Origin of the sequence: Microbacterium sp. KSW4-4, from assembly GCF_023091185.1 — a bacterium.
Lineage (GTDB): Bacteria > Actinomycetota > Actinomycetes > Actinomycetales > Microbacteriaceae > Microbacterium > Microbacterium paraoxydans.
In genome coordinates this window covers 558,558-785,633 of the sequence record NZ_JAHWXJ010000001.1, presented here as the reverse complement: position 1 = coordinate 785,633, position 227,076 = coordinate 558,558, and the positions used below count along the sequence as shown (strand labels likewise).

The following is a 227,076-nucleotide window of genomic DNA, read 5'->3' as shown; positions in this document are numbered from 1 at the left end:
GCGCGCGCGGCGGTCGTCATCGGCGTGGACCGCGCGGCGGTCGTCGCGGCATTCGAGCGACACGCGCCGACGGTGCCGGTCTTCGAGGTCGAAGCTGGTGACACTGGACAGGTCATGAACCGCGTCGTGGAGATCGCGGCGGGGATCGTCGACGGGGAGGGCACCGTGCTCCTCGCTCCCGCCGCTGCATCCTTCGACCAGTTCTCCAGCTACGCGGATCGGGGCCACCGCTTCGCCGAGGCGGTGCGGGAATGGATCGATCGGGGGAGCGCCGATGACGCAGGTGGCTCGCCCTCCGCGGTCTGAGTCGGGAGGCCTCGCGGCACGGGTCTCGCTCGGACGCCGGTTCACCCCGGTGTCGACCGAGTTCCTGCTGATCGCGTCGACCGCCCTGCTCCTGACGATCTTCGGTCTCGTGATGGTGCTGTCCGCGACGAGCGCGACGGCGGTGGCCAAGGCGCAGAACCCGTTGGACGGCGCTCTCCGGCAAGGTGTGTTCGCCCTGCTCGGCATCCCGATGATGTTCCTCATCAGCCGCTTCCCCGTGGCGTTCCTCAAGCGCATGGCGTGGCCGGCGCTGTTCGGCGCCGTGGCCCTGCAGCTCCTGGTGTTCACTCCACTCGGCGTCGCCGACGGCGGAAACCGGAACTGGATCCAGGTGGCGGGCTTCCAGATGCAGCCGTCCGAGTTCCTCAAGCTGGCGCTCGCCCTGTGGATCGCCGCGGTCCTGCTGCGCAAGCAGACCATGCTCGGCACCTGGCACCACGTCTTCATACCCGTCGTCCCCGTCGGCGCGCTGGCGATCGGCACCGTGCTCGCGGGTAAGGACCTCGGCACCGCGATGGTGCTGGTCCTCATCCTCCTCGGCTGCCTCTTCTTCTCCGGGGTGAAGCTGCGGCTGTTCATCATCCCGATGATCCTGGGCGTGGCTGCTGTCCTCGCTTATGCGCTCTCCAGCAAGGACCGCATGCGGCGCATCACCGCCACCTGCGACGACATGACGCTCTATTACAACGATTGCTACCAGTCGATCCACGGCATCTGGGGCATGGCCTCCGGCGGTGTCTTCGGACTCGGCCTCGGCAACTCCCAGGAGAAGTACGGGTGGCTCCCCGCCGCCGGCAACGACTTCATCTTCGCGATCGTCGGCGAGGAGCTGGGGCTGATCGGCTGCATCGTCGTGCTCGCCCTCTTCACGTTCTTCACCGTGGGTGTCTTCCATGTCATCCGCAAGACGTCAGACCCGTTCATCCGCGTCGCGGCCGGGGGGATCACGGTGTGGATCGTGGGTCAGGCCGTGCTGAACGTCGGCGTGGTCATCGGGGTCTTCCCCGTGATGGGCGTGCCCCTTCCCTTCATGTCCCAGGGGGGGACGGCGCTCTTGGCCGTGCTCATCGCCTGCGGTGTCCTGCTGGCTTTCGCGCGGACCATCCCGGTCGCCGAGAAGCAGTCAGCCGAGCGGGGTAGGGTCGCGAGGTGACTTCGTACCTCCTCGCCGGCGGTGGCACCGCCGGCCATGTCAATCCGCTGCTCGCTGTCGCCGACGCGCTGCGTGAGCGCGACCCCGCCGCGACGATCCTCGTGCTCGGCACGGCCGAAGGCCTGGAGTCCCGCCTCGTCCCCGAGCGCGGCTACGAGCTGCTCATCGTCGACAAGGTGCCGTTCCCGCGGCGCCCGAACGCGCAGGCCGCGGCGTTCCCCGCGCGGTTCCGCCGGGCGATCGCCCAGGTGCGTGCGCACATCCGGCAGCACGGCATCGACGTCGTGGTGGGCTTCGGCGGCTACGCCTCCGCACCCGCCTACGTGGCCGCGCGTCGCGAGCGCGTGCCCTTCGTCGTCCACGAGGCCAACGCGAAGCCCGGGCTGGCGAACGTGCTCGGTGCCCGTGCGGCCGCGGGCGTGGGCGTCGCGTTCGCCGGAACGCCGCTCCGCGGGAGCGAGGTGGTCGGCATGCCGCTGCGGCGCGAGGTCATCACGCTCGACCGGGCGGCACAGCGGGCCGAGGCGGCCGAGTACTTCGGACTCGATGCCGATCGTCCTGTCCTTCTCGTCTTCGGCGGCTCGCTCGGAGCGCAGCGGTTGAACGACGCCCTCGCGGACTCCTGGCGCGACATCCTCGCTGCCGGTTGGCAGCTGCTGCACGTCACCGGGGAGCGCAGCGACCTCGCCGACCCGGGAGTGCCCGGCTACGCCCTCCGCCGGTATGTCGACCGCATGGATCTCGCGTTCGCACTGGCCGACCTCATCGTGTCGCGTTCGGGATCGGCCACGGTGAGCGAGATCAGCGCGCTCGGCATCCCCGCGCTGTACGTGCCGTACTCGGTGGGCAACGGAGAGCAGCGTCTGAACGCCGGATCGGCCGTGGCCGCCGGTGCCGCGCAGCTCCTCGACGACGCGACCTTCGACGGCGACGCCGTCCGGCGGATCGTCGTGCCGCTGCTCGGCGATCCCGACCGCATCCGTCGGATGGCGGAGGCGGCGGAGACCGCGGGCACCCGCACCGGCACCGAGAACGTCGTGGCGATGATCGATCGTGCCCTCGGTGCGGCGTGACGCCGCCGCCCGGACGAGAACGAAAAGTAGACTGAAGCGGACATGATCAGACCCGACCTCTCCCTCCCCATCCCCGAGACGATCACCGCCGCGCACTTCATCGGCATCGGTGGATCCGGGATGAGCGGACTCGCCAAGATGTTCCTCGACGCGGGCATCCGCGTCTCCGGCAGCGACCGCGCCGACAGCGACAACCTGCGGGCGCTGGCCGCGGCGGGTGCGACGGTCCACGTCGGTCATGATGCCGCCCACCTCGGCGACGCCGACACGGTCGTGCACACCGGCGCCATCTGGCCGGAGAACCCCGAGTTCGTCACCGCCAAGGAGCGGGGCCTGCACGTCATCCACCGGTCTCAGGCGCTGCACTGGCTGATCGGCACGCGGCGCCTCGTCTCGGTGGCGGGTGCGCACGGCAAGACGACCTCGACGGGGATGATCGTCACCGCGTTGCGTGACCTCGGCGCCGATCCGCACTTCGTCAACGGCGGCGTCATCGAGCAGCTCGGCACGTCCAGCGCGACCGGGAGCGGCGACCTCTTCGTCATCGAGGCGGACGAGTCCGACGGCACCTTCCTCCTCTACGACACGGCTGTGGCGCTCATCACGAACGTCGACCCCGATCACCTCGACCACTACGGCTCCGACGAGGCCTTCCACGACGCCTTCGTGCGGTTCGCGGATGCCGCGTCGGAGGCGGTCGTCATCTCCAGCGACGACCCCGGCGCGCTCAGGGTCCTGGCAGGGCTGTCCCACCCGCGGGTCCTGACGTTCGGTCAGGCCGAGCACGCGGATGTCCGCGTCAGCGAGATCGTCACCGCGGGCCCCGTCGCGGCGGTCGTCTCGCACGGAGGGGAGACCGAGCGCATGCAGCTCGCGGTCCCCGGCGTGCACAACGCGATCAATGCGACGGGAGCGGTCGCCGTCCTCCTCGCGCTCGGCCACCCGCTCCGCGACGCCGTGCGCGCCATCGAGGGCTTCGCGGGAACCGTCCGTCGTCTCGAGCGCCACGGTGAGGAGCGCGGGGTCACGGTCTACGACGACTACTCCCATCACCCCACCGAGGTCCGCGCCGCGTTGGAGGCCATGCGCAGCCTGGCGGGTTCCGGCCGGCTGATCGCGATCCAGCAGCCGCACACGTACTCCCGGACGCAGCACATGTACCAGGAGTTCGCGGACGTCCTGGAGGAGCTCGCCGACCACACCGTGATGCTGGACGTCTACGGCGCCAGGGAAGACCCGGTGCCCGGCGTCACCGGTGAGCTGGTGAGCGGCGCGTTCCAGGACGCTTCCCGCGTGCACTTCGTCGCCGACTGGCAGGAGGCGGCCGACTACACGGCATCGGTCGCGGAGGAGGGCGACTTCGTCGTGACCCTCGGTTGCGGCAACGTCTACCAGATCATCCCGCAGGTGCTGGAGTCACTTCGCCGGACCGACGGGGCGTAGCCCATGCGCCGGCCGCCCCCACTCCCGAGCGCTCCGGATACTCCGGGGGAGACGGACGACGCGTCCGAACGGACCCTCCGCCGGCGTCCCGCCCCGCTGCCGTCGCCGGACGAGGGGGGAGACGCCTCGCCGGTCGGGTCCGCCGCAGTGATGCCCGAGGAACGGCCGGTCCCGCGTTCGTCCATGGATGTCTGGCGCGCCGCGCGCGCCCGTCGCAGGGCGCTCCGGGCGGAGATCCGTCGGTTCACCCAGCGATCCCGCCGGCGTCGTATCGTCTGGCTGAGCGCCCTCGGGGCCGTGGCGCTGCTGATCGGGGGGAGTGTCGCCGCCGCCTACAGCCCGCTCTTCGCTGTGCAGCGCATCACGGTCACCGGCACCACGACGATCGATCCCGCGGTGATCGAAGGCGCCCTCGCGGACCAGCTCGGGACGCCGCTCGCCCTGGTCGATACGAGCGAGGTCAAGGCGGCGTTGCTGACGTTCCCGCTCATCGAGACGTATGCCCTGGAAGCACGTCCACCGCACGACCTGACCGTGCGCATCGTCGAGCGTACGCCGATCGGGGTGGTCGAGTCGGGTGCCGGCTTCACCCTCGTGGACGCAGCGGGCGTCGCTCTCTCGACGACAGCCCAGCGCCCGGCGGGGCAGCCGTTGGTGGAGGTGGAGGGCGGGGTCGACTCGGCCGCCTTCCGCAGCGCCGGGCTCGTCGTCCGAGCGCTCCCGGCGGACATCCGCAAGACACTCACCGGCGTGCGGGCCTCGACGGCGGACGACGTGACCTTGACCCTCGACTCCGGCCTCACGGTCGTGTGGGGGAGTCAGGAGGACTCGGGGTTGAAGGCGCTCGCACTCTCCGCCGCGCTCGTGAAGAACCCCGATGCCTCGTCGATCGACGTCACGTCTCCCGACGTGGCGGTCGTCGGCTGATCTCTTTCGGCGGGAATGGCGCGACACGCCCATGTCGCTGCGCGTGCGCGGCCAGGCGGCGCATACCTTCGATCTGAGAGAACGCAATACCGGGAAATACTTTACACCTCTAGTTGAGGTTTAAGGTTCACCCCTTCCAGGCTCTACTAATCGGAGGCCGGCCATGAGCCAGAACCAGAACTACCTCGCCGTGATCAAGGTCGTCGGCGTCGGCGGTGGCGGCGTCAACGCCGTCAACCGCATGATCGAGCTCGGTCTCCGCGGAGTCGAGTTCATCGCCGTCAACACCGACGCCCAGGCGCTGCTCATGAGCGACGCCGACGTCAAGCTGGACGTGGGCCGCGAGCTCACCCGCGGTCTCGGCGCCGGTGCCGACCCCGAGGTGGGTCGTCGCGCCGCAGAGGACCACGCGGAGGAGATCGAGCAGGCCCTGACCGGTGCCGACATGGTCTTCGTCACCGCCGGAGAGGGTGGTGGCACCGGAACCGGTGGTGCTCCCGTCGTCGCCCGCATCGCCAAGTCGATCGGTGCGCTGACCATCGGTGTCGTGACGAAGCCGTTCTCCTTCGAGGGGCGTCGTCGCCAGAGCCAGGCCGAGGCGGGCGTCGCGAAGCTGAAGGAAGAGGTCGACACCCTCATCGTCGTCCCGAACGACCGTCTGCTCGAGATCAGCGACCGCGGCATCTCGATGATCGAGGCGTTCGCGACTGCCGACCAGGTCCTCCTCGCCGGTGTGCAGGGCATCACCGACCTCATCACGACCCCCGGTCTCATCAACCTGGACTTCGCCGACGTGAAGTCGGTCATGCAGGGAGCGGGATCCGCCCTGATGGGCATCGGCTCGGCCCGCGGCGCCGACCGCGCGATCAAGGCGGCGGAGCTCGCCGTCGAGTCGCCGCTGCTCGAGGCCTCGATCGAAGGCGCGCACGGTGTGCTGCTGTCGATCCAGGGTGGCTCGAACCTCGGCATCTTCGAGATCCACGACGCCGCGGACCTCGTCAAGGAGGCCGCGCACCCGGAGGCCAACATCATCTTCGGCACGGTCATCGACGACACGCTCGGCGACGAGGTGCGGGTGACCGTGATCGCCGCCGGCTTCGACGGCGGCGAGCCCTCGCTGCGGCTGGACCCGATGGTCGTCTCGCGTCCTTCCACCGCGTCCCTTCCCGAGGTGGCGCTGTCGGAGACCTCCGAGCCTGCGGCCGAGAAGAGCACGCCCGAGCCCGCCTCGGCGCCGACGGCACCGCGCACGCCGACGACGAGCATCGAGCCGGCCTTCGCCGACGACGACATCGACATCCCCGAATTCCTGAAGTGACGACACCGGTCGGCGCTTCGGCGCCATCGGACCTGGCCGCGCGGCTGTCGGCGATCGACGAGAAGATCGCCGACGCCGCGCGTGCCGCCGGGCGGTCCCCCGAGGAGATCACCCGGATCGTCGTCACCAAGTTCCACCCCGCCTCCCTGGTGCGCGATCTGCACGCTCTCGGAGTGCACGCGGTGGGGGAGAACCGGCAGCAGGAGCTCACCGCCAAGGCGGGCGAGCTCTCCGGCCTCGACCTCGAGTGGCATTTCATCGGGCAGGGGCAGACGAACAAGGCCGCGGCGATCAGGCGGAGCGCCGACGTCGTGCATTCCGTGGACCGTGACCGGTTCGCGGACGCCCTGCACCGTGCGGCCGAGACCGACGAGGTGCTCGACGTACTCGTCCAGGTGAATCTCACCGAGGATGAGGGCAGGGGAGGCGTGGCGCCGGCGTCAGCCGTGGCGCTGGCCGAGCACGTGCTCGGCCTGTCCTCGCTGCGGCTCCGTGGTGTGATGGCCGTCGCGCCCCTCGACGAGGATCCCGCGCGCGCCTTCGCCCGTCTGCACCACATCGCCGCCGACGTGCGGACCGTCGCTCCCGACGCGACGTGGATCTCCGCCGGGATGACCGGCGACTTCGCCGAGGCCATCGCCGCCGGCGCGACACACCTGCGGATCGGTTCCGCAATCACGGGACCGCGCCCCGCCCGGGGTTAGCCTGTGACAAGACCAGCCCGAAACGTTCGAACCGGAGGACACGATGGGTAACCCGCTGAAGAAGACCATGGTGTATCTCGGCCTCGCCGACGAGGAAGAGGTCTACGAAGAGGAGACGCCGGCGCCCGCCCGCGCCCAGCGTGAGCGTGAGCGTGAGCGCGAAGAGCCGGCTCCGGCTCCCGTCACGCCCCTCCGTCGTCCCGTCGCCGTCCGCCAGCCCGCAGCAGGAGCCGTGAACGAGATCCTCACCGTCCACCCCAAGCAGTACCGCGACGCCCAGCTGATCGCGGAGAGCTTCCGCGAGGGCGTCCCGGTCATCATCAACCTCTCCCAGATGAGCGACGCCGACGCGCGCCGCCTCATCGACTTCGCGAGCGGTCTCTCCCTCGGCCTCTACGGCCGGATCGAGCGGGTGACCTCCAAGGTATTCCTGCTCTCGCCGGAGAACATCGCGGTGTCCGGCCACGGGGGTATCGCGCACGCAGACGCCGAGTCTGCGGGCTTCGACCACTCGTAGACCGTGCAGCTGGTCTCGGTCCTCGCCAGCATCGTCCATCTGGTGCTGCTGGTCTACATCCTCGTGCTCTTCGCGAGGCTCATCCTGGACTACATCCCGATGTTCAATCGGGAATGGCGTCCCAAGGGCTTCGGTCTCGTGGCCGCCGAGGCGGTGTACACCGTCACCGATCCGCCCATCCGGTTCTTCCGGCGGATCATCCCGCCGCTGCGTATCGGTCAGCTCTCGCTGGACTTCGGCTTCGCGCTGACCCTTCTGGTCGTCCTGATCCTGATGAACATCGTCCGGTTGTTCATCCGCTGACCACCCCGCGTGTCGCGCCCGGTGACGGCGGCGAGTTCACCGAGCCTGGGTGTCGTGGCATCGCGACCCCAAGGCTCGGGGGCTATGCTGGCACCCAGGTGCGCGCCCCGGGTTCGCGCCACATCACGAACACGCCATACATCGGTACTGGCAATCGAACTCATCGAAAGAGGAGCCACCCATGGCACTTACCCCGGATGACGTCGTCACCAAGCAGTTCCAGCACGTCCGCTTCAAGGACGGCTTCGACCCGGACGAGGTCGACGACTTCCTCGACGAGATCGTCATCGAGTGGCGCAAGGCCCTCGAGGAGAACGCCGAGCTGAAGGCGAAGCTCGCCGCTTATGAGTCGGGCTCCACGCCTGCTACCGCCGCTGCCGCCGAGCCGGAAGCCGCTGCTCCCGCCCCGGCCGCCGCCGAGGCTCCCGCCGCCGACGCCGCACCGACCGGCTCCGCGACCGCGACCGCCGGCATCATCGAGCTCGCGCAGCGTCTGCACGACGAGCACGTGGCCGAGGGTGAGGCCAAGCGCAACCAGCTCATCTCCGAGGCCGAGGCCGAGGTCGCTCGTATCCGCACGGAGGCCGAGGCGAAGCAGCGCGAGGAGACCGCACGCCTGGAGCGCGAGCGCAACACGCTGGAGGCGCGCATCACGGAGCTGCGCAACTTCGAGCGCGACTACCGCTCGCAGCTCCGCGGCTACATCGAGGGTCAGCTCCGCGAGCTCGACGAGAAGTCGGCCTCCACGGACTCCACGCCGGTCTCCGCGATCGGCCTGTAAGGCGCCCTCTTGTCAGGACGTCGTCCCCTTCGTCGGTCGGCGGCCGGTGCGATCGTTGCGATTCTCGCAGCGGTCGTGCTGGCCGCCGATCAGTTTGTGAAGTACCTCACCATCGAGAATCTGCCGCTCCACGAGGCGGTCCCGGTCCTCGGAGAGTTCCTGCAGCTCTACTACGTGCGCAACCCCGGTGCGGCGTTCTCCCTCGGGTCGGGCGTGACCTGGATCTTCACCATCGCCCTCGCGGTCGTCGCAGGCGTCATCGTCTGGAAGGCGTTCGGACTGCGGTCGCGTCTCTGGGCTGTCGTCCTCGGGTGCCTGCTCGGAGGCGTGCTCGGCAACCTGTCGGACCGTCTCTTCCGGGCCCCCGGCTTCCCGGTCGGGGAAGTGGTGGACATGATCTCCATGCCGTGGATGATGCCGGCGATCTTCAACGTCGCCGACATCTTCATCGTCACCGGGATGATCTCGGTGGCTCTGCTCGTCGTCTTCGGCCTCCGGTTCGACGGCACGCGAGAGCGGGACCACGCCCCGATCGAGACCGACGAGGACGCCGAGGCGGCTGCGGCGTCCGAGGAGCGCTGACCGTGGAGTCGCGTTCGCTGCCCGTCCCGGACGGGCTCGACGGTACGCGGGTCGATGCCGCCCTCGCCAAGCTCCTCGGGTTCTCGCGGACCTTCGCGGCGGAGGTGGCCGCATCCGGCGGCGTCCGCCTGGACGGCGTCACCCTCGACAAGTCGGACCGCCTGCGCGGCGGTGCGTGGCTGGACGTCGAGTGGGAGCCGAAGGAGGGGCCGAAGATCGTGCCCATCGCGGTGCCCGAACTCGGGATCGTTTACGACGACGATGACATCGTCGTGGTGGACAAGCCGACCGGGGTCGCTGCCCACCCCTCGCTCGGGTGGGAGGGACCCACGGTCGTCGGCGCTCTCGCCGCCGCCGGGTTCCGCGTCGCCACCAGCGGCGCGCCGGAGCGTCAAGGCGTCGTGCACCGGCTGGACGTCGGGACGAGCGGGCTCATGGTCGTCGCCAAGAGCGAGTCCGCGTACACGGCCCTCAAGCGCGCGTTCAAGGAGCGCACGGTCGAGAAGATCTATCACGCGGTGGTGCAGGGGCATCCGGACCCGCTCGTGGGCACGATCGATGCGCCGATCGGTCGGCACCCGAACCACTCCTGGAAGTTCGCCGTCGTCCCGGACGGGAAGCCCTCCGTGACACACTACGAGACGCTCGAGGCGTTTCCCGGTGCCTCTCTGCTCGAGATCCATCTGGAGACGGGTCGTACGCACCAGATCCGCGTGCACATGGCGGCGCACCGGCACCCGTGCGTCGGGGACCCGCTCTACGGCGCCGATCCGACGCTCTCCGCCCGCCTCGGACTCACGCGGCAGTGGCTGCACGCGCATCAGCTGGCATTCGCCCATCCGACGACGGGGGAGTGGGTGCAGTTCGCCTCGCCCTATCCGGAGGACTTCCAGCACGCGTTGGACGTGCTGCGCGGGGAATAGCTCATCCGCCGGGGCGTCAGCGCGCCGGTGTCCGGGGTGTCCGCCACACTGACCACATGAGCATCGTGGTGCGCCCGGCGACGGTCTTCGATGACGTCGCCGCGGTCGTGGGTCCGAAGAAGTCGACGTCGAACGTCTGCTTCTGCCTGAGCTATCGGATCGGCAACAAGGAGAACGTCTCCCTTCGCGGTCCCGCACGGGCCGAGCGGGTGCGTGAGCTCTGCCACCAGGATCCTCCCCCCGGCGTCCTCGCCTACCTCGACGACGAGCCGGTCGGCTGGGCGGCGTTGCACCCTCGACGCGACACGAGCTTCGCGCGCAATCGTCTCATCCCGCATGTCGACGACCTCGACGTGTGGTCACTGTGGTGCTTCCGGGTCCGCCCAGGGCATCGCAAACAGGGTGTCTCCCACGCCCTCATCGAGGGCGCGGTCGCCTACGCGCGCGATCGGGGCGCACCCGCGATCGAGGGGTATCCGGTCGACAACGCCGGCGCGAAGGTGAACCTCACGATGGCGTACGTCGGGACGCGGCGTCTCTTCGAGAGCGCGGGGTTCGCGAAGGCGGCGGACACGGGCTCCGTCCTCGACGGCTTCCCTCGCGTGCTCATGCGGCTGGACCTCCGCGAGAAAGCGTGAACCGGGAGCCGACGCCTCCTCGTGTCCGGGGCCGAACGTAGACTCGAAGCATGGCATCCGACTCCTTCGTCCACCTGCACGTGCACAGCGAGTACTCGATGCTCGACGGGGCTGCGAAGATCAACGCGATGACGCAGGCGGCCGCCGATTACGGCATGCCGGCGATCGCGGTGACGGACCACGGGAACACCTTCGCGGCGTTCGAGTTCTACAACGCGGCCCGCAACGCCGGCATCAAGCCCATCGTGGGTCTCGAGGCCTACGTCACTCCGGGCACGCACCGCAGCGACAAGACCCGCGTGCAGTGGGGCTCGGCGGACCAGCGCAGCGACGACGTGTCGGGTTCGGGCGCGTACACCCACATGACCATGTGGAGTCAGAGCACGGAGGGCATGCACAACCTCTTCCGGCTGAGCTCGCTGTCGAGCATGGAGGGTTACTACTTCAAGCCGCGTATGGACCGCGAGCTGCTCCAGACATACGGCAAGGGGCTCATCGCCACGACGGGGTGCCCGTCGGGAGAGGTGCAGACGCGGCTGCGGCTCGGGCAGTACGACGCCGCCCGCGCGGCTGCGGCGGAGTTCCAGGACATCTTCGGCAAGGAGAACTACTTCGCCGAGATCATGGACCACGGCCTGTCGATCGAGCGCCGGGTCATGACCGATCTGCTGCGGCTCGCGAAAGACCTCGGCATCCCGCTCGTGGCCACCAACGACTCGCACTACACCCACCAGCACGAGGCCGACGCCCACGCAGCCCTGCTGTGCGTGCAGTCCGGCTCCACGCTCGACGACCCGAACCGCTTCAAGTTCGACGGCGACGGGTACTACATCAAGACCGCGGCCGAGATGCGGCAGCTCTTCCGGGACCACCCGGAGGCCTGTGACAACACGCTCCTGATCGCCGAGCGCTGCGAGGTGGAGTTCAACACCTCGGCGAACTACATGCCGCGGTTCCCGGTCCCCGACGGCGAGACCGAGGACAGCTGGCTCATCAAGGAGGTCGAGAAGGGCCTCCACTACCGGTACCCGAACGGCATCCCGGACAAGGTGCGCAAGCAGGCCGAGTACGAGACCGGCATCATCCTCCAGATGGGCTTCCCCGGGTACTTCCTCGTCGTCGCCGACTTCATCAACTGGGCCAAGGACAACGGCATCCGGGTCGGTCCGGGACGTGGCTCCGGTGCCGGTTCGATGGTCGCCTATGCGATGAAGATCACCGACCTCGACCCTCTCGAGCACGGTCTGATCTTCGAGCGGTTCCTCAACCCGGACCGCGTCTCGATGCCCGACTTCGACGTCGACTTCGACGACCGTCGTCGCGGCGAGGTCATCGAGTACGTGACCCGGAAGTACGGGTCCGAGCGCGTCGCGCAGATCGTCACGTACGGCACGATCAAGTCGAAGCAGGCGCTCAAGGACGCCGGTCGCGTCCTCGGCTTCCCGTTCAGCATGGGCGAGCGACTCACCAAGGCCATGCCCCCGGCCGTGATGGGCAAGGACATGCCCCTCGACGGCATGTTCGACTCTGCGCACCCGCGCTACAAGGAGGCGAGCGAGTTCCGCGCCCTCATCGAGACCGACCCCGAAGCGAAGACGGTCTTCGATCGGGCCCTCGGCCTCGAGGGGCTGAAGCGACAGTGGGGCGTGCATGCCGCCGGCGTCATCATGTCGTCGGAACCCCTGCTCGACATCATCCCGATCATGCGCCGCGAGCAGGACGGCCAGATCGTCACGCAGTTCGACTATCCGTCGTGCGAGTCCCTCGGCCTCATCAAGATGGACTTCCTCGGCCTCCGGAACCTCACGATCATCTCGGACGCGCTCGACAACATCCGGATGAACCGCGGTGAGGAGCTCGATCTCGAGCACCTCGGTCTCGATGACCCCGCCGTCTACGAGCTGCTGGCCCGCGGCGACACGCTCGGCGTCTTCCAGCTCGACAGTCCGCCGCTGCGTTCACTCATGCGGCTCATGAAGCCGGACAACTTCGGCGACATCTCGGCCCTCATCGCGCTGTACCGTCCGGGGCCGATGGGTGCGAACTCCCACACCAACTACGCGCTGCGCAAGAACGGGCAGCAGGAGATCACCCCGATCCATCCCGAACTCGCGGAACCGCTCGCTGAGATCCTGGAGGAGTCCTATGGACTCATCATCTACCAGGAGCAGGTCATGGCCATCGCGCAGAAGGTGGCCGGGTTCAGCCTCGGTCAGGCCGACATCCTGCGCCGCGCGATGGGAAAGAAGAAGAAGTCCGAGCTGGACAAGCAGTATGCGGGGTTCGCGGCGGGAATGACCGAGCGCGGCTTCGGGGAAGGAGCGGTCAAGGCGCTGTGGGACATCCTCCTGCCGTTCTCGGACTACGCCTTCAACAAAGCGCACTCCGCCGCGTACGGTCTCGTGTCCTATTGGACCGCCTACCTCAAGGCGCACTACCCGGCCGAGTACATGGCCGCACTCCTCACGAGCGTCGGCGACTCGAAAGACAAGATGGCGCTCTACCTCAACGAGTGCCGCCGAATGGGCATCAAGGTGCTGCCGCCGGACGTCTCCGAGTCGATCAACTTCTTCGCGGCCGTCGGCGATGACATCCGCTTCGGCCTCGGCGCCGTCCGCAACGTCGGCACGAACGTCGTCGACGGCATCGTGCAGTCGCGCAAGGACGAGCGGTTCACCTCGTTCCATCACTTCCTCGACAAGGTGCCGCTGCACGTCGCCAACAAACGCACGGTCGAGTCGCTGATCAAAGCCGGGGCCTTCGACTCGATGGGTGACACCCGTCGGGCCCTCCTCGAGATCCATGAAGACGCCGTGGAGGCGGCGGTGGACCGGAAGCGCAACGAGGCTCAGGGCGCCATCGGCTTCGACTTCGACAGTCTCTACGACGGCATGGAGGAGGCGGCACCCGCGAAAGTGCCCCCTCGTCCCGAGTGGATCAAGAAGGACAAGCTCGCCTTCGAGCGGGAGATGCTCGGCCTCTATGTCTCTGACCACCCGTTGGCTGGTCTAGAGGTCCCGCTCGCGAAGCATGCCTCGATCTCCATCCACGACCTCAACAACTCCGAGGACCTGCAGGACGGCGATCAGGTCACCGTGGCCGGCCTCGTCACGAGTGTCCAGCATCGTGTGGCGAAGGCGAGCGGAAACCCGTACGGAATGATCACCGTGGAGGACTTCAACGGCGAGGTCACCGTGATGTTCATGGGCAAGACGTACCTCGAGTTCCAGCACACTCTGCAGCAGGATGCGATCCTCGCCGTGCGCGGGCGCGTCTCCCGGCGTGATGACGGCCTGAACCTGCATGCCCAGTCTGCCTTCGCCCCCGACGTCGGCTCCTTCGATGCAGCAGGGCCCCTGTCTCTCGTCCTCGCCGAGCAGCGCGCGACGGAACGGGTCATGACGGAGCTGGCCGAGGTGCTCCGGCGGCACAGCGGGGACACCGAGGTACTGCTGCGCGTGCATCGCGCTGGCACAGCGAAGGTGTTCGAGGTGCCTATGCCGGTGAAGGTCTCCGCCGACCTCTTCGGTGACCTCAAGTCACTGCTCGGACCAACCTGTCTGGGGTGAGCGGGTAGGATCGGGAGCCGTCGAGAGCACCGGAAAGATGTGGTGCGCCGATGAGGAAAGGACGACTATGAGCACGGATCTTCCCGAGCCGGACGCCGAAGCGGTGTTCAGCGATGAGGACGGCGTCCTCTACGACGACGAGGTCACGCCGGAGTACGGCATCCTCGGATTCACGCTGCGCGAGCTCCTGATCGTCGGAGTCTGGCTGGTCTCCTTCCTCGTGTCCTTCTTCCCGCTCAGCGGGGGGATCTCGCTCTGGGGCATCGGCATCCAGTGGATCCTGCCGATCGGCGTGCCGACGGTCGCCGTGTTCCTCCTCGTCCTCCGGCGGTTCTCACCCGACGGCATCCGCCGGGTGGGGTCGCTCGGCATCGATCAGTTCGCCTCCGTGGCCTTCTCGGTCTCGGCGTGCGTGTGGGCCGGCAACCTGTGGCTCGCCCTGTCGGCCGTCATCTCCACCGGCAACTGGGGTCTGCCCTGGAACGCCGTCGTGCAGGTCATCACCTCGACCGCGCTCGTCGTGCTCACCGTCTTCGCCCCGCTCATCCCGGGCCTCAAGGAGGACTTCCAGGGGCGGCTCGTCACTCTCGCGCACCGCAACGCCAATCCGGTGCGCCCGGTGATCGCACGGCCGCGTCCCGAGGCGACGTCGAGCGGATCCGCCGCTGAGGCCCCTGCCGCCGCCGAGTCTCCCGCTGCGGCGGCCGAGGGCGAGACAGCCGTGATCTCCGACGCCGATGCCGAGCAAAGCACCGGTGACGCGGACGCCGCCGCCGATCTCCGCGACACCGACACCGACACGCGTGACGTGTCGGCGAACGGCGCGGATCGCGTCCCTCTCACCGCGCATGCCTCGGGCGGGGGAACCGGAACCGTGCCGGTCTCCGCGGAAGACGAGTACACCCCGGTCTACTCGCGGCGGTCCCGCGGGGAGCAGCCGGAGATCGTTTCCGACACCGGCAGCATCGAGTCACTGTTGGGCGCCAAGGCGCTCTCCGAGGAGGAACTCGCGGCCGCGCAGGAACCGGCATCGGAAGACGTGACGGCGGTGCATTCCGTCATCGACGATCACCAGGCCGCCGCTCCGCGTCGGAACACGCCCGAGGCGCAGCCCTTCTGGATCCTCGCCCCGACCGAGCGCGACGTGCACGACGAACGCGGAGAGCCGATCTTCCGCATCGGTCCGACCGCCTGGGCGCTCGTCATCGAGGATCGGGGCGGGGCGTTCGTCGTCCGCCACGATGACGGCCGCATCGGCTATCTCCACGACATCGCCGGCATCACGAAGGGCTGACATGCGCACGATCGATCTGCGGGGGCGCGAGCTCTCGCCCGCTGACATGCTCGCGGCCGTTCCGCGCGCGACCCAGGCACGAGCCGAGGCGCTCGACACCGCCGCGCGTCTCGTCGACGACGTGCGGGATCGCGGCGAGGACGCGCTGCGGGAGCAGGCGGAGCGGTTCGACCGGGTCACCGGGCACGCTGTGCGGGTGCCGGAAGCACACCTCGCGGATGCGCTGTCGAACCTGGCTCCGACGGTCCGCGCTTCCCTCGAAGAGGCCATCCGACGTGTGCGCCTGGCCTCGGCCGCGCAGGTCCCCGCACCGCAGGTGACGAGGATCGGCGAGGGAGCGACCATCACGCAGCGCTGGCAGCCGGTGGCCCGTGTCGGGGTCTACATCCCCGGGGGCAAGGCCGTCTACCCGTCGAGCGTCGTCATGAACGTCGTCCCCGCGCAGGTCGCGGGGGTGCAGCAGATCGCCCTCGCCTCGCCGCCGCAGGCGGACCAGGACGGTCGCGTCCACCCGACCATCCTGGCCGCCGCGGCGCTGCTCGGGGTCTCCGAGGTCTACGCGATGGGCGGAGCCGGAGCCATCGGTGCGCTCGCCCACGGTGTCGCGAGCCTGGGGCTCGATCCCGTCGACGTCGTGTCGGGACCCGGAAACAACTACGTCGCGTCGGCGAAGCGGGCCGTCGCCGGGGTGGTCGGCACCGACTCCGAGGCCGGCGCGACCGAGATCCTCGTCGTCGCCGACGCCGACGCCGACCCTCGCCTCATCGCCGCCGACCTCGTCAGCCAGGCCGAGCACGATGAGCAGGCCTCGGCCGTCCTCGTGACGGATGCCCTGGAGATCGCGGAGCAGGTCCGCGCAGAGGTCGAGCAGCAGGCTGCGCGCACGCGGCACAGCGAACGCGTCGGGGCTGCGCTGTCCGGCCCGCAGTCGGCGATCGTGCTGGTGGACGATCGAGCGACGGCGGCCGCGTTCAGCAACGCCTACGCCCCGGAGCACCTGGAGCTGCACCTCGCGGATGCGGAGGAGGCGGCAGCCGCCTTCACGAGCGCCGGTGCCGTGTTCGTCGGCGACCAGACCCCCGTCAGCCTCGGTGACTACATGGCCGGAAGCAACCACGTGCTGCCCACCGGCGGTCAGGCCCGCTACGCACCGGGCCTGGGCGCCTACACGTTCCTCCGCCCACAGCAGGTCGTCTCCTACGACCGCTCGGCCCTGGCCGCTGTTCGGGAGGGCGTGGTCGCGCTCGCCGAAACCGAGGTGCTCCCGGCCCACGGCGAGGCGATCGAGGCCCGCTTCACCGCGTAGGATCTGTCAGATGCACTGCCCCTTCTGCCGTCACCCCGACTCCCGGGTCATCGATTCCCGCACCAGCGACGACGGACTCTCGATCCGTCGGCGCCGTCAGTGTCCGGAATGCGGAGGACGGTTCTCCACGACGGAGACGGCGAGCCTCAACGTCATCAAGCGCTCGGGCGTCATGGAGCCCTTCAGCCGGGAGAAGGTCATCTCCGGCGTGCGCAAGGCCTGCCAGGGGCGTCCCGTGACGGAGGCGGACCTCGCGATCCTCGCGCAGCGGGTGGAGGAGGCGGTCCGACAGACCGGCGTCTCCCAGCTCGACACGAACGAGATCGGCCTCGCCATCCTGGGGCCGCTTCGTGAGCTCGACGAGGTCGCCTTCCTCCGCTTCGCGAGCGTCTACCAGGCGTTCGACTCGCTCGAGGACTTCGAATCCGCGATCAGCGACCTCCGGGCCGACCACGCGAAGGCGGAGGCGGCGGACCGGTAATCTGGCAGGGATGTATCCGCTGCTCTTCCGCGCCGTCCTGTCGCGCTTCGACCCCGAGTTCGCCCACCACGCCGGCATGGCGGTGATCCGCGTACTCGGTGTGCCGCCGCTGTCGTGGGCCACCCGCGCGATGACCCGCCCTGACCCTTCGCTTCGCGTCGAGGCCCTGGGGCTGACGTTCCCGTCGCCGTTCGGCATCGCGGCCGGGTTCGACAAGAACGCCGTCGGGGTTCGCGGACTCGCGGCGCTCGGCTTCGGCCACGTTGAAGTCGGCACGGTCACGGCTGTCCCGCAGGAGGGCAACCCGAAGCCGCGCCTGTTCCGGCTGGTCGAGGACCGGGCGGTCATCAACCGCATGGGCTTCAACAACCGGGGCGCGGATGCCGCAGCCCGTCGTCTCGCCCGCCTTCGCCGCGGCGCCCCCGACACGGTGATCGGCGTGAACATCGGCAAGAGCCGCGTGGTGGACGTCGAGGACGCCGTCGCCGACTACGTCGCCTCCGCCACCCGCCTGGCTCCGCTGGCCGACTATCTCGCGGTCAACGTCTCATCGCCGAACACTCCCGGGCTGCGGGGTCTGCAGGCGGTGGAGACCCTGGCGCCGCTGCTGCGCGCCGTCCGTGACGCGGCCGGGTCCACTCCGCTGCTCGTGAAGATCGCCCCCGATCTGCCGGATGACGAGATCACCGCGATCGCGCGGCTCGCCGTCGAGGAAGGGCTCGCGGGCATCATCGCCCACAACACGACGATCAGCCGTGACGGACTGCGCACCGATGCGGCCGTCGTCGAGGCGGCCGGTGCGGGCGGTCTCTCCGGTGCTCCGCTCAAGAAACGATCGCTGGAGGTGCTCCGGGTCGTCCGTGCCGCGGTCCCCGAGGACTTCTGCGTGATCGCGGTGGGCGGTGTCGAGACGGCCGCCGATGTGCAGGAGCGTCTGGATGCCGGAGCCACCCTGGTCCAGGGCTACACGGCGTTCCTCTACCGCGGCCCGTTCTGGGGCCGCGAGATCAACCGAGGACTGGTCAGTCGGGGTACTGCCCGCGCTTGACCTGCGGCTTGGGCAGGCGCATGAAGCGCATCTGCAGAGCCCGCATGCCGGCGTACCAGCCGAGACCCTTCTCGACGCGGTCCTTGCCGAACTTCGCGGCCGCCTTGCGCTTGACCCGCATGCCGAGGAGGATCATGCCGCCGATCGCGATCACGAGGTAGGCCATCATGAACAGGTACGCGTAGAACGAGATCATCATGTTCGTCGGCAGCAGCGAGGCCAGGATGACGAGCACCATGACGCCCATCACGAACTCGGCGGGGTGCCAGCCGGCGTCGACGTAGTCGCGCACCCACCGGCGCTGCGGGCCCTTGTCACGCGCGGGGAGGTACTTCTCCTCGCCGGCGGCCATGCCGGCCTGCGCCTTCGCGCGGCGCTCGTTGAGCTCGGCGCGAGCCGCCGCCTTCGCCTCCTTGGTGTTCGCCACGAGGGGGCGCCGGCGCGCAGCCTCCTGCTCGGCGCGGGTCGGCGTCGCGCGTCCCTTGCCGACGGCAGGCGTCTGGGGGGCGTCGTCGTTCGTCGAAGGGGAGGCGGGGGTAGTGGCCACGAGGTTCCTCGGTTCGCTGGGGTGGGTCGCCTTAAGATTACTCGCATGACCTCACCTGCACTTCCCAGCGAGTCCGACGCCGCCGTCCTCGAAGCGGTCGCCACCGGCATCCCCTCCGCGCTGTCGGACCTCGGGAGCCTCGTGCGCATTCCCGGCATGGCCTGGCCCGCCTTCGACCAGACGCAGCTCGAGCGCAGCGCCGACGCCGTCGCCACGCTCGCGCGCGGCACCGGGGTGTTCGACGAGGTGAAGGTACTCCGTGCCGACATCCCCGGTACCGACGAGCAGGGCCAGCCCGCCGTCCTCGCGACGCGCGCGGCGCGGAACGGGAAGCCGACGATCCTCCTCTACGCCCACCACGACGTGCAGCCTCCGGGGGACGACGCCCTGTGGGAGACGCCGCCATTCGAGCCGACGGTGCGTGACGGCCGCCTGTACGGACGCGGCGCCGCGGACGACAAGGCCGGCATCATGGCCCACATCGGCGCGATCCGCGCGGTCGCCGAGGTGCTCGGAGACGACCTCGACCTCGGGATCGCGATGTTCATCGAGGGGGAGGAGGAGTACGGCTCGCGTTCCTTCGCACAGTTCCTCTCCGACAACAAGGAGGCCCTCCGCGCCGATGCGATCGTCGTCGCTGACTCGGGCAACTGGGATTCCGTCACGCCGGGCCTGACCGTGTCCCTCCGCGGCAACGCACGCTTCACCCTGAAGGTGCGCACGCTCGACCACGCGTCCCATTCCGGGATGTTCGGTGGCGCGGTTCCCGACGCGATGATGGCGACCGTGCGACTCCTCGCCACGCTGTGGAACGAGGACGGCTCCGTCGCGGTCGAGGGGATGACCGCTCGGGATGCCGAGACGCCCGAGTACACCGAGGAGACACTGCGCGACGAGGCCGGGCTCCTCCCGGGGACGACGCCCATCGGCGACGGCACGATCCTCAGCCGTATCTGGAACAAGCCCTCCGTCACGGTCATCGGCATCGATGCGACGAGCGTCGCCTCAGCCTCGAACACCCTGCTCCCGGAGGTGACCGTGGTGATCAGCGCCCGTGTCGCCCCCGGGCAGTCCGGTCAGGATGCCTACGAGGCTCTGGAGCGCCACCTCCGTGCACACGCGCCCTTCGGTGCCGAGCTGACCTTCTCCGATGTGGACCTCGGCAACCCCTTCCTCGTGGACACGAGCGGGTGGGCGGTCTCCCTCACCCGCGACGCGATGCGCGACGGGTACGGCGTCGCTCCGGTGGACCTGGGCGTCGGCGGGTCCATCCCGTTCATCGCGGATCTCGTGCGGGAGTTCCCGGAGGCCCAGATCCTCGTCACCGGCGTAGAGGATCCGCATTCCCGCGCACACAGCCCCAACGAGTCGCTGCACCTGGACACGTTCCGGCACGCCGTGGCGACCGAGGCCCTGCTGCTCGCCCGTATGAACGCGCGGGAGATCTGAGCCTCCCGTCCCCACCGGCGGTAGAATCGTCGGAGAGCCCGTACCCGGCCCGTCATGAGGAGCGACATGAGCGACACCACCCTGTCCGCAGAGACCACAAGCGCACACGGCGTCAAGCTGACGGACGCCGCCGCCACGAAGGTGAAGAACCTCCTGGAGCAGGAGGGTCGCGATGACCTCCGTCTGCGCGTCGCCGTGCAGCCCGGCGGCTGCTCGGGCCTGATCTACCAGCTCTACTTCGACGAGCGGTACCTCGAAGGCGACGAGACCGTCGACTTCGACGGTGTCGAGGTCATCGTCGACAACATGAGCGTTCCCTACCTCGACGGTGCCTCGATCGACTTCAAGGACACCATCTCGGAGCAGGGCTTCACCATCGACAACCCGAACGCGGCGGGCAGCTGCGCCTGCGGCGACAGCTTCCACTGACACGTTCTTCCCGCGAACGGCCGTCGTCACCTCGCGTGACGGCGGCCGTTCCGCTTCTCAACCTGCATGGTTGGCATGAATCAGGTGTGAGGTTGCTCTAGACTTGGACATGCCTTGTCCGCGATCTGAAAGGTGCATCGTGCCCTCGAAACGCCGCCTTCGTTGGGCCGCACTCCCTGTGGGAGTTGTGGCAGCTGTGGCTCTGGCGGGATGTACTCCCACCGAGCTGAACGGCTTTCTTCCGGGCTTCGTGGATGGTGGTCCGGCAGCAACCAACCAGACGGAGCGCGTGTCGTCCCTCTGGGTGAACTCCTGGATCGTGCTCCTCGCGGTCGGTGTCGTCACCTGGAGCCTCATGGCCTGGGCTGCGATCGCTTACCGCCGCCGCAAGGGCCAGACCGGCCTCCCGGTGCAGATGCGCTACAACATGCCGATCGAGATCTTCTACACGATCGTGCCGCTCATCCTCGTGCTGGGCATGTTCTTCTTCACGGCTCGCGACCAGACCGAGATCGAGACGAAGTGGGACGATCCCGACGTCGAGATCACCGCGATCGCCAAGCAGTGGGCGTGGGACTTCCAGTACAACGGTGAGACCGAGGAAGACACCGTGTGGACCATGGGCATCCAGGCCCAGCCCGACGCGGAAGGCAACATCGACCAGGCGGAGCTGCCGACCCTGGTGCTGCCGGTCGACCAGAAGGTCACCATCAACCTGCAGTCGCGCGACGTCATCCACTCCTTCTGGATCATCGACTTCCTCTACAAGAAGGACATGTTCATCGGGAAGGACAACTCCTGGTCCTTCATCCCCACCCGTGAGGGCGAGTACGCCGGCAAGTGCGCCGAGCTCTGCGGCGAGTACCACTCGATGATGCTCTTCAACGTGAAGGTCGTCTCGCAGGACGAGTACAACGCCTACCTCGAAACCCTCGAGGAAGAGGGCAACACCGGGGACATCACCGACGCGTACGACCGTCTCTCGAACCTCCCCGGCACCTCCGGGAAGACCGACACCGAGGAAGGAGAGGAGTAAGCCATGTCGACCACTGAAGCTCCTCGCACCGACGAGGCACCTCGCTCCCGTCCCACCACCCTGCCCGCGCGCCAGGCTGCTCTGATGAGCTCCTCGCGCGTCGAGCAGAAGGGCAACATCGTCGTCAAGTGGATCACCTCCACGGACCACAAGACGATCGGGTACATGTACCTCATCGCCTCGGTGATGTTCTTCCTCCTGGGTGGCGTGATGGCGCTGGTGATCCGCGCCGAGCTGTTCGCTCCGGGGATGCAGATCGTCCCGACCAAGGAGCAGTACAACCAGCTGTTCACGATGCACGGCACGATCATGCTGCTGATGTTCGCGACGCCGCTGTTCGCGGGATTCGCCAACGCGATCCTGCCGCTGCAGATCGGCGCTCCGGACGTCGCGTTCCCGCGTCTGAACGCCTTCGCCTTCTGGCTGTTCCTGTTCGGCTCGACCATCGCGGTCGCCGGCTTCCTCACCCCGCAGGGCGCGGCCTCGTTCGGCTGGTTCGCGTATCAGCCCTTGGCCAACGCGTCGTTCTCGCCAGGAGCGGGCGGAAACCTCTGGATGCTCGGTCTCGGCATCTCGGGCTTCGGTACCATCCTCGGTGCGGTGAACTTCATCACGACGATCATCACGATGCGTGCTCCCGGCATGACGATGTGGCGCATGCCGATCTTCAGCTGGAACACGCTCATCACCAGCCTGCTGATCCTGATGGCCTTCCCGGTCCTGGCCGCGGCGATCTTCGCCGCCGCCGCCGACCGCGTGCTCGGTGCGCACATCTACGACCCGGCCAACGGCGGTGTCCTGCTCTGGCAGCACCTCTTCTGGTTCTTCGGCCACCCCGAGGTCTACATCATCGCGCTGCCGTTCTTCGGCATCGTCTCGGAGATCTTCCCGGTGTTCAGCCGGAAGCCGATCTTCGGGTACAAGACCCTGGTCTACGCGACGATCGCGATCGCGGCCCTGTCCGTCGCCGTGTGGGCGCACCACATGTACGTCACCGGCTCCGTGCTGCTGCCGTTCTTCGCCCTGATGACGATGCTCATCGCGGTGCCCACCGGTGTGAAGATCTTCAACTGGATCGGAACGCTCTGGCGCGGTTCGGTGACGTTCGAGACCCCGATGGTGTTCTCGCTCGGCTTCCTCGTGTCGTTCGTCTTCGGTGGCCTCACCGGTGTGATCCTCGCGGCCCCGCCGCTGGACTTCCACCTCAGCGACAGCTACTTCGTCGTGGCGCACTTCCATTACGTGGTGTTCGGTACGGTCGTGTTCGCGATGTTCGCAGGCTTCTACTTCTGGTGGCCGAAGTGGACGGGTCGCATGCTGAACGAGCGCCTCGGCTACGTGCACTTCTGGATGCTGTTCGTCGGCTTCCACATGACCTTCCTCATCCAGCACTGGCTCGGTGTCGACGGCATGGTGCGTCGCTACGCGGACTACTCCGCAGCGGACGGCTGGACGTGGCAGAACCAGGTCTCGACGATCGGCGCGATCATCCTCGGCGCCTCGATGCTGCCGTTCTTCCTGAACGTCTGGATCACGGCGCGCAAGGCGCCGAAGGTCACGGTGAACGACCCCTGGGGCTACGGCGCCTCGCTCGAGTGGGCCACGTCGTGCCCGCCGCCGCGGCACAACTTCACGTCGATCCCGCGCATCCGCAGCGAGCGTCCGGCCTTCGACCTGAACCACCCGGAGGCCGCGGAGTTCGCGACCACCGCACCCGGCGAGCGAGAGGGCCACTGAGCCATGCGCGACAACGTCATCATCTGGTGGGTCCTCACCGCGTTCTTCGCCCTCGTCGGCGTCGTCTACACGGGCTGGAACATCCTGGCTCACCCGGGCCTTCCGCTGGTGAACCAGATCGAGTGGGTCGGCACGGTCGCCCTGTTCTTCTCGGCCTTCATGGGTGCGATGGTCGCTTTCTACCTCGACCGGACGCACAAGGCGCAGAACGGTGAGCTGCCCGAGGACATCCTCACGTCGGACATCGACGACGGTGACCCCGAGCTCGGCGAGTTCAGCCCGTGGTCCTGGTGGCCGCTCGTCCTCGCGGCTTCGGCGGGTGTCTTCGTCGTGGGTCTTGCGGTCGGTCACTTCCTGCTCCCGATCGGCCTCGCGATCTTCGTGGTCGCGATCGTCGGCTGGGTCTACGAGTACTACCGCGGCAACTTCGCCCGCTGAGTCTCCTCGCACCACGAAGGCCCCCGGATCACTCCGGGGGCCTTCGTCGTTCCTGTGAACAGTTCACACGTGGGTGCGGACGCGGGGGATTCCGGTCAGCGGGTCGACGGGACGGTGGTGCACACCCTCGGCGTCTTCGATGGGATATCCCTCGCGGGCCCAGTACTCGAAGCCGCCGATCATCTCGCGCACGCGATAGCCGAGACGAGCGAACTCGAGCGCGCCGCGGACGCCGCCGTTGCATCCGGGACTCCAGCAGTAGACCACGACCTCGGCGTCCGCCGGGATCTCCTCCGGGGCACGGTGGGCGATCTCGCTGTGAGGCATGTGGAGCGCGCCGGACACGCGCCCCTGGGCGAATGCCTCGGTCGAGCGGACGTCGACCACGACCAGTGCGCGGCCGGCGGCACGGTCGGCGTGCACGTCGCTGGGGTCGGTCTCGAAGGCGAGTCGGGCGGCGAAGTAGTCGAGGCGATCGATCATGAGCCCAGACTAGGGATGTGCGGGCGCCGACGACCGAGGGATCCCGTCGTGCGTCGCGCGAATCCTGCCGTCGTAGCCGGTCAGAGTGCCGCAGTCATCTGGATCCGCCGTCCGTACCGGGTCAGGCCGAGACGCTCTTCGACGGCGACGAGCTCGCGGAGGAAGTCGGTGTCCGGCGTCGACTCGGTGAAGCCGCAGCGGGAGTAGAACGGGGCGTTCCAGGGTACGTCCGCGTAGGTGCGCAGCGTGAGCTGCGAGCGGCCCCGACGGCGGGACTCGTCCTGGGCCGCCAGGACGAGGGCGCGACCGATCCCGCGGCGACCGGAGGCGGGGTGGACGGACAGCTGCTCCAGATGGGCGCACCCGGGTCCCTCGAGCACCTGCACGAACCCGACCGGCACCTCGAGTCCGCCGGCAGGCTCCGCCTTAGGGGAGCAGGTGGCCACCAGGACGAACCCCTCGGCGCGCCGGCGGTCGTCGGCTGTCGACGGCGGGGGCCAGTCCTCGGCACCGAAGCGATCGGTCAGAAGGATGTCAGCGGCGCGCTCGATCTCCTCGAGGACGGCATGGTCCTGATCCGTCGCGTGTCGGACAAGGGCGGTCATGCACGGTCCGCGGGCAGAGCGGCGATCGCCTCGACCTTGACGAGCTGGTCGTCGTAGCCGAGGACGGTCACGCCGAGGAGGGTGCTGGGGACGTCGTGAGCGCCGAAAGCGGCGTGGATGACGTCCGAGGCCGTGACGAGGTCCCGCTGCGCGGAGGAGGCCACCAGGACGCGCGTGCTGATGACATCCGTCGGAGCGGCGCCGGCAGCCTTGAGCGCGTCGGCGAGGAGGGGAGCACGGAGCAGGCGGACAGCCGAAGACATGAGACGATCCTCTCATCGGGGGAGAACGATGAAGGCCCCGTCCGATCGGACGAGGCCTTCATCGAAGGGGAGTGACGACTTACTCGTCGTCCTCCGACTTCTTCTTCCGAGGCTTCTTGACGGGCTCGGTCGAGATCACCGTGCTGGGCGTGTTCGGCGTCTCGTCGACGTGCGTCTCGTCGACCGTGAGCGGCGCGTCCGGGAATCCGGCACGCTCGTGAGCGCCCTGGATCTCGGCGGCCTCCGCCTCCTCGTTCCCCGCAGTGACGTGATGCTGGTGCGCGTCAGCCGCGTCGATCTCGGCCTGCGTGAGCGGGGCGAGACGGTCCTCGAAGAACCAGCGCGACATCGCCGAACGGAGGTTCTCCGTCCACGGGATGCGGCCCTTGGCGTTCGGGCGGACGACCAGCGGCTCGTAGCCGTCGACGTCGATGAGCTTCCAGCGGTCGTAGACGTCGACCGGCTGGTGCACCTCGATGAACTCGCCGCCGGGGAGACGCACGATGCGGCCCGACTCGAAGCCGTGCAGGACAATCTCGCGGTCCTTCTTCTGGAGCGCGATGCAGATGCGCTTCGTGACGAAGTAGCCGATGATCGGGCCGAGGAACAGCAGCGCCTGCAGCGTGTGGATCACGCCCTCCATGGTGAGCATGAAGTGCGTGGCGATGAGGTCGGACGAGGCCGCCGCCCACAGGACCGCGTAGAAGATGACGCCGGCGACGCCGATCGCGGTGCGGGTGGCCGCATTCCGCGGACGCTGGGCGATGTGGTGCTCACGCTTGTCGCCGGTGACCCACGCCTCGATGAACGGGTAGATCGCGACGATGACGATGAACAGGCCGAGCACGGCGACCGGGGCCAGGATTCCGAACGACCAGGTGTGGTCGAGGAACACGATGTCCCAGTTCGACGGTGCCAGGCGCAGCGCGCCGTCCGCGAACCCGATGTACCAGTCCGGCTGCGTACCGGCCGAGACGGGGGAGGGGTCGTAGGGGCCGTAGTTCCAGATCGGGTTGATCTGGAAGAACGTCGCGATCAGCACGATGGTGCCGAAGACGATGAACAGGTAGCCACCCATCTTGGACATGTAGACCGGCATCATCGGGTAGCCCACGACGTTGTCGTTCGTGCGGCCGGGGCCGGCGAACTGCGTGTGCTTGTTGATGATCATGAGCATCAGGTGCACCGCGATGAAGGCGATGACCAGCATCGGGAGCAGCAGGATGTGCAGCGTGTACAGGCGACCCACGATGTCGGTGCCGGGGAACTCGCCGCCGAAGAGGAGGAATGAGGTCCAGGTGCCGATCAGCGGGAGACCCTTGATCATGCCGTCGATGATGCGCAGACCGTTACCCGACAGCAGGTCGTCGGGGAGCGAGTAACCGGTGAAGCCCTCGGCCATCGCGAGGATGAACAGCACGAAGCCGATCACCCAGTTCAGTTCGCGCGGCTTGCGGAACGCGCCCGTGAAGAACACGCGCAGCATGTGCACGCCGATGCCGGCGATGAAGACGAGCGCGGCCCAGTGGTGGATCTGGCGGACCAGGAGGCCACCGCGGAGGTCGAACGAGATGTGCAGGGTCGACTCGAGGGCCGACGACATCGCGATTCCGCGCATGGGGGCGTAGGCGCCGGTGTAGTGGGTCTCCACCATCGACGCCTGGAAGAAGAACGTCAGGAAGGTTCCGGAGAGGAACACGACGACGAAGCTCCAGAGCGCGATCTCACCGAGCATGAACGACCAGTGGTCAGGGAAGATCTTGCGACCCAGCTCCTTGACGAAGCCGGAGAGGCTGGTGCGCTCATCGATGTAGTTCGACGCGGCGCCGACGAAGCGGCCGCCGAGAGGCGCCTTGGTGTCCTTCTCGTCCTTGGACAGCGTTGCGGTGCTCAATGGCGCTCCCAGAAGCTCGGGCCGACGGGTTCGGTGAAGTCGCTGCGTGCGATGAGGTAGCCCTCGTCGTCCACGGTGATGGGCAGCTGAGGCAGCGGCCGAGCGGCCGGGCCGAAGATGACCTTCGCGTGGTCCGTGACGTCGAACTGCGACTGGTGGCACGGGCACAGCAGGTGGTGGGTCTGCTGCTCGTACAGCGCGACGGGGCAGCCGACGTGCGTGCAGACCTTGGAGTACGCGACGATGCCGTCGTAGGACCAGTCCTTGCGGTCCTCGGCCTCGATGAGCTGCTCCGGGCGGAGGCGCATCATCAGCACGATGGCCTTGGCCTTCTCCTCGAGGTAGCCCTCATCGTGACCGAGCTCCGCGAGATCCTCCGGGATCACGTGGAAAGCGGAGCCGAGCGTGACGTCGGCGGCACGGATGGGGGTGCCGTCGGGGTCGCGGACGAGGCGCATGCCCTCATCCCACATCGTGTGCTTCAGCAGCGCGACCGGGTCGCCCGCGGTGGGGTCGTCCGGCGTGGAGTGCGGGGCGAGGCCACGGAACAGCGTCACACCGGGGATGATCGACGCGACGATCGCCGCGAACAGCGAGTTGCGGATCATCGTGCGGCGACCGAAGCCGGACTCCTCGTTGGCGTCTGCGAAGGCCTTGATGGCCGCCTCACGCGTCGAGTCCTTGCCCCGGGTGGGGTGGCGGAGCTCGACGTGCTCCTTGTCGGACATGAGGGCCTTCGACCAGTGGATCGCGCCGATGCCCAGAGCCAGCAGCGCGAGCGCGATGCCGAGACCGATGAAGAGGTTGTTCTGACGGATGTCGATGAGAGCGCCGCTCTCGATCGGGAACAGCATGTAGGCGGCGACCGCCCAGATGCTGCCGGCGAGCGACAGGTAGAACAGCGTGTAGACGGTGCGGACGGCGGCCTTCTCAGCGCGCGGGTCCTTGTCGGTCATCCGCTCGCGGTGCGGCGGAAGACCGGGGTTCTGCACGGGATCGCTGACTGCGACACCCAGCCCCGGAGAGGGCTGGTAGGCCCTGTCAAGAGCCTGCGAGTCGTCGTCGTGTGCCATGGTGCTCCTCGTACGTTCCTCTTCGATGAATAAGCGTCAGTTGGACTTCGCCGTGATCCACACGGTGATGGCGACCAGAGCGCCGATACCGAAGATCCACACGAACAGGCCCTCGGAGACCGGTCCGAGCGAGCCGAGGGAGAAGCCGCCGATCTGGACGGACTGCTGCTGGAAGAGCAGTGCCGAGATGATGTCGCGCTTGTCCTCGTCGGACAGGTTCATGTCGCCGAAGACCGGCATGTTCTGGGGGCCGGTGACCATGGCCGCGTAGATGTGCAGCGCGCTGGTCTCCGTGATGGCCGGAGCGTACTTGCCCTCGGTGAGAGCGCCACCGGCGGCGGCCACGTTGTGGCACATCGCGCAGTTGACGCGGAAGAGCTCGGCGCCGTGCGCCACGTCGCCCTCGCCGTCGATGATCTCGTCAGCGGGGTACGTCGGGCCGGGGGCCTCGGACTGCACGTAGGCCGCCATCGCGAGGATCTGCTCCTCGGTGAACTGCGGCTCCTTCTGCGGAGCCTGCGGTCCCTGCATCTGCAGCGGCATACGGCCGGTCGACACCTGGAACTCCACCGCCAGCTCGCCGACGCCGTAGAGGCTCGGGCCGTTGGGGGTGCCCTCCAGGTCGAGGCCGTGGCAGGTGGCGCAGTTGGCCGTGAACAGCTTCTCGCCGTCTTCGACCGTCAGCTGCGTCGATGCCGTGGGGGCGTCGTTGGCGGCGAAGGCCGCCGTCGCGCCCGCGTACACCGCACCGGTGATCATGAGGCCTGCTCCGATGAGTGCGGCCGCCGCCAGTGGGCTGCGACGACCGCTCGAACGGCGCTTCTTCTCTCGTGCCATCTCGGGGATCAGCTCCGCTCTTATTTCAGGAAGTAGATAACGAAGAACAGCACGATCCAGACGACGTCGACGAAGTGCCAGTAGTAGGACACCACGATCGAGGAGGTCGCCTCCTTGTGCCGGAAGTTCTTGACGGCGTACGCGCGGCCGATCACCAGGAGGAACGCGACGAGTCCGCCGGTGACGTGGAGGGCGTGGAAGCCGGTGGTGATGTAGAAGGCCGAGGCGTAGGCGTCAGCCTGGATCGGCATTCCCTCGGCGACCAGCTGGGCGTACTCCCAGACCTGACCCGAGACGAAGATCGCGCCGAGGGCGAAGGTGAGGAAGAACCACTCGACCATGCCCCAGCCGAACAGACGACGGCGGCCGGCACCGTTCTTCTGTCCCTTGCCGATCTTGTACGGCTGCAGGTCCTCCGCCGCGAACACGCCCATCTGGCACGTGAACGAGGAGAGCACGAGGATCGCCGTGTTCACTGCCGCGAACGGAACGTTCAGGAGCTCGGTACGGTCGGCCCACAGCTCGGGTGAGGTGCTGCGGAGGGTGAAGTAGATCGCGAAGAGTCCCGCGAAGAACATCACCTCGCTGCCGAGCCACACAATGGTGCCGACAGCTACCGGGTTGGGCCGCTTGATGGTTCTCGCCGCCGGGGCATACGTCGCTGAGGTCGTCACCCCTCCATTATGGCCGATCCGCGAGCGTGATTCTTGCACCCCCGACCCTCGATTCGCCCTTCGTGGACTTAGGGGACCCTAAGAAAACACTGCGAATACCCGGTGAATACGCGGGAAACGCCGTTCCTTCGTCGCGTGGGCGCCCGCCCGGATCGCACTGCACGTTTTCTCTGCGCCGATAGGATCGCACACATGGCTGATTCCCTGACCTGGTCCGACGTGCTCACCTCTCTCCTGGAGCGTCGCGACCTCAGCGTCTGGGAGTCCACCTGGGCCATGCGGCGGATCATGCAGGGCGAGGTCTCCGAAGCGCAGCTCGCCGGGTTCCTCGTCGCTCTGCGCGCAAAGGGCGAGACGATCGACGAGATCGTCGGTTTCCGGGATGCCATCCTCGAAGCCGCCGTGCCGCTTCCGGTCTCTCCGGACGTGCTGGACATCGTCGGCACGGGCGGGGACCGCGTGGGTACGGTGAACGTCTCGACGACAGCGGCCGTCATCATCGGCGCCACCGGGATCCCGGTCGTCAAGCATGGGAATCGGGCCGCGAGCTCCGCGTCCGGCTCCTCCGATGTCCTCGGTGCCCTCGGCCTGGAACTCTCGCTCGATCCTGAGGCCGTCGCCTCGATCCTCGACCGGACGGGTATCACCTTCGCCTGGGCGGGTGCCTTCCACCCCGGTTTCAAGCACGCCGGCGCGGTCCGTTCGCAGCTCGGCGTGCCCACGGTGTTCAACATGCTCGGACCTCTCTGCAATCCGGCGCGCGCCGAGGCGAACGCGGTCGGCGTGGCGCAGATGGAGCGGGTGCCGCTCATCACCGGCGTCTTCCGCACGCGGGGAGCGACGGCGCTGGTCTTCCGCGGCGACGACGGCCTCGACGAGCTCACGACCACCGGCCACAGCCGCATCTGGGAGGTCACCCGCGGGGACATCCACGAGCACGACCTCGACCCGCGCGACCTGGGGATCCCCCTCGCCGACCTCTCCGATCTCATCGGCGGCTCTCCCGCCCACAACGCCGAGATCCTCCGCCGGACCCTCGCGGGTGAGCAGGGGCCGGTACGGGACATCGTGCTCCTCAACGCCGCCGCCGGAATCGTCGCCTTCGAGCTGTCCCAGGACGCGACCCAGGTGCAGCGGCCGATCCTCGAGCGCCTCCGCGACGGGCTCGCCCGGGCGTCCGCGGCGGTGGATGACGGGAGTGCGCTGGCGAAGCTCGACCAGTGGATCGGCGTGAGCCGCGAGCTGGCTGCCCCGAAGGAGTGACCATGGACCCGGTCGACGCGCTGCTCGAGATCGCTTCGCTGCTGGAGCGCGAGCGGGCGTCGCGGTACCGGGCCAAGGCGTTCCGCCAGGCCGCGGCCACGTTCCAGGAGCTTCCGTCCGACGTGCAGGGCGACCCGACGCGTCTCCGGGCGGCCAAGGGCATCGGCGAGTCGACGTTCGCCGTCATCCGGCAGGCTCAGGCCGGAGAGGTGCCGGAGTACCTCGTGGAGCTCCGCGGCGACGTCGAACCGGAGAAGGTGTCGGTGCTCCGCGGAAAGCTGCGCGGAGACCTGCACGCCCACACCGAGTGGTCGGACGGGACGACCTCCATCGAGGTGATGGCTGCTGCCGCCCGCGCGCAGGGCCACGAGTACCAGGCCATCACCGACCACTCTCCGCGCCTCCGTGTCGCGCGTGGACTGTCGGCGGAGCGGCTCCGCGAGCAGATCCCGCAGGTGCGGGCGCAGTCGGGGGACGGCTTCACACTGCTCGCCGGTATCGAGGTGGACATCCTGGAAGACGGAGCCCTCGATCAGGACGATGCGCTCCTCGCGGACCTGGACATCGTCGTCGCCTCGGTGCACTCCAAGCTCCGCATGGACGGACGGGCGATGACCGCGCGGATGATCGCGGCCGTCTCGCATCCTCGGGTGAACGTCCTCGGACACTGCACCGGCCGGCTCGTGCAGGGCGACCGGGGCACGCGCCCGCCCTCGGCCTTCGATGCCGCCGCGGTGTTCGCGGCGTGCGCGGAGAACGGGGTGGCGGTCGAGATCAACTCCCGTCCTGAGCGTCAGGACCCGCCGGACGAGCTCATCGCGATCGCGCTGGAGGCGGGATGCCTCTTCTCCATCGACTCCGACGCACACGCCCCCGGACAGCTCTCCCTGCTGGACCACGGTGCCGAACGGGCGGAGCGTGCCGGCGTTCCAGCGTCACGCATCGTCACCACGTGGGGGCTTTCGCGTCTCCTCGCCTGGGCGGAGTGACGTCCGGCCGGATCAGCCCTCGGTGATCTGGTTCGCGGCCGCGGTGACCGCGGTGACGGCGCGTGTCATCGAGCTTCCGAGGTTCCAGCGCTCGGCGAGGGCCGTTGCTTCTGCGGCTTCCTCCGACGTGAGGGCGTGCAGGGCGACTTCCGGGGCAGCGATCGGAAGCGACGTGGCGACGGCGACGACGGTCGGAGCGACGTCGAGGTAGGCCTGCGCGTCGAGGATCTTCGCGCGGATGCCGGCACTCATACCTTCACCGGCTTCCGCGGCCTCCCGGATGCCGAGCAGGTCGCCGTGCTTCTGCAGCAGAGTGGCCGCCGTCTTCTCGCCGATGCCGGCGACGCCGGGAAGACCATCCGACGCGTCCCCGCGCATCGTCGCGAAGTCCGCGTACTGCGTCGGCAGGACACCGTACTTCGCGACGACCGTCGCGTCCGTGACGACTTCGAGGTTGCTCATGCCGCGGGCCGTGTAGATCACGCGCAGGTCGCGCTCGTCGTCGATGAGCTGGAACAGGTCGCGGTCGCCGGTGACGATGTCCACGGGCATCGTCGCGTTCGTTGCGAGCGTGCCGATCACGTCGTCCGCCTCGTGCTCGGCGACGCCGACGATCGGAATGCCGATGGCCCCGAGCGTCTCCCTGATCAGGGGGATCTGCGCCTCCAACGGGTCGGGGACCTCTTCGACGTCCGGGGCGCCAGTCACGACCTCCACCACCCGGTGGGTCTTGTAGCTGGGGATGAGGTCGACCCTCCACTGCGGACGCCAGTCGTCATCCCAGCAGGCCACGACGTGGGTCGGCTGATAAGTGGTGACCAGCTTGGCGATCATGTCCAGCAATCCGCGTGCAGCGTTGATGGGGGAGCCATCGGGGGCCGTCACCTTGTCGGGCACGCCGTAGAACGCACGGAAGTAGAGGCTGGCGGTGTCGAGCAGCATGAGGCGTTCGGCGCGGGTCATGGGTTCAGGGTAGAGCGTGCCAGATCAGGTGCTCAGCAGCCCGGCGCCGCGGGTCGTTCTTCGCACGTCCGTGCCACGAGCGCGGTGGTCGCCTCGTAGATGCGGACGCTCCGGGACGGTCCGTCGACGGACAGCTCACCGGACACGGGGAACCACCCTCCGCCGATGTCGACCTCCGCGGTGTAGACGACCACGGTGCTCGTGGAGTACGTACCCCGATGCGCGAAGGTATGGCTGGTCGGTGTCGCCGTGAACGGCGCCTGGCCGAGCTCTTCCCAGGTACGGCCGCCGTCGGGCGTCGTGGCCGTCGTGCCGTCCCCGTGGTCGAAGATGACGCGGACCGGCGTGAAGCGTACGGTCACCGGCCGGTCGAGCAGTGTTCCGGTCGCTATGTGTGCGGCGACGGTGGCCACGAAGTTCGTCGGCATCCCCGCGACGCCCACGTTCCCCGGCTCGGCCGTGGTCGTCACTGGGTCGGGTGCGAACTGCGCGACATCCTCGATCGTGAGTGGCCGCCCGGATTCCTCCGTCACCCGCACCGCGTACATCCCGCACGACCGGCTCAACACCGTGTCGGTCCGGCACGCCTTGCTTTCGGTCTCGGGGACCGAGGGTGCCTGCTCGCCGGTGCTACGGCGCACTGCGTTCGGAGGGGACGAACGAGTCTCAGTGGCAGACACGCTGAGCGATGTGTTCCCGAGCGACAACGCGGCGCTCCCGATGGGGTCGGTGTCGTGGCGGTCACTAGCCAACGGTCCGGAAGCCATGCCCGAGACCGCGAGGGCGAGAGCCAGGCACGCCGGGGCAAGCCTCAGCACTCGGTCTCCGACTCCCCTTGGGCTGAGCTGATGACATAAGTTCCTCGCTCATTCACAAAGTTCACTCTCAACGCGTATACGTCTGGTCGGCCAGGCGCCACCTGGGACACCCCGTTGGAGTCGGTAACTTCGACATCGCTGACATCCAGACACACGACCGCTGCAACGGCTTTGTGCGTCGCGTCGGATTCGACGGCCGCGAAAGACAGTATTCGCGTCTCGCCTTCAACCTTGACTCCTTCCGCGTGCATCGCTGAATACGCCTTGCGATCCGCCTTCTCAAAATCACCGGTCGACAGTTCGTAGAGCGGTTCGAAGGTGGCGGGGTCGGAGGTATCCACTTCGTTGAGCCGTCGGGTGAACTCGCGATAGGTGGCCTCGGCGGCGGCGAAGGCTTCTTCGTCGGAGGTGAACGCGGGGGAGGGGGTCGGCGTGGACTCCGGAGCGGGGGTGCATCCGGAGAGCAGCGAGACGCCGAATGCCAGCACGGCCAGGAGACGGAGAGGAGTGGGCGACATCACCGAGCCACCGTATGCGGAATGCGCAGGTCGCCGCGGGCGTTATCCACAGAGCGGCTGCGGGAGATCCGCCCCTTCATCGGGCGACAACTTCTGGTAGCCTGAACTGTCACTCGTGGCGTGTACACGCATGCCCAGGTGACGAACACACCACAATCCACCTGCTGCGAAGCACATCCCGGCCGTGCGCGGCCATGCTCCGCAGCCCGAGTATCCATTCACAAGGACAACCCACTACATGACTACCGCAACGACCGCCCCGGCCACCAAGCAGGTCGCCATCAACGACATCGGATCTGCTGAGGACTTCCTGGCCGCGGTCGAGAAGACCCTGAAGTTCTTCAACGACGGCGACATCATCGAAGGCACGATCGTGAAGATCGACCGCGATGAGGTCCTGCTCGATGTCGGCTACAAGACCGAGGGTGTCATCCCCTCGCGCGAGCTCTCGATCAAGCACGACGTCGACCCCAACGAGGTCGTCAAGGTCGGCGACGAGGTCGAGGCCCTGGTTCTCCAGAAGGAGGACAAGGAAGGCCGCCTGATCCTCTCCAAGAAGCGTGCGCAGTACGAGCGCGCCTGGGGAGACGTCGAGAAGATCAAGGAGAACGACGGCGTCGTCACCGGTACGGTCATCGAGGTCGTCAAGGGTGGACTCATCGTCGACATCGGCCTCCGTGGCTTCCTCCCGGCGTCGCTCATCGAGCTGCGCCGCGTCCGCGACCTCACGCCGTACCTCGGCCAGGAGATCGAGGCGAAGATCCTCGAGCTCGACAAGAACCGCAACAACGTCGTCCTCAGCCGCCGTGCGCTGCTCGAGCAGACGCAGTCGGAGTCGCGCACCACGTTCCTGAACAACCTGCACAAGGGTCAGGTCCGCAAGGGTGTCGTCTCCTCGATCGTCAACTTCGGTGCATTCGTGGACCTGGGTGGCGTGGACGGCCTCGTGCACGTCTCCGAGCTGTCCTGGAAGCACATCGAGCACGCCTCCGAGGTCGTCGAGGTGGGCCAGGAGGTCACCGTCGAGATCCTCGAGGTCGACCTCGACCGCGAGCGCGTCTCCCTGTCGCTGAAGGCGACGCAGGAGGACCCGTGGCAGGTCTTCGCCCGCACCCACGCGATCGGTCAGGTCACGCCGGGTAAGGTCACCAAGCTCGTCCCGTTCGGTGCGTTCGTCCGCGTCGCCGACGGCATCGAGGGCCTCGTCCACATCTCCGAGCTCTCCAGCAAGCACGTCGAGCTGGCCGAGCAGGTCGTGTCGGTCGGCGAAGAGGTCTTCGTCAAGGTCATCGACATCGACCTCGAGCGTCGTCGCATCTCGCTGTCGCTGAAGCAGGCCAACGAGTCGGTCGACCCCAACGGCACCGAGTTCGACCCGGCCCTGTACGGCATGCTCGCCGAGTACGACGAGAACGGCGAGTACAAGTACCCGGAGGGCTTCGATGCCGAGACCGGTGCGTGGAAGGAAGGCTTCGACGCCCAGCGCGAGGCATGGGAGCAGGAGTACGCTGCGGCCCAGGCTCGCTGGGAGGCGCACAAGGCTCAGGTCGCGAAGGCGGCGGAGGCCGAGGCTGCGGCCGGCGACGACTTCGGCGGCCAGTCCTTCTCGAGCGAGTCGGCCGGCGCCGGCACGCTCGCCGATGACGAGGCTCTCGCGGCTCTGCGCGAGAAGCTCTCGGGCGGCAACTCCTAAGCAACACTCCGAAAAGGGTCGTCACCCCGCCTCACGGCGGGCGTGGCGGCCCTTTTCGCATGCCCGGAAACCAGCGGAACAGCTGCGTGACGCAACATTACGGCCGCATTCGTAACATTCCGGAGCCTCCGACAGCATGGGGACATGACCGCCCTCCTGCCCCCTGCGTCACGCACCGCTGAGGCCCCGAAGACAACGGGCTCCGCACAGCCTGTGCGCCTCGACGGCATCGCGCGGTCGTTCCCGCTCGCGCAGGGGCGACGCGAGGTGCTCCGCGATCTCGACCTGGACATCGCCGCCGGGGAGATCGTCGCCGTCGTCGGTCCGTCCGGGTGTGGGAAGTCGACACTGCTGCGCCTCATCGGCGGGCTGGACACCCCCACCCGGGGGACGATCCGCCTGGACGGCTCCGGTGTCGCCGATGTCGACGAGCGCACGGCGATCGCGTTCCAGGAGCCGCGGCTGCTCCCGTGGCGTACCCTCGCGCAGAACGTCGAGCTCGGTCTTCCCCGCGGCGTCTCCCGCGGCGTCGGACGCACTCGGGTCCGCGAGCTGCTGCAGCTTGTCGGTCTCGAGCACGCCGCCGACCAGCGCCCCCGTGAAGTGTCCGGAGGCATGGCGCAGCGCGCGTCCCTCGCCCGGGCTCTTGCCAGGAACCCCGGAGTCCTGCTGCTCGACGAGCCTTTCGGTGCGCTCGACGCCCTCACGCGCCTTCGCATGCACGACCTGCTCCTGAAGATCCACGCGGCCGAGCCCACCACGGTGCTGCTCGTGACCCACGACGTGGAGGAGGCCCTCTATCTCGCCGACCGCGTGCTGCTGCTGCGCACTGTCGGCGACGCGGATGACACGGCGTCGTCCGTCGCGCGGACGATCCGCGTCCCCGGCATCCGCCCCCGAGACCGCGCCGACCGCGGCCTCGCCGACCTGCGCGCCGAGCTCCTCGAAGGGCTCGGCGTCGACACGCACCACCACACCCCCGAGGAGACCCGATGAGCACCATCACCCGCCGTATCATCCCTGCGATCGCCGTCGCCGGGACGATGATGCTCGTCGCCACCGGCTGCGTCGCCGGCGAGAACGCGTCCGCCGAGGCCGAGTCCACCCCCGCCGGGAACGGCGAGTGGTCGGCGGACACGCTGTCCATCGACTTCGCGACCTACAACCCCCTCAGCCTCGTGATCCGCGACCAGGGCATCCTGGAGGACATCCTCGGTGACGACGTCACCGTCGAATGGGTGCAGTCCGCCGGGTCGAACAAGGCCAACGAGCTCCTCCGCTCGGGTTCGGTCGACGTGGGATCGACGGCGGGCTCGGCTGCGCTGCTCGCCCGCGCGAACGGTTCGCCCATCCAGGTGATCGACATCTTCTCCCAGCCCGAGTGGTCGGCCATCGTCGTCGGTCCCGACAGCGACATCACCTCGGTCGAGGACCTCAAGGGCGCCTCCGTCGCGGCCACCAAGGGCACCGACCCCTACTTCTTCCTCCTCCAGGCCCTGGAGGAGGGCGGGCTGTCGCTGGCCGACGTCGAGGTGCAGAACCTCCAGCACGCCGACGGGCGCGCGGCGCTCGACGGCGGTTCCGTCGACGCGTGGGCGGGACTCGACCCCATCATGGCCGCCGCGGAGCAGGAGTCGGGCGACAAGCTCATCTACCGCAACGTCGACTTCAACACCTACGGCTTCCTCAACGCGACCGAGGACTTCATCGACAACCACCCCGACCTCGCTCAGGCCGTCGTCGACGCTTACGAGGAGGCGCGTGCGTGGGCGCTCGAGAACCCGGAAGAGACGGCCGCCCTGCTGGCCGAGGTCGCCGGCATCGACCTCGAGGTCGCGACCACGGTCATCCAGGAGCGGTCGAACCTCGACGTGAACGGCGTCCCCGGTGACGATCAGCTCGCCGTGCTCGAGAAGATCGCCCCGGTGCTCGTCGAGTCCGGCGACGTCCAGGGCGGGCAGGAATCCGTCGACAAGGCGCTGTCCAGCATCATCAACGACACCTTCGCGACGAAGGCGGGCGCAGGCGAGTGACCGGTTTCGAGGATCGGGTGGTCGTCCCGGCGGAATCGCGGGACACACTCGAGTTCGCGAAGGGTGCTCCCCGGCGGGGGACGGGAGGAGCACGGCGTGGTCTGCCGCCCGTCGTGCGGGTCCTCGGGGGCTTCCTGCTCCCGGCCGTGATCCTCATCGCCTGGCAGGTGGTCACGACGGCCGGTCTCATCGAGCCGTACCGACTCCCGGCGCCGGCGTCGGTCTTCCAGGCCGGGGTGGAACTCGCCGAGTCCGGTCAGCTCTGGACCCACATCGCCATCTCGGTCCAGCGGGTGCTGCTCGGGTTCGCGATCGGCTCCGTCGTCGGCCTCGCCGCGGCCGGCATCGTCGGGCTGTCGCGCTGGGGTGACGTGCTGCTCAGCCCGACGCTCGCCGCGGTTCGCGCGGTGCCGTCGCTCGCCTGGGTGCCGCTGCTGATCCTGTGGATGCAGATCGGCGAGGAGTCCAAGGTGACCCTCATCGCGATCGGCGCGTTCTTCCCGGTCTACACGACGGTCGCCTCGGCGCTCCGGCATGTGGATCCGCAGCTCGTCGAGGCGGGACGCTCGTTCAGCCTGCACGGCTGGTCGCTGTTCCGCACGGTCCAGCTCCCGGCTGTCGTGCCGTCCGTCGTGTCGGGCCTCCGCCTCGCGCTCGCCCAGGCGTGGCTGTTCCTGGTTGCTGCCGAACTGATCGCGTCGTCCATGGGGCTCGGCTTCCTGCTGACGGACTCGCAGAGCACGGGTCGCGTCGACCGCATCCTGCTCTCCATCGTGCTGCTCGCGCTGCTCGGCACGATCACCAACGGCGTGCTCGCGCTGTTGGAGAAGTACCTGCTGCGGCGATGGACGTGATGACGACCGAGGCTCGGCTGCGGGAGGAACGGATCTATCCTCCGTCGCCCGCGTTCCTCGATGCCAACGTGACGGCGGAAGCCTATGCCCGCGCGGCCGCTGATCCTCCGGCCTTCTGGGAGGATGCGGCCCGCCGGCTGGACTGGGCGGAGCCGTGGACGGCCGTGCACGAGTGGGACCCGCCCGTCGACGGTGCGGCCCCGGCGGCGCGATGGTTCCTCGGGGGCCGGCTGAACGTCGCGGTGAACTGCGTGGACCGTCATGTCGACGCCGGGCGCGGAGACAAGGTGGCGCTGCACTTCGAAGGGGAGCCCGGTGACCGGGTCTCGGTGACCTACGCCGACCTCCAGCGCCGGGTGGCCCAGGCGGCGCACGCGCTGGAAGGCCTCGGGATCCGACCCGGCGACCGTGTGGTGATCTACCTCCCCGTGCTCGTGGAGACGGTGGTCATCACGCTCGCCTGCGCGCGGATCGGAGCCGTCCACTCCCTCGTCTTCGGGGGGTTCTCCGCAGAGGCCGTGCGGTTCCGGCTCGAGGACACCGGGGCGAAGCTGCTCGTCACCAGCGACGGCCAGTTCCGGCGGGGGACGGCGACCGAGGTCAAAACCGCCGCCGATGCCGCCGCTGGCGGACTGCCGGAGCTCGAACACGTCCTCGTGCTCCGTCGCACCGGACAGAGCGTCCCGTGGACCGAAGGCCGGGACGTGTGGTGGCACGACGTCGTCGACACGGCCCCCACCGCGCATCAGGCGAAGGCCTTCGACGCCGAGCACCCGCTCTTCATCATCTACACCTCCGGCACGACGGGGAAGCCCAAGGGCCTCGTGCACACCTCCGGCGGCTATCTGACGCACGCGAGCTGGGCGCACTGGGCGCACTTCGACGCTAAACCCGACGACGTCCATTGGTGCACGGCCGATCTCGCCTGGGTCACCGCCCACACCTACGAGATCTACGGGCCGCTGTCGAACGGGCTCACCCAGGTCATCTACGAGGGCACGCCGGACACTCCGCACCGCGAGCGGCACCTGGAGATCATCGAGCGCTACGGCGTCACGGTCTATTACACGGCCCCGACCCTCATCCGGACGTTCATGACCTGGTTCGGTGACGAGTTGCCGAGCGGCCGCGACCTGTCGACCCTGCGACTGCTCGGCACGGTGGGCGAGGCGATCAATCCGGAGGCCTGGGTGTGGTTCCGCCGGAACTTCGGGCGGGATGAGCTCCCCGTCATCGACACGTGGTGGCAGTCGGAGACCGGGGCCGCGATGATCGCCCCCTTGCCCGGCATCACACCCCTGAAGCCCGGCTCCGCGTCGGTCCCGCTTCCGGGCATCGACGTCGCGGTGGTCGACGAGAACGGTGACGAGGTGGCGCCGGGCCGGTCCGGGACGCTGGTCGTCCGGCGTCCGTGGCCGGGGATGGCGCGGACCGTCTGGGGCAATCCGGAGCGCTACCGCGACGCGTACTGGGCCGCGTACGCAGGCGTGGGCGCGCACGGCGGCTATTACGTCGCCGGAGACGGGGCGACCCGGGACGCCGACGGGTTCATCTGGATCCTGGGCCGGCTCGACGACGTCGTGAACGTGTCCGGACATCGCCTCTCGACGATCGAGATCGAGTCGGCGCTCGTGGCGCACGAGACGGTCGGCGAAGCCGGGTCCGCCGGTGTGGCGGACCCGGTCACCGGGCAGGCGGTCGTGGCGTTCGTCACCCCGTCCGGCCGGGCGGAGATCGACGCGCACGCACTTCGCGCTGAGGTCGCCCGCGCGATCGGTCCGGTCGCGAAGCCGAAGCACGTCATCGTGGTGCCGGACCTGCCCAAGACGCGCTCGGGGAAGATCATGCGTCGCCTGCTCGCACAGCTCTGGGATGCCGAACAGGATCGGCGCGCGGGACGCACTCCGCAGGCCCTCGGCGACACGACGTCACTGCAGAACCCCTGGGCCGTCGACGACATCGCCGGCGCTCTCGCCGCAGAATCGAGGACATCATGACCGAGGACCACCGCTTCGGGTTCCGCACCCGCGCTCTGCACGCCGGCGGCACACCGGACGCCGCCACCGGAGCGCGGGCGGTGCCGATCTACCAGACGACGTCGTTCGTCTTCGACGATGCGGCCGACGCCGGGAATCTCTTCGCGCTGCAGAAGTACGGCAACATCTACTCGCGCATCGGCAACCCCACCGTCGCCGCCCTGGAGGAGCGGCTGGCCTCGCTGGAAGGCGGTATCGGGGCGGTGGCGACCGCCTCCGGGATGAGCGCCGAGTTCATCACGTTCGCCGCGCTCGTGGGCGCGGGCGATCATGTCGTCGCCGCCGCGCAGCTCTACGGCGGCACGGTGACGCAGCTCGACGTCACCCTGCGACGGTTCGGCGTGGAGACGACGTTCGTCAGCTCCTCCGACCCGGCTGACTTCGCCGCGGCCATCCGTCCGGAGACCAAGGTCGTCTACGTCGAGATGATCGGGAACCCGTCGGGCGAGATCGCCGACATCGCGGGTCTCGCCGCCGTCGCCCACGACGCCGGAGTTCCGCTCGTCGTCGACGCCACCCTGGCCACGCCGTACCTCGCGCGCCCGCTGGAGCACGGGGCGGACATCGTCATCCACTCGGTCACGAAGTTCCTCGGCGGGCACGGCACGACCCTCGGCGGTGTGGTCATCGAGAAGGGCACGTTCGACTGGGGCAACGGCAAGTTCCCGCAGATGACCGAACCCGTGGCCTCCTACGGCGGCATCTCCTGGTGGGGAAACTTCGGCGAGTACGGATTCCTCACCAAGCTGCGCTCCGAACAGCTGCGCGACATCGGACCCGCCCTGAGCCCGCAATCGGCCTTCACGCTCCTGCAGGGCGTAGAGACGCTGCCCCAGCGCATCGACGCTCACATCGCCAACGCCCGGGTCGTCGCCGAGTGGCTGGCTGCAGACCCGCGCGTGTCCTACGTCACCTGGGCAGGGCTCGAAGGTCATCCGCATCATGAGCGTGCCGCCCGGTACCTGCCGCTGGGACCGGGATCCGTGTTCGCGTTCGGGGTCGCCGCCGAGGACGGCCGCGCCGCGGGGGAGGGGTTCATCGAGAACCTGCAGCTCGCGTCCCACCTCGCCAACATCGGCGACGCCCGCACCCTGGTGATCCACCCGGCCTCCACCACGCACCGTCAGCTCACCGAGGAGCAGCTCGTCGCCGCCGGCGTACGCCCCGACCTGATCCGCATCTCCGTCGGCCTGGAGGACGCGGAGGACATCATCTGGGACCTCGATCAGGCCCTCACCCTCGCGACGGGAGCCCACCGATGAGCACGACCTCCGCCGGCGACGCCTGCGCCCTTCCTCCGGCCACGGATGCCGCCAGCTGCGCGCTCCCCGCGGTCGTCGAACCGGGCCGCACCTGGACCGGCCCCACGCAGCCGCAGCGGTTCGGACTGCTGCGGCGGGCGCGATCGATCGCCATCGTCGGGGCGTCGGGCAACCCCGCGCGGGCCTCCTACTTCGTCGCGACGTACCTGCTCTCCAGCACGCCCTACGACGTCTATCTCGTGAACCCGAGGGAGACCGAGATCCTCGAGCAGCCGGTGTATCCGTCGTTGAGTGCCCTGCCAGTGCAGCCCGACATCGTCGACGTCTTCCGTCGTCATGACGACCTGCCAGGGGTCGCGCAGGAGGCGGTCGACAGCGGGGCCAAGACGCTGTGGCTCCAGCTCGGCTCCTGGAACGAGGAGGCGGCCGCGATCGCGGAGGCGGCCGGGCTCTCGGTGGTCATGGACCGCTGCATCAAGATCGAGCACGCCCGTTTCCACGGCGGCCTGCATCTCGCCGGCTTCGACACCGGCGTGATCAGCTCCCGGCGGCAGCTGCTCGCGCGCTGAGGGGTGCCGCGCCGTGCCCAGGAGGCTCAGGCGCAGATCGTGTTCGCCATGCCGCGCTGCAGCGTCACCGGAACCTGGAGGTCGGTGAGGTGCCAGTCGAGGCTGCGGCCGGTGAGCCGCGGCAACGAGGAGCACGTCCATGCGCGGTCGGGCGTGACGTGGCTGCCCGGGAGCACCCCCGCTTCGGTCCAGGAAGTCCATGTCCGGGGAAGGCCCGTCGCCCTCTTCAGATCCACGTCGACCTCGACGTGGTGCGACCCGCCCGGTGCGTTGGTGCTGATGTAGAAGTGGCCGGAGGCGTCGCTGATCTCCTCGTAGCGGATCGCCGTGATCGCGCAGGTCGTGGGGGCGGCCGACGGGCTGCTGTAGGCCTTGCACGTGTTCCCCGCGAACGGCGACAACCATGCCGAGGCGGACGTCATCGTCGCCGTGACCACGGTCCGATCCGTCCACGCCGCGCTGGTGGTCGAGACGATTCCCTGAGCGACGGCCAGGAAGACGAGAGCCATCGCGACAACGAGGCCGGCCGCCGGGGAGAACCTTCGTGCGGGTGTCACGTAGTCAGGGGCTTTCGTGCCGGTCGCTCGGCCGGGCTCATCATGCTGAGGCCGAGCAGCCCCAGGAGACCGAGGAACAGCGGGACGGCGACCGCCGGCGTCGTCATCCGCATGATGGCGGTTCCCCATCCGGGAAGCTGTACCGCCGGCTTCCACACGTCGCCGGTCACCGGATAGTCGAGCGCGTCGGAGAACTCGTTGTGGTCGCCCTTCATGGTGACCGTGCGCGTGCCGTCGGAGTCCGCGATGGCGGTGATGCGGTGGGTCACCAGGGAGTCGGTCAGCGCGCTCGGCAGGCTGACGACGTCACCGACCTCCAAGGATTCGGCGGGGACCTTCGTGGCGATGAGGAGGTCGCCCGTCATGATCTCGGGTTCCATGGAGCCCGAGATCACGACGAGCGGCTGGATGAGCCCGATCGCCGTGGCGCCCCAGACGACGCCGCAGCCCACGCCCATGGCAGCCAGCGCCCAGAGCACGGGCAGGGCGAGCCGGCGGAGGAGCTGCACCACGGTTCGTCCTTCGTCTCTGCTGCGGGGTTGGGGGGTCAGTTGGTGGCGGTGGCAGAGACCGTGACCAGGATCGTGCCGGTCTTGCCCTGGTTGCTCGTCGGCCAGTCGGCCGGGGTGGTGACGACGAGGTCGAACTCATCGGTCGCCGTGGAGCCGGAGGAGGTCAGCGACGCCGCGAGCCCGGTGATCGTCGCCGTCGGCTTGACCGTGAAGTCCGTCGCCGTGTTACCGGGGGCGTACTCGACGGTCGAGGTGAGTGCGGCGTTGACGGAGCTGGCGTTCTTGACCCAGAGCTTGATGGTGCGGGTCTCGCCGGGGAGCAGGTTGGCCAGCTTCTCCGCGGGCACGACGAGCTCGATGCTGTTCTTCGCGGCTGACTCCTTCCAGGTGGTTCCGTCGGTGGAACCCTGGAGGTTGAAGGTGGCTCCTGCGGCCGGAGCGCTGAAGAAGGTGTTGTCGGTCCACGCGGCGCTCGTGAGCGCGGCACCGATTCCTCCGGTAGCGAGCACGGCCAGCGCGAACGCCATGATCGGGCGGCGCCGGGAGCGTCGCTCGGTGCGGTCAGGGCGTGCGGGGGCATCCGTGTTCGTCATGGCTTCGACGTTACGCAGCGCACCTCAGGGGACCGTCAAGTCTTCCTCAAGAGGGACCGAAGCTTTCCCGATTGTTCCGCGGCAGCGTCGGGCGCCCCCTCGGACAGGCGTGGCAGGATGGTCGGATGCCGCTCATCGCTCTCACCGGAGGCATCGCGTCGGGGAAGTCCACCATCGCGAACCGTCTCGCCGAACTCGGCGCGGTGATCGTCGACGCTGATCGGATCGTGCGCGAGGTCCAGGCGCCGGGATCCGAGGTGCTCGGCGCGATCGCGCGGACGTTCGGCGACGAGGTCATCGCCGGAGACGGTTCGCTCGACCGGGCCGCTCTCGGGGCGACCGTGTTCGCCGATCCGGACCGTCTCGCGCAGCTGAACGCCATCGTGCACCCTGCCGTGCGCGCCGAGTCCCAGCGCCGTTTCGACGCCGCGTTCCGTGCCGATCCGGATGCTGTCGTCGTCTACGACGTGCCGCTTCTCGTGGAGGCGCGTGTCGATGACCCGTGGGATGCGATCGTCGTCGCGCACGCGCCCGAGGAGGTCCGTCTCGAGAGGCTCGTCGGGCTGCGCGGGATGACGCCGGAGGAGGCGCGCCGCCGGATCGCCGCCCAGGTCCCGGACGAGCGGCGGCTCGCGATCGCCGACGTCGTCATCGACACCGCAGGATCGATCGCGGACACGCTGGCCCAGACGGACGCGCTCTGGGGCCGGCTCCGAGCGCACGGACGCGGCCCCGATGTCGGAGGGGCGGCATACGCTTGATGTATGCAGCCCACCCGCAGTGTCCGCCCCTTCGAGGTCATCAGCGAGTACGCCCCCGCCGGTGACCAGCCGCAGGCCATCGCCGAGCTGGCTTCCCGCATCAATGCGGGAGAGACGGACATCGTGCTGCTCGGTGCGACCGGAACAGGCAAATCGGCGACCACGGCGTGGCTCGTCGAACAGGTGCAGCGTCCCACGCTCGTGCTCGCGCACAACAAGACCCTCGCCGCACAGCTCGCCAACGAGTTCCGCGAGCTCATGCCGAACAACGCCGTCGAGTACTTCGTCTCGTACTACGACTACTACCAGCCCGAGGCCTACGTCCCGCAGACGGACACCTTCATCGAGAAGGACTCCTCGATCAACGCGGAGGTCGAGCGTCTCCGCCACTCGACGACGAACTCCCTGCTGAGCCGTCGGGATGTGGTCGTGGTATCGACCGTCTCCTGCATCTACGGCCTGGGTGCTCCGGAGGAGTACCTGCGCGCCATGGTCGCGCTCCAGGTGGGTGAGCGGTACGACCGCGACGCCCTGATCCGGCAGTTCATCGCGATGCAATACAACCGCAACGACGTCGACTTCTCGCGGGGCAACTTCCGTGTCCGCGGCGACACGATCGAGATCATCCCGGTGTACGAGGAGCACGCCATCCGCATCGAGCTCTTCGGCGACGAGATCGAGGCGCTCTACTCGCTGCACCCGCTCACGGGCGAGGTCATCGAGAAGCTCGACGCCGTGCCGATCTTCCCCGCCTCGCACTACGTCGCGGGCACCGACGTCATCCAGCGCTCCATCGGCACGATCGAGCACGAGCTGGAGGAGCGGCTGAAGGAGTTCGAACGTCAGGGCAAGCTCCTCGAGGCGCAGCGCCTCCGGATGCGGACGACGTTCGACCTGGAGATGCTGCAGCAGCTCGGTTTCTGCTCCGGTATCGAGAACTACTCGCGTCACATGGACGGGCGCATGCCGGGGGAGCCCCCGCACACGCTCCTCGACTTCTTCCCGGACGACTTCCTGCTCGTCATCGACGAGTCCCACGTGACGGTGCCGCAGATCGGCGCGATGTACGAAGGCGACGCCTCCCGCAAGCGCACGCTCGTCGACCACGGCTTCCGCCTGCCGAGCGCGATGGACAACCGACCACTGCGCTGGGACGAGTTCAAGAACCGCGTGGGGCAGACCGTCTACCTGTCGGCGACCCCGGGCAAGTACGAGATGGGCATCGCCGACGGTGTGGTGGAGCAGATCATCCGCCCGACGGGACTGGTCGACCCGGAGATCATCGTCAAACCGTCGAAGGGACAGATCGACGATCTGCTCGAGGAGATCAGGCTTCGCGTGGAGCGGGACGAGCGCGTCCTCGTCACGACCCTCACGAAGAAGATGGCGGAGGAGCTGACCGACTTCCTCGGCGAGCACGGCGTCCGGGTGCGTTACCTGCACTCCGACGTCGACACCCTGCGTCGCGTCGAGCTTCTCAGCGAACTGCGCGCCGGTGTGTACGACGTCCTGGTGGGTATCAACCTGCTGCGAGAGGGACTCGACCTCCCGGAGGTGTCGCTCGTCGCGATCCTCGACGCGGACAAGGAGGGCTTCCTCCGCTCCGGGACGTCGCTCATTCAGACCATCGGTCGCGCCGCGCGAAACGTCTCCGGTGAAGTGCACATGTACGCGGACAACATGACGGACTCCATGGCGAAGGCCATCGAGGAGACCGACCGCCGGCGTGAGAAGCAGATCGCGTACAACAAGGAGCACGGCATCGATCCGCAGCCGCTGCGCAAGCGCATCGCCGACATCACCGAGGTGCTGGCGCGCGAGGGGCAGGACACGGCGGAGCTGATGTCCGGCCGGGGCCGCGCGTCGGGCAAGGGCAAGTCGCCGACACCGAACCTGCGGCGAACCGGGATCGCAGCCGAGGGCGCACAGCAGCTGGAGGCGACGATCCAGGACCTCACCGATCAGATGCTCGCGGCGGCCGCCGAGCTGAAGTTCGAGCTCGCCGGGCGTCTGCGCGACGAAGTGCAGGATCTGAAGAAGGAGCTCCGGTCGATGGAGCGGGCCGGGCACGCGTAGACGGAGACGATATGGACGCCGCAGGAGAGGAACTCGCCGACCGCGTCCGCGCGCTGCTCGGGGCCGACCCTTCCATCGAGGAGCGCCGGATGTTCGGGACCAGGGCGTTCCTCGACGAGGGGCGCATCCTCGTGGGCGCCCGGAAGGACGGGACGCTTCTCGTCCGCGTGGATGAGGAGAACGGGGCTGTCGCCGTGACGCTGCCCGGGGCCGCGCGTGCCGTGATGGGATCACGCACCATGGGGTCCGGCTGGATCGATGTCGCAGCCTCGGCGATCGCCGACGACGCCGCGCTCATGACGTGGATCGACATGGCCCGGGAGTCGGTCGGTGCCGCGCTCACCGATGACGACGACTGACGCCGAGCGAGCTTACGGGCAGTGCACCAGCGTCTTCGGGCCCGAGCGATCGATCTCGTGCTCGGTCATCGGCGCCCCGCACAGCGGACAGGCCCGTTCCGCGCGCTCTGCGGCGCTGGGCGGGGGCGTCTTCTCGTAGGGTCCGACCGAGGCCGGACCGGCGAGACGCACGAGGTTGGTGTTCACCCAGGTGTAAAGGCCCCCCGCCTCGCGGATGCGGGTGCGAAGAGGAGGGCGGCTGGAGTCGCGTGACATGTTCATTAGTGTACTAATGATTCGTGCAGATGTATAGTCGGGATCGTGACTGACACCGATGATCTGCTCCGGCTCGAGAACCAGCTCTGCTTCGCCGTGGTCACGGCGGCGCGGAACGTCGTCGCGATCTATCGGCCGATCCTCGAGCCGCTCGGGTTGACGCACCCGCAGTACCTGGTGATGCTCGCCCTGTGGGAGCGGTCGCCGCGGACCCTGAACGACCTCGCGGCCGACCTCGCGCTGGAGCCCGCGACTGCGTCGCCCCTCGTCAAGAGACTCGAGGCCGACGGCCTGGTGACGCGCCAGCGCAGCAGTGAGGACGAGCGTCGGCTGGAGATCACGCTCACCAACGCCGGCGCGGCTCTGCGCGCGGGGGCCGTGGACGTGCCGCGGCAGGTGATGGCCGCCGTCGGGATGGGCATCGGTGAGATCGCCGCTCTCCGGGACGGGCTCGGGGCCTTCGCGGGGCGGCGCTCGGACCAGAGCTGATCGGTTCCGCGTCCGGCGTAGAGCGGGCCGCTCGCCGTGACGACTCGAGGAAGCCACCTCGCCGGGAGCCCAAGCGTTGGGCGTTCTCGGAGCCGATGTCCGTGGCCCCTCGTAGACTTGTTCGGTGCCCATCGTCCCCGTTGCTTCCCCAGGAAAACTCAGTGTCCGCGGCGCCCGCGTGCACAATCTCAAGAACGTCGACATCGACATCCCCCGTGACTCGCTGGTGGTCTTCACCGGCCTCTCCGGATCGGGGAAGTCGAGCCTCGCCTTCGACACGATCTTCGCCGAGGGGCAGCGTCGGTACGTCGAGTCGCTGAGCGCCTACGCGCGACAGTTCCTCGGCCAGGTCGACCGGCCGGACGTCGATTTCATCGAGGGGCTGAGCCCGGCGGTCTCGATCGATCAGAAGTCGACGAACCGCAACCCTCGGTCGACGGTCGGCACGATCACCGAGATCTACGACTACATGCGTCTGCTCTGGGCGCGCATCGGCGTTCCGCACTGTCCGGTGTGCGGGGAGAAGATCCAGCGTCAGACCGTCCAGCAGATCGCCGACCAGCTCATGGAGCTCCCGGAGCGCACCCGCTACCAGGTCGTCGCGCCGATCGTCTCGCAGAAGAAGGGCGAGTTCGTCGACCTGTTCCGGGAGCTCGGGGCGAAGGGGTACTCGCGGGCGATCGTCGACGGCGAGCTCATCCAGCTGGCCGAGCCGCCGACGCTCAAGAAGAGCTACAAGCACGACATCGCCGTGGTCGTCGACCGCCTCGTCGCCTCGCCGGACATCCTCGGACGTGTGACCGACTCGGTGGAGACCGCTCTCGGACTCGCCGGCGGTGTGGTGCAGGTCAACTACGTCGACGGCGAGGGAGACGACGCCTGGCAGACCTTCTCGGAGAAGCTCGCGTGCCCCAACGGCCACGCGCTCACCCTCACCGAGATCGAGCCGCGCACGTTCTCCTTCAACGCGCCGTTCGGCGCCTGCCCCGCCTGCTCGGGCCTCGGCACCCGCATGTCGGTGGACGTCGATCTGATGCTCGGCGACGAAGACCTCTCGATCCGCGAGGGCGTCATCATCCCGTGGACCACGCAGGGCAAGGGGCTCTTCCAGTACTACGAGCGCCTGCTCGAAGGACTCTCCCGCGACCTCGACTTCTCCCTCGACACCCCGTGGCGCGAACTGCACTCCGACGTCAAGGAAGCAGTCCTGCGCGGAGAGAACTACAAGGTCACCGTCAAGTGGAAGAACCGCTACGGCCGTGAGATGCGCTATGCCTCCGGTTTCGAGGGCGTGGTGCCGTACATCGAGCGGCAGTACCTGCAGGCCGAGTCAGACACCCAGCGCAGCCGGTGGGGCGAGTACCTCCGCGAGGTCCCGTGCCCGGTCTGCAACGGCGACCGTCTCAAGCCCGAGGTGCTGGCCGTGCAGGTGCACGGTCACTCCATCGCCGAGGTCTCGCACCTGAGCCTGGCCGACGCCCGGGCCTTCATGGAGAAGCTGCACCTCACCGACCGCGAGGCCAAGATCGCCGCCCAGGTGCTCCGTGAGATCCGGCTGCGCCTCGACTTCCTCCTCCAGGTCGGTCTGTCCTACCTCAACCTCAGCCGTTCGGCCGGCTCGCTGTCGGGTGGCGAGGCCCAGCGCATCCGCCTCGCCACGCAGATCGGCTCCGGGCTGACCGGCGTGCTCTACGTCCTCGACGAGCCGTCGATCGGACTGCACCAGCGCGACAACCGGCGTCTCATCGAGACGCTGCTCACGCTGCGCGATCTCGGGAACACCCTGATCGTCGTCGAGCACGACGAAGAGACGATCGAGGCCGCGGACTGGGTGGTCGACATCGGTCCCGGCGCGGGTGTGAACGGCGGAGCGGTGGTCCACTCCGGGCCGTACTCCGCGCTTCTCGCCGACACCGACTCCATGACCGGCGACTACCTCTCGGGCCGTCGAGAGATCCCGATGCCGGCGAAGCGCCGGAAGATCGACAAGAAGCGCATGCTGAGCGTCGTGGGCGCGCGCGCCAACAACCTCCGCAACGTCACGGCGGACTTCCCGCTCGGCGTCCTCACCGCGGTCACCGGCGTCAGCGGATCCGGGAAGTCGTCCCTCGTGAACGACATCCTGTACCAGGTGCTCGCGTCGCGGCTCAACGGCGCGCGAACGGTGCCGGGCAAGCACACCCGCGTGACCGGCCTCGACAACCTCGACAAGGTCGTGCACGTCGACCAGGCGCCGATCGGCCGCACCCCGCGATCGAACCCGGCGACCTACACCGGCGTCTTCGACCGCATCCGCACGCTCTTCAGCGAGACGCCCGAGGCGAAGGTCCGCGGCTACCAGCCGGGCCGGTTCAGCTTCAACGTCAAGGGCGGACGCTGCGAGGCCTGCTCGGGTGACGGCACGATCAAGATCGAGATGAACTTCCTCCCGGACGTGTACGTGGACTGCGAGGTGTGCCACGGCAAGCGGTACAACCGCGACACCCTCGCCGTGCACTACAAGGGCAAGAACATCGCCGAGGTGCTGGAGATGCCCATCGAGGAGGCGGCCGAGTTCTTCGAGCCGATCCAGGCCATCCACCGCTACATGAAGACCCTCGTCGACGTGGGGCTGGGGTACGTCCGCCTCGGGCAGTCCGCGACCACGCTCTCCGGTGGTGAGGCGCAGCGCGTGAAGCTCGCGACCGAGCTCCAGCGCCGCAGCAACGGTCGGAGCATCTACGTGCTCGACGAGCCGACGACGGGTCTGCACTTCGAGGACGTGCGCAAGCTCCTCGAGGTGCTGAACGGTCTGGTCGACAAGGGCAACACGGTGATCGTGATCGAGCACAACCTCGACGTGATCAAGTCGGCCGACTGGGTGATCGACCTGGGTCCGGAGGGCGGTTCCGGCGGCGGCACGATCCTCGCCACCGGCACGCCGGAGCAGATCGCGCGGGTCGAGGAGAGCCACACCGGCCAGTTCCTCGCCGAGATCCTGGGTGAGGGGCGCTCTGCGCGGAAGGCCAGCTGATGGCCGACGTGCTGCCGTACAAGCCCCGGGCGGGCGAGATCCCGACCGACCCGGGGGTGTACCGGTTCCGCGACGCCAACGGCCGGGTGCTGTACGTCGGGAAGGCGAAGAACCTCCGTCAGCGGCTGTCGAACTACTTCGCTCCGCTGCGGACGCTGCATGAGCGCACGCGTCGGATGGTGACGACGGCGGCGTCGGTGGAGTGGACGGTCGTGCCCACCGACGTCGACTCCCTCCAGCTCGAGTACATGTGGATCAAGGAGTTCGATCCGCCGTTCAACGTCAAGTACCGGGACGACAAGTCGTACCCGTTCATGGCCGTGACGCTGGGCGACGAGGCGCCGCGCGTGCTCGTGACTCGGAACCGGAAGATCCCGGGGGCCCGCTACTTCGGTCCCTATCCGAAGGTCTGGGCGGTGCACGAGACCATCGACCTGATGATCAAGGCCTTCCCCATCCGCACCTGCAGCGACGCGAGCTACAAGCGTGCGATGCAGACGGGCCGCCCGTGCTTCCCCGGGCAGATCGGCAAGTGCGGCGGGCCGTGCTCGATGACGGTGTCGATCGAGGAGCATCGCGCCATGGTCGACGATTTCGTCGCGTTCATGGCGGGCGGTGACGAACGCTTCACGCGCGAGCTCACGCAACGCATGCTCGCCGCGTCGGCGGCGATGGACTACGAGGCGGCCGCGAAGTTCCGGGACAAGCTCTCCGCGATCGAGGCCGTGCTCGGCAAGAGCGCCCTCGTGCTGCCGGCGGACGAGGACGCCGACCTGTTCGGCATCGCCGAGGACGAGCTCGCGGCCGCGGTGCAGCACTTCGTCATCCGCGGCGGTCGTGTTCGAGGGGTCCGGGCCCTGACGATCGAGAAGGAGATCGACATCTCCGGCGGGGAGCTCGTGGAGCAGGTCCTCCAGCAGGCTTACGGGGAGGCGCAGGACGTGCCGCGCCGCATCCTCGTCCCGGTGCTTCCCGACGACGCCTCCGAGCTGGAGGTGTGGTTGCGTGGACGTCGAGGCCGGAAGGTCGAGATCGCGGTGGCGCACCGCGGCCAGCGGGCCGACCTCATGCGCACGGCTACCCTGAACGCCCAGCAGGCGCTGATCAGGCACAAGACCCGTCGGACGAGCGACTACGTCGCGCGCACGCAGGCGCTGACCGACCTGCAGGAAGCGCTGGGCATGGAGGAGGCGCCGCTCCGGATCGAGTGCTTCGACATCTCGCACCTCGGGGGAACGAACGTGGTCGCTTCCATGGTCGTGTTCGAGGACGGGCTGCCGCGCAAGGACCAGTACCGCACCTTCAACATCGCGGAGACCACGGACGACACCGACTCCATGTACCAGGTGCTGCGGCGTCGGCTGGCCTACCTCGACCGCCCGGAGGAGCAGGAGACCGTCGACCCGACCACCGACGAGGTGGTCGCGGAAGACGTCGGCGAGGCGGGTGTGCGCCGGAAGCCCCGGTTCGCCTACCCACCGCAGCTGCTGCTCGTGGACGGAGGGCAGCCCCAGGTCGAGGCCGCTGCCCGAGCCCTCCGCGACTCCGGACACACCGAGATCGCCGTCTGCGGCATCGCCAAGCGCCTGGAGGAGATCTGGCTTCCGGGAGATGATTTCCCCGTCATCCTCCCGCGGACCAGCGAATCTCTCTACCTGCTCCAGCGGCTCCGCGATGAGGCGCATCGATTCGCCATCACGCACCAGCGGAAGAAGCGCAAGAAGGACATCACGACGGTGCTCGCCGAGGTGCCCGGTCTGGGTGCGTCGCGGATCAAGGTCCTGCTGAAGCACTTCGGCTCGGTCACGGCGCTGCGCTCCGCCGAACCCCACCAGATCCAGGAGGTCCAGGGGATCGGACCGGTGCTGGCCCAGAACATCCATACGCACCTGTCCACTCGCTAGGCTGGGAGGCCGAGGGGGAGAAGGAGCAGTGAGTAGCGATGTCTGACGGGGAGAAGGGCGAGTTCCTCATCGTCACCGGGATGTCCGGCGCGGGGCGCACCACGGTGGCCAATGCGCTCGAGGATCTCGGCTGGTACGTCGTGGACAACCTGCCGCCGCAGATTCTTCGTCCGCTGCTCGACCTCACCGGCATGGGCGGGGATTCGCTGCCGAAGGTCGCCGCGGTGGTCGACGTCCGCGGTCGCAACCTCTTCGACGACTTCCCCGAGGTGGCGCGTGTGCTGCGCACCCGGGGATCGATCCGCGTGCTGTTCCTCGATGCGTCCGACGACGTCCTCGTCCGTCGGTTCGAGGCGGTGCGTCGCCCCCACCCGCTCCAGGGCGATGGGACGCTTCTCGACGGCATCCGCACCGAGCGCACGCGGCTGGCGCCGATCCGCGAGGCCGCAGACCTCGTGATCGACACCACGGCGTTGAACATCCATCAGCTGGCGACGAAGGTGTCCGACATCTTCTCCGAGGAGGGGGAGGCGCGGCACCGCGTCACGCTGCTCAGCTTCGGATTCAAATACGGGCTCCCCACCGACGTCGACGTCGTCGCCGACATGCGGTTCCTGCCGAACCCGTACTGGAACGAAGACCTCCGCGGACTCACGGGGCAGGACGAGACGGTACGGGAGTACGTGCTCTCCCGCGACGGTGCGGAGGAGTTCCTCGACGCCTACGCGAAGGCTCTCGTCCCCGTCCTCGAGGGGTACCAGCGCGAGAACAAGAGCCACTCCACGATCGCCATCGGGTGCACGGGCGGCAAGCACCGTTCGGTCGCCATGTCCGAGGAGCTCGCCCGTCGACTGGCGGGAATCCCGGGCGTCGCGGTCAACGTCCGCCACCGCGACCTCGGCAGGGAATAGGCCCCCGAGCGAGTAAGCTGGAGGTTTGCGTCGCGACCCGGCGCGTGAACGTGAAGGAGTCTCGTGGCACTAACCACCGACGTCAAGGCTGAGCTCGTCAGCATCCGCAATGCACCCCCCACGGTGCGCGTCGCTGAGGTGACGGCCATCCTCCGGTTCGCCGGTGGTCTGCACTCCATCGCCGGCCGTGTGGCGGTGGAAGCGGAGGTCGATGCCGAGACCCTCGCCCGCCGTGTGGCCCGCGACCTCGCCGAGATCTACGGCGTCCGTCCGGAGATCGCCCAGGTGCAGTCGAGCACCGCCAACGACGGCGCCCGCTGGGCCGTTCGGGTCATCGCGCAGGGGGAGACCCTGGCCCGCCAGACCGGACTGCTCGACCAGCGTCGCCGCCCGGTCCGCGGACTCCCGAACCGCCTCACAACGGGTTCCCGTGCGGAGGTCGCCGGTCTCTGGCGCGGGGCGTTCCTCGCCGCGGGGACGCTCAGCGAGCCGGGCCGCTCCGCCATGCTCGAGGTCGCCTGCCCGTCGTCCGAGGCGGCCATGGCGCTCGTGGGTGCCGCTCACCGTCTCGGCGTCGCCGCGAAGGCCCGCGAGGTCCGCGGGCTTCCCCGCGTCGTCGTCCGCGAGGGCGAGGCCATCCGCACCATCCTCAGCGAGATGGGCGCCCAGCGCACCGCTCTCGCCTGGGAGGAGCTGCGACAGCGCCGCGAGGTGCGCGCCGGCGTCAACCGTCTCGTCAACTTCGACGACGCGAACCTCCGCCGTTCCGCGCAGGCCGCCGTGGCGGCGTGCGCCCGTGTCGAGCGCGCTCTCGAGATCCTGGCCGACGAGGTGCCCGACCACCTCCGTGTCGCCGGCGAGCTCCGCCTCGCGCACCGCGACGCCAGCCTCGACGAGCTGGGACACCACGCCGACCCTCCGCTCACCAAGGACGCCGTGGCCGGCCGCATCCGCCGCCTACTGGCGATGGCGGACAAGCGCGCGCAGCAGGAGGGCATCCCGGGGACCGAGGCCGCCGTCCCCGCCGGTCTCGACGTCTGATCCGGGTGACGCCGCCCTGGACGGCGTGTCAACCCCCGGAAGGATCCGGACACCCGAGGCGTTGTCGTCAGTAGGATGAAAGTCGTCCGCTCTCCGTCGCACATCGGCGACGCGGAGCATCGGCAAGCGCCGCGGCGCGGCGCGGATTGGATGAATGCGATATGGCAACCTACACGCTCCCCGACCTTCCCTACGACTTCGCCGCTCTCGAGCCGCACATCAGCGGCAAGATCATGGAGCTGCACCACGACAAGCACCACGCGACCTACGTCGCGGGCGCCAACACCGCGCTGGAGCAGCTGGCCGAGGCCCGCGAGAGCGGCAACCTCGCGAACGTGAACAAGCTCGAGAAGGACCTCGCGTTCAACCTCGGCGGGCACGTCAACCACTCGATCTTCTGGACCAACCTCTCGCCGAACGGTGGCGGCCAGCCCGAGGGCGAGCTCAAGGCGGCCATCGACGAGTACTTCGGCTCCTTCGAGAAGTTCCAGGCGCACTTCACCGCCGCCGCCACCGGGATCCAGGGTTCCGGCTGGGCCGTCCTGAGCTGGGACTCGATCGGCTCGCGCCTCATCATCCAGCAGCTCTTCGACCAGCAGTCGAACACCGCGCAGGGCACCATCCCGCTGTTCCAGCTGGACATGTGGGAGCACGCCTTCTACCTCGACTACCTCAACGTGAAGGCCGACTACGTCAAGGCCGCGTGGAACATCGCCAACTGGGAGAACGTCGCCCAGCGCCTCGAGGTCGCCCGTCAGCAGACGAACGGCCTGCTGGTACTGTCGTAATCGGGTCGCGTCCCGGCGGGCCCACGGCTCGTCGGGGCGCCATCTCAGCCAAAAAACCCGCGCATGGCGCACGCTCGACGGCGGCGCTCGGCGCATGAGAAACAGGGAGACCTGAGTGTCTGTCAAGATCGGTATCAACGGCTTCGGCCGCATCGGACGCAACTACTTCCGCGCAGCTCTCGCGCAGGGAGCAGACCTTGAGATCGTCGCGGTCAACGACCTCACCGACAACAAGACCCTGGCACACCTGCTGAAGTACGACTCGGTCAGCGGCGTCCTCGACGCCGAGATCACGTACGACGACGACAGCATCACCGTCGACGGCAAGGAGATCAAGGCCTTCGCAGAGCGTGACCCCGCCAACCTCCCGTGGGGCGAGCTGGGCGTGGACATCGTCATCGAGTCCACCGGCTTCTTCACCAACGCCGACGCCGCGCGCAAGCACATCGACGCCGGTGCGAAGAAGGTCCTCATCTCGGCTCCGGCCACGGGTGACGACCGCACCATCGTCATGGGCGTGAACGAGGAGACGTACAACCCGGAGACGGACCACATCATCTCCAACGCCTCCTGCACGACGAACTGCCTCGCGCCGCTGGCCAAGGTGTTCAACGACGCCTTCGGCATCGACCGTGGCTTCATGATGACGGCCCACGCCTACACCGCCGACCAGAACCTGCAGGACGGTCCGCACAAGGACCTCCGCCGCGCCCGCGCCGCCGCGATCAACATCACGCCGGCCTCGACGGGTGCCGCGAAGGCCATCGGCCTCGTCCTCCCGGAGCTGAACGGCAAGCTCAGCGGCTCCTCCTACCGCGTGCCGGTTCCTACGGGCTCGATCGTCGACCTGACGCTCATCACGGACCGCGAGAACCTCACGGTGGACGAGGTCAACGAGGCCTACAAGAAGGCTGCGGCCGAGGGTCGTCTGGCCGGGTACCTGCAGTACAACGAGGACCCGATCGTGTCGAGCGACATCGTGCACAACCCGCACTCGTCGATCTTCGATTCCACGCTCACCAACGTCAGCGGCAACCTGATCAAGGTCTCGAGCTGGTACGACAACGAGTGGGGCTACTCCAACCGTCTCGTCGACCTGACCGAGTACGTCGCCGAGCGCATCTGAGCTCCGACACATGACTCTGCGCACCCTGGCCTCACTGGGTTCGCTCGAGGGCAAGCGCGTCATCGTCCGTTGTGATCTGAACGTCCCCCTGCGGGACGGGGTCATCACGGACGATGGCCGTGTCCGCGCCTCGCTGCCGACCCTGAAGACCCTCATCGACGCGGGCGCCCGCGTCGTCGTCTGCTCGCACCTCGGCCGTCCCGACGGCGCCCCCGACCCGCAGTACAGCCTCGAGCCGGTCGCCCAGCGACTGTCCGAGCTGCTCGGCGCGCCGGTCGCCTTCGCGGGCGACACGGTCGGCGATGCCGCGAAGGATGCCGTGGCGTCCCTCGAGAACGGCCAGGTCGTCGTGATCGAGAACCTCCGGTTCAACCCCGGGGAGACCTCGAAGGACGACGCCGAGCGTGGTGCCTTCGCGGCGCAGCTCGCGGAGCTGGGCGACGTGCTCGTCTCCGACGGCTTCGGCGTCGTGCACCGCAAGCAGGCGAGCGTCTACGACCTCGCGAAGCTGCTGCCCTCGGCGGCCGGCCTCCTGATCGCGACCGAGCTCGACGTGCTCGACCGCCTGACGGAGAACCCGGAGCGTCCGTACGCGGTGGTGCTCGGTGGGTCCAAGGTGAGCGACAAGCTCGGAGTCATCTCCCACCTGCTGCCGCGGGTGGACCGCATCCTCGTCGGCGGTGGCATGCTCTTCACCTTCCTGAAGGCGCAGGGTCATGCCGTCGCGTCGAGCCTCCTCGAGGAGGACCAGCTCGACACCGTCCGGGGCTACATCGCCGAGGCGGCCGAGCGCGGCGTGGAGCTCGTGCTCCCCACCGACGTTGTCGTCGCCGCGTCCTTCGGCGCCGACGCGGACCACGAGGTGGCCGCCGCGGACGCGATCGAGGAGACGGCGTTCGGCTCGTCGGGCATCGGCCTGGACATCGGGCCGGAGACCGCGGCGCGCTTCGCCGAGGTCATCCGCGGATCGAAGACGGTGTTCTGGAACGGCCCGATGGGTGTGTTCGAGTTCCCCGCCTTCGCCGCGGGTACCAAGGCGGTCGCGCAGGCGCTGACCGAGGTCGACGGCCTGAGCGTCGTCGGCGGCGGCGACTCCGCCGCAGCCGTCCGCCAGCTGGGATTCACCGACGACCAGTTCGGGCACATCTCGACCGGCGGCGGCGCATCCCTCGAATTCCTCGAGGGCAAGAAACTACCTGGGCTGGAGGTCCTCGGATGGGCGTGAGCTCCCGTACCCCGCTGATCGCGGGCAACTGGAAGATGAACCTGGACCACCTGCAGGCGGTGGCGTTCGTGCAGAAGCTGCACTGGACGCTGAAGGACGCCAAGCACGAGGACGGATCCGTGGAGGTGGCGGTCTTCCCGCCCTTCACGGACATCCGCAGCGTGCAGACGCTGATCGATGCGGACAAGATCCCGTTCGCGTTCGGTGCACAGGATGTCTCGGCGCACGACTCCGGTGCGTACACGGGCGAGATCTCCGGGGCGTTCCTGGCGAAGCTCGACGCGAAGTACGTCATCATCGGACACTCCGAGCGTCGCGAGTACCACGCGGAGTCCGACGAGATCGTGGCCGGCAAGGTGAAGGCTGCGCTCAAGCACGGCCTCTCCCCGGTGATCTGCGTCGGCGAGACAGCGGAGGACCTGGAGAAGTTCGGTGCCAGCGCGGTTCCGGCCGGACAGCTCGAGGCCGCCCTCCAGGGCGTCTCCCCGTCGGCTGACATCGTCGTGGCGTATGAGCCCGTCTGGGCCATCGGGTCGGGCCAGGCGGCCACTCCGCAGCAGGCGCAGGATGTCTGCGCGGCGCTCCGCGGTGTGATCGCGAAGGTCCTCGGTGACGAGGCGGCGGCCCGCACCCGCATCCTCTACGGCGGCTCGGTCAAGGCGGCCAACATCGCCAGCTTCATGCGCGAGCCCGACGTGGACGGCGCTCTGGTCGGCGGCGCGAGCCTCGTCGTCGACGAGTTCGCGGCGATCATCCGCTTCGAGAAGCACGTCGGCGTGTGAGTGCGGCGGGGCTCCGGCCCCGCTGCACCGTATACTTGACCGTTACGGGGGCGCTCCGGCCCCAGCGAAAGGCTCTTTCCGTGGCAATCCTCGAGTTCGTCCTGCAGGTCGTGCTGGGCATCACCAGCGTCCTGCTGACTCTCCTCATCCTCTTGCACAAGGGTCGCGGCGGCGGCCTGTCCGACATGTTCGGCGGCGGCATGACCACTGCGGTCGGCTCCTCCGGTCTCGCGGAGCGGAACCTGAACCGCTTCACCGTCGTCCTGGCGCTCACGTGGTTCATCGCCATCGTGGCGCTCGGCCTCATCACGAAGTTCGAGGTGATCTGATGGCTACCGGTGGAAACGCGATCCGCGGTACCCGTGTCGGTTCCGGTCCCATGGGGGAGCAGGACCACGGCTACCACGCCGACCGCATCGCGGTGTCGTACTGGGACGGTCTCGGCAACGAGACTGTCCGCTACTTCGCCGCCGGTCTCCCCGAGGAGGAGATCCCGGAGATCATCGACCACCCGCAGTCCGGTCTTCCGGCCGGGCGCGACAAGGAGAACCCTCCTGCCGTCGCCAAGGCCGAGCCGTACAAGACGCACCTGGCATACGTGAAGGAGCGTCGCACGGACGAAGAGGCCGTCCAGCTCCTGGAGGACGCCCTCACCCAGCTCCGCGAGCGTCGGGGTCAGTGACCGTCGACTGAGCGAGAGGAGAAGCCGCCGTGGCGACCACGGCGGCTTCTGCCGTCTCAGCGGCAGCCGGCGGCCGCGTCGATGTAGTTCTGCGGGGGATACCCGTAGGCCCAGACCCCGTTCGCGTCGTCCGTGAATCCCATGCTGATCGCCCAGGCCGTCGCCCACTTCTCGATGCTGTCCTGGGTGGATGAGTCGTACATGTCCTGACATTTGACGCTGATGGCGTGGCCCACCTCGTGGGCGACGAGCGCCTTGCTGCGTTCCGCGGGCCACTGCTCCGCGACCGAGTCGGACAGCTCGATGACTGCGCGTCCCGGTGTGTCCCACCACCAGGTCGTGTAACCGCCCATACTGCCGTTGTATCCGGCGCCGTTGACGACGGGGGCCCAGTCGAACTCCAGCAGGACCCCGGGAGCGAGTGTGCGGGCGAAGGCCTCGATCTCGAGTCGAGCGTTCCGCAGCGGACCCGCCTTCTCCGCCATCTCCTCCGCCTCGGTCGCCACGACCTGCGCGGCCGCCTCCTGCAGTGCGACGTAGACGGAGGCGGTGGCGTCATCGACGGCGGTCACGGCCGAGGCGTCCGCGGCTGCGGCGCGCAGGGCGATCACGGCGTCGTTGCGGGCGGAGAGGTGCCCGGCCTCGAAGGTATCCGCGGCGCTTCCGGCTGCCGTGACGACCGCGATTCCGCTCTCGGAGACGGCGGTCCGGCCGTCGGCGGCGTCGGTGGAGGCCTTCCTCAGGTCGTCGACGAGGTCCTCCACCCGTTCCTGGTCCGCGTGGAGCTCCGCCGTGGCTCCGAAGAGCTCCCAGAACCACGACGGCTTCTCTCCGCTCTGCGGAGGCGTCGCCGCGGCGACCTTCTCGACCTCGGCGCCGATCGCCTCACCGTCGGCGACGGCAGACATCAACGAGTCCCAGGCGTCATCGGGCACGGGGAGGCTGGTGTCCCCGGTGTCGAGGATCACGTGTCCCGCTTCGGTCGATTCGACGAGTTCTCCGTAGCGGTGATCGACCTCCGTGCTCTGCGCCTGGAAGCTCCGCGAGGCCGTCTCGAAGTCGCTCCGGGCGTCGTCATAGCCGAGGTCCGCGGACACCTGCGCGGTGGCCAGGCCGCCGACCACGACGAATCCGCCGAGGAGGCCGACGACGACCCGACGGCGGGGGCGACGACGTCCTCCGCTCCCGGTGCTCGTAGCGTGGGAGGGTCGTGCATCCCGAGGTTGTGACAGCACGCTCGGCAGGTGGTGTCCACCGTGCGGTGGGCTCTGCGGCGCGACAGGTCCGGAGGGGAGCGCATCCGTCACGACATATCCATTCGCTCGGGCCTTCCGGTCGGGGACTGCGTGTATCTGCTGTCAGCGTATTGGACGCAGCGGGTCCCCGTCGCGGGGCGTGGGACTGCCAGGATGAGCGCATGCCAGGCGTGACGGTGCGGACGATGACCGTGGACGAGGCGAGGGACTGGGGCGCGGCCTGCTCGCGGCGGCGGAGCACGCGGCACGCGCTGCGGGCGCGACGGCGCTCGAGCTCAACGTCTTCGGCGGGAACCGGACGGCGATCGGGATGTACGAGACGGCGGGCTACGAGGTGGTCACGCAGCAGATGCGGAAGCAGCTCTGATCGGGGCGAGGCTGCGCGGAAGGAGAGGGGGTGACGGGAATCGAACCCGCGCAATCAGTTTGGAAGACTGAGACTCTACCATTGAGCTACACCCCCGGAACCGGAGTCCGGACTCCATCGATCATAGCGGACGGTCGGGCGTGCTCCTGTCCGTTAGACTCGATGGGGCTGAATCTGCGTGCGGATTCCCCGGGGCGTAGCTCAGCTTGGTAGAGCGCCCGCTTTGGGAGCGGGAGGTCGCAGGTTCAACTCCTGTCGCCCCGACTCGACCCCACGACCTTCCAGCCGCGTTCTGCGCGGAAACCACAAGGAGAACACACCAGCATGGCGAACAGCACCGTCGAGAAGCTGACCCCGACCCGGGTCAAGCTCACCATCACGGTCACCCCGGACGACCTCAAGCCCAGGATCGCGCACGCCTACGAGCACATCGCGCAGGACGTCCAGATCCCCGGCTTCCGCAAGGGCAAGGTGCCCGCTCCGATCATCGACCAGCGCATCGGCCGCGGCGCCGTCATCGAGCACGCCGTCAACGAGGGCCTGGACAAGTTCTTCCGCGAGGCGACCGCCGAGCACAAGCTCCGCATCGTCGGCCGTCCGTCGGCCGAGATCACGCAGTGGCCGAGCGAGAAGGACTTCTCGGGCGACCTCCTCGTCGACGTCGAGGTCGACGTGCGCCCGGAGATCGAGCTCCCCGACTACGCGGGCATCACCCTCGAGGTCGACGCCGTGGAGGCCGACGAGGCCGCCCTCGACGCCGAGCTGGAGAACATGCGCGCCCGCTTCGGCACGCTCATCCCCGTCGACCGCCCCGCGGCCAAGGGCGACTTCGTCGAGCTGGACCTCGTCGCCACCATCGACGGCGCCGAGATCGACCGCGCCGAGGGCGTCTCGTACGAGATCGGCTCCGGCGAGCTCCTCGAGGGCATCGACGACGCGATCGAGTCGCTCACCGCCGGTGAGGACACCACCTTCCGCTCCGCCCTCGTCGGCGGCGACCACGCCGGCAAGGAGGCGGAGGTCTCCGTCAGCGTCAAGGCCGTCAAGGAGCGCGAGCTTCCCGAGGCCGACGACGAGTTCGCGCAGATCGCGAGCGAGTTCGACACCATCGCCGAGCTGCGCGACAGCCTGCGTGAGCGCGTCGAGCAGCAGGGCGTCTTCACGCAGGGCTCCGCCGCCCGCGACAAGCTCGTCGAGACGCTTCTCGCGCAGATCGAGATCCCGGTCCCGCCGCAGCTCATCGAGGACGAGGTGCACAACCACCTCGAGGGCGAGGGTCGTCTCGAGGACGACGTGCACCGCGCCGAGGTGACCGAGGCCAGCGAGAAGCAGTTCCGCACGCAGGTGCTGCTCGACACGATCGCCGAGCAGGCCGACGTGCAGGTCTCGCAGGAGGAGCTCTCGCAGTACCTCATCCAGTCCGCCGCGCAGTACGGCATGGCGCCGCAGGAGTTCGTCGAGGCGCTGCAGTCCTCGAACCAGCTCCCCGCTCTGGTCGGCGAGGTCGCCCGGAACAAGGCGCTCGCGATCGCGCTGGGCAAGGTCAAGGTCGTGGACACCAACGGCAAGGCCGTCGACCTCTCCGACTTCGTCGTGACCGACGACGAGGACGAGAAGCCCGCCGAGGCCGAGGAGAAGCCGGCCGCGAAGAAGAAGGCTCCCGCCAAGAAGGCGGCCGCCAAGAAGGACGCCGACGCGGACGAGAAGCCCGCTGCGGAGAAGAAGCCCGCCGCCAAGAAGCCGGCGGCGAAGAAGGCTCCGGCCAAGAAGGACGCCGACACCGCCGAGTGATCGGCGCGGTCGAGTGAAGAGGGCGGGTGCTGCGGCATCCGCCCTCTTTCTCATCGAGGGAAGGGCGACGGGATGACGAGCTGGGACGACCGCATCGAGCAGGTGTGGGCGGAGGCCTCCGGAGAAGAGGTCGGCGACGAGACGATCGCGCGCATCGACGCCCTCGCCGCCGAACGGGGTGCGGACGACGCGAGGGCCGAGTTCGAGCGCGCCGGTGCTCGCGATTCCGCCGGGCGCCCGGCGGAGGCCGTGGAGCTGTACCGCCGCGCCCTGGCGCTCGGCCTCGACGAGGAGCACCGCCCGCAGTGCGTGATCCAGCTCGCGAGCTCGCTGCGCAACCTCGGTGACTACGACGAGGCGCTGAGGGTGATCCGCGCCGAGGAGGAGATCGCGGCGGACGGGCCGTATCGCGACGCGGTCGCGGTGGTGCACGCCCTCATCCTCGCGAGTGCCGGCCGGCCCGCGCAGGGCCTGTCGGTGGCCATCCTCGCACTCGTCCCGCACCTGCCGCGCTACCACCGGTCGATGACGGCGTACGCGCACGAGATCGCCGGCAGCGACACCTGATATGCCGACGGCGAACACGACCTAGGGGCTGTGCGCGCGCCGGTAGATTCGAATCACTGAAACACGGAAGCAGGAGCTGACATGGCTGAACCCCTCGTCGCGACAAGCGTCTTCGACAGGTTGCTGAAGGACCGCATCATCTGGCTCGGCTCGGAGGTGCGAGACGACAACGCCAACGAGATCTGCGCGAAGATCCTCCTTCTCGCCGCCGAAGACTCCGAGAAGGACATCTACCTCTACATCAACTCGCCGGGCGGCTCGATCACCGCGGGCATGGCGATCTACGACACGATGCAGTTCGTGCCGAACGACATCGTCACCGTCGGCATCGGCATGGCCGCGTCCATGGGCCAGCTGCTGCTGACGAGCGGCACCAAGGGCAAGCGCTACATCACGCCGAACGCCCGCGTGCTGCTGCACCAGCCGCACGGCGGCTTCGGCGGCACCGCGAGCGACATCCAGACCCAGGCGCAGCTCATCCTGTCGATGAAGAAGCGCCTCGCCGAGATCACCGCGTCGCAGACCGGCAAGCCCGTCGAGCAGATCAACGCCGACGGCGACCGCGACCGCTGGTTCACGGCGGAGGAAGCCCTCGAGTACGGCTTCGTCGACCACATCCGCGAGCACGCCAGCGACGTCACCGGCGGCGGCGGCACGGGCGTCGAGTAAGGATTCGAGAGGACACCATGTACACACCCACGTTCCAGTCCGCCGGAAACCTGCCCTCCAGCCGGTATGTGCTGCCGCAGTTCGAGGAGCGCACCGCCTACGGCTTCAAGCGCCAGGACCCGTACAACAAGCTGTTCGAAGACCGCGTGATCTTCCTCGGCGTGCAGGTCGACGACGCGTCGGCCGACGACGTCATGGCACAGCTCCTCGTCCTGGAGAGCCAGGACTCCGAGCGCGACATCACCATGTACATCAATTCGCCCGGTGGCTCCTTCACCGCGATGACGGCGATCTACGACACGATGCAGTACGTCGCGCCGCAGATCCAGACCGTCGTGCTCGGCCAGGCGGCCTCGGCCGCCTCCGTGCTGCTCGCGGCGGGCGCTCCCGGCAAGCGTCTCGCGCTGCCGAATGCCCGCGTGCTGATGCACCAGCCCGCAATGGGGGAGGCCGGGCACGGTCAGGCCTCCGACATCGAGATCCAGGCGGCGGAGATCCTCCGCATGCGCACCTGGCTCGAGGAGACCATGGCCCGTCACACCGGCAAGCCGGTCGAGCAGGTCAACCGCGACATCGATCGCGACAAGATCCTCTCGGCCAACGAGGCGCTGGAGTACGGCATCGTCGACCAGGTGCTCACCTCGCGCAAGCGCGCGTAGTCCGCATCCGCAGAGAAGGACGCCCGTCGGATCGACGGGCGTCCTTCTCGCGTCTCCGGCGGATGTGCGCGGGAAGACGGCGCGCCTGCGCATATGAGCAGATGGGTGCGCGAACGCTGAATCCGGCCTACCCTGGAGGAGGAAGGAGGACACCGTGGAAGAAGATCTGCTCATGGTCCGGGTCGCCGAGTTGTACTACGACGAGGACAAGACGCAGGACGAGATCGGTGGCCTCCTGAAGATCTCCCGGTGGAAGGTCGGGCGCCTCCTCACGCAGGCGCGGCAGCGCGGCATCGTCCGCATCGAGATCGTCCACCCGCGCGCCCGTCGGCTCGGCCTCGAGCGCGAGCTCGTGGAGCGGTTCGGGCTCGCCGACGCCGTGGTCGTCCCCTCGCCGGAGGGCGACGAGGGCACGCTGGAGCGCGTCGCTCAAGCAGCCGCCGACTTCCTGACCGCCCTTCGTCCGGTTCCGCGCACGCTCGGGGTGAGCTGGGGCAAGACCCTCCGCGCCGTGGCCGAGGCCCTGCCCGACGGCTGGGCGAACGGCGTCACCGTCGTGCAGCTCAACGGCGGTGTCAGCCTCAATCGGCGCTCAGGAGGGGCCGCGGGACTCGCGGTGACTATCGCCCAGCGAGCGTCCGGCCAGGTCTCGCTGCTGCCGAGCCCCGCGATCCTGGAGCACGTCGAGACGAAGCAGGCCATCGAAGGCGACCGCACCGTCGCGGCCGTGCTGGAGGAGGCTGCGGACGCTCAGGCGTTCCTGTTCACCGCCGGACCGTGCGATGCGACCTCCGCCCACGTCGAGAACGGCTATCTCACGGCCGCCGATGTGGAGGAGCTGGCGCGCCGCGGTGCCGTCGGCGACGTCCTCGGGCGCTACGTCGACGCCGAGGGCAACATCGTCGACCCGCAGTTGGACGCCCGCACGGTCGGCGTCTCGCTCGACCGCCTGCGCGGCGCCGCGCGGGCCATCTTCGTGACGGCGGGCCCCGCCAAGCACGACATCGCGCGCACGGTCGTGACCAGCGGCCTGTGCGGGGTCCTGGTGACCGATGAGACCACAGCACGAGCATTGTTGGAGGAACAGTGACGACGACAGAACTCAGCCGCAGGACGGCGGTGGACGTCCTCGGCGGTGAGCCGGATGACGCGACCCTCCGTCGTTTCCTGCACGGCCTCCCCGGCGTGGACGCCGTCGGGCTGGAGCAGCGCGCTGCCGGCCTCGGCACCCGCTCCATCAAGACGACGTCGAAGGCATGGGCCCTCGACACGATCATCAAGCTGATCGACCTGACCACCCTGGAGGGGGCGGACACCCCCGGCAAGGTCCGTTCGCTCGTCGCCAAGGCGAAGAACCCCGACGCCGCCGACCCCTCGACGCCCCGCGTCGCCGCGGTCTGCGTCTACGGCGACATGGTCGCCGGAGCGGTCGAGGCTCTCGGCAGCCTGCACGGCGACCCCGACGACGGCCTCATCTCGGTCGCCGCGGTGGCCACCGCCTTCCCGAGCGGCCGGTCCTCCCTCGCGATCAAGCTCGCCGACACCGCGGAAGCGGTGGCCGCGGGCGCGGACGAGATCGACATGGTCATCGACCGCGGCGCGTTCCTGTCCGGGCGCTACGGGCTGGTGTTCGACCAGATCGCTCAGGTCAAGGAGGCGTGCCGCCGTGAGGACGGCTCGTACGCTTCGCTCAAGGTGATCCTCGAGACCGGTGAGCTGAACACGTACGACAACATCAAGCGCGCCTCCTGGCTCGGCATCCTCGCCGGCGGCGACTTCATCAAGACCTCGACGGGCAAGGTGCAGCCGGCGGCGACGCTGCCGACCACGCTGCTCATGCTGGAGACGGTGCGCGACTGGTATCGCGGGACGGGGGAGCGCATCGGCGTGAAGCCCGCCGGCGGCATCCGCTCGTCGAAGGACGCGGTCAAGTACCTCGTCACTGTCGCCGAGACCGTGGGGGAGGAGTGGCTCCAGCCGCACCTGTTCCGCTTCGGCGCCTCGAGCCTGCTCAACGACGTGCTCCTGCAGCGCCAGAAGCTCACCACCGGCCACTACTCCGGCCCCGACTACGTCACGATCGACTGACTTCTTCGGCCGGTCCCTAAGCCGGTCGAAGGGCAGCAACCCAAGGGATTGAAATGAACTTCCTGGAATACGCTCCGGCTCCGGAGTCCACGGCGGTGCTGAACCTCAAGGACAGCTACGGGCTGTTCATCGACGGCGAGTTCGTCGACGGCTCCGGCACCCCCTTCCGCACCATCTCCCCGGCGACCGAGAAGGAGATCGCCGAGATCGCCTCCGCCGACGACGCGGACATCGACCGCGCCGTCGCCGCGGCCCGTCGCGCCTACGACAAGGTCTGGTCGCGCATGAGCGGCCGCGACCGGGGCAAGTACCTGTTCCGCATCGCCCGCCTCGTGCAGGAGCGCGCCCGCGAGCTCGCCGTCGCCGAGAGCCTCGACAACGGCAAGCCCATCAAGGAGAGTCGCGACGTGGACGTGCCGCTTGTCGCGTCCTGGTTCTTCTACTACGCGGGGTGGGCCGACAAGCTCGACTACGCAGGTCTGGGCGCGAACCCGCGCGCCCTGGGCGTCGCCGGGCAGGTCATCCCGTGGAACTTCCCGTTGCTGATGCTCGCCTGGAAGCTCGCGCCCGCGCTGGCGGCCGGCAACACGGTCGTGCTCAAGCCGGCCGAGACCACGCCGCTGACGGCGCTGATCTTCGCCGAGATCCTCCAGCAGGCCGATCTCCCTGCCGGTGTCGTGAACATCGTCACCGGAGCCGGGGCGACCGGTGCCGCCCTGGTCCGTCACCCGGACGTCGACAAGGTCGCCTTCACCGGCTCGACGGGTGTGGGTCGCGACATCGCCCGCGCCGTGGCAGGGACGAACAAGAAGCTGACGCTGGAGCTGGGTGGCAAAGCCGCGAACATCGTGTTCGACGACGCGCCGATCGATCAGGCCGTCGAAGGTATCGTCAACGGCATCTTCTTCAACCAGGGCCACGTGTGCTGCGCGGGCAGCCGCCTGCTGGTGCAGGAGTCGATCCACGACGAGGTCGTCGACCGGCTGAAGAACCGGCTGTCGACGCTGCGTCTCGGTGACCCGCTCGACAAGAACACCGACATCGGCGCGATCAACTCCGCCGCGCAGCTCGCCCGCATCCGCGAGCTCAGCGACATCGGCGAGGCCGAGGGCGCTGAGCGCTGGACCGCCGACTGCGCGATCCCGGAGCAGGGCTTCTGGTTCGCTCCGACGATCTTCACCGGCGTCGAGGCCTCGCACCGCATCGCCCGAGACGAGGTATTCGGGCCGGTGCTGTCGGTCCTCACCTTCCGGACGCCCGCCGAGGCGATCGCCAAGGCCAACAACACCCCGTACGGTCTCTCCGCCGGCATCTGGTCCGACAAGGGCTCGCGCATCCTCGCCGTCGCCGATCGGCTGCGTGCGGGCGTCGTGTGGGCGAACACGTTCAACCGTTTCGACCCGTCGAGCCCGTTCGGCGGCTACAAGGAGTCCGGGTACGGCCGCGAGGGCGGTCGCCAGGGGCTCACCGCCTACCTCAAGGGAGCCGCAGCATGAGCAAGCGACTGACCGTTCCGAAGACCTACAAGCTCGCGATCGGCGGGGCCTTCCCCCGGAGCGAATCCGGACGCACGTACGAGGTCGTCTCCCGCAAGGGCGCCTTCCTCGCCAACGCCGCCAAGGCCTCCCGCAAGGACGCCCGGGATGCGGTCGTCGCCGCGCGCGCCGCCGTGAAGGGCTGGTCGGGGGCGACGGCCTACAACCGCGGCCAGGTGCTCTACCGGGTCGCCGAGGTCCTGGAAGGGCGTCGCGCGCAGTTCGTCGACGAGATCGTGGCGCAGGAGGGCATCTCGTCCTCGGCGGCCACGGCGCAGGTCGACGAGGCGATCGATCTCTGGGTCTGGTACGCCGGCTGGTGCGACAAGTACGCCCAGGTGGCGGGAAACGCGAACCCCGTCTCCGGTCCGTACTTCAACATCTCGGTGCCCGAGCCCACCGGTGTGGTCGCCATCGTGGCCCCGCAGGACTCGGCGCTGCTCGGCCTGGTCTCGGTGGTCGCCCCGGCCCTCGTCGCCGGGAACACCGTCGTCGTGGTCGCGAGCGAGCAGTACCCGCTCTCCGCGATCAGTCTCGCCGAGGTGCTCGCGACCAGCGACGTTCCCGGCGGCGTGGTGAACGTGCTCACCGGTTCGCCGGCGGAGATCGCGCCGTGGCTCGCCTCGCACCAGGATGTGAACGCCCTCGACCTCGCCGGCGCGGGCGCGCTGGAGTGGATCGACATGCAGATCGCCGCGGCGGAGACGCTGAAGCGCGTGCTCGCCCCCGGCGACGTGGTCGCCTCGCCGGAGCGGATCGCCGCGTTCACCGAGGTCAAGACGGTCTGGCACACCAAGAGCATGGTCTGACGACACGTCACGATGACCGAGGGCCCCGTCGCGCATCGCGCGGCGGGGCCCTCGTCGTGCAACCAGCGTGCGGGCGACGCCGGTGCTGTGGTTTCATGACGGCATGATGGCGATCTCCGGCGTCCGCGCCCGCCCCGGGCGAGTGACGCTCGTGCTGGCGGCGATCCTGCTTCTCGGCGGCTGCGCTGCGGCGCCGGCCGACGTCGCCGCCGGAGAGCCGACGCCGACGGTGACTCCCACCGTCGCCTGCCCGCAGGTGGACGGCGCCGAGCTTCCGCCGGAGTGTGCGCCGTACGACCCGGAACACGCGATGGAACAGAACGACCGGCATCGTGAGCGCATGGAGACGTCGGCCGAGGCGCGGGCGGCCGCCGAGCAGCCGGTGGCGGACCTCCGCGTGCGTCTCGAAGCGCTGCGCACGGAGAGCACGATCTCGGTGACCGCCGTCGAGGACGCCTTGCGCGAGGTCGGCCTCGTCCATCACGTCGCCCGGGGGGATGCGCGCGCGGTGGCGTTCGGGGCCGACGGTCCCGAGGGCGGCTGCGTCTTCGGAGAGGTGCGTCCGGACGACGTCCGGATCGATGTCGGGGGATACATCATGGACGGCGGCTGCCTCCCCGCGGAATGACGGTGGAGGCACCGTCGTCCGTCGGACCCGCCGAACGACTCGTCGCCAATGCGGCCCGGTGTCGCATGCAGCGGTTAGGCTCGAAGAACGATCCTGATCCCCCCGAGGAGGACGCGCATGGCCCGCATCGGTGAAAGCGCTGACCTGTTCAAGTGCTCTTTCTGCGGAAAGAGCCAGAAGCAGGTGCAGCAGCTCATCGCCGGACCCGGCGTGTACATCTGCGACGAGTGCGTCGAGCTCTGCAACGAGATCATCGAAGAGCGCATGGCGGAGTCGTCCGCCGAGGGGGTCGCCGAGTTCGAGCTGCCGAAGCCCCGCGAGATCTTCACGTTCCTCGAGGAATACGTCGTCGGACAGGAGCCCGCGAAGCGTGCGCTGTCCGTCGCCGTCTACAACCACTACAAGCGCGTGCGCGCTCACGGCACCCTGCAGCCTGCTGAGCAGAAGGCCGAAGAGGTCGAGATCGCCAAGAGCAACATCCTGCTGATCGGGCCCACAGGCTGCGGCAAGACCTACCTGGCGCAGACGCTCGCCAAGCGCCTCAACGTGCCGTTCGCCGTCGCCGACGCGACGGCACTGACCGAGGCGGGCTACGTCGGCGAAGACGTCGAGAACATCCTGCTCAAGCTCATCCAGGCCGCCGACTACGACGTGAAGCGCGCCGAGCAGGGCATCATCTACATCGACGAGGTCGACAAGATCGCCCGCAAGGCCGAGAACCCGTCGATCACCCGCGACGTGTCGGGTGAGGGCGTGCAGCAGGCGCTGCTGAAGATCATCGAGGGCACGGTCGCCTCGGTGCCGCCGCAGGGTGGTCGCAAGCACCCGCACCAGGAGTTCCTGCAGATCGACACCTCGAACGTGCTCTTCATCGTGGCCGGGGCCTTCGCCGGTCTGGAGGACATCGTCTCGGCGCGCGTCGGCAAGCACGGTGTCGGCTTCGGTGCTCCGCTGCACGACAAGGGCAAGGACCTCGACCTGTTCAGCGAGGTGCTCCCGGAAGACCTCCACAAGTTCGGTCTCATCCCGGAGTTCATCGGTCGTCTGCCCGTCGTGACGAACGTGTCACCGCTCGACCAGGCCGCCCTCATCGACATCCTCACCGGTCCGCGCAACGCCCTCGTCAAGCAGTACCAGCGCATGTTCGAGCTCGACGGGGTCCAGCTGGAGTTCGAGGAGGACGCGCTGCGGTCGATCGCCGACCTCGCCGTCGAGCGCAAGACCGGTGCCCGCGGACTCCGTGCCATCCTCGAGGACGTGCTCGGTCCGGTGATGTTCGAGATCCCCTCTGCCGAGGACGTCGCGAAGGTGATCATCACCCGTGCCGCCGTCGACGAGGGCGCCCCGCCCACCATCGTGATGGAGCGCAAGCGCAAGAGCGCCTGAGCCATGGGCGCTGACCCCGTTCCGTGGACGACCGTCGCGCGGAGGACGCTCGTCGCTGATCGGTGGATCAGGGTGCACGCGGATGAGTGTGTCGACGAGCACGGCCGCCGGATAGCGCCGTACTACGTCCTCGAGTACGGCGACTGGGTCTCCGTCCTCGCCGTCGATCGCGATGGCGCAGCGATCGTGGTCGAGGAGTACCGCCACGGAGCGGGAGTCCTCGCGTTGGGCACGATCGGCGGGGGAGCGGAGCCCGGCGAGCGTCCGGAAGACGCGGCTACGCGCGAACTCCGGGAGGAGACCGGGTGCGTCGCCGACGAGTGGGTGGCCCTCGGCTCGACCTGGGCGAACTTCGGAACGCACACGAACAAGGTCCATCACTTCCTCGCTCTCGGCTGCATACGCGTCGCTGAGCAGTCCCTGGATGAGCACGAGGCCGTCGTCGTGCGGTCCCTGCCGCTGGACCTGGCGGGGGAGCAACTCACCCAGAGCTACCACCAGCTCACCTGGTACAAGGCGATGGACCGACTGCGGCGATAGGACCTGAACGCCTGCTCAGGCCACGGGCATGAGCAGGTCCGTGCGGAGCTCGTCGGGATCGACACCGGGGTCCGAGACGTAGACCTCGATCCAGACGCCACTCGGGTGCATCCCGGCCTCCGCCGCACGCGCGACCAGCGCCGCCCATCCGGCGCCGAGGCCGTCGTAGGAACCGAGGACGGTGGTCGCGACGGCCTTCCCTGTCGGCAGGGTCGAGGTGGTGATGGCAGTTCCGTCGCCCGTGGCGATCGGGTCGGAGGGTGGGGCCTGCACCGGGAAGCCGAGCTCCAGGTCGAACACGCCCATCGGATCGCCGTGGTAGATCGCGAGCGCCGGGCCGGCCGGAATCAGGGTGCCCGCAGCGAAGGCGGCACCGATCGCCGCGTATCCGGAGTCGAAGGCATCGCGAAGGTCGGCGATCCGGATGCCCTCGTGGCGGATGACGGCCAGGGGGACGGCGTCCAGCTCCAGGGTGTCTGCGGGGCCGAAGGGAGCGTCGGGGAATGCGTCCATGCGCTCAGGGTCTCACGACTCAGGAATCGAGTCCACGGCGTTTCAGGAGCGGCTCGATCTCGGCGTCTCGACCGCGGAAGTCGCGGTAGGCGGCCAGCGGGTCCTTTGAGCCGCCGACGCCGAGCAGCCGGTCGCGGAAGCGGTCTCCATTGGTGCGGGTGAGGCCGCCGTTCTCCCGGAACCACTCCACGGTGTCGGCGTCGAGCACCTCACTCCAGATGTACGAGTAGTACCCGGCGCTGTAGCCGCCGGAGAAGACGTGGGCGAAGTAGGTGGAGGAGTACCGGGTCGGGACGGCGGGATCGTCGAGGCCGATGTCCGCCAGTGCGGCCGCCTCGAAGTCGGCGACATCGTCCACTGCATCGTCGACGGAGAGCCGGTGCCACGCCTGATCCAGCCACGCCGCGGCGAGGTACTCGCTGGTCGCGTGGCCCTGGTCGAAGGTCGCGGTGTCCCGCAGCCGCGCCACGATGGCGGGATCCAGCGGCTCGCCGGTCTCATGGTGCCGGGCGTAGTGGTCGAGGACCTCGGGCCAGAGGATCCACATCTCGTTCACCTGGCTCGGGAACTCGACGAAGTCGCGGAACACGTTGGTCCCGGCGAAGTGCGGGTAGGTCACCGTGGCGAACAGGCCGTGCAGAGCGTGCCCGAACTCGTGGAACAGCGTCGTCACCTCGTCGAGCGTCAGCAACGTGGGCTCGCCGTCCCCGGGCTGCGGGACGTTGAGATTGTTGACCACGACCGGGGCGCTGCCGCGCAGACGGGACTGGCTGACGATCGCGTTCATCCAGGCGCCGCCGCGCTTGGAGTCGCGGGTGTAGAGGTCGAGCACGTAGAGCCCGAGTGGGGAGTCGTCGGCGTTGCGCACCTCGAAGACGCGGGCCTGCGGGTGGTAGGCAGCGAGGTCGTGCCGTTCGTGGAAGGTCACCCCGTACAGGCGGTTCGCCGCGAAGAACACGCCGTCCTGCAGCACGCGCTCCGCCTCGAACCAGGGGCGCAGGGCGGCGGTGTCGATGGCGTAGCGGGCGGTGCGCACGCGCTCGGTGTAGAACGCCCAGTCGTGGGCTTCCACGGGGAAGGGGTCCGGTTCGGTCTCGTCGACGATCGCCTGGAGCGCGTCCCGTTCGGTGCGGGCGTTACGCGCGGACGGCGCGGACAATCGGCGCAGCATCCGCTCGACGGCCTCGGGGGAGCCCGCCGTCTCGTCGGCGGTGACGTACGCGGCATGCGAGGCGTAGCCGAGGAGGCGCGCGCGCTCGGCGCGGAGGCGCACGATCTCGCGCAGCACCGGGCGGTTGTCGTTGCCGTTGTCGCGGGAGCCCCGCGCGCGCGACGCCGCCATGATCCGGCGACGGGATTCCCGCACCGCGAGCCGTGCGAGGGCCGGATGGCCGGTGAACAGCGGCAGGGTGAGGAGGTAGCGGCCGTCGAGCCCGCGGTCGGCCGCGGCGCGTGCGGCCGCGGACAGCTCGCCGGCGCTGAGGCCCTCCAGTTCGGCGGCGGAGTCGAAGACCACGGCGAGGTCGTTCGTATCGCTCAGCAGATTCCGCTCGAAGGTGTTCGTGAGCACGGACAGCTTCTGGTTCAGAGCCGTGAGCTGCGCCTTCGCCTCGTCGTCGAGCCCGGCGCCGGCATGCGTCATCTCGCGGTGGTAGCGCTCCACGAGGTAACGATGCTCAGGATCGAGGTCGAGGGTGTCGCGTTGCTCGTACACGTGGGCCACGCGCGCGTAGAGCGCAGCATCGAGCGTGATCGCATCCTGGTGGGCGGCCATGAGCGGCGCGAGCTCCTCGTCGATCGCCTGGATCTCCGGCGTGGCATCGGCGGAGCTCACCGTGTAGAACGCGTGCGCCACCCGGTCGAGGAGCGCGCCGGACCTCTCCAGCGCCTCGAGGGTGTTCTCGAACGTCGGCATCGACCGTACGCGGGTGATGTTCGCGACCTCGGCGAGCTGCTCCGCGAACCCGGCGCGGAAGGCGGGGAGGTAGTGCTCCGGACGGATGGCCCGATAGTCCGGGAGCCCGAAGGGGAGGGTCGACGGCTGCAGCAGCGGGTTCGTGGCGTCGCTCATCCTCCGAGCCTAGCCACCGCCGTCTCCGGAACGCTCCGCGCTCAGACGGGTCATCACCTCCCGCAGGGCGTCGACGACGACGCGGACCGAGCGGCGGCGCAGGTTCTCCGGCCGTGCGAGGACGTCGATCATGCGGTGCGTGCTCACGCCTCGGAGCGGGATGCGCACGATGGCGCGATCGTCCACGCTGCGCGAGGTGAACCGGGGGAGCATGCCCAGAACGCCGCCGGCCGCGACCACCGCCGACACCGCACCGTAGTCGTTGATGCGGTGCCGGACTTCGACCGGGCGGCGGGCGACGGCGGCGACGGCGCGGAGCACGTCGTCGGGGGAGTACCCCACACGGCTCGTCACCCACTGCTCTTCGGCGATCTCGTCCGGCGAGAGGGTGCGGCGATCGGCGAGAGGGTGGTCGGTGGAGACGGCGACGTCCAGAGGCTCGCGGACGAGACCCACGGCGCGGACACCCTCGGTCGGCCACGGCGCGGAATGCTCCATCCGATGGGCGAGGACGAGGTCGTACCGCGCGGTGAGTCCGGGGAACTCGCTCTGCGCGACGTCCTCGTCCGTGAGACGCACGGTCGGGGCGTGCTCCTTCCCGGACAGCTCCCGCACGAGTGGGCCGAAGAGCGCCTGGCCGACGCTGTGGAAGCCGCTGATGCTCACCTCTCCCGTCGCCGCGCCCTCGAAGTCGTCCAGGGCATGGCGCGCCGCCGCCATCGCGTCGATGGCCTCGGCTCCGGCTGCTGCCAGCACCTCGCCGGCGGCGGTCAGCACGAGCGTGCGGCCCTGGCGACGGGTGAGCGGGGCAGGGAAGGAGCGCTGCAGCGCGGCGAGCTGCTGCGAGACCGCGGAGGGGGTGACCCGGAGCGCTTCGGCGACGGCGGTCGCGCTTCCCAGCGCTCCGAGTTCGCGGAGGATCTGGAGCTGATGGAGTTCCACGACCACAGTTTAGTTCGTGCTACAGAGTGGATGCAGAAGATGCCGATTGTTCTACAGCAAAGGATGCGATGAGATCAGAGCATGAGAGCTCTGTTCAAGGAGGAACCCGGCGCCGGCCTCGCGCTCGTGGAACGCCCCGACCCGGTGGCAGGCCCCGGCGAGGTCGTCATCCGCGTCCTCCGCACCGGCATCTGCGGAACCGATCTGCACATCCGGCGCTGGGACGATTGGGCGGCCTCCGCGATCGCCGCTCCCCTCATCCCGGGACACGAGTTCTACGGGGAAGTCGTCGAGGTCGGGCCGCTTGTCCACGACATCGCGGTCGGCGACCGGGTCTCCGGCGAGGGACACATCGTCTGCGGCACCTGCCGGAACTGCCGTGCCGGACGGCGGCAGATGTGCATCCGCACGATCGGACTCGGGCTGCAGCGCGACGGCGCCTTCGCCGAGTACCTCTCGCTGCCGGCGACGAACGTGTGGGTCCACCACGCCGAGGTCACCCCGGAGCTCGGCGCGATCTTCGACCCGCTCGGCAACGCCGTGCACACCGCCCTCCGCTTCCCGCTCGTCGGTGAGGACGTGCTCGTCACCGGGTGCGGTCCGATCGGCCTGATGGCGATCGCCGTCGCCCGGCATGCGGGCGCCCGCTTCATCGTCGGGACCGATGTGAGCGCGCCGCGCCTGGAGATGGCGCGCGGGATGGGAGCCGACGAGGTCGTCGACGTCTCCCGCCAGGAGATCCGCGACGCGCAGCGGGCGCTCGGCATGCGCGAGGGTTTCGACATCGGCTTCGAGATGAGCGGCGCGGCGTCGGCGCTCCCGTCGATGATCGACAACATGAACCACGGAGGACGCATCGCCATGCTCGGGCTGCCGTCGACCGGATTCGACATCGACTGGGGCAAGCTCGTCACGCACATGCTCACGATCACCGGGATCTACGGCCGGGAGATGTTCGAGACATGGAACGCCATGGGGGCGATGCTGCAGACCAGTGCGACGTTGCGCGAAGCGATCGGTCGGGTGATCGCCGAGGTCGTACCGGCGCACGACTGGGAGCGCGGATTCGCGGCGGCGGAGTCCGCCGGCACGGGCAAGATCATCCTCGACTGGACGGAGCTGTGATGTACGCGACCTTCAAGGACTATGTGGCGCAGGAGCTGGCGGGAATCGAGGAGGCGGGGCTCACCAAGCACGAGCGCGGCATCCACGGACCGCAGCGGGCGGAGATCACGGCCGACGGCGCCGAGGTGCTCAACTTCTGCGCCAACAACTACCTGGGGCTGGCCGACGACCCGCGGATCCTCGCTGCGGCGCGCACGGCGCTGGACGAGTGGGGGTACGGGCTCGCGAGCGTCCGCTTCATCTGCGGCACCCAGGAGCAGCACCTCGAACTCGAGCGTCGGCTCGCGGACTTCCTCGGCACCGACGACGCGATCCTCTACTCGTCCTGTTTCGACGCGAACGGCGGCGTGTTTGAGACGCTGTTCTCCGAGGAGGACGCGATCATCTCGGACGAGTTGAACCACGCGTCCATCATCGACGGGATCCGGCTGTCCAAGGCGCGCCGGCTCCGGTACCGCAATCGCGACATGGCGGACCTGGAGGAGCAGCTGCGGGCGGCCGCCGATGCCCGGTTCCGCGTGATCGTGACCGACGGTGTCTTCTCGATGGACGGCTACATCGCGCCGCTGGCCGAGATCTGCGACCTCGCGGAGCGCTACGACGCCCTCGTCTTCGTTGACGACTCGCACGCGGTCGGCTTCGTCGGCGACAACGGGCGCGGAACCCCCGAGCTGTGCGGCGTCGCGGATCGCGTGGACATCTACACCGGCACGTTCGGCAAGGCACTGGGCGGCGCCTCCGGCGGGTACGTCGCCTCCCACGCGGAGATCGTCGCGTTGTTGCGTCAGCGCTCCCGTCCGTACCTGTTCTCGAACACCCTCGCTCCGGCCATCGTGGCCGGAACGCTGACCGCGCTCGACCTGGTCGAGGGGTCGGCCGACCTCCGGGCGCGGCTCCGCGACAACGCGGCCCTGTTCCGCGCTCGGATGGCGGAGGAGGGCTTCGACCTGCTTCCGGGCGAGCATCCGATCGTCCCGGTCATGTTCGGCGACGCCGCCCTCACCGCCCGGATCGCCGCGGCGATGCAGGACCAGGGTGTCTACGTGACGGCGTTCAGCTTCCCGGTCGTGCCGCGGGGCAAGGCGCGCATCCGGGTGCAGCTCTCCGCAGCGCACACGCCCGACCAGGTGGAGCGCTGCGTGGCGGCCTTCGTCGCGGCCCGGGATACCGTAGGTTGACTGGATGCAAAGAAACGCTTGCAAAGATTTGTTTGCAAGCGTATCTTTGCATCATGACGAACGAGACGCAGGTACGGACGCTGGATGCAGGGGCGCTCAAAGCGCTCGCGCATCCGCTGCGGGTCAAGATCTTCGATCTGCTCGCCTCTCGTGGTCCCCAGACGGCCAGCTCTCTCGCAGCCCTCGTGGGGGAGACCTCGGGATCCACCAGTTATCACCTCCGCGCTCTCGCGGCCCACGACCTCATCCGCGAGGTGGAAGGCCGTGGTACGGCACGGGAGCGATGGTGGGAGCGTCCGAAGGGACGCATCGATGTGCCGGGCCCGGACGAGCAGATGTCGCCGGCCAACCGTGCCGCGGCGCAGATCGTCACGTCGGAGTTCTTCCGGCTCCGGCACGAGACCTTGATGCAGTACCTCAACCGCCCGGAGTCGGACGTTCCCGAGGGGTGGCGCGACGTCGGCATCACCATCACGACGCACCTCGACGTCACGCCGGCGCAGGCCATGGCGCTGCGGCAGGAGATCGAGGATCTCATCGAGCAGGCCATCGAACGCTATCGGGGTCAGACCGGGCCCGACGTCCGACGGGTCTCCGTGCGGGCCGAGCTGTTCGACCTGCCGACGTCGCCGCGGGAGGCCCTCGCCGGTGCGGGCGAGACGACGGAGGCATCATGACCGCCGCGACCCTGCGCCTCGTCAGTCCCACACGGACGGAGCGCGGCCTGCTGCGCCTCGCCGACCGGGTCACCGCCGGGGTCGAGCACCGGATCGAGCGGCGCGCACAGCGCCGGACCCTCGCCCTCGACCTCCTCCGCGAACAGCAGGCCCGCCGCCACGACCCGCATGCCGTGGATCATCTCCTCGCGCAGCTCGGAGCCCCGCGCCGCTGACCCGAGACCCCGGGTATGCGGCGAGACCCCCTCCTTCCCGCGCGGGAAGGAGGGGGTCTCGACGATGAAGCGGGGTCTCGGCGATCAGAAGGGGTGGGCGATGACCTCGCCGGAGGGGGTCTGGAGGACCTCCCAGCCGGCGTCGAGCTCCGCGATCGCGCGGCCCTCGAGCCAGGTGAGGGTCCAGTGACCGGTGAGGCCCTGGGACTCGACCTCGGCGATGGCGGGACGCAGCGCCTCGGGGACCGACGCGGGCGGCTGTGCACCCGTGGCCCAGCGCGTGCCGAGCTGCATCAGGAGGCCTCGACCGGGGCGAGCTCGATCGCGGTGACCGCGAACTCCTCCGCCTCGGTGATCTCGAGCTCGGCGATGCGGCCGACCGCGCGGAGGTCGTCCGCTGCGGCGCGCAGGGCCTCGACCTTCGCGGCGGGAGCGGCGATGGCGGCACGGGAGACCGGGGTCTTCTGCGATGCCTTCGCCTCGGTCTTCGCGCGCCGGATGCCGATGAGCGCCTCGCTCGCGGCGGCCAGCACGGCCGGGTCGCCCTCGATGCCGAGCTTCTCGGGCCACGCTGCGGTGTGCACGGAGCCTTCCTCGAACCACGACCAGGCCTCCTCGGTGGCGAAGGAGAGCACCGGTGCGAGCAGCCGGAGCAGCGTGGACAGCGCCAGACGCAGCGCGAGGGCGGCCGAGGCCTGGCCCACGTCGTTCTGGTTGTAGGCGCGCTCCTTCACGAGCTCCAGGTAGTCGTCGCAGAACGTCCAGAAGAACGCCTCGGTCAGCTCCAGCGCCCGCGCCGCGTCATACCGGTCGAAGGCCGCGGTCGCCTCGGCCACCACGCCGTCGAGTGCCGTGAGCATCGAGGCGTCGAGCGCGTGCGTCACCTGGGCTCCCTCGGGCACCGGGAACGACAGCACGAACTTGGCGGCGTTGAGCACCTTGATCGCGAGACGCCGGCCGATCTTCACCTGGGTCGGGTTCTGCGGGTCGAAGGCCGCGTCCATGCCGAGGCGGCTCGACGCCGCCCAGTACCGCACCGCGTCCGAGCCGTGGGCGTCGAGCACGTCGGCCGGGGTGACCACGTTGCCCTTCGACTTCGACATCTTCTTGCGGTCGGGGTCGACGATGAAGCCCGAGATGGCGGCGTTCTTCCACGGGGCGCGGCCGTCTTCGAGCGTGGAGCGCAGCATGGTCGAGAAGAGCCAGGTGCGGATGATGTCCTGTCCCTGCGGGCGCAGATCGAACGGAGCGGTGAGCTGCCACAGCTCCTCGTCCCGCTGCCAGCCGCCCGCGAGCTGCGGGGTCAGCGACGAGGTCGCCCACGTGTCGAGGATGTCGGCCTCGGCGTCGAACCCGCCCGGCACGCCGCGCTGGGCCTCGGTGTAGCCGGCCGGCACATCCGTGGTCGGGTCGATGGGCAGCGCGGCCGCGTCCGGGGTGAGCACGCGGTCGTAGTCGCGCTCGCCGTTCTCGTCCAGCGCATACCAGAGCGGGATCGGCACGCCGAAGAATCGCTGCCGGGACACGAGCCAGTCGCCGGTGAGGCCGCCGACCCAGTTCTCGTAGCGGACCCGCATGAAGTCGGGGTGCCACGCCAGCTCGGTACCATGCGCGAGGAGCTGATCGCGCAGCTCGCCGTCGCGGGCGCCGTTGCGGATGTACCACTGCCGGGTCGAGACGATCTCGAGCGGGCGGTCACCCTTCTCGAAGAACTTCACGGCGTGCTGGAAGGGCTTGCCGACGGCGGTCATGTCGCCGGTCTCCTGCAGCTTCTCCACGATCGCCTTGCGGGCGCTGAAGACGGTCTTGCCCGCCACGTTCTCCGCGTACCAGGCGCGGGCGTCGGCGTCGGCCACGATCGAAGGGGCCTCGGCGAGGAAACGGCCGTCGAGGCCGATCGTCGTCATGTTCGGCAGGGATTCGCCGGCGGCGGTGCGCAGCTCGCGCCACCAGATGATGTCCGTCACGTCGCCGAAGGTGCAGACCATCGCCGCGCCCGTGCCCTTGTCGGGCTGGGCGAGGTGGTGACCGTGGATCTCGATCTCGGCGCCGAAGTAGGGCGTGCGGACCTTGGTGCCGATGAGGTGCTTGTGCGGCCCCTCGGGGTGGGTCACGATCGCGATGCACGCGGGGAGGAGCTCCGGGCGGGTGGTGTCGATCGCGATGGAGCCGGAGCCGTCCGCGAAGGGGAACTCGATCGTGTGGTACGCGGCCTGCTGGTCGCGGTCCTCGAGCTCGGCCTGCGCGATCGCGGAACGGAAGTCGATGTCCCACAGCGTCGGCGCGAGAGCCTGGTACGCCTCGCCGCGCTCGATGTTGCGGAGGAAGGCGAGCTGGCTCTGCCGGATCGTGTCGTCGGAGATGGTGCGGTACGTCTGCGTCCAGTCCACGCTCAGTCCGAGCTGACGGAACAGCGCCTCGAACTGCTTCTCGTCCTCGATCGTAAGGCGCTCGCACAGCTCGATGAAGTTGCGACGGCTGATCGGCTGCTGGTCGGCCGCCCGGCTCGACTTGTTGTCGCCGCCCTCGAACGGCGGGGTGAAGTCGGCGTCGTAGGGGAGCGAGGGGTCGCAGCGCACGCCGTAGTAGTTCTGCACGCGGCGCTCGGTGGGCAGACCGTTGTCGTCCCAGCCCATCGGGTAGAACACGGTCTTGCCGCGCATGCGCTCGTACCGGGCCTTGACGTCGGTGTGCGTGTAGGAGAACACGTGACCGATGTGGAGGCTCCCGGAGGCGGTGGGCGGCGGGGTGTCGATCGAGTAGACGCCCTCACGACCGAGCTCGGCGGCGCGCAGACGGTCGAACAGGTATGTGCCCTGCTCCGCCCAGGCGGCGTCCCACTTCGCTTCGAGACCTTCGAGTGCGGGCTTGTCGGGAATGGCGGACATGGAGGTCTCCTTGAGCGATGTATGCGGCACTGTGTGAGCGTGCCTGAGTGTGGGTGGTGCCGCCCAGTCTACCGAGCGCACGGGCGGGGCGCTCGACCCGGGGGAGCGTCCGGCGCGGCGCTGCGGCCGGCCCCCTCGACGCTGGAAGGATCGGAGCATGACACCGCCGTCGTCCTCGTCCTCCCGTCCCCGTCTCGCCGACCTCGGCGTGCCGTCCGGAGCCTTCCCGCGCGGCGCGGAGAATGCGATCACCGACGTCCCCGGTGTGCGGGTGGGGCACGCCACGCTGCACGGCGACGGTCTGCACACGGGCGTGACGGCGATCGTCCCCGACGCCCTCACCGCCGAGCGCCGCAGCCTTCCCGCGAACCTCTCCGTGGGCAACGGCTACGGCAAACTCGTCGGCGCCACGCAGCTCCGGGAGCTCGGGGCGCTGGAGACGCCGATCCTGCTGACCTCGACGCTGTCCGTGTTCCGCGTCGCGGATGCGCTGCTCGGGCACCTGCTGGCGACGCCGGCGCACGCACGGACGACCACGTTGAACCCGGTGGTGGGCGAGACGAACGACGGATTCCTCTCCGACATCCGTCGCCGAGCCGTCGGAGAGGAGCAGGTGACGGCGGCCCTGGCGACGGCGGCACCGGGTGCGGTCGCGGAGGGAGGCGTGGGGGCCGGTGCCGGGACCGTCGCCCTCGGGTACAAGGGCGGCATCGGCACGGCATCGCGGCTGGTCGAGGTCACGGGGCGCCCGCGCACCGTGGGGGCGCTCGTGCAGACGAACTTCAGCGGTACGCTGCGGATCGCCGGCGTCCCGCTGCCCGCGGAGGACCTCCTCGCCGATGCTCCGGCACAGCCCGTCGGCAATTCCTGCATGATCGTCGTCGCGACGGACGCGCCCGTCGACGGGCGGCAGCTCGGCCGCGTGGCCAACCGGGCCGTGTTCGCGATGCGCGGTGTCGGCGCCGACTATGCGCAGGGCAGCGGCGACTACGCGATCGCCTTCTCGGTGCACGACCAGGCGGACGGCGGTCCGGCCGCGGACGACGAGCTCTCGCCGCTCTTCGCCGCGACGATGGACGCGGTCGAGGAGGCCCTGGTCAACTCGGTGCTTGCGGCGGAGACGACGGTGGGCCCCGAGGGGCGGACGGCGCACGCGGTACCGATCGATCGGGTGCGGGAACGCCTGGCTCGCGCCGGGGTCGTCTGACCCGCGTTCACAACTCAGGAGAAACCGGGTCGGCGGCGCCGCGGGAGCGGCGCGTCGTACCGACCGCCGCCGGATGTCCTGAGTTGTGAACCGAGTTCAGTCGGCGAGCGCGGCGTGGATGCCCTCGCCGATGCGGCGCATGGCGGCCAGCACCGGTCCGCGTCCGTCGGCGCCCCGGTCCCAGTTCGCCAGGACGGCGTAGGCGATCCGGCGGGTGGGGGACATGACGATCCCGGTGTCGGCGCGGACGCGGGAGATCGTGCCGGTCTTGTTCAGCAGCCAGACGCCGCGATCGAAGCCCCAGTGCGCGAGCGGGTCGAGGTCGAACGCCGACGCGACCATCGACAGGTCCATGCCCGCGCCCAGCCAGCGGCGCAGCGTGTCGGCCGAGGCGGGGGAGAGGTCGGTGCCGTCGGCGAGCCGCGACATGAAGAGCACGAGTTCCGCGGCGTTCGCGTGCGACAACGTCTTCGGGGCGCCGGGCGGGATCGGCCACCGCACGATGTCGTCGAGGGCCGAGGCGGTGTAGCCGAGCGCGCGGGTATGCTCCTGCACGGTCGGGATGCCGATAACGCGACCCAGCGTGTTGGTCGCGGCGTTGTCGCTCACGGCCCCAATGAGAGCGGCCACGTCGTACAGCGACAGCTCGGACGCCTGCAGCAGGTACCAGAGACCGGAGTCCTCGATGGCCTCGACCGGCCGGCGGGTCACACGCTCGTCGAGAGTCCGCGTACCGGCGTCCACCTCGGCGAGGAGGCGGTGCAGGAGGAAGATCTTGCCGACGCTCGCCGTGTCCAGCACCGTCTCCGGGTCATGGCGCAGCAGCACCTCGCCGGAGTCGATGTCCTGGACGAGGACAGACCAGGCGGTGCCGTTCTCATCGGGGAGCTCCACGTCGATCGCGCTCATGCGTCCTCCTCGTCCCGTGCGCGTCCGGTGACATGCGCACGGATGAGCTCGCCGACGGCGCGCATGTCGTCGAGCACGGGCGCGCGGAGGTCGGCCGCGGAGTCCTTCCAGTTCGCCGCCACCGCATACGCGACGGCGGCCCTCGGGCCCCGCAGCAGTCCGACGTCGACGCGGGCGAAGCTCACGCTGCCGGTCTTGTGTCGCAGCACCATGCCCTGATACTCGGCCTCGACGTGGGCGAGGGGGTCGAGCAGGAAGGCGTCGGCGGTCATCGACGTGTCGGTGTCGGCGGCGAGCCAGTCCAGCACCCGGGCGCTCACCGCGGGGGAGAACGCCTCGCCGGCGCCGAGCCGGCGCATCACGTCGGATAGCTCGGCCGCCGTGCCGAACGACGGGGTCCAGGGCAGGTCGGGGGTGCGCTCGTTGCGGATGTAGTCGTGCAGCGCCGTGTCGCGGTACCCGAGCGCCGGGGCGACGGCCCGCACCTCCTCCAGACCGCAGAGGTGGATCAGGGCGTTCGTGGCGAGGTTGTCGCTCACCGCCCCGACGAGGAGCGCCGCGTCGTGGACCGTGATGCGCTGATCGTGCATGCGGTACAGCAGCCCGGAGTCCTCGACGCGGTGCTCGTCCGGGACCGCGATCCGGTCGTCCTCGGCGAGCGTGCCTGCCTCCAGCCGTCTAGCGACCTCGAGGAGCAGGAAGATCTTGCCGATGCTCGCGGTCTCGCACTGCGTGTGCGGCTCGTGCTCGGCCAGGGTCTCGCCGCTGCCGGCGTCGACGAGCCGGATCGACCAGGTGACGCGGGGGTCGAGGGGCGGAAGGGCGATCATGGCCGTCCCACCGTGAGGCGGGGCTCGCCGCCGGTCGCGTCCAGCACCCCGTCCACACCGAGCGGGATGGTGAGGGCGTGCGGGTCGTGGCCGAAGCCCTGCTCCCACAGCACGGGGACGCCGGCGTCCTGGAACTCATCCCGCATGAGCGCGTGGACCAGGTCGAGGTCGCCGCACTCATGCCAGGAGCCGAGCACGATGCCCTTCGCCTGGGCGAGACGGCCCGCGCGCCGGAGCTGCGTGACGAAGCTGTCGAGGCGGTACGGCTCCTCCGTGATGTCCTCCAGGAAAAGGATTCCGGGGGCGGGGACGTCCGCCTCCGGGGCGCCGAGTCCGGCGGCGAGCAGACTGAGGTTGCCGCCCGTGAAGCGTCCCTCGGCGCGACCCGGCGTCATGATCTCGGTCTTCGGGCCGATGAGCTCGCGTCCGCGCCAGGGTTCGAAGAGCCAGCGCTGCACGTCGTCGCGCACCTGCTCCGAGTCGCGGAAGACGTTGTTGCCCGCCATCGGGCAGAAGAGCGTCGCGACGTCGAGATGCGCACGCCACGTCTCGTGCAGCGCCGTCACGTCGGACGAGCCCGTGAGCAGCTTCGGCCGTCCGTCCTTGCGCAGCGCCCCTCGGCGCATGTCGGCCCAGTCGATGCCGTCGAGGAGGCGCAGGGCCCCGTAGCCGCCGCGTGCCGTGACGACGGCGTCCACGTCCGGATCGAGCCAGGCGTCGACGAGGTCTGCGCGGCGGAGGTCGTCCGGCCCCGCGAGGTACGACGCGCGCGGGTGGGGCGTGAGGACGTGCGCCCCCACGCGGACCTTCAGGCCCCAGGACTCGTAGTAGCCGACGGCGCGCTGCGTGTTCTCCTCGTTGCCGGGACCGGATGGCGAGACGATCGCCACCGTGTCTCCGGGCTGCAGGGGAGCCGTGTCGAGATACGGCGACACCGCCGCCTCCGTCAGGGTGCTCATGCCGTCTTCTCCTCGATGCGCGGCGCCGCGGACAGCAGGTGCCGGGTGTACTCGTGCTGCGGGTTCAGCAGCACCTCTTCGGTGGGTCCGTGCTCGACGATCTGCCCGTGGTACATCACCGCGACCGTGTGGGCGATGTTCCAGGCCAGGCCGAGGTCATGCGTGATGACGAGGGCCGAGAGCCCGAGGCGGCGACGCAGCTCCAGCAGGAGGCCGAGGATCTCTCCGCGCACTGACGCGTCGAGCGAGGCGACGGGTTCGTCGGCGATGAGCAGCTGCGGCTGCACGGCGAGCGCTCCGGCGATCACGACGCGCTGCCGCTGCCCGCCGCTGAGCTCCTGCGGGATGGCGCCGAAATAGCGCTCCGGCGGGGTGAGCTCCGCATCGGCGAGGCTCTGCGCCACCCGCTCGCGCTCGTCGCCGGGGAAGCGCTGCACACGCAGCCCCTCGGCGACGGACTCGTACACGCTGTGCTTCGGGTTCAAAGCCGCCCACGGATCCTGCAGCACGAGCTGCACCTGCGAGCGGAACCGCGCGAGGTCGCGTCCTTTCGACGGGATCGGTGCGCCGTCGAAGAGGATCTGCGACCCGGGGTCGGCTGGCTGGAGTCCCATGAGTGCGCGGGCGAGGGTCGACTTGCCGGAGCCGGACTGGCCGACGAGCGCAACGATCTCGCCTTTGCGCACCGAGAGGTCGACGTCGCGGACCGCATGCACGGGGCGCCCGCCGGAGCGGTAGGTGACGTTGACTCCGCGGGCCTCCAGCAGCACCTCGTCGCCGTGGGTGATCTCCGGCACGTCGTCCGCATCGCGGCCGTGCCGGGTCACCGGGGCCATCCGGGAGGCCGGGTCGCCGATCGTGGGGAAGGCGTCGGCGAGCTGGCGGGTGTACGCCTCCTGCGGGGTGGTGCAGACCGCGTAGCTCTCGCCGACCTCGACGAGCTCCCCGTCGCGCATGATGGCGATCCGGTCGCACGCCGTGGCGAGCACCGAGAGGTCGTGGCTGATCATGAGCATCGAGATGCCGCGCTCCGCCACGAGACGGGAGATCATGTCGAGGATCTGCTTCTGCACGATCACGTCGAGCGCGGTGGTCGGCTCGTCCGCGATGATGACCTCCGGATCGCAGGCGAGGGCCATCGCGATCATGACGCGCTGCTTCTGGCCGCCGGAGAGCTCGTGCGGATACGACTCGCTCTTCTGCTGCGGCAGGTCGACGATGTCGAGCAGCTCCCGCACCCGCTCCTTGCGCGCCTTCTCGCCCTTCCATCGGTCGGAGGCGTGCAGCTCCAGCGCCTCCAGGAGTTGCCAGCCCACCGTGCGGACCGGGTTGAGCGAGTGCATCGCGCCCTGGAACACGATGGACGTCTGCGCCCAGCGCACGGCGCGCAGCTGCCCGAAGGACAACGTGGCGACGTCCTCGTCGCCGAGCAGCACGCGGCCGCTGAGCCGGGCGTTGCGCGGCAGGAGCCGGAGCACGCTCATGGCGAGAGTGGACTTGCCGGAGCCGGACTCGCCGGCGATGCCGAGGGTCTGCCCGGCGGGAAGGGTGAGCGAGACGTTGCGTACGGCCGCCACCTCGTCCCGACCCGACCGCCCCGAGGTGCGGTACGTGATGGAGACGTCGTCGAAGATCAGGTCGGGCATGTCAGCGGCTCCTCAGCGTCGGGTTGGTGATGTTCTCGACGGCGCGGCCCATCAAGGTGAACGACAGCACGACGAGGACGATGGCGATGCCCGGCACGAGCACGTACCACCAGTAGCCGCTGGTCGCCGCGGAGACGTCCATCGCGTTCTTCAGGATCGAGCCCCACGACTGCAGGGTGGTGTCGCCGAGGCCGAGGAACGCCAGGGTGGATTCGGAGATGATCGCCGAGCCGACGGTGAGCGTCGTGTTGGCGAGCACGAGCGGCAGCACCCCGGGGAGGAGGTGCTTCATGATGATGTGCCAGTGCCCGGCGCCGAGGGCCCGTGAGCGTTCGATGTAGTCGCGCGATTCGACGGACAGGGTCTGCGCGCGGACGACGCGGGCGGTGCCGGCCCAGGAGGTCAGGCCGATCGCGATGATGATCGTCCAGACGCCACGGCTCAGCACTGACGAGAGCACGATCGCGAGGATCAGCGACGGCAGCACGAGGAAGAAGTCGATGATGCGCATCATCAGCCCCCCGAAGAAGCCGGTGAAGTGGCCCGCCGAGAGGCCGACGAGGGTGCCGATGATCATCGACATCGCCGTGGCGGCGAGGCCGACGAGCAGGGACACCCGGGCGCCCCACACCATGCGGACCCAGATCTCGCGACCCTGATGGTCGGTGCCGAGGGGATGCTCCCAGGACGGCGGGGCGAAGCGCTGCACGTCGACGAGCTTCGTGACGTCGAGCATGCTGGCGGGGGCGATCACGGGGGCGAAGATCGCGATGAGGGCCACGATCACGAGGAAGACGAGGCCCACCATGCCCGCCCGGTGCTGGGCGAACTGCCGGCAGAAGTCGACGAAGGCGGTGCCGCGGCGGTGCCACGCCAGGGCGCGGGGGGAACGGATGGTCGGGGTTGCCGTGGTCATGCGCGCCTCACCCTCGGGTCGAGCTGCCGGTAGATGAGGTCCGCGATGAGGTTCATCGCGATGATGATCGTCGAGAACACCACGAAGGTGCCCTGCAGGAGCGGGAGGTCGGGGCCGGAGATGGCCTCGAAGGTGAGCTTCCCGAGCCCGGGCCAGGAGAACACCGTCTCCACCGTGACGGCCCCGGCGATGAGACCGCCGATGTGCATGAAGACGAGGGTGACGGTCGGCAGCAGGGCGTTGGGAACGGCGTGCCGACGGCGGACGAGGTCCTCCCGGAGGCCCTTGGCCCGAGCGGTGGTGAGGTAGTCGGCGCCCATCTCCTCGAGGAGCGAGCTGCGCATCACCATGAGGTACTGCGCGTACACGACCGCGACCATCGTGATCACCGGGAGCACCATGTGCGAGATCACGTCCAGGACCGCGCCGACCGGATCGGTGGGCGGGTTGGGGGAGACCATGCCTCCGGTCGGGAACCAGTGCAGCGTGCCGCCGAAGACCATCAGGAACAGCAGGGCCAGCCAGAAGGTCGGCACCGACCAGAACACGAGCGACGTGCCGGAGACGATGCGGTCGAAGGTGGAGCCGTGCTTCCAGGCCGCCTTCTGCCCGAGCCAGAGGCCGAGGGCGATCGCGATGATCGCCGCCGTGCCGGTGAGGAGGATCGTGTTCCAGAAGTACTGGCCGATGAGGTCGGACACCGACGTGCGGTAGACGTAGCTCGTGCCGAAGTTCAGGGTGAAGACGTTGCCGAGGTAGTCGATGAACTGCTGCCACAGGGGCTTGTTCAGACCGAGCTGCTCGCGCAGCTGGTCTGCCTGCTCGGCGCTCATCCCGCGCTCGCGGGCGATCGAGGCGACCGGATCGCCCGGCAGGATCTTGAAGGCGAAGAATCCGAGGAGGATCACCATCGCCAGGCTGATGGCCGCGCCGCCGAGCTTGACCAGGAAGTAGCGGAGGGCGCCGACGCCCTTCGGCTGCTCCTCGGCCGCGGCGCTCGTCGCGATGGCGGAGGTGGACGGGGGTACCGCGTTGGACATGGGGGTCTCCTTACTGCGGACCGGGAGACGCCGCGGGGGCGGAGCCCCGCCACCCGCGGCGTCTCGCCGGACTCATTCGACGTCGGCGATGTTGCGGCGACGGATCAGGAAGAAGATGAGCCCTCCGATGATGACCACCCCCACGACGATGCCTCCGATGAGGAGTCCGGTGTTCGTGCCGGTGCCGCCGGCGGTCGCGCCTTCGACGGGCTCGACGGTGAGGTAGCCCCAGTAACCGGCCTGGTTGGCGATGATGCCGCCGTCCTTCGGCTGCAGCGTGAAGCCCGTGAAGCGGTCGGAGCGGTAGGCCTCCAGCGAGTTGGCGTACCAGGTGGCGACCTGCGCGGTGTCGGTGTAGTTCAGCGCGAGCATGTCGTGCACGATCTCCTGGCGCTTCTCCGCGTCGATCTCGGAGCGCTGCGCGGCGTACATCTCGTCGAACTCCGGGTTGCAGTACCCGTCCTGCGTGGTGCCGCCGGTGCCGTCGGTCGCGGTCGGCAGGTTCATGCAGGTGTTGATGCCCAGCTGGTAGTCGGGGTCGGGGTTGACCGACCAGCCGCTGAAGTACAGGTCGTAGTCGCCGGAGGTGGCCTTCGCGCTGATCGTGTCGGAGTCGGTGGACTCGACCGTGATCTCGATGCCGATGTCCTTCATCCACGGGACGAAGAAGTCGGAGATGGACTGCTCGTTCGCGTCGTCCGCGTCCGTCAGCAGGCGCAGGCTCAGGCGCTGGCCGTCCTTCTCGCGGATGCCGTCCGCGCCGGGGACCCAGCCCGCCTCGTCGAGCTTCGCCTGCGCGGCCTCGGGGTCGAAGCCCACGATCACGTCGTCGTCGTCCGACAGGTGCCACTTCGGGAAGGACGCCGGGATGAAGCTCGTCGCGAGCGTGCCCTCGCCGTCCAGGACCTTGTCGAGGAGGGTGGCCGTGTCGGTGCCGAGACGGATGGCCTGGCGCACCTCGAGCTCCTTCAGCGCGGCGTTGCCGGTGCCGTAGGGCACGTTGTCGCGGGTCTGCTGACCGACGTTGATGCTGATCGAGTGGTAGCGGCGGCCCTCACCGGAGTGCGTGGTGATGCCGTCGACGCCCTCGAGTGCCGAGAACTGGGTGGGGGTGAGGCCCGTGACGAGGTCGACGTCGCCCGCCTTGAGCGCCTGCACCTGGGCGTCCGAGTTCGTGTAGTACACGTACTGGATCGCGTCGATCTTGGGGGCGCCCCGCCAGAAGTTCTCGTTCGCCTTCAGCACGATGGACTGGTTGGCCGAGTAGCTGTCGAGGACGAACGGGCCGGAGCCGACCACGTCGGCGTCGTTGGTGAAGGTCGTCGGGTCGTCGACCTCCTCCCAGATGTGCTTCGGGACGATCGGGATCTCCGAGCCGGGGTTCGGGGCCTGCGGGGTCTTCAGGGTGATCACGACGGTCTTGTCGTCGGGGGTCTCGACGGTGTCGAAGTTGGAGACGAGGTTGCCGTTGGCGGTGCCGAGGGCGGGCACCGTCATCATCTGGTCGTACGTGTACTTCACATCGGCGGAGGTGATGGGCTCGCCGTCCGACCAGACGAGGTCGTCCTGGAGGGTGAAGGTCCACGTCTGACCACCGTCGGTCGCCTCCCAGCTGTCGGCGAGGCCCTTCGTGGGCGAGCCGTCCTCGGCGTCGTTCTGCACGAGCGACTCGTAGACGTACCGGATGATGTTCGTCGGCGTCAGGTAGATCGAGATGAACGGGTTGAACGTGTCCACGAACCCGGAGGTGGCGATCCGGAGCGTCGTGTCGGAGGCCGGGGATTCGGTGGCGGCGCTGACGGACTGCGCCTGAGCGGCACCGACCGGAGCGGCGAGGAGGAGCGCGGAGGCGATCGCGGCGGCGGTCAGACTTCGCACGGTTCTGGAGCGGGGGGCAAGACGCATGGAAGGTCCCTTCGGGCGCCGCCCGGATCCACAGTGAAGCCGGGTCGGTGCTGACCATGCAAGCGGAAGACGGCCCTGTGGTCAAGACATTCGATGCGTATCGCGCAAGAAAAATCGCGCGGATCCGAAAGATCGCCGGCCGTCGAGCGGGTGTAACACAGCGGAAACACGCGGATGCCAGGATGCGCGCATCGGAATGACGGGAGCGAAGGATGACTTCTCGACGCGGACATCCGGAACGTATCTCGGGCCGGTTCGGGTCGGGCACGCGAACCGGAATCGTATCGTCACTCCGCCGGGACGGTGAGCACGGCACGCAGGAGCGCGATGCGTTCGTGCAGGGAGGAGCGCAGGAAGTGCTCGTCCAGCGCATGCGCACCGCCGCCCCGGGGGCCGAAGCCGTCGACGGTCGGCAGACCCTTTCCGCCGAGGAGGTTCGTGTCGCCCGCGCCGGCCGCGGGGCGGCCGTCGACGTGCTGGCCGAGTGCGGCGCCGGCCGCGGCGATCCGGGCGAGGAGGTCGGTGTCCTCCGCCGAGGCCTGCCAGGCGGGCCGGGCGCTCAGCACGGCGACCTCGAGGCGGGCGCCGGGGCGCACCGGCGCCAGTTCCTGGAGGGCGGTGAGGACGCGCTGCTCGCTGTCCGGGTCTCGGAAGCGGAGGCCGATCTCGGCCGCCGCGTGCGCCGGCACCACGTTGGTCCTCGCGCCGCCGTCGATGACGCCGACGTTGCACAGCACCGGACTCGGAAGCTCCGGGTCGGCCACGATCGCGCGGGCCAGGAGGAGCTGGTCCACGAGCTCGTCGATCGCCGAGACGCCGTGCTCGGGATCGAGTGCGGCGTGGGCCGCGCGGCCGGTGACGGCGATGCGCACCCGGGCACTGCCGCGGCGGCCGACCTTGAGGGCGCCGTCGGGATGCGGGGACTCGAATCCGATGGCGCAGGACGCGCCCCTGGCCCGTTCCGCGAGCAGGGGGCCCGAGACGGGGGAGCCGATCTCCTCGTCCGCGACGAGCACGATCCGCACGGCCCGCCGCTGTTCGAGCGGCACGGACTGCAGGTGCCGCAGGGCCCCGAGCATCACCACGATGCCGGCCTTCATGTCGTAGGCACCGGGGCCGCGCACGACATCCCCGTCCTCGGTCCACGGCAGGTCGTCCGCCAGCGTGCCGACCGGCCACACGGTATCGGTGTGGCCGATGAGGAGCACCGGGTCTCCGGTACCGGGGACGTCGATGACGAGATCCGTCCCGAGCTCGTGCGGGATCCGCTGGACGCTGCCGCCGACGCCGGCGAACCAGGCGGACAGCAGGTCGGCGATGCGGGCGCTCGCCTCCGTGTCGCGGCTCGGCGTCTCGATCAGCACGAGTTCGCGCACGAGTGCGATGATGTCGTCGGAAGGATGGTCCCCGTCGCGCACTGCCGAGAGAGTCGTCACAGTTACGAACCGTATCTTGCCCCTTGATCGCCCCGCAACCCGCCGATAGCATCGCTCAAAGCAGCAGGACTTCTCGATCTTAGGAAACGTATCGTGCCTCATTCTTCGGTGGCCGCCGGTGTCGCCCACGGCTGCCGCGAACTCACCCGGTACACCGAGTTCCGTGCGGCCGCCGCGCTGTACGCCCGCGTCTTCGCATACACGGAGAACGAGTACGCCCTCAACGCCAACCTGCTCACCGCCCTCGCCCGCAACGGCGGTTCCGCGGTCGGCGCCTTCGCCGACGACGGAGAGCTGATCGGGTTCGCGTACGGGTTCGCCGGCTGTGACACCACCGGCGCGTCCTTCCACTACTCGCAGGCGGCCGCTGTCGATGCCGCGCACCAGGGACGCGGCGTCGGCCAGGCGCTCAAGCTCGCGCAGCGTGCCGTGGCCCTGCGCTGGGGGCAGCGGACGATGCGGTGGACGTTCGATCCGCTGCTGTCACGCAACGCGCACTTCAATCTGAGCTCTCTCGGCGCCGTTGGCATCGCGTACGAGCGCGACTACTACGCCCGCCCCGACACCGACCGCCTGGTGGTCTCCTGGGACCTGGACGTCGCCGATCGTCCGACCCGCCGGTCCCTTCCCGTCCCTCCCATGCTCGGGCCGGACGACTGGGGGCGGGCCGTGGCGGCGGACGGCGGCACCTGGATCGCGATCCCGACGCGACCCGGCGCCCTCGACACCGAGGAGCGCGCGGTGCTGCGGCGGGATCTGGAGCGGACGATGACCGCGGCATTCCGCCGCGGGGACGTCCTCGTCGGGGCCACGCGCCTCGACGACGACGACACGGCGGTATACCGCGCGACACCTCGGGAGGGCACGGCATGAACGACCACGACCAGGAGGATCGCGACCTCGTCTCTCCGCGAGACCGCTACGGCGAGCGCATCCGCACCAACCTCTCCGCCGAGAGCATCCAGGCGCGGATCATCGAGACCGAGCAGCGCACGCTCGCCCAGACCTTCGAGGAGCTCAGCCGCTCGGCCCAGGTGCCGCAGGCCGCGGCGCTGCTGCTCGGCGCCCGGCGACGGTACGTGGCCGGCGAGGGCAAGGCGGCGGCGTACGCGCAGCTCCTCAACGCGGATCTCTCGGCGACGCTGTCGAACGTCTTCCTCGTCGACGGGCACGCGCTGCAGCCGCTCACCGTGCTCACCGACGTCCGGGCCAGCGACGTGCTCATCGCGTTCTCCCTGCGGCGCTACCGGGAGGAGACCGTGCGGCTCGGGCGGCTCTTCCACGAGGCGGGCGGTCAGCTCGTCGTGATCACCGACAGCGAGGACGCCCCGCTCGCATCCATCGCGACCTCGCTCATCCGGGTGCGCACGGGATCGGCGTCGTACGCCGACTCGCCGACCCCGGTCGCGGCGGTGTGCCACCTGCTGAGCGCGCTCACCACGGCGAGCGCGAAGGGAGCGCGACGGCGGCTCGCCGAACGCGACCGGCTGGTGGCGCGCCTGGGTCTCTACGGCCCCGAGACCGCGCGGGCCCGCCCCGAGGAGGAGGCGTGAGGGTCGTCCGCGTCCGGCTGTTCGCCCTGCGCCAGCCGCTGCGTCACAGCTTCGAGACGAGCTCGCACCGCAAATCCGGCATCGAACACGTGCTCGTCGAGGTCACCGATGCCGACAGCCGGACGGGCTGGGGGGAGATCGCGTCCCCGAGCGATCCGTTCTACGGTGCGGAGACCACGGTCACCGCGTGGGAGATCGCCACGCGGTACCTCGTGCCCGCGCTGCTCCGTGCCGAGGGGGAGGAGCCGGCGGAGCTGGAGGCGTCGTGGGCGCGGGTCCGCGGGCACGAGTTCGCGAAGGCCGGGTTCTCCGGCGCGGTGTGGGACCTGGCCTCTCGGCGGCGGGGGGTCGCGCTCGCCGCGGCCCTGGGCGGGACGCGTGACGAGGTCGTCGCGGGGGTGTCGTTGGGCATCGAGCCGTCGATCGACGAGCTGCTCGCGCAGGTGGAGGTGCAGCGCGCCGCCGGCTACCCCCGCGTCAAGCTCAAGATCGCTCCGGGATGGGATGTCGAGCCGGTGCGTGCGGTGCGCGGCGCCTACCCCGACCTCGATCTCCACGTGGACGCGAACGGCGCCTACGCCGATGACGAGCGGGCGGCCGCGGTGTTCGCGCGCCTGGATCGCGAGGCGCTGACCATGATCGAGCAGCCCTTCGCGCCGCGGGATCTCGTGGCCCACGCCGATCTGCAGGCGCGGCTCGACACGGACGTGTGCCTGGACGAGTCGGTCGTCGACCTCGGCGACCTGCGGACCATGATCCGGTTGGGTGCAGGGCGGGTCCTCAACATCAAGGTGTCGCGGATGGGCGGGCTCACCGTCGCCCGCGCCGCGCACGACGTTGCGCAGGACGCGGGCATCCCCGTGTGGTGCGGCGGGATGCACGAGTTCGGCGTCGGGCGAGCTGCGAACGTCGCGCTGTCGTCCCTTCCCGGCTTCCTGCTGCCGTCGGATGTGTCGGGATCGGACAAGTACTACGAGTCCGACATCATCGCGCCTCCGGTGACCGCCGTCGCCGGTCGCGTGACGGTCCCCACCGGACCGGGCATCGGACACGAGGTGCTCGCCGAGCGCATCGCCCGTGACGCGTCCCGCGTCTTCGACTCCTCCGCGGCCGAGGCCCCCGAGGCCGTCCTGACCGCGGGCTGACCGACCCCGAACCTGCGAGAGCGGAATCCCATGCGTGCACTGCTGCTGTACCGGCTCGATCTCGCCGTCGAAGCCGCGGAGGACGGGATCCACCCCGTCGATCCGCGCGAGCCGATGATCCGGGCGACCGACCTCGGCGTCACCCGCGGCGACGGCGTGTTCGAGACCGCCGTGGTGCGCGGGGGCAGGCCGCAGGCGCTGGAGGCGCATCTCGCGCGGCTGGAGCGTTCGTCGCAGCTCCTGGGGCTGCCCGCGCCAGGCCGAGAGCTGTGGGCGCGGGCGGTGCGCCGCGCGGCCGCCGAGGTCTCCCGCCCCGGAGTGCTCCGGGACGGGGAGATCGCCTCGATCAAGTTCGCGATGACCCGCGGGGACGAGATCGACCCGGCCGGACCGACGGGGTGGGTGCTCGGCTTCGCGGCAGAGGACCCGGAGGCCGTCCGCGCGCGGGGCATCTCCGCGGTGGTGCTCGACCGCGGGTACCGGCACGACATCATGGAGACCGCGCCCTGGCTGCTGCAGGGAGCGAAGTCCCTCGCGTACGCCGTGAACCAGGCGGCCCTGCGGGAGGCACGGAGCCGAGGTGCGGACGATGTCGTCTTCGTCAGCGCCGACGGGTTCGTCCTCGAAGGGCCGCGGTCGACGCTGATCGCGCGGCTCGACGGGACGCTGGTCACGCCACCGCCCGAGCACGGGGTGCTCCCCGGGACGACCCAGGCCGACGTCTTCGCGGGACTCGCCGAGGTGCCCTCCCGCGTCGGTCCGATGATGCGGGACGATCTGGAGCGGGCGGACGCCCTCTGGCTCTGCTCCAGCACCCGCGGTGCGGTGCCCGTGCGGGAGCTGAACGGTGTCGCGCGCGCCGTGGACCCGGTGCTCACCGCGCGGATGAACGCGGTGCTGGATGGACGAGAGGACTGAGATGGTCGACGCGGACCTGCCGATCGATCGGGTGATCGACGGCCACAACGACCTCGCCTGGGCGAGCAGGACGCTGCTCGGCTACCGGGTCGCGGAGCTCTCCGGCCCGGTGACGGCCGCGCAGACCGATCTGCCGCGGCTGACCGCGGGCGGGGTCGCCGGCCAGTTCTGGTCGGTCTGGGTCGATCCCGTGCTGGAGGGGGCGGAGCAGGTGGTGGCCACGCTCGAGCAGATCGACTTCGTGCACCGCCTCGTCGACGCCCACCCGCAGCGCTTCGCGATCGCTCGGACGGCGGCCGACGTGCGTGCGGCGATGGCGGAGGGGAGGATCGCCTCGCTCATCGGCATCGAGGGCGGCGACCAGCTCGGCGGATCGCTGGCCGTGCTGCGGCAGTTCGCGCGTCTCGGCGCGCGCTATCTCACCCTGACCTGGTCGCGGACGATCGCCTGGGCTGATTCGGCGACCGACGAGGCGCGCCACGGCGGTCTGACGGACTTCGGACGCGAGGTGGTGCGCGAGATGAACCGCATCGGTGTGCTCGTCGACCTCTCGCACGTCGCTCCGACGACCATGCGGCATGCTCTGGAGATCACGACCCGCCCGGTGATGGTGAGCCACTCCGGCGCTTTCGCCCTGTGTGACCACCCCCGCAACGTGCCGGACGACGTGCTCGCCGCGATCGGGGCGCAGGGCGGCGTCGTGATGGTGCCCTTCGTCCCCACGTTCGTCTCGCAGGCCCGCCGCGACTGGTGGGAAGCCGGGGGAGAAGGAGAGGCGCCGCGCGTCGGCGTCGCGGACGTCGCCGATCACCTGGACCACGTGCGTCGCGTGGCCGGCGCACAGGCGGTCGGGATCGGCGCCGACTACGACGGCTCCGATGCGATGCCGGACGGTCTCGGCGATGTCTCGGGGTACCCGGCGCTGTTCGCCGAGCTGCGGCGTCGAGGCTGGTCGGAGCACGACCTCCGGGCCCTGGCGCACGAGAACGTCCTCCGGGTGCTGGCGGCCTCCGACCCTGACCACGAGGCCTTCCTCGCGGGCAGTGCAGGAGAGCCCGCCGCGGCCGCGCTCGCTCCCGCGGTCGACACGACGATCCGGGAGGGGGCGCTGTGACCCCGCGCGTCCTGGTGATCGTGAACTCCGCGAGCTCCGGCCCGCGCCGCCTCGGCACCTGGCTGCGGGAGAAGGCGATCGACGTCGACGAGATCGTGGGAGCCGAGCAGCCGCTGCCCACCTCCCTGGACGGCTACGCCGGACTCGTCATGCTGGGCGGCGGGCTCATGCCGGACGACGATGACCGCGCGCCGTGGCTCGCCGCCGAGCGCGCGCTCGCCGCGGAGGCCATCGACCGTGACCTCCCCACCCTCGGTATCTGCCTGGGCGGTCAGCTGCTCGCCCACGTGGCCGGCGGCGAGGTCGCCGAGAAGACCGGACCCATCGAACGCGGCGCGACCTCCATCCGCCCCACCGCGGCGGGACGTGCCGACGCCCTGTTCGCGGCCCTCGGCGATGAGGCTCCGATGATCGAGAACCATCAGGACATGATCACGCGGCTGCCATCCGCGGCGGTGCTGCTGGCGACGAGCGCCGCCGTCGAGAACCAGGCCTTCCGGCTGGGGGCTCGGGTGCGGGGCGTGCAGTTCCATCCCGAGGCGTCCGCGGCCGACCTCGCCCGTTGGGACGACGCGGCACTGCGGGGAGAGGGACGCTCGCTTCCCGCCCTCATCGCCGCCGCCGAGCGCGTGCACGATCACAACACCGCGGCCAGCCGCGCGCTCATCGAGGCCTTCGCCGACGAGGTGCGCGCCGGGGTCCCCGCATGACCGGGAAGGATGCGGATCTCCTCGTCACGGAGGAGACCGCCGCGGAGGCACTCCGCCACGGCCTGGACGAGCGCGCGCGTCGTGCCGCCCCGGCCGCCATCGCCGCGGTGGCCGAACGGGGAAGCGTCCGCGCAGTGCTCACCCACGGCCATCCCCGCGCCGATGAGGCCCCGACGACGCGGGACACCGTCTTCCGCATCGCGTCGATGTCCAAGAGCTTCCTGGCCGCCACCGTGCTCTCGTTGCGCGACCGCGGCCTGCTCGACCTCCACGCGCCGATCCGCACCTACCTGCCGGAGGTCCGGCTGCAGTATCGGGGCGCCGACGTCGAGGTCACCGGCGACTTGCTGCTCTCCAACCGGTCCGGTCTGGGGGAGGACAACGCCTGGGTGGACCGCGATCTCGGCGCCTCCCGCGCGGAGATCGCGGCGCTCTTCGCGGGTGGGGTGCGGCTCGCGGCCGCGCCGGGAACCGTCTACCAGTACTCCAACCTCGGCCAGTCGCTGCTCGGCCGCGTCGTGGAAGCGGTGACGGGGCGGGCCGTGGAGGACGTCATCCGGGAGACCCTGCTCGAGCCCCTCGGACTGCGCCGGACGGCGCACGGGGCGGACGGCTACGCGCCCGAGACGCTGGCCGGCGGGTTCCGGACGTTCGACGACGGCGCCACGTTCCGCCCCGAGCCGTTCGTGGGGTCCGGGGCACTCGGCTGCATCGGCAGCATGTTCAGCACCGTCGACGACATCGCGAGATGGATGTGGTTCCTCGGCTCGGCCTTCACCGACGACCCGCTGGCGCCCGCCGTGCTGGCTCCGGCGTCGCGACGGGAACTGCAGCAGGCCCGCACCCCCATCCCGGTGCCGTCGGCGATGTTCGACGGGCGCGATCTCGCGGGGGCCGGCTACGGCTACGGCCTCTTCGTCGAAGACGATCGGCGGTTCGGGCGGGTCGTGCAGCACTCCGGCGGCCTTCCCGGATTCTCGGCGCACATGCGCTGGCATGCCGCCACCGGCATCGGCGTCGTGGCCTTCGGGAACTCCGACGAGTTCGGCGCCCGGCGGATCGCAGGCGCCGCGCTCCAGCAGCTGCTCGAACAGACGGACGCCCCCTCCGCGGTCCTGCACCCGTGGGCGGAGACGGTCGCCGCCGCGCAGGCTCTCGATGCCGCGATCCGCTCCGGACGGCCTGCCGCCACGTACCCGTTCCTCGCCGACCATGTGCTCGACGACATCCCGGCCGACGTCCGCGATGCCCGGCTGGCGGCACAGGTCCAGGAGATCGGCGGATTCCGCGCAGAGCAGGACCCGTTCCCGGATCGCGTGGTGGCCGCGGCGACGGAGGCCGAGCTGCGCTGGCGGATCGCGGGGAACCGCGGCGACCTCCTCGTCGACGTGCGGCTGGTCGGGCTGCCGGAGCCTCGCGTGCAGGGGGTGAGCGCGGCGGTCGTCGCGCCAGGGCGGACACGTGTCGAGGGGGAAGGGGCCGGGGCCGCAGAGCGACACCGGATCATCCTGCCGTCCCCCTGATCCCGGGACGGGCACAGATCGACCGGGTCCAAAAAACCGCCCTAGGATGGAGACATCCCGACCCGTCCGTTCTGAGGAATCCTCATGCCCGCCACCCCTGTGCGTCGCCTCCTGCCCTTCGCCGCGCTCGCCGCCGCCACCGCCCTGGTGCTGAGCGCGTGCGCCGGCCCGTCCACGGAGAGCGACGGCGGTGAGCTCGTGTGGTCGATCGAGGGCGCGAACCTGTCCGCCGGGCACATGGACCCGCAGGTGAGCCAGCTCGACGTCTCCGGCATGGTGCAGCGGGCGGTGCTCGACTCCCTGGTCTTCCAGGAGGACGACGGCACGTTCAGCCCGTGGCTCGCGAAGAGCTGGGACGTCTCGCCGGACAGCACGGAGTACACGTTCACGCTGCGCGACGATGTGACCTTCACCGACGGCGAGCCGTTCGACGCGGAGGCCGTCAAGGCGAACTTCGACCGGATCGTCGACCCGGAGACCGCCTCGGCTCAGGCGGCGAGCATGCTCGGTGCGGACTTCTACGACGGCACCGAGGTCGTCGACGACCACACGGTGAAGGTCTCGTTCACGCAGCCGTATGCGCCGTTCCTGCAGGCGGCCAGCACCCCGCAGCTCGGCTTCTACTCGCCGGCAGTGCTGGCCGAGTCGGCCGACAAGCTCAAGGCGGGCGGCCCCGACGTCACGGTCGGCACCGGACCCTTCGTGCTCACCGAGTACACCGCAGACCAGGAGATCGTCTACACGCGCAACGACGACTACGCCTGGGGTCCGCACGAGGCGAAGGCGCCGGCGTTCGAGACGCTGCGCGTGCAGATCCAGCCGGAGGCGTCGGTGCGTACCGGAGTGATCGAGAGCGGGGAGGCCGACCTCGCCAGCAACATCCCGCCGAACCAGGTCGCCGGGCTGGACGACGCCGGCGTCACGGTCGACTCGGTGGAGTACCCCGGACTGCCCTACTCGCTCTACCTGAACGAGAAGTACGGCGTCTTCGCCGACGAGAAGGTGCGACAGGCGTTCGCCCGCGGCATCGACGTCGACGCGGCGGTCGAGGAGATCTACTTCGGGCAGTTCCCGCGGGCGTGGAGCATCCTCGGCAGCACGACCCCGGGCTACGACGCGTCGCTGGAGGACTCCTGGCCGTTCGATCAGGACGCCGCGAACGCCCTGCTCGACGAGGCCGGGTGGACGGAGCGCGACGCCGACGGCATCCGCATGAAGGACGGCGAGCGCCTGTCCGTGCGGTGGATCGCCTGGACCCCGGTCCCGGACGACCGCGCGGCGCTGGCCAACGCGATCCAGTCGGACCTCAAGGCCATCGGCTTCGAGGTGCAGCGCGAGGAGCTGGAGCCCGGCGCCTACAACGCCCAGTACGAGCCGAAGACGTTCGACCTCACCGACTGGGGCTTCTCCGGCGTGGACGCCGACTTCCTCCGTGCGCACCTGCACACCGACGGCTTCCAGAACGCCTCGCAGGTGAGCGATCCGGAGATCGACGCGCTCCTGGAAGAGGCCGTCGCGTCGAGTGATCAGGACGCCCGCAACGAGCTCTACACGCAGCTGCAGCAGTGGAACGCGGAGTACACGGCCATCGTCCCGCTCTACAGCCCCTCGGCGATCACGGCGGTCGGCGAACGTGTGCAGGGTCTGGACTTCGACCTCTACGGGCGGCCGCTCTTCTACGATGTGAGCCTCGGCTGACATCCGGCGGCCGTCGTTTCGAGGGAGCGGGCGGAGTGATCGAACCGTGAAGGCGGTGCTCGGCCGTGCCCTCGGGCTCGTCGCCTCGGTGGTCATCGTGCTGTGGGGCGCCGCGACGGTCGCGTTCCTGGCCTTCCGGGTGATCCCCGGCGACCCGGTCTCGGTGATGCTGGGGCCGCAGGCGCAGGTGAGCGAGGCCGTCAAGGACGGCATCCGCGCCGATCTCGGGCTCGACCGTCCGCCGCTGGAGCAGTACGTCGGCTTCATCGGGCAGCTCGCCCGCGGCGACCTCGGCGAGTCGTACCAGCTGCGGCTGCCGGTGACCGAGGTCATCGGACGGCAGCTCGGCGCGACCGTGCAGCTCTCGGCCCTGGCGCTGGGGATCGCCGTCGTCCTCGCCCTCGCGGTCGCGGTCTTCGTGCGGGGCCGTGTCGGGCGTACCGTCGCCGCCGGCGTCGAGCTCGTGGTGCTCTCCTCGCCGGTGTTCTGGATCGGGCTGCTGCTGCTCAGCGTCTTCGCGTTCGGACTGGGGTGGTTCCCCGTCTCGGGCACCCGCAATCCGGCGACCATCGTCCTGCCGGCGATCACGCTCGCCCTCCCGGTCGCGGCGCTGCTCAGCCAGGTGCTGCGCGACGGGTTGATGCAGGCGGAGCGGATGCCGTTCGCGGAGACGGTCCGCGCGCGGGGCGCCGGGCCGACCTGGTTCACGCTGCGGCACGGGGTGCGGCACGGCGCCGCGTCGGCGGTCACCCTCGCGGCCTATCTCACCGGCTCGGTCCTCGGGGGCGCGGTTCTCGTCGAGACCGTGTTCGCCCGGCCCGGCCTGGGGCGGGTCACTCTCGCCGCCATCAACGACCGGGATCTCCCCGTCCTCACCGGGATCATCCTGCTGAGCGCTCTCGTCTTCGTCGTCATCAACGTGGTGGTGGAGCTCGTGCATCCGCTGATCGACCCCCGCGTCGCCGCCTCCTCCCGACCGGGAGTCGTCCGATGAGTCGGGGGCAGCGGTTCCTGCTGGGCTCCGCCGCGGTCGTGCTGGTCGTGGTCGCCGTCGCCGCCCTCTGGCCGGGGCTGCTCGCCACGCACGATCCGCTGCAGACCGAGGTGCGGGCCGCTCTGCTGCCGCCGAGTGCCGAGCACCTCTTCGGCACCGATCAGAGCGGCCGCGACGTGTACTCCCGCGTGGTGTTCGGCGCGGGGCGCTCGGTCGGGATCGGACTTCTCGCCACCGCCATCGCCCTCGCCGCCGGCCTGCTGGTGGGGGCGCTCGCCGGCATGTCGCCGCGGGGCGTGGACATCACACTCATGCGCGTCAACGACGTGCTCATGGCGTTCCCGGAGTTCCTGGTGGCGCTCGTCGTGGTGGCCGTGCTGGGACCGGGCCCGGTGAACATCGCCATCGCGGTGACGCTGGCGGCCGCACCCGTGTACGTGCGGCTCGCCCGCGTGCAGACCCGGACGCTCCGCGTGGCGGAGCACGTCGAGGCCGCCCGCATCCTCGGCGTGCCGCCGCTGCGGGCGTTCCGCAGGCACGTGATCCCGGGAGTGCTGGGATCGCTGAGCGTGCTGGCGACCATCGGCATCGGGTCGAGCATCCTCGCCGCCGCCGGACTGAGCTTCCTGGGCCTGGGGCCGTCCGAGCCGACTCCCGAGTGGGGCCTCATGCTCGCCGGCGGTCGCAACGTGCTCGGGCAGGCGTGGTGGGTGTCGGTCTTCCCCGGTCTCGCGATCACGCTGACGGTGGTGTGCGCGACGGTGATCGGTCGGATCCTCCGGGCTCGGGCGGAGGGGAGGGACGCATGAGTGCGGCGCTGGAGGTCGAGGGGCTGCGGATCGCCTTCGCGGGGACTCCCGTCGTGGAGGACGTCTCGTTCGCGGTGGATGACGGCGAGTGCCTGGCGATCGTGGGGGAGTCGGGGGCGGGGAAGTCGCTCTCAGCTCGCGCTCTGCTCGGCCTCACGCCGTCGACGGCCGACGTCGCCGTCGGCCGGCTCCGCATCGACGGGGTGGATGCCGCCGCGCTGACCGAGCGCGGCTGGCGGCGGCTCCGGGGAACCGGGATCGGCCTCGTGTCGCAGGACGCCCTCGTCTCCCTGGACCCGTTGCGACGGATCGCGGACGAGATCGCCGAGCCGCTGCGGCTGCACCGCCTCGTGCGCGGGCGCGCGGCCCTCGCTGCGCGGGTGCGGGAGCTTCTCGGACGGGTGTGGATGCCCGACCCCGACCGCCGTGCACGGCAGCGTCCGCAGGAGCTCTCCGGAGGATTGCGGCAGCGCGCGCTCATCGCCTCGGCGCTGGCCGGGAGCCCCGCGGTGCTCGTCGCGGATGAGCCCACCACGGCTCTGGACGCGACCGTGCAGGCCCGGATCCTCGTGCTCCTGCGGGAGATCGCCGACGACGGCACCGCCGTGGTCTTCATCAGTCACGACTTCGCGGCGGTGCGGCGAGTGGCGGATCGGGTGCTGGTGATGAAGGACGGCCGGATCGTGGAGTCCGGCCCGGTCGCGGAGGTACTGGCCGCCCCTCGCCATCCGTACACCCGGCAGCTCCTCGCGGCGACGATGCATGAGCCGCGGGAGGAGCGTGCGGCGTTCTCGGAGGCCGTGGTGGTCGCCGACGACGTGTCCAAGACGTTCGGCGGGGTGCCCGCGGTCGTCGATGCGTCGTTCACGGTGCCCGCCGGGCGGACGCTCGGCGTCGTCGGCGAGTCCGGATCGGGCAAGACGACCCTCGCCCGGATGCTGGTGGGCGTGGAGACGCCGGACACCGGAGTGCTGCGGTGGACCGGGGCACCACGGGTGCAGCTCGTGCATCAGAACCCGCTCGGCGCCTTCGACCCGCGGTGGACGGTCGGGCGGTCCCTGGAGGAAGCGTTGGAGGCGGGAGGGGTGCCGCGCGGCGCGCGTCGGATGCGGGTCGCGGCGCTGCTCGCGGAGGTCGGGCTCGACGTGAGCGTCGTGGAACGACGACCGGCGGCGCTGTCAGGCGGGCAGCGGCAGCGGGCGGCCCTGGCCCGAGCGCTCGCCGCCGACCCGGACGTGCTGGTGCTGGACGAGCCTGTCTCGGCCCTCGACCCCTCGGTACGCGAGCGGGTGCTTCGGCTCCTCGCGCGGGTGCAGGAGGAGCGGCGGCTCACGATGGTGTTCGTCTCCCACGACCTCGACGTCGTCGGCGCCGTCGCGGACGACGTCCTGGTCATGCAGGACGGCCGGATCGTCGAGCAGGGGCCCACGGCGGCGGTGTTCTCGGCGCCGCAGCACCCGTTCACCCGGGAGCTGCTCGCGGCGAGCGGCCCCGTCAGTCCGTGACGGTGATCCCGAGCCCGGCCGCCATCACGGGCGCGAGCTGCTGCACCTGCACCGGCGAGAGGGTGGTGCCGCGCAGGCTCTGGACGTCGAGGTAGGAGAGCGCGTCGAGGCCGCGGAGGTCCACGTCCTTCGCGCGCAGGCCCCGGGGGTCGACCTCGTCGCTGCGCGTGGCCTGGAACCGGACACGCATCAGTTCGGCCTGCGGGATGTCGATCGTGCGGACGGCGCATCCCACGACGTCGACGTCTTCGGCGCGGGCGGCGCCCAGGTTCAGGTAGTCGATGCGCACGTCCCGCAGCTCGAGCTCGGCCACGCGGGCGTCACCGAGGTCGAGGGTCCCGATGCGGCCGCCCATGATCCGGAGTCGACGGATGCTCGCGTTCCGTAGCCGGAGCGACGCGATGCGTGGCTCGGGCAGGTCGACGTCGAGGAGCGTGGCCCCGGTGAGGTCGATGCTGTCGGCATCGGCCTGCACCGCGCACTGCTCGAGCGTGGCGTACGCGAGGTCGACGGTGCCGGTGAGCTCCAGCGCGGCGGCGAGGAGGTCAGCCCGGCGCGCGGCTTCACGCGGCTCCAGCACGGGCGGCAGGTCGGGCGCGGACACACGGGGCGCGGTCGGGGAGTTCGGCATCCTCCGAGGCTATGTCCTCCCTCCGACACCCTCGCTCCTCCCTGCTCCGGCTCCCAGGTCGCAGATCCTCACTGACTCGCAGTCTCCCTCGCAGCCCCTGCGATAGGAGTCCCGATCTGCGACCTCACCCCGGCCCACCCCGGCTCCGTGGCTCCGGGACTCTTGCCTGCGGGAGCTCGCTGATCTGCGCCGCGTCGCAGGCCCCCGCCAGGTTCCTCCGACGTGCGCGTGAATCTGCGACATCGAGCGGGTGGTACGGAGGAGAAGGACTCGGGCTGCACAGGAGAGGGAGTGGGGGAGTTGTGCACAGAGGGTGGGAGGAGTTGGCCGAGACAGGGAACGAGGGAGGGGTGGGGGAGCAGCATCGAGAGCATGGATGGGATGAGGCGGGCACGGCTGCTGCAGGCGATGCGCGAGGTCGACGGAGTCGCACGGGTCGAGAGGCTCCGGGATCGCGGGGTCAGCCGGTACGACCTCGAGACGGCGGTCGCGGAGCGGGTGATCCAGCGGGTGCGAGTCGGGTGGGTGGCGCTGCCCGGTGCCGATCCGCGTCGGGTGACCGCGGCGCAGCACGGTGTTCTGCTGACGTGCGTGACGCAGGCGCGGCGGCTGGGCATCTGGGTGCACGACGAGAGACCGCGCCTTCACCTCGCCGCCAGCCCGGGCAGCCGGGGCGGGAAGCCGCCGGAGGCCCGCGTGCACTGGGCTCGGCCTCTGGTCCCGCGACACCCCGATGCGCTGGAGGACTCGATCGAGAATGTGCTGAGCCTGGTGTCCACGTGCGAGCCGTACGAACAGGCGCTCGCGACCTGGGAGTCGGCATTGAACAAGGGTCTCGTCGATCGAGAGAGGCTGCTCCGACTCCGCTGGGGACCGCGCGGGCGGCGGCTCCTGGCCGAGGCGCTGCCGTTCGCCGATGCGGGGCTCGAGACCTACCTGCGCGTGCGACTGCGCTGGCTCCGGCTGCCGCTGCGCTTCCAGACGTGGATCGCCGGGCATCGGGTGGACGCCCTGATCGGCGAGCGGCTCGTGCTGCAGATCGACGGCGGCACCCATGTCGGAGCCCAGCGCGACCAGGACAACCGTCACGATGCGGAGCTGAAGCTGCGCGGCTACCACGTCATCCGTCTGGGCTATCACCAGGTGATGGACGAGTGGCCCGCGGTGCAGGACCTCCTCATGCGCGCCGTCGCCCAGGGACTGCATCGTGCTCGCACGGCGTGATGTCGCAGATTGCGCCCCTGGTCGCAGGGTTCTCTCCAGGTCCTCCGACGTCGAAGAGAATCCGCGCGGGGAGGAGCACGCGTACAATGGGCGTACGAGCATCGATCCGGCCATCACCGGGGAGCTCTCGGAAGAACGGTCCGGTGACGGGCTCAGTAGAACCGAGCGGGGCAGGCCCGTCACAGCCGCAGTGAGAGTGGTCCGTGGGTCTCTGAGCTTGTCGAGGGGACGCAGGGGCACGCGAGGTGGTACCGCGGTCCGCGAGGATCGTCCTCGCAGCAGCATCCGCCACGACGACCACTGCGAGAGACCATGACCTACCCGCGCTCCTCCTTCGGCCCCGCTGCCGACCAGGCCACCACTGTGGCGCCGAGCCCCCGCTTCCCGCAGATCGAGGAGGAGGTGCTCGACTTCTGGAAGACCGACGACACCTTCCGCGCCTCCATCGAGCAGCGCGAAGGCGCTCCCGAGTGGGTGTTCTACGACGGCCCTCCCTTCGCGAACGGTCTGCCGCACTACGGCCACCTGCTCACGGGCTACGCGAAGGACGTGTTCCCGCGCTTCCAGACGATGATCGGGCACAAGGTCGATCGCGTCTTCGGATGGGACACCCACGGGCTCCCGGCCGAGCTCGAGGCGATGAAGCAGCTCGGGATCACCGAGAAGAGCGAGATCGAGGAGATGGGGATCGACGTCTTCAACGAGAAGGCGCGCTCCTCGGTCCTGAAGTACACGCGGGAGTGGGAGGACTACGTCACCCGCCAGGCCCGGTGGGTGGACTTCGAGCGCGGCTACAAGACGCTCGACCTCGGCTACATGGAGAGCGTGCTGTGGGCCTTCAAGACCCTGTACGACAAGGGGCTCGCCTACGAGGGCTACCGTGTGCTCCCGTACTGCTGGCGCGATGAGACGCCGTTGTCCGCCCACGAGCTGCGCATGGACGACGACGTCTACCAGATGCGACAGGACCCGTCGGTCACCGTCACCTTCCCGCTCACCGGCGCGAAGGCCGAGGCGCTGGGCCTCACCGGCGTGCGCGCCCTCGCCTGGACGACGACCCCGTGGACCCTGCCGACCAACCTCGCGCTCGCCGTGGGGCCGGACATCGAGTACGTGGTGCTGCCCGCCGGTCCCGCCGGCGCCTCCGACGTGCACCAGGGCCGCGCCGCTCCCTCAGCCGACCAGCTCGCGGTCGAGGCCTCCGCACACCGCTACCTGCTCGCGAAGGACCTGCTCGGCGGATACGCCAAGGATCTCGGTTACGAGAGCCCGGAGGACGCGCTCGCCGCGGTCGACGCCACGCTGCGCGGTGCGGAGCTGGCCGACGTCACCTACGACCGCCTGTTCGACTACTACGCGGATGAGGAGACCTACGGGACGGGGAACGCCTGGCGCATCCTCGTCGACGACTACGTCACCACCACCGACGGCACCGGCATCGTCCACCAGGCACCCGCATACGGTGAGGACGACCAGCGCGTCGCCGGCGCGGCGGGCATCCCCACGATCCTGTCCCTCGACGACGGCGGCCGCTTCCTCCCGAGCGTGACGGATGTGGCGGGCGAGTTGTGGATGGACGCGAACACCCCGCTCGTGCGGATCATCCGCGACAACGGTCGCCTGGTCCGGCTGCAGAGCTACGAGCACTCCTATCCGCACTGCTGGCGCTGCCGGAACCCCCTGATCTACAAGGCCGTGTCGAGCTGGTTCATCCGGGTCACCGACATCAAGGACGACCTCCTCGCGAACAACGAGCAGATCACCTGGGTGCCGGAGAACGTGAAGGAGGGACAGTTCGGCAAGTGGCTCGAGGGCGCCCGCGACTGGTCGATCAGCCGCAACCGCTACTGGGGCTCGCCCATCCCGATCTGGAAGAGCGACGACCCGGAGTACCCGCGCGTCGACGCCTACGGCTCGCTGGAGGAGCTGGAGCGCGACTTCGGCACGCTGCCGCGGAATCCCGAGGGCGAGGTGGATCTGCACCGCCCCTACATCGACGATCTGACCAGGCCGAACCCGGACGACCCCACGGGCAAGAGCACGATGCGGCGCATCGGCGACGTCTTCGACGTGTGGTTCGACTCCGGCTCGATGCCCTACGCCCAGGTGCACTATCCGTTCGAGAACCAGGAGTGGTTCGACTCGCACTCCCCGGCCGACTTCATCGTGGAGTACATCGGCCAGACGCGCGGCTGGTTCTACGTCATGCACGTGCTCTCGACGGCGCTGTTCAACCGCCCGGCGTTCACGGGCGTCAGCTGCCACGGCATCGTGCTCGGCAGCGACGGCTACAAGATGTCGAAGTCGCTGCGGAACTATCCGGACGTGTCGGAGGTGCTGGACCGCGACGGGTCCGACGCGATGCGCTGGTTCCTGATGTCCAGCGCAGTGCTCCGCGGAGGCAACCTCATCGTCACCGAGGAGGGCATCCGGTCCGGCGTGCGCGAATTCCTGCTGCCGCTGTGGAACTCGTGGTACTTCTTCGCGACGTATGCGAATGCTTCGACAGGCTCAGCAGCCCAGGGAGGAGCAGGCTCAGCGACCCAGGGAGGAGCAGGCTCCGCGACCCAGGGAGGCGGGTACGAGGCGTCGTGGCGCACCGACTCGACCGACGTCCTCGACCGGTACATCCTCGCGCGGCTGGGCGACCTCGTCCGCGAGGTCCGGGCCGATCTGGAAGGTCTGGACTCGACCACCGCGTCCGCGCGACTGCGTGACTTCGCCGAGGTGCTGACGAACTGGTACATCCGCCGCTCGCGCGACCGGTTTTGGGTGGGCGTGACGCACGACCCGAAGAGCCGCGAGGCCTTCGACACGCTCTACACGGTGCTGGAGACCCTGTGCCGCGTGGCCGCGCCGCTCGTCCCGCTCATCAGCGAGCGCGTGTGGCAGGGCCTCACCGGCGGGCGCAGCGTGCACCTGCAGGACTGGCCCGATGCGGATCAGTTCCCCGCCGCCGACGAGATCCGCGACGCCATGGATGCCGTCCGTGAGCTGTCGAGCGTCGGCAACGCGCTGCGCAAGAAGGAGAAGCTGCGCGTGCGGCTGCCGCTCGCACGGCTCACGGTGGTCTCTCCGCTCGCGGCCGACCTCGGCCAGTTCGAGGACATCCTCCGCGAGGAGCTCAACGTGAAGACCGTCGAGCTCGTCCCGCTGACCGACGAGGCGGCGGGGGAGTACGGCATCAGCCACCGGCTGAGCGTGAACGCCCGCGCTGCGGGTCCGCGCCTCGGCAAGGACGTGCAGAAGGCCATCCAGGCCGCGCGCTCGGGTGACTGGTCCGAGACCGACGGCGTCGTGACCGCCGGCGGCATCGCTCTGGAGCCCGCTGAGTACGACCTCGTCCTCGAGACCACGGGTCGCCCCGAGGGGGAGGCCCTGGCCATCGTCCCGTCCGGCGGCTTCGTCCTTCTCGACACCGACACGACGCCGGAGCTGGAGGCGGAGGGCATCGCCCGCGACGCCATCCGCGTCGTGCAGGAGGCGCGCAAGAATGCGGGACTCGACGTCAGCGACCGGATCGTGCTGGCCCTCAACGCCGCCCCCGCGGAGGCGGCGGCGCTGGAGACCCATGCCGACCTCATCGCCGCCGAGACGCTCGCCGTGGCGTTCGCCGTGCAGCCGACCGACGACCTCGACCGGCTCGTCGACGAGGTCACCAGCCCCGGAGACGGCGTGCATCGGAGCGGGGCGAAGGCCCTCGGGGCCGGGAAGGCGCCGCTCCTCGTCACGATCGACACGAACCTGGAGAAGGTGGGCGCATGAGTGCGAGAGACCGGGCCGACGCCGTCTACGAGACGCTGCTGAGCCGTGCCGGGGAACGCTGGGTGCAGCCGCGCAAGGAGCGGACGGCGCGGATCCTCGAGTACCTCGACGATCCGCAGCGCACCTACCGCGTCATCCACATCACCGGCACCAACGGCAAGACGTCGACCGCGCGGATGATCGAGAGCCTGCTGCGCGCCCATGATCTGCGCACCGGCCTGTTCACGAGCCCGCACCTGGAGCGCTTCACCGAGCGCATCATGATCGACGGCGAGCCGATCGCCGACGAGGCCGTCGCCGATGCCTGGGACGAGATCGAACCGTTCGTGGGGATCGTCGACGCCGAGCTCGAGGCGGCGGGGGAGGCCCCGCTGACGTTCTTCGAGCTGCTCACGGTCCTCGCCTTCGTCGCGGTCGCCGACGCGCCCGTCGACGTGCTCGTCCTCGAGGTCGGCATGGGTGGCGAGTGGGACTCCACGAACACCGCCGACGGCGACGTGGCGGTGTTCGCTCCGATCGACATCGACCACGCGGACCGCCTGGGGAGCACGATCGCCGAGATCGCCCAGGTCAAGGCCGGCATCATCAAGGAGGGCGCCGCCGTCGTCTCCGCCCAGCAGCCCGCCGAGGCCGCCGAGGTGCTGCGCCGTGTGGCCGCGGAGCGTCATGCCACCATCGCCTTCGAAGGCGAGGACTTCGGGCTCGCCGAGCAGAAGCTCGCGGTCGGCGGCCAGCTCCTCACCATCCGCGGCCTCGCGGGGCAGTACGAGGAGGAGTACCTCCCGCTGTACGGCGCGCACCAGGGCCACAACGCCGCCCTGGCCGTCGCCGCCGTCGAGTCGCTCATCGGCGGCGCCGGTCAGGCGATCGCCGGCGGCGTGATCTCCGACGGACTCCAGGGCAGCACGTCTCCCGGCCGCCTGCAGCTCCTCGGCATCGCCCCCACCGTCATCGTCGACGCCGCGCACAACCCGCACGGCGCCGCGGCGCTCGCCCAGGCGCTGGACGACAGCTTCGACTTCGACGAGTGGGGTCTCGTGCTCGGCGTCCTCGCGGACAAGGACGCGGCGGGGATCGTCGCGCGGCTCGCGCCGGCCGCCGCGCACGTCTTCGCGACCGCGCCGGAGTCGGACCGCGCCAGCGATGCCGACCTCATCGCGGACCTCGTCGAACAGGCCGGACAGCGCGCCACCGTGCACCCGTCCCTCGCAGACGCCGCGGACGCGGCCCGGGAATGGGCGGCCTCGTCGGATCGTCGGGCCGTGGTCATCGCCGGCTCCGTCGTGCTCGCGGGTGAGGCGATCGCGCTCTCCGAGGAGGAGGACTGGAAGTCGGGGTGGCGCGCATGAGTGCCGCCGCCGCCCCGCGTCGACCGCGCACCCCGCGCACCCTCGTGCAGAAGCTCGCCCCGGTGGTGCTCGGCTTCGAGGCGATCGTCGTCTTCCTGGTCGGTCTCACCATCTTCGGCTTGAAGGCTCTGCCCGCCGGCATCGAGCAGTGGTGGGGGATCGTGGGCGGTGCCGTCGTGGCCGTGGCCTGCGTCGTCATCGCGGGCATGATCACGAAGCCCTGGGCGATCCCCGCCGGATGGATCGTGCAGATCGTGGTCGCGCTGTCGGCCATCGCCGTCCCCGCGGTGCTTCTCGTCGTCCTGATTTTCGGCGGCATGTGGGCGTATGCGACCATCATGGGGGCCCGCCTGGACGCACGACGCCCGAGCGGGGCTCCGACCGCGCAGAACGCAGACACAGAGAGTGAATGACATGGCCACCGAAGAAACCCTCGTCCTCGTCAAGCCGGACGGTGTCGCCCGCGGCCTCACCGGCACGATCCTCGCCCGCATCGAGGCGAAGGGATACGCCCTCGTCGACATCCGCCTCGTCGAGCCCGACCGCGACCTCCTCGCCGCGCACTACGCCGAGCACGAGGGCAAGCCGTTCTACGAGCCCCTTCTCGAGTTCATGATGTCCGGTCCCTCCGTGGCGATCCGCCTCGCGGGCAACCGCGTCATCGAGGGCTTCCGCTCCCTCGCCGGCACGACCGACCCCACGACCGCCGCGCCGGGCACCATCCGTGGTGACTTCGGTCGCGACTGGGGCCTCAAGGTGCAGCAGAACCTCGTGCACGGCTCGGACAGCCCCGAGTCGGCCACTCGCGAGCTGGGCATCTGGTTCGACTGACCCCGATCCTCACGACGAAGCCCGTCCGCCGGAATGGCGGACGGGCTTCGTCGTTCTCATGGAGAGATCAGAAGAGGATCTTCGCCATCTCGCCGAGGAAGTCGAGGCCCTGCAGCTGCGCGAGGAAGATGATCAGCGCATAGGCGACGACGGTCGCCAGCGGCACCCACGGCATGAGCTTGTCGGCGCCCGCGCGGACCTTCGCATTGCTCGTGAACGTGCCGTTGCGGGCCAGGTGGACCATGGTGGCGAAGAAGGTGGGGATCGTCACCGCCCAGGTGACCATGCACCAGGGGCAGAGCACGAAGAGGTCGTAGAGGCTCTGCGCGATCAGCCAGCACACGAGGCCGAACGCGAAGGTGATGCCGACCCCGAACGCTGCCCAGAACCATCGGGGGAAGCGTGCGCCGGCGAGGATCGCGACACCGACGACGAGCGGCGCCATCCAGCCCGTGAGGCCGATGATCGGGTTCGGGAAGCCGAAGACCGAGCCCTGCCACGACTGCAGGTTGGTGCTGCACTGGATGAACGGGCTGAGGTCACACCCGAGCGCTTCCTGCGGGTTCTCCAGCAGCGCGAACTTCTCGACCGTGAGCTGGAAGGCGGCGTACCAGCCGATGACGCTCGCGATGATCAACCACACGGCATAGACGACGGGGCGGGTGCGCTGCTCGCTCATGCTCAGGATTATCCCAGTGACGGCTATGGAAAGGGCGAGAACCGCCCGGAGAAAACGGGCGGGGACCGACGGGATGCCGCGATCGGACCGACTTGGTGCGATAATGACCTGTGATGCGATGAACGGCGTTGCCGCGACACGCGTCGAGCAGACTTCGGGGCCCATGCCCCACGCGACCAGAGCCATGAGCCGGTCGCAGGCCGATTGAGTTCGCGGCACCCGCGGGTGCCGCATGAGATTTCACGGGACACGCAGTGGACCGTGCCAGGGAGCACGCCAGAGATGGCCGATGAGAACAATGACAACAACGCCCCCGCCCTCGACGCCCCGGCTGATGCCGCGGAGCCGCTGACGGCGCCCACCGACGCCACAGACGTCGAGGCGGAGAGCGACACCTCCGCGGCGCAGGCTCCGTCCGAGGACGTCCCTGCGGAGTCCGACGCCGCCGCCGAGCCCGAGGCCCCTGCCGAGCCCGAGGCTCCTGCCGAGTCCGAAGCTCCCGCAGAGCCCGAGGCTCCTGCCGAGTCCGAGGCTCCCGCGGAGCCCGAGGCCCCTGCCGAAACTGAGGCTCCGGCTGAGCCTGAGGCTCCCGCAGAGTCCGAGGCTCCGGCTGAGCCCGAGGCCCCGGCCGAGCCGGAGAAGCCCGCGGCCGTCACCGCCGTGTCGCTCGGACTGCTGCCCGAGGTCTTCGTGTCGCAGGTGTCGACCCAGCTGCACTTCTATGCACCGGAGATCGTCCCGCTTCCTGCCCGCCCCGGTCGTGACGACCGTGCGCCGGAGCGCGACCAGGAGGAGTCCGGGGGAGGGCGCCGCGGGCGCCGTCGCCGTGGCGGATCCGAGGGCGATGACCAGCGCGACGAGCCGCGGCAGCGCCAGCGCGTCGTCGAGTACATCACCGAGCCGAAGGCGATCAAGGGTTCGACCAGGCTCGAAGCCAAGAAGCAGCGGCGTCGTGACGGCCGTGACGCCGGCCGTCGTCGTCCGGTCGTGACCGAGGCCGAGTTCCTCGCGCGTCGCGAGTCGGTCGACCGCAAGATGGTCGTGCGCTCCAAGAACGGCCGCACGCAGATCGGAGTCCTGGAGGACGGCGTGCTCGTGGAGCACTACGTCGCCCGCAACCAGGACGCCTCGCTGATCGGCAACGTCTACCTCGGTCGCGTGCAGAACGTGCTTCCCAGCATGGAGGCCGCGTTCGTCGACATCGGCCGCGGCCGCAACGCCGTGCTCTACTCGGGCGAGGTGGACTGGGACGGCGTCGAGACCGGCAACCAGCCCCGTCGCATCGAACTGGCGCTGAAGCCCGGCGATCGCGTGCTCGTGCAGGTCACCAAGGACCCGGTGGGCCACAAGGGTGCCCGCCTCACGAGCCAGATCTCGCTGCCCGGCCGCTACCTCGTGTACGTGCCCGGCGGCTCGATGAACGGCATCAGCCGCAAGCTCCCCGACAACGAGCGCGCGCGTCTCAAGCGCATCCTCAAGGAGGTGCTGCCGGAGTCGTCCGGCGTGATCGTCCGCACGGCGGCCGAGGGCGCCACCGAGGAGCAGCTGACCCGCGACGTGCAGCGCCTCACCTCGCAGTGGGAGCACATCCAGAAGCAGGTCGAGAGCCAGCAGGCGCCGGCGCTCCTGCACGCCGAGCCCGACCTGCTCGTGAAGATCGTCCGTGACGTCTTCAACGAGGACTTCACGAAGATGCTCATCCAGGGCGAGGAGTCGCAGCGCACGATCCGGGCGTACCTGGAGAGCGTCGCGCCCGACCTGCTCGAGCGCGTCGAGGCCTATGAGGACGACGTCGACCCGTTCGACGCGTTCCGCATCACCGAGCAGATCGAGAAGGCGCTGGACCGCAAGGTGTGGCTGCCCTCCGGCGGCTCGCTCGTGATCGACCGCACCGAGGCCATGACGGTCGTCGACGTCAACACCGGCAAGTTCGTCGGCTCGGGCGGAAACCTCGAGGAGACCGTCACCAAGAACAACCTCGAGGCCGCGGAGGAGATCGTCCGCCAGCTCCGCTTGCGCGACATCGGCGGCATCATCGTCGTCGACTTCATCGACATGGTCCTGGAGTCCAACCGCGATCTCGTGCTTCGGCGCCTGATTGAATGCCTGAGCCGCGACCGGACCAAGCACCAGGTCGCCGAGGTCACGTCGCTCGGGCTCGTGCAGATGACCCGCAAGAAGCTGGGGCTCGGCCTGCTGGAGACCTTCAGCGAGGCGTGCGAGGTCTGCGCCGGCCGCGGCGTGATCGTGCACCACGACCCGGTCGTGAAGCACCGCGCGAACGGCAACGGCAACAACAACGGCGGTAACGGCAACGGCGGACGCCGGCAGCGCGGGAACGGCAACGGCAACGGCGGTGGCAACAATCACCCCGCGCCCGCCGCACCGCCTGTGACCCACGCCATCACCGAGGGGGCGAAGTCCGCCCTCGCGCAGATCGCTGCCTCCACCATTGCGCCGGCCGGCGAACCGGCCGCCGAGGTGCCGGTCGTCGAGTCCGCTCCGGCGCCCGCATCCGAGCGCCCGAAGAAGGCCCGGAAGAAGCGCGGCGACCGCAAGGGGCCGAAGACCCCGACCGAGGAGCTGCTCGACTCGGTGCTGGACGCGCTTCCGGAGCCCAAGGCGCCGGGTCAGGGCCGTGGACGGCGTCGGGTCACCACCGCCGCGCTCTCCGGCACGCCCGTGTCCGTGAACTCGGAGGCCTCAGTGCCGCCGGTCGCGTCCGCGGACCCGGAGGCCTGAGGCGATCAGGCGCCGGACGAGCTCCTTGCCGGAGACGTGCTGTGCACCGCCGGCGATGAGCCGGGGGACGGCGTCCTCCGGGACGTCGTAGTGGTCGAGGTCGAAGGCCCGGGCGGGGATGCCGTGCGCGCGGGCGAACGCGTGCAGCTCGTCGAGGTTGTCGTCGCTGACCAGGTGCGCCCACAGGCGTCCGTGGGCGGGCCAGCGGGGGTCGTCGACGAGTACGGTCACTCCGTCAGCCTACGGCCGGCCCCGTCGCCCGGCTCACTTTGCGAGGTCAGCCGGCATCCGGTAAAGTAGTCCCTTGGTGCGCATGCCGCGTCGTCCTCGACGGCCGAAGCGGAGAGTCTTGCATTCGCGCCCGTCGTACCAGCGACGCATGCAAGCAACAGTCTTCCCGTGAGATTCTCGGAGCCGCGTGCTCCCCAACGAAACAGGTATGAAGTGGTTTACGCAGTAGTGCGCGCCGGTGGCCGGCAGGAGAAGGTCGAGGTCGGCACCATCGTTCAGCTCGACCGTGTTCAGGCTGCCCAGGGCGACAAGATCCAGCTGCCCGCCGTGCTGCTCGTCGACGGCTCCACGGTGACCACCGACGCCGACGCGCTGGCGAAGGTCACCGTCACGGCTGAGGTCGTCGGCAACCTCCGCGGCCCGAAGATCGTCATCCAGAAGTACAAGAACAAGACCGGCTACAAGAAGCGTCAGGGCCACCGCCAGGAGCTCACGCGCGTCAAGATCACCGGCATCAAGTAAGACCGAGGAGACCAGGACATGGCACACAAAAAGGGCGCAAGCTCCACCCGTAACGGTCGTGACTCCAACGCACAGCGCCTCGGCGTGAAGCGCTTCGGCGGTCAGCAGGTCCTCGCCGGCGAGATCATCGTCCGCCAGCGCGGCACCCACTTCCACCCCGGCGCCAACGTCGGCCGTGGTGGCGACGACACGCTGTTCGCTTTGGCCGCCGGTGCGGTCGAGTTCGGCGCGAAGGGCGGCCGCAAGGTCGTCAACATCGTCGCTGCTGCTGAGTGATCACAGCACCACGCTAAACATCCGGTTCGGGGCGGGCTTCGGCTCGCCCCGTCCGTGTATCTGCCGTCAGGCACCCTGAGCAACCGAAGGACTCGCACATGGTCACGTTCGTCGACACCGTCACACTGCACCTGCGTGCAGGCAAGGGCGGCAACGGCTGCGTCTCCGTGCACCGGGAGAAGTTCAAGCCCCTCGGCGGTCCGGACGGCGGCAACGGCGGCGACGGCGGCGACATCGTGCTCGTCGCCGACACGCAGACCGGCACGCTGCTGTCGTACCACCACTCGCCGCACCGCTCGTCGGGCAACGGCGGACCGGGCATGGGCGACCACCGCTCCGGCTTCGACGGCGAGACCCTGGAGCTCCCCGTCCCGGTCGGCACCGTGGTCAAGAACCCGAACGGCGACGTCCTGATCGACATGATCGAGCCGGGGGAGCGCTTCGTCGTGGCTGCGGGCGGTCAGGGCGGACTGGGCAACGCGGCCCTGGCGACCCCCAAGCGCAAGGCTCCGGGGTTCGCTCTGCTCGGCACCCCGGGCTTCGAGGGCGACGTCGTCCTCGAGCTCAAGACCGTCGCCGACGTGGCGCTCGTCGGCTACCCGTCCGCGGGCAAGTCGAGCCTCATCGGCGCGATCTCGGCCGCACGACCCAAGATCGCCGACTACCCCTTCACGACGCTGCACCCGAACCTCGGCGTGGTCCAGGTGGAGGACTTCCGCTACACCGTCGCGGATGTGCCCGGCCTCATCGAGGGCGCCAGCGAGGGCCGCGGGCTCGGACTCGAGTTCCTGCGGCACGTGGAGCGCTGCTCCGCCCTGCTGCACGTGCTCGACTGCGCGACGCTGGAGCCGAACCGCGACCCCATCTCCGACCTCGACGTCATCCTCGCCGAGCTGGCCGCGTACGAGGTGCCGGAGGGCCAGACTCCTCTGCTGGAGCGCCCGCAGTTCGTGGCGTTGAACAAGGTCGACGTGCCGGAGGCGCGTGACCTCGCCGATCTCGTGCGGCCCGACCTGGAGGCTCGCGGTTTCCGGGTGTTCGAGATCTCCACGGTCTCGCACGAGGGGCTGCGCCCCCTCACGCTGGCTCTCGGCGAGCTGGTCGAGCAGCACCGCAAGGAGACCGCGGTCGAGGCGCCGCGCGAGCGCGTCGTCATCCGCCCGAAGGGCTCGGTGAAGCCGTTCACCATCCGGGTCGAGGGCGGCACCTATGGCAACATCTATCGCATCCTGGGCGAGAAGCCGGTGCGCTGGGTGCAACAAACCGACTTCCAGAACGAGGAGGCCGTGGGCTACCTCGCCGACCGTCTGGAGAAGCTGGGCGTCGAGGACGAGCTCTTCCGTCTCGGCGCCGTGCAGGGTTCGACGGTCGTGATCGGCGAGGGCGACAGCATCGTCTTCGACTGGGAGCCGACGATGAGCTCCGCGGCCGAGCTCATGACGGCACCCCGCGGCACCGACCCGCGTCTGGCGCCGAATGCCCGCCGCACCACGTCCGAGCGGCGCGAGCAGTACTACGAGCGCATGGACGCGAAGGCGCAGGCGCGCGCCGAGCTGGAGGCGGAGCGGCTCGCCACGTACCGCGAGGACGAGGCGTGACCGCACGCACGCGCGCCGACCTCGCGACGGCGACGCGGATCGTCGTGAAGGTGGGCTCGTCCTCCATCAGCGGCGAGTCGTCCTGGCGCATCCCGGTGCTCGTCGAGGCGCTGGCCGCGGCGCATGCCCGCGGAGCCGAGGTCGTGCTCGTGTCGTCGGGAGCGATCGCCTCCGGCATCCCCTTCCTCCGCCTGGACGCGCGGCCCACCGACCTCGCCACGCAACAGGCCGCGGCCGCGGTCGGGCAGAACATCCTCGTCTACCGGTACCAGGAGGCACTGCGCCCCTTCGACATCGTCGCCGGTCAGGTGCTGCTCACCACCGGAGACCTCGAGAACCCGACGTCGCGCTCGAACGCACGGCGGGCCATGGAGCGCCTGCTGGGGCTGCGAACCCTTCCGATCGTGAACGAGAACGACACGGTCGCGACGCAGGAGATCCGGTTCGGCGACAATGACAGGCTGGGCGCTCTCGTCGCGCAGCTCATCGAGGCCGACGCCCTCATCCTCCTCAGCGACATCGAGTCGCTGTACACGCGGCCGCCGAGCGACCCCGCCGCCGAGCCCATCGACGTCGTCACTCCGGACGCGGACCTCTCCGGGCTGGAGTTCGGCGCCACGGTCGTCAACAGCGTCGGCACCGGGGGAGCGGCTACGAAGGTCTCCGCCGCCCGACTCGCGGCGGCCTCGGGCATCGGGGTCTTGGTCACCAGTGCTGACCTCGTCTCCCAGGCCCTGGCGGGCGCCCACATCGGGACCTGGTTCGAGCCCGCCACCTCCTAGACTGGGCGGATGACCGACCTCACCCCTCAGACGCGCCTGGAGCGGGCCAAGGAGGCCTCGCGTGCGACCGCCGCCCTCACGAGCGACGACAAGGCGCGGGCACTCGAAGCCATCGCCGTCGCCCTCGAGGCGGATGCCGCCCGGATCATCGAGGCGAACCAGCGGGATGTCGAGCGCGGTCGTGAGGACGGCATCGGCGAATCCCTCTTCGACCGCCTCCGTCTGGACGAGAAGAGGGTCTCCGCCCTCGCAGCCGCCGTCCGCGATGTGGCGGCTCTGCCCGACCCGGTGGGTCGCGTGGTCGGTGGGCACCGGATGCCGAACGGCGTGGCTCTCGAACAGGTGCGCGTGCCGTTCGGCGTGGTCGGGGCCATCTATGAGGCGCGACCCAACGTCACCGTCGACATCGCCGCCCTCGCCCTGCGCTCGGGCAATGCGGTCGTCCTGCGCGGAGGCAGCGCCGCACGCGATTCGAACACGGTGCTCGTCGACGTGATGCGCTCCGCCCTCGGTACCGCGGGCGTGACGCCGGAGGCGATCCAGACCGTCGACGACTTCGGCCGCGACGGGGCGAAGGCACTCATGCACGGCCGCGGCTTCATCGACGTGCTCGTGCCCCGCGGCAGCGCCGGTCTCATCGAGACCGTCGTGACGGAGTCGACGGTGCCTGTCATCGAGACGGGCGCCGGGAACGTGCACATCCTGCTCGACGAGAGCGCCCCGGACGACTGGGCGTCCGACATCGTCGTGAACGCCAAGGTGCAGCGCCCGAGCGTGTGCAACGCGGTCGAGACCGTTCTCGTCCACCGACAGGCCGCCCCGCGGCTGATCCCGCTCGTCGCGAGCGCGCTCATGAGTGAGGGGGTGGCGATCCACGGCGACGACGTGGTCGCAGGACTCGTGGCCAACATCATTCCGGCGACCGAGGAGGACTGGGCAACCGAGTACCTGAGCCTGGACGTCGCGATGAAGGTCGTCGACAGCCTCGACGACGCTCTCGACCACATCCGGCGCTACAGCACGGGGCACACGGAGTCCATCGTCACCACCGACTCCCGCAGCGCGGAGCGGTTCCTGGCCGAGGTGGACTCCGCCGTGGTGATGGTGAACGCCTCCACGCGGTTCACGGACGGGGCCGAGTTCGGCTTCGGCGCCGAGGTGGGGATCTCGACGCAGAAGCTGCATGCGCGGGGCCCGATGGGGCTCTCCGAGCTGACCAGTACGAAATGGCTCGCGCGTGGGACAGGTCAGACCCGCGGGTGAGGGCTAGACTGGGGGACGCTGTATCCCCACAGGACCCCCGAGACAGCACGCCACGAACGGAGTCAGGATGAACCTCGTCGCACAGATCGCGATGGCCGCCGCAGAGACCGAGCACCACGGCAACGTGGCTCTCGACACGGTGATCTTCGGAGCCATCGCCGCGATCGTGTTCGCCGCTCTCGGTCTCGTGACGCTGTCGTACAAGAACGTCGCGAACCGCCACTCGGCGAAGGCGGAGGCCTGGGCGGCGAAGCACGGCAAGGACCACGAGGCGGGACACGGCCACTAGGCCCTCATGAGCACCGCGACCACGCGCGCACCGCGCATCGGCGTGATGGGCGGGACTTTCGATCCGATCCATCACGGCCATCTGGTCGCCGCCAGCGAGGTCGCGCACTCGTTCGATCTCGACGAGGTGGTGTTCGTCCCGACGGGTCGTCCCTGGCAGAAGGCCGACGTCACGCCGAGTGAGCATCGCTATCTGATGACGGTCATCGCAACGGCCTCCAACCCGCAGTTCACGGTGAGCCGCGTGGACATCGACCGCGCGGGTCCGACGTACACGATCGACACGCTCCGCGACCTCAAGGAGCAGCGCCCGGACGCCGAGCTGTTCTTCATCAGCGGGGCGGACGCCGTGGCGCAAATTCTCAGTTGGAGAGACCATGATGAATTGTGGGAACTGGCCCACTTCGTCGCGGTCTCCCGCCCAGGACACGTTCTGAGCATCGACGGCCTCCCGAGCGACGACGTCAGCCAGCTCGAGGTGCCGGCGCTGTCCATATCGTCGACGGACTGTCGAGACCGCGTCCGCGACGATCAACCGGTCTGGTACCTCGTCCCCGACGGGGTCGTCCAGTACATCGCGAAGCATCATCTGTATCGGAGCAAGGCATGAGCACATCGGATCAGCGAGGTCCGCTGACGCGGAAGCAGCTGCGGGAGATCCGGTTGACGGGATCCACCCCGATCATCAGCGAGGAGCAGGCCAACGCCGCCGCGGAAGCCGCGGCTCCCTCGCAGCCGTTGCCGCGTGCCGCCGAGCCCGTGGTCATTCCGCCCGCCCCGGTCGCCGGCACTCCTGTCGATCCTGAGGCCGCGCCGCTCACCCGGCGTCAGGCGCGGGAGCAGGAGAAGATCAAGACCGTCCCGGTTCCCGCCGCCGGCGCGCCGGAGCAGCAGGCGCTGGAAGAGCCGGCGGTGCAGCCGGATGCCTCCGGCGACGACGACATCGATAACGACGAGGTCGTCGCGGAGCCCGTCAGTGCGGCCCAGGCCGCCGACACGGTCGGAGAGGTGCCACTCGCCGACGAGCACGCGCAGACGCCGGAGTCCGAGCCTGAGGACCCCGCGGTGGCACTCGGCGTCAGCCAGGAGGACACCGCCGAGGGGGAGGACCTCCTCGACGAGGACGCCGACGAGGATGTCGACCAGGGCGAGCGTCCGACGGTCAGTCCGACCTTCGGCCAGGGTGTGCTGCAGGACGAGACGCCCGCCGAGCAGGCACCCTTCCGCCCCTCCTTCGACGAGCTGCTCACCTCGAACGACTCCGGGGGCACCCAGCACTCGGCCCCGAACGCGCTGATCTTCACCCCGTCCCCCGGCGAGGGCTCTCTCTCCGGTCCGGTCGCCTCCACCGGCGAGATCCTCGTCACGGGGTCGTACGAGCTGCCGAAGGGGCTCGGCTCGCAGGGCCACGCCCACGGAACGACGGACGGCAAAGAGGTCGACGCCGTCCTCATCGACGGCGAGCTGCCGCCCGCGTCTTCCCCCACTCCGATCGCGGCGAGTTCCGCCGTCAGCACCATCAAGCCCGCCGGCGAGGTGATCCGTCCGCCGGCACCCGAGAAGGGCAACCGGCTGATGCTGATCGCCGCCATCGTCGCGGGCGCCCTCGCGCTGGGTCTGGGCACGGCCCTGGTCATCGCCTTCACAGGAAACGTCTTCTGATGCAATCACCCGAAACCGCCGAAGAGATGCTGCGCATCGCCGCTGAAGCCGCCGTGGCCAAGGGGGGTGAGGATCTCGTCGCGCTGAACGTCTCCGAACCGCTCCCGCTCGTCGACATCTTCCTGCTCGTGACCGGCAACAGCGAGCGGAACGTCGCCGCCATCGCCGACGAGATCGAGGACCGTCTCGTCGAGTCCGGGCACAAGCGCGTGCGCCGGGAGGGGCGAGCCGAGGCACGGTGGGTGCTGCTGGACTTCGGCGACCTCATCGTCCACGTCTTCCACCAGGAGGAGCGGGTCTACTACGGCCTGGAGCGTCTGTGGAAGGACTGCCCGGTGATCCCGCTCGAGGTCGCCGAAGCGTCGGCTGACAACGCCTGACATGGCCACGCACCTGCTGACCGGTGCGGGGTCGGGGATCGGCGCGGTCCTCGCCCGACGACTCGTGGAGCGTGGCGACGACGTCGTGGTGCTCGCACGCGATGCGGGACGGGCGCGGCAGATCGCCGAGCAGCTGCCAGGGGTCTCGGCGCTGGTCGGCGACCTCGCGCAGCCGGGACGCCTCTCCTGGGCGCTCTCGAAGCAGAGCCTGCCCGATCGCATCGATTCCCTGGTGCACGCGGCCGGGGTCGTCGACCTCGGAACGGTGGGAGATCTCACTCCGGCGCTCTGGGACCAGCAGCTCGCCGTCAATCTCGTCGCCCCGGCGGAGCTCACGCGGCTCCTGCTTCCCGTCCTCCGCGTCTCGCGGGGTCATGTGGTGTTCGTGAACTCCGGAGCCGGACTCCGGGCGAGCCCTGGGTGGTCGGCGTACGCGGCCTCGAAGCACGGCCTGCGGGCCCTCGCGGATGCGCTCCGGCAGGAGGAAGCCGAGCACGGCCTCCGGGTGACATCGGTCTATCCAGGGCGCACGGCGACGCCCATGCAAGAACGCGTGCACCAGCAGGAAGGTCAGGAGTACGACGCAGCCCGGTTCATCACACCGGAAGCCGTGGCGACGACGATCCTCGCGGCGCTGGACCTCCCGCGGGACGCGCACCTCACGGATCTCACGGTGCGTCCGCAGGGCTGAGCGAGTCGATCCTTCCATTCTCCTGCACCTCAGCGAGAGGGTGTCAAGGCCCTTCCCTTCCCCCGCGGGGTATCAGAGGCTCGTCATCAGAGAGTCCTGGAGGGCCGACTGATGTCAGAAGTTCCTGATCCCCGTTTCGTGCTTCACCGCATCACGCCGTCGGAGTGGGTGATCAACGACCTGCGCTATCCCCAGAACGACCCGCGGCATGTCGTCGCCTGCGTCTATGAGCTCGCCGACACCGAGGTCGAGGTCACGTGGCTGCGCGACCTTCCGCTGGCGATCCGCTACGGCACGGCGTTCGAGGTGTTGGAGGAGGTCGAGCGGATGCAGGGTGCTAGCCGGGCCACGCGACCCATCGCGATCCCCTCTCGCCCGCCGCTGCTGGCCACCTGAGCTGCGAGAACGCAAGAAAAGGGCACCCCGCCGTGCGGGGTGCCCTTTCGTGCTTTACCGGTCAGTCGTCGTCGCCGACGACAGCGGCGCGGTCGGCCTCCGCGCTGTCGATCTGAGCGTCGTCGGCGTCCTCGTCGAGAACCTCTTCGCCGTCGACCTCGCGCGTCGGGACGTCCTCCGCGTCGCCATCGGCGATCGGCGGGAGAGGCGGGATCGGGGGAGTCGTGTTGGACATGTCGTCTCCTTTCGTCGGATGCCTTTCTACGCCGGGCCGCCGACGCAGACGAGGCGGTTGACGCATGGCAGCATGGGGGGCTACGGGCCTGCTCCGCGGTCAGGAAGCGGGAGGTGTGCTCCCACCACCCGGGCCACCGCTCATGCCGGACGCGGCCTGCTGGGTGACGCTGTTCGCGTAGTCGTTCGTCGGGTCGCGGTAGATGGTGTGCACGTGACCCCAGCCCGACGTCGTCACGCCCTCGACGTCGGCGCCCGCGGAGCCCTGCTGCGCCTGGAACGCGACGTAGACCTTCGGCCCGGAGATGGAGAAGTCGATGCCGTCTCCGGTGCTCATGTCGTACGTCGTCGCCCCGGACCAGGCGATCACGGTGTCATCCAGTGTCTGCTCGATCTCGGCCAGCGTGGAGGCCGTGGTCTCCTCGTCGCTCATCCCGGCCCAGTTCGCGATGAGCTGGAGAAGCAGGTCCCGCTGCTCGTCGGAGAGGTCGGCTCCGGACAGGCCCGCGCCCGTGGCGAAATCGCAGGTGTCGCCCGGTGCGCACATACTCACATCGCCGGAGGTCAGGGTGGCCTGCTGGTCGGCGGTGAGGCTGTCGAAGAACGCGAAGGCGTCCGTGTAGATGCCGTCGAACGGCTGCACCTCCTCGCCGTCCTCGTTCGTGTAGACGGCGGGCTGGACGCCGAGGTGCGTGGGCGCGAAGGTGATCGCGTCGGTGCTGCCGTCGAGCGTGGCGTTGATCCCGAGGTGGTGCCCGCCGAACTGCACCTCGAAGGCGCCGTCGGTCGCTGTCGGATCGCCGAAGAAGGCGATGTAGTACTGCCCGAGGGACTCCTCGGTGCTGCTGCTGTTCTCGGCGAGGTACTCGTCGCCGCCCATGATCCCGGTCACGGTGGCGTAGGCCTCGTCGCTGAGGAGAGCCTCCAGCACGGCGAGCGCCGCGGTCCGCTGCTCCTCGGTCAGGTCGGTGAGGTTCAGACCGGCCCGCTGCACGAAGGTCACCGGGAAGTTCGACCACGACGTCGTCTTCGTCTCGTCGTCGAAGTCGTAGAGAACGGTCTCCTTCTGTTCGTCGGTCAGCGTCGCGAGGAAGGCCGCGGCAGCGGCGGACGTGTCGGCGATCGTCCCCGCGGTCGTTCCGGCTTCCGTCGACGCTGTATCCGAGGCCGTGGTCGTCGACGAGGCTGAGATCGTCGGTTCGGCGGTCGTGGCGGCCGCGCAGCCGCTCAGGACGAGGCCGCCCGCGAGGACGAGGCCGGAGAGCCAGGCGAGGCGTTTCTGTGCGGGAGAGGATGTCGTGTTCATGGCATCAGGCTAGGAACGCGACCGGTGGTGATCCTTTGTGCCGTCGATGTGATTCCTATGAGCCCTGGGCCATCCGTGTTTTCTCGGATGTCTTTCACGCAGCGGGGGCGGTGATCGGGGGACTCGATGGTCAGGAGTCGTCATCGAGAACAGGCTCTGTCGCCTGTCGGGGGCCCTCGAGTGAACCGGCCGGCCCGCATTGTCTCAGGCATTCGCGCAGCAACAGGCGTCCCCTCCCGTCGAGGCCTGTTGTCGCGCGAAAGCCTGAGGGGGCTAGGGGAGGTAGCGGTCCACGATCGTGCGGAGCTGTGCCTCGTTGGGTGCCGTGCTGACGCCGGTCACGCGCTGCAGCGTCGCGAAAGGAGTCGACGCCGACCCGGTGGGAGCGGGCTCGAGCTGCGTCTTCCAGTCCGGGGCGATGTGGTCGAGAAGCAGCCCGAGCTGGGCACCCGTGAAGTACGAATAGTCGCGTTCCAGGACAGCCTGCTGATCCGGATCCTCGATCAGTGCTTCGAGACCGTCGGTGAAGGTGCTCTGCACGGGAGTGAGGCCTCGTGCTCTGTCGAAGGCCCGCTCCACGTAGGTCGCGGTCCCCTCGATCGCTTCCAGCTCGATCTCCAACGTCAGAGTCGGCCACGTCGTATAGCGGGCCATGCGCACAGCGGCGAGGTCGGACGCGAGGGCGGCCAGCACCTGCGGATCGGTCTCGGTCTCGACCCGGTCGAAGATCCGCGCCTCCACGCGCAGCAACTCGTATTGCGCCGCCGTATGCGGGTAGTCCGGAATCGTGCCGCCGGCCTCCCACGGCCAGGCCCCGGGCGCCTCGGGATCGATCCCCTGTTTCGTGACGTGGAAGTTCTCGTGCAGGGAGAAGCGCGCAAAACCCTGCGACATCGTCGTCTCGGTGTCGAGCATCGCCTGGTTGTACTTGAACGCGAGGACGTCATCGCCGCCCACCTCGATCACACCGAAGTTGGACGGGGCATACAGCACCCCATCCCCGGCGGCGAACGTCCGGCTGATGCGGACGTCGCCGAGGTGGGTGGCCCCGGGAACGTCGATCTTCGTCATGCCGGAGGTGTCCGTGACACCACTCATGTTGACGAGGATCGCGTGCAACCAGAAGGAGCTCTTCTCCCCGAGCGTGCGCAGCAGCACCAGCGGTTGCTCCTCATACCGGTAGGCGTCCGTCCAGATCTCCGCCGGATGTGCCGCCGTGACGTCGTACTGCTCCGACAGCTGGGTGAGCATCTCCTTGTCAGTGGCATCGAGACCCTCGTAGTCCGACGGGGTGGGGGCGAGGAGGCGCCACGCGATCACACCGCCGATCCCGAGCGCGACGACGGCGAGAATCCCGAGGATCACGGGGGCAAAGCGGCGACGGTGTCGCGCGACGGAAGCATGCATATGTAACACGCTACTGAAGCGCCTGTTTCGTTTTCGTATGCTTCGTGTCAGGCGATCGCGCGGCATCAGGCAGGGAGGGTGGTGACTGCCTGATGCGGCGCGAGGGCCTGACATCGCGAGATGCCACTGGCTCCAGAAACACGAAAACCCCCGGCGAACCGAGGGTTTTTCGTGGACCTGAGGGGACTCGAACCCCTGACCCCCTGCATGCCATGCAGGTGCGCTACCAGCTGCGCCACAGGCCCAGACGCTGCTCCGGAGTGCTCCGGGCAACGTGAAAACACTACTACACGAATCCGCATCCGCACCAATCGGCGCGGGCTGCCCGGGCGCGTCGGGGCGCGAGGAACATCCGGAGGAGCGACGGCGTTCGATCCATCGTGAGCACTCTCGACAGCATCGTGATCGGCGCCGGCCAGGCCGGGCTGTCCGCGTCGTTCCACCTGCGTCGCCGCGGGATCGAGCACGTCGTGCTGGACGCCGATGCGCGGGCCGGGGGAGCCTGGCAGCACCGGTGGGACGCCCTCACGATGCGCGACGTGCACGGGGTCGCCGAGCTCCCGGGAGACAGCGCGCCGCCGCGGGACGAGCGCCGGGCGAACATCGCGGTGCCGGAGTACTTCGCCGCGTACGAGAAGGCCCATGATCTTCCGGTGCTGCGGCCGGTGCACGTCCGCCGGGTCAATGACGACGAGGGCGTCCTGGTCGTCGAGGCCGACGAGGGGGAGTGGCGCACCCGCACTCTCGTCAACGCGACGGGCACCTGGACGCAACCCTTCATCCCGCATTATCCGGGGATGGAGACGTTCCTCGGGGAGCAGTTCCACACCGTCGACTACCCCGGCCCGGAGCACTTCCTCGGCAAGCGGGTGCTGGTCGTGGGCGGCGGTGCATCCGCCGTGCAGTTCCTCGGTGCCCTCGCTCCTCTCACCGAGACGCTGTGGGTCACCCGACGCCCGCCCGTCTGGCGGGACGACGACTTCACGCCGGAGGCCGGTGCCGCCGCGGTCGCGCTCGTCGAGAAGCGCGTGGCGGCCGGATTGCCCCCGGAGAGCGTGGTCAGCGTCACGGGGCTCATGCTCCGACCGCAAGAGAGGGAAGCGGAGCGTCTCGGAGCGTACGCCGACCGTCGACCGCTCTTCCAGCGCATCGAGCCCGACGGCGTGCGCTGGTCCGACGGAGCGTTCGAGCGCGTCGACGTGATCCTGTGGGCGACGGGGTTCCGGCCGGCCATCGGCCACCTCGCCCCGCTCCACCTGCGCAGTGCCGCGGGCGGGATCCAGCTCAACCGCGGCGGCCGCGGCACGACGGCCGTCGCGGATCCCCGGGTGCAGCTCGTCGGCTACGGCCCGTCCGCGAGCACCATCGGCGCGAACAGAGCGGGGCGAGCGGCTGCGACCGGCGTCGTCCGCGCGCTCGCGAAGGAGGGCGCCGCGGTCTCCTCGTGACCGTTTCGTCGTCCGGCGCCTCCTGTGGATACGCTGGGAGGCATGCTGCGCATCATCCTGACCGTCGTCTGGCTGCTGCTCTCCGCGTGGCTCGTGGTGTGGGTGGGGGAAGGCCTGTTCGGTGTGAACCAGCGCGAGTCGATCCTCCCCTTCGCGAGCGATGACGGCCTGGGCGGACCGATCGTGATCGGCGTCGCCTGGGGCCTGCTGCTCACCTTCGGCGGATCGATGTCGGGTCTGGCGCGGCGCAAGAAGGTCCGCGGGCCGGCGCAGATCGGCGTCGGCACCGTCGTCGAGATGTCGCGCACCGGCGTGACCGTGAACGACGTGCCCCAGTACGACCTCTTCATCCGGGTCAGCCCCAGCGTCGGCGACGACTTCATCGGACAGCTGCGCATGCTGCTCGACGCCGGTGACGTCGGAGCGCTGCAGGTGGGGCAGCCCGTCCCCGTCCGCTACAACGTGGACGACCCCGACACCGTCGAGCTCGCTGACCTCAGCGACCCGAGCGTCCGAGAGGCGATGCTGCAGTGGCGCATCGACCGCGGCCTCATCGACCCGTCCCAGGTCCGCGCTCGTACGACGGGGACCCAGGTGCCCGCGTCCGTCGTCGAGGTGCGTCCGACCGGACGGCGCCGCGAGGGGCAGAGCGAGCTCGCGCTGAAGGTGCTCGTGGCCCCCGAAGGAGCAGAGCCGTGGGAGGCCGACACCACCGTGTTCGTCTACCCGCAGGCCGTATCGCGCCTGCAGGTGGGGGCACCGATCTGGGCGTTCTACCGGCGTGAGGATCCGCACACGGTCGCCGTCACCATCGAGAAGGAGCCGGCACGATGAACCCCCTCGACACGCTGATGTGGCTGGTGAACTTCCCGGCCGCGCACGGCTACGCGATGGTCTTCATCGCGGCGTTCTCGATCCTCGGGCTGTTCGCGGTGTCCGCGCGGGGAACGACCGGAGGCGGCTCGCTGCGGGCTGTCCGCGAGCGGGAAGGGCTTGTTCCGGCGGGCACGCGATCCAGCGGCAGCATCGGCGGCTCCGTGGTCCGCGTGTTCTTCCGCGTCCTGGCCTTCGTGATGCTCGGCTCCCTCATCATCGGCATCCTGAGCCTGACCGGTGTCCCGGTGACCCGCGCGTACATCTTCGAGAACGGTCGTCCCACCACCGGCACGGTGGACGGGGACTGGGTGACGTTCACGGCCGCGGACGGCACCGAATACACGCTGGAGAGCGACTTCTTCACTCCGGCCGTGTACCCGGACCGTGACGCGTGGCTCCCGAGTGGGGCACCGGTGGTCGTCCGATACCTGCCCTCGCATCCGCAGGCCTTCGTCATCGACAGTTCGCAGATCCCGGACTGACGTCGGCGAGGGCGCGTAGGGTGAAGACATGTCGCGCATCCTCGTCTTCGGCGGCCACGGCCGCATCGCCCTGCTGCTCGCCCCGCTCCTCGTGGCCCGCGGTCACGAGGTCACGGGGGTGATCCGGAACCCCGATCACGTGTCCGAGGTGGAGGAGAGCGGCGCGATCGCTCTCGTCGCCGACATCGAGACCATGGACGTCGACGCCCTCACCGAGATCATCCGCGGGCACGACGCGGTGGTGTGGTCGGCCGGTGCCGGGGGCGGGAGCCCCGAGCGCACCTACGCCGTCGACCGGGACGCGGCGGAGCGGACCATGGACGCGGCGGAGCGCGCGGGTGTGCGACGCTACGTCATGGTGTCGTGGATCGGCTCCACGTCCGATCACGGCGTGCCGGAGGACGACTCCTTCTTCCCGTACGCCGATGCGAAGTGGGCCGCAGACGAGCACCTCCGCGCTTCCGGCCTCGACGGGACCATCCTCGGCCCTGGCACGCTGACCTTCGACGACCCGACCGGACGCATCCGCATCGACCCGGAAGGGCGCGGCGAGGTCTCCCGCGCCGACGTCGCGGCGGTCATCGTCGCGACCCTGGAGGATCCGGGCACGATCGGGCGCACCATCCGCTTCGGCAACGGCGACGAGGAGACCTCGGTGCCGATCGCCGAGGCGCTCGCGCGCTGAGAGCGATGAACCGGGGCTGGTCACGGGTGCGGCGAGGCGTAGGCGCCGCGCTCGTCCTGCTCGCCCTCACGGGAGGTGCCTGGGTGTCGGCGGCTGCACAGTCCAGCCCGGAGCCGGCTGCCGAGGCGGTGTCGGTGCAGGCTGCAGAACCTGACGCGATCCGGGAGCAGGCCGCCGCCCTCGTCGCGGACATGAGCACGGCGGATCAGGCGTCATCCATCGTGATGGGACACATCGGCGGGACCGATCCGGCGGCGCTACGCGACTACATGAAGTCGGGGCTCGGAGGCTTCATCCTCATGGGTGGGAACATCCCGGCGACGGAGGAAGAACTCCGCGCACTGACGGCCGCGCTGACGATCGACCCGGCCCTCCCGCCGCTGATCGCCGTGGACCAGGAGGGCGGCATCGTCTCGCGACTGCCCTGGGACGCCTTCCCAGCGTCGACGACCCTGAAGAGCCGTCCGGTCGCCGAGACCTCGGCGGCCTTCGCGGCCCGCGGCGCGCTCGTCGCTCGCGCCGGGATCACCGTCGACTTCGGCACCGTCGCCGACGTCCCGGCGGACCGCGGCTCGTTCATCTTCGGGCGTGCCCTCGGCACCGATCCGGAGAGTGCCGCCGACCGCACCGCGGCGGCGACCGCAGCCCAGGAGCACTTCGTCGCGTCCACGCTCAAGCACTTCCCCGGGCACGGAGCGGCGCCGGGAGACTCCCATCACGCGATCCCGAGCACCGGCATGACGAAGGCGGCGTGGCGTGAAGGGGACGGCGCCCCGTTCGCCGCCGGCATCGAAGCCGGCGCCTCGTTGCTCATGTACGGCCATCTCGCGTACACCGCCGTGGACTCCCGTCCGGCGTCGCTCTCCGCGGAGTGGCATCGCATCGCGCGGGAGGAGCTCGGCTTCGAGGGTGTGGCCGTGACGGACGACCTCGGCATGCTGCTGTCCTCGGGGGATCCGGCATACGCCGACCCCGTCGCGAACGGCGTCGCCGCGGTCGCGGCCGGCAACGACCTCGTGCTCATGATCGCGGGGTCCACGGCGCAGACCGCGACCGAGATGGCCGCGGGGATCGCCGCGGCCGTCGACGCCGGGACGCTCCCCGCCGAGCGTCTGGAGGACGCGGCGACCCGTGTGCTCACCCTGCGTCTGGAGCTCGCCGCAGCGTCGTCGTCGTGGGCCGTCTGTGGGGACTGCACTGCCCGCTGACGCTCAGGCTGCGGCGCGCTCGTCCGGGCCGAGCCAGGCGGTGAGGAGGGAGGCGCGGAGGGCGGCGCCGCGGTCCGCGAAACCGCGCTGGCGCCGGACGTACTCGGCCTTGCCCTCCGGCGTCTCGATGCGTACCGGTTCGACGTCCCACGCCGACAGGTCGTAGGGGGCGGCCTGCATGTCGAGCAGCCGGATGTCGCGCGCCAGCTCGAACGTGTCCAGCAGCAGTTCGCCGGGGATCAGCGGGCCGAGTTTCATCGCCCACTTGTACAGGTCCATGCCGGCGTGCAGACAGCCGGGCTGTTCGAGGAGGGGCTGATCCTCTCTCGTCAACGCCGCCCGGTTGCGAGGCACCGCCTCCGGAGTGAAGAACCGGAAGGCGTCGAAGTGCGTGCAGCGGAGATCGTGCGCCTCCACCACGGCATCCGTGCCCGCCTGCCCCAGCCGGAGGGGGACGGCATGCCGATGCTCTGCGGCGCGGTAGACCATCGCCCATTCGTGCAGACCGAAGCAGCCGAACTGCCCGGGACGGGAACCCGTGCGGCGCAGCATGAGGGCGACGAGGCGAGCGAGCTCCGGCTTCTCGGCGGCGAAGCGCTGGGCGTCGGGGATCGCGCCGCCGGGTGACATCCCGGGGGAGTACCAGCGCCATGTCACTCGCTCGGATGCGTCCTGCAACTCCACGCCCGCCCCCGGGTGCCACCGCCGGAGCTGCGCGGGCTTATAGCCGTAGTAGGTGAAGAGGAAGTCCCACACCGGGTGCTTCTCGCCGCGCGCCACACGGTCTCGGTGCTCGGCCGTCAGCGCGTCGGCCCGTTCCCGATGCGCGTCCTCGCGCCGGAGCCAGTCGTCACGCCTGAGGATCATGTCAGTGCAGGATGCCGGCATCGCCGAGCTGGTCGCGGAGGCCGGCGCCGTCCTCTGCACTCACCCAAGGAGCCTCGTCAGCGTCATGCGATTCCATCTCGGCGCGACCGCCGGCGAGCACCGCCTCCGCGGGCAGCAGCCGTCGGATCGCGACACCCGCGACGGAATCCGGGTACTCCTCCTGGAACTGCGTGTAGATGGCCTCGTCGTGCTGGCCGTCGTCGCCGATCAGCAGCCATTTGACGTCCGGGAACTCGGTCGCCAGCCGACGGAGGTTCGTGAGCTTGTGCTCGCGGCCGCTGCGGAACCAGCGATCGTGCGTAGGACCCCAGTCGGTCAGCAGCAGCGAGCCTGCGGGGAAGAGGTGCCGACCGAGAAACCGTGACAGGGTGGGCGCGACGTTCCAGGCGCCGGTGGAGAGATAGATCATGGGGGCACCGGGGTGCTGCCGGAGAAGCTGATCGAGCAGCACCGCCATCCCCGGCACAGGAATGCGTGCGTGCTCGTCGACGACGAACGAGTTCCAGAAGGCGATGAAGGGGCGGGGGAGCGCGGTGACCATGACGGTGTCGTCGACGTCCGAGACGACGCCGAACCGGGTGGTTTCCGCGACGATGAAGGCCCGGGCCTCGATGGGTTCCTGCCCCTCGACGGAGATCGTGAAGGTCTGCCAGCCGGGCTCGAGATCGGCGCGGATGACGGTGTCGATGACGCCACCGCGGTCGGCGACCACCCGATGCGTGCTGTCGCCGACATGCACGTCGACGGAGGCGAAGCCGACAGGGATGCCGACGAAGCTGCGCCAGCCGCGGATGCTCGCCGGTTCCCCGTCGCGACCGCGGCGCTGCGGCGGGACGATGAGCACACGACCGAGCACACGGACCCATCCGGGGCCGCCGTAGCCCGGGAAGGGCAGCACGGTGGCGTTCCGGCCGCGGCGGCGCGCTCGTCCCTCGCGCCACACGTGCAGGCGGTGCTCGAGACGGGCGAACCAGTGGATCCTGGGCGCCGGGGGTGCGGGGGCCATTGCCTCAGTCTTTCACGTCGGCGTCGGACTCCGCCGCCGGGGCCTCCAGATGACGCGCCTCCAGGCGGTGCAGCAGCCGCTTGCCCAGGTAGGCGAGCACGAGGAACAGGGCGATGACCCCGACGAACAGGTAGCCCGCGAAGTGCACGCGGTCGACGAGCTCACGGAAGCTCCCGGCCGCCAGCGAGGTCACGCTCACGTACGCCGAGGCCCAGATGATGCAGGCCGGGGTCGTCCAGGCCAGGAAGCGCCGGTAGGGGTACTCGCTCATCCCCACTGTGAGAGGGACGAGGGAGTGGAGGACCGGGAGGAAGCGGGAGAGGAAGATGGCGATGCCGCCGCGACGTGCAAGGTAGTTCTCCGCGCGGACCCAGTTGTGCTCCCCGATCCGCCGCCCGAGCCAGGAAGCACGGATGTAGGGGCCGAGCCAGCGGCCGAGCCAGAAGCCGATGCTCTCTCCGATGAGGGCGCCGACGACGACGGCCACACCCATCGCGATGCCCTCCAGGGGAGTAGCGACGCCCATCGAGGCGATGATGACGATCGTGTCGCCCGGGACGATGAGGCCGATGAGGATGCTCGTCTCCAGCATGACGGCGAGACCCGCGACCAGAGTGCGCGTGACCGGATCGATCGACTGCACGGTGTCGAGGAGCCAGAGCAGGAGGTCGTCCACCCCATGAGGATACGGGAGCGGCCCGGTCCTAGGCTGGAAAGGTGCCCGACCGCCTGACCCCCCGACCGCTGCCGTCCTGGGTGGCTCCGGAGCGTGTTTTCGCGATGATCGCGCAGCAGCAGGCGGATGTGTTCTGGCTCGATGCGGGCGCTGACGCCGCCGAGGGATGGAGCTTCCTCGGCACAGGGGTCGCCGAACAGCTCCCGGAGGACGTGCGCCTGGATGCCGGGCCCGTCGAGGCGGGGATGCCGCCGTTCCGTGGGGGATGGGTGGGCTGGCGCGACTACGAGAGCGGAGCCGTCCGCGCGGGGGCTCCGGTCGCCACCGACCCGGAGCCGGAAGCCCGGACGTGGCTGCGCGTGACCAGGGCCGTGGCGGTCGATCATGCCGCGCACCGCCTGTGGCTTCTGGCCCCGGAGGGGGAGTCGCGTGAGGGGGAGCGCTGGCTGCAGCCCCTTCTGAGCGACGCCGGCCCGGAAGCGCTGACGCCGCGGGTGGTGGAGGATCGTCACGCCGCCGAGGCCCGCCACACCCCTGCCGCATACGAGCAGCTCATCGACCGCTGCCGCGACCTCATCCACGCGGGCATCGCGTACCAGCTCTGCCTCACGACGCGGTTCACCGTGCCGGGGACCCATGACCCCGTCGCCGTGTACGAGCGGCTGCGGGCGGCGACTCCCGCCCACCATGGCGGATTCCTGCGCATCGGGGGACGTGCGCTCCTCAGTGCCAGCCCCGAGCAGTTCCTCCACGCCGCCGGTGGCGTCATCCGCACCCGTCCCATCAAGGGGACCCGCCCTCGAGGCGCCGACGCCGTGACCGATGCCGCGCTCGCCGCAGAGCTCGCCGCGGATCCGAAGGAGCGGGCCGAGAACGTGATGATCGTCGACCTCATGCGCAACGACCTCTCCCGGGTGTGCGTGCCGGGGTCGATCCGGGTCGAGGGGCTCTGGGAGGTCGAGAGTTATCCGGCCGTGCATCAGCTCGTCAGCACCGTCAGCGGCACGGCCGCGGAGGGGACCACGGTCGGGGCGCTGCTGGAGGCCGCATTCCCCGCCGGAAGCATGACTGGAGCGCCGAAGCTGTCGGCGATGACGCAGCTGCACGAGCTCGAAGGCGGCCCGCGCGACATCTATGCCGGTTGCTTCGGCTACATCGGCGTGGACGGTGCGCTCGACCTCGCGATGGTGATCCGCAGCATCGTCGTGGACGAGGAGGCTGCGTTCGTCGGCGCCGGTGGCGGGATCACCTGGGGATCGGTGCCCGCGGCCGAAGTGCGTGAGGTCGCCACGAAGGCCCGCGCCCCTCTCGCGGCGCTCGGCGCGGAAATGCCCGCCACCTGGCGTTCCGATATCCTGAACTGATCCCGTTTTTCCCTTCAGATTGGTCGTGCGTTCGTTGTCCGAGAACATGTCCACCGCTCCCGTCGACGAGGAGTTCTCCTCGCCGCACGCCATCCAGGCCAAGTGGCAGAAGTACTGGGCGGAGCACGAGACGTTCCTCACGGGCGGAGACGACGACACCCGGCCGCGGCGCTATGTGCTGGCCATGTTCCCGTACCCCTCTGGCGACCTGCACATGGGGCACGCGGAGAACTACCTCTACTCCGACATCGTCGCCCGCTTCTGGCGTCACCGGGGCCACAACGTCCTGAACCCGATCGGGTGGGACTCCTTCGGGCTGCCGGCGGAGAACGCCGCGATCCGCCAGGGTGCTGACCCGCGCGAGTGGACGTACCAGAACATCGCGCAGCAGAAGGTGGGCTTCCAGCAGTACGGCGTCTCCTTCGACTGGAGCCGGGTGCTGCACACGTCCGACCCCGAGTACTACCGCTGGAACCAGTGGCTGTTCCTGAAGATGTACGAGCGCGGCCTGGCGTACCGGAAGAAGAGCCCGGTCAACTGGTGCCCGAACGACCAGACCGTTCTGGCCAACGAGCAGGTCGTGGATGGGCGCTGTGAGCGCTGCGGCTACGAGGTCGTCAAGAAGAAGCTCACCCAGTGGTACTTCCGCATCACCGACTATGCGGACCGCCTGCTCGACGACCTGAACCAGCTCGAGGGGTTCTGGCCGCACAAGGTGCTGCAGATGCAGCGCAACTGGATCGGCCGTTCCGTCGGCGCCGATGTCGACTTCCGCATCGAAGGCCGCGAGGAGCCGGTGACGGTGTTCTCGACCCGTCCGGACACGCTGCACGGTGCGACGTTCTTCGTCGTCGCGCCCGACGGCGACCTGGCCGCCGAGCTCGCCGCGGAGGCCGAGCCCGAGGTGCGCGAGCGCTTCCAGGCCTACCTGGCCGAGGTGCAGAAGACCACGGACATCGATCGGCAGTCCACCGACCGTCCCAAGACGGGCGTGTTCCTGGGCCGCTACGCGATCAACCCGGTCAACGGCGAGAAGCTCCCGATCTGGGCTGCCGACTACGTGCTGGCCGACTACGGGCACGGCGCCGTCATGGCGGTCCCGGCGCACGACCAGCGCGACCTGGACTTCGCACGCGCGTTCGATCTGCCGGTCAAGGTCGTCGTCGACACCACCGCTCCGGTCACCGGTGCCATGCCGGTCATCGAGGTGGACGAGGACGGCGTCCCGATCGATGCCGATGCCGCGCTCGACGAGCGGAACCCGGCGAAGACCGGCGTCGCGCTCACCGGCGAGGGGCGCATGATTAACTCCGGTCCGTTGAACGGACTGTCGAAGCGCAACGCGATCGCGCGCGCCATCGAGCAGCTGGAGGCCACGGGGACGGGGCGAGCGGCGAAGAACTATCGCCTGCGTGACTGGCTGATCTCGCGTCAGCGTTTCTGGGGGACGCCGATCCCGATGCTGCACGCCGAGGACGGCCGGATCATCCCTGTGCCCGAGGACCGGCTGCCGGTGAAGCTGCCGAGCGTGGAGGGTCTCGATCTCAAGCCGAAGGGCACGTCGCCGCTGGGCGGCGCGGAGAGCTGGGTACGCACGACCGACCCGGAGACCGGCGACCCGGTACTCCGCGATCCCGACACGATGGACACCTTCGTCGACAGCTCCTGGTATTTCCTTCGGTTCCTGTCGCCGAACAGCGACACGCAGGCGTTCGACCCGGCCCAGGCGGCACGCTGGGCACCGGTGGACTCGTACATCGGCGGTGTCGAGCACGCGATCCTGCACCTGCTCTACGCCCGCTTCATCACGAAGGTCCTCTTCGACATGGGGCTGATCGACTTCACCGAGCCGTTCTCCAACCTGATCAACCAGGGCATGGTGCTGCTGGACGGCCAGAAGATGTCGAAGAGCAAGGGCAACCTGGTGCTGTTCCAGGAGGAGCTCGACGCCCACGGTGCCGATGCGCTCCGCGTCGGTCTGGCGTTCGCCGGTCCGGTGGAGGACGACAAGGACTGGGCGGATGTGTCGACCACCGGTGCGCAGAAGTTCCTCGCGCGCGCCCTGCGGATCGCGCACGAGGTCTCCAGCCCCGTCGACGTGGTCTTCGACGGAGGCGACGCGGCGCTGCGCCGTGCGACGCACAAGCTGCTCGCCGAGGCGCCCGCTCTGGTCGAGCAGACGAAGTTCAACGTGCTCGTCGCCCGTCTGATGGAGCTGGTCAACGTGACCCGCAAGACGATCGACGGCGCTGCCGGTGCTGCCGACCCCGCCGTCCGTGAGGCGGCGGAGACCATCGCCGTCATGCTCGACCTCATCGCCCCGCACACCGCGGAGGAGATGTGGGAGATCCTGGGACACGAGCCGTCCGTCGGACTCGTGTCGTGGCGCTCCGCCGATCCGGCGCTGCTCGTCGAGGACACCGTCACCGCGGTCGTGCAGATCGGCGGCAAGGTGCGCGCGCAGCTCGAGGTGCCGGCACGCATCGGCGAGGCCGAGCTCGAGGCGCTGGCGCGCGCCGATGAGCGCGTCATCCGGTCGATCGGCGATCGCGAGATCGTCAAGGTCGTCGTGCGGGCCCCGAAGATCGTCAGCATCGTCGTCAAGGGCTGAGTGCCCGGCGTTCTCCGCGGTTTCGCCGACCCCGGCGCGAAGCGGTGATCCCCGGACCGGGTTGCGACCAAGAACGGCCGTCCTCCACGACGAGTCCCTTCTGAGCGTCTCTCCACGGTCGCTGTGTCCGGCTCCGGGAGGCGGTGGGCGCGGAGCTTAGGGTGTCCGGATGACCTCGTCCCCGCCTCCAACTCCTCCGCCCCGTCGGGGGCTCCGCCTCGGGCTCGGCGCGGCGGTCGTGCTGACGATCGTCGCGCTCTCCACCGCCGTCGGCCTCGGCCTGGTGCAGGGGCAACCGTCGTCCGTCGAGGCCGTTCCGTTCGCGGAGAGCTCGGCGTCGGTCGAGTCCGCGCCCGCGGAGATCTACGTGCACGTGCTCGGCGCGGTCGAGCACCCGGGCCTGTATGTCCTGCGCACCGACTCCCGGGTCGTCGATGCCCTCGCGGCCGCCGGCGGGTCGACGGATGCCGCCGACCTCGTGGGTGTCAACCTCGCCCGACGGGTCGAGGACGGGGAGCAGATCCTGGTCCCGGTCGTGGGTGCCGTCGCCGATCCGTCGGCGCCGCCATCCGGAGACGGGACCATCGATCTGAACACCGCGGATCAGGCGGCTCTGGAGGAGCTCCCGGGAATCGGACCGGCGCTGGCCGAGCGTATCGTCGCGTGGCGCGAGGAGAACGGTCGGTTCCGCACGGTGGACGATCTCCTGGCGGTGCCCGGGATCGGGGAGAAGGTCTTGGAGGGGCTGCGCGACGGGGTGCGCGTGTGACAGTCGCTTACCCCTGGGGATCGCAGGTCAGCGTGGCATCCGTGATCACCTGGGTCGCCAGGTCCCGCTCGGACTCGAGCGGATCGCGTCCGTCGACCAGGAGCTGGACGCTCTCATCGGACAACTCGGAGTCGTAGACGTACTGCCCGACGCAGGGGTAGAAGTCCGGCATGTCGTCATAGGTGGTCAGGCCGTTCGACCGGTTGATCTCCTCCGCGGACGCGCCGATCTCCTCAGGTGTCGGACGGCTCTCACTGGCGCTGCTCGGCGCGTCCGATGGCTGGGCGCTGGCTGGGGGCGCGCTTTCGGCGGGCAACGAGTCGTTCAGCGCCGACGAGGCCAGCACGAGCGACACGATGAGCACGATGACCCCGATCACGGCGCCGACGACCGACACGACCATGCCGACGATCGACGGCCACTTCGCGGCGTTCTTCGTGAACAACCCGATCAGCGACACGACGAACCCGGCGAACAGGATCACCGCGCCGACCACGAACAACACGGGGATGAAGGCGAGAACGGCGCCGAGGACGGCCAGGCCCAGCCCGATGAACCCGAGGACCGGCGTCGGCCGAGAAGCAGCGTCAGGGACCTGTTGCGCAGGGGCGGCCGACCCGTATGTCGGCGCCTCGGGATGAGGCGGCGAGGGATTCGTCGGAGCCGAAGGGGGAGCGTAGGCGTCGGTCCACCGTGCTCCGTCCCACCACCGCTGGCGCCCGGAACCATCGTCGTACCACCCAGCCGGGACACTCATGCGCTCTCCTCCTCGTCGCGGCAGCGTCCGCCGCGCGCGAGTACCCAGGCTACTCAATCGCTTCCGACGAGGTCGTCACCGCGTCCGACGCCGGCGGTCTCCTCCATCGGAGAAGTGCTCCTCCACACCCTGACCTCCAGGGTCGTTGTCCTCTGCTCGTGCGGCGGTGGTCGCGGCGGGCGGAGCGGGCACCGGCGCGACTCTAGGGTGATCCGATGCATGAGAGGCAGCGTTCGTCCCTGGGGTCCGAGGAGGGATCGGCGTGACGCGCGATCTGCGCCTGCTGCCGGTGGCGGTCGGTGCCTGGGGTGTGGCCCTGGTCTGCGTGTTCGTGCCGGGGGCGGCGGCGTGGGTGGCGGGTGGATGCCTGGCGGCCGCGGGGATCATCGGCGCCGCTCTGGCGATCCGGCGCCGCGCAGTCGCGACGATCGGGGGACTGGTCATCGTGGTTCTCGCGACGGCGGCGGCCGTGGCGTTCACCGTGTTCGCACAGTCCGCGGGCCGTGACGCCGTGCACGCGTGGGGAGGCGGAGCCGTCGAAGCGGTCGGTGAAGTCTCGTCCTCGGCGTCCGTGGGACGCGATGGGCGTCTGTGGATGGACGTGCAGCTGAGCGGCATCGGTGCGCTCGGGGCCGTGGCGCCGGCGGCCGGTCCGGTGCGCATCGGCATCGAGGAAGGGGAGGGGTTCGTCCTCGGTGCGCAGGTGCGGGTGACCGGAGAGAGTGCTCAAACGGACCCGGGAGAGCGGGCCGTGCTCGTCGTCTTCGTCACCGCGGGAATGGTGGAAGGGTCGGCACCTGGCCTCTTCGGATTCGCTGCCGACCTCCGCCGGTCGTTCGTCGAGCGCGCGACACGGCTCCCGGAACCCGGCGCCGGACTCCTCCCGGGGTTGGCGGTGGGCGACACCACCGCCGTGCCCGCTGCGGTCGACGTCGACATGCGCACGAGCGGCCTCAGCCACCTCACCGCCGTGTCCGGGGCGAACTGCGCGGTCGTCGTCGCTGCGGTCTTCGGGATCGTGGCGTTGAGCGGCGGGACGCGAGCGCTGCGGGTCGTGCTCGCCGCCCTCGCCCTGGCGGCCTTCGTCGTACTCGTGACACCGGAGCCGAGCGTCATCCGGGCCGCCACGATGGCCGCGGCGGGCATGCTGTCGATCCTCGTCGGGCGGCCGAGCGCAGGCGCCGGAATCCTGGCCCTGTGTGTGGCCGTACTCCTCGTCGCCGATCCCTGGCTGGCGTCGACCCCGGGATTCGCGCTGTCCGCCGTGGCCTCCGGGGCCCTCATCCTGCTCGCCCCGGCGCTGGCGAACGGGATCGGGCGCTGGCTGCCCGGTCCGCTCGCCCTGGCGATCGCCGTGCCTCTGGCGGCGCAGCTCGCGTGCGCGCCCGTGATCGCGTTGTTCGCGGAACAGCAATCGCTCGTCTCGGTCGTCGCGAACCTCCTCGCCGAGCCGGCCGCGCCGATCGCCACGGTGATCGGGCTGCTCGCCTGTCTCGCTGCGCCTCTCCCACCCGTCGCGGATCTGCTCGCCGCGTGCGCCTGGCTGCCGTCGGCGTGGATCGCGACCGTCGCGCATGTCACTTCCGGGCTCCCCGGCGCTCAGGTGCTCCTCCCCGCGGGTCTCGGGAGCGCTGCCCTGGTCGCGCTGGTGAGCGTCGCGATCGCCATCGTGTGCTGCCGCGGAAGACCGCGCCCGGACGTCGTGACGTTGCGCTCTCGTCCGCGGGGGACATCGACGTCCGGCGGCGTCCTCACCATCGTCCGATGCGTGGCGGCCGGCGTTCTCATCGTCGTGGCGTCCGTCGGCACCTCCCGCGCGTTGGTCGACGGTCCGCTCGCTCCGCTCGTGACGCCGCACGGGTGGGCGATCGCCGCGTGCGACGTGGGCCAGGGCGACGCGATCCTGGTGCGTTCGCAGGACGCGATCGCCCTCATCGACACAGGTCCGGACCCGGCGGCGCTCGACGCATGCCTCCGCTCGCTGAGCGTCGATCGCATCGACCTGCTCGTGCTCACGCACTTCGACACGGACCACGTCGGGGGTGCGGCTGTGCTCGAAGGGCGAGTGGACACCGTGCTGCACGGACCCCCCGCCGATGACGCCGATGCGCGCGTGCTCGACGACCTGGCGCGGGCGGGCGCTGCCCTCCGGGCAGCCGGCGCCGGAGACCGGGGCGCTCTCGGCGAAGCGTCATGGCGAGTGCTCTGGCCGCGGAAGGGCAGCGTCGCCTTCCCGTCGGGCAACGATGCGAGCGTCGTCACCGAGTTCGCCGGGGGAGGCGTGCCCCGTGCCCTGTTCCTCGGCGATCTCTCCGCGGTCCCGCAACGCGCGCTGTTCCGCGGTACGCCGTTGACACGATACGACGTGGTGAAGGTCGCCCATCACGGGAGCGCTGACCAGGAGCCCGCCCTCTACGAGGCTCTGCAGCCGAGCGTGGCGCTCATCACGGTCGGCGCGGGAAACGACTACGGGCACCCGCGTCGGGAGACCCTGGAGATGCTGTCGGCTCTCGGCGCGCACGTCTACCGCACCGACCACGACGGCCGCACCCTGCTCGGCATCGAGGACCATGCCCTCCGAGTCTGGACCGACGTCGCGCCGCCCTGAGGCGGGTGTCCGACGCCGCCGGTAGGCTGGTCCCATGGCAGCTTCCCGTCCTCCCTCCCGCGGCGGCGCGAAGGCCACGAAGATCCCGCAGGTGTCGTGGCGGGAGCCTCATCCCGCGCCGTTGGTGCTCGTATCCGGGCCGGAAGAAGTCTGCGCCGAGCGCGCGATCGCCGGGGTGCGCGACTACCTCCGTGCCGAGGATCCGGCGCTCGAGGTCAGCGACGTGCGTGCCGACGACTACGCTCCCGGCACGCTGCTCTCCCTGACCTCGCCGTCGCTGTTCGGAGAGCCGCGACTGGTCCGCGTGTCCGGCGTGGAGAAGTGCTCCGACGCGTTCCTCCAAGAGGCCATCGGGTATCTGGAGAACCCGCAGGAGGGCGCGACCGTCGTTCTGCGGCATACCGGAGCCAGTGTCCGCGGGAAGAAGCTCCTCGACGCCCTCCGCGCGGGGACCGGCGGTGGGATCGAGATCGCCTGCCCCGCCATCAAGCGCGACGGCGACCGGGTCGACTTCGCGGCGGGGGAGTTCAAGGCGGCCAAGAAGCGCATCGCTCCGCCGGCACTCCGAGCGCTCGTCTCGGCATTCGCCGACGACCTCACCGAGCTCGCCGCTGCATGTCAGCAGCTCATCGGCGATGTCGACGGTGACATCACCGAAGAGGTCGTCACCAAGTACTACGGCGGCCGGGTCGAGGTGTCGGCGTTCGTCGTCGCCGACACCGCCATCGCCGGTCGCTACGGGGAGGCTCTCGTGGCGCTCCGCCATGCCCTGTCCTCCGGTGCGGACCCGGTGCCGATGGTCGCCGCGTTCGCGATGAAGCTGCGCACCATGGCGCGCGTCGCCGGCAATCGTGAACCCAGCAGGCAGCTCGCCCAGCGCCTCGGGATGAAGGACTGGCAGGTGGACCGCGCGCGGCGCGACCTGGCGGGCTGGAACGAGCGCTCCCTGGGAATGGCGATCCAGGCGACCGCGCGCGCCGACGCCGAGGTCAAGGGTGCGGCGCGCGACCCCATCTTCGCGCTCGAGCGCATGGTGACGGTCATCGCCACCCGTGAACCGTTCGGGGGCTAGGGCTCTCGCCTCCCGGAAAGCAGAAAGCCCGCCTCACGAGGAGACGGGCTTTCCGGAAGTCAGAAGCTCAGAGAGCCGCGACCTGCTTGGCGATCGCCGACTTGCGGTTCGATGCCTGGTTCTTGTGCAGCACACCCTTGCTGACGGCCTTGTCGAGCTTGACCGAGGCCTTCTTCAGGCTCTTCTCTGCTGCGGCCTTGTCGCCGGCGGCGACGGCCGCGCGGGTCTGGCGGACGAGAGTCTTCAGCTCGCTCTTCACGGCCTTGTTGCGCGCGTGAGCCTTCTCGTTGGTCTTGTTGCGCTTGATCTGCGACTTGATGTTTGCCACGTGTGGACGCTTTCTGTACAGGAGTTATTCGGAGTGCCGGCAGCAGAAGAGGGCTGCTGCACGGCGGTCGTGAGGGAAGAACCCACACGCAAGCCAAGAGTCGAGTCTACCAGCACCGGATGGGATCGTGCGAAACGACACCGACCGGACGAGACGCCGTCGCGCGGAGGGTGGGACCGGGTGCAGAATCATCCTCAACGACGACGACGTCAAGGAGCCCGATGACCCCCCTCAGCACCGACCCGACCGCGCGTGCGCGGCTCCGCTGGTCCGCCGCCACCTCAGCCATCCAGATCGAGGGTTCCCGCCGTGCCGACGGAGCGGGCCGGTCGATCTGGGACGACGAGATCGCGAAACCCGGACGCATCCGCGACGGCTCGACGGCGGAGCCAGCCTGCGACAGCTATCGCCGTGTGGCGGATGACGTCGCCCTGGCAGCCGGTCTCGGACTCGATCGGTACCGGTTCTCGATTCCCTGGGCGCGCGTGCAGCCGGACGGACGCGGGCCCGGGAACGTCGCGGCGCTGGACCATTACGCCCGCGTCATCGATGCTCTGCTGGAGGCCGGAGTCACGCCGTTCCCGACGCTCTATCACTGGGAGCTGCCGAGCCCGGTCGAGGCCGACGGCGGCTGGCTCGCTCGCGACACCGCCGAACGCTTCGGGGAGTACGTCGCCCTCGTCGCCGCCCGCCTCGGAGACCGGGTGTCGTCCTGGTACACCCTGAACGAGCCCGCCATGACCACCCTGCAGGGCTACGCCGTCGGCGCGCTCGCACCCGGCAGGCAGCTCCTCTACGGTGCGCTCCCGACCGCCCACCATCAGCTGCTCGCCCATTCCCGAGCCGCTGACGCGCTGCGACACCAGGGTGCGGAGAGCGTGGGGCTCGTCAACAACCACACCTGGGTCCTGCCGCTGCGGGACACCGAGGAGGATCATGCCGCAGCCGCGGTCTACGACCTCCTGCACAACCGGCTGTTCAGCGAGCCGCTGCTCTCCGGGACGACACCGGACCTGGAGGCGCTCGGGCTTCCGCCGCTGCCCATCCTCGGTGATGACCTCGCACGCATCGCGGGATCGATCGACTTCTACGGCGTGAACTTCTACAACCCGACGACCGTCACCGCCGCCGCTTCCGGGAACGACATCCCGTTCGAGATCGTGCCGACGCCCGGAGTCCCCGTCACCGGGTTCGGTCCCGAGTGGCCGATCATGCCGTCCGCGCTGCGTGCTCTCCTGATCGACCTGCACCGCCGCCACCCGGACATGCCACCGATCGTCATCGGAGAGAACGGAGCTTCCTTCCCGGAACCCGAGGTCGCCGGTCCTGTGGAGGACATCGACCGGATCGCCTACCTCTCCGCGCACATCGACGCGGTGGGCGAGGCCATCGACGCCGGCGTCCCCGTCGAGGAGTACACGGTCTGGTCGCTGCTCGACAACTAGGAGTGGACGGACGGCTACACGCAACGGTTCGGTCTCGTTCACGTGGACTTCTCGACGGGGGAGCGCACCCCGAAGGGCTCCTACGGCTGGTATCGCGAGCTCATCGGGGGCGCTCGTGCGGCCCGCGACGCCGAGGCGGCACGAGCGTGAGCGGTACCTCGGGCGTCGCCACCCGCAGGGCGGGCCTGCGCTGGATGTCGTTGTTCACCCTCGCCTGGCTCGCCATCTGGACCGTCCAGCTCACCCCGGTCCAGCTCCTCCTGCCGCTGCAGCTCGACACTCCGGAGGACGACTGGATCCGTGGCGTCGTCTCCTCCGGGATCGTGCTCGGAGTGGGTGGCCTCGCCGGTGTCGTCGCCGGGCCGCTCGCCGGAGCGCTCTCGGACCGCGCCCGTGCCGGCGCGCACCGGCGTCGCCCGTGGGCTCTCGGCGGTGTCGTGCTCACCGCCGCGTGTCTCGTGCTCACCGGATTCGCCGAGGGACCGTGGGCGGTCGGCGCCGGCTGGATCGGCGTCTCGATCGGTGTCGCCGTCTCCTCCGCCGCGTTCACCGCTCTCATCGCCGACCAGCTCCCGACGACGCAGCGCGGCGCCGCCTCCGCCGCGGTCGGTTCGAGCCAGGCGGTCGGCATCGTTCTAGGGGTCGGGCTGGTGGTGCTGCTGGGCCTCGACATCGTCGCCGGGTATCTGCTCCTCGCCGGCATCATCGCGGCGGTGGGCATCGCCGCGGCGCTGCTGCTGCCGGACCCGCCGAGCACCGAAGCGCTCCGTCCCCAGCGCATCGGGCGTCCCCGCCTGGCGTCGCTCCGCGACCGCGACTTCGCCTGGATGCTCTCCGGCCGGCTCGTCACCAACATCGGCAACGCTCTCGGGACGGCCCTGTTCCTCTTCTTCCTCCTCCACGGCCTCGGCCAGGAGAGCGCGACCGCACAGGACAACCTCCTGCTTCTCATCGTCGTCTACACCGTCTTCGTCGTGCTCGCCTCGGTGATCACCGGGATCATCTCCGACCGCACCGGCGAGCGGCGTCGACTCGCGGTGGCGGCCACGGTCGTGCAGGCGGCATCGGGCGTGGTGATCGTGGCCCTGCCCACCTTCGAGATGACGATGATCGCCGCCGCGCTCATGGGCGTCGGCTATGGTGCCTTCTCGACCGTGGGACTCGCGTTCGCGGCCGATCTGCTCCCGGATGAGCAGGACCACGCGCGCGATCTCGGCATCGTGAACGTGACCGCCGCCCTCGGCCAACTCATCGGGCCCGTCCTCGGAGCCGGGCTCGTCGCGCTGGCCGGCGGGTTCTGGCTCGTCTTCCTCGCGGCGGCTGTCCTGTCGCTCGTCGGGGGAGCGCTCACCGCCGCCGCGCGGCCCCGAGTGCTCTCAGCCTGACGCCGTGCGCTGCTCGATCGTCGCGATCGCGAGCGCGAGGACGGCATTGAACACCCGCGGGCGCATGGCCGTGAGAAGGTGCGTGGTCCGCGGCACGACGATGAGCTCGGCCTCGGGGGCCAGACGCCGGAACAGGGGCTCGTTCAAGCGGAGCTGATCGTACTGGCCGTTCACGAACCACAGGGGTACGTCGATGCGGGGGACAGCGGCGGCGACGTCCAGAGCGGCGAGGCTGCGGAGCGTCTGGTCCTGGATGTCGAGCGCATAGCCGCCGGCGGCGAAATCACCGCGATTCTCCTCGGGGATCGTCGCAGCGAGCATCCGCTGCGTCAGCCACATGCCACGGTCGGGCAGGGAGTCGACCGCCCTGGCGAACAGTCGGTATGCACGCAGCCCCGCGCCGCGGGGCAGCGAGGTGCACGCCGCGGCGATGAGTCCGTCGACGGGGGGAGGCTCCGCGCCACCGGTGTATGCCAGGGAGAGCAGCCCGCCCATCGAGTGCCCGACCAGCAGGACGGGGCCCCGCTCTGCGGCGGCGCGGACGGCGGCGTCGATCGTGTGCAGCGCCTCGTGGAGGGTGAAGTCCTCGTCCATCCGGCTGCCGTGGCCGGGGAGGTCGACGGCGGTGACGGGGAGCTCGCGTGCCTCCAGGTACTCGATCTGCGACCGCCACATGGTGGCCGACGTGCGGATGCCGTGCACGAGGACGGTCTGGACGGTCACGCCTTCAGCATAAGGAAAGCGGGGCCGGTGGATGAACCACCGACCCCGCTTCGACACGAGAGGGCCTTCACTTCAGGCAGATCGCGCGCATACCTCCGATGAAGCACGTCTTGGTGCCCATCTTCCCGCCGCCGCCGTCGCCCTGCGGTATGGGCTTCACGACCGCGCCTGCCGAGACACCAGACCCCAACACCATGACGGCCGCAACGCCAAGGGCGAGCACTCCCGCGCGAATCTTGTTCTTCATCGATCCTCCGATCTCGTTTCCGGCCACTCGTTTCGGAAGCCCCCGGCGGAGCCGGGACCTCCCCGCCGAAACGGAGACCATACCTTTCGCGCGACGACGATACACGAAGCGGGGCCGGTGGATGGACCACCGACCCCGCTTCGACACGAGATGTGTCAGAGGATGTTACTTCTCCCAGCCGACGTTCTCGACCGGCGTGATGCCGAACAGGTCGAGACCCACGTAAGGCTCCGGGGTCAGGTTAGCCAGACCCTCCTGAACCGTGTAGATCTGCGGGCCGTTGTACAGCGGGATGAGACCCCAGCGCTTGTAGATCTCGGGCTCGAGCTCCATGGCGGCCTTGGTCTGCGCCTCGGGGTCGCTCTGCGACTCGACCTTGTCCTTGATCTCCGCGTCGAGCTCGGCGTCACCGACACCCGACAGGTTCAGACCGGAGTCCGAGCAGTAGAGCTGGCAGAACCAGGCGGCACCGAACGGGTCGGACGAGGTGAAGCGGAGTCCGGAGACGTCCCAGTTCTTCGAGGTGTAGTCGTCGGAGAACTGGCTGGCGGGACGCACATCGACCTTGACGTCGATGCCGATCTCCTTCTCCTGCGCCTGCAGCGACTGCGCGAGCGCCTTGGCGGTCGCGGTGTCGTTCCAGATGGGGTAGACGACGGAGAGCTTGACGCCGTCCTTCTCGCGGATGCCGTCCGAGCCTTCGGTCCAGCCGGCCTCGTCGAGGAGCTTCTTGGCGCCCTCGACGTCGAACTCCCAGCCGGCGGCCTTCATCGAGTCGGTGTAGCCGGGCTGGAAGGAGAACAGGGTGAGCGAACCGGCCGGGTCCTCCTCGTAGCCGAGGCCGTTCCAGGCGATCTGCTTCTGCTGGTCGATGTTGATGGCCTTGAAGAACGCCTCACGGACCTTGACGTCCTCGAACTGCGGCTTCGTCGCGTCGACCTGCAGGATGGTGTTCGCCGTCTGCTGTGCGCGGTAGACGACCGCACCGTCGACGTCCTTGACCTGGTCGATGAGCTCCTGAGAGCCCGTCTCCACCATGTCGACCTCGCCGTTCTTGAAGGCGTTGACGCCAGCCTGGCCGTCCATGCCCGTCATGGTGACCTTGTCGAGCAGCGGAGCGTCGCCCCACCACTCGGGGTTCGGCTTGAAGGAGATGTAGCCCTTGTTCGCGTCGAACTCGTCGACGGTGTACGGGCCGGCACCCCACTCCGGGTGCGGGTTGTCGATCATCGCCTCGTTGAAGACGTCCGGGTCGGCGAGGGCCGGGTGGATCACGCCGCCGTTGAACGGCATCTGCGGCCAGGCGAACTCGCCCTTGAAGGTCACGATGGCCGTCTTGGGGGAGTCGCCCTGCTCGACGGACTCGATCTCCTTGTAGCCGTCGGTCGCGTTCGGGTTGAAGCCCTCGTCGTAGGAGCGGTTGGCCTTCCACGTGGCATCGATGGCGGTCCAGTCCATGTCGGTGCCGTCGTTCCAGTGGGCCTCGTCGGTGAACGTGAACGTCAGGACCGTCTTGCCGTCCTTGACCTCGTTCTTCCACTCCGACAGGTAGTTGTCGTTCTTGTACTGCGTGCCGTCCGGCTCCATCAGGATCAGCTGCGGCGTGTACCACGCGGCGATGCGGGCGGTGTCCGCGCTGCCGTCGCTGTTGAATGCGTTGAGCTGGTCGGGGACCTCGCGGATGGCGAAGTTGACCTCGCCGCCTTCCTTCAGGTTCTCGCGGGGCTGCGGGTTGTAGTTCGCCATCTCGACTTCGGCAGCTTCGCCGTTGTCGCCGCTGTTGCCACTGCCGCCGTTTCCGGCAGCGCACCCGCTGATCGCGAGTGCGAGAACGCCGGTGAATGCCAGCGCTCCCATCAGCTTGTACTGCTTCATGGTGCTCCTTTCGCCTTACGGCGTGTCATAAAGGGAAGAATAGTTCGAGCCTCATACCGGTACGCCGCCGTGCGGTGAATGGCGCCTAACCGTTATCGGACGGTGACCACTCTCGGCCCCGGCCGTGCCCGTGTCAGACCGTCGCCGGCTTCGTGCTGACCGTGTCGGGATCGAACACGACGCGCTGCCGCGTGCGCTCGATGTCCGGGTCGGGGACCGGGATCGCCGAGAGCAGAGCCTTGGTGTACGGGTGCTGCGGATTGTCGAACACCTCGTCGACATCGCCGTGCTCGACGAAATCACCGAGGTACATCACGGCGACCCGATCGGCGATGTGGCGGACGACGGAGAGGTCGTGCGCAACGAAGAGGTACGACAGCCCGAGCTTGGCCTTGAGCTCATCGAGGAGATTGATCACGCCGGCCTGGATCGACACGTCGAGCGCGGAGACCGGCTCGTCGAGAACGACGATCTTGGGGTTCGTCGACAGCGCGCGGGCGATGCCGATGCGCTGTCGCTGACCACCCGAGAACGCCTGGGGGAAGCGATCGCGATGCGCCGGATTGAGGCCGACGAGATCCATCAGCTCACCGACACGACGGTGCACCTCGGCGCTCGGCGTTCCGATCGCGAGAAGCGGCTCTGCGATGATGTCGGCGACGGTCAGGCGAGGATCCAGAGCACCCATCGGGTCCTGGAACACGATCTGGATGTCGCGACGCAGAGCGCGCTCGACCTTGTGGCTGCGGATGTCGTTGACACTCGTGCCGGCGATCACGATGTCGCCCTCGGTCTGCTTGACCATGTCCATGATCTGCAGCAGCGTCGTCGTCTTGCCGGAGCCGGACTCGCCGACGATGGCCATCGTCTCGCCCTCGCGCACGTCGAAGCTGATCCCCTTGATCGCGTGGACCTCACCGACCTTGCGCTTGAGGAATGCCCCCTTGAGAAGGGGGAACGTCTTGGTGAGGTTCTTCACCTCGAGCGTGATCGGCCGCTCCTCGCGGGGAAGGCGCGTGAGGTCGCTCTCGGGGACCTCACGCACGGGGTAGACCGGTAGCCCGCCGAGCATGCCGCCATCCTCGATTTCGTCCGCCCGGATGCAGGCCGCACGGTGTTCTGACACGCCTCCCGTGTGAACGGGGAGAAGCTCCGGCTCCTTCGCGCGGCAGGCGTCGATCACGATGGGGCAGCGGTCCGCGAACGGGCATGCGTCGGGCAGGTCGATGAGCAGGGGCGGGTTGCCCTTGATCGGAGTCAGAGGCTCCTTCTCGGCCTTGTCCACGCGCGGGATGGCGCCGAGGAGTCCGATCGAGTAGGGCATCCGGGTCTTGTGGAACAGCTCCCTGACCGGGGCCTGCTCGACGGGCTTGCCCGCGTACATGACCATGACGTCGTCGGCGGTGCGGGCCACGACACCCATGTCATGCGTGATCATCATCACGGCAGCGCCGGTCTCGTCCTGTGCCTTCTCGATGAGGTCGAGGATCTGTGCCTGAATCGTCACGTCCAGAGCAGTGGTCGGCTCGTCGGCGATGATCAGCTTGGGGTCGTTCGCCATCGCGATGGCGATGACGACGCGCTGGCGCATGCCTCCGGAGAACTCGTGGGGGAAGGCCTTCATGCGCTTCTCCGGCTCCGGGATCCCGACGAGCTTGAGGAGGTCGATGGCCCGGGCGTTGGCCTCTTTGCCGCTCATGTTGCGGTGCACCGTCAATGCCTCGATCAGCTGCGTGCCGATCGTGTACACGGGGGTCAGCGAGGTCAGCGGGTCCTGGAAGATCATCGACAGGCCGTTGCCGCGGATCGTGGAGAGCTGCGCGTCCGTCTTGCCGATCAGCTCCTGGCCGTCGAACATGATCGAGCCCGACACCTTGGCGTTCTCGTCGAGCAGGCCCATCACCGCCAGGGAGGTGACCGACTTGCCCGACCCGGACTCTCCGACGATGCCAAGGGTCTTCCCGGCCTCGAGGTCGAAGGAGACGCCGCGGACGGCGTGGACACGGCCGGCCTCAGAGGCGAAGCTGACGTTGAGGTCGCGGACGGAGAGGATGGGGCTCATGCGCGGCCTCCAGCAGCCGAGGTGGGATCGAGGGCATCACGCAGACCGTCGGCGATGAGTGCCATCGACACGGTGAGCAGAGTGAGGACGAGGGCCGGGAAGTAGAACAGCCACGGCGAGCTCGTGATGGTCGTGCTGCCCTCGCCGATCAGGGAGCCGAGGGAGACATCGGGGATCTTGACGCCGAAGCCGATGAACGACAGACCGGTCTCGGTGGTCACGGCGGCGACGATGCCCAGGGTGAAGTTGATCACCAGCAGTGATCCGATGTTGGGGACCAGGTGCCGCAGGACGATGCGTCCGCCACGGACCCCCATGTAGCGCGCGGCCTGCACGTACTCGCGTTCGCGGAGCGACAGCGCCATCGTCCAGATGATGCGCGCGGGGAAGAACCATCCGACGAAGATCATCACCAGGGCGATGACCCACCAGACGCCGCCGGAGTCGTTCGAGACGACCGACAGGATGAGGAAGGTCGGGACGACCATCATGAAGTGGATCACCAGAAGGGCGATGCGCTCGAACCAGCCGCCGAAGTAGGCGGCGGCCGTGCCGACGAGTGCCGAGAGGATCGTCGTGCCGAGCGAGACCGTGATGGCGATCATGAGCGAGCGCTGCAGACCGACAGCGGTCTGCGTGTACGTGTCGTTCCCGGCGCCGTTGGTCCCGAACCAGTGGTCGGCCGACGGGGGCGAGCTCAAAGCCAGGAAGTCCATGTCATTCACGGCGTAGCGCGACAGCAACGGTCCGAGCGTCGCGAAGAGGATCAGGACGAACAGCACGATGATGCCGCCGACAGCGGGCTTGTTGCGCAGGAACCGGCGCGTGTACAACGTCCACTTCGAGAGCGACTTGTCGGCGGGCTGCGGAGGCCCGACGGGCGGCTCGACGAGGGGATCGATCATTTCCGTGGTCATTTTCAGCTCACCCTCACTCGCGGGTCGAGGATGACCACGATGATGTCCGCCAGCACGGCGCCGATCGCGGTCAGAACGGCGCCGAACGCGGCGACCGCCACGACACCGTTGATGTCGTTCTGGTTGATGGTGTCGAGGAAGTAGCGCCCCATGCCCTGCCAGGCGAAGATCGTCTCCGTCAGGATCGCGCCGGTGAAGATCGTCGGGATCGTGAAGGCGACCTGGGTGGCGACCGGGATGAGGGACGTGCGGAGCGCGTGCTTCCGGATCGCCTGGGCCTTCGTGAGCCCCTTGGCGCGCGCCGTGCGGACGTAATCGGCGTTGATGTTGTCGAGCAGCAGGGAGCGCTGAAGGAAGTGATACTGGGCGTAACCGACCAGCACCAGAGCGATGGTCGGCAGGGTGACGTGCTGGAGCGCATCGACGATCGTGGGGAAGAAGCCGGTGACCCCGGGACTGGAGGAGCCGGTGACGTAGAAGATGCGCACGCCGGTCGCTTCGTTGAGGGCGATGGCGAGGAGTACCACGGCGAGACCCGCCACGATGATGTTGATGTTCATCGTGATGATCGAGGTCGCCTGGCCGATGCGGTCGGCGAGCTTGTACTGACGAGAGGCGGTGTACACGCCCAGCCAGACGCCGAGCACGGCGGCGATGATCGTGGCGCCGAGGACGAGCTCGGCGCTGACCCACATGCGATAGGCGACCTGCTCGTTCACCGACTGCCCCGTCGGGCTGACGCCCCAGTCCCATCGCAGCAGAATCCCCGAGAACCAGTTCCACCACCGTTCGATCAGCGGGACTGTGTCGCTCAGGTTGCGGGGGATGAGGACGTTGTCGATCTGCTCAGGACTGAGCGGAGGGCGCCGACCCACGTAGTTGCTGCGCGGATCGAGGAAGCCCCACGCGAGGAAGTAGGTGAGGTTCGTCGCGACCACGATCATGAGCAGCCAGCCGAGGGCACGGCGCGCGAGGTACTTGATCAAGGGGGATTTGTCTTTCTCTTCTCCAGACGCGCTCGGGGTCTGCCGACGCAACGCTGAGCCGGGCGGATGATCGGGTTTCATCCGCCGTTCCGCGCGACGCGACAGCCCTCACGGAGTCTGTGACGGAGTCGTATCGCTTACGGGATCCGGTGTCACGGATTGATCCCGGGCAACTTCGGGAGACTATCACCGATACGCACGAATGGGGATTATGAGGACCCTCACCGTAGAATCGACGGGACATGTCCCCACGCGCTCTCACCCCGCTTCAGCCTGCCGCGACGCCGGCTGCGCAGATCCGTAACTTCTGCATCATCGCCCACATCGACCACGGCAAGTCGACCCTGGCCGACCGCATGCTCCAGATCACCGGTGTGGTCGCGGAGCGGGACATGCGCGCCCAGTACCTCGACCGGATGGACATCGAGCGCGAGCGCGGCATCACGATCAAGAGCCAGGCGGTGCGGATGCCGTGGGCTCTGGGGCAGGCGCAGGGCCCGGACGAGGTGTTCGCGCTCAACATGATCGACACCCCCGGTCACGTCGACTTCACGTACGAGGTCTCCCGGTCGCTGGCCGCGTGCGAGGGTGCCATCCTGCTCGTCGACGCGGCGCAGGGCATCGAAGCCCAGACGCTGGCCAACCTCTACCTCGCGCTGGAGAACGACCTCCACATCATCCCCGTCCTCAACAAGATCGACCTCCCCGCCGCCGACCCCGAGAAGTACGCGAAGGAGCTGGCCTCGCTCATCGGGGGCAAGCCGGAGGACGTGCTGCGTGTCTCGGGGAAGACCGGCATGGGCGTCGAGGATCTCCTCGACAGGATCGTCGAGGAGATCCCGGCACCGGTGGGCGACGCGGACGCACCCGCGCGGGCCATGATCTTCGACTCCGTGTACGACGCCTACCGCGGCGTGGTCACCTACGTGCGGATGGTCGACGGCAGCCTCTCGCCCCGCGAGCGGATCCAGATGATGTCCACCGGCGCGAACCACGAGGCCCTCGAGGTCGGCGTGTCGAGCCCGGAGCCCACTCCGACCAAGGGGCTCGGCGTCGGCGAGGTGGGCTACCTCATCACCGGCGTGAAGGATGTGCGGCAGTCGAAGGTCGGCGACACGATCACGAACGCCCGCAAGCCCGCGGCGGAGGCGCTTCCCGGCTACACGGACCCCAAGCCGATGGTCTTCTCGGGCATCTACCCGATCGACGGCAGCGACTACGCCGAACTGCGCGAGGCGCTGGACAAGCTCAAGCTCTCCGACGCCTCGCTGCAGTACGAGCCGGAGACCTCCGTGGCGCTCGGCTTCGGGTTCCGCTGCGGGTTCCTCGGCCTGCTGCACCTGGAGATCGTGACCGAGCGTCTTTCGCGGGAGTTCGGCCTCGACCTCATCACCACCGCCCCGAGCGTGATCTACGAGGTCGTGACGAGCGACACCGGCGAGACGGTGACCGTGACGAACCCGAGCGAGTACCCCGACGGCCGTATCGGCTCGGTGTCGGAGCCGATGGTGAAGGCGGCGATCCTGCTGCCCAAGGACTACGTCGGCACCGTCATGGAGCTGTGCCAGTCGCGGCGCGGCACGCTGCTGGGCATGGAGTACTTCTCCGAAGAGCGCGTCGAGCTGCGCTACAACATGCCGCTCGGCGAGATCGTGTTCGACTTCTTCGACCAGCTCAAGTCAAAGACGCAGGGCTACGCGTCCCTGGACTACGAGCCGTCGGGGCAGCAGGAGGCCGACCTGGTCAAGGTCGACATCCTCCTGCAGGGCGAGAAGGTCGACGCGTTCAGCTCGATCGTGCACCGGGACAAGGCCTACGCCTACGGCACGATGATGGCGGAGCGGCTGCGCAAGCTCATCCCTCGCCAGCAGTTCGAGGTGCCGATCCAGGCCGCGATCGGTGCCCGCATCATCGCCCGCGAGACGATCCGCGCGATCCGCAAGGACGTGCTCGCCAAGTGCTACGGCGGTGACATCACCCGAAAGCGCAAGCTCCTCGAGAAGCAGAAGGAGGGCAAGAAGCGCATGAAGATGGTGGGCCGCGTCGAGGTTCCGCAGGAGGCGTTCATCGCCGCGCTCTCCGGCGACGTCGAGACCAAGGACAAGAAGTAGCCCACCGCCGCTGAGCCGGTCGGTCCACGCTGGGTCGCTGAGCTTGTCGAAGCGGGTCCGTCCGCGCTGGGTCGCTGAGCGTGTCGAAGCGCGCGGTTCTCAGGGTCCGTCCGCGCTGGGTCGCTGAGCGTGTCGAAGCGCGCGGTTCTCAGGGTCCGTCCGCGCTGGGTCGCTGAGCTTGTCGAAGCGCGCGGTTCTCAGGGTCCGTCCGCGCTGGGTCGCTGAGCGTGTCGAAACGCGCGGTTCTCAGGGTCCGTCCGCGCTGGGTCGCTGAGCGTGTCGAAACGCGCGGTTCTCAGGGTCCGTCCGCGCTGGGTCGCTGAGCTTGTCGAAGCGCACTGTACGACCTCGACAACGACGGAAGGTCCTCCCACCGATTCTCGATCAACGCCATCTTCTTCCGACGACTCCATCCCTGGATCTGCTTCTCCCGGAAGAAGGCCGCGTCGACGGTGTCGAAGTGCTCCGCGTAGACCAGCGAGACCGGTCTCCGGTGGCGCGTATGGATGGCGGCGAACGCGTCGTCGTGGTTGTGCTCCCAGATGCGGGCTTCGAGGTCGCCGTTCGTGCTGCCCGTGTAGAAGCTGCCGTCACGGCATTCGAGGATGTAGGTCCATGGCATCCGGCCATCATGGTGGAGGTGTGTGCGGGTTTCCCGGGGCATGGGCGATTCCTTCGACAAGCTCAGGGACCGAGCGTTTTGTGGAGGAGCCCTTCGACAAGCTCAGGGACCCACCCTTCGACAAGCTCAGGGACCCACCCTTCGACAAGCTCAGGGACCCACCCTTCGACAGGCTCAGGGACCCACCCTTCGACAGGCTCAGGGACCCGGTCGACGCCGGGGGATGTGACGGCGTGCGGCGCGGGGGGTGTTCGCTCAGGGAACCCGAAGTAGGCTGGAACTCATGCGGCGCGGGACTTTCCGAGACGACACGGTGGACTATGCGGCCGTGGGTGCGACCCACGCCCCCGATCTGATGCAGTACCCGCCGGAGCGCAGCATCCCGGCGGAGGAATCCTGGCGGATCGGGAGCGGCGAGGAGCGATTCCAGACGGCCGGCGAAGCCCTGCTGTCCTGGACGGCGCAGCGTGCGGCCGGGCTGTCGGTGGAAGACGTCCGCCCTGCTCCCGGCCCCGCGTACGCCGGCGTGAGCTTCGATGCCGAGGGCAACCCCATCGCACCGAGCAAGCGCGACGTGGAGCCGCGGTATGACGCGGAGGGGGTGCCCTTCGTGGGCGCGGGCATGACGCTGCGCCTGAGCGGCCGAGTGGGTGGGATGCGCGCTGACTCGGAGCTGCGCGTGATCTCCGTCACCGAGGAGACCCGGCGGATCGGCTTCGTGCTGGGCACGGTCGGGGGCTCCGTCGTGAGCGGCGAGGAGTCGTTCGACGTGGACTGGCGAGAGGACAACGACGAGGTCTGGTTCACGGTCCGCGCCTTCGACGCCCCGAACACGCTGCTCTACCGTCTCGTTCCCGCACTGATGAAGCGCCGCCGTCGCGAGCTCTTCGCGCGCTATCTCCGCGCGATCTCCCCGCTCTACGCGACCCCGGTGTGATGGCGGGACCACTTCCGCTCGGGGATCCGGCGCCCGCGGACGGGCGGCTCCCCGCAGACCTTCCGATCTCCGCCGAGACGCCGTTCTCCGCCTACCTGCACATCCCGTTCTGTCGCGTGCGCTGCGGCTACTGCGACTTCAACACGTACACGTCCGGCGAGCTGCATGGAGCGAAGCAGGAGGACTACGCGTCCACCCTCATCGGCGAGATCGCCCTGGCGCGTACCGTCCTGGACGAGGCCGGAGCGCTGCGCCCGATGGACACGGTCTTCTTCGGCGGCGGCACGCCCACGCTGCTTCCCGCGGGAGACCTCGCCCGCATGCTGGGAGCGGCCACCGCGGCGTTCGGACTCGCACCGGGCGCCGAGGTCACGGTCGAGGCCAATCCCGACACCGTGACGCCGGAGGTCGCGCGCATCCTCGCCGAGGCGGGGGTCACGAGGCTGTCCATCGGCATGCAGTCCGCCGTTCCGCACGTCCTCGCCGCGCTCGACCGGACGCACCGGCCCGAGAACGTGCGCACCGCCGTCGCCGCGGCGAAGGATGCAGGACTCGCGGTCAGCGTCGACCTCATCTACGGCGCACCGGGGGAGAGCCTCGCCGACTGGGAGGCCTCGCTCGACGCCGCCCTCGCCCTGGAGTCGGACCACGTCTCCGCGTATGCCCTCATCATCGAGGACGGCACCAAGCTCGCGCGACAGATCCGTCGCGGTGAGGTGCCGACTCCGGACGACGACCTGCAGGCGGACATGTACGAGCTGGCGGACGAGCGCCTCGCCGCCGCCGGGTTCGAGTGGTACGAGGTCAGCAACTGGGCTCGCAGCGAGGGGCAGCGGTCGCGCCACAACCTCGCGTACTGGCGAGGGAGCGACTGGTGGGGCTTCGGCCCCGGCGCCCACAGCCACGTCGCCGGCCTCCGGTGGTGGAACGTCAAGCATCCCGCCGCCTACGCGCAGCGGCTGGCGGCCTCGTCGTCGCCGGCAGCAGGGCGCGAAAGGCCGGACCCGGACGCGCAGACGCTCGAGCGCATCCTCCTCCTCAGCCGCATCCGCGAGGGGATCGCGGTGACAGACGTCCCGGAGCAGAACAGGGATCGGGTGGCCGGGCTCATCGCCGACGGCCTGATCGACGCGGCGGCGGCGATTCGCGGGCGCGTCCAGCTCACGCTCCGCGGCCGTCTCCTCGCCGATGCCGTGGTGCGCGAGCTGACGGACTGAGCCGCGACGCCGGGCTGTCCGCCTTCGGAGATCTCCCGGTCGCAGGAGGTAGGATTGGCACTCGGGGCGGCAGAGTGCCAGCATCCGGTCGGCGGGAAGGGGAACCCATGGTCACAGAGCGAGGGCTGCAGGTCCTCCGCGCGATCGTGCAGGACTACGTCGAGACGCACGAGCCCGTGGGCAGTCGTTCCATCGTCGACCGTCATTCCTTCGGCGTCTCGGCGGCGACCATCCGCAACGACATGGCGCAGCTGGAGGACGAGGAGCTGATCACGGCTCCGCACACGTCATCCGGACGCGTGCCGACGGACAAGGGCTACCGGGTGTTCGTCAACCACCTCGCCCAGCTCCGCCCGCTCTCCACCGCGCAGCGTTCCGCCATCGAGTCGTTCCTCGCCGACCCGGCCGACCTCGACGATCTGATGGTCCGGACGGTGCGCGTGCTCACGCAACTCACCGGACAGGTAGCGTTGGCGCAGTATCCGTCGTTCGCGAGAGCGCACGTGACCCACGTGGAGCTCGTCACGCTGGCCCCCAACCGGCTCCTCATCGTCCTCGTGACGGACGCGGGCGGGGTGTCCCAGCGGATCACCGCACTGCCGGACACGATCGACGAAGCGGACCTCGCGGTGCTTCGCGCGCGACTGTCCGCCCTCATCACCGGGCAGGCGATCGCGTCGGCTTCCGACCGGCTTCAGGCGCTCCTCGCCACGGAGGAGACGCCCCATGATCGTGTGCTCCGCGCGGTCGCCGGCGTCGTGATCGACGAACTCGGCGGCTTCCGGCAGGAGCGGCTCGTGATGGCCGGAGCCGCGACCCTGGCGCGGCGGGAACAGGACTTCCGCGGCAGCATCCACCCCCTCCTCGAGGCCATCGAGGAGCAGGTCACGCTGCTGCGGCTGATGAGCGAGATGGTGCCCGACGAGCACGGCCTCGCGGCGAGCATCGGCACCGAGAACGCCTCCTTCGGGCTCGGCGAGGCGTCGATCGTCGCCAGCAACTACGCGGCGCCCTCGGGGACCGCGCGGGTCGGTGTCATGGGGCCCACCCGGATGGACTATCCGAGCAACCTCGCGGCGGCACGGGCGGTCGCCCGCTACCTGTCGCGGATGCTCGACGACGACGAGGCCGGCCGCTGAGGCGGCCCCCACGGAAACACACGCAGAAGGGCGATTGTGGCGGACCACTACGAGGTTCTCGGGGTGTCCCGGGACGCTTCCACCGATGAGATCAAGAAGGCGTATCGGCGCCTGGCACGGCAGCTCCACCCGGACGTGAATCCGGGCGAGGAAGCCGCGGAGAAGTTCAAGCTCGTCACGCACGCCTACGACGTGCTCAGCGACGAGGAGTCACGCCGACGCTACGACATGGGCGGCGGTGACGGCGCGAACAACTTCGGCGGCTTCGGCGGCTTCGGCGACATCTTCGAGACGTTCTTCGGTGCGTCACAGGGCGGCGGACGCGGCGCCCGTCCGCGATCGCGGCGAGAGCGCGGTCAGGACGCGCTCGTCCGGGTCACCCTCGACCTCGGCGACGTCGTCTTCGGCGCACACCGCGACATCGAGGTCGACACGGCCGTGCTCTGCGAGACCTGTCAGGGCTCGTGCTGCCAGGAAGGCACGTCGCCGGTCACCTGCGACATCTGCGGCGGCACGGGGCATGTGCAGCGTCAGGTGCGGAGCCTTCTCGGCAACGTCGTCACCTCCCAGCCGTGCGGCACCTGCGAGGGCTACGGCACGACCATCCCGTACCCCTGTGGAACCTGTGGCGGGCAGGGACGCGTCCGCTCGCGCCGCACGGTGTCCCTCGACATCCCGGCGGGCGTCGAGACCGGACTGCGGCTGCAGCTCCCCGGCTCCGGCGAGGTCGGCCGCGCGGGCGGCCCGAACGGCGACCTCTACGTGGAGGTCACCGTCAACCCGCACCCCGCGTTCAGCCGTGACGGCGACGACCTGCTCGCCACGCTCGAGGTGTCCATGACCGATGCCATCCTCGGCACCGAGACCTCGATCGAGGGTCTCGACGGGGAGGTCGACCTGGAGATCCGCGCCGGTGTGCAGTCCGGTGACGTGCTGACCATCAAGGGGCGAGGCATCACGCCGCTGCGCGGCACCCAGCGCGGCGACCTCCGCGTCGGCGTGCAGGTGGTCACCCCCACCAAGCTCGACTCCGCACAGCGCAAGCTCATCGAGGACTTCGCCAAGAAGAACAAGGCGCCGGGCCCGCAGCTCGCGCAGTTCCAGCAGGGTCTGTTCTCCAAGCTGCGCGACCGCTTCCGCACCCACTGATCGTGGCCCTGCACTTCCTCGTCGAATCCGCGGGTGACGCTGCGGCGGGCGGCCTCGTCTCGCTGACCGGTGCCGAGGCGAAGCATGCGGCCGTCGTCAGGCGGCTTCGCGTCGGCGAGGCCGTCACGGTCGGCGACGGCCGGGGCGTCTGGCTGACCGGCGTCGCCGAAGAGGTGTCGCCGTCGCGCGTCGACGTCCGGATCACCGAGCGCGTCGAGCACGAGCCGGCGAGTCCGCGCCTCGTGCTCGTGCAGGCGCTCGCGAAGGGCGACCGCGACGAGCTCGCCGTGCAGGCCGCGTGCGAACTGGGTGTCGACGAGGTCGTGCCGTGGCAGGCGGGTCGCAGCGTGTCGCGCTGGGAGGGACCGAAGGCGGTGAAGGGGCGCGAGCGCTGGGCGACGATCGTCCGTGAGGCCGCGAAGCAGGCGCACCGTGCCTGGGTACCCGAGGTGGCCGCCCCGGAGACGACCGCACAGCTCGCGAGCCGCGCGGCGACGCAGCGCGTGCTCCTGCTCGACCCGACCGCGCCCGCGCGGCTCTCCGCGCTGGTGCCGGACGACCGTGACCTCGTGCTCGTGGTGGGTCCGGAGGGCGGGATCGCTCCGGAGGAGCTCGAGAAGCTCACGGCCGCGGGCGCCGAACGCGTGCTGCTCGGCGACACCGTGCTGCGCACGTCCACGGCGGGCCCCGCGGCCATCGCCGTGCTGTCCGCGGCCCTCGGGCGCTGGTGACCGGCCGCGCCGCGCGTCCCCCCAGTAAGCTGAGAGCATGAGCGAACCCTCGATCTTCACGCGCATCCTCACCGGGGACATCCCCGGGGAGATCCTGCTCGACACGGGCCGCGTCTTCGCGATCCGCGACATCGATCCGCAGGCGCCGCTCCATGTGCTCGTCATCCCCAAGACCGAGGAGTACCGCGACGTGACCGAGCTCGCGGCCGGGGATCCCGCCCTGCTGGCCGAGATGGTCGCCGCCGCCAAGCGCATCGCGGAGGAACACGCCAACGGCGAGTACCGCCTCATCTTCAACAACGGCGCGAGTGTCGCGCAGTCCGTCTTCCACGTGCACGCCCATGTGCTCGGCAACCTCGAGGAGAACAAGCTCGTTGGCTTCTGACGATCAGGAAAACGTCACCGAACGGCTCTATGCCGACGGCGTCGCGATGGTGCAGCTGCTCGGTCCGCAGGACCGGCTGCTGCGGATGCTCGAGCGCGAGCACCGCGACGTGCAGGTGCTCGTCCGCGGCAACGAGATCACCCTCACGGGCGCGCGCGAGGCCGTCGCCAAGGCCAAGACCCTCGTCGACGAGCTCCTCACGATGACCAAGGCGGGGCACGATCTCGCCCCGAGCGACGTGTCCAGCTCGGCACGCATGCTGCGTCAGGACGGCGGCCCGCGGCCCAGCGAGGTGCTGGGCGAGGCGATCCTCTCCACGCGCGGCAAGGTGATCCGGCCGAAGACCCTCGGTCAGAAGGAGTACGTCGACGCGATCGAGGAGAACACGATCGTGTTCGGCATCGGTCCGGCCGGAACGGGCAAGACCTACCTGGCGATGGCCAAGGCCGTCCAGGCGCTGCAGCGCAAGGAGGTCACCCGCATCATCCTCACCCGTCCAGCGGTCGAGGCGGGGGAGCGCCTCGGGTTCCTTCCCGGCACGCTCACCGACAAGATCGATCCGTACCTGCGGCCGCTCTACGACGCGCTCAACGAGATGATGGATCCGGAGATCGTGCCGCGCCTGATGGCGACGGGCACCATCGAGGTCGCGCCCCTCGCGTACATGCGCGGACGCACCCTCAACGACTCCTTCGTCGTGCTCGACGAGGCGCAGAACACCACGCCCGAGCAGATGAAGATGTTCCTCACCCGTCTCGGGTTCGGCACGAAGATGGTCGTCACCGGCGACATCACCCAGGTCGACCTCCCGCAGGGCGCTTCCGGCCTCCGCCTGGTCACCCGGGTGCTCGACGGCATCGACGACATCCACTTCTCCCGTCTCACCAGTGACGACGTGGTCCGGCACTCCCTGGTGGGGCGCATCGTCGACGCCTACAGCGAGTACGACGAGCGGCGCGTGGCGCAGCGGGCCGAGCGCGAGCAGGCGCACGAGTTCGCCAACCGCGCCGAGCGCCGCGGCGCCCAGCGACCAGGACCACGCGACCGCATGCCGAAACGAGGGCTCTCATGATCGAGATCAACAACGAGTCGGCCATCGATGTCGACGAGACCGTGCTGCAGCGGCTGACGGACTTCAACCTCGCGCAGCTCCACGTCAGCCCGGACGCCGAGGTGGCCATCGTGCTCGTCGACGAGGGCGCCATGGAGGCGCTGCACGTGCAGTGGATGGACGAGCCGGGGCCGACCGACGTCCTGAGCTTCCCGATGGACGAGCTCCGGCCCGGCACCGAGGACCGTCCGACGCCTCCCGGGCTGCTCGGCGACATCGTCCTCTGCCCGCAGGTCGCGGAGACGCAGGCGCAGGCCGCCGGCCACACCCTCATGGACGAGCTCATCCTGCTCACCACGCACGGGCTGCTGCACCTGCTCGGGTTCGACCACGCCGAGCCGGATGAGGAGCGGGAGATGTTCGGGCTGCAGAAGCAGCTCATCCAGGGCTTCGCCGCGTCCGAGCGCCGCCGGCGATGACGGAGCTGCTGCTGCTCGTCGCCGCGGTGCTGCTGGTGGCGTTCGGCGGCCTCATGGCCGCGATCGACGCGGCATACGGCGTGACCTCGCGCGCCGGACTCGAGGACATGGCGACCGAGGGACGCCGTGCGAAGGCCCTCGGGCGCATCGCCGCCGACCTGGACGCGCACGTCAACGCCGTCGCCTTCATCCGTGTTCTCGCGGAGGTGACGGCCGCCGTGCTCGTCACCGTGGCGTTCACGATCGTCTTCGAGAACATCTGGTGGGCGATGCTCGCCGCCGCCATCCTGATGACCGGCATCACCTTCGTCCTCGTCGGGGCGAGTCCGCGGACGTTCGGTCACCAGCACGCCGAGAGCATGATCCGCGGGAGCGCGGCCATCGTGCGCGGACTCCGGATCATCCTGGGTCCCATCGCCCAGGGGCTCGTCGTCCTGGGCAACCGTGTCACCCCGGGGACCGGACGCAGTTCGTTCTCCAGCGAGGACCAGCTGCTCAGCATGGTCGATGAGGCCGCGTCCAACGACCTCATCGAGGAGGACGACCGCGATCTCATCCACTCGGTGTTCGACTTCACCGACCAGTTCGTCCGGGCGGTGATGGTGCCGCGCACCGAGATGGTCACCGTGGGCGCGGAGGCGACGACCGACGAGGCCATGTCGCTCTTCCTTCATCGCGGGGTGTCCCGCATGCCCGTCGTCGACGATGAGGCCGACGACGTCGTCGGGGTGCTGTATCTCAAGGACCTCGTGCAGTTCGCGTACCGGGACGACAGCGCCTGGCGCGCAGCATCCATCCGTCCGATCGCTCGGCCGGCCACGTTCGTCCCCGAGTCGATGCGCGCGGAGACGCTGCTGCAGCAGATGAAGCGCGACGCCGTGCACGTCTGTCTCGTGATCGACGAGCATGGCGGGATCTCCGGCCTGGTGACGCTGGAGGACCTCATCGAGGAGCTCGTGGGGGAGATCTCGGACGAGTACGATCAGGTGTCCGCCGAGTTCGTCGACCTGGGCGACGGCCGCTATCGGGTGAGCTCCCGGCTCTCACTGGAGGACGTGGGCGATCTGTTCGGTCTGGAGCTCGAGGACGAGGACGTCGACTCCATCGGCGGCCTGCTCGGCAAGACGCTCGGCCAGGTGCCGCAGCCCGGTGCGACGGCGACAGTCCACGGGCTCGTGCTCACCGGGGGCGCGTCCCGCGGGCGGGGGCGCGGGATCGCGACGGTGTTCGTGGAACGGGCGGCAGAGCCCGAAGAAGTGCAGGATGAAGGAGAGCGGCGCGATGACTGAAGACACCCGGAGCGGGTTCGTGACTTTCGTCGGGCGGCCGAACGTGGGCAAGTCCACGCTCACCAACGCCCTGGTCGGCGAGAAGATCGCCATCACCAGCGAGAAGCCGCAGACCACGCGCCGCGCGATCCGCGGCATCCTCAACCGGCCGGACGGGCAGCTCGTCATCGTCGACACTCCCGGCATCCACAAGCCGCGCACACTCCTCGGCGAGCGGCTGAACGATCTCGTGGAGCAGGTCCTGGGCGACGTGGACGTGATCGGCTTCTGCGTGCCCGCGACCGAGAAGGTCGGTCCCGGCGACCGCCGCATCGCCGCCTCGCTGGACGGTTACCCGCGTGCGCAGAAGATCGCGATCGTCACCAAGACCGACGCCGCGGGTCGCGACGAGATCACCGAGCGGCTGATGGAGGTCGACTCCCTCCGGGAGGACTGGGCCGCGGTGATCCCGCTGTCGGCGCTGACGCGGGATCAGCTCGAGGTGCTGGCGGACGAGATCCTGCAGCTCATGCCGGAGGGGCCCGCACTCTACCCCGAGGGCGTCACCACCGACGAGTCCGTGGAAGACCGGATCGCGGAGATCATCCGCGAGGCCGCGCTCGACGGCGTGCGCGACGAGCTCCCGCACTCGATCGCCGTCGTCGTCGATGACATCTCCCCGCGGGAGGACAGCGACCTCACCGACGTGCATGCCTCCATCGTCGTCGAGCGGGACAGCCAGAAGGCGATCATCATCGGCCACAGGGGCAAGCGTCTCCGCGACGTGGGAGCGCGCGCCCGCGCCGGCATCGAGGAGCTTCTCGGGACCCGCGTGTTCCTCGGGCTCCACGTCAAGGTCGCGAAGGAGTGGCAGCGCGACCCCAAGCAGCTCGGGCGGCTCGGGTTCTGACATGCCGGACAGCAGGACGTCGGAGGCGGCGGGCCGACCGCCGACCCCACCGACATGATCGGCCGCGGCGAAGACCCGAGCTCGCTGCGGAACGAGGTCTTCACACGAGTGTTCGACGAGCACTGGGCGACGGTGCGCCACCACATCGAGGGCGTCGTCCCCGATGACGACGAGGTCAGCGAGATCGTGTCCGAGGTGTTCCTCGTGGCGTGGTCGCGACTGCGGCCCTCGCGGCCGCCGGGGAAGGTCTGGCTGCTCCGTCAGACCGACCGCCAGCTCCGCGCGCGGGCTCGGCGTTCGTCCACTGTGCACGGCGCGATCGACGCCGTGCACGCGGGACTCTCCGGCGACCCCGAGGCCCTCGGCGGGTTCGGGCGCAGCGAAGTGCTCAGAGCTTTGGGTGTCCTCACTCCGGGGCAACGGCGTATCATCATGCTCACGTACTGGGATGGACTCGCGGTGGGGGAGATCGCGGAGCTGCTGCGCACTTCTGAGTCCCGGGTACGGAAGACGTTGGCTCGTGCCGAAGATCGGCTGCGAGAGACGCTGGGACTGGAGGGGACGGGGAGCGCGTGATGTCTGACAATGCCCTGCTCGAGCGCGTGCTCGTCGAGGCCGATCCCGCGCGCACGCCGCGCGATGCCGAGCCGGATGCGCGCGCGATCGCCGCGCGAGACCGCATCATCCGGTCCGCGCGTGCCCCGCGACGACGGCGAGCCAAGACGATCGGCTGGGCGGCAGGGCTGACGGCTGTCGCCGCGTCCGCCGCTGTGGCGATCGGCGTCCTCCTCCCGCAGGGAGCCGCCGTGGCGGGAGCGCCGTCTCCGCTCGTGTTCGAGGATGCCGGTTCCCTGGGCGACACGGTGGCCGCGGCGGAGGCGGATCTCGAGGTCTTCAGTCCACCCACGGAACCGGAGCGCTCGACACGCACGGCCTTCTGGTCGTACAACGTCGAGGTCGACACCGAACGGGCCGAAGTCGTGCCGCAGTTCGCGACCTTCACCTGGGAGGAGGATCTCTCGGGAGAGGCCGTCGCCATCAACGGTGAGCCGTACGCGCCGACGGATGCGGTGGCGAACGGACAGGCCGAGGTGAAGAGCACGGGCGAGGTGGCATCCCGTGTCGTCCTCGCTCCGGGTGAGTTCGTCACTCCCGTCGTCGATGTCCCGGGCGATTCCGCCGAGGACGTCCGGGCACTGCTGGTCGCCTTCGACATGCCCGAGCAGCCCACCGCGTTCGAGGTGGTGACGGCGATCACCTCCGTCTTCGGGCAGTGGACGCTCACGAACGCGCAGCACGCCGAGCTGCTGACCCTGATCGAGGAGTCCGGGGGCGCGGAGGCCCTGGGGACGACGAACGATCGGCTCGGCCGCCCGGTCTCCGGGATCCGGGTCGTCTCCGCCGACGGCGTCGTCCGTGACGACGTGCTCGTATCGCTCGACACCGGCCGCATCGTGGGTCTCGAACGGACTGTGCTCAAGGACGACGGGGTGTTCCCCGCGGGGGCGATCGTCGACTACCGGATGTGGGACATCGACGAGGAGACGCTGCGATGACACGACTGCGCATCGCCGTCGTGCTCGGACTGGCCCTGGTCCTGACCGGAGCGGGCGGTCCTGTCGTCGCGGCCACTGCTGAGGAGCCGCCGCTCGACCCGCTGATGGTGCGCATCCTCGACGAGGTGCCCGGTGGCGTGGTGATCGACGCCGGCAGCGCCGTATGGCCGAAGCTCGACATGGAGTACACCTCGAACATGGCGACCGTCCGCACGATGGCGCGAGCGGTCGGGAACTGTGCGACCGGTCGCATCTGCGCGTACCGGGAGCTCAATCGCGTCGGCGCCATGCTGAGCTGGGGAAGCTGTACGACCATCGCGATCCCGTCCTCCTTCGCGACGAAGTCGGCGGCGAACGCCCGCACCTCCGGTTACATGCAGGTCCGGAACGGGAGCACGGTCCTGGCGACGGTCTCCGCCAATGCGTGGAGCAACATCTCCGGCTCCGCGACCAACATCCGCTGCTTCCTCTGACGGCAGGACGGCTGACCATGGCGAGACACTGGGTGGCGCGGGTGGCGGGATCTCCCGATTCGTGGGAGTTCGAGGAGTATGAGCCCGCGGCGCCGCGCGAGGGCGAGGTCACGATCCGGGTCCGGGCCGCGGGGGTGAATCCGGCCGACGCGAAGCATGTCGCCGCCGCCCGGCCGGGGATCGAGTTCCCGGTGCCCATCGGCTACGAGGTCTCGGGTGAGCTCGCGGCGATCGGCCCCGAGACCCGCATCGGTTCCGGTGAGGCCGACGTCGGCGATGAGGTCGTGGCGTTCCGCGTGCGGGGCGGTTACGCGACCGAGGTCACGGTACCCGCGGCGAAGGTGTTCGCGAAGCCGTCCACGCTCACCCACCCGGAAGCGGCCAACCTCCTGCTCGTCGGCACGACGGCCGCGGAGATGCTCGCCGTCACCGGGGCGACGCCGGGGGAAACGGTTTTGCTGCACGGGGCGTCGGGCGCGGTCGGTGTCAGCGTGCTGCAGCAGGCGCGGCTCCGGGATGTCCGGGTCATCGGCACCGCCAGCCCCGAACGCTTCGGCGAGGTCCGCCGTTTCGGTGGGATCCCGGTGGCCTACGGCTCCGGACTCGCTGATCGGGTACGAGCGCTGGCCGACGGACCGATCGCGGCGGCTCTGGACGCGGTGGGCACGGACGAGGCCGTCGACGTGTCGCTCGCCCTGGTGTCCGATCGCCGCCGGATCGTCACGATCGCGAACTTCGCGCGAGCGTCGGCCGACGGGTTCCTCGCCATCGCGGGGTCGATGCCCGACAGCGCCCGGTTCCGCGACGAGGTGCGCAGCGAGCTCATCGCCCTGGCGCAGAACGGTGACCTGGTGGTGCCGCTCGCACGCACGTTCCCGCTCGCCGAGGCGCCCGAGGCCCATCGGCTCCTCGCCACCGGTCACCCGGGCGGCAAGCTCGCCCTTGTCACCGACGCCTAGTCGATCTCGCGGAGCGCAGACGTGACGACGACCACGTCCTCGCCGTACTCGGCATCCACCGCGTCCTGCAGCGTCCCGTCGTCCCAGACGACCTGGAGCCACACGTAGCCGCGGTCCGCCGACACGGCGAGCGCGTCCGCGCCGAGGCGTCCGGTGATGTCGTTCTGCACCCGATCCAGCTCGTCCGCCGAGCTCGTGCCGTCGATGCCGGCCGTCGGATCCTCCGGAGCCATCGGATCGTAGAGCGCGAGGAGCGCCGGGGGACCGGCCACCGTGAATCGCTCGCCGTCCCACGTGCCGGTCACCGCGTAGGCCCCCCACCGCGTCTCCCCGGACGACTCGCGACCGTCCAGACCCTCCCAGCTCCACTCGTCGAGCGGGACGCCGTCGCACTGCGGCGGATACGACTCGCGGATCGCGCCGAGACACAGCCGCACGTCCCCGGACTCGTCGAGCACGGTTCCCGTGGCGACGACGCGCCCCTTCGGTGGTGCGGGTTCCGCCTCCTCCAGGAGCATGTCCGAGGGGACGGTCGTGCTTGTCGGCGGAGCGGACGCTCCCGGCGCGGTGGCACAGCCGGCCAGCAGCAACAGCACTGCCGTCGCGACGCCGACGGCGGTGACAGGGCGGTCGCGGAGGATGCTCATACCGACCAGTGTCGCGCGGGCACGCACCGTCTCAGACGTCGAAACGCCCGCGGCTTCCCTGCTAGCATGACCACATGCCTTTCGGCGGTCTGCTTCTTCTTAGCTGCCGCGACGAGTCCTAAAGCTAGGGCCTTCCTCGTCGCGGCGCTTGTGTTGGCCCGTACATCTTGACGAAGAGAAGAAGCCCCATCATGCAGAACACCCAGCGCCCGTCCGCGATGCCGATCCACAAGTACCGGCCGTTCCACGAGCAGATCAACGTCCACCTGCCTGACCGCACCTGGCCCGATGCCCGCATCACCGAGGCGCCCCGCTGGTGCGCCGTCGACCTCCGCGACGGCAACCAGGCCCTCATCGACCCCATGTCGCCCGAGCGCAAGCGCGTCATGTTCGAGCTGCTCGTCAGCATGGGGTACAAGGAAATCGAGGTCGGCTTCCCCTCTGCGAGTCAGACCGACTTCGACTTCGTGCGTCAGCTGATCGAGGAGAACCTCATCCCGGATGACGTCACGATCCAGGTCCTGACGCAGGCACGCGAGCATCTGATCGCGCGCACCTACGAGGCCATCGCCGGTGCCAAGCAGGCCATCGTGCACCTGTACAACTCCACGAGCGTGCTGCAGCGCGAGGTCGTGTTCCGCACCGACAAGCAGGGCATCATCGACATCGCGCTCGAGGGCGCTCGGCTGTGCCGTCGGTTCGAGAAGACGATCCCGGACACGCAGGTGTACTACGAGTACTCCCCGGAGAGCTACACCGGCACCGAGCTGGAGTTCGCGGTCGACGTCTGCAACCAGGTCATCGAGATCTTCGAACCCACGCCGGACCGCAAGGTCATCATCAACCTCCCCGCGACCGTGGAGATGGCGACGCCGAACGTCTACGCCGACTCGATCGAATGGATGAGCCGTCACCTGAACCACCGCGAGAACGTGATCCTGTCGCTGCACCCGCACAACGACCGCGGCACCGCGATCGCCGCGGCCGAGCTGGGGTACATGGCCGGAGCCGACCGCATCGAGGGGTGCCTCTTCGGCAACGGGGAGCGCACGGGCAACGTCGACCTCGTCGCCCTCGGCATCAACATGTTCACGCAGGGCATCGACCCGCAGATCGACTTCAGCGACATCGACCAGGTCAAGCGCACGGTCGAGTACTGCAACCAGCTGCCGGTTCCGGAGCGCAGCCCGTGGGCCGGGGACCTCGTCTTCACGGCGTTCAGTGGCTCGCACCAGGACGCCATCAAGAAGGGCTTCGAGGCCATGGCCGCCGAGGCCGAGGCGCAGGGTGTCACGGTCGATGAGATCGAGTGGGCCGTGCCGTACCTGCCCGTGGACCCGAAGGACCTCGGTCGCTCCTACGAGGCCGTCATCCGCGTGAACTCCCAGTCCGGCAAGGGCGGCGTCGCGTACCTGCTGAAGTCCGACCATGCGATCGATCTGCCACGCAAGCTCCAGATCGAGTTCTCCGGGGTCGTGCAGGCCAAGACGGACGCCGAGGGCGGCGAGGTCACCAGCGACCAGATCTGGTCGATCTTCACCGACGAGTACCTGCCGGCCGCCGACACCGAGGCGAAGTGGGGCCGGTTCGAGCTGCTCGCCACCAAGACCCGGAGCGACATGTCCGGTGACGTCGTGCTCGACGTCGTGCTGCGGGACGACGACCAGGAGGTCTCCGTATCGGGCAACGGCAACGGTCCGGTCGCGGCGTTCGTCGAGGTGCTCCGGGGTCAGGGCTTCGACATCACGGTCTACGACTACGTCGAGCACGCTCTCAGCGCCGGTGGTGACGCGCAGGCCGCCGCGTATGTCGAGCTGCAGGTGGGAGACCAGCGCCTGTGGGGAGTCGGCATCGACGGTGACATCTCGACCGCGTCGCTCAAGGCGATCGTGTCCGGTGTGAACCGGTCGATCCGCAGCCGTCAGCAGGAGCTGGCCGCCGTCTGACACTCTTTCGAATCGCGCGATTGGTCGTATTCGGCCGCCGGATGGGACCAATCGCGCGATTCGAAGCGGGGGATCAGTCCACCCACTGCACCAGCTGCCAGATGAGGCCGTTGGGGTCGGCGAACTGGCAGTATCGCTCGCCCCAGGGCTCGGTCTCGGGAGGGGTGACCACGCGAGCGCCAGCGGCCGCGATCCGGGCGAACTCGTCGTCGATTTCGTCGACGACGAAGACGATCAGAGTTCCCTGACCGGCGGATCCGGCGATCTCCTGCGGGCGGAACGTCGACAGCCCCGTCTCGAGGAAGATGACATTCGGCACGGGCCCCGGGTGCTGCAACGAGACGAAGCCCTCCGCGGACATCGCCTCCTCGAAACCGAAGTGCGTCATGGCGAAGGCTGCGGAGGCTGCGACGTCGGGGACGTTGAGCGAGAGAGCGGTCTGGGTGATGTTCACGGTTCTCCATTCCTAAAGGCTGTACAGCGTATAGGGTTAAGGCGCGAGCGGTCTAGGCTATTCCCGATGACCAAGAACCTCGTCGATCTGCTCTGGCGGCACAGCCCTGTGGCTCCCGCGACGCCACAGCGAGGACCGAAGGCGCGTCATTCGACGGATGACGTGGTCGACCGCGCTGTCGCGTTGGCTGACGTCGATGGCCTCGCGGGGGTGACCATCCGGTCTCTCGCGCAGAGCCTCGACCTGACGCCGATGTCGATCTACACCCACGTCAACAGCCGCGCCGACCTGCTCGTCCTGATGGCGGACGCGATGAATGCCAGGATGCTCGTCGCGCCTGTGCAGGCATCCGAGTGGCGCGCGGCGGTCCGGGCAGTCGCCGAGGACAACTTGCGCCTCTTCCGGGACCACCCGTGGCTCATCGACATCCACGATCCGCGGGTCGCGCTCGGCCCGGGCACCATCGCCAAGTACGACCGGGAACTCCACGCCTTCGACGGCCTCGGTCTCGGCGCCGTGGAGCGCGACGCGGCGTTGAGTTTCGTGTTGGACTTCACCCTCTCCGCGGCGGCGCGCATGCGCGAGCAGCAGGGTGCGGAGTCGTTCGCCGCCTCATGGGCGGAGGCGGCACCCCGGCTGGCGACCTACCTGGGTGACGATCTGCCGCTCGCCCGGTCGGTGGGCCAGGCTGCCGGGGAATCCATGGGTGCGCCCTACGACGCCCGGACGGCGTGGGAGTTCGGCCTCGCGCGCGTGATCGACGGGCTCGCCGCCACCTGACTCTTTTTCGAATCGCGCGATTGGTCGTATTTGGCCGCCGTATGGAGCCAATCGCGCGATTCGAATTCAGTCCTGGGGCTTCACGATCGGGATGGCACCGGTCTCCGCGGCGACCTTGCGGCGGTAGAGACGGCGCTGCTCCGGCAGCGAGACGTCGAACGTCACGGCGAGGATCCGGATCACGGCGGTCACGACGATGCCGATGACGGCCGCGAGGGGGATGGGCATCCCGACGGCGTTCGCGACGACGATGAACGTGCAGCCGGCGGCCGCAGCCACGGCATACAGGGAGCCGACGTGCATGATCGCCGTCGGCAGGCCCATCAGCATGTCGCGGAGCACGCTCCCGCCGACCGCGGCGCAGACCCCGATGAAGACCGCGGGAACCTCGGGGATGCCGAAGGCGAGGGCCTTGCTCGTCCCGAAGGCGCCGAACATCCCGATCACGACGGCGTCCAGCACCACGATCGCCGTGTTGAGCCGCGTGAAGAGTCCGGCCAGTAGCATGCCGAGCAAGGCCGCACCCGCTGCGGTGACCAGATACCACTGGTTCTGCAGGGTGGCCGGTGTCTGTCCGAGCAGGATGTCGCGGATGAGACCGCCGCCCATGCCGATCATGATCCCGATGATCGCGACGCCCAGCCAGTCGAGCCGGCGCTGGCCCTGGAATCCGGCGGCGAACATCGCGCCCTGCACTCCGCCGAGACCGACGCCGAGGAGGTCCGCCCACAGCGGAATGGTGAAGAGCGGTTCGGTCACGCGTCCATTGTCGCGCACGGAGGATAATCGAAGGGTGCCCACCTACCGAGACGAAGCGGTGATCCTGCGCACCCACAAGCTGGGGGAGGCGGATCGCATCGTCACGATGCTGTCGCGGCGGCACGGCAAAGTGCGCGCGGTCGCCAAGGGCGTGCGTCGCACCTCGTCGAAGTTCGGCTCCCGCCTCGAGCCGTTCATGGTCGCCGACGTGCAGCTCTACGAAGGCCGCTCGCTCGACATCGTGCAGCAGGCCGAGTCGCTCGGGGCCTACGGCACGGACATCGCCGCGCACTACGACCGGTTCACCGCCGCGAACGCCATGGTCGAGACGGCGGATCGGCTCAGCGACGCCGAGGCCACCCCGGAGCAGTACCTCCTGCTCGTCGGCGGGCTGCGGGCGCTGTCCCGCGGCGAGCATGCTCCGCGCAGCATCCTCGATTCGTATCTGCTGCGCGTGATGTCCCTCTCGGGATGGGCGCCGTCCCTCGAGGACTGCGCGCGCTGCGGGGCTCCGGGGCCGCACTCCGTCTTCGTCGCGCAGTTGGGCGGACTCGTGTGCCACGCCGACGCGCCCGCCGGCAGCCCCCGGATCGCCGAGAAGACCTTGACGCTGCTGCGTGCCCTGATCCGCGGCGACTGGGACCTCATCGACGCGGCCCCGCACGCAGACACCGCCGCCGCCTCGGGTCTCGTCGCGGCGTACGCCCAGTGGCACCTGGAGCGGGGCATCCGCTCGCTCGCGCACGTGTCGTCCACCCCCGGAGAAGGAGCACGGTGAGCCCGAAGCCCTACACGCACAAGGACGCCGTGCCGTATCGGCCGATCGACTGGACCGGCGTGTACCCGCCCGCGTTCCCGGCCGTCCCGGAGCACGTCGCCATCGTCATGGACGGCAACGGTCGCTGGGCGAACCGCCGGGGCCTCAACCGCATCGAGGGGCACAAGGCCGGGGAGGAGGTGCTGCTCGACGTCGTCGCGGGCGCGATCCAGGCCGGCGTGAAGCACCTCTCCGTCTATGCGTTCTCCACCGAGAACTGGGCCCGTTCCCCCGAGGAGGTCCGCTTCCTCATGGGGTACAACCGCGATGTCCTGCACCGCCGCCGCGATCAGCTCAACGAGTGGGGTGTGCGCGTGCGGTGGGCGGGGCGCAAGCCGCGCCTGTGGGGGAGCGTCATCAAGGAGCTGCAGTACGCCGAGGAGCTCACCCGCGACAACGACGTGCTCACCCTCACCATGTGCGTCAACTACGGCGGTCGGGTCGAACTCGTCGACGCGATGCGGGCCATCGCGGCCGATGTCGCGGCCGGGCGGGTGAAACCGAACGCGATCAGCGAGAAGACGATCCGTCGTCACCTCTACGTCCCGGACATGCCGGACGTGGACCTCTTCCTGCGCAGCTCGGGGGAGCAGCGCACCTCCAACTTCCTGCTGTGGCAGTCGGCCTACGCCGAGATGGTGTTCCTGGACACCCTGTGGCCGGACTTCTCCCGCGAGGAGCTCTGGCGCGCGATCGGGGTCTACCTCTCCCGGGACCGACGTTTCGGCGGCGCCGTGGACACCCCGACCTCGGCCTGAGCTCGCAGCCAGCGCTCCGTCTCGCGCGGATGCGTCAGACGCACGATCGTGAGGTGGGGGAAGCGCTCCTGCACCGCCGGGAAGCGCTCGGACCATTTGTGCAGCGTCGCCGTCTGCCAGGCCAGGATGCTCTCCTCCGGCGTGGCCCCCAGCATCCGCCAGATCGGCTTCTCGACGTTGCCGTTCCACATCCGGGTGCGCAGGATGCTGCGGCCGAGGGTGCGCCGGAGCAGACGCGACCGCACCACGCGGTACGGGTAGTCGAGCCAGAGCGCGAGCTGCGCCCTCGGGGTCAGGATCTCGTCGGTGCCCTTGCTCGTGTACTGCCACTCGGTCACCCACCGCTCCTCCGCGGCCAAGGCGCGCACGTCGTCGAGGAACTCCGCCCGCGGGGTCCAGTCCGGGCCGTGGAACAGGCCGTCGATCTCCACGTGACGGAGGTCCCAGAGGGCGGCGAGCCGTCGGGACAGAGTCGTCTTCCCCGACCCGGTGACGCCCGCGACGAGCACCCGTGCGGGCCGGAAGGGGAGGGGATCGTCGGCGGAGAGCATCCGAGGATTCTACTGACGGAATACGTCGGACGCGCGGACGGTTGACCACGGTGTGACTGAACCCATCGCCATCGACATCTGGTCCGACATCGCCTGCCCCTGGTGCTACATCGGCAAGCGCAACCTCGAGAAGGGTCTGGAAGCGGTCGCGGCCGACGAGGACGCTCCGCAGGTCACGGTCACCTTCCACTCCTTCGAGCTCTCCCCGGACACCCCGGTCGACTTCGACGGCGACGAGATCGACTTCCTCTCCGGGCACAAGGGGATGCCGCGCACGCAGGTCGAGCAGATGCTCGCCAACGTCACGAACGTCGCCGCGAACGCGGGCCTGCAGTACCGGTTCGACCTGCTGCAGCACACGAACACGGTGAAGGCGCACGAGCTGCTGCACTTCGCGAAGGCCGAGGGACGCCAGCACGAGATGGAGGAGCGGCTCATGTCCGCCTACTTCACCGAGGGCAAGCACGTGGGACGCATCGACGACCTCGTCGCCCTCGCCGCCGAGGTCGGTCTCGATGCCGATCGCGCCCGCGCCGCACTCGAGAGCGAGCAGTACCTCGCCGACGTCCGCCAGGACCAGGCGCAGGCTCGCGCCTACGGGATCCAGGGGGTGCCGTTCTTCGTCGTCGACGGTCAGTACGGCATCAGCGGCGCGCAGCCGCCGGCGGCGTTCGAGAACGTGATCCGCGACCTCTGGGCGCAGCGCAGCGCGGCCGTCGAGGCCTGACCCGCACCGACAGACGACGGCGGGGACCCCGGGTCGGGGATCCCCGCCGTTCTGCTGCCCGGCCTCAGAGGCGCTGCTGGCGGGGTCCGAGGGGGAGCGGCTCCATCGGCTGGTCGTTCGCGGTCAGGTCGATGCCGAGGTCCCGGGCGTAGACGACCCTGGTGGAGATGGCGACCTCGTCGCCCGCCTCCTTCAGCTCGAACACCCGGCCCCCGCGCATGCGGTTGCGCTCGGCGCCGGGGAGACCATAGGCGCCGAAACCGGTTCCCGGGGCATAGCCCAGCATGACGCCGTAGTAGTCGCCCGTGTAATCGTTGACGTGGTCGTGCCCGACGAACACGCCCTTCACGTCGCCACGTTCGAGGATCGCGTTGAACATGCCCGAGTTGAACGGTCCGGGGCATTCGTCCTCGTTGCGTTCGCCGACGATGCCGTGGCGGGCCTTGCCGCGCGCGGCGTCGGCCGCCGTACGGGTGTCCACACCGCCCCACCACATGAAGCGGTGCTCCCACAGCGCGATGTGGAGGAACATGAGGCCGGGCACCTTGCGTCCACGGCGCTGCTCCAGGCGCTGCGACTGGTCGCGGTACCAGGCGACCTGGTCCATGCGCAGCCAGTCCCAGGCCGGGTAGCCGGCGAAGTCCTGGCCGTCGATGGCGTCCGGCGCGTAGCGGCCCGAGTCCATCAGCCAGAGCGCGAACGCCTCCCGGTTCTTCTTCGCAGCGGAGCCGATCGTCACGATCGTGTTGCTCGTGCCCGTCACGCCGCGCGTGTTCTCGGCGTTCACGTTGTACTCGTACGAGCGGTAGATCTTCAGCATCCCGGCTTCGTCGACGCCGGACTGTGGCAGCGAGTCCTCGTCGTGGTTGCCGTAGGTGACCGCCCAGGGGATGCGACGGGACTCCATCGGCATGACCACGTTGTTGATGGCCTGCTTCACCGCCAGCCGCGTCTCGCAGCCGCCCGTGATCACGTCGCCGTTGATGACGACGAAGTCCGGCTTCTCCTGGTCGAGCACCTTCTCCATCAGCTCGACGGTGCGGCGGTCGGTCAGCTCGTCGTCCTGCGTGTCGTTGAACTGCACCACCTTGAAGGTGCCGTCGGCACGGAAGCGCAGGTTCCGCGCCTGCCCACCACCCGGCGACGCCGGGGCGATCGTCGCTGCGGCAGGTCCGGTGCCGAGGGGGAGGGCGGTACCGAGCGCACCGAGCGCTCCCGCGGTGAGGACAGTTCGCCGGCTGAGGGGCAGTCGGTCGGGCATGCGTGGTCTCCTTCGTCTTCGGCGCGTGTCGCCGCGGTGAGACTAGGGACGCCACATGTCGACGGGGAGACCGGAAGGTGAACGAGGGCGGCCACGTCGGGCGTCACGGCGCGGTGCGCGCGTGACGCAGAGGTGAACGACGCTCAGCGGGGGAGTGCGGCCTCGATCGCCTCGACGATCTCGGGAGCGTCCGGCTTCTGCTTCGGGCGGAAGCGCAGCACGTCGCCGTCCGGCAGCACGAGGAACTTCTCGAAGTTCCACTCGACGCGGCCGGCCTTGCCCCCCGCATCCGGCGTCTCCTTGAGCGCCTTGTAGAGCTCGGCGGCGTTCTTGCCGTTGACCTTGATCTTGTCGTTCACCGGGAAGGAGACGCCGTACGTCGTGGAGCAGAACTCGAGGATCTCGTCGACAGAACCGGGCTCCTGTCCGAAGAACTGGTTGCAGGGGAAGCCGACCACGGTGAAGCCGCGGTCTCCGAAGCGCCGCTGCAGCTCCTCCAGCTGCTCGTACTGCGGAGTGAGGCCGCACTTGGAGGCCACGTTCACCACGAGCACCACGTCGGCACCCAGATCGTCCAGAGTCTTCTCCTGCCCCTGGGCGTCGGTGAAGGGGATGGAACGGAGTGCGGAATCGGTCATATGCACAGCTTAGGTCGCCGCATCCCCACCGGCTCCGGGTCTGGGAGAATGGACACGCCATGACTCTCGCCACCGCCCCCGCCCGCCCCCTCCGCATCGGCCCGATCGACCTCGACGTGCCGGTCGTCCTCGCGCCGATGGCCGGGATCACGAACACGGCCTTCCGACGCCTGTGCCGGGAGTACGGGGCCGGCCTCTATGTCAGCGAGATGATCACCTCGCGCGCGCTGGTCGAACGCAACGAGACGACCATGCGACTGATCCGGCACCACGAGTCGGAGACACCGCGGTCCATCCAGCTCTACGGCGTCGATCCGAAGACCATCGCCGAGGCCGTCCGCATCATCGTCGCGGAAGACCACGCCGACCACATCGACCTCAACTTCGGCTGCCCGGTCCCGAAGGTGACGCGCAAGGGCGGCGGAGCGGCGCTGCCGTGGAAGTCGAAGCTCTTCGCCGACATCGTCGATCAGGCCGTGAAGGCCGCCGGCGACATCCCGTTGACGGTGAAGATGCGCAAGGGGATCGACCGCGACCACCTCACGTTCCTCGACGCCGGGCGGGCCGCCGAGGACGCTGGAGCCGCCGCCGTGGCGCTGCACGCCAGGACCGCGAGCGAGTTCTACTCCGGTCACGCCGACTGGAGCGCGATCGGCGAGCTCAAGCAGGCCGTGACCAGCATTCCCGTGCTGGGCAACGGCGACATCTGGTCGGCGGACGACGCCGTGCGCATGATGGCGGAGACCGGCTGCGACGGCGTGGTCGTCGGCCGCGGGTGCCTGGGACGACCGTGGCTGTTCGGGCAGCTCGCCCTCGCGTTCGGGGGAGAGGGCAAGACGGTCGATGCGACGCTCGGCTTCGTCGCCGACGCCTTCCGCCGGCACGCGGAGCTGCTCGTCGAGTTCTTCGAGGACGAGGACCGCGGCTGCCGCGACATCCGCAAGCACGTCTCCTGGTACTTCAAGGGCTACCCGGTGGGCGGAGACATCCGCACCGGTCTCGCGACGGCCTCGAGCCTGCAGGAGATCGACGACCTCCTCGGACGGCTCGACCGCGCGGCACCGTATCCGGGTGCGGACGCCGAAGGGCAGCGCGGCCGCGCTGGGCATCCGAAGAAGACCGCCCTTCCGGAGAAGTGGCTGGAGTCGCGCGAGCTCGCCTCGTCGGCCTCGGAGATGATGCGTGGAGCGGAGATCGAGAACAGTGGCGGATGACCCCAGGGCCGGCGCACGCGCCGACGGCTACGACCCGCGCGACGCGGAGCGCTTCATCGCGGAGACCCACCGTTCCGAGCGGGACGACTTCGCCCGCGACCGCGCGCGCGTGCTGCACTCGGCGGCTCTGCGGCGGCTCGCCGCGAAGACGCAGGTGCTCAGCCCCGCCAGCACGGCCGACTTCGCCCGCAACCGTCTGACCCACTCGCTCGAGGTCGCCCAGGTCGGCCGGGAGCTCGCCGCGGCGCTCGGGGTCTCCGCGGACGTGGTGGACACCGCGTGTCTGAGCCATGACCTCGGTCACCCGCCGTTCGGTCACAACGGCGAGCGGGCGCTGAACGAGTGGGCGGCGGCCATCGGCGGCTTCGAGGGCAACGCCCAGTCGCTCCGCATCCTCACCCGGCTCGAGGCGAAGGTGCTCGACGCCGACGGCTCCTCCGTCGGTCTGAACCTCACGCGGGCGAGTCTCGACGCGACCTGCAAGTATCCGTGGACCGTCGACAGCCCCGTCCCCGACCCGGGTGGTCGACTGAAGTTCGGCGTGTACCCGGAGGACGAGGCCGTGTTCCGCTGGATGCGCGACGGAGCACCGGGGCGGCTGCGCTGCATCGAGGCCGAGATCATGGACCTCTCCGACGACATCGCCTACTCGGTGCACGACTTCGAGGACGCGATCGTCAACGGCTACGTCGACGTCGCGCAGCTCGCCGACCCGGCGGCGCACGAGGCCCTGCTCAGCCGGATCCAGCAGTGGGTCGGCTACGACTTCACGCGCGACGAACTCGCCGACGCCCTCTACCGGCTCGCCTCGCAGCCGATGTGGCTCGCGTCCTTCGATCGTTCCCGACAGGATCTCGCCCGGCTCAAGAACCTCACCAGCGACCTCATCGGCCGGTTCGCGCGCGCGGCGGTCGCGGCCACCCGGGAGGCGTTCGGGGGCACGCGCCTGGTCCGCTACAACGCGCACGTGATCGTGCCTCGCGTCGTCGAGGTCGAGATCGCGGTTCTCAAGGGGATCATGGGTCAGGCGATCGTCACGATCGATGCCAGGAAGGGCGTCTACAAGGAGCAGCGCCGAGTGCTGAAGCGCTTGGCCGACGCCCTGTGGTCGACCGACACCCTGTGGTCGGCCGGCGCGGATGTGCTGGAGCCCGCGTTCGCCGCCGACTTCGTCGCCGCCGAGAGCGACGCGGAGCGGGCGCGCGTCGTCGTGGATCAGATCGCGAGCCTGACAGATCAGAGTGCGATCGACTGGCACAACCGCCTGGTCGGGGAGATCGACCCGGCGGAGGTCGGCATCTGGACGCCGCGTCATGCGCGCCCCGGCGCGCGCACGCCTGTCGAGAGGCGGCCCGTCGCAGAAGGCGCCCGCTGATGCCCCGCATCCGGCAGGCCGACGTCGACGAGGTCAAGGCCCGCACCAACATCGCGGACATCGTGGGGGAGCGCGTCGCCCTCAAATCGGCGGGGGTGGGGTCCCTCAAGGGACTGTGCCCGTTCCACGACGAGAAGAGCCCCAGCTTCCACGTGCGTCAGCAGGTCGGCTACTACCACTGCTTCGGCTGCGGGGAGTCGGGCGACGTGTACTCCTTCCTCCGCGCGATGGACCACGTGAGCTTCACGGAGGCGGTCGAGCGGCTCGCGGGCCGCATCGGCTACACCCTGCATTACGAGGACGGAGGGGCGGCGCCGGAGACCAGTGGCCGCAGCCGGCTGTACGCGGCGAACACGGCCGCGGCGGAGTTCTTCCGGTCCCAGCTGCTGTCGCCGGATGCGGAGGCGGCCCGCCGGTTCCTCGGGGAGCGCGGCTTCGACGCCGGGGCGGCGGCGCACTTCGGCGTCGGCTTCGCCCCTCGGGGATGGGACGGCATGCTCAAGGCGCTGACCGCCCAGGGCTTCACGCGCGAGGAGCTGAGCACCGCAGGACTCGTCTCCACGGGACAGCGGGGCGTGTACGACCGCTTCCGCGGCCGCCTCGTCTGGCCGATCCGGGACGTGTCCGGGCAGACGATCGGCTTCGGCGCCCGCAAGCTCTTCGACGACGACCAGGGCCCCAAGTACCTCAACACCCCCGAGACCCCGATCTACAAGAAGGCCCAGGTGCTCTACGGGCTCGACCTCGCCAAGCGCGACATCGCCCGCGGCGACCCGCGCCGGGTCGTCGTCGTCGAGGGCTACACCGATGTGATGGCCTGCCACCTCGCCGGGCTGACGACCGCGGTCGCGACCTGCGGCACCGCGTTCGGCGCCGAGCACATCAAGGTGCTGCGCCGGGTCATGGGCGACGACAACGCGTCCGGGGAGGTGGTGTTCACCTTCGACGGCGACGAGGCGGGGCAGAAGGCCGCCCTGCGGGCGTTCACGGAGGACGACCGGTTCAACGCGCAGACCTTCGTCGCGGTCGCCCCGGACGGCCTCGATCCGTGCGACCTCCGGCTGCAGCGCGGGGACGCGGCGGTGCGCGGCCTCATGGACGCGAAGCAGCCGATGTTCGAGTTCGCCATCGACCGCAAGCTCGCGGGTTTCGACCTCTCCACGGTCGAGGGCCGGGTCGGCGCCCTCCGTGCCGCGGCCCCGATCGTGGCGGAGATCCGCGACCGCCTGCTGCGCCCCGGCTACGAGCGGGTGCTCGCGCGCCGACTCGGCATGGACCCGACCGAGGTGCATGGGGAGGTCGAGCGCGCCGCGCGCGGTGCGCAGGCGGCCGCTCCTCAGGCGCGTCGGGAGACCGGTCCGCGGGTCGATCCCGCCACGGGCGGGCCGGTCGTCGCGGCCGTGACGCTCGCCAGCCTGCCCCGTTCACCCGACGTCGCCGTGGAGCGCGATGCGCTCATGGGAGCCCTGCAGTACGGGCACCAGATCGATGCGGCGCTGCTGACGCGAGCCCTCGCGGAGCCGTTCCGCACGCCCGGCCTCGATGCCGTGCGCGAGGCGGTCGCCGCCGCCCCCGATCGCAGCCGTCCCGGCTGGGTGACGGACGCGGTGAACAGCGTGCGCGAGCCGTACCGCTCGCTCGCGGGCGAGCTGTTGATGACGCCGTTCCCGGCGCGGGACGAGGCCGGCGCGGTGGCGTCGGCGACGGATCTCGCCCGACGGCTGGTGGTGCGGCAGCTCGAGCACGAGAAGCAGGAGCTGCTGGGCGCAGTCCAGCGCGTCCCCGCGGACTCCGACGGCGGACGCGCGCTGCGGGTGCGGCTGCGGGACATCGATGTGGAGCGCCAGCGGTTCTTCGCCGAGTCGTAACCGGACCGGTCCCGGACGAGACGGCAGGATGGAGATATGCCCCGTACGCCCGAATCCTCGAACGCGATCGAGTGCTCCGATCTGGTCATCGACCGGATCGGTCACGGCACGCCCAATCGCGCGGTCGACGGCGTGACGTTCTCGCTCGCCCCCGGCGGGCTCATCTGCGTCGCGGGACCGACCGGCTCGGGCAAGTCGACGCTCGTCGCCGCACTTGCGGGTTCCACGGATCCCTCGGTGCGCGTCGTCGGCGGACGGGCGCAGGTCTGCGGCATCGACATCCGTCGTCCGGGTCGCAAGCATCGCATCCTCACCTACCGCACGGGCTTCGTGCCGCAAGGTGCCGGGGCGGATCTGCCGCCGCAGCTGACGGTCAACGAGGTCATCGCCGAGCCGATCCTCATCCGGGAGAAGCGCGTCAACACCCGGGCGCTCTCCATCCGGGTGGCGACGCTCCTGGATGAGCTCCACCTGCCGCTCGGGACCGCCGCGAAGTTCCCCTATGAGCTCAGCGCGGGCATGCGCCAGCGGGTCGCGATCGCCCGTTCCTTCGTGCTGGAGCCGCGGGTGCTCATCGCCGACGAGATCCTCGCGAACCTCGACCTGGAGGTGCGACCGGTCGTCTTCGACGCCATCACCCGGCGCCGCAAGGAGGAGGGGATGGCGGCTCTCCTCGTCACCAACGACGCGGACTTCATTCGGGAGCTGAACGCCGAGACGCTCATGCTGCGCGGGGGCCACGTCGTCGCGCGGGGCGTCGGCAAGGACCTGCTCTGGGTGCCGAATGCGGAGTCGGATTCCCGCCGCTGAGCGCGACACGCCCGAGGGGCGCGGAAGGCGGCCCGGTGTCACGAACAGCGTCTCGAGTTTGCTAAGCTTGACGAGTTGCCCGCACCGCGGCGCACATTCCTCGGTAGCTCAATTGGCAGAGCAGCCGGCTGTTAACCGGCAGGTTCTTGGTTCGAGTCCAAGCCGGGGAGCCAACGAGAGAAGCCCCCTCCACGGAGGGGGCTTCTTCCGTTCCCGGACCGCTCGGCGGCACGCCCGGACACAGAAAGAGCCCCTCCTCGCGGAGGGGCTCTTCCTGTCGAAGAGGACGGTTCAGCCGACGCCCTCCATAGCGCTCGTCTCGGTGTTGCCGATCCGGGCGATGACGTCAGGGCGACGACGGGCGAGGTAGGCGTACCGGGTAAGCGCGAGGGCGACGGTCACGAGGAACACGTACGGGATCACGTTGTACGGGAAGGCGGGCACGGGCCACACGTTCGCGAAGAAGACGTACGCCATCGTCACGACCGCGACCGTGGCGCACACCTTCACGAGACCGTTCCGCATCTTGGCCCGCTGCGTGTAGACCACGCACGCGATGGCGACGAGGGCGTAGGCGACCATGTAGCCGTAGGTGCCCCAGGTGTTGACCCAGACGAGGATGTCGCCCGTCGCCGCTCCCGCCAGCAGCAGCACGATGTCGACCGTGATCGCCGCGGCGCCGGCGAGGATGAGCACGCGGTGCGGCGTGAGGTGCTGCTCGTGCGTCCGTCCGAAGCGCTCCGCGACGACGCCTTCCTTGCCCATCACGTAGACGATGCGGCCGATCACGTTGAGCGGGGCGACGACGACCGCGAAGAACGACGCCGAGACGCCGAACGTGAGCACGGCCGCGAACCAGCCCGGCATGCCGATGAGGGCGGACATGCTCTCCAGCGGGCTCGCGGCGGTGGCGAGGTCGTCGCCGAGGACCGCGATCTGTGTGTACGCGGCGAAGACGTAGAGCACGCCGACGCCGAGGGCGCTCCACATGATGGCGCGGGGGATCGCCTTGTACGGCTCCTTGGCCTCGCGGCCGAGGGCGTCCGCCGAGGAGAAGCCGACGAAGCCCAGGATGCCCAGCACCATGCCGGACGCGATGCCCTGGAACGACGAGCCGGTCGCGAGGACCTGCGCGGGGTCCCAGGCGGAGGGACCCGCCCACGCGAGCGCCGCGATGAGGAGCACCAGGATGATGCCGACGGAGAGCAGCTCGAGGACGAGCGAGACCCGGGCGGACAGACGGATGCCGCGGATGGTGAACAGCGTCGCCAGGCCACCGAGCAGGATCGCCAGGCCGATGTCCCAGCCAAGCCCCTGGGCGGGCAGGCCCAGCATGCTCAGGAACTGCCCCATGTAGCTGACCGAGCCGCTGAGGGAGGCCGCCGCGATGCCGAAGCAGCCGATCAGCAGGGTGACCCCGGCGAGGAAGGCGCCGAACGGGCCGAGGCCCTTCGACACGTAGGTGTACAGCGAGCCGGCCGAGGCGTGCTTGCGAGCGAACACCACCACGCAGTATCCGACGCACAGGATCACGATGGTGGCCAGTGCGAAGGCGTAGATGGTGCCGTTCCCGGCGCCGAGGAAGATGGCGGCGGCCGTGAAGGCGATGACGGCGCTGGGGGCGATGTTGGCGATGGCCTGGGCGGCGAGCTCGGGTCCGCTCATGACGCCGGTGCGGAGCCCGGCATCCTGCGGGGCGCCGGGCGGGGCGACGACGGTGTCTGACATGGTTCTCCTGGTTTCGGGTTTCAGGGATGGGCCGCGCGCGGCGGTCAGGGGATGAGGAGGGTACGCAGTGCCGAGCCGCCGTCGAGGTCGTCCAGGGCGGCGGCGGCCTCGGAGAGCGGACGGCGACCGGAGATCAACGGATCGATCTTGAGCTGCCCGTCCATGTAGCGGTCCACGAGCGCGGGGACGTCGATCGACGGCCGCACCGAGCCGTAGTTCGAGCCGAGGATGCGCTGGTCGGCCTCGGCGAGGACGAGCGGCTCGAACGAGGCGCGTGCTCCCGTGGGCGGCAGCCCGACGATGACCGCGGCGCCGCCGAGTCCGAGCATCTGGATGGACTGCTCGGTCGTGGAGGTGCGTCCGATCGCGTCGAAGGCGTAGTCGACGCCGTCCGGGATGAGCTCCCGCAGCTGCGCCACGGCGTCGCCCTGGGAGGCGTCGATGCGGTCCGTGGCCCCGAACTGCAGGGCCATCTGCGTCTTCTCCGGCCGCACGTCGATCGCGACGATGCGCTCGGCACCGGCGAGTCGGGCGCCCTGGACGACGTTGAGGCCCACGCCCCCGCAGCCGATCACGGCGACGGTCGATCCGGGTTCCACGGCGGCGGTGTTCAGGACGGCGCCGACACCGGTCGCGACAGCGCAGCCGACCACGGCGATGACGTCGAGGGGCGCGTCGTCGCGGACCTTCACGGCTCCGGATGCGGGGACGACGACCTCCTCCGCGAAGGACGACACACCCAGGTAGTGGTGCAGCTGCTCGCCGTCGCGGCTCAGCCGCGACGTGCCGTCGAAGAGCACGCCGAGGGGAGCGACCACGGTGGCGACCTTCTGGCAGCGGGCCTCGTGACCGGCGCGGCAGTAGCGGCACTCGCCGCACGGCGGCACCCAGCTCAGCACGACGTGGTCGCCGACAGCGAGCGTGGTGACGCCCTCGCCCAGTTCGGTGACGACGCCGGAGCCCTCGTGGCCCATGACCAGGGGAGCGGCGGCGTCCCACTCGCCACGCTTGACGTGCAGGTCGGAGTGGCAGACACCGGCGGCGGCGATGCGTACGCGCACCTCACCGGCGCGGGGCGGAGCGAGGTCGACGTCGACGAACTCGATGGGCGACTGGGGGTCGCGGAAGACAACAGCTTTCATGACATCCTTCGGGAAGTGGGGATGCGCACGATGCTAGGAGAGAGCGGAAGCCCTCGGCATCCGACAGAAGCGTGAACAGAGCGGCTGCTCTTCGACAATCTATATGATCGGAGGGTGGCTCGTGACGTCGCCTCCGTGGCCAGGTATCTCCGGGCGGAACTGCTGCCGGGCGCTGTTCCCGGAGCGCGGCCGGTCAACGCGGTCCTTCCCCTCGACGACTTCGGTCCGCCGGTGGATCCGCTCCACGCGACGCTCGTCGTAGCCGAAGAGGCCGCGCTCCTCGGCGTCGGCGGCGACCGCCGTGCCGCGCTGGGGGAGACCGTGGTGGTCACGAGCGACGACAGCCCCCGTCTTCGCGAAGCCGTGCGGGACGCGGGGTTCACGGCCATCGTCGGCGTCCCCCTGTCACCGCCGCTGGTGGTACCGACGCTGACCTCGCTCCTCGCCGTCGATCAGGCGGCGGAGGCTCGCGCCATCACCTCGGCGATGCGGGTCCTCACGCTGGCGGCGCGGCGCAGCGGCATCACCGGCGTCATCGCGGAGCTGGCGCACCGCATCGACGGGTGGGCGGTGCTCCTGGATCGGCATGGCGAGGTCATCACGACCGCAGGAGCAGGAAGCCTGCACATCGACGATGCGATCGCCGTCGCCGTCGGCCGACCGGTGCGGGTTCGCCATCGCGCCCTGCAGGTGCACCCGGTCGGTCCTGGCCAGGACATCACCGCGCAGCTCGTGACCGCTCCGCGCAACGACAGCTCCGGCCGCGGTCGCGAACTGAGCTCGCAGGCCGCGGCGCTGCTCGATCTCCTGATGCGCACCCGGGACAGCAGCCAGCTGGAGCGCCTCGGCCGCTCGATGATGTTCGAGACCGTCCGCGAGGGAGGGGAGGAGGCCACTCGTCTGCTCCGCCGCTGGGGCGTGCACGAGCGCGTGCTGGTGGGTTTCGCGCTCGCGTCCCGCACCAGCGGTGTCGACGTCGAGCATCTGCTCGGTCTCTGGCTCGACGAGCTCGGCGCCGAGCACGTCTTCACGTCGCAACGGGGAATCGTGCAGGGCGTCGTGCGCGAGGACCATGCCGACCAGATCGCGCATCGCGCCAGGGCGTTCGCCTCGACGCTCTACCTCGGTCTCGGCCGACCGGCGGGTACGGATGCCCTCGCCCGCAGCATCGACGAGGCGCGGCACGCCTGCGAGGCCGCGCGCACCGGCGGCGAACGCGTGGTCCGCTACGAGGCCATTCCGACGGTGTCGTTCGTGCTCGGGGCGCTGGACCCCGATCAGACCACGCGCCTTGCGCGTCTGCTCGACCCGCTGCGCGCAGCCGAGCGGCCGGCCGAGCTCCTCGACACGCTCCGGGTGTTCCTCACGTGCAACGGGGCGTGGAGCGAGAGCGCGGCGCGACTGCGCATCCACCGGCAGACGCTGACGACCCGCGTCCGACGGATCGAGGACCTCACGGGCCTCTCGCTGTCCGATCCGGACGACCGCGTCGCGGCGTGGCTCGCTCTCCGTGCCGCGGACGGCTGAGCCGTGGCACGGACGACGAAGGGCCCCGCCTCGCGGCGGAGCCCGTCGTGAAGGTGCGGTCTGATCAGCGAGCGGCGCCCTTGAGCGATCCCTCGACCTGTCCGGCCGGGTCGATGATGATGCACTGGATCACGCGGTCGTTGGCCTGCTCCCACGAGTCCTTGCTGGGGGTGAGCGTGGTCACGTCCAGGGCGGACTCCTGGTACGAGACGCCGACGAAGGACGTGTACGCGTCGCCGATGCACTCCTCGGACGCGGCGCTGATGGCGTCCTCCGAGTACTCGCCGTCGTCCATCTTGATCTCGTAGAAGACCTCTTCGTCGTGCGGCTCGGAGCACGGCACGACGTTCGCGTCGGTGAGCATCCCGGAGCCGGTCTCGAGCATGCAGTCGCCGAGCTTCACGGAGAACACGTCGATGTTCGCGCTCTCGGTGACCTGACCGGTCTCCTCGTCGCGGTCGGCGTCGGCGCGACCGCCGCCGAGGATGCTGTTGATCGCGCTGCAGCCGGTGAGGGCGAGCGAGACGGCGACAGCCGAACCGGTGAGCACGAGTGCGCGACGGGTGCGCGACTTCATCATGGATTTCCCCTTCAGAGCGTGACGCGGGGCATGCTGAATATCCCCGCCGCGAACACGCTATAGTGCCCGGAGTCTATGACGCAACTTGAAGGATGCTGTGCGTGGGCTGAATGGGATCAGCCCTCGAGGTCATCCACTCCGGGGAGCCAGCTGGCCCCCGGGCGTCCCCAGCCGCGCTTGCGAGCGATCTTCTGCGTCGTCTTCCAGTCGGAGTCCGAGAGGCGGTCGATGTAGAGCACGCCGTCGAGGTGGTCGAACTCGTGCTGCATGATGCGAGCGCGCCAGCCGTCCACGTCCAGCGTGACCGGGCTGCCGTCCAGATCCGTCGCCGTCACCCGCACGCGGTCGGACCGGCGCAGGGGGAACCGCTCGCCCGGGAAGGACAGGCAGCCCTCGGACTCCAGCTCGGGGTCCGGCGCGCCCGGTTCCGTCGGCGTCATCCACAGTTCGGGGTTGATGAGCACACCGCGCCATGGCTGGTCGTCGTCGTCGACGTAGGAGTACGTGTAGATCCGCAGCGGCACCCCCACCTGAGGGGCGGCGAGGCCGACGCCGGGCGCGGCGTCCATGGTCTCGAACATGTCGGCGACGAGGGTGCGGATCTCGTCGGTGATCGCCTCGACGGGGGAGGCGGGGGAGTGCAGGACGGGATCGCCCATGATGCGAATCGGAAGGACAGCCACGTCACAACCCTAGTCCGCGGCACTCTCCGGGTAGGGTCGTACTGTGAGCGCAGGGGTGTGGATGGGGACGGTCGAGGACGTCGGCGACCAGCTGGTCGGCGCGTTCCAGAACCCGGACCTGCTCCTGGGGATCCCGCTGGCTCTCGCCGGTGCCGTGTTCATGTCGCTCGGCGCGCAGTACCAGCACCGGGGCGTGGAGAAGGTCGAGCGGCTCAGCGGCTCCGACGGCGCCGCCGGCCTCAGCTTCGATCAGCTCAAGCGCCTGTTCACCCGCCCGTCCTGGGTGATCGGGACGCTCATGCTGGGCCTCGCGATCGTCTGCCAGCTCGCGGCGCTCGTGAAAGCACCGCTCATCGTGGTGCAGCCGCTCGGCGCCATCGCGCTGGTCATCACGACGCTGCTCAACGCCCGCATCTCCGGTCACGCCCCCACGCGGCAGTCGCTCACCGCGATCATCGCCTGTGTCGGCGGCATCTTCCTCTTCGTGTTCTTCGCCGCGATCTACGCCACGGAGAAGGAGGTCACGGACCGCGAGCTGTTCGTCATCCTCGCGATCCTGCTCGTCGTGATCATCGTGCTCGGGGCGTGCTGGCTCATCCTCCGGCACCGGATGCGCGCGCTGTTCTACATCATCGGCGCCGGCATCCTCTACGGTTTCGTCGCCACCCTCGCGAAGGTCATCATCAAGCGCATCGAGGCCGGCCAGTTCGAATGGATCACCGCGGTCTGCCTGCTCGCGTTGCTCTCGGCGGGTGCCGTCGGCGCGTACTTCGTGCAGACCGCCTACAGCTCCGGTCCGCCGGACCTCGTCATCGCCGGTCTGACGGTTGTCGACCCCATGGTGGCCGTGCTCATCGGCATGCTCGTACTCGGTGAGGCCGCGGCGGCTCCGTGGTGGGTCTTCATCATCTTCGGCGTCGCCGGCAGCATCGCCGTCTGGGGCGTCGTCGGGCTCGCCCGGTTCCACCCGCAGGTCCTCAGCGAGAGCCAGGAGCTCGGCATCACCCGGGGGAGCGATCCCGCCACCCCGCCGGCTGCTCCCGCATCGGGTGCGCCGGAGCAGCCGGACCCGCGTGAGACACGCGGCCCGGACGCTCAGTAGGCCTGGTCGATGAGGTCGGGGGAGACCTCGGATGCCGCGGCCTCGTCGACGAAGAAGACCGTCCGCTTGCGGCCCTTCGCCCCGGCTGCGGGAACGCTCGTGTAGCTGGCGCCGGCGAGAGCGAGGCCGAGCGCCGATGCCTTGTCGGCACCCGTGAGCACGAGCCAGACGCGCTTGGAGGCGTTCAGGACCGGGCGGGTGAGGGTGACCCGCTCGGGCGGGGGCTTGGGGGAGTCCCGCACGGGCAGCGCCGCGGCATCGGTCACGGTGACCTCTTCCCGGTCCGGGAAGAGCGAAGCGATGTGTCCGTCGGGGCCGACGCCGAGGAAGCACACCGCGAACGACGGCCACGGGTGGTCCTCGGTGCCGAAGCGGGCGAGCTCGGCGGCGTACGCGGCGGCGGCCTCATCGAGGTCGAGACCGCTGTCCGCGGCGGCGACCTCGTGCACGTTCTCCGCGGGGACATCGATGTGGTCGAGCAGCGCCTCCCGCGACTGGAGGGCGTTCCGGTCCGCGTCCTCCTGCGGGACGAAGCGCTCGTCACCCCACCAGAAGTGCACGAGGGACCAGTCGATCTCAGCGGACCGCGGGTTGTCCCGGACAGCGCGCAGGACGGCACCGCCCATCGAGCCGCCCGTCAGGGCGACGTGAGCCAGACGGCCGTTGCGTGTCCGCGCGCGGACACGGGTGAGGAAGCGATCGGCGACCCGGAGGGCGAGGGCGGCGGGGGTGGCCTCGACCACGACCCGCTTCTCTGCGGACGATCCCGGCATCGAGGTCACTCTCCTGTCTCGGGCGGACCGAGCTTCTCCCAGCCCTCCGTGATCACTCGACCGTACAGGACGTCGGGGTCGAGCCTGCGCAGCTCCTCCGCGAGGCACTCGCGCAGCGTCCGCCGCGGCAGGTGGAGATCGTGGTCGGGCTGGTTCGGCTGGGTGAGGACGGCGACGCCGGGCGACGGGCGCTCGAGGAGGATGTCGCCGGACTGCCGGGTGAGGCGCACCGACTTGATGCCCTCCTGCCAGTGCTCCGGGTCCTCGTACGACCACCGCACCGGCACATCCAGTGCCATCTGCAGCCACGCGGCGAGCAGCGCGGTGGAGGGCGAGGCGCTCCCACCCCGGACCTCGACGGCGGTGATGGTCTCGTACGGCGGCTGGTCCAGCACCGCGGCGAGCTGCTCGCGCCAGTGCGTGAGGCGCGTCCAGGCGAGGTCGGTGTCGCCGGGAGCGTGCGTGCGCCCGAGGAGGGCGAGGCGGTCGCGCACATCCGGGGACGTGGCGGCGTCGGTGATCCGGCGCTGGGCGATGCGGCCGAGCGGCGACGTCGCTGGAGAGGTGGGGGCCTCGTCCGGCCACCACGCCACCACCGGGGCGTCCGGCAGGAGCAATCCGGTGAGCAGGCTCTCCTCGTTGCTCGCGGCGGCGCCGTGCGCGTGCAGCACGACGACCTCGCTGGCCCCGGCGTCTCCGCCCACGCGGATCTGCGCGTCGAGGCGGGACTCGCCGTCGCCGGTGGTCAGCACGATCACACGCATCGGGTGCTCGCGCGACGCATCGTTCGCCGCGTCGATCGCGGCCTCCGCGACGCCCTTGCGGGCCGCGATGACCAGGGTGAGGACGCGGCCGAGGGCGACGGCGCCACCCTCCTCGCGCACCTTGACGAGCTGCTTGGCGACCTGGCTGACGGTCGTGTCGGGAAGGTCGATGATCACGGGCGTCTCCAGACTCGTCCGTCGCGGGCCAGCAGGTCGTCGGCCGAGGCCGGTCCCCACGAGCCGGGCGCGTACTGCTCCACCGGACCGCCCTGGGCGGCCCAGTACTTCTCCACCGGGTCGAGGATCTTCCAGGAGAGCTCGACCTCCTCATGCCGCGGGAACAGCGGCGGGTCGCCCAGGAGGACGTCGAGGATCAGACGCTCGTACGCCTCCGGGCTCGCCTCCGTGAACGCGTGGCCGTAGCCGAAGTCCATCGTCACGTCGCGGACGTTCGTGCCGTTGCCCGGCACCTTCGAGCCGAAGCGGATCGTCACGCCCTCGTCGGGCTGGACGCGGATCACGAGGGCGTTCTGCCCGAGCTCCGAGGCGTTGCCGCGGCCGAACAGGTGCTGCGGCGCACGGTTGAACACCACGGCGATCTCCGTCACGCGACGGCCGAGGCGCTTGCCCGTCCGCAGGTAGAACGGCACGCCGGCCCAGCGTCGGGTGTCGATCTCCAGCTTGATGGCCGCGTAGGTCTCCGTCGTCGACTCGGGGTTCATCCCCTCCTCGTCGAGGAAGCCGGTGACCTTCTCACCGCCCTGCCAGCCGCCGGCGTACTGTCCGCGCGCCGTGGCGAGGGAGAGATCCTCCGGCACGTGCACCGCGGCGAGGACCTTCTCCTTCTCTGCCCGCAGATGCTCGGCGGAGAGGCTGATGGGCTCCTCCATCGCCGTGAGCGCGAGGAGCTGGAGCAGGTGGTTCTGGATGACGTCGCGGGCGGCGCCGATCCCGTCGTAGTACCCGGCACGACCGCCGACGCCGATGTCCTCGGCCATCGTGATCTGCACGTGGTCGACGTAGTTGCGGTTCCAGATCGGCTCGTACAGCTCGTTCGCGAAGCGCAGCGCGAGGATGTTCTGCACCGTCTCCTTGCCGAGGTAGTGGTCGATGCGGAAGATCGAGTCGGCGGGGAACGCCACCTCGAGGGCTGCGTTGAGAGCGCGCGCCGACTCGAGGTCGTGCCCGAACGGCTTCTCGATGACGACGCGCCGCCAGCGCTCGTCGTCGTCCGCGTCCTCGCCCACGAGCCCCGAGTCCTTGAGCTGCTTCGCGACGAGCGGGAAGTCCTTCGGCGGGATCGAGAGATAGTAGGCGTGGTTGCCCATGGTCCCGCGTTCCACGTCGAGCTTCTCGACGGTCTCCCGCAGCTTGCGGAAGGAGTCGGGGTTGTCGAACTCGCCGGAGACGAACCGGATGCCCTGGAGCAGCTGCGTCCAGGTCTCCTCGCGGAACGGCGTGCGGGCATGCTGCTTCACCGCGTCGTAGACGACCTGGGCGAAGTCCTGGTCCTCCCAGTCGCGGCGGGCGAAGCCCACGAGCGCGAAGCCCGGGGGCAGGAGCCCCCGGTTCGCGAGATCGTAGACCGCCGGCATGAGCTTCTTGCGGGACAGATCACCCGTCACGCCGAAGATCACGAGGGCGCTGGGCCCCGCGATCCTGTTGAGACGACGATCGTCGGGGTCGCGCAGCGGGTTGTGCCCGCGCGAGATTGGTACAGACATCGGTGGGGGCTCTCCTGCGGTTACTTCTGTGCGGCTTCGAAGAGGGCGAGCACGTCGTCCGAGGACTCGGTGATCGTCAGCGAGACGACGGGCCGTCCGTGCTCCGCGAGCACACCCGCGTCGCCGGCCGCCTGCGCCTGGATGAGCTGCCCGAACGTGAAGGGGCGGTCGGGGATCTCGAGATCCACGTCCGTGCGCTCCAGAATCTGCAGGAACACGCCCTGGGCGGGGCCGCCCTTGTGGTACTGGCCCGTGGAGTGCAAGAAGCGCGGTCCCCAGCCGAACGTGGTCGGGCGCCCGGAGTCGGCGGCGACGAGCTCGCGCAGGCCCTGGAGCTGCGGTACCTCGAGGCGGTTGACGTAGGCCTGGATGGACACGTAGCCGTCGGCGGGGAGCTGTGCCCAGAGCGCGTCCAGCACGCCTTCGACCGTGCCCGAGACGGCAAGGGCGGGATCGGAGACCCGCACCTCGACGCCGTTCTCGACGAACGCGGGCGCCGTCGGCTCCGGGCGGGCATCGAGCAGGCCCCGGGCGGCGACCTTGGCCGACTCGACGTCGGGCTGGTCGAACGGGTTGATGCCGAGGAGGTGCCCGGCGATGGCCGTCGCGTACTCCCAGACGATGAACTGCGCGCCGAGCGTGCCGCTGACGAGGATCTCGCCCTCGTGCCGCTCGTGCAGGTGGAACTCGTTGGCGTCGTCGACGAGGCGCACGATCTGGAGGTCGGCGGGGACCGGGTCGAGCTCCGGCGAGACCGGGAGCAGGACGACCGGGAGGATGCCCGTGCCCTCCTTGCCCGTGGACTCGGCAATCAGCTGCTCGATCCAGTCCGGCAGCCCCTTGATGTGCGTGCCGTCGGTGATCAGACCCAGCTTGTCGCGGCGGGGGTTGGTGGCGGCGATCGCCGCCCCGAGACGGAGGGCGGGGTTGTCGGCGGAGTCCACGGCCACCTCGAGCAGCGAGGCCTCGGCCTCGTCCAACAGCTCGTCGATGTCGACGCCGGCGAGTCCAGACGGGACGAGGCCGAAGGCGGTCAGCGCCGAGTAGCGGCCGCCCACGTTCGGGTCGGCGTTGAAGACCCGGTAGCCGGCCTCGCGCGCGGAGGCGTCGAGCGGCGAACCGGGATCGGTGACCACGACGATCCGCTCGGTGGGGTCGATGCCGAGGTCGCGGAAGGCGGCCTCGAAGGTCCGGCGCTGCGAGTCGGTCTCGACCGTGGAGCCCGACTTCGACGACACGACGAGGACCGTCTCGGCGAGACCCTCGTCGAGCGCGGCGAGCACCTGCCCCGGGGCGGTGGAGTCGAGGATCGTGAGCGGGACGCCGGACGTCTGCGCGATGACCTCGGGAGCGAGCGACGAGCCGCCCATTCCGGCCAGCACCACGCGGGTGACGCCCTTCGCCGCGAGTTCCTCGCGCAGCGCGACGATCTCCGCGACCAGCGGGCGGGAGACCGAGACGGCCTCGACCCAGCCGAGGCGGACCGAAGCCTCGGCCTCGGCGGCCGGACCCCAGAGCGTGGCGTCGCCACCGGTGATGCGGGACGCGACGAGGTCGTGGACCAGGGCCGGCACGGTCTCCTCGATGGCGACGCGCGCCGCGCCCGATGCGTGGATGGCGAAGGTCATCGCTGCGCCTCCAGAGCCTCGGTGACCTGCGCGAGCAGATCGTGCCAGGAGTCGATGAACTTCGCGACCCCCTCCTCCTCGAGCACCTCGGTGACGGCGTCGAAGTCGACCCCCACCTCGGCGAGCCCGGCGAAGACCTCGCGGGCCTCCTCGTAGCCGCCGGTGATGGTGTCTCCCGTGACGACGGCGTGGTCGAACGTCGCCTCGAGGGTCTTCTCCGGCATCGTGTTCACGACGCCGTCCGCGACGAGCTCCGTGACGTAGAGGGTGTCCGGCAGCGCCGGGTCCTTCACGCCAGTGGACGCCCACAGCGGGCGCTGGACGTTGGCGCCGGCGGCGAGGAGATCCTGCGCGCGCTTCTCGGCGAACGTCTTCTCGAAGAGCTCGTACGCGAGTCGGGCGTTCGCGAGTCCCGCCTTGCTCTTCAGCGCGGCGGCGGCGTCCGTGCCGATCGCGGTCAGGCGCTTGTCCGTCTCCGTGTCCACCCGGGAGACGAAGAACGAGGCCACCGAGTGGATGGTGGACAGATCGATGCCCGCCTCCTTGGCACGCTCGAGGCCGGTGAGGTACGCCTCGATGACCTCGGCGTAGCGCTCCAGGCTGAAGATGAGGGTCACATTGACGCTGATGCCGTTCGCGATCGCCTCGGTGATGGCCGGGAGGCCGGCCTTGGTCGCCGGGATCTTCACGAGGAGGTTGGGCCGGTCGATCCGGTCCCAGAGCTCCTTGGCCTGCGCCACGGTGCCGTCGGTGTCGTGGGCGAGATCGGGGGAGACCTCGATCGAGACGCGACCGTCGACGTGGCCGGACTCCTCCCACACCGGGCGGAAGACGTCGAGCGCGGCACGGACGTCCTGGGTCGTCGCGGCGAACACGGCGTCCTCGGCGGAGGCTCCGGACGCGGCGAGCTCGGTGACCTGCGCGTCGTAGGACGTGTCGTTCTTGTCCGTGATCGCGTTCGCGAAGATGGTCGGGTTCGTGGTGACGCCCACGACGTTGCGCGACGCGATCAGCTCGGCGAGGTTGCCGGAGGAGATGCGGGTGCGCGAGAGGTCGTCGAGCCAGATGCTGACGCCGGCGGCGGCGAGCTGGGCGGTGGGGGTGCTCATGCGTTCTCCTTGATGGTCTCGCGGGCGGCCGCGACGACGGCCTCGGTGGTGATGCCGAACTTCTCGAAGAGGGTCTTGTAGTCGGCGGAGGCGCCGAAGTGGTCGATGCCGACGGACCGGCCGCGGTCGCCGACGATGCCGCGCCACGTGAGCACGGAACCGGCCTCGACCGAGACGCGGGCGGTGACGGACGACGGCAGCACGCTCTCGCGGTAGGCCTCGTCCTGCTCTGCGAACCACTCCAGCGAGGGGGCGGAGACGACGCGGACGTTCACGCCCTCGCCGGCGAGCACCTCGCGGGCGTTCACCGCGAGCTGCACCTCGGAGCCGGTGGCCACGATGATGACGTCCGGCGTGCCGCCCGGCGCCTCGGCCAGGACGTAGGCGCCCTTGGCGGCCTGGGCGGCCGAGGCGAAGGTATCGCCCGAAGCCTCGCCCTCGCCGCGCGGGAACACCGGGATGTTCTGGCGGGTCAGCGCGATGCCGGCCGGGCCCTCGTGGCGCCGGAGGATCTCGAGCCACACGGCGGCGGTCTCGTTGGCGTCCGCCGGACGGACGACGGCCAGGTTCGGGATCGCGCGCAGCGTCGCGAGCTGCTCGATCGGCTGGTGCGTCGGGCCGTCCTCGCCGAGGGCGACGGAGTCGTGCGTCCAGACGAAGACGCTCGGCACGTTCATTAGCGCGGCCAGGCGCACGGCCGGACGCATGTAGTCGCTGAAGATGAGGAACGTGCCCCCGAAGGCGCGCGTGGGCCCGTGCAGCACGATGCCGTTGACGATCGCACCCATGGCGTGCTCACGGATGCCGAAGTGCAGCACCCGGCCGTACGGGGTGCCCGACCACTCGTGGGTCGACCACTCAGCCGGGATGAAGGACGGCGCGTCCTTGATCGTCGTGAGGTTCGACTCGGCGAGGTCGGCGGAGCCGCCCCAGAGCTCGGGGAGCTGCGCGGCCAGCGCGTTGATGACCTGGCCGGACGCGGCGCGGGTCGAGACGTCCTTGCCGGCCTCGAAGACGGGGAGTGCGTCGGCGATGTCGGCGGGGAGCTCGTGGGCCTCGACGCGGTCGAGCAGGGCCTTGCGCTCGGGGTTGGCGGCCGCCCAGTCATCGAACGACTCCTGCCAGGCGGCGCGGGCCTCGGCGGCGCGCTCCGCGAGGCCGCGCGTGCGCTCCAGCACCTCGTCGGCGACCACGAAGGTCTGCTCCGGGTCGAACCCGAGGACCTTCTTGGTGGCGGCGAGCTCGTCGGCTCCGAGTGCCGATCCGTGGATCTTCCCGGTGTTCTGCTTACCGGGGGCCGGCCAGCCGATGATGGTCTTGAGGATGATGAGCGACGGCTTGTCGGTCTCGCCCTTGGCCGCCTCGATCGCGGCGTGGAGCTCGGCGACGTCCTCCACGTACTCGCCGGTCTTCTTCCAGTCCACGGTCTGCACGTGCCAGCCGTAGGCCCGGTAGCGAGCGGCGACATCCTCGGTGAAGGCGACGTTCGTGTCGTCCTCGATGGAGATCTGGTTGGAGTCGTAGATCGCGATGAGGTTACCGAGCTGCTGGTGGCCGGCGAGCGAGGAGGCCTCGCTGGTGACGCCCTCCTGCAGGTCGCCGTCGCCCGCGATCACGTAGACGAAGTGGTCGAACGGGCTCGTGCCCGCTGCGGCCTCGGGGTCGAAGAGGCCGCGCTCGTACCGGGCGGCGTACGCGAAGCCGACCGCCGACGCGAGGCCCTGGCCCAGCGGGCCCGTGGTGATCTCGACGCCCTTGGTGTGGCCGTACTCGGGGTGTCCGGGGGTCTTCGAGCCCCAGGTGCGGAGTGCCTTGAGATCGTCGAGCTCGAGCCCGAACCCGCCCAGATAGAGCTGCACGTACTGCGTCAGCGACGAGTGGCCGACCGACAGGATGAAGCGGTCGCGCCCGAGCCAGTCGGTGTCGGTCGGGTCATGCCGCAGCACCCGCTGGTAGAGCAGATAGGCGGCGGGAGCCAGACTCATCGCCGTGCCGGGATGACCGTTGCCGACCTTCTCGACCGCATCGGCCGCCAGGATCCGGGCGGTGTCCACCGCGCGTCGATCGATCTCGTCCCACTGCAATTCCGACACGTTCATGCCCTTTCCGACAGTTTCGAGGGCGCCGGTATTCCCTGGCGCATCCGCAACTTCCCTGGCGCATCCCGCATCGTCCAGGAGACGGGCGGGGTTGTGCGCAGCACCGGGCGCGCGAGTGCTCTCAGCATAGCGGGGACGGTCCCGGCGGCTGAGGGGTAGAAGGCGCGGAACGCGTCACGGCGTGTCATACACTGGAGAGGTTGTCCGGTAACGCGCGCGGAGGAGGCGATCGAGATCTCGACGATGTCTGATCAGACCGTACGGAAGTCGTCCATCGGTCGCACGGTGAGCGCCTACGTCACTCTGACGAAGCCCCGGGTCCTCGAACTCCTCCTCGTCTCGACCGTTCCGGTCATGTTCCTCGCGCAGGGCGGACTGCCCGATCTCTGGCTGGTCCTCGCGACGGTCATCGGCGGATCGATGAGCGCCGGTTCGGCCGGCGCGTTCAACATGTACCTCGACCGCGACATCGACGCGCACATGCACCGCACGGAGAACCGGCCGCTCGTGACCGGCGAGGTCAGTCCGCGCGGCGCCCTGATCTTCTCGTGGACGCTCGCGATCGTGTCGACCGTGTGGCTCTGGTTCACCACGAACCCGCTCACGGCGATCCTGTCGGCCTCCGCGATCTTCTTCTACGTCGTGATCTACACGATGATCCTCAAGCGCCGCACCGAGCAGAACATCATCTGGGGCGGCATCGCGGGGTGCTTCCCGGTCCTCATCGGCTGGTCCGCCGTCACCGGGTCGCTCGACTGGCCCGCCTTCATCCTCTTCCTGCTCGTCTTCCTCTGGACGCCGCCGCACTACTGGCCGCTGTCCATGAAGTACAAGGACGACTACGACGATGTCGACGTGCCCATGCTCGGCGTCACCCGCAACGCGTCGCAGGTCGGCCTGCAGGTCATCCTGTACGCGTGGGCCACGGTCGCCTGCTCGCTGCTGCTCGTGCCGATCGCCGGCATGGGCCTCGTCTACACCGTCTCCGCCCTGGTGTTCGGCGGCTGGTTCATCTATGAGTCGCACCGCCTGTACAACCAGGCGGTCCGGGGGACCGAGGCGCGGCCGATGCGAGTCTTCCACGCCTCGATCACTTACCTGACGCTGCTGTTCGTCGCCGTGGCGATCGACCCGCTGCTGCCCTTCTGATCCTCGTCGGCCTGGGGCTCGTCGGCCTGAGGCTCCGCATCGACCTGCGGCTCTGCATCGGCGGTCCGGAGAGCGGGCTCGTCGCGCGGGACTGAGACCGTCTCGACCGCCTCGTCCTGGATGATCGGCTCCTCGCGCTCGACGATCGGCGCGGGGGCGATCGGGGAGGCGACCAGCGTGCGCGCGGCGACGAGGCCGAGCGACAGGAGCAGGCCCACCAGGCCCGCACCGAGGACGACCGCGCCGACGACGACGAGCGACTGACCGACGTACACCTCGACACCGGTGGCGGTGCCATCCATCAGGGTGGTCGTCATCGTGCCGATCTGTCCGGCGATCATCCAGCCGCCGACCCCGACCGCGGCGAGGGAGACGACGATGAGGAGCCAGAACCCGGCGCTGCGGGTGAGTGTCTTGTTCATGTCGACCATGATGGTCGATGCGGTGATGAGCGCCCAGTGCGCGCGCTATGGATCGTCTGTGCGGCAGGTCAGTCGACGGGGGCGGGTACGACGGACGCCGTGCGCTTGAGGTGCAGCACGACGACCGTGTAGGTCGCGGCCGACAGCGATGCCAGGACCATGTGGATGCCCACGAGCACGGGCGGCAGCCCCTCCCGCGCCTGCCAGACGCCGACGGCCACCTGCACGAGGATCGCGATGACCAGCACCAGCAGCCACCGGCGGGGCTCGAGGCGCAGGACCCAGGCGGACACCGTCAGGAAGAGCACGAGGGCGGCCAGGATGTAGCCCGGCCAGGAGTGGACGTGGGCGAGGACCGTGGCGTCGAAGCCGCGGCGCAGCACGTCGGCGTCGCCCGAGTGCGGGCCCGATCCGGTCGTCAGCACGCCGAACAGGATGGTCACGGCGAGGGCGAGGCCGGTGGCGTGCGTCACGATCGCGAACCAGGTGGGGACGGCCCGCTCGCGCGGTCCTTCCGGAGTCGCCAGCCGCACGAGGAACGCGGCGGTGATGCAGACGAGCAGGAGCGACGACGTGTAGTGGAACCCGACGATGAAGGGGTTCAGGCCCGTGAGCACGGTGATGCCGCCGACCAGGGCCTGCGCGACGACGCCGATCAGCACGAGCCAGGCGAGGAGGACGAGATCCCGTCGGGCGGGCGTCGTGCGCACCGAGTGGACCGCCGCCGCGATCACCGCGATCAGGAGCACGGCGGAGGCGACGGGGAACGCCGGGAAGTCGGTGAGCGAGACCAGGACGAAGGCGACGGCCGCGCCGGCGAGACCGCCGACGGCGAACCACAGGGCGTCGATGAGCGCCCGGCGGCCGCTGATGGTGTGCAGGACGAGCAGGACGACGGCGATCGCGATGATCCCGACGACGCCGGTCATCAGCCGGTTGCCGAACTCGATCATCCCGTGGATGCCCTGCACCTCGACGATCGGGACGAGCGACTCGGGCGTGCACAGCGGCCACTCGGTGCAGCCGAGGCCGGATCCGGTCAGCCGCACGGCGCCGCCGGTGCCGATGATGATCGTCTCGCTGAGGAACGACAGCCACGCGAAGACGGTGAGCGCGCGACCCCACACCGCGGAGCGGGGGGAGGCGGTCGCCCTGGTCGTCGAAGGGGCGGGGATGGTCGTCTCGGGCATAAGTCCTCCGGCCCGTCGAAGACGTGGCGCACGGCCCGTCCGTCAGGCGGAACCTGTAGAATCGGATTGTTGCGATGAGCGCTGACAGCGCTGAAGCATCGTCAACAGTTTAGGCGCGATGGAAGCGCCCGTGATGAGGGCCCCACCAACGGCACCCGCTCCCGCAGACTCGACGGGGATCAGGTGTGTCGGGGCGGATGACACCGTTTGGGACCTGTGAGGAGAGTGTTGCATGTCGGATGTGCTGATCGACCGCCCGGAGCTCGATGGTCTGGGGGTGTACGAATTCGGCTGGCACGATGAGGATGCCGCGGGTGCCGTCGCGAAACGCGGGATCTCGGAAGAGGTCGTCCGCGGGATCTCGGCCCTCAAGAACGAGCCGGAATGGATGCTGAAGACCCGTCTCAAGGGCTATCAGCTCTTCGGCCGCAAGCCGATGCCGACCTGGGGCGCCGACCTCAGCGACATCGACTTCGACAACATCAAGTACTTCGTCCGCTCCACCGAGAAGCAGGCGCAGAGCTGGGAAGACCTCCCCGAGGAGATCCGCGAGACGTACGAGCGCCTGGGCATCCCCGAGGCCGAGCGTCAGCGTCTCGTCGCCGGCGTCGCCGCGCAGTACGAGTCCGAGGTCGTGTACCACCAGATCCGCGAGGACCTGGAGGCCCAGGGCGTCATCTTCATGGACACCGACACCGCCCTGCGCGAGCACCCCGAGTTCTTCGAGGAGTACTTCGGCACCGTCATCCCCGCGGGCGACAACAAGTTCGCCGCGCTGAACACCGCCGTCTGGTCGGGCGGCTCGTTCGTCTACGTCCCGAAGGGCGTGCACGTCGAGATCCCCCTGCAGGCCTACTTCCGGATCAACACCGAGAACATGGGCCAGTTCGAGCGGACCCTGATCATCGCCGACGAGGACAGCTACGTCCACTACATCGAGGGCTGCACCGCCCCGATCTACAAGTCGGACTCCCTGCACTCGGCCGTCGTCGAGATCATCGTGAAGAAGAACGCCCGCGTGCGCTACACGACGATCCAGAACTGGTCGAACAACGTCTACAACCTGGTCACCAAGCGCGCCGTGGCACACGAGGGCGCGACCATGGAGTGGGTCGACGGCAACATCGGCTCCAAGGTGACGATGAAGTACCCGTCGATCTACCTGATGGGTGAGCACGCCAAGGGCGAGACCCTCTCCGTCGCGTTCGCCGGCCCCGGTCAGCACCAGGACGCCGGCGCGAAGATGATCCACATGGCGCCGTACACGCAGTCGTCGATCGTCTCGAAGTCGATCGCCCGCGGCGGTGGCCGTGCCGGCTACCGCGGCGAGGTGCGCGTCGACGCCGCCGCCCATCACTCGGCGAACACCGTCCGCTGTGACGCCCTCCTCGTCGACACGAAGTCCCGTTCCGACACCTACCCGGCGATCGACATCCGTGTCGACGACGTGCAGCTCGGCCACGAGGCCACGGTCTCCAAGGTCAGCGAGGAGCAGCTCTTCTACCTGCAGTCCCGTGGCATGCCCGAGGACGAGGCGATGGCGATGATCGTGCGCGGCTTCATCGAGCCGATCGCGCGCGAGCTGCCGATGGAGTACGCGATGGAACTGAACAAGCTCATCGAGATGGGCATGGAAGGATCGGTCGGCTAAATGGCGGCCTCGACGACAGCGCCCAGCGAGGCGCAGCACACGAACGCGCACATCGACCCGGCCGCCCAGGTGGCGGACGCCGGATTCGTCCCGGTGCAGACCCGCTCCGAGCGTCCGCACTCGTTCGACCCGGACGACTTCGGCACGCCGACCGGTCGCGAGGTGAACTGGAAGCACACGCCGGTGGCCGCGCTCGCGCCGCTGTTCCGCCCGGCCGAGGGCGACGAGGGCGTGCAGTACTCCTTCACGTCCGGCGAGCAGTACGTCGCCGCGCCGCTCCCGGCGGGAACCGCTCCGCGCGGCGAGGTCTTCCTCGCCGAGGACATCACCGCCGCCGTCGCGTGGCAGGGCGCCTCCGAGGCCCTGCACATCCGCATCCCGCGCGAGGAGGAGGTCGCCGCGCCGATCTTCCTGTCGCTCACGGGCACCGGAGCCGACCGCCGGGCGGACGCCCACATCGTGATCGAGGCCCTCGAGCACAGCGCCGCCACGGTGGTGCTGCAGCACAAGGGCTCGGCGCAGTACGCCCAGAACGTCGAGATCATCGTCCGCGATGGAGCGAAGCTCACCGTCGTCTCCGTGCAGCAGTGGGACGACGACGCCGTGCACGCGGCCGCCCACCAGGCGCGGGTCGCGGCCGATGCCACCCTCAAGCACTTCGTCGTGAGCTTCGGCGGCGGCGTGGTGCGCGTGAACCCGAGCGTCGAGCTCGCCGGTGCCGGCTCCGAGGGCTACCTCTACGGGCTGTCCTACGCCGACTCCGGTCAGCACCTGGAGAGCCAGGTGTACCTGCACCACAAGGGCCCGCACACGACCGGCGACGTGCTCTACAAGGGCGCGCTGCAGGGCGAGAGCGCCCACAGCGTGTGGATCGGCGACGTGCTGATCGGGGCGGAGGCCACCGGCACCGACTCCTACGAGGCCAACCGCAACCTGGTGCTCACGGAGGGCGCGCGCGCGGACTCCATCCCGAACCTGGAGATCGAGACGGGCGACATCGTCGGCGCCGGGCACGCGAGTGCCACCGGCCGCTTCGACGACGAGCAGCTCTTCTATCTCCAGGCCCGCGGCATCCCGGAGGACGAGGCCCGCCGACTGGTGGTGCTCGGCTTCCTCACCGACATCGTGCTGCGCCTCGGCATCCCCGACCTGGAGTCGGAGCTGCTGGCCGCCATCGAGGCCGAGCTCGCCGAGGTGGACGCGTGACCGCGCAGCGCGTCTGCGGCGTCTCCGAGCTGGAGCAGGACACGCCGCTGCGCGTCGAGCCGGACGGTGTGCCGATCACGGTCATCAAGGACGGCGAGGGCGTCATCCACGCCATCGGCGACACCTGCACCCACGGCGACATCTCGCTGTCCGAGGGCTTCGTGGAAGGTGACACGGTGGAGTGCTGGGCCCATGGCTCGGCGTTCTCCCTGATCACCGGCAAGCCCCAGAATCTCCCCGCATATGAGCCCGTCCCGGTCTACGTCGTCGAGATCGACGGCGACGACGTGCTCATCGATCCCGCTGTGACGAAGGAAGTCTGAAGAATGTCTGTTCTCGAGATCCGCGACCTGCATGTGACGGTCGAGACCGAGGCGGGGACCACCCCGATCCTCAACGGAATCACCCTCACCATGAACACCGGTGAGACCCACGCCATCATGGGCCCCAACGGCTCCGGCAAGTCCACCCTGGCCTACACGATCGCCGGCCACCCGAAGTACACGGTCACCTCCGGCTCCATCACCTTCGACGGTGAGGACGTCCTGGCGATGAGCGTCGACGAGCGTGCCCGCGCCGGTCTGTTCCTCGCCATGCAGTACCCGGTCGAGATCCCCGGCGTGACCGTGACGAACTTCCTGCGCACCGCGAAGACCGCGCTCGACGGCGAGGCGCCCTCGATCCGGCAGTGGACCAAGGACGTCAAGGAGTCCATGGCTAACCTCCGCATGGACCCCAAGTTCGCGCAGCGCAACGTCAACGAGGGCTTCTCGGGCGGCGAGAAGAAGCGCCACGAGATCCTCCAGCTCGAGGTGCTCAAGCCGAAGTTCGCCGTGCTCGACGAGACCGACTCCGGCCTCGACGTGGACGCGCTGAAGATCGTCTCCGAGGGTGTCAACCGCGCGAAGGAGTCCACCGGCCTCGGTGTGCTGCTCATCACGCACTACACCCGGATCCTCCGCTACATCCGCCCCGACTACGTGCACGTGGTCGTCGCGGGCAAGATCGTCGAGGAGGGCGGCCCCGAGCTCGCCGACCGCCTGGAGAACGAGGGCTACGACCGGTTCCTCGACCCCTCCGCTCCCATCGAGGCGTAGGCTGATCGCATGACAGCGACCCTGACGGACGAGAAGTACGACGCGGTCACCGAGGCTCTCAAGGACGTGATGGATCCTGAGCTCGGGATCAACGTCGTCGACCTCGGACTCATCTACGACCTCGCCTGGGATGACGAGAACGACGCTCTCGTCATCCACATGACGCTGACCAGCGCGGGCTGCCCGCTCACGGACGTCCTCGAAGACCAGACGGCGCAGGCCCTCGACAACGTCGTGGACCGCTTCCGCATCAACTGGGTGTGGATGCCGCCGTGGGGGCCTGAGCGGATCACGGACGACGGGCGCGACATGATGCGTGCGCTCGGTTTCGCGATCTGAGCGTTCCGGTCACCTGACCACCAGACGAAGCGGGCGTGCCGGGCACGCCCGCTTCGACGTCTCCGCATCGGCGCGGAGAGAATCGGAGGACGAATGCTGTCGGTGAAGGCCCTGTCGCTGTCGGAGCTGCGCGAGCGGACCAGCGAGAAGTGGCGGGAGTATCCCGAAGACGTGCTGCCCCTCTTCGTCGCGGAGATGGACTTCCCGCTCGCCCCGGCGATCACGGCCGCACTGCAGCGGGCGCTGGATCTCGGGGACACCGGGTACATCGCCTCGCGGACGCCGCTGGCGGAGGCGTACGCGGGTTTCGCGGAGCGCCGCTTCGGCTGGCGCCCCGACCCGGCGCGGATGCGCAGCACGGCGGACGTGAGCATGGGCATCGTCGAGATCCTCCGTCGCGTCACGCAGCCGGGGGAGCGCGTCGTCGTCACGCCGCCGGTCTACCCGCCCTTCTATGACCTCGTCGCCGAGGCCGGTGCCGAGGTGCAGCGTGTCCCGCTGCGCGACACGGGGACCGGCTGGGAGCTCGACCTCGACGGGATCCGCGCCGCCTTCGAGGACGGCGCGACGGCCATGCTCCTCTGCAACCCGCACAACCCGACCGGCACCGTGCACGATCGGGAGACGCTGTCCGCGCTGGCCGAACTGGCCGAGGAGTACGGCGCGACGATCGTCTCCGACGAGATCCATGCGCCGCTCACCCAGCCGGGCACGGGCTTCACGCCGTTCCTCGCCGTAAGCGACGCGGCGGCCCGCATTGGCTATGCGGTCGTCAGCGCGAGCAAGGCGTTCAACCTCGCGGGGCTGAAGTGCGCGCTCATGGTCACCGCCGCAGAAGAGACGTCCGCGGTCGTGCGCGACCTGCCCGTCGAGGTGGAGTGGCGGACGGGGCAGTTCGGTCTGCTCGCCGCCGTCGCCGCGTTCTCGGAGGAGAGCGACGCGTGGCTCGACGGCCTCCTGCGCACGCTCGACGAGAACCGCGTCCTGCTCGAGGACCTGCTCGCCCGTCACCTCCCCGCCGCCCGCTATCGCCTTCCGGACGCGGGATACCTCGCGTGGATCGACCTCTCCGCCCTCGGCTGGGGAGACAACCCCGCCCGGAAGATCCTCCGTGAGGCGAAGGTGGCGCTACACTTCGGCCCGGCCTTCGGCGACGAGGGGGCCGGGCACGTGCGACTCAACTTCGGCACGAGCCCCGAGATCCTCACCGAGGCGATCGAGCGCATCGCCGCGCTCGTCGAGCGATGACGGCGGCGGAGCCGACGGCAACGATCTGGGACCGCAGCCGCGTCTGGGTGACTCTGGGTGCTGTCGCCCTGATCTTCCTCGCCGCGATCGAGGCCCTGGCGGTGACCACGGTCATGCCGATCGTCAGCGATGCCCTGAACGGCCAATCGCTGTATGCCGTCGCCTTCGCCGGTACGCTCGCGACCAGCGTGATCGGGATGGTCGCGGCGGGGTCCTGGTCGGACGCGCGTGGTCCGCGCGGCGCGCTGTACGCCGCCGTCACCCTCTTCATCCTGGGGCTGCTGATCTCCGGGTTCGCGACGACGATGCCCCAGTTCCTGATCGGACGACTGGTGCAGGGGCTGGGCGCGGGTGGGCAGACGGTGGCCCTGTACGTCGTGGTCGCGCGGCTGTATCCGCCGCATCTGCACGGCCGGGTGTTCGCGGCGTTCGCGGCCGCCTGGGTGGTGCCGTCGATGATCGGGCCCTTCCTCGCCGGAGCGGTGGCGGAGTACCTCGATTGGCGCTGGGCGTTCCTCGGCGTGGCAGTCCTGACCGCGATCGCCTTCTCGATGATCGCGATCCGACTGCGGGGTGTCGATCTCGGCCGCGGGGAGCCGCAAGACCGCCGTGCGCTGGTGACCCGTCTGCTGCTGGCCGTCATCGTGGCGGTGCTCGCGGTGGTGATCGGGCTGTCCGCCGAGCTCGATCCGGCGATCGGGTGGCCGGTGGCACTGGGGGCTGTGCTCGCGATCGGCGTCGTCGTGCTGCCGCTCCTGCCACGACGGACCCTCCGAGCCGGCGCCGGGCTCCCCAGCGTCGTGCTCATGCGCGGTGTGGCGGCCGGGGCGTTCTTCGCCGCCGAGGCCTACATCCCGTACCTGCTGATGCGGAAGTTCGACTTCTCCGCGACCTGGGCCGGAGTCGCCCTGATGCTGGCGGCCTTCGCCTGGGCCGGGGCGTCGGCTGCGCAAGGCCGCTACGGTGAGCGGCTGGGCAATCACCGCATCACGGCGCTCAGCCTCGGCGCATTGCTCGTGGCGATGCTCTGCCTCCTGGCCGCAGCGGCGTTCGACGCCTCGCCGGCCTTCGTGATCGTCGGGTGGGCGTTCGCCGGGGGCGGCATGGGGCTGCTGTATCCGCGGCTCACCGTGCTGACGCTGGCCTACTCGGACGAGACGAACCAGGGATTCAACTCCTCGGCGCTGTCGATCTCGGATGCCACGGGTTCGGCGGTCGCCATCGCACTGGCGGGCCTCGCCGTCGCCACCCTCGGCGGAGGCGCGGACGCGTTCGCGGTCGTGTTCGTCCTCGGTATCGGGCTGGTGCTGCTCGCGGTGGTCCCCGGGCTCAGGCTCGGGCACGCCGCGGAGTCATCGGTGCGCTGAGCTCGCCGGCCAGGGCGATGACGCCGAGGTCGAACACCCGGTCCAGGCCCGCGGTGACGTCGACCTCGCCGGAGGCCGGGAGTGCGCCATGGCTGTCGGCGTGCATCCGCTGCTGGACGAGGGTGGCATGGCCGAGCACGAAGTGCAGGATCGCCGCCCCGCGATCCTCGGCGTGAGTGGCGCCCTCGGCGTGGAGGGCGGCGACCAGGGCGTCGCGGGCATGCGCGGAGCCGAGCTGGAGCGCGTACGTGCTGAGGACGAGCTCGGCGCCGTCCCGGTAGGCGAAGAGGGCGTCGCGGAGCGCGCGGGCGGTCGCGAGGACTCCTTCGACTCCGCCCGGGACGGTCGCGGTGATCCGATCGGCGAGGTCGGCGAGGAGCTCCTGCTTGTTCGCCACGTGCCAGTAGAGAGCGCTCGGCTGCACGTCGAGCCGGGCCGCGATGCGGCGCATGGAGAGATCCGCCAGCCCCACCTCGTCGAGAAGAGCAAGGGCGGTCCGTGCGACGCTCTCCCGATCGTGACGGGCGGGATTCGTCTCGGGACTCATGCCCCCACTATAGTGAACGGCGTTCAGGTGAACGGTGTTCAGGAGGATGCATGCGCTGGCGGGAGCGGGACGCGACGACGATCGCGGAGCCGGGGACGCTGCGTCTCGACGGCGTGGGCGTGACCGTCGACGACCGCGTGCTCCTCGACGACGTGACGCTGGAGCTCACCGCACCGCGCATCGCCGTGATCGGAGCGAACGGCTCGGGGAAGTCGACGTTCGCCCGGCTGCTGAACGGCCTCATGACGCCGACCACGGGAACGGTCACCGTCCACGGCCTCGACGCGCTCCGGGAGCGGACCGCCGTGCGCCGTCGGGTGGGCTTCGTCTTCACCGATCCGGATGCCCAGATCCTGATGCCGACCCCGGCCGAGGATCTGGCGCTGTCGCTCCGAGGGCGGCCCCGTGACGAGATCGCCGCCCGCGTGCAGGAGACCCTGGAGCGGCACGGTCTCGGTGCCCACGCCGACATCCCGGCGTCGTCGCTCTCGGGAGGACAGAAGCAGATGCTGGCCCTCGCCGCGGTGCTCCTCGCCGAGCCGGCGCTGATCGTGGCGGACGAGCCGACGACACTCCTCGACCTGCGCAACGCGCGGCGGATCGGAGACCTCCTTCTGTCGCAGGAGGCGCAGGTGCTGATCGTCACCCACGATCTCGAGCTCGCGGCCCGCTGCGACACCGCCGTCCTGTTCGACGGCGGGTGCGTCGTCGATCAGGGAGAGCCCGAGGCGGTCATCGCACGCTACCGGCGGCTGTGCGCATGATCCTGCCGTCCCCGGTCGGTGCGGGACTGCTGCATCGGGTGCCGGCCGGTCCGAAGCTCGCCGGGCTCGCCGTCGCGGCGCTCGCGTTGACGCTGTTCCCGCACGGGCCGCTCAGCGTCGCGGTCTGCCTCACGGCCGTGCTCGCGCTCTACCCGATCGCGGGGGTGCCGCTCTCCGCCGCGGTGACGGAGCTGTGGCGGCTGCGTGCGGTCCTGCTCGTGCTCGCGATCGCCCTCGCCGTCTTCGTGTCTCCCGTCGCCGCCTGGGTGAGCACCGGGCGGGTCGCCGTGCTGCTGCTGCTCGCCGCCCTCCTCACCCTGACCACGCGCATGTCCGATCTCTTGGCCGTGCTGCAGAGCCTCCTGCGTCCGCTGCGGCGCGTCGGGGTCGATCCGGAGGCGGTGTCGATGGCGGTATCGCTCACGCTGACCATGGTTCCCGTGGTGGCCGGACTCGCGCAGCGGGTACGGGACGCGGAGCGCGCACGAGGAGTCCGCCTGGGCATGCGCGGCGTGGTGCCGCTGCTCGTACTGACGCTGCGCCACGCGGATCAGGTCGGCGATGCCCTCGCCGCCCGCGGGGTCGGCTGACGGTCAGGCCAGGACGGCGGTGCCGGGGACGGCGCTCCCGGGGTGTCCCGCCAGCCGCAGCGCCGCGACCAGCAGCAGGACGGCGAGCGCCGCGGTGGCGACCGTCGTGCCGAGCACCAGGAGGAGCACCACTCCGCCGAGACCCAGCACCGTTGCCAGCGCCAGGCGGCGGTGCGACGCCGTCGCCTCCGGCGAGGGGTGATTCTCGAACCGATCGACGCGGACCGCGACCATCGCGGTGAGGGCGACAGCCGTCAGGAGCCACAGTGGGCGGGCGGCCCACCACTCCGCGCTGTCGAGGGCGGGAAGGGTCACGCCGCCGACGAGGGCGGCGAGGGCCGTTGCTCCGGCCATCGACAGGAGCACCGGCATGTGCCAGAGGTAGATCGTCATCGTCCGTCGGGTGACGAAGGCGGTGAACGCGGCCACCGGGATGCGACGACTGAAACGCCCGATGCGCGCTCGGTACAGGGAGAAAAGCGTCGTGTGGATCAGCCCGACCAGCAGCAGAGCGGACGTCGGCGGGTTGATGTTGGCGATGAGGTCGGGGGAGTACACGCCGCCGAGGAAGGAGATGACGAGGAGGGCGAGGGAGCCGGCGCCGATCGCGGCGCGGGTGCGGCGACGAAGGGCGTCCACGCGGCCGTCGGCGAGGAGGAACCCGAGCTGCTGCATCGTCAACCACACGAAGGCGAGGTTGAGGAACCCCACGGCGTCGTTCCCGGTCACGGCCCGCAGGACATCGACCGCCACGGCCGCGGTGGCGAGGACGGTGATCGTGCGCAGGGGCGCGCGCTCGTGCAGGGCGACGAACGCGGGGAGCAGCGCCTGACACAGCAGGAAGACCCCGAGGAACCACAGGGGCTGTCCGTATCGGAAGCCCGCGACGGCGATGAGATCCGGCGCGACGCCGACGACGGTGAGCACCGCGAGCGCGGCCCCGACCGCGCCGACCGTGAACAGGGCCGGGCGCAGGAGCCGGTGCACCCGACCGGCCACGAAGGCGGTCGCGCTCCCGCCGCGGGCGCGGAGGCGGCGGTACGCGAGGAGCCCCGAGAACCCTCCGATCACGAAGAAGAGCGGCATCACCTGCAGCAGCCAGCTCAGCGGCGCGATCCAGCTCGTGCCGTCGCTCGCGTTCTCGAACACCGGTCCGGTCTCCGACATGGTGACCCCGACCATGACCGCGTGCAGCAGGACGACGCCGAGCACGCACAGCGCGCGCACCAAGTCGATTCCGGTGTCGCGGTGGCCGGTGGGGGCGGATACGGCGGGGGCGGGGGTGCTGAGGCGTGGAGCCGCGGCGATGACCATGAGTCCTCCTGGGAACGGTGTCCTCGGAGGCTATGGAGGCGGTGGGGGACGGGACATCACTCCGTGGTGCCGTCCTGACCCCTACGCAGGGGTGACTCAGGCGGAGGGCTCGACCAGACCGGTGTCGTACGCGAGGATGACGGCGTGCACACGATCGCGGAGACCGAGCTTCGCGAGCACCTTGCCGACATGGGTCTTCACGGTCTGTTCGGCGATGAACAGGTCGCCGGCGATCTCGGTGTTGGAGCGGCCCTTGCCGATGAGGACGAGCACCTCGCGCTCCCGGTCGGTGAGCTCGGCCAGGGCGGTCGCGGACCTGCGCGAGGCCGGCCGCCGTCCGGCGAACTGCTCGATCATGCGCCGGGTCACGCTGGGGGCGAGGAGCGCATCGCCGCCCGCCACCACGCGCACGGCGTGCACGAGCTCCTCCGGCAGAGCGTCTTTGAGGAGGAACCCGCTGGCCCCGGCGGCGAGGGCGTCGTAGACGTAGTCGTCGATGTCGAAGGTGGTGAGCATGAGGACCCGCGGCACGTGCGCGGCAGGATACGACGGACCGAGGATGCGGCGGGTGGCCTCGATGCCGTCGAGCTCCGGCATGCGGACGTCCATGAGGATGACGTCGGGATCGAGCCGCGCGGCGAGCGTCACAGCCTCCGCGCCGTCGGCCGCCTGGCCCACCACCCGGATCCCCTCGTGCGCGTCCAGCAGGGCGGCGAAACCGGCGCGGACCATCGCCTGGTCGTCGGCGATGAGCACGCTGATCGTCACGGGTTCTCCTTGTCTTCCGCCGAGGCGGTCGGGGTCGGCGGTACGGCCGTTGCAGACAGCGGCAGGGTGGCCTCGACGGTCCAGCCGCCGTCGTCGGACGGCCCGGCGGCGAGGCTTCCGCCGAGCAGTTCGGCGCGCTCGCGCATTCCCCGGAGGCCGTAGCCGCCGGAGGGGCTCTCGGTCGGCTGCGGTGGTGCGGCGTTGTGCACACGGATGTGCAGGGCATCGACGTCGGCATGGAGCCGGACGGTGACGCGGGCACCGGGCGCGTGGCGGACGGCGTTGCTCAGCGCCTCCTGCACGATGCGGAAGGCGGCGATCTGCACGCCGGGTCCCGCCGCGGAGGCCGCTTCCATCCCCTCCAGCACGAGGCCGACCTCCACCCCTGCCCGGCGGATCGTGTCGACGAGGGCCGGGACGTCGTCCAGTCCCTGCTGCGGTGCGAGCTCGGCGTGCTGGTCCTCGGTGCGGAGCACTCCCAGCATGCGCCGCATCTCGGTGAGCGACGTGCGCGCGGTGGCGGCGATGTCGTCGAACTCGGCGGCGGCCTCGGCGTCGAGGTCCGCGATCCGGTAGCGCGCGGTCGACGCCTGCACCTGGATCACCGACATGCTGTGCGCCACGACGTCGTGCAGCTCCCTGGCGATCCGGGTGCGCTCCTCCACGAGAGCGCGCCGGGATTCCTCCAGCGCGCTGTGCTCCTTCTCCCTCGTGAGCTCCGCCGCGACACGCACACGACCGGCGACGAGGACGGCGATGAGCAGCATCGCGGCAGCGACCGAGGTCGTCACGATGAGATTGGCGGTGGCGCTGCCGGAGCTCGCCGGCGTCGCGACCATGTCCGGGCGCAGCAGCGGCGCCGTCAGCGAGGTCAGTGCGCCGATCACGAGGGTGAGGCCTCCGAGGCGGGCTCCCTGCACGAAGGACATCACGCCCACGAGGAGGACGAAGGACAGGAGGGCCGGTACCGACCAGGGCCAGGGGGAGTGGATCGCGCGCGCCGGCTCGACGAGGAGCGGCAGCAGGAAGGCGCCGGCGGCGAAGACGACGATCGCCGTCCGCGGCCGGGAGGGGACGAGGAGGGGAGCGCCGCACACGGCGGCGCCGAGCAGTAAGGACAGGGGCAGCGGCGTGCCGGAGAGCACCGTCTGAAGGGAGACGAGGAGCGCGTACAGCACGACGACCGCCGCAGTCAGCGCCACGAGGGCGCCGGTGCGACGGCTGATCCGTGGCGGGCGCGGGGTGCGCTCTCGGCGGCGTGCCATGCGTCTCATCCTGCCAGGTGCGCGACCGGCGTACGGCGTCGGCGGAGCGCCGCGATCCGGTCGATGACGACGCCGACCATCAGGGCGATGACGACGCCGATGGCGGCGCTGAGGAGGGGCTGGTCGTGCAGCCACGCGCCCGCGAGCAGCCCGATCGCGAGACTGAACACGCTCCAGCTCACACCGGCGATGAGGCTCAGCGGGAGGAACCGTCGCCACGGGAATCCGAGCGCTCCGGCGGACATGTTCACCGCGACGCGTCCGATCGGGATGTAGCGGGCGCCCAGGATCAGCGTGGCGCTGCGACGGTCCAGCGCGCGCTGCGCGTAGGCGAAGGCGGCGGCGACGCGGGGGCGCCGCATCCAGGCGAACCTCGTCGTGCCCAGGCGGCGCCCGATGAGGAACGCGATGTTGTCGCCGATCGCGGCGCCCAGGGCGGCGACGGCACCCAGCAGCACGATGTCGCCGTCGCCGGTGGATGCGGCCACCGCCGCCGCGGCGACGAGGACCGTCTCGCTCGGGACCGGCGGGAAGAACCCGTCGATCACGGTCACCGCGAACAGCACGGCGTACAGCCAGGGGGAGGCGATCGCCTGCAGGATGAGGTCGTTGAGGATGTCCACTCCGGCACCGTAAGCAGGGGGTGGGGAGAGGGGCATCACTCCGGGGTATCGCCTCGGTCACCCTGGAGAGGGATATCCGTGCGGGCGTCGCCACAGGCAGGGCGGCATATACTGGTTGGCTGGCCGCTCGGCCATCACCTCCTCCCGAACGAACGGACGTCCGCTGTGCTTGCCGTGCACGACCTCGAGATCCGCGTTGGCGCGCGCCTGCTGATGGAGAACGTCTCGTTCCGTGTGTCCGATGGCGACAAGATCGGCCTCGTCGGACGCAACGGTGCGGGCAAGACGACGCTCACCAAGGTGCTCGCCGGCGACGTGCTGCCCTCGGGTGGCACCGTCACCCGTTCCGGCGAGCTCGGCTACCTGCCGCAGGATCCCCGTTCGGGCAATCCGGAAGACCTCGCCCGTACCCGGATCCTCGACGCCCGCGGCCTCGGCCAGCTCAACCTCGGCATGACGGAGGCTTCGCTCGCGATGGGGTCCGACGACCCCGCGGTCGCTGCCAAGGCGATGAAGCGCTACGCCGCGCTCACCGAGAAGTTCGAGGCGCAGGGCGGCTACGCGGCCGAGGCGGAGGCGGCCTCGATCGCGCACAACCTCTCGCTGCCGGACCGCATCCTCGACCAGCCGCTGTCGACCCTCTCCGGAGGCCAGCGTCGGCGCATCGAGCTCGCGCGCATCCTCTTCTCCGACGCGCAGACGATGATCCTCGACGAGCCGACCAACCACCTCGACGCGGACAGCGTGGTGTGGCTGCGCGAGTTCCTCAAGAACTACAAGGGCGGGCTGATCGTCATCAGCCACGATGTCGAGCTCGTGGGCGAGACCGTCAACCGGGTGTTCTATCTCGACGCCAACCGCCAGGTCATCGACATCTACAACATGAACTGGAAGAACTATCTGCGGCAGCGCGCTGCGGACGAGGAGCGTCGCAAGAAGGAGCGGGCCAACGCCGAGAAGAAGGCGACGACGCTGCAGCAGCAGGCGGCGCGCTTCGGGGCGAAGGCGTCGAAGGCGGCAGCAGCGCACCAGATGCTCGCGCGTGCCGAGAAGCTCCTCTCCGGGCTGGAGGACGTGCGTCAGGAGGACCGCGTCGCGAAGCTGCGGTTCCCGAAACCCGCCCCCTGCGGCAAGACCCCGCTCATGGCCTCCGGGCTGTCGAAGTCGTACGGCTCGCTGGAGATCTTCACCGACGTCGACCTCGCGATCGACCGCGGTTCCAAGGTCGTCGTGCTCGGTCTCAACGGTGCGGGCAAGACGACGCTGCTGCGCATGCTCGCGGGGGTCGACCAGCCGGACACCGGCCAGCTCGAGCCCGGACACGGCCTCAAGGTCGGGTACTACGCGCAGGAGCACGAGAACCTCGACGTCAGCCGCTCGGTCCTGGAGAACATGGTGTCGGCCGCTCCGCACATCACGGAGACGGAGGCCCGCAAGGTCCTCGGCTCCTTCCTGTTCACCGGCGACGACGTCCTCAAGCCGGCGGGTGTGCTGTCCGGTGGCGAGAAGACCCGGCTGTCGCTGGCGACGCTCGTCGTGTCGTCCGCGAACCTCCTCCTGCTCGATGAGCCCACGAACAACCTCGATCCGGCCTCGCGCGAGGAGATCCTCGGGGCGCTGGCCCACTACGAGGGTGCGGTGGTGCTCGTGTCGCACGACCCCGGCGCGGTGCAGTCGCTGAACCCCGAGCGGGTCCTCATCCTGCCCGACGGCGTCGAGGACATCTGGAGCCAGGAGTACCAGGACCTCATCGAGCTCGCGTAGCGGGTCGTGGCATAGTCGGAGGATGGCGGCGCACCCGATCCTTCCTCCCTCGGAACTCGCGACGTGGTTGCGCGCGCAGCCCACCCTCACCGGGACGGCTCCGCCGTTGCACCTCGACGACCTTCCGGACGATCCGGTGCTGCTCTTCCGGGAGTGGCTCCGCGAGGCGGCGACGGCCGGCGTCCCCGAACCGCACGCGGCGACGCTGGCGACGGTGGACGCCGACGGCATCCCTGACGCGCGCACGCTGATCCTCAAGGACGTCGACGCGCGCGGCTGGGCGTTCGCCGGGGCCCGGTCCTCCCGGAAGGCCGCGCAGCTCGGTGCGCGTCCGGCGGCGGCGCTGAACCTCTGGTGGCAGCCGCAGCGGCGCGCGGTCCGAGTCCGAGGAACCGTGGAGGAGGCGTCGGCGACCGAGAGCGACGCCGACCTCGCGGCCCGCTCCGAGAGCGCACGCGGGGGTTTGCAACCGGGGGACTGGGTGCTGTGGCGGGTGGTTCCGACGCGGGTCGAGTTCTGGCAGGGGGCGTCCGACCGGAACCACACCCGGATCGTCTACCGTCGTGTCGACGGCCGCTGGCAGCTCGCGGCCCCCGCCCCCGTTTCCGCCCCCGCCCCTTCCTCCGCCGCCGTCCCCGGCTCCCTGGTGCGTTGACGCCCCCTTTCCCCACGCGGGCGGCCCGTTTCCGATCCCGCACGGTCGTCCCGTTTCCGATCCCGCACGGTCGTCCCGCGCGGGATCAAAAAGGGGCGTCCCGGCGCTGCCGCACGCCCGTTTCTGATCCCGCAACCGCGGCGCACGCGGATGCGGGATGGAAAACGGTCACGGGAGCTCGAGGTGAGGGGACTTTTTGAGCTCGGCAGGGCGGGCGGAGGGGAGGGAGGGGAGGGTGAGACCCGGGGTGAGAGGGGGTGGAACGGAGAGTGGCGGGGTGGCACACTGTAGCGATCTGCTCGCCGGAGGGGGACGACCACATGCGCAGGGCACGACGTCGGACTCTCGTCGCCGCGCTTGCGCTGGTCCTCGGAGTCGCCGGAGCGGTGGCCACCGCGGCTCCGGCTCTCGCGGCCGCTCCCGTCGGCGGACCGACGACGCCGGGCATCTGGGGGTATCACACCGTCACGTTCGAGTCTCTCGGCAGCACCGTCGCACAGGTCGCCGTCGCGGACGGAGGGCTGGCGCCGCGGCAGCCGGCACCGACGTCCGCGGAGGGACCGTTCGACGGCTGGGTCACGGGACCCGCCGGTGCCGAGGAGCCCTTCCGGTTCGAGAGCACGGTCATCACGACGGACCTCGTCGTCCGAGCCACCTTCGCGGACACGCGGGTCGTGCAGTTCCTCGCCGGTCCCGCGGGGCAGGACGCGGAACGCATCATCGACGCCGATGAAGTGCGGGACGGCGAGCCCTTGGGCGAGATCGCTCCCGATGTCGCCGAGGTGCCGGACGGAAAGGTCTTCACGGGGGAGTGGTACCGCGAGGACGACCCGACCCGGAGCCCGTACGACTTCGCGACCCCGGTCACCGGGAACTTCCGGCTGGTGCCGATCCTCGTCTCCGGTTTCGCGGTGTCCTTCGTGACGGACGGTACCGCGGTGACCCCGGAGTTCGTCGTCGAGCCCGACACGGCCTTCACCGCAGCGGATCTCGCGGCTGTCCCACCCCCGACCCGCACGGGCTACACGTTCACGCAGTGGTGGGCGGATGCCGCGCGATCGCAGCCCGTCGACCTCCCGCTGACGGACACCACCACGCTCTACGCGGGGTGGCAGGGGCAGGACGTCGAGTACCACGTGAGCTATTGGCTGGAGAAGCCGAACGTCGTTCCCGAGTCCTACCCGTCCCCGGTGTTCACCGCGGCGGGCGCCGCACCCCCGGCGTGGACCGACGACGACGGGAGGCTCAGCGACGCCCAGTTGGCGGATCCGGCGAACTTCCTCTTCCTCGATGACATCGCCTCCTCGGCGACCGCGGGTTCCACCGTCGGGGGCCCGACCGCGAAGGACGACCTCCCGACGCTCATCAAGGAGCTCGTGCGCGCGCAGCTCGACCCCGCCGTCGTGCAGTCCGATCCGCTCACCTTCGCCGACCTGGCGGTGAGTCAACAGGACGTCACGGTGCAGGGCGACGGGTCGACGGTGGTGAACGTCTATCTGACGCGGGCGCTGTGGCGCACGGACTTCCGGCTCATCGCCCCGGGGAGCTCGGCCAATGTCCCCGCCGCGTGCGCCGCCGCGGGCACCTACGACATCACCATGGATGTCGGCGGCAACACCTACTTCGCGTCGACCGTGTCCGGTGGCGCGCAGCTGCTCGGCACGTTCTCGGTGCGCGAGAAGATCGGTTTCGACATGCAGGCCGCGGGCGTGGCACCGGTGCCGTTGTCGCAGACCGACGGGTCCGGGATGATCACCGTCTACGACGCCGGGACGGAGAATCAGAGCTGCGTCCTCCGCGGTTGGGGACCCCAGCAGTTCACGCCGCTGATCTTCACCGCGGTCTACACCGGTGCGGGTGCGGATGCCGGGTCCGTCGATCTCGCCGGACGCACCACGACCATGACCGGCAAGATGGCGGCCGCGTCCACGCAGAACCTCACGCAGCGGTTCGAGTACGCCGAGGCTCTCGACCAGGGTCAGTCGGCGCCGGATGTCGTCCTCGCGCCGGACGGCACCCCGAACGACCCGCTGCGGGTGGAGACGCTGTACGCCAACAACAAGACCGCCGTGCGCGCCGCCGTCCCCGCCGGTCACCAGGTCTTCGAGCAGTACCGGAGCGCCTGGTACTGGGCGTCGACCGGCGATCGGCAGGTGGCGAGCGTCATCGACGGGTTCACGTCGTACGTCGGGTACGGCACCGGAACGAACACCCAGGGCAACTACTTCCAGCTGGACCAGCCGTCCGGACGGCTCTATCAGCTCAACAACAGCGGGAACGTCAACGACAGATACCGGTACCAGTTCTACAGCCGCAACACGTATGCGCTCAGCTTCGTGACGGGTGGCGGCACAGCGATCCCCGCCGTCACGGGCATCCCCTTCGAGACCTCGCTCGAGGCGTCGGCGCCTGCCGACCCCACCCGGGGTCGCGATGTCTTCCTCGGCTGGTACACCGACTCCCAGTTCAACGTGCCGTTCACGTTCGACGGAGCGACGATGCCGGCCAGCAACCTGGTGCTCTACGCGCGGTGGCTGACGGATCCGCACACGGTCCGGTTCTACGACCATCCCTCCAGCCCGGAGCCCATCGACGAGCTGACGCAGACGGTCGAGGACCAGGGGATGGCGACCACTCCGGATCCGTTGCCCCCGGTACCGGACGGCCAGACGTTCCTCGGCTGGTACCAGCGGACGACAGCAGGCTTCTTCGTGCCGTATGACTTCGACACGCCGGTCGGCGCCGACCTCGAGCTCTACGCCCGGTGGCAGCAGCCGGAGGCCGCTCCCTTCACCCTCCACTACGACGGGGACGGCAACACCGGCGGCACCGTGCCGACGGATCCGCTCGGCTACGACGCCGGATCGAGCGCGATCGTCGTGGACGGAGCGGGACTGACCCGGGGTGACGAGGTCTTCGTCGGCTGGCGCATCGCGACGATCGCGGCGGCGCGCATCATCACGAGCCCCGTGGCGGCTGACGGACTCTTCCGGGCGGGACACACGGTGCGCTTCGCAGGACGAGACATCACGCTCACCGCCGTGTACTCCGATCCGTCTCCCTCGTTCGCCGTGACCTTCCAGGAGAACGGCGGGGCCGACGGCACCGTCACCTGGGATGGGCCTCCGGAGGCGTCCATCACGTATCCCGGAGCATTCGACCTGCTCTTCCGAGGTCCCGGGACCACGTTCCTCGGGTGGTCGGCGTCCGCGGACGCGACGGTCGCCGATCCCGCGTTCGACCGGCTCAGCATCTCGACGCTCACCGCCGACCTCGTCCTCTACGCCGTCTGGGAGGACGCCCCCGTGCCGCCGACGCCCACTCCGCCCTCGAACGGCTCCGGAGCGGACCCTGGCGGCGGCCGTCTTCCCCGCACCGGTGGGGACCCGTGGGGCACGTTGCTGCTCGGGACCCTCCTGTTCGCCACGGGGCTCGTGGCGATGACGGCACGGCGCCGACGGGGTCGGGGCTGACGATCCCCGGCCCGCTCAGCGGGCGTCGAGCAGTTCGTCCTCGGCGTCCGCGTCGCGGTCGCGGCGTTTCGGCGCCTTCACCGGTGCCGGCTTCCCCTCGACCTCTTCGCGGTGCTTCACGATCTCCGTGCGGATGATGTATCCGATGAAGATGAAGCCCATGATGGCGAACAGGATCCACTGGATCGCATAGGACAGGTGCGGACCCGGGTCGTCGGTGGGGGACTCGAAGCCACCCAGTGCCGTGTCGGCGGCGGGCTGCTCCTCGACCAGGCGTCCGTAGGTGCCGGTGATCACGTCGTCCCCGACGAGGTCGGCGATGGACGGGAGGTGGATCGTGGGCACCTGGCCCTCCGGAGCCCCGCGTCCGGACCCGGGAAGCGGCTCGCCGGGACGCAGGCGGACGGTCACCGTGACCTCGCCGGACGGCGGCGACGGAACGGCGTCCGGGAGCTGCCCCTCGCCCGGGGGCACCCAGCCGCGGTCGACGATGAGCACACGGCCGTCCGCGTCACGGAAAGGGACCAGCACCTCGAACGCGCTCGTTCCGCCGTGGGGACGGTTGCGGACCAGAAGCTGCTCGTCGGCGAGGTACTCGCCCTGCAGCGTGACGGGGCGCCATTCGTCTGCGGGGTCGAGCTCGTCGTCGGCGACCACGTCGGCGAGGGGGACGGCCGGTGCGTCGTAGTTCTGCTCCACGAGCGCGATCTGCTCGGCCCTGGACTCGTTACGCTCGAACTGCCAGTTCGACAGGAAGACGCAGGCGATCGCAAAGCCGATGGCGATGAGGACGTACACGCCCCAGCGGGTCAGGCGGTTGCTCATGAGGAGGGCACCCCGTCTCGAACCGTCACCGGGAAGTCCCGCGCGGCCAGGTAGTCGTGGAGGAAGCCGACGTGCTCATCGCACGCCAGCCAGATCTTCTCGCGGTCGGCGGCGTGGATGCGCGGGTTGCGCCAGACGACCTGCTTCGTGGCCGCGCTCCGGCATCCGGCGCGCGAGCAGATGAGCTCGCTCATCGGTCCGTGCGGCCTTCGCGGATGGTGATGACGTCGGGGGCGGTCTCCGGAGCGAGCGACGGTGCGGGCGGCGCGTCGATCTCGCGCAGCGGCGACTCGGCGGCGGTCTCCGTGCTGTCGCTGCCCGCGTTGGCGAAGACGACCGCGATGTACGGGAGGACAGCGGCGGCCAGCGCGAAGACCCATGTCCACCAGCCGAAGGGCTGCACGAAGAACATCAGCCCGAAGCAGACGATGCGGATCGTCATCGTGAGGGCGTACCGGCGCACACGGTGGTCACCCTCATCCCGCGGGGACTGCGGCAGTGAGGTGACGGCCGGGACTCGACGTGCGCTCTTCACGATGGTTCCAGCCTACGCCGCCGTGGCGACATCGGCATGCCCGGGCGAGGCGTCAGCTCGCGAAGACGAACGGCAGGGTGAAGGCGCCGAAGACGACGAGGCCGATGATCGTCGACACGATGGTGAAGACCAGCACGCCGATCATGACGTAGCCGAGGATGAGCCCGGCGATCGCCATGCCGCGGCCTCCGAGACCGGGGGTGCGACGGATCTGCCCGAGCGCCATGTGACCGGTGATCACGGCCGCGATCGAGGCGAGCATCGGCACGATCGCCCAGAACAGCACGACACCGGCGATGCCGCAGACGAGGGAGGTGATCGCGAGGCCGCTGATCGGGCGGGCAGGCGCAGCCCCATACGGCTGCGGGGCCGCGTACTGCTGAGGGGCCGAATACTGCTGAGGGGCCGAATACTGCTGCGGCGCGGCATGCGCCGGGGGAGTCTGCGGGAATCCCGGGTACGCAGGCGAGGAGCCGGGGGCCGATGGGAGGGCCGGGGGCTGCTCACCCGACGGACCGGAGATACGGGGATCGCTCACTCTGATGCCTTTCGTCGCCCTCAGAGTCCCAGCCCGCCCCTCGTCTGTCAAACGGCCGTCGTGAAGGCGGCACAGCAACGTCGCTAGGATCGATCACGGTTCGGATTCCCGGCCCTCGACCCCAGACCCAGGAGTGTCCCATGAGCGCGGAGCGCGTCGTCCTCGTCACCGGAGGCAATCGCGGCATCGGCCGCGCCATCGCCGAGCGCTTCGTGCGGGAGGGCTACCGGGTGGCGGTGACCGCTCGCAGCGGCGAGGGTCCGGAGGGCACCCTGACGGTGCGCGCCGACGTCACGGACGCCGCCGCTCTCGACGCGGCCTTCACCGAGGTGGAGCAGCAGCTCGGCCCGGTGGAGATCGTCGTCGCCAACGCGGGCATCACCAAGGACACCCTGCTCATGCGCATGAGCGAGGACGACTTCGACAGCGTCGTGGCGACGAACCTCGGCGGCACGTTCCGCGTCGTCAAGCGGGCCTCGAAGGGGATGCTGCGAGCGCGGTTCGGACGGGTCATCCTCATCTCCAGCGTCGTGGGCCTCTACGGCTCCGCGGGGCAGACGAACTACGCCGCCTCGAAGAGCGCGCTGGTCGGTTTCGCCCGCTCGCTCACGCGCGAGCTCGGCGGACGCGGCATCACCGCCAACGTGGTGGCACCCGGCTTCATCGAGACCGACATGACCGCGGAACTCCCCGAGGAGACGCAGAAGCAGTACAAGGCGAACATCCCCGCCGGACGTTTCGCGACGCCGGATGAGGTCGCAGGCGTCGTGACCTGGCTGGCGAGCGACGACGCCGGCTACATCTCGGGCGCCGTCATCCCGGTCGACGGCGGTCTCGGCATGGGGCACTGAGCCCGGCTCTCCCCGTCAGCGATCGATCGCGCGCACGAGGAGCTCGGCGAAACGCTCGGGCGCCGAGAACTGGGGCCAGTGCGCGGAGCCGATCCGGACGACCTCGGCGTCGTCGATCGCCCCGTACTCCTCCGCGTACGGACCCCACTGGATGATCACGGCATCGAAGGCGTCCTGATCCAGCCCTCCCATCAGCAGGGTGACCGGGATGCGGAACCGCGCCGGGTCGCTCAGAGCGAGCTCGTCCGTCGGCACCCGCGCGGGCACGCTGTGAGTGAGCGGGACGGTCCTCGTGCGGGTCTCGTCGTCCAGATCGTGCACGTCCTCGTCCGGGAAGAAGCCCCAGCCCGGGAACGGGACGACGCCGTCCTGCACCGGGAACTCGCTGATGCCCGAGCCCGGGGGTGGGGGCACGGTGTCGACGAAGACGACCCTGGCCACGCGGTCAGGTCGTGCGTCGGCGACGCCCCAGGCGACATTGCCTCCGCCACTGTGCCCGACGACCACCACATCGCCCTCCGCGGCATCGACGGCGGCGACCGCGGCGGCGACCCAGTCCTCGATACCGATACCCGCCGCTGTCTCCGCAGACGCGTCGAGCCCGGGCATGGTCAGCGGGCGAGGGCGGTGGCCGGCGCGCTCGAGGGCGGGCACGACGTCGTCCCAGCTGGAGGCGTCGAGCCAGAGGCCGGGGATGAGGATGATGTCCATGATCCGACCGTAGACCCGGCCCCGGACATCGGCCAGGGTCAGGGGAGCAGAGGGATGACCGTCCCGAGGTCGATCGGGCCGATGACAAGGCTCGCGGACTCGCGGACGGCGGGCTTGGCGTTGAAGGCGAGGCCCAGGCCGGCGACCGCCATCATCGGGAGGTCGTTGGCGCCGTCGCCGATCGCGATGGTCGCATGCGGCGCCACGCGGAGCTCCTCGGCCCAGGTGCGCAGCCAGAAGGCCTTGGCCGTGCCGTCCACGATGTCACCGTCCACCCGGCCCGTGAGCGCGCCGTCGGCGACCTCGAGGCGGTTCGCGCGCCAGCGGTCCACGCCGAGTCCCGGTGCGACCTCGTCGAGGATCTCGTGGAACCCGCCCGAGACCACGCCGACGACTCCGCCCCGTGCGTGCACGGCGGCGGTGAGGTCGCGGACGCCCGGGGTCGGCTCCACGCGGGCGCGAACGCGGGCGAACGCCTCGACGGGAACGCCCGCGAGAGCAGCGACCCGGGAGCGGAGGCTCGTCGCGAAGTCGATCTCCCCGCGCATCGCGGCTTCGGTGGCCGCCTGCACCTCGGCCCGACGCCCGGCCTCCTCTGCGAGGAGCTCGATCACCTCGTTCCGGATGAGCGTGGAATCGGCATCGAGGACGACGAGGAATCGCGCGGTGGTCACCCCCCGAGCCTAGCGACCCGGGGGACCGGAGCCCGTGCCGCATGACGCGTCAGCGTTCGATGAACACGCCCTTGCCCACGACCGTGATCCCCGACTCCGTGACCGTGAACCCGCGGGCGAGATCGCGTTCACGGTCGACTCCGACCGTCGCGCCGTCGGCGAGGACCACGTTCTTGTCGAGGATCGCGCGGTGCACGCGGGCACCCTGTCCGACGTGCACGTGATCGAACACCACGGAGTCCGTGATGGTCGAGCCGCCGCCGGCCAGGGTCCACGGCCCCACGACGCTGCGTTCGAGGTGCGTGCCGGAGAGCACCGACCCCAGCGAGACGATCGAGTCGATGGCGTTGCCGATCCGCCCCACCGAGTCGCGGACGAACTTCGCCGGCGGGGAGTTGACCGCCTGCGAGTGGATCGGCCACTCCATGTTGTAGAGGTTGAAGATCGGGAGCGTCGAGATCAGGTCCCGGTGCGCGTCGAAGAACGAGTCGATCGTCCCCACGTCGCGCCAGTAGGAGCGGTCGCGCGGCGACGACCCCGGGACCTCGTTCTGCTTCATGTCGTAGTAGCCGGCCTCGCCGCGGTCGACGAAGTACGGGACGATGTCGCCGCCCATGTCGTGGCTCGACGTGGGCAGCTCCCCGTCGGCCTCGACGGCCGCGATCAGGGCGTCGGTGTCGAAGATGTAGTTGCCCATCGAGGCCAGGACCTCGTGCGGGGAGTCCGCGAGACCCGTGGCGTCGGTCGGCTTCTCCAGGAACTGGCGGATCCGCCCGGATTCCGGGTCGGCGTCGATGACCCCGAACTGGGACGCCAGAGCGAGTGGCTGACGGATGCCGGCGACCGTCGCCTTCGCGCCGGACTCGATGTGCGCCTCGAGCATCTGCCGGAAGTCCATCCGATAGACGTGGTCGGCGCCGATCACGACGACGATGTCGGGCTTCTCGTCGTTGATCAGGTTCATGCTCTGCAGGATCGCGTCGGCGGAGCCGGAGAACCAGCGCTTGCCCAGGCGCTGCTGGGCCGGGACCGAGGTCACGTACGAATCGAGCAGGGCCGACATGCGCCAGGTCTGGGAGATGTGCCGGTCGAGGCTGTGCGACTTGTACTGCGTGAGCACGACGATCTGTCTCAGCCCGGAGTTGATGAGGTTCGAGATGGCGAAGTCGATCAGGCGGTACTGGCCGCCGAACGGGACGGCGGGTTTTGCGCGGTCGGCCGTCAGCGGCATGAGTCGCTTGCCCTCGCCGCCAGCGAGGATGATCCCGAAGACCTTCTTTGGAGCGGACATGGGTCCACCATAGATCCCGTTCGGCGCGGGGAACTAGCATCTGGACAACCCGCTCGATAGCGTCTAGGCATGCGAGTCGAGATGATCACCAAGGAGTATCCGCCGGAGATCTACGGAGGCGCGGGTGTGCACGTCGCCGAACTCGTCTCGGCACTGCGTCGGGACATCGATGTGACGGTGCGTGCGTTCGGCGCGCCGCGCGACGAGGAGGGCACCTTCGCCTACCGCGCTCCCGAGAGCCTCTCCGCCGCCAACCCGGCGCTGCAGACGCTCGGAACGGACCTGGAGATCGTGTCGGCCATCGCGGGCGCCGACGTCGTGCACAGCCATACCTGGTACGCGAACTTCGCAGGACACCTCGCCTCCCAGCTCCATGGGATCCCGCACGTGCTCACGGCGCACAGCCTCGAGCCGCTGCGGCCGTGGAAGGCCGAGCAACTCGGGGGCGGCTACGCCGTGTCGAGCGGTATCGAGAAGCTCGCCTACGAGAACGCCGCCGCGGTGATCGCGGTGAGTGCCGGCATGCGCGCGGACATCCTCCGCAGCTATCCGCAGGTCGACCCCGCGCGGGTCCGGGTGATCCACAACGGGATCGATGTGGAGCGCTGGCGTCCGGTCCAGGATCGAGCTTTCCTCTCCTCGATCGGCATGGATCCTGACCGACCCTCGGTGGTCTTCGTCGGACGCATCACGCGGCAGAAGGGTCTGCCCTACCTCCTGCAGGCGGCACGGCTGCTGCCGCCCGAGGTCCAGCTCATCCTCTGCGCCGGTGCTCCGGACACGCCGGAGATCATGGCGGAGGTCCAGGAGGGGGTGCGGCTGCTGCAGCAGACCCGAGAGGGCGTGGTGTGGATCGAGCGGATGCTGCCGCGGGACGAGCTGTCGGCGATCCTGGCCGCAGCGACCACCTTCGTCTGCCCGTCCGTCTACGAGCCGCTCGGGATCGTGAACCTCGAGGCCATGGCCTGCGGAGCGGCCGTCGTGGGAACGGCGACCGGCGGCATCCCCGAGGTCGTCGACGACGGCGTGACGGGCCGGCTGGTCCCCATCGAGCAGGTGCAGGACGGTACGGGCACACCGACCGACCCCGACCGCTTCATCGCCGATCTCGCGGCAGTCCTCACCGAGGTCGCCACGGATCCGGCGCGGGCGCGGGAGTACGGGGAGGCCGGTCGGGAGAGGGCCCGCGCGAAGTTCAGCTGGGTCGCGATCGCCGACGAGACGCGCGCGCTCTACGCAGAGCTGTCCGCCTGAGCCGATAGGCTTTCGGTATGCCGATCGCTCTGGAGTTCACCGACGTCGTCGTGCGCCGAGAGGGGCGCAACATCATCGATCACGTGACCTGGCAGGTCTCGGACGATCAGCGATGGGTGATCCTCGGGCCGAACGGTGCGGGGAAGACGACCCTGCTGCAGCTCGCCGACACGCTGATGCACCCCACCTCGGGCACGGTCACCATCCTCGGCGAGACACTCGGACGCGCCGACGTCTTCGAGATCCGTCCGCGGATCGGGTTCGCGTCGTCCGCCATGGCCAAGCGCATCCCGCGCGACGAGACGGTGCTCAACACCGTCCTGACGGCGGCGTACTCCGTGCTCGGGCGCTGGAACGAGAGCTACGAGGACATCGACGAGCGGCGTGCGCTGCGCGTGCTGGGCGACTGGCGTCTCGCGCACCTCGCCGACCGCACCTTCGGCACGCTGAGCGACGGCGAGCAGAAGCGCGTGCAGATCGCCAGGGCGGTCATGACGGACCCGGAGCTCCTGCTGCTCGACGAGCCGACCGCCTCGCTCGACCTCGGGTCGCGCGAGGAGCTGCTGGCTCTGCTCGGCGGCTATGCGTCGGCGCCGACGACGCCCGCGATGCTCATGGTGACGCATCACGTCGAGGAGATCCCCGTCGGGTTCACGCACGTGCTGCTGATCCGCGACGGTGCCGTGGTCGCCGCGGGCCCGATCGCCGAGACGCTCACCGCGGATGCCCTGGGCGAGACCTTCGGGATGCCGATCGCGCTCAGCAGCGAGGACGGGCGCTACTCCGCCCGCGCCGCCTCCTGACCTCGGTCCCCGTGGGTCACTGAGTTCGGTCCCCGCTGGGTTACTGAGCTCGGTTCCGATGGGTTACTGAGCTTGTCGAAGTACTGGTAGAATCGATCCTTGGTGCGTTCGGCACCACAGACTTCCCTCGTCCCTGGCACAATCCAGGGCAGCAACAAAGGAATCCCATGAAGACTGACATTCACCCCGAGTACAAGGCTGTCGTGTTCCGCGACCTGGGTTCGGGCGAGACCTTCCTCACCCGCTCCACTGTCACGAGCGACAAGACGATCGAGCTGGACGGCGTGGAGTACCCGGTGATCGACGTCGAGATCTCGTCGGCCTCGCACCCCTTCTACACGGGCAAGCAGCGCATCATGGACTCGGCCGGCCGCGTCGAGAAGTTCAACCA

At 69.6% G+C, this 227,076-nt stretch carries 220 protein-coding genes, 4 tRNA genes and 3 pseudogenes (2 of these 227 running past the window's edge); 148 read left to right on the top strand and 79 right to left on the bottom strand.

All coding sequences use genetic code 11. From position 1 onward, the window contains the following. The 18 genes from murD to KZC57_RS03865 form a co-directional block, all read left to right on the top strand. A protein-coding gene (murD, locus tag KZC57_RS03950) for a UDP-N-acetylmuramoyl-L-alanine--D-glutamate ligase (protein WP_060922674.1) crosses the window boundary here: on the top strand, positions 1-306 show its final stretch. 1,230 nt of this gene lie to the left of the window's left edge; 306 of the gene's 1,536 nt are visible here — the last part of the coding sequence; its start codon lies beyond the left edge, outside the window; it ends in the stop codon at positions 304-306. Beyond that, positions 275-1,480: a putative lipid II flippase FtsW gene (ftsW, locus tag KZC57_RS03945; protein ID WP_060922673.1), complete on the top strand. Its 1,206-nt coding sequence runs from the start codon at positions 275-277 to the stop codon at positions 1,478-1,480. Before murD ends, ftsW begins: the two co-directional genes overlap by 32 nt. Then, complete coding sequence (locus KZC57_RS03940) at positions 1,477-2,553, top strand: glycosyltransferase (protein ID WP_060922672.1); 1,077 nt, start codon at positions 1,477-1,479, stop codon at positions 2,551-2,553. The genes ftsW and KZC57_RS03940 overlap by 4 nt, the downstream gene beginning before the upstream one ends. A 42-nt stretch (positions 2,554-2,595) precedes the next feature. Further along, the gene (murC, locus tag KZC57_RS03935) at positions 2,596-3,996 is read left to right on the top strand and encodes a UDP-N-acetylmuramate--L-alanine ligase (protein WP_060922671.1); all 1,401 of its coding nucleotides are present in this window, start codon (positions 2,596-2,598) and stop codon (positions 3,994-3,996) included. Positions 3,997-4,179: 183 nt separating this feature from the next. Continuing rightward, positions 4,180-4,923: an FtsQ-type POTRA domain-containing protein gene (locus KZC57_RS03930; protein ID WP_247641085.1), complete on the top strand. Its 744-nt coding sequence runs from the start codon at positions 4,180-4,182 to the stop codon at positions 4,921-4,923. A 163-nt stretch (positions 4,924-5,086) separates the two neighbouring features. Further along, positions 5,087-6,241, top strand: coding sequence for a cell division protein FtsZ (gene ftsZ, locus KZC57_RS03925; RefSeq protein WP_247641084.1), 1,155 nt, complete (start codon positions 5,087-5,089; stop codon positions 6,239-6,241). After that, the gene (locus tag KZC57_RS03920; protein WP_060922669.1) at positions 6,238-6,945 is read left to right on the top strand and encodes a YggS family pyridoxal phosphate-dependent enzyme; all 708 of its coding nucleotides are present in this window, start codon (positions 6,238-6,240) and stop codon (positions 6,943-6,945) included. Before ftsZ ends, KZC57_RS03920 begins: the two co-directional genes overlap by 4 nt. Positions 6,946-6,988: 43 nt before the next feature. After that, on the top strand, positions 6,989-7,462 hold the full coding sequence (locus tag KZC57_RS03915; RefSeq protein ID WP_025105082.1) for a cell division protein SepF: 474 nt from the start codon (positions 6,989-6,991) through the stop codon (positions 7,460-7,462). 3 nt (positions 7,463-7,465) lie between these two features. After that, positions 7,466-7,765: a YggT family protein gene (locus tag KZC57_RS03910; RefSeq protein WP_025105081.1), complete on the top strand. Its 300-nt coding sequence runs from the start codon at positions 7,466-7,468 to the stop codon at positions 7,763-7,765. 181 nt (positions 7,766-7,946) lie between these two features. Further along, entirely contained in the window at positions 7,947-8,546 is a 600-nt protein-coding gene (locus tag KZC57_RS03905; protein WP_144881292.1) for a DivIVA domain-containing protein, read from the top strand. 9 nt (positions 8,547-8,555) lie between these two features. After that, positions 8,556-9,128: a signal peptidase II gene (lspA, locus tag KZC57_RS03900; RefSeq protein ID WP_254635588.1), complete on the top strand. Its 573-nt coding sequence runs from the start codon at positions 8,556-8,558 to the stop codon at positions 9,126-9,128. Between the two features lie 2 nt (positions 9,129-9,130). Beyond that, positions 9,131-10,051 carry an RluA family pseudouridine synthase gene (locus KZC57_RS03895; RefSeq protein ID WP_060921224.1) on the top strand — a complete coding sequence of 307 codons (921 nt, stop codon included), beginning with the start codon at positions 9,131-9,133 and terminating at the stop codon, positions 10,049-10,051. 56 nt (positions 10,052-10,107) lie between these two features. Next, positions 10,108-10,689, top strand: a complete 582-nt coding sequence (locus KZC57_RS03890) for a GNAT family N-acetyltransferase (protein WP_060921223.1) — start codon at positions 10,108-10,110, stop codon at positions 10,687-10,689. A gap of 50 nt (positions 10,690-10,739) precedes the next feature. After that, positions 10,740-14,258, top strand: coding sequence for a DNA polymerase III subunit alpha (gene dnaE / locus KZC57_RS03885; RefSeq protein WP_060921222.1), 3,519 nt, complete (start codon positions 10,740-10,742; stop codon positions 14,256-14,258). Between the two features lie 67 nt (positions 14,259-14,325). Continuing rightward, on the top strand, positions 14,326-15,552 hold the full coding sequence (locus tag KZC57_RS03880; protein ID WP_060921221.1) for a hypothetical protein: 1,227 nt from the start codon (positions 14,326-14,328) through the stop codon (positions 15,550-15,552). Position 15,553: 1 nt separating this feature from the next. Further along, positions 15,554-16,858 carry a histidinol dehydrogenase gene (gene hisD / locus KZC57_RS03875; RefSeq protein ID WP_247641083.1) on the top strand — a complete coding sequence of 435 codons (1,305 nt, stop codon included), beginning with the start codon at positions 15,554-15,556 and terminating at the stop codon, positions 16,856-16,858. 10 nt (positions 16,859-16,868) lie between these two features. Then, the gene (nrdR, locus tag KZC57_RS03870) at positions 16,869-17,339 is read left to right on the top strand and encodes a transcriptional regulator NrdR (protein WP_025105071.1); all 471 of its coding nucleotides are present in this window, start codon (positions 16,869-16,871) and stop codon (positions 17,337-17,339) included. Positions 17,340-17,349: 10 nt separating this feature from the next. Continuing rightward, positions 17,350-18,387 (top strand): quinone-dependent dihydroorotate dehydrogenase, encoded by a 1,038-nt coding sequence (locus KZC57_RS03865; RefSeq protein ID WP_060921219.1) that lies wholly within the window; start codon positions 17,350-17,352, stop codon positions 18,385-18,387. Here KZC57_RS03865 and KZC57_RS03860 read toward each other — a convergent pair. Then, positions 18,362-18,934, bottom strand: a complete 573-nt coding sequence (locus KZC57_RS03860; RefSeq protein WP_060921218.1) for a DUF3043 domain-containing protein — start codon at positions 18,932-18,934, stop codon at positions 18,362-18,364. The genes KZC57_RS03865 and KZC57_RS03860 overlap by 26 nt on opposite strands. Positions 18,935-18,979: 45 nt before the next feature. Between KZC57_RS03860 and KZC57_RS03855 the strand changes: the two genes are divergently transcribed. The 5 genes from KZC57_RS03855 to KZC57_RS03835 all read left to right on the top strand — a co-directional run bounded on the left by KZC57_RS03855 (position 18,980) and on the right by KZC57_RS03835 (position 24,023). Then, positions 18,980-20,383, top strand: a complete 1,404-nt coding sequence (locus KZC57_RS03855; protein WP_247641082.1) for a dipeptidase — start codon at positions 18,980-18,982, stop codon at positions 20,381-20,383. Between the two features lie 66 nt (positions 20,384-20,449). After that, on the top strand, positions 20,450-20,812 hold the full coding sequence (erpA, locus tag KZC57_RS03850; protein ID WP_060921216.1) for an iron-sulfur cluster insertion protein ErpA: 363 nt from the start codon (positions 20,450-20,452) through the stop codon (positions 20,810-20,812). Between the two features lie 109 nt (positions 20,813-20,921). Next, the gene (coxB, locus tag KZC57_RS03845) at positions 20,922-21,848 is read left to right on the top strand and encodes a cytochrome c oxidase subunit II (RefSeq protein ID WP_060921215.1); all 927 of its coding nucleotides are present in this window, start codon (positions 20,922-20,924) and stop codon (positions 21,846-21,848) included. A 3-nt stretch (positions 21,849-21,851) separates the two neighbouring features. Next, positions 21,852-23,585 (top strand): cytochrome c oxidase subunit I, encoded by a 1,734-nt coding sequence (gene ctaD, locus KZC57_RS03840; RefSeq protein ID WP_025105065.1) that lies wholly within the window; start codon positions 21,852-21,854, stop codon positions 23,583-23,585. 3 nt (positions 23,586-23,588) lie between these two features. Continuing rightward, the gene (locus KZC57_RS03835) at positions 23,589-24,023 is read left to right on the top strand and encodes a cytochrome c oxidase subunit 4 (protein WP_025105064.1); all 435 of its coding nucleotides are present in this window, start codon (positions 23,589-23,591) and stop codon (positions 24,021-24,023) included. Between the two features lie 63 nt (positions 24,024-24,086). On the opposite strand, the gene KZC57_RS03830 is transcribed toward KZC57_RS03835, so the two are convergent. The 7 genes and pseudogenes from KZC57_RS03830 to KZC57_RS03800 form a co-directional block, all read right to left on the bottom strand. Beyond that, positions 24,087-24,506, bottom strand: coding sequence for a rhodanese-like domain-containing protein (locus tag KZC57_RS03830; protein WP_060921214.1), 420 nt, complete (start codon positions 24,504-24,506; stop codon positions 24,087-24,089). A gap of 80 nt (positions 24,507-24,586) precedes the next feature. Further along, positions 24,587-25,111 carry a GNAT family N-acetyltransferase gene (locus KZC57_RS03825; protein ID WP_144881282.1) on the bottom strand — a complete coding sequence of 175 codons (525 nt, stop codon included), beginning with the start codon at positions 25,109-25,111 and terminating at the stop codon, positions 24,587-24,589. Beyond that, positions 25,108-25,329 (bottom strand): annotated as a pseudogene (locus tag KZC57_RS03820) (RidA family protein); the annotation flags it as partial. The pseudogene KZC57_RS03820 and the gene KZC57_RS03825, both read right to left, overlap by 4 nt. Before the next feature lie 124 nt (positions 25,330-25,453). After that, positions 25,454-27,268, bottom strand: coding sequence for a cytochrome bc complex cytochrome b subunit (locus KZC57_RS03815; protein ID WP_025105060.1), 1,815 nt, complete (start codon positions 27,266-27,268; stop codon positions 25,454-25,456). Next, on the bottom strand, positions 27,265-28,341 hold the full coding sequence (locus KZC57_RS03810) for a ubiquinol-cytochrome c reductase iron-sulfur subunit (RefSeq protein ID WP_025105059.1): 1,077 nt from the start codon (positions 28,339-28,341) through the stop codon (positions 27,265-27,267). The genes KZC57_RS03815 and KZC57_RS03810 overlap by 4 nt, the downstream gene beginning before the upstream one ends. A 36-nt stretch (positions 28,342-28,377) precedes the next feature. Then, positions 28,378-29,178 (bottom strand): c-type cytochrome, encoded by an 801-nt coding sequence (locus KZC57_RS03805; RefSeq protein ID WP_025105058.1) that lies wholly within the window; start codon positions 29,176-29,178, stop codon positions 28,378-28,380. 20 nt (positions 29,179-29,198) lie between these two features. Continuing rightward, on the bottom strand, positions 29,199-29,756 hold the full coding sequence (locus KZC57_RS03800) for a heme-copper oxidase subunit III (RefSeq protein ID WP_231919669.1): 558 nt from the start codon (positions 29,754-29,756) through the stop codon (positions 29,199-29,201). 288 nt (positions 29,757-30,044) lie between these two features. Between KZC57_RS03800 and trpD the strand changes: the two genes are divergently transcribed. Together trpD and KZC57_RS03790 are read left to right on the top strand one after the other, a co-directional pair. Continuing rightward, positions 30,045-31,115 carry an anthranilate phosphoribosyltransferase gene (trpD, locus tag KZC57_RS03795; protein ID WP_144881279.1) on the top strand — a complete coding sequence of 357 codons (1,071 nt, stop codon included), beginning with the start codon at positions 30,045-30,047 and terminating at the stop codon, positions 31,113-31,115. Positions 31,116-31,117: 2 nt separating this feature from the next. Next, positions 31,118-32,104 carry a PHP domain-containing protein gene (locus KZC57_RS03790; protein ID WP_174521415.1) on the top strand — a complete coding sequence of 329 codons (987 nt, stop codon included), beginning with the start codon at positions 31,118-31,120 and terminating at the stop codon, positions 32,102-32,104. 12 nt (positions 32,105-32,116) lie between these two features. On the opposite strand, the gene KZC57_RS03785 is transcribed toward KZC57_RS03790, so the two are convergent. The 3 genes from KZC57_RS03785 to KZC57_RS03775 all read right to left on the bottom strand — a co-directional run bounded on the left by KZC57_RS03785 (position 32,117) and on the right by KZC57_RS03775 (position 34,406). Further along, complete coding sequence (locus KZC57_RS03785; RefSeq protein ID WP_247641081.1) at positions 32,117-33,067, bottom strand: 5'-3' exonuclease; 951 nt, start codon at positions 33,065-33,067, stop codon at positions 32,117-32,119. Between the two features lie 32 nt (positions 33,068-33,099). After that, complete coding sequence (locus tag KZC57_RS03780) at positions 33,100-33,600, bottom strand: hypothetical protein (RefSeq protein WP_247641080.1); 501 nt, start codon at positions 33,598-33,600, stop codon at positions 33,100-33,102. A 278-nt stretch (positions 33,601-33,878) separates the two neighbouring features. Continuing rightward, complete coding sequence (locus tag KZC57_RS03775) at positions 33,879-34,406, bottom strand: hypothetical protein (RefSeq protein WP_247641079.1); 528 nt, start codon at positions 34,404-34,406, stop codon at positions 33,879-33,881. A 235-nt stretch (positions 34,407-34,641) separates the two neighbouring features. Here KZC57_RS03775 and rpsA point away from each other — a divergent pair, with 235 nt between their 5' ends. From rpsA to KZC57_RS03740, 7 genes are all read left to right on the top strand, one after another. Beyond that, positions 34,642-36,096 carry a 30S ribosomal protein S1 gene (rpsA, locus tag KZC57_RS03770; protein WP_060921208.1) on the top strand — a complete coding sequence of 485 codons (1,455 nt, stop codon included), beginning with the start codon at positions 34,642-34,644 and terminating at the stop codon, positions 36,094-36,096. A gap of 144 nt (positions 36,097-36,240) precedes the next feature. Further along, complete coding sequence (locus KZC57_RS03765; protein ID WP_247641078.1) at positions 36,241-37,092, top strand: ABC transporter ATP-binding protein; 852 nt, start codon at positions 36,241-36,243, stop codon at positions 37,090-37,092. Continuing rightward, the gene (locus tag KZC57_RS03760; protein ID WP_060921206.1) at positions 37,089-38,129 is read left to right on the top strand and encodes an aliphatic sulfonate ABC transporter substrate-binding protein; all 1,041 of its coding nucleotides are present in this window, start codon (positions 37,089-37,091) and stop codon (positions 38,127-38,129) included. The genes KZC57_RS03765 and KZC57_RS03760 overlap by 4 nt, the downstream gene beginning before the upstream one ends. Then, the gene (locus tag KZC57_RS03755; RefSeq protein WP_144881270.1) at positions 38,126-38,983 is read left to right on the top strand and encodes an ABC transporter permease; all 858 of its coding nucleotides are present in this window, start codon (positions 38,126-38,128) and stop codon (positions 38,981-38,983) included. Before KZC57_RS03760 ends, KZC57_RS03755 begins: the two co-directional genes overlap by 4 nt. Next, positions 38,974-40,980, top strand: coding sequence for an acetate--CoA ligase (gene acs, locus KZC57_RS03750; protein ID WP_374206596.1), 2,007 nt, complete (start codon positions 38,974-38,976; stop codon positions 40,978-40,980). Before KZC57_RS03755 ends, acs begins: the two co-directional genes overlap by 10 nt. Then, the gene (locus KZC57_RS03745) at positions 40,977-42,281 is read left to right on the top strand and encodes an O-acetylhomoserine aminocarboxypropyltransferase/cysteine synthase family protein (RefSeq protein ID WP_247641076.1); all 1,305 of its coding nucleotides are present in this window, start codon (positions 40,977-40,979) and stop codon (positions 42,279-42,281) included. Before acs ends, KZC57_RS03745 begins: the two co-directional genes overlap by 4 nt. Continuing rightward, complete coding sequence (locus tag KZC57_RS03740; RefSeq protein WP_247641075.1) at positions 42,278-42,850, top strand: CoA-binding protein; 573 nt, start codon at positions 42,278-42,280, stop codon at positions 42,848-42,850. Before KZC57_RS03745 ends, KZC57_RS03740 begins: the two co-directional genes overlap by 4 nt. Positions 42,851-42,876: 26 nt before the next feature. Here the strand turns inward: KZC57_RS03740 and KZC57_RS03735 are convergent, their stop codons facing one another. Genes KZC57_RS03735 through KZC57_RS03725 form a run of 3 tightly spaced genes read right to left on the bottom strand, consistent with a single transcriptional unit; the run spans position 42,877 to position 44,512 of the window. Beyond that, positions 42,877-43,359 (bottom strand): hypothetical protein, encoded by a 483-nt coding sequence (locus tag KZC57_RS03735; RefSeq protein WP_247641074.1) that lies wholly within the window; start codon positions 43,357-43,359, stop codon positions 42,877-42,879. A gap of 44 nt (positions 43,360-43,403) precedes the next feature. Then, complete coding sequence (locus KZC57_RS03730; protein WP_247641073.1) at positions 43,404-43,919, bottom strand: signal peptidase I; 516 nt, start codon at positions 43,917-43,919, stop codon at positions 43,404-43,406. Between the two features lie 35 nt (positions 43,920-43,954). After that, positions 43,955-44,512 (bottom strand): hypothetical protein, encoded by a 558-nt coding sequence (locus KZC57_RS03725; RefSeq protein WP_062634042.1) that lies wholly within the window; start codon positions 44,510-44,512, stop codon positions 43,955-43,957. Positions 44,513-44,637: 125 nt separating this feature from the next. Between KZC57_RS03725 and coaE the strand changes: the two genes are divergently transcribed. Genes coaE through KZC57_RS03710 form a run of 3 tightly spaced genes read left to right on the top strand, consistent with a single transcriptional unit; the run spans position 44,638 to position 47,708 of the window. Then, complete coding sequence (gene coaE, locus KZC57_RS03720) at positions 44,638-45,273, top strand: dephospho-CoA kinase (protein ID WP_105950020.1); 636 nt, start codon at positions 44,638-44,640, stop codon at positions 45,271-45,273. 3 nt (positions 45,274-45,276) lie between these two features. Then, complete coding sequence (gene uvrB, locus KZC57_RS03715; RefSeq protein ID WP_025105040.1) at positions 45,277-47,349, top strand: excinuclease ABC subunit UvrB; 2,073 nt, start codon at positions 45,277-45,279, stop codon at positions 47,347-47,349. A gap of 11 nt (positions 47,350-47,360) precedes the next feature. Then, positions 47,361-47,708: a TfoX/Sxy family protein gene (locus tag KZC57_RS03710; RefSeq protein WP_105950019.1), complete on the top strand. Its 348-nt coding sequence runs from the start codon at positions 47,361-47,363 to the stop codon at positions 47,706-47,708. 12 nt (positions 47,709-47,720) lie between these two features. Here the strand turns inward: KZC57_RS03710 and KZC57_RS03705 are convergent, their stop codons facing one another. Further along, positions 47,721-47,969: a hypothetical protein gene (locus KZC57_RS03705; protein ID WP_060921196.1), complete on the bottom strand. Its 249-nt coding sequence runs from the start codon at positions 47,967-47,969 to the stop codon at positions 47,721-47,723. Positions 47,970-48,008: 39 nt separating this feature from the next. On the opposite strand from KZC57_RS03705, the gene KZC57_RS03700 reads away from it, so the two are divergent. The 11 genes from KZC57_RS03700 (at position 48,009) to KZC57_RS03650 (ending at position 59,924) form a co-directional block, all read left to right on the top strand. After that, entirely contained in the window at positions 48,009-48,452 is a 444-nt protein-coding gene (locus tag KZC57_RS03700) for a MarR family transcriptional regulator (RefSeq protein WP_247641072.1), read from the top strand. A 124-nt stretch (positions 48,453-48,576) separates the two neighbouring features. After that, positions 48,577-51,465 (top strand): excinuclease ABC subunit UvrA, encoded by a 2,889-nt coding sequence (gene uvrA, locus KZC57_RS03695; RefSeq protein WP_247641071.1) that lies wholly within the window; start codon positions 48,577-48,579, stop codon positions 51,463-51,465. After that, positions 51,465-53,369, top strand: a complete 1,905-nt coding sequence (gene uvrC / locus KZC57_RS03690) for an excinuclease ABC subunit UvrC (protein WP_144881264.1) — start codon at positions 51,465-51,467, stop codon at positions 53,367-53,369. The genes uvrA and uvrC overlap by 1 nt, the downstream gene beginning before the upstream one ends. 38 nt (positions 53,370-53,407) lie before the next feature. Further along, positions 53,408-54,280 (top strand): RNase adapter RapZ, encoded by an 873-nt coding sequence (rapZ, locus tag KZC57_RS03685; RefSeq protein WP_060921192.1) that lies wholly within the window; start codon positions 53,408-53,410, stop codon positions 54,278-54,280. A 63-nt stretch (positions 54,281-54,343) separates the two neighbouring features. Next, entirely contained in the window at positions 54,344-55,321 is a 978-nt protein-coding gene (whiA, locus tag KZC57_RS03680) for a DNA-binding protein WhiA (protein WP_060921191.1), read from the top strand. Positions 55,322-55,482: 161 nt separating this feature from the next. Beyond that, on the top strand, positions 55,483-56,109 hold the full coding sequence (locus KZC57_RS03675; RefSeq protein ID WP_025105027.1) for a superoxide dismutase: 627 nt from the start codon (positions 55,483-55,485) through the stop codon (positions 56,107-56,109). 115 nt (positions 56,110-56,224) lie between these two features. Then, the gene (gap, locus tag KZC57_RS03670) at positions 56,225-57,235 is read left to right on the top strand and encodes a type I glyceraldehyde-3-phosphate dehydrogenase (RefSeq protein ID WP_025105026.1); all 1,011 of its coding nucleotides are present in this window, start codon (positions 56,225-56,227) and stop codon (positions 57,233-57,235) included. Positions 57,236-57,245: 10 nt separating this feature from the next. Further along, on the top strand, positions 57,246-58,460 hold the full coding sequence (pgk, locus tag KZC57_RS03665; RefSeq protein ID WP_247641070.1) for a phosphoglycerate kinase: 1,215 nt from the start codon (positions 57,246-57,248) through the stop codon (positions 58,458-58,460). Next, the gene (tpiA, locus tag KZC57_RS03660; RefSeq protein ID WP_025105024.1) at positions 58,451-59,242 is read left to right on the top strand and encodes a triose-phosphate isomerase; all 792 of its coding nucleotides are present in this window, start codon (positions 58,451-58,453) and stop codon (positions 59,240-59,242) included. The genes pgk and tpiA overlap by 10 nt, the downstream gene beginning before the upstream one ends. An 80-nt stretch (positions 59,243-59,322) precedes the next feature. Beyond that, positions 59,323-59,571: a preprotein translocase subunit SecG gene (gene secG, locus KZC57_RS03655; RefSeq protein ID WP_025105023.1), complete on the top strand. Its 249-nt coding sequence runs from the start codon at positions 59,323-59,325 to the stop codon at positions 59,569-59,571. Continuing rightward, positions 59,571-59,924: an RNA polymerase-binding protein RbpA gene (locus KZC57_RS03650; RefSeq protein ID WP_025105022.1), complete on the top strand. Its 354-nt coding sequence runs from the start codon at positions 59,571-59,573 to the stop codon at positions 59,922-59,924. Before secG ends, KZC57_RS03650 begins: the two co-directional genes overlap by 1 nt. 56 nt (positions 59,925-59,980) lie before the next feature. On the opposite strand, the gene KZC57_RS03645 is transcribed toward KZC57_RS03650, so the two are convergent. Beyond that, entirely contained in the window at positions 59,981-61,231 is a 1,251-nt protein-coding gene (locus tag KZC57_RS03645) for a hypothetical protein (RefSeq protein WP_247641069.1), read from the bottom strand. Positions 61,232-61,385: 154 nt separating this feature from the next. Between KZC57_RS03645 and KZC57_RS03640 the strand changes: the two are divergent. Beyond that, positions 61,386-61,547, top strand: a pseudogene (locus KZC57_RS03640) (GNAT family N-acetyltransferase); the annotation flags it as partial. Between the two features lie 25 nt (positions 61,548-61,572). On the opposite strand, the gene KZC57_RS03635 reads toward KZC57_RS03640, so the two are convergent. Further along, positions 61,573-61,643: transfer RNA gene (locus KZC57_RS03635), tRNA-Gly, on the bottom strand. A gap of 94 nt (positions 61,644-61,737) precedes the next feature. Here KZC57_RS03635 and KZC57_RS03630 point away from each other — a divergent pair. From KZC57_RS03630 to KZC57_RS03575, 12 genes are all read left to right on the top strand, one after another. Continuing rightward, positions 61,738-61,811 (top strand) — tRNA-Pro (locus KZC57_RS03630). 60 nt (positions 61,812-61,871) lie between these two features. Beyond that, the gene (gene tig / locus KZC57_RS03625) at positions 61,872-63,338 is read left to right on the top strand and encodes a trigger factor (protein ID WP_247641068.1); all 1,467 of its coding nucleotides are present in this window, start codon (positions 61,872-61,874) and stop codon (positions 63,336-63,338) included. Between the two features lie 72 nt (positions 63,339-63,410). Then, positions 63,411-63,905, top strand: coding sequence for a tetratricopeptide repeat protein (locus KZC57_RS03620; RefSeq protein ID WP_025105019.1), 495 nt, complete (start codon positions 63,411-63,413; stop codon positions 63,903-63,905). Positions 63,906-63,986: 81 nt separating this feature from the next. After that, positions 63,987-64,574 carry an ATP-dependent Clp protease proteolytic subunit gene (locus KZC57_RS03615; protein ID WP_025105018.1) on the top strand — a complete coding sequence of 196 codons (588 nt, stop codon included), beginning with the start codon at positions 63,987-63,989 and terminating at the stop codon, positions 64,572-64,574. A gap of 17 nt (positions 64,575-64,591) precedes the next feature. Then, positions 64,592-65,233 (top strand): ATP-dependent Clp protease proteolytic subunit, encoded by a 642-nt coding sequence (locus KZC57_RS03610; protein WP_025105017.1) that lies wholly within the window; start codon positions 64,592-64,594, stop codon positions 65,231-65,233. Between the two features lie 154 nt (positions 65,234-65,387). Next, positions 65,388-66,323, top strand: a complete 936-nt coding sequence (locus KZC57_RS03605) for a sugar-binding transcriptional regulator (protein ID WP_247641067.1) — start codon at positions 65,388-65,390, stop codon at positions 66,321-66,323. Next, positions 66,320-67,321: a deoxyribose-phosphate aldolase gene (gene deoC / locus KZC57_RS03600; RefSeq protein WP_025105015.1), complete on the top strand. Its 1,002-nt coding sequence runs from the start codon at positions 66,320-66,322 to the stop codon at positions 67,319-67,321. The genes KZC57_RS03605 and deoC overlap by 4 nt, the downstream gene beginning before the upstream one ends. 53 nt (positions 67,322-67,374) lie before the next feature. Further along, positions 67,375-68,817 (top strand): aldehyde dehydrogenase family protein, encoded by a 1,443-nt coding sequence (locus tag KZC57_RS03595; protein WP_144881258.1) that lies wholly within the window; start codon positions 67,375-67,377, stop codon positions 68,815-68,817. Beyond that, the gene (locus tag KZC57_RS03590; RefSeq protein ID WP_247641066.1) at positions 68,814-69,665 is read left to right on the top strand and encodes an aldehyde dehydrogenase family protein; all 852 of its coding nucleotides are present in this window, start codon (positions 68,814-68,816) and stop codon (positions 69,663-69,665) included. Before KZC57_RS03595 ends, KZC57_RS03590 begins: the two co-directional genes overlap by 4 nt. A 103-nt stretch (positions 69,666-69,768) precedes the next feature. Beyond that, a complete protein-coding gene (locus tag KZC57_RS03585; protein WP_247641065.1) occupies positions 69,769-70,293 on the top strand; it encodes a hypothetical protein in 525 nt (174 codons plus the stop codon). Positions 70,294-70,410: 117 nt separating this feature from the next. Next, on the top strand, positions 70,411-71,679 hold the full coding sequence (clpX, locus tag KZC57_RS03580) for an ATP-dependent Clp protease ATP-binding subunit ClpX (RefSeq protein WP_025105011.1): 1,269 nt from the start codon (positions 70,411-70,413) through the stop codon (positions 71,677-71,679). A gap of 3 nt (positions 71,680-71,682) precedes the next feature. Beyond that, positions 71,683-72,219: an NUDIX hydrolase gene (locus tag KZC57_RS03575; protein WP_247641064.1), complete on the top strand. Its 537-nt coding sequence runs from the start codon at positions 71,683-71,685 to the stop codon at positions 72,217-72,219. 15 nt (positions 72,220-72,234) lie between these two features. Here KZC57_RS03575 and KZC57_RS03570 read toward each other — a convergent pair whose 3' ends face one another. The 3 genes from KZC57_RS03570 to KZC57_RS03560 are packed head-to-tail and all read right to left on the bottom strand — an operon-like array spanning position 72,235 to position 75,745. Further along, positions 72,235-72,732 (bottom strand): GyrI-like domain-containing protein, encoded by a 498-nt coding sequence (locus KZC57_RS03570; RefSeq protein ID WP_247641063.1) that lies wholly within the window; start codon positions 72,730-72,732, stop codon positions 72,235-72,237. Positions 72,733-72,751: 19 nt separating this feature from the next. After that, positions 72,752-74,803, bottom strand: a complete 2,052-nt coding sequence (locus tag KZC57_RS03565; protein WP_247641062.1) for a M3 family metallopeptidase — start codon at positions 74,801-74,803, stop codon at positions 72,752-72,754. Positions 74,804-74,812: 9 nt separating this feature from the next. After that, positions 74,813-75,745, bottom strand: a complete 933-nt coding sequence (locus KZC57_RS03560) for a LysR family transcriptional regulator (RefSeq protein ID WP_247641061.1) — start codon at positions 75,743-75,745, stop codon at positions 74,813-74,815. Between the two features lie 81 nt (positions 75,746-75,826). Between KZC57_RS03560 and tdh the strand changes: the two genes are divergently transcribed. Genes tdh through KZC57_RS03540 form a run of 4 tightly spaced genes read left to right on the top strand, consistent with a single transcriptional unit; the run spans position 75,827 to position 78,940 of the window. Then, positions 75,827-76,870: an L-threonine 3-dehydrogenase gene (gene tdh, locus KZC57_RS03555; RefSeq protein ID WP_247641060.1), complete on the top strand. Its 1,044-nt coding sequence runs from the start codon at positions 75,827-75,829 to the stop codon at positions 76,868-76,870. Further along, complete coding sequence (locus KZC57_RS03550; RefSeq protein WP_247641059.1) at positions 76,870-78,048, top strand: glycine C-acetyltransferase; 1,179 nt, start codon at positions 76,870-76,872, stop codon at positions 78,046-78,048. Before tdh ends, KZC57_RS03550 begins: the two co-directional genes overlap by 1 nt. 53 nt (positions 78,049-78,101) lie before the next feature. Next, a complete protein-coding gene (locus KZC57_RS03545; RefSeq protein WP_060921175.1) occupies positions 78,102-78,725 on the top strand; it encodes a transcriptional regulator in 624 nt (207 codons plus the stop codon). Then, positions 78,722-78,940 (top strand): hypothetical protein, encoded by a 219-nt coding sequence (locus KZC57_RS03540; protein ID WP_060921174.1) that lies wholly within the window; start codon positions 78,722-78,724, stop codon positions 78,938-78,940. The genes KZC57_RS03545 and KZC57_RS03540 overlap by 4 nt, the downstream gene beginning before the upstream one ends. 84 nt (positions 78,941-79,024) lie before the next feature. Here KZC57_RS03540 and KZC57_RS03535 read toward each other — a convergent pair whose 3' ends face one another. Together KZC57_RS03535 and valS are read right to left on the bottom strand one after the other, a co-directional pair. Further along, complete coding sequence (locus KZC57_RS03535; protein WP_247641058.1) at positions 79,025-79,234, bottom strand: hypothetical protein; 210 nt, start codon at positions 79,232-79,234, stop codon at positions 79,025-79,027. Continuing rightward, the gene (gene valS, locus KZC57_RS03530; protein ID WP_247641057.1) at positions 79,234-81,828 is read right to left on the bottom strand and encodes a valine--tRNA ligase; all 2,595 of its coding nucleotides are present in this window, start codon (positions 81,826-81,828) and stop codon (positions 79,234-79,236) included. The genes KZC57_RS03535 and valS overlap by 1 nt, the downstream gene beginning before the upstream one ends. Positions 81,829-81,985: 157 nt before the next feature. On the opposite strand from valS, the gene KZC57_RS03525 reads away from it, so the two are divergent. Further along, entirely contained in the window at positions 81,986-83,035 is a 1,050-nt protein-coding gene (locus KZC57_RS03525; protein ID WP_247641056.1) for a P1 family peptidase, read from the top strand. A 96-nt stretch (positions 83,036-83,131) separates the two neighbouring features. On the opposite strand, the gene KZC57_RS03520 is transcribed toward KZC57_RS03525, so the two are convergent. The 8 genes from KZC57_RS03520 to KZC57_RS03485 all read right to left on the bottom strand — a co-directional run bounded on the left by KZC57_RS03520 (position 83,132) and on the right by KZC57_RS03485 (position 92,676). Continuing rightward, on the bottom strand, positions 83,132-83,944 hold the full coding sequence (locus KZC57_RS03520; protein ID WP_247641055.1) for a serine hydrolase: 813 nt from the start codon (positions 83,942-83,944) through the stop codon (positions 83,132-83,134). Further along, complete coding sequence (locus KZC57_RS03515; protein WP_247641054.1) at positions 83,941-84,774, bottom strand: serine hydrolase; 834 nt, start codon at positions 84,772-84,774, stop codon at positions 83,941-83,943. The genes KZC57_RS03520 and KZC57_RS03515 overlap by 4 nt, the downstream gene beginning before the upstream one ends. After that, a complete protein-coding gene (locus tag KZC57_RS03510; RefSeq protein WP_247641053.1) occupies positions 84,771-85,733 on the bottom strand; it encodes an LD-carboxypeptidase in 963 nt (320 codons plus the stop codon). Before KZC57_RS03510 ends, KZC57_RS03515 begins: the two co-directional genes overlap by 4 nt. Then, positions 85,730-87,379 (bottom strand): ABC transporter ATP-binding protein, encoded by a 1,650-nt coding sequence (locus KZC57_RS03505; protein ID WP_247641052.1) that lies wholly within the window; start codon positions 87,377-87,379, stop codon positions 85,730-85,732. Before KZC57_RS03505 ends, KZC57_RS03510 begins: the two co-directional genes overlap by 4 nt. A 1-nt stretch (position 87,380) precedes the next feature. Beyond that, the gene (locus KZC57_RS03500) at positions 87,381-88,295 is read right to left on the bottom strand and encodes an ABC transporter permease (RefSeq protein ID WP_082749928.1); all 915 of its coding nucleotides are present in this window, start codon (positions 88,293-88,295) and stop codon (positions 87,381-87,383) included. Next, positions 88,292-89,335, bottom strand: a complete 1,044-nt coding sequence (locus KZC57_RS03495) for an ABC transporter permease (RefSeq protein WP_247641051.1) — start codon at positions 89,333-89,335, stop codon at positions 88,292-88,294. The genes KZC57_RS03500 and KZC57_RS03495 overlap by 4 nt, the downstream gene beginning before the upstream one ends. A gap of 72 nt (positions 89,336-89,407) precedes the next feature. Further along, positions 89,408-91,213 (bottom strand): ABC transporter substrate-binding protein, encoded by a 1,806-nt coding sequence (locus KZC57_RS03490; RefSeq protein WP_240183582.1) that lies wholly within the window; start codon positions 91,211-91,213, stop codon positions 89,408-89,410. Positions 91,214-91,527: 314 nt separating this feature from the next. Continuing rightward, positions 91,528-92,676 carry a M20/M25/M40 family metallo-hydrolase gene (locus tag KZC57_RS03485; RefSeq protein WP_105949998.1) on the bottom strand — a complete coding sequence of 383 codons (1,149 nt, stop codon included), beginning with the start codon at positions 92,674-92,676 and terminating at the stop codon, positions 91,528-91,530. 93 nt (positions 92,677-92,769) lie between these two features. Here KZC57_RS03485 and KZC57_RS03480 point away from each other — a divergent pair, with 93 nt between their 5' ends. The 11 genes from KZC57_RS03480 (at position 92,770) to KZC57_RS03430 (ending at position 104,645) form a co-directional block, all read left to right on the top strand. Next, positions 92,770-93,549 carry a GNAT family N-acetyltransferase gene (locus tag KZC57_RS03480; RefSeq protein WP_247641050.1) on the top strand — a complete coding sequence of 260 codons (780 nt, stop codon included), beginning with the start codon at positions 92,770-92,772 and terminating at the stop codon, positions 93,547-93,549. Continuing rightward, on the top strand, positions 93,546-94,229 hold the full coding sequence (locus tag KZC57_RS03475) for a MurR/RpiR family transcriptional regulator (RefSeq protein WP_060923601.1): 684 nt from the start codon (positions 93,546-93,548) through the stop codon (positions 94,227-94,229). The genes KZC57_RS03480 and KZC57_RS03475 overlap by 4 nt, the downstream gene beginning before the upstream one ends. Next, positions 94,226-95,374 carry an o-succinylbenzoate synthase gene (gene menC / locus KZC57_RS03470; RefSeq protein WP_060923600.1) on the top strand — a complete coding sequence of 383 codons (1,149 nt, stop codon included), beginning with the start codon at positions 94,226-94,228 and terminating at the stop codon, positions 95,372-95,374. The genes KZC57_RS03475 and menC overlap by 4 nt, the downstream gene beginning before the upstream one ends. 30 nt (positions 95,375-95,404) lie before the next feature. Further along, positions 95,405-96,292, top strand: a complete 888-nt coding sequence (locus tag KZC57_RS03465; RefSeq protein ID WP_247641049.1) for an aminotransferase class IV — start codon at positions 95,405-95,407, stop codon at positions 96,290-96,292. 1 nt (position 96,293) lies between these two features. Continuing rightward, a complete protein-coding gene (locus KZC57_RS03460; RefSeq protein WP_247641048.1) occupies positions 96,294-97,406 on the top strand; it encodes a dipeptidase in 1,113 nt (370 codons plus the stop codon). Next, the gene (locus tag KZC57_RS03455) at positions 97,403-98,116 is read left to right on the top strand and encodes a type 1 glutamine amidotransferase (RefSeq protein WP_217584329.1); all 714 of its coding nucleotides are present in this window, start codon (positions 97,403-97,405) and stop codon (positions 98,114-98,116) included. Before KZC57_RS03460 ends, KZC57_RS03455 begins: the two co-directional genes overlap by 4 nt. Further along, positions 98,113-99,639, top strand: a complete 1,527-nt coding sequence (locus KZC57_RS03450; RefSeq protein ID WP_247641047.1) for a serine hydrolase — start codon at positions 98,113-98,115, stop codon at positions 99,637-99,639. Before KZC57_RS03455 ends, KZC57_RS03450 begins: the two co-directional genes overlap by 4 nt. A gap of 84 nt (positions 99,640-99,723) precedes the next feature. Then, positions 99,724-101,337, top strand: coding sequence for an ABC transporter substrate-binding protein (locus tag KZC57_RS03445; RefSeq protein ID WP_247641046.1), 1,614 nt, complete (start codon positions 99,724-99,726; stop codon positions 101,335-101,337). A gap of 46 nt (positions 101,338-101,383) precedes the next feature. Then, the gene (locus KZC57_RS03440; protein ID WP_060921670.1) at positions 101,384-102,331 is read left to right on the top strand and encodes an ABC transporter permease; all 948 of its coding nucleotides are present in this window, start codon (positions 101,384-101,386) and stop codon (positions 102,329-102,331) included. After that, positions 102,328-103,140, top strand: a complete 813-nt coding sequence (locus KZC57_RS03435) for an ABC transporter permease (RefSeq protein ID WP_060921671.1) — start codon at positions 102,328-102,330, stop codon at positions 103,138-103,140. Before KZC57_RS03440 ends, KZC57_RS03435 begins: the two co-directional genes overlap by 4 nt. Then, positions 103,137-104,645 (top strand): ABC transporter ATP-binding protein, encoded by a 1,509-nt coding sequence (locus KZC57_RS03430; protein WP_247641045.1) that lies wholly within the window; start codon positions 103,137-103,139, stop codon positions 104,643-104,645. The genes KZC57_RS03435 and KZC57_RS03430 overlap by 4 nt, the downstream gene beginning before the upstream one ends. Here the strand turns inward: KZC57_RS03430 and KZC57_RS03425 are convergent. Further along, on the bottom strand, positions 104,635-105,276 hold the full coding sequence (locus KZC57_RS03425) for a pentapeptide repeat-containing protein (RefSeq protein WP_247641044.1): 642 nt from the start codon (positions 105,274-105,276) through the stop codon (positions 104,635-104,637). The genes KZC57_RS03430 and KZC57_RS03425 overlap by 11 nt on opposite strands. Positions 105,277-105,648: 372 nt before the next feature. Between KZC57_RS03425 and KZC57_RS03420 the strand changes: the two genes are divergently transcribed. The 5 genes from KZC57_RS03420 (at position 105,649) to ndk (ending at position 112,445) form a co-directional block, all read left to right on the top strand. Continuing rightward, positions 105,649-106,500 (top strand): endonuclease domain-containing protein, encoded by an 852-nt coding sequence (locus tag KZC57_RS03420; protein WP_247641043.1) that lies wholly within the window; start codon positions 105,649-105,651, stop codon positions 106,498-106,500. Between the two features lie 312 nt (positions 106,501-106,812). Beyond that, complete coding sequence (gene ileS / locus KZC57_RS03415; protein ID WP_247641042.1) at positions 106,813-110,265, top strand: isoleucine--tRNA ligase; 3,453 nt, start codon at positions 106,813-106,815, stop codon at positions 110,263-110,265. Next, positions 110,262-111,614 carry a folylpolyglutamate synthase/dihydrofolate synthase family protein gene (locus KZC57_RS03410; protein ID WP_060921675.1) on the top strand — a complete coding sequence of 451 codons (1,353 nt, stop codon included), beginning with the start codon at positions 110,262-110,264 and terminating at the stop codon, positions 111,612-111,614. Before ileS ends, KZC57_RS03410 begins: the two co-directional genes overlap by 4 nt. Then, positions 111,611-112,027 (top strand): DUF4233 domain-containing protein, encoded by a 417-nt coding sequence (locus KZC57_RS03405; protein ID WP_247641041.1) that lies wholly within the window; start codon positions 111,611-111,613, stop codon positions 112,025-112,027. Before KZC57_RS03410 ends, KZC57_RS03405 begins: the two co-directional genes overlap by 4 nt. A 1-nt stretch (position 112,028) precedes the next feature. Further along, a complete protein-coding gene (gene ndk, locus KZC57_RS03400; protein WP_105949985.1) occupies positions 112,029-112,445 on the top strand; it encodes a nucleoside-diphosphate kinase in 417 nt (138 codons plus the stop codon). Positions 112,446-112,512: 67 nt separating this feature from the next. On the opposite strand, the gene KZC57_RS03395 is transcribed toward ndk, so the two are convergent. Then, positions 112,513-113,124, bottom strand: coding sequence for a vitamin K epoxide reductase family protein (locus KZC57_RS03395; RefSeq protein ID WP_105949984.1), 612 nt, complete (start codon positions 113,122-113,124; stop codon positions 112,513-112,515). A gap of 282 nt (positions 113,125-113,406) precedes the next feature. Here KZC57_RS03395 and KZC57_RS03390 point away from each other — a divergent pair, with 282 nt between their 5' ends. Beyond that, positions 113,407-115,866, top strand: a complete 2,460-nt coding sequence (locus KZC57_RS03390; RefSeq protein ID WP_247641040.1) for an Rne/Rng family ribonuclease — start codon at positions 113,407-113,409, stop codon at positions 115,864-115,866. Here the strand turns inward: KZC57_RS03390 and KZC57_RS03385 are convergent. After that, positions 115,828-116,097, bottom strand: coding sequence for a DUF4031 domain-containing protein (locus KZC57_RS03385; RefSeq protein WP_060921679.1), 270 nt, complete (start codon positions 116,095-116,097; stop codon positions 115,828-115,830). The two genes, KZC57_RS03390 and KZC57_RS03385, sit on opposite strands and share 39 nt — an antisense overlap. Before the next feature lie 213 nt (positions 116,098-116,310). Here KZC57_RS03385 and rplU point away from each other — a divergent pair, with 213 nt between their 5' ends. The 11 genes from rplU (at position 116,311) to KZC57_RS03330 (ending at position 123,955) form a co-directional block, all read left to right on the top strand. Continuing rightward, positions 116,311-116,619 carry a 50S ribosomal protein L21 gene (rplU, locus tag KZC57_RS03380; RefSeq protein ID WP_025104973.1) on the top strand — a complete coding sequence of 103 codons (309 nt, stop codon included), beginning with the start codon at positions 116,311-116,313 and terminating at the stop codon, positions 116,617-116,619. An 18-nt stretch (positions 116,620-116,637) separates the two neighbouring features. Beyond that, positions 116,638-116,895: a 50S ribosomal protein L27 gene (gene rpmA / locus KZC57_RS03375; RefSeq protein WP_025104972.1), complete on the top strand. Its 258-nt coding sequence runs from the start codon at positions 116,638-116,640 to the stop codon at positions 116,893-116,895. Between the two features lie 98 nt (positions 116,896-116,993). Next, positions 116,994-118,493, top strand: a complete 1,500-nt coding sequence (gene obgE, locus KZC57_RS03370; protein WP_025104971.1) for a GTPase ObgE — start codon at positions 116,994-116,996, stop codon at positions 118,491-118,493. Then, positions 118,490-119,275 (top strand): glutamate 5-kinase, encoded by a 786-nt coding sequence (gene proB, locus KZC57_RS03365; RefSeq protein WP_217584322.1) that lies wholly within the window; start codon positions 118,490-118,492, stop codon positions 119,273-119,275. Before obgE ends, proB begins: the two co-directional genes overlap by 4 nt. A 9-nt stretch (positions 119,276-119,284) precedes the next feature. After that, positions 119,285-120,538, top strand: coding sequence for a glutamate-5-semialdehyde dehydrogenase (locus KZC57_RS03360; protein WP_247641039.1), 1,254 nt, complete (start codon positions 119,285-119,287; stop codon positions 120,536-120,538). A gap of 67 nt (positions 120,539-120,605) precedes the next feature. After that, the gene (locus KZC57_RS03355; protein WP_060921683.1) at positions 120,606-120,827 is read left to right on the top strand and encodes a hypothetical protein; all 222 of its coding nucleotides are present in this window, start codon (positions 120,606-120,608) and stop codon (positions 120,825-120,827) included. Between the two features lie 6 nt (positions 120,828-120,833). Then, on the top strand, positions 120,834-121,436 hold the full coding sequence (gene nadD / locus KZC57_RS03350) for a nicotinate-nucleotide adenylyltransferase (RefSeq protein WP_082749995.1): 603 nt from the start codon (positions 120,834-120,836) through the stop codon (positions 121,434-121,436). Continuing rightward, positions 121,433-122,488, top strand: a complete 1,056-nt coding sequence (locus tag KZC57_RS03345) for a hypothetical protein (protein ID WP_247641038.1) — start codon at positions 121,433-121,435, stop codon at positions 122,486-122,488. Before nadD ends, KZC57_RS03345 begins: the two co-directional genes overlap by 4 nt. Further along, a complete protein-coding gene (gene rsfS / locus KZC57_RS03340; RefSeq protein WP_105949979.1) occupies positions 122,488-122,868 on the top strand; it encodes a ribosome silencing factor in 381 nt (126 codons plus the stop codon). Before KZC57_RS03345 ends, rsfS begins: the two co-directional genes overlap by 1 nt. Before the next feature lies 1 nt (position 122,869). Then, positions 122,870-123,559, top strand: a complete 690-nt coding sequence (locus KZC57_RS03335; RefSeq protein ID WP_060921686.1) for an SDR family oxidoreductase — start codon at positions 122,870-122,872, stop codon at positions 123,557-123,559. A gap of 138 nt (positions 123,560-123,697) precedes the next feature. Then, on the top strand, positions 123,698-123,955 hold the full coding sequence (locus KZC57_RS03330; protein WP_231919629.1) for a hypothetical protein: 258 nt from the start codon (positions 123,698-123,700) through the stop codon (positions 123,953-123,955). A 61-nt stretch (positions 123,956-124,016) separates the two neighbouring features. On the opposite strand, the gene KZC57_RS03325 is transcribed toward KZC57_RS03330, so the two are convergent. From KZC57_RS03325 to KZC57_RS03310, 4 genes are all read right to left on the bottom strand, one after another. Beyond that, positions 124,017-124,190, bottom strand: coding sequence for a hypothetical protein (locus KZC57_RS03325; protein ID WP_158698540.1), 174 nt, complete (start codon positions 124,188-124,190; stop codon positions 124,017-124,019). A 99-nt stretch (positions 124,191-124,289) separates the two neighbouring features. After that, positions 124,290-125,495, bottom strand: coding sequence for a DUF3500 domain-containing protein (locus KZC57_RS03320; RefSeq protein ID WP_247641037.1), 1,206 nt, complete (start codon positions 125,493-125,495; stop codon positions 124,290-124,292). 273 nt (positions 125,496-125,768) lie between these two features. Then, on the bottom strand, positions 125,769-126,902 hold the full coding sequence (locus KZC57_RS03315; protein WP_247641036.1) for a hypothetical protein: 1,134 nt from the start codon (positions 126,900-126,902) through the stop codon (positions 125,769-125,771). A gap of 172 nt (positions 126,903-127,074) precedes the next feature. Then, positions 127,075-127,147: transfer RNA gene (locus tag KZC57_RS03310), tRNA-Ala, on the bottom strand. A gap of 135 nt (positions 127,148-127,282) precedes the next feature. Here KZC57_RS03310 and KZC57_RS03305 point away from each other — a divergent pair. Genes KZC57_RS03305 through KZC57_RS03285 form a run of 5 tightly spaced genes read left to right on the top strand, consistent with a single transcriptional unit; the run spans position 127,283 to position 131,601 of the window. Beyond that, positions 127,283-128,350, top strand: a complete 1,068-nt coding sequence (locus tag KZC57_RS03305) for an NAD(P)/FAD-dependent oxidoreductase (protein WP_247641035.1) — start codon at positions 127,283-127,285, stop codon at positions 128,348-128,350. Positions 128,351-128,392: 42 nt separating this feature from the next. Then, complete coding sequence (locus tag KZC57_RS03300) at positions 128,393-129,184, top strand: hypothetical protein (RefSeq protein ID WP_105949975.1); 792 nt, start codon at positions 128,393-128,395, stop codon at positions 129,182-129,184. Continuing rightward, entirely contained in the window at positions 129,181-129,708 is a 528-nt protein-coding gene (locus tag KZC57_RS03295; RefSeq protein ID WP_247641034.1) for a DUF3592 domain-containing protein, read from the top strand. The genes KZC57_RS03300 and KZC57_RS03295 overlap by 4 nt, the downstream gene beginning before the upstream one ends. A gap of 28 nt (positions 129,709-129,736) precedes the next feature. After that, on the top strand, positions 129,737-130,393 hold the full coding sequence (locus tag KZC57_RS03290; RefSeq protein ID WP_247641033.1) for an SDR family oxidoreductase: 657 nt from the start codon (positions 129,737-129,739) through the stop codon (positions 130,391-130,393). Between the two features lie 26 nt (positions 130,394-130,419). Beyond that, positions 130,420-131,601 (top strand): glycoside hydrolase family 3 N-terminal domain-containing protein, encoded by a 1,182-nt coding sequence (locus KZC57_RS03285; protein ID WP_247641032.1) that lies wholly within the window; start codon positions 130,420-130,422, stop codon positions 131,599-131,601. A 3-nt stretch (positions 131,602-131,604) separates the two neighbouring features. On the opposite strand, the gene KZC57_RS03280 is transcribed toward KZC57_RS03285, so the two are convergent. From KZC57_RS03280 to KZC57_RS03270, 3 genes are read right to left on the bottom strand one after another with little or no spacing between them, the layout of a single operon-like run. Next, positions 131,605-132,468 (bottom strand): 3-methyladenine DNA glycosylase, encoded by an 864-nt coding sequence (locus KZC57_RS03280; RefSeq protein ID WP_247641031.1) that lies wholly within the window; start codon positions 132,466-132,468, stop codon positions 131,605-131,607. A gap of 1 nt (position 132,469) precedes the next feature. Then, positions 132,470-133,495, bottom strand: a complete 1,026-nt coding sequence (locus KZC57_RS03275; protein ID WP_247641030.1) for an App1 family protein — start codon at positions 133,493-133,495, stop codon at positions 132,470-132,472. A 4-nt stretch (positions 133,496-133,499) separates the two neighbouring features. Then, positions 133,500-134,171: a DedA family protein gene (locus KZC57_RS03270; RefSeq protein WP_025104953.1), complete on the bottom strand. Its 672-nt coding sequence runs from the start codon at positions 134,169-134,171 to the stop codon at positions 133,500-133,502. A gap of 41 nt (positions 134,172-134,212) precedes the next feature. Here KZC57_RS03270 and KZC57_RS03265 point away from each other — a divergent pair, with 41 nt between their 5' ends. From KZC57_RS03265 to KZC57_RS03255, 3 genes are all read left to right on the top strand, one after another. Then, entirely contained in the window at positions 134,213-135,535 is a 1,323-nt protein-coding gene (locus KZC57_RS03265) for an anthranilate synthase component I family protein (protein ID WP_247641029.1), read from the top strand. Between the two features lie 46 nt (positions 135,536-135,581). Beyond that, on the top strand, positions 135,582-138,146 hold the full coding sequence (gene leuS, locus KZC57_RS03260; protein ID WP_247641028.1) for a leucine--tRNA ligase: 2,565 nt from the start codon (positions 135,582-135,584) through the stop codon (positions 138,144-138,146). Between the two features lie 169 nt (positions 138,147-138,315). Next, a complete protein-coding gene (locus KZC57_RS03255; protein WP_247641027.1) occupies positions 138,316-138,915 on the top strand; it encodes a helix-hairpin-helix domain-containing protein in 600 nt (199 codons plus the stop codon). A 7-nt stretch (positions 138,916-138,922) separates the two neighbouring features. On the opposite strand, the gene KZC57_RS03250 is transcribed toward KZC57_RS03255, so the two are convergent. Continuing rightward, positions 138,923-139,672, bottom strand: a complete 750-nt coding sequence (locus tag KZC57_RS03250) for a DUF2510 domain-containing protein (RefSeq protein WP_247641026.1) — start codon at positions 139,670-139,672, stop codon at positions 138,923-138,925. A gap of 262 nt (positions 139,673-139,934) precedes the next feature. Between KZC57_RS03250 and KZC57_RS03245 the strand changes: the two genes are divergently transcribed. Further along, complete coding sequence (locus KZC57_RS03245; RefSeq protein ID WP_247641025.1) at positions 139,935-142,280, top strand: ComEC/Rec2 family competence protein; 2,346 nt, start codon at positions 139,935-139,937, stop codon at positions 142,278-142,280. Between the two features lie 34 nt (positions 142,281-142,314). Further along, on the top strand, positions 142,315-143,352 hold the full coding sequence (gene holA / locus KZC57_RS03240; protein WP_071329524.1) for a DNA polymerase III subunit delta: 1,038 nt from the start codon (positions 142,315-142,317) through the stop codon (positions 143,350-143,352). Positions 143,353-143,419: 67 nt separating this feature from the next. On the opposite strand, the gene rpsT is transcribed toward holA, so the two are convergent. Further along, the gene (gene rpsT / locus KZC57_RS03235) at positions 143,420-143,680 is read right to left on the bottom strand and encodes a 30S ribosomal protein S20 (RefSeq protein WP_060921459.1); all 261 of its coding nucleotides are present in this window, start codon (positions 143,678-143,680) and stop codon (positions 143,420-143,422) included. A gap of 119 nt (positions 143,681-143,799) precedes the next feature. On the opposite strand from rpsT, the pseudogene KZC57_RS03230 reads away from it, so the two are divergent. Together KZC57_RS03230 and KZC57_RS03225 are read left to right on the top strand one after the other, a co-directional pair. Beyond that, positions 143,800-145,275: pseudogene (locus KZC57_RS03230) on the top strand (glycoside hydrolase family 1 protein). Further along, positions 145,272-146,510, top strand: coding sequence for an MFS transporter (locus tag KZC57_RS03225; protein WP_247641024.1), 1,239 nt, complete (start codon positions 145,272-145,274; stop codon positions 146,508-146,510). Before KZC57_RS03230 ends, KZC57_RS03225 begins: the two are co-directional and overlap by 4 nt. On the opposite strand, the gene KZC57_RS03220 is transcribed toward KZC57_RS03225, so the two are convergent. The 6 genes from KZC57_RS03220 to KZC57_RS03195 all read right to left on the bottom strand — a co-directional run bounded on the left by KZC57_RS03220 (position 146,502) and on the right by KZC57_RS03195 (position 153,320). Beyond that, entirely contained in the window at positions 146,502-147,233 is a 732-nt protein-coding gene (locus tag KZC57_RS03220) for an alpha/beta fold hydrolase (RefSeq protein WP_247641023.1), read from the bottom strand. The two genes, KZC57_RS03225 and KZC57_RS03220, sit on opposite strands and share 9 nt — an antisense overlap. 67 nt (positions 147,234-147,300) lie before the next feature. Next, positions 147,301-147,480, bottom strand: coding sequence for a hypothetical protein (locus KZC57_RS03215; RefSeq protein WP_060921463.1), 180 nt, complete (start codon positions 147,478-147,480; stop codon positions 147,301-147,303). A gap of 165 nt (positions 147,481-147,645) precedes the next feature. After that, positions 147,646-149,355, bottom strand: coding sequence for an ABC transporter family substrate-binding protein (locus KZC57_RS03210; protein ID WP_060921464.1), 1,710 nt, complete (start codon positions 149,353-149,355; stop codon positions 147,646-147,648). 133 nt (positions 149,356-149,488) lie between these two features. After that, on the bottom strand, positions 149,489-151,417 hold the full coding sequence (locus KZC57_RS03205; protein WP_247641022.1) for an ABC transporter ATP-binding protein: 1,929 nt from the start codon (positions 151,415-151,417) through the stop codon (positions 149,489-149,491). Continuing rightward, a complete protein-coding gene (locus KZC57_RS03200) occupies positions 151,414-152,334 on the bottom strand; it encodes an ABC transporter permease (protein WP_060921466.1) in 921 nt (306 codons plus the stop codon). Before KZC57_RS03200 ends, KZC57_RS03205 begins: the two co-directional genes overlap by 4 nt. 2 nt (positions 152,335-152,336) lie before the next feature. Continuing rightward, positions 152,337-153,320, bottom strand: a complete 984-nt coding sequence (locus KZC57_RS03195; protein ID WP_060921467.1) for an ABC transporter permease — start codon at positions 153,318-153,320, stop codon at positions 152,337-152,339. A 242-nt stretch (positions 153,321-153,562) separates the two neighbouring features. On the opposite strand from KZC57_RS03195, the gene lepA reads away from it, so the two are divergent. Then, positions 153,563-155,431: a translation elongation factor 4 gene (gene lepA / locus KZC57_RS03190; protein ID WP_025103696.1), complete on the top strand. Its 1,869-nt coding sequence runs from the start codon at positions 153,563-153,565 to the stop codon at positions 155,429-155,431. A gap of 295 nt (positions 155,432-155,726) precedes the next feature. Here the strand turns inward: lepA and KZC57_RS03185 are convergent, their stop codons facing one another. After that, positions 155,727-156,053, bottom strand: coding sequence for a GIY-YIG nuclease family protein (locus KZC57_RS03185; RefSeq protein ID WP_144881219.1), 327 nt, complete (start codon positions 156,051-156,053; stop codon positions 155,727-155,729). A gap of 283 nt (positions 156,054-156,336) precedes the next feature. Here KZC57_RS03185 and KZC57_RS03180 point away from each other — a divergent pair, with 283 nt between their 5' ends. The 14 genes from KZC57_RS03180 (at position 156,337) to KZC57_RS03115 (ending at position 168,307) form a co-directional block, all read left to right on the top strand. Further along, positions 156,337-156,990, top strand: coding sequence for a DUF1990 family protein (locus KZC57_RS03180; protein WP_060922192.1), 654 nt, complete (start codon positions 156,337-156,339; stop codon positions 156,988-156,990). After that, a complete protein-coding gene (gene hemW, locus KZC57_RS03175) occupies positions 156,990-158,207 on the top strand; it encodes a radical SAM family heme chaperone HemW (protein ID WP_247641021.1) in 1,218 nt (405 codons plus the stop codon). Before KZC57_RS03180 ends, hemW begins: the two co-directional genes overlap by 1 nt. Before the next feature lie 107 nt (positions 158,208-158,314). Next, the gene (hrcA, locus tag KZC57_RS03170) at positions 158,315-159,346 is read left to right on the top strand and encodes a heat-inducible transcriptional repressor HrcA (RefSeq protein ID WP_060922190.1); all 1,032 of its coding nucleotides are present in this window, start codon (positions 158,315-158,317) and stop codon (positions 159,344-159,346) included. A 36-nt stretch (positions 159,347-159,382) separates the two neighbouring features. Further along, positions 159,383-160,495 carry a molecular chaperone DnaJ gene (gene dnaJ / locus KZC57_RS03165; RefSeq protein WP_060922189.1) on the top strand — a complete coding sequence of 371 codons (1,113 nt, stop codon included), beginning with the start codon at positions 159,383-159,385 and terminating at the stop codon, positions 160,493-160,495. A gap of 2 nt (positions 160,496-160,497) precedes the next feature. Then, the gene (locus KZC57_RS03160) at positions 160,498-161,226 is read left to right on the top strand and encodes a 16S rRNA (uracil(1498)-N(3))-methyltransferase (protein WP_105949961.1); all 729 of its coding nucleotides are present in this window, start codon (positions 160,498-160,500) and stop codon (positions 161,224-161,226) included. 37 nt (positions 161,227-161,263) lie between these two features. Further along, the gene (locus KZC57_RS03155) at positions 161,264-161,611 is read left to right on the top strand and encodes an HIT domain-containing protein (protein ID WP_060922187.1); all 348 of its coding nucleotides are present in this window, start codon (positions 161,264-161,266) and stop codon (positions 161,609-161,611) included. 46 nt (positions 161,612-161,657) lie between these two features. Next, a complete protein-coding gene (locus KZC57_RS03150) occupies positions 161,658-162,683 on the top strand; it encodes a PhoH family protein (RefSeq protein ID WP_231919667.1) in 1,026 nt (341 codons plus the stop codon). Further along, positions 162,680-163,141, top strand: a complete 462-nt coding sequence (gene ybeY, locus KZC57_RS03145; protein WP_060922186.1) for an rRNA maturation RNase YbeY — start codon at positions 162,680-162,682, stop codon at positions 163,139-163,141. Before KZC57_RS03150 ends, ybeY begins: the two co-directional genes overlap by 4 nt. Beyond that, the gene (locus KZC57_RS03140) at positions 163,138-164,430 is read left to right on the top strand and encodes a hemolysin family protein (protein WP_025103687.1); all 1,293 of its coding nucleotides are present in this window, start codon (positions 163,138-163,140) and stop codon (positions 164,428-164,430) included. The genes ybeY and KZC57_RS03140 overlap by 4 nt, the downstream gene beginning before the upstream one ends. Continuing rightward, on the top strand, positions 164,423-165,319 hold the full coding sequence (gene era, locus KZC57_RS03135; protein WP_247641020.1) for a GTPase Era: 897 nt from the start codon (positions 164,423-164,425) through the stop codon (positions 165,317-165,319). Before KZC57_RS03140 ends, era begins: the two co-directional genes overlap by 8 nt. 54 nt (positions 165,320-165,373) lie before the next feature. Further along, complete coding sequence (locus KZC57_RS03130) at positions 165,374-165,895, top strand: RNA polymerase sigma factor (protein WP_144881218.1); 522 nt, start codon at positions 165,374-165,376, stop codon at positions 165,893-165,895. Continuing rightward, positions 165,895-166,875, top strand: coding sequence for a hypothetical protein (locus KZC57_RS03125; RefSeq protein WP_247641019.1), 981 nt, complete (start codon positions 165,895-165,897; stop codon positions 166,873-166,875). Before KZC57_RS03130 ends, KZC57_RS03125 begins: the two co-directional genes overlap by 1 nt. Continuing rightward, positions 166,872-167,348: a hypothetical protein gene (locus KZC57_RS03120; RefSeq protein ID WP_060922183.1), complete on the top strand. Its 477-nt coding sequence runs from the start codon at positions 166,872-166,874 to the stop codon at positions 167,346-167,348. The genes KZC57_RS03125 and KZC57_RS03120 overlap by 4 nt, the downstream gene beginning before the upstream one ends. Before the next feature lie 17 nt (positions 167,349-167,365). Then, on the top strand, positions 167,366-168,307 hold the full coding sequence (locus tag KZC57_RS03115; protein WP_247641018.1) for an NADP-dependent oxidoreductase: 942 nt from the start codon (positions 167,366-167,368) through the stop codon (positions 168,305-168,307). Here the strand turns inward: KZC57_RS03115 and KZC57_RS03110 are convergent. Continuing rightward, complete coding sequence (locus KZC57_RS03110) at positions 168,304-168,954, bottom strand: hypothetical protein (protein ID WP_247641017.1); 651 nt, start codon at positions 168,952-168,954, stop codon at positions 168,304-168,306. The two genes, KZC57_RS03115 and KZC57_RS03110, sit on opposite strands and share 4 nt — an antisense overlap. Before the next feature lie 191 nt (positions 168,955-169,145). On the opposite strand from KZC57_RS03110, the gene leuA reads away from it, so the two are divergent. Then, entirely contained in the window at positions 169,146-170,900 is a 1,755-nt protein-coding gene (leuA, locus tag KZC57_RS03105) for a 2-isopropylmalate synthase (RefSeq protein WP_247641016.1), read from the top strand. A 73-nt stretch (positions 170,901-170,973) separates the two neighbouring features. Here leuA and KZC57_RS03100 read toward each other — a convergent pair whose 3' ends face one another. Then, entirely contained in the window at positions 170,974-171,354 is a 381-nt protein-coding gene (locus KZC57_RS03100; RefSeq protein ID WP_144881213.1) for a VOC family protein, read from the bottom strand. 66 nt (positions 171,355-171,420) lie between these two features. Between KZC57_RS03100 and KZC57_RS03095 the strand changes: the two genes are divergently transcribed. Further along, positions 171,421-172,134, top strand: a complete 714-nt coding sequence (locus KZC57_RS03095; protein WP_060922178.1) for a TetR/AcrR family transcriptional regulator — start codon at positions 171,421-171,423, stop codon at positions 172,132-172,134. Positions 172,135-172,200: 66 nt separating this feature from the next. Here the strand turns inward: KZC57_RS03095 and KZC57_RS03090 are convergent, their stop codons facing one another. Continuing rightward, positions 172,201-172,893, bottom strand: coding sequence for a trimeric intracellular cation channel family protein (locus KZC57_RS03090; protein WP_025103677.1), 693 nt, complete (start codon positions 172,891-172,893; stop codon positions 172,201-172,203). A gap of 34 nt (positions 172,894-172,927) precedes the next feature. On the opposite strand from KZC57_RS03090, the gene recO reads away from it, so the two are divergent. Together recO and KZC57_RS03080 are read left to right on the top strand one after the other, a co-directional pair. Continuing rightward, positions 172,928-173,671: a DNA repair protein RecO gene (gene recO / locus KZC57_RS03085; RefSeq protein WP_025103676.1), complete on the top strand. Its 744-nt coding sequence runs from the start codon at positions 172,928-172,930 to the stop codon at positions 173,669-173,671. Beyond that, positions 173,668-174,468, top strand: a complete 801-nt coding sequence (locus KZC57_RS03080) for an isoprenyl transferase (RefSeq protein ID WP_247641015.1) — start codon at positions 173,668-173,670, stop codon at positions 174,466-174,468. Before recO ends, KZC57_RS03080 begins: the two co-directional genes overlap by 4 nt. Here KZC57_RS03080 and KZC57_RS03075 read toward each other — a convergent pair. Beyond that, entirely contained in the window at positions 174,411-175,019 is a 609-nt protein-coding gene (locus KZC57_RS03075) for an AAA family ATPase (protein ID WP_247641014.1), read from the bottom strand. The genes KZC57_RS03080 and KZC57_RS03075 overlap by 58 nt on opposite strands. A gap of 52 nt (positions 175,020-175,071) precedes the next feature. Between KZC57_RS03075 and KZC57_RS03070 the strand changes: the two genes are divergently transcribed. Continuing rightward, positions 175,072-175,746: a DsbA family protein gene (locus KZC57_RS03070; protein WP_060922175.1), complete on the top strand. Its 675-nt coding sequence runs from the start codon at positions 175,072-175,074 to the stop codon at positions 175,744-175,746. A gap of 64 nt (positions 175,747-175,810) precedes the next feature. On the opposite strand, the gene KZC57_RS03065 is transcribed toward KZC57_RS03070, so the two are convergent. Together KZC57_RS03065 and KZC57_RS03060 are read right to left on the bottom strand one after the other, a co-directional pair. After that, positions 175,811-177,007, bottom strand: a complete 1,197-nt coding sequence (locus KZC57_RS03065; RefSeq protein ID WP_186326319.1) for a metallophosphoesterase family protein — start codon at positions 177,005-177,007, stop codon at positions 175,811-175,813. Positions 177,008-177,150: 143 nt separating this feature from the next. Next, on the bottom strand, positions 177,151-177,645 hold the full coding sequence (locus KZC57_RS03060) for a glutathione peroxidase (protein WP_060922173.1): 495 nt from the start codon (positions 177,643-177,645) through the stop codon (positions 177,151-177,153). 59 nt (positions 177,646-177,704) lie between these two features. Here KZC57_RS03060 and dusB point away from each other — a divergent pair, with 59 nt between their 5' ends. The 5 genes from dusB to KZC57_RS03035 all read left to right on the top strand — a co-directional run bounded on the left by dusB (position 177,705) and on the right by KZC57_RS03035 (position 183,085). Then, entirely contained in the window at positions 177,705-178,859 is a 1,155-nt protein-coding gene (gene dusB / locus KZC57_RS03055; RefSeq protein WP_247641013.1) for a tRNA dihydrouridine synthase DusB, read from the top strand. Then, complete coding sequence (locus tag KZC57_RS03050) at positions 178,849-180,234, top strand: deoxyguanosinetriphosphate triphosphohydrolase (RefSeq protein WP_247641012.1); 1,386 nt, start codon at positions 178,849-178,851, stop codon at positions 180,232-180,234. The genes dusB and KZC57_RS03050 overlap by 11 nt, the downstream gene beginning before the upstream one ends. After that, on the top strand, positions 180,234-182,102 hold the full coding sequence (dnaG, locus tag KZC57_RS03045; protein WP_105949950.1) for a DNA primase: 1,869 nt from the start codon (positions 180,234-180,236) through the stop codon (positions 182,100-182,102). Before KZC57_RS03050 ends, dnaG begins: the two co-directional genes overlap by 1 nt. 36 nt (positions 182,103-182,138) lie before the next feature. Next, positions 182,139-182,912, top strand: coding sequence for an ATP-binding cassette domain-containing protein (locus tag KZC57_RS03040; protein WP_025103667.1), 774 nt, complete (start codon positions 182,139-182,141; stop codon positions 182,910-182,912). A 97-nt stretch (positions 182,913-183,009) separates the two neighbouring features. After that, a tRNA-Asn gene (locus KZC57_RS03035) sits at positions 183,010-183,085 on the top strand. Positions 183,086-183,203: 118 nt separating this feature from the next. Here KZC57_RS03035 and KZC57_RS03030 read toward each other — a convergent pair. Further along, positions 183,204-184,640, bottom strand: coding sequence for an APC family permease (locus tag KZC57_RS03030; protein WP_217584295.1), 1,437 nt, complete (start codon positions 184,638-184,640; stop codon positions 183,204-183,206). 44 nt (positions 184,641-184,684) lie between these two features. Next, positions 184,685-185,782 carry an alcohol dehydrogenase catalytic domain-containing protein gene (locus KZC57_RS03025; protein WP_025103665.1) on the bottom strand — a complete coding sequence of 366 codons (1,098 nt, stop codon included), beginning with the start codon at positions 185,780-185,782 and terminating at the stop codon, positions 184,685-184,687. A gap of 114 nt (positions 185,783-185,896) precedes the next feature. Here KZC57_RS03025 and KZC57_RS03020 point away from each other — a divergent pair, with 114 nt between their 5' ends. After that, positions 185,897-187,309 (top strand): CdaR family transcriptional regulator, encoded by a 1,413-nt coding sequence (locus KZC57_RS03020; protein WP_060921906.1) that lies wholly within the window; start codon positions 185,897-185,899, stop codon positions 187,307-187,309. A gap of 64 nt (positions 187,310-187,373) precedes the next feature. Here KZC57_RS03020 and KZC57_RS03015 read toward each other — a convergent pair whose 3' ends face one another. Together KZC57_RS03015 and def are read right to left on the bottom strand one after the other, a co-directional pair. Next, positions 187,374-187,889, bottom strand: a complete 516-nt coding sequence (locus tag KZC57_RS03015) for a septum formation family protein (protein ID WP_060921905.1) — start codon at positions 187,887-187,889, stop codon at positions 187,374-187,376. Between the two features lie 116 nt (positions 187,890-188,005). After that, on the bottom strand, positions 188,006-188,572 hold the full coding sequence (gene def, locus KZC57_RS03010) for a peptide deformylase (protein ID WP_105949947.1): 567 nt from the start codon (positions 188,570-188,572) through the stop codon (positions 188,006-188,008). A gap of 61 nt (positions 188,573-188,633) precedes the next feature. Here def and KZC57_RS03005 point away from each other — a divergent pair, with 61 nt between their 5' ends. Continuing rightward, positions 188,634-189,674, top strand: a complete 1,041-nt coding sequence (locus tag KZC57_RS03005) for a DMT family transporter (RefSeq protein WP_060921904.1) — start codon at positions 188,634-188,636, stop codon at positions 189,672-189,674. Here KZC57_RS03005 and pgl read toward each other — a convergent pair. Genes pgl through tkt form a run of 6 tightly spaced genes read right to left on the bottom strand, consistent with a single transcriptional unit; the run spans position 189,668 to position 197,765 of the window. After that, on the bottom strand, positions 189,668-190,447 hold the full coding sequence (pgl, locus tag KZC57_RS03000) for a 6-phosphogluconolactonase (protein WP_199787644.1): 780 nt from the start codon (positions 190,445-190,447) through the stop codon (positions 189,668-189,670). The two genes, KZC57_RS03005 and pgl, sit on opposite strands and share 7 nt — an antisense overlap. A 5-nt stretch (positions 190,448-190,452) precedes the next feature. Beyond that, positions 190,453-191,388, bottom strand: coding sequence for a glucose-6-phosphate dehydrogenase assembly protein OpcA (locus tag KZC57_RS02995; protein WP_247641011.1), 936 nt, complete (start codon positions 191,386-191,388; stop codon positions 190,453-190,455). Then, entirely contained in the window at positions 191,385-192,935 is a 1,551-nt protein-coding gene (gene zwf, locus KZC57_RS02990) for a glucose-6-phosphate dehydrogenase (protein WP_025103658.1), read from the bottom strand. The genes KZC57_RS02995 and zwf overlap by 4 nt, the downstream gene beginning before the upstream one ends. Positions 192,936-192,955: 20 nt before the next feature. Next, positions 192,956-194,563 (bottom strand): glucose-6-phosphate isomerase, encoded by a 1,608-nt coding sequence (locus KZC57_RS02985; protein WP_060921902.1) that lies wholly within the window; start codon positions 194,561-194,563, stop codon positions 192,956-192,958. Then, the gene (gene tal / locus KZC57_RS02980; protein WP_247641010.1) at positions 194,560-195,672 is read right to left on the bottom strand and encodes a transaldolase; all 1,113 of its coding nucleotides are present in this window, start codon (positions 195,670-195,672) and stop codon (positions 194,560-194,562) included. The genes KZC57_RS02985 and tal overlap by 4 nt, the downstream gene beginning before the upstream one ends. After that, on the bottom strand, positions 195,669-197,765 hold the full coding sequence (tkt, locus tag KZC57_RS02975; RefSeq protein ID WP_247641604.1) for a transketolase: 2,097 nt from the start codon (positions 197,763-197,765) through the stop codon (positions 195,669-195,671). Before tkt ends, tal begins: the two co-directional genes overlap by 4 nt. A 249-nt stretch (positions 197,766-198,014) precedes the next feature. On the opposite strand from tkt, the gene KZC57_RS02970 reads away from it, so the two are divergent. Continuing rightward, positions 198,015-198,920: a heme o synthase gene (locus KZC57_RS02970; protein WP_029989291.1), complete on the top strand. Its 906-nt coding sequence runs from the start codon at positions 198,015-198,017 to the stop codon at positions 198,918-198,920. On the opposite strand, the gene KZC57_RS02965 is transcribed toward KZC57_RS02970, so the two are convergent. After that, a complete protein-coding gene (locus tag KZC57_RS02965) occupies positions 198,866-199,342 on the bottom strand; it encodes a hypothetical protein (RefSeq protein WP_234024114.1) in 477 nt (158 codons plus the stop codon). The two genes, KZC57_RS02970 and KZC57_RS02965, sit on opposite strands and share 55 nt — an antisense overlap. Before the next feature lie 68 nt (positions 199,343-199,410). Continuing rightward, the gene (locus tag KZC57_RS02960; RefSeq protein WP_247641009.1) at positions 199,411-200,532 is read right to left on the bottom strand and encodes a heme A synthase; all 1,122 of its coding nucleotides are present in this window, start codon (positions 200,530-200,532) and stop codon (positions 199,411-199,413) included. A gap of 232 nt (positions 200,533-200,764) precedes the next feature. Here KZC57_RS02960 and sufB point away from each other — a divergent pair, with 232 nt between their 5' ends. The 7 genes from sufB (at position 200,765) to KZC57_RS02925 (ending at position 207,440) form a co-directional block, all read left to right on the top strand. Then, the gene (gene sufB, locus KZC57_RS02955; protein ID WP_025103651.1) at positions 200,765-202,183 is read left to right on the top strand and encodes a Fe-S cluster assembly protein SufB; all 1,419 of its coding nucleotides are present in this window, start codon (positions 200,765-200,767) and stop codon (positions 202,181-202,183) included. Beyond that, positions 202,184-203,389, top strand: a complete 1,206-nt coding sequence (gene sufD / locus KZC57_RS02950; RefSeq protein WP_247641008.1) for a Fe-S cluster assembly protein SufD — start codon at positions 202,184-202,186, stop codon at positions 203,387-203,389. It abuts the gene before it with no gap. Then, positions 203,386-203,712, top strand: a complete 327-nt coding sequence (locus tag KZC57_RS02945) for a non-heme iron oxygenase ferredoxin subunit (RefSeq protein ID WP_025103649.1) — start codon at positions 203,386-203,388, stop codon at positions 203,710-203,712. Before sufD ends, KZC57_RS02945 begins: the two co-directional genes overlap by 4 nt. Positions 203,713-203,715: 3 nt before the next feature. Beyond that, positions 203,716-204,486 carry a Fe-S cluster assembly ATPase SufC gene (gene sufC, locus KZC57_RS02940; protein ID WP_025103648.1) on the top strand — a complete coding sequence of 257 codons (771 nt, stop codon included), beginning with the start codon at positions 203,716-203,718 and terminating at the stop codon, positions 204,484-204,486. A gap of 9 nt (positions 204,487-204,495) precedes the next feature. Next, the gene (locus KZC57_RS02935; RefSeq protein ID WP_017202280.1) at positions 204,496-204,825 is read left to right on the top strand and encodes a metal-sulfur cluster assembly factor; all 330 of its coding nucleotides are present in this window, start codon (positions 204,496-204,498) and stop codon (positions 204,823-204,825) included. Between the two features lie 93 nt (positions 204,826-204,918). Beyond that, positions 204,919-206,073 carry a MalY/PatB family protein gene (locus tag KZC57_RS02930; protein ID WP_247641007.1) on the top strand — a complete coding sequence of 385 codons (1,155 nt, stop codon included), beginning with the start codon at positions 204,919-204,921 and terminating at the stop codon, positions 206,071-206,073. Next, on the top strand, positions 206,070-207,440 hold the full coding sequence (locus KZC57_RS02925) for an MFS transporter (protein WP_247641006.1): 1,371 nt from the start codon (positions 206,070-206,072) through the stop codon (positions 207,438-207,440). The genes KZC57_RS02930 and KZC57_RS02925 overlap by 4 nt, the downstream gene beginning before the upstream one ends. Here the strand turns inward: KZC57_RS02925 and KZC57_RS02920 are convergent. Further along, positions 207,403-207,987 (bottom strand): TetR family transcriptional regulator, encoded by a 585-nt coding sequence (locus KZC57_RS02920; RefSeq protein ID WP_247641005.1) that lies wholly within the window; start codon positions 207,985-207,987, stop codon positions 207,403-207,405. The genes KZC57_RS02925 and KZC57_RS02920 overlap by 38 nt on opposite strands. A 50-nt stretch (positions 207,988-208,037) precedes the next feature. On the opposite strand from KZC57_RS02920, the gene KZC57_RS02915 reads away from it, so the two are divergent. Both KZC57_RS02915 and KZC57_RS02910 read left to right on the top strand, forming a co-directional pair. Continuing rightward, positions 208,038-208,751: an energy-coupling factor ABC transporter ATP-binding protein gene (locus KZC57_RS02915; RefSeq protein WP_060921894.1), complete on the top strand. Its 714-nt coding sequence runs from the start codon at positions 208,038-208,040 to the stop codon at positions 208,749-208,751. Then, a complete protein-coding gene (locus KZC57_RS02910; protein ID WP_144881199.1) occupies positions 208,748-209,341 on the top strand; it encodes an energy-coupling factor transporter transmembrane component T in 594 nt (197 codons plus the stop codon). Before KZC57_RS02915 ends, KZC57_RS02910 begins: the two co-directional genes overlap by 4 nt. A gap of 3 nt (positions 209,342-209,344) precedes the next feature. On the opposite strand, the gene KZC57_RS02905 is transcribed toward KZC57_RS02910, so the two are convergent. The 4 genes from KZC57_RS02905 to KZC57_RS02890 form a co-directional block, all read right to left on the bottom strand. Then, positions 209,345-210,655 carry an acyltransferase gene (locus KZC57_RS02905; protein ID WP_247641004.1) on the bottom strand — a complete coding sequence of 437 codons (1,311 nt, stop codon included), beginning with the start codon at positions 210,653-210,655 and terminating at the stop codon, positions 209,345-209,347. Between the two features lie 96 nt (positions 210,656-210,751). Further along, positions 210,752-211,423 (bottom strand): response regulator transcription factor, encoded by a 672-nt coding sequence (locus KZC57_RS02900; protein ID WP_247641003.1) that lies wholly within the window; start codon positions 211,421-211,423, stop codon positions 210,752-210,754. Continuing rightward, positions 211,420-212,688, bottom strand: a complete 1,269-nt coding sequence (locus tag KZC57_RS02895; RefSeq protein WP_247641002.1) for a sensor histidine kinase — start codon at positions 212,686-212,688, stop codon at positions 211,420-211,422. Before KZC57_RS02895 ends, KZC57_RS02900 begins: the two co-directional genes overlap by 4 nt. 5 nt (positions 212,689-212,693) lie before the next feature. After that, positions 212,694-213,311 (bottom strand): DedA family protein, encoded by a 618-nt coding sequence (locus KZC57_RS02890; protein ID WP_105949934.1) that lies wholly within the window; start codon positions 213,309-213,311, stop codon positions 212,694-212,696. A 165-nt stretch (positions 213,312-213,476) separates the two neighbouring features. Between KZC57_RS02890 and KZC57_RS02885 the strand changes: the two genes are divergently transcribed. The 3 genes from KZC57_RS02885 (at position 213,477) to KZC57_RS02875 (ending at position 219,203) form a co-directional block, all read left to right on the top strand. Continuing rightward, positions 213,477-215,075 carry an ABC-F family ATP-binding cassette domain-containing protein gene (locus KZC57_RS02885; RefSeq protein WP_060921888.1) on the top strand — a complete coding sequence of 533 codons (1,599 nt, stop codon included), beginning with the start codon at positions 213,477-213,479 and terminating at the stop codon, positions 215,073-215,075. A 22-nt stretch (positions 215,076-215,097) separates the two neighbouring features. After that, on the top strand, positions 215,098-215,730 hold the full coding sequence (locus KZC57_RS02880) for a pyridoxal 5'-phosphate synthase (protein ID WP_247641001.1): 633 nt from the start codon (positions 215,098-215,100) through the stop codon (positions 215,728-215,730). A 320-nt stretch (positions 215,731-216,050) separates the two neighbouring features. Further along, positions 216,051-219,203 carry an InlB B-repeat-containing protein gene (locus tag KZC57_RS02875; RefSeq protein WP_247641000.1) on the top strand — a complete coding sequence of 1,051 codons (3,153 nt, stop codon included), beginning with the start codon at positions 216,051-216,053 and terminating at the stop codon, positions 219,201-219,203. A 15-nt stretch (positions 219,204-219,218) separates the two neighbouring features. Here the strand turns inward: KZC57_RS02875 and KZC57_RS02870 are convergent, their stop codons facing one another. The 4 genes from KZC57_RS02870 to KZC57_RS02855 are packed head-to-tail and all read right to left on the bottom strand — an operon-like array spanning position 219,219 to position 221,101. After that, positions 219,219-220,028 (bottom strand): SURF1 family protein, encoded by an 810-nt coding sequence (locus KZC57_RS02870; RefSeq protein ID WP_105949931.1) that lies wholly within the window; start codon positions 220,026-220,028, stop codon positions 219,219-219,221. After that, positions 220,025-220,222, bottom strand: a complete 198-nt coding sequence (locus KZC57_RS02865; protein WP_060921850.1) for a hypothetical protein — start codon at positions 220,220-220,222, stop codon at positions 220,025-220,027. The genes KZC57_RS02870 and KZC57_RS02865 overlap by 4 nt, the downstream gene beginning before the upstream one ends. After that, the gene (locus KZC57_RS02860) at positions 220,219-220,563 is read right to left on the bottom strand and encodes a DUF3099 domain-containing protein (RefSeq protein WP_082750016.1); all 345 of its coding nucleotides are present in this window, start codon (positions 220,561-220,563) and stop codon (positions 220,219-220,221) included. Before KZC57_RS02860 ends, KZC57_RS02865 begins: the two co-directional genes overlap by 4 nt. A 52-nt stretch (positions 220,564-220,615) precedes the next feature. Beyond that, positions 220,616-221,101 carry a DUF4190 domain-containing protein gene (locus KZC57_RS02855; RefSeq protein ID WP_247640999.1) on the bottom strand — a complete coding sequence of 162 codons (486 nt, stop codon included), beginning with the start codon at positions 221,099-221,101 and terminating at the stop codon, positions 220,616-220,618. Positions 221,102-221,241: 140 nt separating this feature from the next. On the opposite strand from KZC57_RS02855, the gene KZC57_RS02850 reads away from it, so the two are divergent. Then, positions 221,242-221,952 carry a beta-ketoacyl-ACP reductase gene (locus KZC57_RS02850; RefSeq protein WP_060921849.1) on the top strand — a complete coding sequence of 237 codons (711 nt, stop codon included), beginning with the start codon at positions 221,242-221,244 and terminating at the stop codon, positions 221,950-221,952. A gap of 15 nt (positions 221,953-221,967) precedes the next feature. On the opposite strand, the gene KZC57_RS02845 is transcribed toward KZC57_RS02850, so the two are convergent. Genes KZC57_RS02845 through KZC57_RS02835 form a run of 3 tightly spaced genes read right to left on the bottom strand, consistent with a single transcriptional unit; the run spans position 221,968 to position 224,628 of the window. Continuing rightward, complete coding sequence (locus KZC57_RS02845; protein ID WP_247640998.1) at positions 221,968-222,663, bottom strand: alpha/beta fold hydrolase; 696 nt, start codon at positions 222,661-222,663, stop codon at positions 221,968-221,970. 38 nt (positions 222,664-222,701) lie between these two features. Next, positions 222,702-223,337: a phosphoserine phosphatase SerB gene (gene serB, locus KZC57_RS02840; protein ID WP_105949930.1), complete on the bottom strand. Its 636-nt coding sequence runs from the start codon at positions 223,335-223,337 to the stop codon at positions 222,702-222,704. Between the two features lie 49 nt (positions 223,338-223,386). Next, positions 223,387-224,628: a glucose-1-phosphate adenylyltransferase gene (locus KZC57_RS02835; protein ID WP_060921847.1), complete on the bottom strand. Its 1,242-nt coding sequence runs from the start codon at positions 224,626-224,628 to the stop codon at positions 223,387-223,389. Between the two features lie 69 nt (positions 224,629-224,697). On the opposite strand from KZC57_RS02835, the gene glgA reads away from it, so the two are divergent. The 3 genes from glgA to KZC57_RS02820 all read left to right on the top strand — a co-directional run. Next, positions 224,698-225,882, top strand: coding sequence for a glycogen synthase (gene glgA, locus KZC57_RS02830; RefSeq protein WP_247640997.1), 1,185 nt, complete (start codon positions 224,698-224,700; stop codon positions 225,880-225,882). Positions 225,883-225,899: 17 nt separating this feature from the next. Next, complete coding sequence (locus KZC57_RS02825; RefSeq protein WP_060921845.1) at positions 225,900-226,685, top strand: ABC transporter ATP-binding protein; 786 nt, start codon at positions 225,900-225,902, stop codon at positions 226,683-226,685. 167 nt (positions 226,686-226,852) lie between these two features. Next, positions 226,853-227,076, top strand: partial view of a type B 50S ribosomal protein L31 gene (locus KZC57_RS02820; protein ID WP_025103626.1) — the 5' portion only. The gene runs 34 nt beyond the window's last position; 224 of the gene's 258 nt are visible here — the first part of the coding sequence; its start codon is at positions 226,853-226,855; the stop codon falls past the right edge of the window.

Bases quoted from the DNA above. Each gene is read 5' to 3' on its own strand.
- ftsW (WP_060922673.1), top strand. From the start codon at position 275: ATGACGCAGGTGGCTCGCCCTCCGCGGTCTGAGTCGGGAGGCCTCGCG.
- murC (WP_060922671.1), top strand. From the start codon at position 2,596: ATGATCAGACCCGACCTCTCCCTCCCCATCCCCGAGACGATCACCGCC.
- KZC57_RS03930 (WP_247641085.1), top strand. From the start codon at position 4,180: ATGGATGTCTGGCGCGCCGCGCGCGCCCGTCGCAGGGCGCTCCGGGCG.
- ftsZ (WP_247641084.1), top strand. From the start codon at position 5,087: ATGAGCCAGAACCAGAACTACCTCGCCGTGATCAAGGTCGTCGGCGTC.
- KZC57_RS03915 (WP_025105082.1), top strand. From the start codon at position 6,989: ATGGGTAACCCGCTGAAGAAGACCATGGTGTATCTCGGCCTCGCCGAC.
- KZC57_RS03905 (WP_144881292.1), top strand. From the start codon at position 7,947: ATGGCACTTACCCCGGATGACGTCGTCACCAAGCAGTTCCAGCACGTC.
- KZC57_RS03890 (WP_060921223.1), top strand. From the start codon at position 10,108: ATGAGCATCGTGGTGCGCCCGGCGACGGTCTTCGATGACGTCGCCGCG.
- dnaE (WP_060921222.1), top strand. From the start codon at position 10,740: ATGGCATCCGACTCCTTCGTCCACCTGCACGTGCACAGCGAGTACTCG.
- KZC57_RS03880 (WP_060921221.1), top strand. From the start codon at position 14,326: ATGAGCACGGATCTTCCCGAGCCGGACGCCGAAGCGGTGTTCAGCGAT.
- hisD (WP_247641083.1), top strand. From the start codon at position 15,554: ATGCGCACGATCGATCTGCGGGGGCGCGAGCTCTCGCCCGCTGACATG.
- nrdR (WP_025105071.1), top strand. From the start codon at position 16,869: ATGCACTGCCCCTTCTGCCGTCACCCCGACTCCCGGGTCATCGATTCC.
- KZC57_RS03865 (WP_060921219.1), top strand. From the start codon at position 17,350: ATGTATCCGCTGCTCTTCCGCGCCGTCCTGTCGCGCTTCGACCCCGAG.
- KZC57_RS03855 (WP_247641082.1), top strand. From the start codon at position 18,980: ATGACCTCACCTGCACTTCCCAGCGAGTCCGACGCCGCCGTCCTCGAA.
- erpA (WP_060921216.1), top strand. From the start codon at position 20,450: ATGAGCGACACCACCCTGTCCGCAGAGACCACAAGCGCACACGGCGTC.
- coxB (WP_060921215.1), top strand. From the start codon at position 20,922: ATGCCTTGTCCGCGATCTGAAAGGTGCATCGTGCCCTCGAAACGCCGC.
- ctaD (WP_025105065.1), top strand. From the start codon at position 21,852: ATGTCGACCACTGAAGCTCCTCGCACCGACGAGGCACCTCGCTCCCGT.
- KZC57_RS03835 (WP_025105064.1), top strand. From the start codon at position 23,589: ATGCGCGACAACGTCATCATCTGGTGGGTCCTCACCGCGTTCTTCGCC.
- KZC57_RS03830 (WP_060921214.1), bottom strand. From the start codon at position 24,506: ATGATCGATCGCCTCGACTACTTCGCCGCCCGACTCGCCTTCGAGACC.
- KZC57_RS03825 (WP_144881282.1), bottom strand. From the start codon at position 25,111: ATGACCGCCCTTGTCCGACACGCGACGGATCAGGACCATGCCGTCCTC.
- KZC57_RS03810 (WP_025105059.1), bottom strand. From the start codon at position 28,341: ATGGCACACGACGACGACTCGCAGGCTCTTGACAGGGCCTACCAGCCC.
- KZC57_RS03805 (WP_025105058.1), bottom strand. From the start codon at position 29,178: ATGGCACGAGAGAAGAAGCGCCGTTCGAGCGGTCGTCGCAGCCCACTG.
- KZC57_RS03800 (WP_231919669.1), bottom strand. From the start codon at position 29,756: ATGTTCTTCGCGGGACTCTTCGCGATCTACTTCACCCTCCGCAGCACC.
- trpD (WP_144881279.1), top strand. From the start codon at position 30,045: ATGGCTGATTCCCTGACCTGGTCCGACGTGCTCACCTCTCTCCTGGAG.
- KZC57_RS03790 (WP_174521415.1), top strand. From the start codon at position 31,118: ATGGACCCGGTCGACGCGCTGCTCGAGATCGCTTCGCTGCTGGAGCGC.
- KZC57_RS03785 (WP_247641081.1), bottom strand. From the start codon at position 33,067: ATGACCCGCGCCGAACGCCTCATGCTGCTCGACACCGCCAGCCTCTAC.
- rpsA (WP_060921208.1), top strand. From the start codon at position 34,642: ATGACTACCGCAACGACCGCCCCGGCCACCAAGCAGGTCGCCATCAAC.
- KZC57_RS03765 (WP_247641078.1), top strand. From the start codon at position 36,241: ATGACCGCCCTCCTGCCCCCTGCGTCACGCACCGCTGAGGCCCCGAAG.
- KZC57_RS03760 (WP_060921206.1), top strand. From the start codon at position 37,089: ATGAGCACCATCACCCGCCGTATCATCCCTGCGATCGCCGTCGCCGGG.
- acs (WP_374206596.1), top strand. From the start codon at position 38,974: ATGGACGTGATGACGACCGAGGCTCGGCTGCGGGAGGAACGGATCTAT.
- KZC57_RS03745 (WP_247641076.1), top strand. From the start codon at position 40,977: ATGACCGAGGACCACCGCTTCGGGTTCCGCACCCGCGCTCTGCACGCC.
- KZC57_RS03740 (WP_247641075.1), top strand. From the start codon at position 42,278: ATGAGCACGACCTCCGCCGGCGACGCCTGCGCCCTTCCTCCGGCCACG.
- KZC57_RS03735 (WP_247641074.1), bottom strand. From the start codon at position 43,359: ATGGCTCTCGTCTTCCTGGCCGTCGCTCAGGGAATCGTCTCGACCACC.
- KZC57_RS03725 (WP_062634042.1), bottom strand. From the start codon at position 44,512: ATGACGAACACGGATGCCCCCGCACGCCCTGACCGCACCGAGCGACGC.
- coaE (WP_105950020.1), top strand. From the start codon at position 44,638: ATGCCGCTCATCGCTCTCACCGGAGGCATCGCGTCGGGGAAGTCCACC.
- uvrB (WP_025105040.1), top strand. From the start codon at position 45,277: ATGCAGCCCACCCGCAGTGTCCGCCCCTTCGAGGTCATCAGCGAGTAC.
- KZC57_RS03710 (WP_105950019.1), top strand. From the start codon at position 47,361: ATGGACGCCGCAGGAGAGGAACTCGCCGACCGCGTCCGCGCGCTGCTC.
- KZC57_RS03705 (WP_060921196.1), bottom strand. From the start codon at position 47,969: ATGAACATGTCACGCGACTCCAGCCGCCCTCCTCTTCGCACCCGCATC.
- uvrC (WP_144881264.1), top strand. From the start codon at position 51,465: ATGGCCGACGTGCTGCCGTACAAGCCCCGGGCGGGCGAGATCCCGACC.
- rapZ (WP_060921192.1), top strand. From the start codon at position 53,408: ATGTCTGACGGGGAGAAGGGCGAGTTCCTCATCGTCACCGGGATGTCC.
- KZC57_RS03675 (WP_025105027.1), top strand. From the start codon at position 55,483: ATGGCAACCTACACGCTCCCCGACCTTCCCTACGACTTCGCCGCTCTC.
- pgk (WP_247641070.1), top strand. From the start codon at position 57,246: ATGACTCTGCGCACCCTGGCCTCACTGGGTTCGCTCGAGGGCAAGCGC.
- tpiA (WP_025105024.1), top strand. From the start codon at position 58,451: ATGGGCGTGAGCTCCCGTACCCCGCTGATCGCGGGCAACTGGAAGATG.
- KZC57_RS03650 (WP_025105022.1), top strand. From the start codon at position 59,571: ATGGCTACCGGTGGAAACGCGATCCGCGGTACCCGTGTCGGTTCCGGT.
- tig (WP_247641068.1), top strand. From the start codon at position 61,872: ATGGCGAACAGCACCGTCGAGAAGCTGACCCCGACCCGGGTCAAGCTC.
- KZC57_RS03620 (WP_025105019.1), top strand. From the start codon at position 63,411: ATGACGAGCTGGGACGACCGCATCGAGCAGGTGTGGGCGGAGGCCTCC.
- KZC57_RS03615 (WP_025105018.1), top strand. From the start codon at position 63,987: ATGGCTGAACCCCTCGTCGCGACAAGCGTCTTCGACAGGTTGCTGAAG.
- KZC57_RS03610 (WP_025105017.1), top strand. From the start codon at position 64,592: ATGTACACACCCACGTTCCAGTCCGCCGGAAACCTGCCCTCCAGCCGG.
- KZC57_RS03595 (WP_144881258.1), top strand. From the start codon at position 67,375: ATGAACTTCCTGGAATACGCTCCGGCTCCGGAGTCCACGGCGGTGCTG.
- KZC57_RS03590 (WP_247641066.1), top strand. From the start codon at position 68,814: ATGAGCAAGCGACTGACCGTTCCGAAGACCTACAAGCTCGCGATCGGC.
- KZC57_RS03585 (WP_247641065.1), top strand. From the start codon at position 69,769: ATGATGGCGATCTCCGGCGTCCGCGCCCGCCCCGGGCGAGTGACGCTC.
- clpX (WP_025105011.1), top strand. From the start codon at position 70,411: ATGGCCCGCATCGGTGAAAGCGCTGACCTGTTCAAGTGCTCTTTCTGC.
- KZC57_RS03575 (WP_247641064.1), top strand. From the start codon at position 71,683: ATGGGCGCTGACCCCGTTCCGTGGACGACCGTCGCGCGGAGGACGCTC.
- KZC57_RS03570 (WP_247641063.1), bottom strand. From the start codon at position 72,732: ATGGACGCATTCCCCGACGCTCCCTTCGGCCCCGCAGACACCCTGGAG.
- KZC57_RS03565 (WP_247641062.1), bottom strand. From the start codon at position 74,803: ATGAGCGACGCCACGAACCCGCTGCTGCAGCCGTCGACCCTCCCCTTC.
- tdh (WP_247641060.1), top strand. From the start codon at position 75,827: ATGAGAGCTCTGTTCAAGGAGGAACCCGGCGCCGGCCTCGCGCTCGTG.
- KZC57_RS03550 (WP_247641059.1), top strand. From the start codon at position 76,870: ATGTACGCGACCTTCAAGGACTATGTGGCGCAGGAGCTGGCGGGAATC.
- KZC57_RS03545 (WP_060921175.1), top strand. From the start codon at position 78,102: ATGACGAACGAGACGCAGGTACGGACGCTGGATGCAGGGGCGCTCAAA.
- KZC57_RS03540 (WP_060921174.1), top strand. From the start codon at position 78,722: ATGACCGCCGCGACCCTGCGCCTCGTCAGTCCCACACGGACGGAGCGC.
- KZC57_RS03535 (WP_247641058.1), bottom strand. From the start codon at position 79,234: ATGCAGCTCGGCACGCGCTGGGCCACGGGTGCACAGCCGCCCGCGTCG.
- valS (WP_247641057.1), bottom strand. From the start codon at position 81,828: ATGTCCGCCATTCCCGACAAGCCCGCACTCGAAGGTCTCGAAGCGAAG.
- KZC57_RS03525 (WP_247641056.1), top strand. From the start codon at position 81,986: ATGACACCGCCGTCGTCCTCGTCCTCCCGTCCCCGTCTCGCCGACCTC.
- KZC57_RS03520 (WP_247641055.1), bottom strand. From the start codon at position 83,944: ATGAGCGCGATCGACGTGGAGCTCCCCGATGAGAACGGCACCGCCTGG.
- KZC57_RS03515 (WP_247641054.1), bottom strand. From the start codon at position 84,774: ATGATCGCCCTTCCGCCCCTCGACCCCCGCGTCACCTGGTCGATCCGG.
- KZC57_RS03510 (WP_247641053.1), bottom strand. From the start codon at position 85,733: ATGAGCACCCTGACGGAGGCGGCGGTGTCGCCGTATCTCGACACGGCT.
- KZC57_RS03505 (WP_247641052.1), bottom strand. From the start codon at position 87,379: ATGCCCGACCTGATCTTCGACGACGTCTCCATCACGTACCGCACCTCG.
- KZC57_RS03500 (WP_082749928.1), bottom strand. From the start codon at position 88,295: ATGACCACGGCAACCCCGACCATCCGTTCCCCCCGCGCCCTGGCGTGG.
- KZC57_RS03495 (WP_247641051.1), bottom strand. From the start codon at position 89,335: ATGTCCAACGCGGTACCCCCGTCCACCTCCGCCATCGCGACGAGCGCC.
- KZC57_RS03475 (WP_060923601.1), top strand. From the start codon at position 93,546: ATGAACGACCACGACCAGGAGGATCGCGACCTCGTCTCTCCGCGAGAC.
- KZC57_RS03465 (WP_247641049.1), top strand. From the start codon at position 95,405: ATGCGTGCACTGCTGCTGTACCGGCTCGATCTCGCCGTCGAAGCCGCG.
- KZC57_RS03460 (WP_247641048.1), top strand. From the start codon at position 96,294: ATGGTCGACGCGGACCTGCCGATCGATCGGGTGATCGACGGCCACAAC.
- KZC57_RS03450 (WP_247641047.1), top strand. From the start codon at position 98,113: ATGACCGGGAAGGATGCGGATCTCCTCGTCACGGAGGAGACCGCCGCG.
- KZC57_RS03445 (WP_247641046.1), top strand. From the start codon at position 99,724: ATGCCCGCCACCCCTGTGCGTCGCCTCCTGCCCTTCGCCGCGCTCGCC.
- KZC57_RS03435 (WP_060921671.1), top strand. From the start codon at position 102,328: ATGAGTCGGGGGCAGCGGTTCCTGCTGGGCTCCGCCGCGGTCGTGCTG.
- KZC57_RS03430 (WP_247641045.1), top strand. From the start codon at position 103,137: ATGAGTGCGGCGCTGGAGGTCGAGGGGCTGCGGATCGCCTTCGCGGGG.
- KZC57_RS03425 (WP_247641044.1), bottom strand. From the start codon at position 105,276: ATGCCGAACTCCCCGACCGCGCCCCGTGTGTCCGCGCCCGACCTGCCG.
- KZC57_RS03420 (WP_247641043.1), top strand. From the start codon at position 105,649: ATGGATGGGATGAGGCGGGCACGGCTGCTGCAGGCGATGCGCGAGGTC.
- ileS (WP_247641042.1), top strand. From the start codon at position 106,813: ATGACCTACCCGCGCTCCTCCTTCGGCCCCGCTGCCGACCAGGCCACC.
- KZC57_RS03410 (WP_060921675.1), top strand. From the start codon at position 110,262: ATGAGTGCGAGAGACCGGGCCGACGCCGTCTACGAGACGCTGCTGAGC.
- KZC57_RS03405 (WP_247641041.1), top strand. From the start codon at position 111,611: ATGAGTGCCGCCGCCGCCCCGCGTCGACCGCGCACCCCGCGCACCCTC.
- ndk (WP_105949985.1), top strand. From the start codon at position 112,029: ATGGCCACCGAAGAAACCCTCGTCCTCGTCAAGCCGGACGGTGTCGCC.
- KZC57_RS03395 (WP_105949984.1), bottom strand. From the start codon at position 113,124: ATGAGCGAGCAGCGCACCCGCCCCGTCGTCTATGCCGTGTGGTTGATC.
- KZC57_RS03390 (WP_247641040.1), top strand. From the start codon at position 113,407: ATGGCCGATGAGAACAATGACAACAACGCCCCCGCCCTCGACGCCCCG.
- rpmA (WP_025104972.1), top strand. From the start codon at position 116,638: ATGGCACACAAAAAGGGCGCAAGCTCCACCCGTAACGGTCGTGACTCC.
- obgE (WP_025104971.1), top strand. From the start codon at position 116,994: ATGGTCACGTTCGTCGACACCGTCACACTGCACCTGCGTGCAGGCAAG.
- KZC57_RS03360 (WP_247641039.1), top strand. From the start codon at position 119,285: ATGACCGACCTCACCCCTCAGACGCGCCTGGAGCGGGCCAAGGAGGCC.
- KZC57_RS03355 (WP_060921683.1), top strand. From the start codon at position 120,606: ATGAACCTCGTCGCACAGATCGCGATGGCCGCCGCAGAGACCGAGCAC.
- nadD (WP_082749995.1), top strand. From the start codon at position 120,834: ATGAGCACCGCGACCACGCGCGCACCGCGCATCGGCGTGATGGGCGGG.
- KZC57_RS03345 (WP_247641038.1), top strand. From the start codon at position 121,433: ATGAGCACATCGGATCAGCGAGGTCCGCTGACGCGGAAGCAGCTGCGG.
- rsfS (WP_105949979.1), top strand. From the start codon at position 122,488: ATGCAATCACCCGAAACCGCCGAAGAGATGCTGCGCATCGCCGCTGAA.
- KZC57_RS03335 (WP_060921686.1), top strand. From the start codon at position 122,870: ATGGCCACGCACCTGCTGACCGGTGCGGGGTCGGGGATCGGCGCGGTC.
- KZC57_RS03325 (WP_158698540.1), bottom strand. From the start codon at position 124,190: ATGTCCAACACGACTCCCCCGATCCCGCCTCTCCCGCCGATCGCCGAT.
- KZC57_RS03320 (WP_247641037.1), bottom strand. From the start codon at position 125,495: ATGAACACGACATCCTCTCCCGCACAGAAACGCCTCGCCTGGCTCTCC.
- KZC57_RS03315 (WP_247641036.1), bottom strand. From the start codon at position 126,902: ATGCATGCTTCCGTCGCGCGACACCGTCGCCGCTTTGCCCCCGTGATC.
- KZC57_RS03300 (WP_105949975.1), top strand. From the start codon at position 128,393: ATGCTGCGCATCATCCTGACCGTCGTCTGGCTGCTGCTCTCCGCGTGG.
- KZC57_RS03295 (WP_247641034.1), top strand. From the start codon at position 129,181: ATGAACCCCCTCGACACGCTGATGTGGCTGGTGAACTTCCCGGCCGCG.
- KZC57_RS03290 (WP_247641033.1), top strand. From the start codon at position 129,737: ATGTCGCGCATCCTCGTCTTCGGCGGCCACGGCCGCATCGCCCTGCTG.
- KZC57_RS03280 (WP_247641031.1), bottom strand. From the start codon at position 132,468: ATGATCCTCAGGCGTGACGACTGGCTCCGGCGCGAGGACGCGCATCGG.
- KZC57_RS03275 (WP_247641030.1), bottom strand. From the start codon at position 133,495: ATGGCCCCCGCACCCCCGGCGCCCAGGATCCACTGGTTCGCCCGTCTC.
- leuS (WP_247641028.1), top strand. From the start codon at position 135,582: ATGTCCACCGCTCCCGTCGACGAGGAGTTCTCCTCGCCGCACGCCATC.
- KZC57_RS03255 (WP_247641027.1), top strand. From the start codon at position 138,316: ATGACCTCGTCCCCGCCTCCAACTCCTCCGCCCCGTCGGGGGCTCCGC.
- KZC57_RS03250 (WP_247641026.1), bottom strand. From the start codon at position 139,672: ATGAGTGTCCCGGCTGGGTGGTACGACGATGGTTCCGGGCGCCAGCGG.
- holA (WP_071329524.1), top strand. From the start codon at position 142,315: ATGGCAGCTTCCCGTCCTCCCTCCCGCGGCGGCGCGAAGGCCACGAAG.
- KZC57_RS03215 (WP_060921463.1), bottom strand. From the start codon at position 147,480: ATGAAGAACAAGATTCGCGCGGGAGTGCTCGCCCTTGGCGTTGCGGCC.
- KZC57_RS03210 (WP_060921464.1), bottom strand. From the start codon at position 149,355: ATGAAGCAGTACAAGCTGATGGGAGCGCTGGCATTCACCGGCGTTCTC.
- KZC57_RS03205 (WP_247641022.1), bottom strand. From the start codon at position 151,417: ATGAGCCCCATCCTCTCCGTCCGCGACCTCAACGTCAGCTTCGCCTCT.
- KZC57_RS03200 (WP_060921466.1), bottom strand. From the start codon at position 152,334: ATGACCACGGAAATGATCGATCCCCTCGTCGAGCCGCCCGTCGGGCCT.
- lepA (WP_025103696.1), top strand. From the start codon at position 153,563: ATGTCCCCACGCGCTCTCACCCCGCTTCAGCCTGCCGCGACGCCGGCT.
- KZC57_RS03185 (WP_144881219.1), bottom strand. From the start codon at position 156,053: ATGCCATGGACCTACATCCTCGAATGCCGTGACGGCAGCTTCTACACG.
- KZC57_RS03180 (WP_060922192.1), top strand. From the start codon at position 156,337: ATGCGGCGCGGGACTTTCCGAGACGACACGGTGGACTATGCGGCCGTG.
- hemW (WP_247641021.1), top strand. From the start codon at position 156,990: ATGGCGGGACCACTTCCGCTCGGGGATCCGGCGCCCGCGGACGGGCGG.
- hrcA (WP_060922190.1), top strand. From the start codon at position 158,315: ATGGTCACAGAGCGAGGGCTGCAGGTCCTCCGCGCGATCGTGCAGGAC.
- KZC57_RS03155 (WP_060922187.1), top strand. From the start codon at position 161,264: ATGAGCGAACCCTCGATCTTCACGCGCATCCTCACCGGGGACATCCCC.
- KZC57_RS03150 (WP_231919667.1), top strand. From the start codon at position 161,658: ATGGTGCAGCTGCTCGGTCCGCAGGACCGGCTGCTGCGGATGCTCGAG.
- ybeY (WP_060922186.1), top strand. From the start codon at position 162,680: ATGATCGAGATCAACAACGAGTCGGCCATCGATGTCGACGAGACCGTG.
- KZC57_RS03140 (WP_025103687.1), top strand. From the start codon at position 163,138: ATGACGGAGCTGCTGCTGCTCGTCGCCGCGGTGCTGCTGGTGGCGTTC.
- era (WP_247641020.1), top strand. From the start codon at position 164,423: ATGACTGAAGACACCCGGAGCGGGTTCGTGACTTTCGTCGGGCGGCCG.
- KZC57_RS03130 (WP_144881218.1), top strand. From the start codon at position 165,374: ATGATCGGCCGCGGCGAAGACCCGAGCTCGCTGCGGAACGAGGTCTTC.
- KZC57_RS03125 (WP_247641019.1), top strand. From the start codon at position 165,895: ATGTCTGACAATGCCCTGCTCGAGCGCGTGCTCGTCGAGGCCGATCCC.
- KZC57_RS03120 (WP_060922183.1), top strand. From the start codon at position 166,872: ATGACACGACTGCGCATCGCCGTCGTGCTCGGACTGGCCCTGGTCCTG.
- KZC57_RS03115 (WP_247641018.1), top strand. From the start codon at position 167,366: ATGGCGAGACACTGGGTGGCGCGGGTGGCGGGATCTCCCGATTCGTGG.
- KZC57_RS03110 (WP_247641017.1), bottom strand. From the start codon at position 168,954: ATGAGCATCCTCCGCGACCGCCCTGTCACCGCCGTCGGCGTCGCGACG.
- leuA (WP_247641016.1), top strand. From the start codon at position 169,146: ATGCAGAACACCCAGCGCCCGTCCGCGATGCCGATCCACAAGTACCGG.
- KZC57_RS03095 (WP_060922178.1), top strand. From the start codon at position 171,421: ATGACCAAGAACCTCGTCGATCTGCTCTGGCGGCACAGCCCTGTGGCT.
- KZC57_RS03075 (WP_247641014.1), bottom strand. From the start codon at position 175,019: ATGCTCTCCGCCGACGATCCCCTCCCCTTCCGGCCCGCACGGGTGCTC.
- KZC57_RS03065 (WP_186326319.1), bottom strand. From the start codon at position 177,007: ATGCCCGACCGACTGCCCCTCAGCCGGCGAACTGTCCTCACCGCGGGA.
- KZC57_RS03060 (WP_060922173.1), bottom strand. From the start codon at position 177,645: ATGACCGATTCCGCACTCCGTTCCATCCCCTTCACCGACGCCCAGGGG.
- dusB (WP_247641013.1), top strand. From the start codon at position 177,705: ATGACTCTCGCCACCGCCCCCGCCCGCCCCCTCCGCATCGGCCCGATC.
- dnaG (WP_105949950.1), top strand. From the start codon at position 180,234: ATGCCCCGCATCCGGCAGGCCGACGTCGACGAGGTCAAGGCCCGCACC.
- KZC57_RS03040 (WP_025103667.1), top strand. From the start codon at position 182,139: ATGCCCCGTACGCCCGAATCCTCGAACGCGATCGAGTGCTCCGATCTG.
- KZC57_RS03030 (WP_217584295.1), bottom strand. From the start codon at position 184,640: ATGTCAGACACCGTCGTCGCCCCGCCCGGCGCCCCGCAGGATGCCGGG.
- KZC57_RS03025 (WP_025103665.1), bottom strand. From the start codon at position 185,782: ATGAAAGCTGTTGTCTTCCGCGACCCCCAGTCGCCCATCGAGTTCGTC.
- KZC57_RS03015 (WP_060921905.1), bottom strand. From the start codon at position 187,889: ATGATGAAGTCGCGCACCCGTCGCGCACTCGTGCTCACCGGTTCGGCT.
- KZC57_RS03005 (WP_060921904.1), top strand. From the start codon at position 188,634: ATGGGGACGGTCGAGGACGTCGGCGACCAGCTGGTCGGCGCGTTCCAG.
- pgl (WP_199787644.1), bottom strand. From the start codon at position 190,447: ATGCCGGGATCGTCCGCAGAGAAGCGGGTCGTGGTCGAGGCCACCCCC.
- zwf (WP_025103658.1), bottom strand. From the start codon at position 192,935: ATGTCTGTACCAATCTCGCGCGGGCACAACCCGCTGCGCGACCCCGAC.
- KZC57_RS02985 (WP_060921902.1), bottom strand. From the start codon at position 194,563: ATGACCTTCGCCATCCACGCATCGGGCGCGGCGCGCGTCGCCATCGAG.
- tal (WP_247641010.1), bottom strand. From the start codon at position 195,672: ATGAGCACCCCCACCGCCCAGCTCGCCGCCGCCGGCGTCAGCATCTGG.
- KZC57_RS02970 (WP_029989291.1), top strand. From the start codon at position 198,015: ATGTCTGATCAGACCGTACGGAAGTCGTCCATCGGTCGCACGGTGAGC.
- KZC57_RS02965 (WP_234024114.1), bottom strand. From the start codon at position 199,342: ATGAACAAGACACTCACCCGCAGCGCCGGGTTCTGGCTCCTCATCGTC.
- KZC57_RS02960 (WP_247641009.1), bottom strand. From the start codon at position 200,532: ATGCCCGAGACGACCATCCCCGCCCCTTCGACGACCAGGGCGACCGCC.
- sufB (WP_025103651.1), top strand. From the start codon at position 200,765: ATGTCGGATGTGCTGATCGACCGCCCGGAGCTCGATGGTCTGGGGGTG.
- sufD (WP_247641008.1), top strand. From the start codon at position 202,184: ATGGCGGCCTCGACGACAGCGCCCAGCGAGGCGCAGCACACGAACGCG.
- sufC (WP_025103648.1), top strand. From the start codon at position 203,716: ATGTCTGTTCTCGAGATCCGCGACCTGCATGTGACGGTCGAGACCGAG.
- KZC57_RS02935 (WP_017202280.1), top strand. From the start codon at position 204,496: ATGACAGCGACCCTGACGGACGAGAAGTACGACGCGGTCACCGAGGCT.
- KZC57_RS02930 (WP_247641007.1), top strand. From the start codon at position 204,919: ATGCTGTCGGTGAAGGCCCTGTCGCTGTCGGAGCTGCGCGAGCGGACC.
- KZC57_RS02925 (WP_247641006.1), top strand. From the start codon at position 206,070: ATGACGGCGGCGGAGCCGACGGCAACGATCTGGGACCGCAGCCGCGTC.
- KZC57_RS02920 (WP_247641005.1), bottom strand. From the start codon at position 207,987: ATGAGTCCCGAGACGAATCCCGCCCGTCACGATCGGGAGAGCGTCGCA.
- KZC57_RS02915 (WP_060921894.1), top strand. From the start codon at position 208,038: ATGCGCTGGCGGGAGCGGGACGCGACGACGATCGCGGAGCCGGGGACG.
- KZC57_RS02910 (WP_144881199.1), top strand. From the start codon at position 208,748: ATGATCCTGCCGTCCCCGGTCGGTGCGGGACTGCTGCATCGGGTGCCG.
- KZC57_RS02905 (WP_247641004.1), bottom strand. From the start codon at position 210,655: ATGGTCATCGCCGCGGCTCCACGCCTCAGCACCCCCGCCCCCGCCGTA.
- KZC57_RS02895 (WP_247641002.1), bottom strand. From the start codon at position 212,688: ATGGCACGCCGCCGAGAGCGCACCCCGCGCCCGCCACGGATCAGCCGT.
- KZC57_RS02880 (WP_247641001.1), top strand. From the start codon at position 215,098: ATGGCGGCGCACCCGATCCTTCCTCCCTCGGAACTCGCGACGTGGTTG.
- KZC57_RS02875 (WP_247641000.1), top strand. From the start codon at position 216,051: ATGCGCAGGGCACGACGTCGGACTCTCGTCGCCGCGCTTGCGCTGGTC.
- KZC57_RS02870 (WP_105949931.1), bottom strand. From the start codon at position 220,028: ATGAGCAACCGCCTGACCCGCTGGGGCGTGTACGTCCTCATCGCCATC.
- KZC57_RS02865 (WP_060921850.1), bottom strand. From the start codon at position 220,222: ATGAGCGAGCTCATCTGCTCGCGCGCCGGATGCCGGAGCGCGGCCACG.
- KZC57_RS02850 (WP_060921849.1), top strand. From the start codon at position 221,242: ATGAGCGCGGAGCGCGTCGTCCTCGTCACCGGAGGCAATCGCGGCATC.
- KZC57_RS02845 (WP_247640998.1), bottom strand. From the start codon at position 222,663: ATGGACATCATCCTCATCCCCGGCCTCTGGCTCGACGCCTCCAGCTGG.
- KZC57_RS02835 (WP_060921847.1), bottom strand. From the start codon at position 224,628: ATGTCCGCTCCAAAGAAGGTCTTCGGGATCATCCTCGCTGGCGGCGAG.
- glgA (WP_247640997.1), top strand. From the start codon at position 224,698: ATGCGAGTCGAGATGATCACCAAGGAGTATCCGCCGGAGATCTACGGA.
- KZC57_RS02825 (WP_060921845.1), top strand. From the start codon at position 225,900: ATGCCGATCGCTCTGGAGTTCACCGACGTCGTCGTGCGCCGAGAGGGG.